Origin of the sequence: Saccharothrix deserti (genome assembly GCF_009769385.1) — a bacterium.
Lineage (GTDB): Bacteria > Actinomycetota > Actinomycetes > Mycobacteriales > Pseudonocardiaceae > Actinosynnema > Actinosynnema deserti.
Map to the genome: position 1 here is coordinate 458,016 of NZ_VKAB01000001.1, position 202,943 is coordinate 660,958.

Consider the following 202,943-nt stretch of genomic DNA (forward strand, 5'->3'; position numbering starts at 1 on the left):
CGCCGATCCGGTCGAGGTGGGCCTGGGCGACCTCCACCGCGGAGACCTCGCGGCTCGCGATCCTGGCGGCGAGCTCGGCGGCGGTGCTGCGAATCAGGTCGCTGGTCATGCTTCCTCCCCGAGGATGCGGGGCACGCGGAAGCGGCCGTCCTCGGCGGCGGGGGCGCCCGCGAGCGCCTGCTGCTGACCGAGGCTGGGACGCACCACGTCCTCGCGGAACACGTTGGTCAGCGGAACGGCGTGCGAAGTGGGCGGGATGTCCGCGGTGGCGATATCGCCCACCGTGGCCACCGACTGCAGGATCACGTCCAACTGGCCGGCGAACAGGTCCAGCTCGTCGTCTGTGACGGCGAGCCTCGCCAGACGGGCCAGGTGCGCGACCTCGTCGCGGGAGATGCTGGGCACCTCGTCAACCCCCGTGGGTCGGATTTTCGTATTTTGGACCTGCCGAGTCTATTGGCTGGTCAGGCCGACCTTCGACCGGGTTACCCGCGCTCGCGCGCGTGGGTGCGCGATTTTACCGGTGTGCAACGCGCCTGGTGGGTCGGAAAGCGAAGCTGCGTCTGCGAGAATCATCGGCCGGCGAGTCCCACCTCGATGCTCCACCAGCCTTGGAGGCGTGCACCGTGTCCTTCCTGATCCGGGTCCAGCTCCCGGACCGTCCCGGCACACTGGGCGCGGTCGCCTCCGCGCTCGGCGCGATCGGGGCCGACATACTGAGCGTGGACGTGGTGGAGCGCGGGGCGGGTGTGGCCATCGACGACCTGGTGGTCGAACTGCCCTCCGGGCGGCTGCCCGACGTGCTGATCACCGCCGCGGAGTCCATCGAGGGCGTCGAGGTGGACGCGGTCCGGCCGTACGCGGGTGTGCTGGACACCCACCGTGAGCTGGAACTGGTGGAAGAGGTCGCCGAGGACCCGCGGAACGGGCTCGCGGTGTTCACCGAGGGCGTGCCGAAGATCATCCGGGCGGGCTGGGCGGTCGTCGTGTCGTGGAACGGCAGCACCGTCCACCGCCTGACCTCCTCCTCGGCCGCACCGGAGACGAAGCTGGAAACCCCGCCGTGGCTGCCCTTGGCGCGGGCGACCGTCCTGGACGGCGAGGACGACTGGGTCCCCGAGACCTGGCGTGAGCTGGGCACCGAACTGGCCGCCACCCCCCTGGGCAAACCGGACCGAGTCCTCCTGGTCGGCCGCCCAGGCGGCCCCATGTTCCGCGCCGCCGAGGTAGCCCGCCTAGCCCACCTGGCAGGCATCGTCTCGGTAGTCCTCCCCGACTGACCCGGGAGTCGAACACTCAGGACTCGAGAGTCGAACCTTCAGGACCCCTGAGTTCAACGTTCGGAACGTTGAGTTCAGGGGTCCTGAGTGTTCGACTCTCGTGATCTGGAGGTTCGACTCTCGGGATCAGTCCTTGCGGCCGGTGGTGGCGATGGTCACGCCCAGGCCGATCATGGTGAGGCCGCCGAAGCCGCCGACCAGGGCCAGGCGGCGCGGGGAGCGGGCGAACCAGGTGCGGGCGGTGGCGGCGACCAGGCCCCACACGCTGTCGGAGGCCAAGGCGATGATGTTGAAGATGAGACCCAGCAGCAGCATCTGAGCCACCACGTGGCCCTGGGCCCGGTCCACGAACTGGGGCAGCACGGCGGCGAAGAACACGATCGTCTTCGGGTTCGCCACGCCGACGGCGAAGCCCTCCCACAACGTGCGCAGGCTGCCGTGCGCCGGACCACCGCCGTTGAACGAGGCGTGCAACGCCCCGCGCTGCCGCACCGCCTTCACCCCGAGGTACACCAGGTATGCGGCACCCACGAGTTTCAGGGTCGTGAACACGATCGCCGAACGCTCCACGATCGCCCCCACACCGACGGCGACAGCGACGACGGCCGCGTAGGCCCCGAGCGTGTTACCCAGCACCGTGATCAGCGCGGCCCGCTTGCCCTGCGCCAACGCCCGCCCCACCACGAACAGCACGCTCGGCCCGGGGATCACGATCAGCAGGAACGACATGGCCGCGAAGGCCAGCAGCCGGTCAGTGGACACCATGCGGTCAACGAAACCACCTCGACCACCCGCACTACCAGCGCTTTTCCCTTCAGCCGGCCAGCTTCACGAGCTGCGCGTTATTAAGAGCACGCGTGCCGTCACGGGCGGTGAGCGTGTCTTCCAGGCCGATGCGGGTGTCGAGCCCACGCGACAACGCGTAGTCGAGGACCGGCCACGCGCTGTCGTCCTCACCGTGCAGCAGGATCGGGACGCCGAGCGGCGCGAGCAGGTCGAGCAACCGTTCAGCGTGCCGGGTCGTCTCCCCCGGCTGGACCTCGGCCAGCACCCGGACCGTGCCCTCCGGCACACCGGCGTCCACCAGGGACCGAGCCGCCTCCTCGTGGAACACGCCCAGCTCGATGCCGATGCCCGCGTCGCGCAACGCGGCGGCGGCGTCACGCCAACCGTCCTCGTGGACGTTGACCGAGGCGAAGTCCGGACGTCCGGCGGACAGCCCCGCCCACCCGCGCACCAGCTCGGCCCGCCGGACCGGGTCCGGCACGATCCACGCGGCCGTCGTCACACCGATCTCCACGTGCGGCACGGCCGCCCGCACCACGGAGACCGCCGTGGCGACCTCGGGACCCGCCAACACCTCCAGGCCCACCACGTCACGCGGGTGCAGGTGGAACGACGTGACGCCCAACTCGGCGCACTCCACGGCGTCGGCCGCCAACTGCTGCGGGGTGATCGGCACACTAGGGTGGCTGCCCGGCTCACGGGCACCGTTCAGACAAGCCTGGAGCACGAAACCCACCGAACCACAAGGTGTTGGATACCGCCATGCCGACGCTGACCTCAGCCCTGCTGCGCCACCACGCGGGCGCCAAGTCGTACTGGCGCGGGTTGACCTACCGGGACTCCGTGGTCGAGCTCGCCGTGCGGTCACGGCACGTGGAGGGTGTCGTGGTCGGCGCGGCCGAGTACCGGGTGACGTTGGAGTGGGAGGGCACCCACCTGGCGGGCTCCTGCTCGTGCCCGTACGGGTCGCAGGGGTTCTTCTGCAAGCACTGCGTCGCGGTCGGCCTGGTCCTGCTGGAACGCGGCCTCACCGTGCCGCCGCCGGACGCGGAGGACGAGGAGCTGCGCGTCCGCCTCGCCGAACTGGACCACGCGACGCTGGTGGAGCTGCTCTACGACCGGGCTTCGCGGGACCGGTCGCTGCGGGACGAGATCATGCGAGTTCGAGGCTGAACCCGAGCGCGGTCACGTCCACGCCCGGCACCGGCCGCCAATCGCGTTCCGGCAGCCGCTGGAAACCCAGCCGCTGGTAGAGCCGGTGCGCCGTGATCATGTGCTCGGAACTGCTCATCACCAGCCGCAGCGCGCCCAATTCCCGTGCCCGCACGATCACCGCGCGCACCAACGCCTCGCCGACACCGCGACCGCGCGCGGACGGGCTCACCGCGAGCATCCGGAACTCCACCTCGCCGTCCCGGCTGACCTCGGCGTACGGGGTGCCCGGCCGGACCACCGTGACGGTGCCCAGCACGGTGTTCTCCACGTCCACCGCCACCAGCAGTTCCGCTTCCCGGGCGCGGGTGCGGGCATCGACCAGCGTGTCGGCGTACCCGCCGGTGTGGCTGTCGATGTGGCGGTCGGCCTGGTAGGCGGCCACGGTGATCGCACCCGCCGCCGCCCACTCGTCTTCCCTGGCGGGCCTCACCACGACGTCGGCCATCTGGTACCCCTCCACCCTCGCGGAACGTCCCCGATTGTCGTCCACACAACTGCGCCGGAAACCTTCGATCAAGGTTTGGGCCGGTTCCGGGCCGGATTAGCTCTCGGCGAACCCCGTTCCGCCCGCAAGACTGCGGGCGTGATGATGGCCGCGTGATCCTTTCCGGTGCGATCGAACTACCCGACGGCGCTTTCGTGCGCGGTCGCGGCCTGCGGAAACCGACTCCCGAAGGGGCCCCCGACTACGGGCTCTACCTCGGCTCGCCCCGGATGCGGCGGTCGGTGCCGGCGCGCGCGGAGGGCCTCCCCTGGCCGCACGAGTGGATCGAGTGGCCGGACTTCCGGCTGCCCAAGTCGCCGGAGCGGGCCGTGGCGCTGATCCGGGACCTGCACGCGCGGGCCGTGGCCGGTGAACGGGTCGAGGTGGCGTGCGGCGGCGGTGTCGGGCGGACCGGCACGGTGATCGCGTGCCTCGCCGTGCTGGCGGGCGTTCCATCGGGTGAAGCCGTGGCGTGGACGCGGGCCCACTACAACCGGCACGCGGTGGAAACGCCCTGGCAGAAGCGGTGGGTGGCGCGCTTCCCGAACGTGACGTCCCCGCGTTAATCGGTTGCCGCGGTCGCGAGCCGGCTGCTTTGGTACTCGGCGTTCTTGGTTGCCGTCGAGCGAGGAGAACGACCGTGCGAGCTGTCATGCCCTTCCAGAAGGTCGTATTCGCCTGTCTCGAAGAGGACATGACACTTGGTGCGAACGCTGAACCTGGGGATCCTGGCGCACGTCGACGCCGGTAAGACGAGCCTGACCGAGCGGCTGCTCCACGCCGCCGGTGTCATCGACGAGGTCGGCAGCGTCGACGACGGCAGCACCCAGACCGATTCGCTGGCCCTGGAACGGCAGCGCGGCATCACCATCAAGGCCGCGGTGGTGTCGTTCGACGTGGGCGGCACTTCCGTCAACCTGATCGACACACCCGGTCACCCGGACTTCATCGCCGAGGTGGAACGGGTGCTCAGCGTGCTCGACGGCGCGGTGCTGGTGGTGTCGGCCGTCGAGGGCGTGCAGGCGCAGACCCGCGTGCTGATGCGGGCGTTGCGGCGGTTGCGCATCCCGACGCTGGTGTTCGTGAACAAGGTGGATCGGCGTGGGGCGCGGCCTTCTTCCGTGCTGCGGGACATCGCTGTTTTCCTGACTCCCGCTGTCGTTGCCATGGGTCGGGTGCTCGACGCCGGAACCCGCGGTGCTTCCGTCGTGCCGGGAATCGGGGACGGTGCGGTCGAGGTGCTGGCCGAACACGACGACGCGGTGTTGGCCGCCTATGTCGAGGGTCGGGAGCCGCCCTCTCTCGCTGCGGTGGTGGCGGCGCAGACGCGGCGGTGCGCGGTGCACCCGGTGTACTTCGGCTCGGCGATCACGGGTGCGGGTGTGCCGGAGTTGGCGGCGGGTGTGGCGGAGTTCCTGCCCGTGTCGTCCGGTGATGCCGACGGGCCCGTGTCGGGGTCGGTGTTCAAGGTGGAACGCGGGGCGGCCGGTGAGCGGATCGCTTACGTGCGCATGTTCTCCGGGACTGTGCGCGTGCGTGACCGGGTTCATGTCCGGGTTCGTCGTGAGGAGAAGGTCACCGGCATCAGCGTGTTCGCCCAGGGGGCCGCGGTGCGCCGTGACGCCGTGCGCGCGGGTCAGGTGGCTCGGCTGTGGGGGTTGGAGGACGTCCGGATCGGTGACGCGATCGGTGTTCCGCCTTCTTCCCGTGAGCACCGATTCGCGCCGCCGACGTTGGAGACGGTCGTCGTGCCGTCGCGTGCAGCCGATCGCGGGGCGTTGCACGCGGCGTTGACGCAGTTGGCGGAGCAGGACCCGTTGATCAACCTGCGGCACGACGGGGTGCGGCAGGAGATGTGGGTGTCGCTGTATGGCGAGGTGCAGAAGGAGGTCGTGCAGGCGACGTTGGCCGGCGAGTACGGGCTCGAGGTGGAGTTCCGCGAGACTTCCGTCATCTGCCTGGAACGGCCGGTCGGGGTCGGGTCGGCGGTGGAGTTCATCCGTCAGGGCGACAACCCGTTCCTGGCCACGGTGGGGTTGCGGGTGGAGCCGGGGTCCGGGGTGACGTTCCGGCTGGGCGTCGAGTTGGGGTCGATGCCGTTCGCGTTCTTCAAGGCGGTCGAGGAGACCGTGCGGGAGGCGCTGGGGCAGGGGTTGTGCGGGTGGCGGGTCACCGATTGCGCGGTGACTGTGACGCATTCCGGTTATTGGGCTCGGCAGTCGCACGCGCACGGGACGTTCGACAAGAGCATGTCCAGCACGGCGGGTGACTTCCGGTTGCTGACGCCGTTGGTGCTGATGTCGGCTCTGCGTTCGGCCGGGACCGAGGTGCTGTCGCCCGTGCACCGGTTCTGGTTGGAGGTGCCGAGTGATGTGCTCGGTGTGCTGACGCCGGTGATGGCGCGGTTCCGGGCGGTGCTGTCGAGCAGCGTGCCGCGTGGGCGGACGACGGTGGTGGAGGGCGACATCCCGGCGGCGTTCGTGCACGCGTTCCAGCGGAAGGTGCCCGGGTTGACGCGTGGCGAGGGTGTGTTGGAGACGTCTTTTTCGCACTACGCGCCGGTGCGTGGTGAGGCGCCGGTTCGGGAGCGGACCGATCAGAACCCGCTCGACCGCAAGGAATACCTGCTGCGCGTGACGCGGCGGACCGAGTAGCAACGGAGGCAGTGTTGTCCAGCAGCTATGACGTGATCGGCAATCCGTCGTTCTTCGGCCGTGTGTGGGCGGAGGACTACGACAGCGAAACGGAGTTGGACCCGACTCCGGCAGTCGACTTCCTGGCCCAACTGGCCGGCGGGCGGAGGACTTTGGAACTGGCCATCGGCACCGGCCGCGTCGGGTTGCCGTTGGCGGCGCGCGGGGTGCCCGTGGAGGGGGTGGAGGGATCGGAGCTGATGGCGGCGAAGCTCGCCGCCAAACCGGGCGGCTCGGACGTGCCGGTGACGATCGGGGACATGGCCGACGTGCCCGTGTCGGGCCGGTTCGCGTTGGTGTACCTGGTGTTCAACACGATCTTCAACCTGGTGGACGTGCGGCGGCAGGCGGACTGCTTCGCGAACGTCGCGCGGGTCCTGGAGCCGGACGGCGCGTTCGTGATCGAGACCTACGTGCCGGCCCCGTCGCACTTCCCGGACGGGAAGCGGGTGCAGGCGCTGTGGGCGGACGCGGAGTCGGCGGCGATCGAGGTGTACGACGTCGACCTGGCGGCGCAGCGGTTCGTGAGCCAGAAGGTCATCTTCACGGCAGACGGCATCCGCTTGAAGCCGCACGCGGAGCGGTACAGCTTCCCCGGCGAGCTGGACCTGATGGCGGAGCGCGCAGGTCTGCGCCTGGCCGAACGCTACGAGTCCTGGGACCGCCGCCCGTTCACCGGCTCCAGCCCCGGCCACGTGTCGGTGTACCGGCCGATGTGACGGTGACGGTGACGCGGCGTGGCAGCCGATGTGTCACGCCGCCGGGCAGCGGCACGGCCCGCGCGAGCGGTCGGCCCGCGCGAGCGGTCGGCCCGCGCGGGCGGGGTGCGGGATGCGACGGGCGGGGTGCGTCGCGCCGTGGTGCGGCGATCTCGGAGTGCGGGCGATCTCGGAGTGCGGCGCTGGCGTGCGGCAGGTCGAGTGCGGGGTGCGGTGGACGGGGGCGGGTGCGGTGGACGGGGTCGGGTGATCGGAGTGCGGCAGGCCGAGTGCTGCGGGCCGTGTGCCGTGTGCCGGATCGACGCGTTCGGCCCGCCGCTTGGGTCGGGGCGGGGTGGGCGGTTGGGCGGGAGTCGGGTGGTTGGTGGGGGCCTCGTTGTTTCAACCGACGTTTCAGGTTGGCAATAACGGTGTTATTTTTAGGTTCTCGGGTCGTGATCACCCGATTGTGTATCGCGCCTCCTAGAAAACTGCAGGTCAGCGGTGGGCTTGAGGTTGGGGTCAGGGCTCCTGTGTCGCGGAATCCGGCTCGGGGGTTGTGGCTTCCGGTGTGGGGTCTTCTGCGATGGTGGCTACCTTGGTGGCGGCTTCGGGGCCTTCGGTCAGCAGGACTCGGAAGCCCGCTTCGTCCAGTACCGGGACCTTGAGCTGGAGTGCCTTGTCCGCCTTCGATCCCGGTGACTCGCCCACCACCACGAACGCGGTCTTCTTGGACACCGAGCCCGCCGCCTTGCCGCCGCGCGCCAGGATCGCCTCCTTGGCCTCGTCCCGCGAAAACGTCTCCAGCGAGCCCGTCACCACGACCGACAAACCCTCCAGGTTGCGCGGGATCGAGGTGTCGCGTTCCTCCGCCGTGCGCACGCCCGCCGCTTGCCACTTCTCGACGATCGTCTGCCGCCAAGGGGTGTCGACCCACTCGCGCACGGCGGTCGCGATGGTGGGACCTACGCCCTCGGCCGCCGCCAGTTCCTCCTCCGAGGCTTTGACGATGCGCTCCAAGGAGCCGAACTCCTGGGCCAGCGCACGGGCCGCCGTGGGGCCGACGTGGCGGATGGAGAGCGCCACCAGGACTCTCCACAGTGGACGGTGCTTGACCGTCTCCAGGTTGTCCAGCAGCTTCACCGCGTTCGCGGTCAGCTCGCCGTCCTTGGTGCGGAACAAGTCGATCTGCGCGAGCTTCTCCGCGTCCAGGTCGAACAGGTCGCCCTCGTCGGAGTACACCGGGGACTCGACCAGCGCCGCCGCCGCCTCGAAGCCCAGCACCTCGATGTCCAGCGCGGAACGGGACGCCAGGTAGGCGAGGCGTTCGCGCAACTGACCCGGGCAGCCCGCCGCGTTGGGGCAGCGGATGTCGACGTCGCCTTCCTTCATCGGGCGCAACGCGTGGCCGCACTCGGGGCAGGTCAGGGGCATCTCGAACTCGTAGGCATCCGCCGGGCGGGCGTCGATCACCGGACCCAGCACCTCGGGGATCACGTCGCCCGCCTTGCGGATCACGATGCGGTCGCCGATCAGCACGCCCTTGCGCTTGACCTCACTGGCGTTGTGCAGGGTCGCCCGCGCCACCGTGGAACCGGCCACCTTCACCGGCTCCATCACCGCGAACGGCGTCACCCGGCCGGTTCGACCGACCTGCACCTTGATGTCCAGCAGGGTCGTCGTCGCCTCCTCCGGCGGGTACTTGAACGCGATCGCCCACCGGGGCGCGCGGGACGTGGTGCCGAGGCGGCGTTGCAGCGACGCCTCGTCGATCTTGATCACCACGCCGTCGATCTCGTGCACGGCGTCGTGCCGGTGCGCGCCCCAGTACTTGACGTGCTCGTCGACCTCCTCGAACGTGCCCAGCACCTTGGTGTGCGAGGACACCGGCAGCCCCCACGCGCGCAGCGCCTCGTACGCCTCGGACTGCCTGGTCGGCTCGAAGCCGTCCCGCTTGCCCAGCCCGTGGCAGATCATCCGCAGCCGGCGCGACGCCGTCACCTTCGGGTCCTTCTGCCGCAGCGACCCGGCGGCGGTGTTGCGCGGGTTGGCGAACGGCGGTTTGCCCGCCTCGACCAGCCGCGCGTTGAGCTCCAGGAAGTCCTCCACCGCGAAGAACACCTCGCCGCGCACCTCGACCAGCGCGGGCACCGGGTACTCGTCGGTCCCGGTCAACGTCTCCGGCACGTTCTCCAGCGTGCGGACGTTCAGCGTGACGTCCTCGCCGGTCCGCCCGTCGCCGCGGGTCAGCGCCCGCACCAGCCGCCCGTGCTCGTAGAGCAGGTTGATCGCCAGCCCGTCGATCTTCAGCTCGCACAGGAAGTGGGCGTTGTCGCCGACCTCCTTGCGCACCCGCTCGAACCAGCCCTGCAGCTCCTCGCGGGAGAACACGTTGTCGAGGCTGAGCATCCGCTCCAGGTGGTCGACCGCCCTGAACTCGGTCGAGAACGTGCCGCCGACGAGTTGCGTGGGCGAGTCGGGCGTGGCCAGCCCGGGGTGCTCCTTCTCCAGCGCCTCCAGCTCGCGGAGCAACGCGTCGAACTCACCGTCACTGACCGTCGGCGAGTCGAGGACGTAGTAGCGGAACTGGTGCCCGCGCACCACCTCGGCCAGCGCGGCGTGCTTCTCCCGCACGTCGGCGGGCACGTCCTCGACGCCCTCGGCGGGGGCGTGGGTCGGGTTCTCGATCGAAGCCATCGATTCCACGGGGTCGCTGCTGGTCACGGCATGAGCCTAGCCAGGGGGCCCGACGATTTCAGGAGGGATCCTCGAGCATCGCCCGGACCAGGTCGCGGAACTCCAGCAGGCCGATCGTGCCCTCCGGTTCGGTCGACGCGGTTTCCACCCGGCCCAGCCGTTCACCCGCCAACCGCTCACCCAGGGTGACGTCCAACGGCAGGAACGTCATGGTCTGCCTGGCCGCGTCGTCCAGGTTCGTGAACTCGGGGTGGTAGACCGCGACGTCGACCAGGCCGTCGGACACCTGGGCCACCACGCGCACGTCGGCCAGCCGGATGCGGCGGGCGCCGAGGTTGATGGTGACCTGGGTCGGGTCGGGCACCGGGGGCACCGAGTCGTGGTACTCCCAGATCATGTCCTCGGACGGCGCGGCCTTGATCCACGCGTCGGTGTAGGGGCGGAGCTTCGGGTCCTCCTGGCTGGTGATCACCAGGGCGTAGATCGCGCGGTGCCCGCGTTCGAGGGAGAACTCCAGGTCGGGGTGGATGCCGGCGACCAGTGCCCCGATCTCGCCCTCCACGCGGTGCGGCTCGCCGTCGCCGAGGGCCGCGCTCACGGTCGGCAGGAGTTCGAACCACGCCTGCCAGAACGCCACCGCGGCCTCGTCCGGGTTGGGCAGGTGGACGGGCTCGGGCACGGACACGGGCTCGGGCACGGGCTCGGTGCGTCGGCGGAACCAGCTCATGCGCTCAATTGAACTACGACAGAACTACGGCTGTGCATGTCCACGGCGGCCGGCCACGGCGAGGAGTTCTGCCGGAGGTCCGACCAACCGCCGTCCGCCGGGCCACACGGCTCGCAGCACGCGTCGCAGGTCGAGCTCCACGGGCACCTCGATCAGCCTGCCTTCGGCCAGGTCGGTGGCGACCGCGAGCACGCTCAGCACGGCCGGCGCGACCCCGGCGACCACGGCGCCGCGCACCGCCGTGGTCGAGCCCAGCTCCAACGCGGGCGCGCAGGCGTCCGGCAGCGCCCGGTCCAGCGTGTCCCGCGTCCCCGAGCCGCGTTCCCGCATCACCAACGGTGTCGCGGCCAACTCGTCGGGAGTGGGGGAACGACGTCGACGCGCCCACGGGTGCCCCGGCGCGACCACCACGGCGAGCCGGTCCACGGCCACCTTCCGTGACGAAAGCCCGGGTAGAGGCCCTGGTGCTTCGACGAACCCGAGGTCGACCACGCCGTCGCGCACCAGCTGCCCGACCGTCTCCGAGTTCGTCACCCGCAGCCCCACCCGCAGGTCCGGCCGCGACCGCCGCAGCTCACCGATCCAGCTCGGCGCCAGGTGCTCGGCCACGGTCATGCTGGCGGCCACCCGCAACTCGGCTTCCTGCGCCGACCGCAGTGCCCGCGCGCCCTCCACCAGGCCGGCGACCTCGTCCAGCACCCGCCGTGCCCGCTCGGTCACCACCACGCCCGCCGGCGTCAGCACCGAACCGCGCCGTCCCCGGTCGACCAGCACCACCCCGAGCCGGCGTTCCAGCGTGGCCAGCCGCTTGCTCGCCGACGGCTGCGCGATGCCCAGCTCCTCGGCCGCCCGGCCGAGGCTGCCCAACTCCCCGACCAGCACCAGCAGGCGCAGCGATTCGAGGTCCGGGGTCATAGCCACAGGGTATGACCCCAGAGCTCGGGACCGCCTACCGGAAACCTCCCGCCGGACCGAGGCTGGACGGTGTGCTGATCGCCGCGTTGGTCCTGGGTGTGCTGGTGGGTGGACGCCTGCCGGACCTGACCGGCGTGACCCGGAAACTGCTCCGCGCCGGTGTGGTGCTGCTCGGTTTGCAACTGTCCGTTCCGCAACTCCTCGATCTGGGACCCGGCGTGCTGGTCGCGGTGCTCGTCACGGTCTCGGTGACGTTCTTCGGCACGTTGTGGCTGGGCCGCTGCCTCCGCCTGCCGCGCGGGCTGTACGTGCTGGTGGCCAGTGGTTTCTCGATCTGCGGCGCGTCCGCCATCGCGGCCGTGGAGGGCAGGGTGGAGCGGGAGGACGAGCACGTGGCCACGAGCGTCGCCCTCGTGACGCTCTACGGCGCCGTGGCCATGATCGCGTTGCCGCTGCTGAACGCCTCACCGCAGTGGATCGGGCTGAGCGTGCACGAGGTCGCGCAGGTGGCCGCCGCCGCGCCTGCGGGTGGTGTGGCGACGGCCATGGCGGTGAAGCTCGGCCGGGTGGCGTTGCTGGCGCCGATCGTGGCCGGTGTCGGGGCGCGCGGTCGCGGTACTCCGCTGGTGCCCGGTTTCCTGCTCGGGTTCCTGGCGTTGATGCTGGTCAGCCCGGTCGTGCCGGCTGCCGTGCTGTCCACCGCCAAGACGTTGACCACGATCGTGCTGGCCGCCGCGCTGTTCGGCCTCGGCACGTCGGTCCGTCTCAAGAGCCTTCTGCGGACCAGCCCCAGAGCACTCCTCCTGGGGCTGCTCTCGACGCTCCTGGTGTGCGGGACGGGTTACCTGTCGCTGCGGGTGGTGTGAGCGCGCAGCAGGTCGGCGTTCAAGCGGGCGATCGTGGTCAGCGGAATGCCCTTGGGGCACGCCGACGTGCACTCACCGGTGTTCGTGCACCCGCCGAACCCCAAAGCGTCGTGCTCGGCCACCATGTCCCGCGCCCTTGAATACCGCTCCGGCTGTCCCTGCGGCAGCACGCCCAGGTGCGTGGCCTTCGCGGCGGTGAACAACATGCCGGACCCGTTGGGGCACGCCGCCACGCACGCGCCGCAGCCGATGCACGCCGCCGCCTCGAACGCGGTGTCCGCGTCCGGCTTCGGCACGGGCGTCGCGTGCGCGTCCGGCGCGGACCCGGCCGGCACGCTGATGTACCCGCCGGCCGCCACGATCCGGTCGAACGCCGACCGGTCCACCACCAGGTCCCGCACCACCGGGAACGGTTCGGCCCGCCACGGCTCCACGGTCACCACGTCACCGTCGCGGAAGTGCCGCAGGTGCAGCTGGCACGCGGTGGTGGCCTTCTCCGGCCCGTGCGCCATCCCGTTGATCATCAACCCGCACATGCCGCAGATGCCCTCGCGGCAGTCGTGGTCGAACGCCACCGGCTCCTGCCCGGACGTGATCAGCCGCTCGTTCAGCACGTCCAGCGCTTCCAGGAACGACATGTCCGGCGACAGGTCGTCCAGCGCGTAGTCCACCAGCCGCCCGGTGGCACCGCTCTGCCGCCAGATCCGCAGGGTCAGTTTCACGAGTAGCTCCGGGTGCTCGGCGTGACGTGCTCGAAGACCAGTTCTTCCTTGTGCAGCACGGGTGGTTGGCCGACGCCCGTGTACTCCCAGGCGGCGACGTACGAGTAGTTCGCGTCGTCGCGCAACGCCTCGCCGTCCGGGGTCTGGCTCTCCGACCGGAAGTGCCCGCCGCACGATTCGGCGCGGTGCAGGGCGTCGACGCACATCAGCTCCGCCAGTTCGAAGAAGTCGGCCACCCGGCCGGCCTTCTCCAGTTCCTGGTTCAGCTGCTCACCCGTCCCCGGCACCTTCACCCGCTGCCAGAACTCCTCGCGCAGCTCCGGGATGCGCTCCAACGCCTTGCGCAGCCCCGCCTCGTTGCGCTCCATGCCGCACTCGTCCCACATCAGCCGCCCCAGCTCGCGGTGGAACGACTCCACCGTGCGGTCACCGTTCACGGCCAGCAACGTCTTCACCCGACCGCGCACCTCGGACACCGTGTCGGCCACGACCGGGTGACTGTCGTCCAGGGCCTCGAACGGCGCGTCGGCCAGGTAGTCGCCGATCACGCCGGGCAGCACGAAGTAGCCGTCCGCCAGGCCCTGCATCAGCGCGGACGCGCCCAGCCGGTTCGCGCCGTGGTCGGAGAAGTTCGCCTCACCGATCACGTACAGGCCGGGGATCGTGGACCGCAGGTCGTAGTCCACCCACAACCCGCCCATCGTGTAGTGCACGGCGGGGTAGATGCGCATCGGCGTCTTGTACGGGTCGTCGCCGGTGATGCGCTGGTACATCTCGAACAGGTTGCCGTAGCGCTGTTCGACGGCGAGCGAGCCGAGGCGTTCGATGGCGTCGGCGAAATCCAGGTACACGCCGCGCTTCTCGTCGGAGATGTTCTTCGCCGCGCGGGACGCGATGTCGCGCGGCACGAGGTTGCCGAAGCTCGGGTACATCCGCTCCAGGAAGTAGTCCCGTTCGGTCTCGGGGATGTCGTTCGGGGCGCGGGAGTCGAGCGGGTTCGACGGCACCCACACGCGGCCGTCGTTGCGCAGCGACTCGCTCATCAGGGTCAGCTTCGACTGGTGGTCGCCGCTGATCGGGATGCACGTCGGGTGGATCTGGGTGAAGCACGGGTTCGCGAACAGCGCGCCGCGCCGGTGCGCCCGCCAGATCGCGGTGGTGTTGCAGCCCTTCGCGTTGGTGGACAGGTGGAAGACGTTGCCGTAGCCGCCGGTCGCGAGCACGACGGCGTCCGCGAAGTGCGTGGACACCGCGCCGCTGACGAGGTCGCGCACGACGATCCCGCGCGCCCGGTCGTCCACCACGATCAGGTCCAGCATCTCGGTGCGCGGGTGCATCTCGACGCGTCCGGCGGAGATCTGGCGTTCCAACGCCTGGTAGGCGCCCAGGAGGAGTTGCTGTCCGGTCTGGCCCCGGGCGTAGAACGTGCGGGAAACCTGCGCGCCGCCGAAGGACCTGGTGTCCAGCAGGCCGCCGTACTCGCGGGCGAACGGCACGCCCTGCGCCACGCACTGGTCGATGATCTCGACGCTGATCTGCGCCAACCGGTGCACGTTCGACTCGCGTGAGCGGAAGTCGCCGCCCTTGACGGTGTCGTAGAACAGCCGGTGCACGCTGTCGCCGTCGTTGCGGTAGTTCTTGGCCGCGTTGATGCCGCCCTGCGCGGCGATGCTGTGCGCTCGGCGCGGGCTGTCCTGGTAGCAGAACGACTTGACCTGGTAGCCGAGTTCGGCCAACGTCGCCGCCGCCGCGCCGCCGGCCAGCCCGGTGCCGACCACGATGACGCTGCGGTTGCGCCGGTTCGCCGGGTTGACCAGCCGGGCCGAGAAGCGGCGGCGGTCCCAACGGGATTCGATCGGGCCGGCCGGAGCGCGTTGGTCGGCGATCGGGGAACCCTCTGGATACATGTCAGCTCACCAATCCGGTGAAGACGGCGAAGGGAACGGAGAGGAACCCGGCGCAGACCACCACGGCCACGCCGAGGCCGATCACGCGCGAGGTGGTGACGCCCAGGGTCTGGGTGGCGCTCCACACGCCGTGGCGGATGTGGAAGCCCAGGGCGAGCACGGCGACCGTGTACGCCAGCACCACGTACCAGTGCTGGAAGTCCGCGACCACGTTCGCGTGGATCTCGCCGGGCACGCCGTTCGGGTTGAGCCACCCGACGGTGAGGTCGAGCAGGTGGTAGACCACGAACAGGGCGAGGATCACGCCGCCCCAGCGCATCGTGCGGGCCGCGTAGCTGCCCTGGACGCGTCGGCGGTGCTCGTACCGGCCTCTGGCCTTCCTGGCGCGCGCTGTGAGTTGGTAGGCGGCTACGAAGTGCAGCGCCACGCACACGAGCAGCGCGACCCTGGTCGGCCAGACCGCGCCGATCTCGCGCAGCCACCGGCCGTAGCCGTCGATCGCCTCCGCGCCGGAGAAGATCGTCAGGTTGCCGACCATGTGCGCGACGACGTACAGCAGCAGCGCGACACCGGTCACCGCCATGACGGCCTTCTTGCCGATGGTGGTGCGGTAGAGCCCGATCGTGTCCACGTCACCGACGCTAGGAACCGTGCTCACGAGTCGTCCAATACATCGTGAGCTGCCTGAAGATAGCCTGGGGCTATGACGCTCCAGCAGCTCGTGTACTTCCTGGCAGTGGCCCGGACGCGGCATTTCACACGCGCCGCGGCGGAGGTGCGTGTGGCGCAGCCCTCACTGTCCAAGCAGATCCACGCGTTGGAGAAGGAACTGGGGGCGGAGCTGTTCAGCCGGGCGCGCGGGAACGTCACGTTGACGCCGGCGGGTGAGGCGCTGCTGCCGGTGGCCAGCCGGATCCTGTCCGATGTGGACACCGCGCGGCTGGAGGTGGCCGAGCTGGTGGGGCTGCGGCGCGGGCGGGTGCGGGTGGGTGCGACGCCCAGCCTGTGCGGCAGCCTGTTCGCGGACGTGATCAAGCGGTACCACGACGCTTACCCCGGCATCCAGGTGTCGGTGACGGAGGGCGGGTCGCGTGACCTCGTGGCGGCGTTGGAGGCCGGTCAGCTGGACCTGGCGCTGGTGATCGTGTCGCCCGCGGACGCGGAGCGGGCGCTGACCGTGGTGCCGGTGCTGCGGGAGGAGCTGGTGGTGGCGTCCGCCACGCCGTTGGGTGTGCCCCGGATGCGGTTGACCGACCTGCGCGAGCAGCCGTTGGTGATGTTCCGGCCGGGGTACGACCTGCGGGAGACGACGTTGGCCGCCTGTCGTGGGGCCGGGTTCGAGCCCCGGTTCGCGGTGGAGGGCGGGGAGATGGACGCCGTGCTGCGGTTCGTGGAGGTGGGGTTGGGGGTGGCGATCGTGCCGAGCACGGTCCTGGCCACGCGGTCGTTGCACGGCACGCCGTTGGCTCCGGGCACTTCGCGGACGGTGGCTCTGGCACACCGGACGGATGTCGCGCCGACGTCGGCCGGCCGGGCGTTCCGGGAGGTGCTGCTGGGGTTCCTGCGTGAGGCGGAAATGCCTTCGGGCGTGCACCTGGTGAGGTCGTAGGGTGCTCTTCGTGCTGATCCGACGCGAGACCGCGGCTGATGTCGAGGCCATCCACACCGTGACCGAAGCCGCGTTCGCCGGGAATCCCGGCGGGGAGGCGTGGCTGGTGGGTGAGCTGCGCGCGGACGTGGGCTGGATCCCGGCGCTGTCGCTGGTGGCCGAGGCGGACGGCGCGGTGGTCGGGCACGTGGTCTGCACGCGGGGCTCCGTGAACGGTGCGCCGGCGCTGGGGTTGGGGCCGTTGAGCGTGCTGCCTTCCCATCAGCGCACCGGCGTGGGCAAGGCGTTGATGCACACCGTGCTGGGTGCGGCGGATGCGTTGGACGAGCCGCTGGTGGTCCTCCTGGGCGACCCGAAGTACTACTCGCGCTTCGGCTTCCGCCTGGCGGGCGAGTACGACATCACCCCGCCGGTCCCCGACTGGGCACCGTACTTCCAGGTCCGCACGCTGAGCGCCTACACACCGGCGCTCAGCGGCGGATTCCGGTACGCCGAGCCGTTCGACCGCCTCTAGGTCTCGCCGACGCCGATCACGAGGCTGGTGCCCCACGCGTTCGCGCCCAGGGTGAAGTTGCGCTGTTGCACGCCGAACGCGTCGTACCGGCGGTCACCGGTCAGGTCCCGGTACAACCGCGCCGTGGCGGCGAAGCCGAAGCTGCGCGTGGCGACGTCGAACTGCTCGACGCTCGCGGCCGTGCGGAACGGACTCGACGCGGCGCTGTCCACACCGGACTGGAGCTGACGGCGCAGGTCGGCGACGACCTCCCGTTCGGTCACCTCCGCGCCCGGAACGCCGGAGCGCAGCAGCTTCGCCAGGTCGTAGTGCCCCAACGCGCTGGTGTTGTAGACGTTGAGCGTGTCGGTGTCACCGCTGGTCAGGTACACCTTCGCCCAGTGCGTCGCGGCCCGCGCCCAGTCCTGGGAACGGGGGTCGCGCAGGGCACGAGCGGCCAACGCGAGCTGCGTCGCGCCGAACTCCATGTCGTCGGCCCAGGAGTCCTCGGGGTAGTACGCGTGCGGGAACGCGGTCACCAACTCCCCCACGTCCGCCGTCTTCGCCTGGGCGAACACCGACGCCGCCTCGGCCAGGTAGGTGCGCGCCAACGCCGGATCGCGCCGAGCGGGCCCGTGCACCAGCACCGAACCGGTCACGGCGGCGGCGGCGAGCACGATCGCCCACCGGGAGAACCGCTGGAACCGCGGGAACAACATGGCACCTCCGCTCCAGGCCGGCGGCGGTTGGCCTTAGTAAGGAAACTTCCCTAATTGAAGCGGAAGACTAGCCGCCGGCCGGGCGGGTCACCAGCCCTCGGGCGGTTCCACGAACGCCTTGCCCACGTCCCGGGTCAACGCCATCGCCCGCCGCACCCACTTCCCGCTCGCGCCGGCCAGGCCGCACGTCGGCGTCGGCACCGCGTTCGTGGCGAGGATCGAGCGCGGGAAGCCAAGCCGGTCCACCAGGTCCAGCGCCGGTTGGGCGAGCGAGCGGAGGTTGCCGGGGGCCGTCGGGTCGGTGCTCGGGGTGAGGCCGAGGAACAGCTGGGTCTTCTCCTCCCACGCCTCGCCGATCTCGTCCCACATCGTCTCGTCCAGGACCGTGAGGTCGAACGAGACCGCCCGCGCGCCCGCTTGACGGATCAGCGTGACCGGCGGCTTCGGCGCGCAGCAGTGCACGATCACGTCCGCGTCCACGGACTCGATCACGGTCTGCAGCACGGCGCGCGCGTTCGGCGCCGGGACGGCGGCGACCGTGCCGAGCTTGGACGGCGTCGGCAGCAGACCGTTGAGCACGGCGGGCAGCGCCGGTTCGTCCAGCTGCACGACGACCTTCGCGCCGGTGCGCTTGGCGACCTCGGCGACGTGCCGGTTGAGGCCTTCGCAGAGGGATTCGGTGAACTCGCGCAGCGCGCCCTTGTCGGTCAGCACGCGGTGGCCGCGCACGAGCTCGATGCTCGCGGTGAGCGTCCACGGTCCGACGACCTGCACCTTGACCACCGACGGCGGCGCGGGCTCGGCGGCCTCCTCGAACGCGTCCAGGTCGCGGCGCATCAGGTCGACCGCGCGCCGGTGGTCCCGCCCGGGGTGCGCGGCGGTCCGGTAACCCGACGGGACCACCTCGACCGGCAGGTCGACCAGGAGCGCGGCGGTGCGGCCGATCATGTCCGCGCCGACGCCCCGCGCGGGGAGTTCGGGCAGGTGAGGGAGGTCGGGGAGTTCGCCGAGAACGATCCTGGCGGCCTCCAGCGGGTCGGTTCCGGGTAGCGAGCCGATGCCGGTTGCGGCGCCGGCGGACCAAGGGAGGGCATCCACCCGGACAGTCTCCCACCCGGGCGGTCGGGCCGTCGGGGTCGGAAAAGGTCTAGACCCATTGACCGCTGTGGTCCAGTCCACCTACGGTCACCTTGTCGGTGCCTGCAGTCGCGAACTGCACCGTCACGACGTGGTGTGGGGACGTGCCGCGCCCCATGCCCCCACACCACTCCCAACGGCACCCGCGAACCTAAAGTGCAGGGATGAACGGACCCGCGGACATGCTCGCCAACGACGCCGCGTCGGCCGCGCTCGGCATCCGGGCGCTCGAACTCGGCGAGGGCACCGCCCGGCTCGCGATGACCGTCACCGACCTGATGGTCAACGGCCACGGCATCGGGCACGGCGGGTACGTGTTCCTGCTCGCCGACACCGCCTTCGCCTGCGCGTGCAACCGCCACGGCTCGGTGACCGTGGCGGCGCAGGCGGAGATCGATTTCATCGCCCCCGTGTACGCGGGGGACGAGTTGGTGGCCGAGGCGGTGGAGCGGGCGAGGTTCGGGCGGAGCGGGATCTACGACATCACCGTGCGCCGGGGTGACGAGGTGGTGGCCGAGTTCCGCGGCCGGAGCCGGACCCTCAGGCCGAACGGCGCAGACCCAGCACCTGGAGCGTGATGAACCCCGTCACGGCGACCGCTTGGGCCACGATCAGGAAAACACCCAGCCCGGTCACCGGGAACCACCCGGCGAAAGCGGTGAGGAAGCTGTCCAGCACCCAAACCGAATTGCCGATGATGACCACCGCGACCAATGCTCGAACGGGCCGCGTGCCGAGCACGAAAACACCCACGCCGTAGGCGAGCAGGAATACGCTGAGCCCGATCACGAGACCGCGGGGCAATCCCGTCGGGAGGTCGTTGAACAGCAGGGCCACCAGGCCCAGCCCGCCCGAGGCGACACCGTCGAGCTTGAGGGCGAAGCGGAGGAGACCGTCGTTGCGAACCCGAGTTGTCGTCATGGCCCGAAAGCTATGGTCCGATCCACTGCCGGCGGTACGCCAAACACTGCCAACGGCTGCCAATCACTCGGCCGCAACCTGCGAGAACAAGTCCTCGGCCACCAGCTTCGCCCCCGCGTTCTGCCAGTTGTGCAGGGTCCGCTCCGGCACCTGGTTGACGAACCACGCCAGCGCCCGCCGTGCCTGCGGGTCGAGGTCCTCGCGCTTGGTCCGCCTGCTGTACGGCCGGATGCCGACCACGTAGTAGAAGTACAGCGCGTTGTAATGCCGCCATTCGTCGCTGGTGCCGAATTCGCCGTCACGAGGCTTGAGCCGGCAGATGCTCTCCAACAACAACGACTTCAACTCGGCCGCGCGTTCCAGCGGTTGGTCGGACGCACCGCGAGCCGCGAGCCGGGCGCCGATCACCGGCAATTCCGTCAACGGGCTGGCGACCAACTTGCCCAGATCGCCGTAATTGCTCAGCGCACGCCTGGTCAGCTTCACGAATTCGGCCTGGTCGGATGCGGCCGGGTCGAGCGGCGCACGGCGGGGCAGCGCCTCGGCCGCGTCACGCAGTTCGGCCCGGGACGCGGCCACCTCGGGCACCGCGACCTTGTCCACCAGCAGCGCCAGCGGGTTGGCCAGCACCTGCACCGCGATCGCGGCGGCCACCGAGCCGTACAGCAGCGGCACCAGCCGGTCGTCCAGGAACAACGCCACCTGCCCGCCGAACACCGCCGCCAGCCCGGCCGACGTGAGCAGCGAGCGCACCATGTCCGCCCGGATCGCCTCGCCCTCGTCGAACGCGTCCGCCACGGCCACGATCACGCCGAACACCAGCAGGTCGACCCCGGCCGACGCGATCACCAGCGCCTCGGGCAGCACGTCGAGCAGCAACAGCGCGCAGCTCAACCCGAACAGGATCGTCGCCGCGCCCAGCAACGCCCGCCGCACGCGCAGGCACAGCACCAGAGCCGCGGCCAACGGGATCAGCACCACCACGGGCGCGAAGTACGCCGCCACCGACAACGGCAGCGCGCCGTACCGCCACCACCGGTCGTAACGCACCGGCAGCCAGCACACGACCACCCCGGTCCACGCCACCGCGGGCACGGCCATCGCCATCGGCGGCAGCGGGAGGACGATCACCAGAGCGTAGGCGAGCAACCCGATCGAGGCTCGCCGGAGCAGGTGTTTCCGCGGGTCGCGCACGAGCAGGTAGAGGCCGAGCCACCAGGCGAGGCCGAAGGTCACCACCGACACCGCGATCACCGGAAGATCCTACGGTTGCCCAGCCTGGGACGATGTTCGTCATGCCGGTCGAGCAGACGCTCCGCAAGGCCGCCGAAGAGATCGAACGCGGCGATTTGGCCAGCTTGTTGCGCGCGCGGCAGCGGCTGGTCGGGCTGGTCACCAGCTACCCCGGTCGACTGGACCTGCGCGACCGCCTCGCGGCGGTGTACCGGCTGCTCGGCGACGCGGCGCAGGCCGGCCGGTGGAGCTACCTGTCCGAGGTGCGCGACGAGGCGGAGGTGGCGGCGTTCGAACGCGCCTACCGCACGCCGCTGGCCCGGCTGGAGGCGATGAACTGGGTGAGCGGCGAGTCCGGCGCGACCACGCAGACCGCGCGTGACCGGCTGGTCGCGCTGCAGGGCGAGGCCGACGCGCAGCTGCGCGCGGAGCTGTCGGTGGCCGACGACCGCGACTCGTCGTGGGGCACGAACGTGCTGGTCCTGCTCGGTCTGGTGATCGTGCTGCTGTGCTTCGTGGTGGGCGCGGTGACGCTCGTCATGTGGGTCTACCGGTGGTTCACCGGGTGAGCGCGTCCGGTTCGCGTGGGCGCATGCTGGAGGGATGACCCCGGACGTCGCCGCCGCCGCCGACCGCATCCGCCCGCACGCCCGCCGCACCCCGCTGTGGCGCACGGAGGTCGACGGCAGGCCCATCGTGTTCAAGCTCGAACACCTCCAGCTCACCGGCTCGTTCAAGCTGCGCGGCGCGTTGAACACCCTGATCGCCGCCGGTTCACCGGATCGTGTGGTCACGGCGTCCGGTGGCAACCACGGGCTGGGAGTGGCGAAGGCCGCGCAGCTGCTCGGGCTGCACGCCACGGTGTACGTGCCGGTGAGCGCGCCCGAGGGCAAGGTGCGGCGGATCGAGGCGGCGGGCGCGAAGCTGATCCGGCACGGTGAGACGTACGCGGCGGCGGTGCTGGCGGCCCGCGAGACGCCCGGGTTCTACGTCGAGGCGTACAACGACCCGATCGTCGTCGCCGGTCAGGGCACGGTCGCGGCCGAGGTGGTCGCCGACGCGCCGGACGTGGACGTGATCGCGGTCGCGGTCGGCGGCGGCGGGTTGGCGGCGGGCACGGCGCTCGCGTCGGGTCGGCCGACGATCGCGGTGGAGCCGGATCGGTGCTGCGCCCTGCACAACGCGCTCGAAGCGGGCGAACCGGTCGACTCCGAGGTCGACTCGGTCGCCGCGTCCGCGTTGGGCGCCACCAGGGTGGGTGAGGTTCCGTTCGAGATCCTGCGGTCGCACCCGGTGACGTCGGTGCTCGTGTCGGACCCCGAGATCCTGGCCGCCCGCGACCGGCTGTGGGAGGAGTTCCGGCTGGCCGTGGAGCCGGCGGCGGCCGTGCCGTTCGCCGCGTGGCTGGCCGGGCGGGTGCCGGGTGACCTGGCGTGCGTCGTGCTGTGCGGCGCGAACACCGACTGGACCCCGTAACCGGCTCTCGGTCCGCGTGCCGAGGTTTGCTCGCGTTCCAAGGCGTACGTGCCCGCACTGGCCTGGGCGTTGAGCCTCACCGCGTGGAGCGAGCAGCGGCGCACCCGGACCGTCGCTCTCGCGTCGGCCGGCTACTGCGCCCTCATCGCCGCCGCAGCCGCCTACAACGCCCTGGTCTGACCGCACTCACCGCAGCCGAGAACCGGCAAGCCGACGGCTTCTGCCCGTATTGCCCACCGGCCGCGATGACGCGCTTTTGTGACCCCGCACACACGCGTCATCGCGAACACCGGCGGACTCGACGTCAGCGCGCCTCCGGAACGCGCTCGTCCGCGCCGCGCGCCTGCGGCGGCACCTCGATCTCCCGCGTCATCGCCGGATCCAGCCCCTCGACCCGCTCGACGAGGACCTCCACCTCGGCGATCAGATCGGCCCACTCGGGCCGGTGCAGGCGCTCCCGGACCACCCAGCGCAGCGTGCGGGCCTCCGCCCGCAGCCGTTCGAACTGCTCCGCGTCGAGACGTTGCGCGGACGGGTGGTCGAGCTTGCTCGCCAGCACCCTCACCCGGGTCCCTACATCCACCAGCGACCTCCGGCGTCGTGCGTTGTCATACGGCACACGCGCAGTGTGTCAGGCCGCACCGACAAATCGACGACGCCCGACGTCAGCGGGTGGAACTGATCGTGGCGCTGGCCAACACCAGGTCGCCCGCCGCCGCGTCCTCCCGGTACACCGCGACCGCCTGACCAGGCGCGACACCGCTCAACGGCTCACGCAAGCGCACCAACAGCTCGCCGTCCACGAGTTCGGCCACCGCCGGCGCGAGGCCACCGTGCGCCCGCACCTGCGCCACGCACTCCACCGGACCGTCGAAGGAGATCCTGGTCACCGGCCGCCGCGCGACGATCTCGGTGACCTCCAGCTTCTCCGCCGCACCGACCCGCACCGTGCCGCTCACCGGCTCCAGCGACAGCACGTACCGCGGCCGACCGTCCGGCGCGGGCGCGTCGATGCCCAGGCCCTTGCGCTGGCCCACGGTGAACTCGTGCACGCCCAGGTGCCGCCCGAGCACCGCGCCGGTCTGGTCGTCCACCAGGACACCGGGCTGCTCGCCGAGCTTGCGGGTCAGGAAGCCGCGGGTGTCGCCGTCCGGGATGAAGCAGATGTCGTGGCTGTCCGGCTTCTCCGCGACCTGCAAACCGCGCTCGGCCGCCTCGACCCGCACCTGCGCCTTGGTCGAATCGCCGAGCGGGAACATGGCGTGCGCCAGCTGCTCGCGGGTCAACGAGGCCAGCACGTACGACTGGTCCTTGCCGTCATCGGCCGAACGGCGCAACTCGATCACACCGTCCACAGTGGCCAGTCGGGCGTAGTGCCCGGTGCACACCGCGTCGAAACCGAGCGCGATCGCCTTGTCCAGCAACGCCTCGAACTTGATCTTCTCGTTGCAGCGCAGGCACGGGTTCGGGGTGCGGCCGGCCGCGTACTCGGCCACGAACTCGTCCACGACCTCCTCGGTGAACCGCTCCGCGAAGTCCCAGACGTAGAACGGGATGCCGAGCACGTCCGCCGCACGCCGCGCGTCCCGCGCGTCCTCGATCGTGCAACAGCCCCGCGCGCCCGTGCGCAACGTGCCGGGCTTGGCCGACAACGCGAGGTGCACGCCGGTCACCTCGTGACCCGCCGCCACCGCCCGCGCCGCAGCCACGGCGGAATCCACCCCGCCGCTCATCGCCGCCAGCACCCGCATGCCCGTCACACCTCCGCTGTCGCCTGACCACCGGCTCGACCCGCGGCCACCGAACCGTCAGCCCGACCCGCAGTCACCGAACCATCGGCCCGGCCGGCTGTCGTCGAATTGTCGGCCCTGCCGACGGCAAGCCTCTTCAACCCCGCGATACCCGCCGAGCGGGCGCGTTCGACCACCGGGCCGATCACCTCGACCAACTCGCGCACCTCGGCCACCGTCGACGTGTGGCCGAGCGAGAACCGCAGCGACCCGCGCGCCAGCACCGGGTCGACACCCATGGCCAGCAGCACGTGGCTCGGCTGCGCCACCCCCGCCGTGCACGCCGAACCGGTCGAGCACTCGATCCCCTTGGCGTCCAACAGCATCAGCAGGCTGTCGCCCTCGCAGCCGGGGAACGTCAGGTGCGCGTTGCCGGGCAACCGGTGCACCGGATCGCCGTTCACCGCCACGTCCGGCACCACCCGCCGCACCGACGACACCAACTCGTCGCGCAGCGCGGCGACCGAAGCCGCCGTCGAAGCCTGGTGCTCCACCGCGTGCCGCACCGCCGCCGCCATGCCGACGATCGACGGCACGTCCAGCGTGCCGGACCGCACGTCCCGCTCCTGCCCGCCGCCGTGCAGCAGCGGCGTCGTCGCCACGTCACGTCCGAGCAGCAGCACACCGACCCCGTAGGGTCCGCCGACCTTGTGCCCGGTGAGCGTCAACGCCGACGCGCCCGACTCGGTGAAGTCGACCGGCACCGCGCCGACGGCCTGCACCGCGTCGGTGTGGAACGGCACCCCCCGCGCGGCGGCCAACGCGGCCAGCTCGCGCACCGGGTTGACCGTGCCGACCTCGTTGTTCGCCCACATCGTGGTGACCAGGGCGACGTCGTCGTCCAGCACGTCGCGCAGCGTCTCGGGCCTGATCCGGCCGAGCCCGTCCGGCTCCAGCCAGGTGACCTCGGCGCCCTCGTGCTCGACCAGCCACTGCACGGCGTCCAGCACGGCGTGGTGCTCCACCGACGACGCCACCACCCGACGCCGCCGGGACGTGCGCCGCGCCCAGTAGATGCCCTTGACCGCGAGGTTGTCGCTCTCCGTGCCACCGCTGGTGAAGATCACCTCGGAGGGGCGCGTGCCCAGGGCGTCCGCGATGTCCTCCCGGGCCTCCTCTACCGCCCGCCGCGCCCGCCGCCCCGAGGTGTGCAACGACGAGGCGTTGCCCGTGGTGGACAACGCCCGGGTCATCGCCTCGATCGCCTCGGGGAGCATGGGGGTCGTGGCGGCGTGGTCGAAGTAGGCCATCAGTTTTCCAGGGTAGCCCGGCGCAGACGCCCCGCGAGCACCGCACCGAGCACCGAGACGCCCGCCATCAGCAGGTCGAACGGCACCACGGCGGCCGTCGGCGCGGCGGCCGAGGCGAACGTGGTGATCAGCACGCCGCCGAGCCCGACCAGGAGCGCGGAGCCGAGCATGTCGCTGATCTGCAGGGCCGAGGAGTTGAAACCCCGGTCGACCTCGGACGACAGGCCCAGGGTCAGCACGCTCAGACTCGACATGGCCAACCCCATCCCGGCTCCGGCGACCGCCCACAGGACCGGCGTGGCCCACGCGGGGCCCCACGAAGGTGCGATGAGCGTCACTCCGGAAATACCCGCGGCGTTGAGCACGAACCCCCACCGCACCAACTTCTCGCGCGGGATGTCCGGCTTGCGCGACTGCCACCACGCGGCACTCGACCAGCCGAGCGCGCTCAGCGTGAGCGGGATGCCGGCGGCGATGGCGGAGTAGCCGTGCACGGCCGTCAGGGTCAGCGGGATGAACGCCTCGGCCGCGAAGAACGACCCGGCCAGCAGCGCGCGGGCCAGGATCGTCACCGGCAGACCGCGGCGTGCGGTGAGCGTGCCCTTGGGCAGCAGCACCCGCAGTGCCGGGGCCAGCACGACCAATCCGGCCGCGCCGATCACCAGGTTGAGGCCGCGCGGGTTCTGGGCCGCCCAACTCAGCGCCGCGACACCGAACCCGGCGCCGAGCGCGGCCAACGGCAGCCCGCGCCGCGCGTTCTGATCAGGCGTGTGCGGTGGCAGGTTCCGCAGCACGGGCACCAGCAGCAGCACGCCGACCAGCACGAACGGCGCCAACCCCAGGAACACCCACCGCCAGCTCAGCACCTCGGTCAACCACCCGGCGAGCGCGGGCCCCACCAGCGACGGCACCACCCAGGCCGACGCCAGCAGCCCGAACACCGCCGGCCGGTCCCGTTCGGCGTAGACGAGGCCGATCAGGACGTAGACCGCGACGATCTGCGCCCCGCCGCCGATGCCCTGGAGCACCCGCCCGAGGAGCAGCTGGGTCATGTCCTGCGCCAGTCCCGCCACGATCAGACCGACCAGGAACAGCGCGGGCCCGACCAGCAACGACGGCCGGGGTCCGCGCAGATCGCTCAACCGCCCGGACAGCACGGTGGCCACCACGCTGGCGGCGAGGAACGCCAGGAACGGCCACGCGTACAGCTCGTTGCCGTCCAGGTCGGCGACCATGCGCGGCATCGCGGTGCTGACGCCCATGTTCTCGAACGCCAGGAGCGTGACGAGGAGGATTATCCCGACCGTCGGGCCGCGCCGTTCGGCTGTCCACAGGTTGGTCTTGGCGGGCGTCTCCGTTGTCGTCACGGATCAATGGTTCAACCTCCACCGGGGTAGAGGTCAAGGCAATTTGACGCAGTCCGGTTCAGGCCACCCGAGTGGCCATCCCCGCAGCGTGCACGCGCTGCGCCGGCACCTCGACCGCCCCTGAGATCACGCGCTCCGCCTCCTGCTGCACGAGTGCCGCCAACTCCCGGCGCGTCGACGCGCGGCCGGGTGCGACCTCGTCCAGCACGCGCACCTCGACCACGAGACCGCGTGACCGCAGCACCCGCCGCATCGAGTCGACCAACGTGTCCGACCCGATGAACGCGGGCCTGGTGGACGGCGCCGAGTCCTGGAGGTACCGCAGCACCACGGGCCGCACCGGCACACCGGCGTCCAGCGCCGCCTGGAACAGCGCGGGCCGGTAACGCCCGGACGCCACACCGCACCACGTCGTCCCCTCGGCGTGGATGCCGACCGCAGCGCCGTCCCGCAGCGCCGCCGCCAACTCCGCCACCGTCGCCGGCAGCAACGACAGCCGCTCCCGGTCCAGGTAGACCGTGCGCGCCGCGGTGATCAGCCGACCGAGCACCGGCCAGTCCCGGATGTCCCGCTTGGCCACCATCCGGATCGGCTGCACCGCGTCGATCGCCAGCTCGTCCAACCACGACACGTGGTTCGACACCACCAGCACACCGCGACCGGGGTTGTCCTGGAACACCGGCCCGATCACCCGCAGCCGCACGCCGAAAGCCCGCAGCAGAGCCCGGAACCACTGCCGGAGCAACGCCGAGCGGGCCGGTCCGCGAACGCAGAAGACGGCGAGGACCACGAGCACCCCGGACAGCATCACGGTCGCCGCGGCCAACAGCCGCCACGCCGCCCGGACCGGCCCGACGGACGCCGTCGAGTGGTCGACGCACCCGTCACCGCAGGGCGAAACAGGCATCCACGCGTGCTTGGCGCTCACGATGTCTCCCCGAGGAAGAACTTCAGGTACCGCTGGTCCACCCGATCCATCCCCAGCAGCACGGGCAGGTCGACCACGCCGAAATCGGCGTCCAACGCGGGCGGCCCGCACACCCACGCGCCCAGCCGCAGGTAGCCCTTCAGCAACGGCGGCAGCACGGTCTTCTCCGGCCGCTCCGCCGATTCCACGTCCCACGGCGTCAACGGCGTCACCCGGTACTCCTCGGGGGCGTGGTGCTTGGTCCGCACGACGTCCCACACGCCCGCCGCGAACGACCCGCCGTCGTGCAGCGGCACGGAAGCGCAGCCGATCAGCCACGAGTGCCCGGACAGCAGCATGTAGCGGGCGATACCGGCCCACACCAACGACACCACGGCGCCGTTGCGGTGGTCCGGGTGCACGCACGACCGCCCGGTCTCCACCAGGGACGGCCGGAGTGCGTCCAGCGCGGACAGGTCGAACTCGCCGTCGGAGTACAGCCGGCCCGCCTCGGCGGCCCGTTCCGGCGGCAGCATCCGGTACGTGCCGACGATCTCGCCGGTCCGGTCGTCCCGCACCACCAGGTGGTCGCAGAACTGGTCGAAGTAGTCGACGTCGTGCCCCGGCACGGGGGTGTGCAGCACGGCGCCCATCTCGGAGGCGAACACCTGGTGCCGCAGCCGCTGCGCGGCCACGACCTCGTCGCTGTCACGCGCGACCAACAGGGAGTAGCGCGGCGCGTCGGAAGCGGCGTCACCGGTGCTGACAAGCAGTTGCGGCTGCGTCATGGCTCTGGTCTACCGATCGGTTGGCGACCGGGAGCAGGTCGTTCCGATGACGCCTCAGTGGCAGGTCGGTTAAGCCCCGGTGAGGTCGTGCACGGCACGAGGGCCGCCCCGCGTGAGCGGAGCGGCCCTCGTGCCGACCGAACGGATGAACCAGCAGGTCAGCCCTTGCGCTTGCCGACCTCGTCGGTGAGCTGGGGTGCGACCGTGAACAGGTCGCCGACGACGCCGAAGTCGGCGATCTCGAAGATCGGGGCCTCGGGGTCCTTGTTGACCGCGACGATGGTCTTCGAGGTCTGCATGCCGGCCCGGTGCTGGATCGCGCCGGAGATGCCCAGCGCGATGTACAGCTGCGGGGAGACGGTCTTGCCGGTCTGGCCGACCTGGAACTGGTGCGGGTAGTAGCCGGAGTCCACCGCGGCCCGCGACGCGCCCACGGCCGCGCCGAGGCTGTCGGCCAGCTTCTCCACCACCGCGAAGCTCTCCGCGCTGCCCACGCCGCGACCACCGGACACCACCACCGACGCCTCGGTCAGCTCCGGCCGGTCACCGCCCACGACCGGCTCCCGGCCGGTCACCCGGGTGACCCGCGCCGGGTCCGCCGCCGGGGCCTCGACCGCGACCTCGACCGCGTCGGCCGGGGCCTCGGAGGCCTCGATGCCGCCGGGCCGCACCGCGATGACCGGCACCCCCTGGGTGACCTTGGACTTCACCACGTACGCGCCACCGAACACGGACTGGGTGGCGACACCCTCGGCGTCCAGGTCGACCGCGTCGTAGAGCAACCCCGACCCGAGGCGCACGGCCAGCCGGCCGGCGACCTCCTTGCCCTCCAGCGTCGCCGACACCAGCACGGCGGCCGGAGAGGCGGTCGCGGCGACCGCGGCCAGCGCGTCCACCTTCGGGGTGACCAGGAGCGTGGCGGCGTCCTCGGACTCCACCGCGTACACCTTCACCGCCCCGTACCGGCCCAGCGACTCCCTCACCTTGCCCGCGGTGCCGGGCGATCCGACCACCACCGCGGCCGGCTCGCCGAGACCGCGCGCGGCGGATAGAAGCTCGTAGGTGACCTTCTTGACCTCGCCGTCGACGTGGTCGACGAGGACCAGGACCTCGGACATGTGATTCCTCGCCTTCAAATGAGCTTCTGGCCGACCAGGTACTCGGCGATCTTCGAACCGCCGTCACCCGAGTCCTCGACACGCTGACCCGCGCTGCGCGGCGGCTTCGGGGCCGCCTCCAGCACCTGCGTCCAGGCGGCGGTCAGACCGACCTCGCCGGCGTCCAGCCCCAGGTCGGCGACGGTGAGCTTGCTGACCGGCTTCTTCTTCGCCGCCATGATGCCCTTGAACGACGGGTACCGCGGCTCGTTGATCTTCTCGGTGACGCTGACCACGGCGGGCAGGCCCGCCTCCAGGTGCGCGACGCCCTCGTCGGTCTCCCGCTCGGCCTTGACCGTGGAGCCCTCGACGGTCACCTTGCGGACCTGCGTGACCTGCGGCCACCCCAGCAGCTCGGCCAGCATCGCCGGCACCGCGCCCGCCCGGCCGTCGGTGGCCTCGTTGCCCGCGATCACCAGGTCGACACCCTCGACCGTGCCGATCGCCTTGGCCAACACCCGCGCGGTGGTCAGCGCGTCGGAGCCGTGCAGCGCGGTGTCGGAGACGTGGACGGCCTTGTCCGCGCCCATGGACAGCGCCTTGCGGATCGCGTCGGTCGCACGGTCGGGACCCATCGCGACGACGGTCACCTCACCGCCGTGCGCCTCCTGGAGCAGCAGCGCCTCTTCCACGGCACGCTCGTTGATCTCGTCGAGCACGGCGTCCGCGGACTCGCGGTCGAGGGTGTGGTCGGCGTCGGCGAGCTTGCGCTCGGACCAGGTGTCGGGCACCTGCTTGACCAGGACGACAATGTTCATAGGTCCTCTTCGACCTCCTGCGGACGGGCGGCGACGGGATCGGCGCCGGTGGTTGCCTGTGGTCGCCGGATTGTTCGTGACCCTGCCATGCCATCACCGCATTGGCATGGTGGTGTCGACCACCTGAATGTTACCCACCGGTAGCAGAGGTGCAAACCACAGCAAGCACCCGCCGCGCGTGATGATGCTCACTGGATCTCTGTCAAGGTGATTCCGACGATCGCGAACATCGTGACCACCGCGTTACAAACCCTTCCCCTACTCGGCTAGGTTCGAGCGCATGCCCCGGCGTGTAGCGATTGTCACGGATTCCACCGCGTCCCTGCCGCCGCAGTTGGCCGAGAAGCTCGGCGTGACGGTGGCCCAGGTCCAAGTGCGCATCGGGGACTGGGTGGACGACGAGGTCCGCGTGCCCGTGCCGAAGCTCGTGGACGCCCTGCGCGGGCAGCTCGACGTCACCACCTCGCCGCCGGACCCCGGCGCGTTCTTCTGGGCGTACGCCGACGCGGCGGCCGCCGGAGCGGACGCGATCGTCTCCCTGCACGTGTCGACGGGTCTGTCGCAGACCGTGGAGGCGGCTCGGCAGGCCGCCGCGCAGGTGCAGGTGCCGGTGCACGTCGTGGACACGCAGACGTGCGGCATGAGCCTCGGGTACGCGGTGGTGGCCGCCGCCACCGCGGCCGGCGCGGGCGGTGACGCGAACCGCGTGCTGTCCGCCGCGCAGCACATCCTCCGGCGCAGCACCGAGCTGATCTACGTGGACACGCTGGAGTACCTCCAGCGCGGCGGGCGGATCGGCCGGGCCGCAGCCCTGCTCGGGTCGGCGCTGTCGATGAAGCCGCTGCTGACCGTGACGGACGGGCAGATCGCGCCGTTGGACCGGGCGCTCGGCGCGGAACGGGCGGTGCGCAAGCTGATCGACATCGCGGTCAAGCGGGCGGGCCGGGAACCGGTGGACATCGCGGTCGAGCACTTCGACGCGGCCGAACGCGCCGGGAACGTGCTCGAACAGCTGCGCGCGAAACTGCCCAACGTGCGGCGGTTCCTGGTCACCCAGGTCAGCTCGGCGATCGGCGCGCACGTCGGTCCGGGCGCGCTTGGCGTGACCGTTTCGCCGGTTTAGGAACTCCGCGCGGGGTTTGCGCGTTGGCCGGACAGGGAAGGAGGTGGACATGGCTTCTCTGTTCAGCAAGATCGCCGCGTTCGCCCGGAGTCCGCAGGGCCGCCGGGTCACCCAACAGGTCAAGCAGGCGGCGCGCGATCCGCGCAACAAGGCGAAGGCGCAGCAGCTGCTGCGCAAGTTCCGCAAGCGCTGAGGCTGCCGGCCGTTCGGCCCGCTGCGGGTTCCGACTCGCGGCGGGCCGTTTCGACCGCGCGTCAACAGCGCCGGCGGTACTCGCCCGTGTCCGGCAGGTGCACCTGCGGCGCGGGCTGATCGGTGACGGGTGCCGACGTCCCGGGCTCAGGCTCGGGTCCGGTCGGCACTTCCACCAGGACGGGCTCGGTTCGGTCCGGCACCTGGTCTGACACGGGCTGGGACCCGTGGACGACCGGCTCGTCCGACTCGACCGCGTCCCGCACCACGTGCATCCGGCGCACCTCGTCCTGCCGGACGGGTTCCTCGGGCTCCAGGTCCGGCACCAGGACGAGCGTGGGCCGTGCGGGCTCGGGCGGGGGCAGTGCCGTCGGGATGCCCATCACCGGGTTGCGGTGGATCGGCCTGGTCGCGTAGTCCTCCGGCGGTAACCGCAGGTTCATCGTCGGCACGCGCGCATCGGTCACCGGCTCCGGCGTCCGGTCGCGTCTGAGCATCACGGCCGTCAGCACGCAGCCCGCGGCGAACGACAGGGCGCACAACCCGAACACGACCGCGCCGGACATCACCGCATCCTCACCCGACGAGCACGTCGACTCGCGGGCCGCCGTCGGACGGCGGGCCACAGACCGGGTCGACCACGACCCCGGTGCTGACGGCCTCGGCCGGCACGCCGCGCCCGACCACTAACTCCCACACCGATTCCGCCCGCCGCAGGGCGAGAAGTCCGGACCGACACGTCATCGTCTCGCCGTTCCCCGTGTGGGCGACCACCGTGACGGCGATGCCGGACCGGTTCCACGGCCCGGCAGTCCCGGCCGCACCGCCATCAAGCACCGACCCGCTGGTCTTCGGTGTCGATCTGCCCGGTACCGGCCTGCTCGGTGTCGACCAAACCGGTGTCGACCAGCTCGGTGTCGACCAAACCGGTGTCTACCAGCTCGGGTTCCGCCTGTTCCACGGTGGTCTGCTCCGGGATCAGACTCGGCACCCGGTCCGCCGCCTCGTCCAGCGCCACCCGCGCGGCGCCGAGCTGCGAGACCACCATCCGGCGCAGTTCGCGGAGGTCGTCGGCCTGCTGCTGGATCTCGCCGATGCGCCGCTGCGCCTCACGCGCCGCGAGCTTGATCAGGAACGAGGCCCGCGCCTTGGCCAGTTCCTCCTGCTGGGCGAAGTGCTGCTCGGCCTCGTGGCGCCGCCTGTTCATGGTCAGCTCGAAGAAGTTCTGCGCCTTGGCGCGCTTGGCGTCGGACTCGGCCTCCAGCCGGTGGCACTGCTCGGTGGCCTCCCGCAGCAGCCGGTCCGCCTCCTCCTCCGCCCGTGCGATCGCGGCGGCGCACTCGGCTTCGACCTCCTCGCTGCGGGCCGTGAGGTGCGCCTCGACCTCGACCTGGCGGCGTTCCAGGTCGACCTCGCGCTGGTCCAGCTCGGCGGCCCGGCGGTTGGCGGCCTCGCGCTGCTCGCGCGCGTGCGCTTCGGCCTCCTCGCGCAGGGCGGTCAGCTCCGCCTCGACCTCGCGCCGCCGGTCGGCCAGCTCCGCCTCGGTGCGCTCGCGCAGCGCCGCGATGTCGTGCTCGGCGCGCAACCGCAGGTCGTTCGCCTCGTCCTCGGCCAGCAGGAGTATCCGGTGCATGCGCTCGGTGGCGCCGGAGGTCGTGCTGGGCGACATCTCCAGCCGCTCGATCCGGGCCCTGGCCTCCTCCAGGTCGTGCCTGGTCATCTCCAGCAGCTTGCGCAGATCCGCCGCCTGGGCCAACGCCTCGGCCCGGTCGACGGTGGTGAACTTGAGCTGCTCCTCCAGGTTCTCGAGGTGCTCGATCACCTGACGTCGGTTGAAACCCCGGTAGGCGATGTCGAAACCCGCGTGCAGCGGAACAATCTCCTGCTCTTTCGCACCCATGGCGGCCCCACTCGTTTGAAGATTGGCCGAGGGTACCGAGAGTAAGGCACCCGAGCGGCATATGACCACCCATTACTACCCATATCGTGTGTCGTCGATGCACGCCACTTGCAGGCTGAACACCATCGGGAAGATCAACACAAGACCCGTATAGGTCACCCGATGGTGTTATTCCTCCGGAAAGAACAGGGCCGAAAAGAATGCGCGCAGCGACAAACGGGGACTATCAAGTATCGACAAGTTCACACGAAACAGTGACATCGCAACGGACGGGCGATGGCTACCCGCGAGTAACGAGGAACTAGGCTGGTCGGGTGACCGTCGAGCCGCTGCCCCTCACCGGTGAGCGCACCGTGCCCGGGATCGCCGCCGAGAACTACTGGTTCAGGCGACACGAGGCCGCGTACCTGGATCTTGTCCGGCACTGCGCCGGCGCGGTCGTGCTGGAGGCGGGGTGCGGCGAGGGCTACGGCGCCGCGCTGATCGCCGGGCACGCCGCGCGGGTCGTCGCGCTGGACTACGACGAACTGACCGCCGCGCACGCCGGCCGAGCGTACCCGGAGCTGGCGGTGCTGCGGGGCAACCTGGCGTCGCTGCCGTTGCGCGACGCGAGCGTGGACGTGGTGGCGAACCTCCAGGTCATCGAGCACCTGTGGGACCAGGAGGGCTTCCTGGCCGAGTGCGCGCGGGTGCTGCGGCCCGGCGGACGGCTGCTGGTCACCACGCCGAACCGGATCACCTTCTCCCCCGGCCGCGACACGCCGCTCAACCCGTTCCACACCCGTGAGCTGGCGCCCGCCGAGCTGGCTTCGCTGCTGGTCGACGCGGGCCTGCGGGTCGAGTTGCTGGCCGGTCTGCGGCACGGCCCGGCGTTGCGGTCGCTGGACGAGCGGTTCGGCGGGTCGATCATCGACGCGCAGGTGGCCGTGGTGGTGGACGGCGGCGAGTGGCCCGAGGACCTGCTGGCCGCCGTGGCGTCCGTGCGCAGCGAGGACTTCGAGATCACCACCGACGACCCGGACGCGAGCCTCGACCTCGTCGCCGTGGCGGTGCGCGAGTGACGGCGAACGGTCGACCCGGCTCCGACGAGGGCACGTTCTGCCTGGTCCTGCACAGCCACCTGCCGTGGCTGGCGCACCACGGCGCCTGGCCGGTCGGCGAGGAGTGGCTGTACCAGGCGTGGGCGCACTCGTACCTGCCCGTGGTCGACATGCTGGAGCGGTTCGCCGCCGAGGGCCGCGAGGACGTGCTGACGCTGGGCGTGACGCCGGTCCTGGCCGCGCAGCTGGACGACCCGTACAGCCTGCGGGGCGTGCACGACTGGCTGGGCAACTGGCAGCTGCGCGCGCACAGCGCGTCGTCCCGGCTGCCGGATCTCGCCGCGCGCGAGCACCGCTCGTCGGCGTGGGCGTTGGAGCGCTTCGAGACGCGGTGGCGGCACGGCTTCTCGCCCTTGCTGCGGTCCCTTGTGGACTCACGGGTGATCGAGCTGCTCGGCGGACCGGCCGCGCACCCGTTCCAACCGTTGCTCGACCCGCGGCTGCGGGCGTTCTCCCTGCGCACCGGGTTGGCGGACACCGCGCTGCGGATCGGGTCGACGCCCGAGGGGATCTGGGCGCCGGAGTGCGCGTACGCGCCCGGCATGGAGCACGGCTACGCGCGAGCCGGTGTGCGGCGGTTCATGGTGGACGGCCCGTCACTGCACGGCGACACGGCCGCGGGCCGGCCGGTCGGCACGTCGGACGTCGTGTGCTTCGGGCGTGACCTGGAGGTGTCGTACCGGGTGTGGTCGCCCAAGGTCGGCTACCCCGGCGACCCGGCGTACCGGGACTTCCACACCTACGACCACCCGAGCGGGCTCAAGCCGTCCCGGGTGACCGGGAAGAACGTCGAGCCGTCGGACAAGCGGCCGTACGAGCCCGGTCTGGCCGCCGAGGCGGTGCGGCGGCACGCGGCGGACTTCGTGGACACGGTGGTGCGGCGGCTGCGGGCGTTGAAGGAGCAGCACGGCCGGCCGTCGCTGGTGGTCGCCGCGTACGACACCGAGCTGTACGGGCACTGGTGGCACGAGGGCCCGGCGTGGCTGGAGGCGGTGCTGCGGTTGCTGCCCGAGGCCGGGGTGCGGGTGACGACGCTGCGCGGCGCGGTCGAGGCCGGGCACGTGGGCGCGCCGGTCGAGGTGCCGCCGTCGTCGTGGGGCGCGGGCAAGGACTGGCACGTGTGGAACGGGCCCCAGGTCAGCGACATCGTGCACGGCAACGCCGAGGTCCAGCGCGAACTGCTCGCGCTGGACCTGTCCGGCGTGGTGCGCGACCCGGTCGCCGACCAGGCCGTGCGGGAGGCGCTGCTGGCGTTGTCCAGCGACTGGGCGTTCATGGTCACCAAGGACTCGGCCGCCGACTACGCCCGTTACCGGGCCAAGGTGCACGCGGACCGGTTCGCCGAACTCGTCACCCTGCGGCGGGCCGGACGCGGGCACGGCCGGGCAGCCGAACTGCGCCGGATCGACGGAGCGTTCGGCCACCTCGACGCGCGGGGGCTGGCTAGTTGACGCCCCCGCCGAACGCGTTGCCGCCGCGCCCGTCGACCCGCTCCGCCACGCCGGCCGAACCCGGGTTGTCGATCCGGGCCTGCACCACCGGGTCCGCCTTCGAGCGGCCCCTGGTGTCGGCCGGTCGTTCGAGGCCGGCGCGCTTCGCCCGCGCCTTCCGGTCGACCGCGAAACCGATCGCCAACAACGCGGCGCAGAACAGGACTCCCCAGACCCAAGGCTGCATGACCGTTCCCCCACTTCCGTCGGTCATTCCCAGCGTAGCGGTTCAGAAATGCGAGGATGGCCCATGCGCGTGCTGATGTTGTCCTGGGAGTACCCGCCGGTCGTCGTGGGCGGGTTGGGTCGGCACGTGCACGCGTTGGCCGGGAACTTGGCCGCGCAGGGGCACGAGGTCGTCGTGCTGTGCCGTCAACCGGCGGGGACGGACGCGGTGACGCACCCGACGTCGGACTCGGTTGTCGACGGTGTGCGGCTGATCCGGGTCGCCGAGGACCCCGCGCACCTGGTGTTCGAGCGGGACCTGGTGGCGTGGACGCTGGCCATGGGGCACGCGATGACGCGGGCGGGGTTGGCGTTGCTGCGCGACTGGCGGCCGGATGTCGTGCACGCGCACGACTGGCTGGTCACGCATCCCGCGATCGCGTTGGCGGAGGCGTCCGGCGTGCCGTTGGTGGCGACCGTGCACGCCACCGAGGCCGGGCGGCACAGCGGGTGGCTGTCGCAGACGTTGAACCAGCAGGTGCACTCGGTGGAGTGGTGGCTGGCGAACCGGGCGGACGCGCTGATCACGTGCTCCTCGGCGATGCGGACCGAGGTGGCGCACCTGTTCGAGGTCGAGCCGTCGTCGATCACGGTGCTGCACAACGGCATCGAGCCACGCCGCTGGCGCGTCCGCTCGTCGGACGTCGACGCCGCCCGTGCCGCCCACAGCCCTGGCGGTGCGCCGTTGCTGCTGTTCTTCGGGCGGTTGGAGTGGGAGAAGGGCGTGCAGGATTTGATCGCCGCCCTGCCCCGGATCCGGCGCGCGTGGCCGGGCGCCCGGTTGGTCGTGGCCGGGACCGGGACGCACCGGGATTGGCTGGTGGACCAGGCGCGCAAGCACAAGGTGCGTCGGGCGGTCGACTTCGTCGGGCACCTGTCGGACCGTTCCCTGGCGGCGGTGCTGTCGGCGGCGGACGCCGTTGTGCTGCCGAGCAAGTACGAGCCGTTCGGCATCGTGGCGTTGGAGGCGGCGGCAGCCGGCACCCCTCTGGTGGCGTCCACGGCGGGCGGCTTGGGCGAGGTAGTGCTGGACGGCATGACCGGCCTGTCCTTCACCCCCGGTGACGTAGATGCACTGGCCGGCGCCGTCCGGTCCGTTTTGGACGATCGCCCCTCAGCCCTGCGCCGGGCACGCGCCGCGAAGTCCCGCCTGGCAACCGACTTCGACTGGTCAAAGATCGCCGCCGACACCACGGCCGTCTACCAGTCCGCCACCATCCGCGACCACCACCCGCTCGGCCGCCCCAAGATCCCCACCGGCAACGTCTTCCTCTGACCGGGCCTCCGCCATACGCCGCAGCGCCGCCACAGCCGACGGCAGGTCCGGGAAGGTTTCTACGACGTCGTGCTCGGAGACGTAAACCTGCACGAACCTCAGGATCTCCTCTTCATCTGCGCGCACCTCACTCGAACTCGTGGAAAATTTCACGACAACGTCGAGGAAGTAACGCGGATCAACCCTGCGCAAAGCCCTATGGGAGGATCCCCTCAACGCTCTGAGGAGCTCTCTGTCGAACACCCAGTTCGCCGCCTCCGGGCCGGCCAGGTATTCAAATGACTCAGCCGGGAAGTACACATCGTTCAGGTAATCACCATCGCCCCGGCGCGCCGCCACGTCGAGCAGCCCCAGGAGTTTGCGGACACCCTCTCTTTTACCCGCCGCAGCCGCGTTGGTCCGCCACACCATGATCAAACACGACAGAGCCTCACCCTGGTTTTCGGCAACCCACCCGGCAATACGATCGACCATGCCGTCAATTTCGTCCAGCAACTGCGGATGGGCACAGATGATCGAACACACCTCGAACGTCATTTGAACACCTGCGGCGGACCCGTGCTGATCCAGCGCAAACCACTTGACCACCCGGAGCACCATTTCCACAGGAAGTCTCCACGCCTTCCGAGACAAGGAAAAGAGCAGGACGTGTTGCGCGTCATGGTTCATCGGGACGCTGGACTCGAGTCCATCGAGAACCTCTTCGAGAATTCCGATGTCATAGGGTAGAAAACTTCGGGAAGCTGCCATCCCACTGTTCCTGGCAACCCATACGGATAATCTCTGGAGCAGATCCTGCTCCCGCACATCCGGCGTGACATCGCTGCTAATGAATGTGTCACCGACACGCACTGTGCCTTCGAGCATGGGATCACCGAGGAGGCGCGCCTCGCCCACGTATTCAGTACCGGTCAACTCTTTTTGGACGACGATGCGCGGAATACCGCTGTCCCATTCGAGGGTGAGCGTCCCAAGAATGCTGCGCCACCCCTCCGAGTCCGACCCGGAATGCCACAGGTGGACCATGGATTGCCAGGCACCGAGGTCGTCGCCCAAGCCCGGGAACAGGCTGTCGAGCGACACGGGTGAGTCATCCAGGTAGAGGCGGAGGCAGATCAGGTTCGCCGAGTATGCGGCCAATCGGGACACCAGCGTCGCCCCGGAAGGGTCGTACCTCGGGTGGGCGTCGTTCTTCACCCGTTGGTGCACCGATCGGATCAGCTCGTCGAGCACGCCGAGGATCCCCGCGCGGACATCCGGGTCGAGCGCCCTGAACAGTCCGGACGCGAATTCGAGAATGGGCCGCCTCTTGGTGAACACGTGGTGCGAGATCAATGAGAACAGCAGGGCGTCGTCCAGGAGCCCGAAGCTCTCGAAGGGACTCGATTCGCGCCGTTGTTTGTCCACCACTACCGCGCCGAGCAGCTTCAGGGTCCGTTCGGCGATCAGGTACTCACCGAACGTGGCGTGCAGGAACTCGTAGGTGCGGCGGCCGGTGGACGCGCCGTCCCGCGCGTTCAGCTGCGCCGAGTGGATGAAGAAAAAGTCCCCGACCGTCCGATCTGCGAGGCTGAGCGGATCGTCGAAACTGCTTCGCTGCACCGCCTCCTGGGACGGTGTGAAGGGTGCGAGGTCTCGTTCCAACTCCGCGTCGTCCACGTACTGCCGGCCGCGGTTGAACATGGCCAACGCCGCGATGCCCAGCTGCCACTTGCTCTGCTTGACCTTCGTCGCGACCTGCCGGTCGGACGGCTGCATCCGGCTCTTGTCACGGGCTTGGCGCAGGACGAAGGAGTCGATCAGGCGCTCGTACAACTCGGCCCTGGACAGGTTTTCGTCGTCCAGTCGCCTGCTTTCCGCGTCGGCGGCGTAGATGGCGAGCATCATCAGGATCAGCGGCTGCCTGGCCAGGTCACCGTGCCGGAGGAGGTCGGCCGATGCGAGCGGCCGGAAGGCCGGTGTCGGGGCGTTGGCCTGGTTCCACGCGTCCAGCCACTTCCCGACGCGAGTGTCGTCGAACTCCTCCAGTTTCACGATCGGCACACCGTCGGGGATGCGCGCCCGGTCCACGACGAGGGTCCGTGACGTGATGACGACCGCCACCGGCCGTTCCAAATCGGCTTCGCGCTCCTGGAACTCGCAGACCTGCCGGATGTAGTTGGACTGCGTCACCCCGCTGGCCTGGACGAGTTCGTCAAACCCATCCAGCAGCACGACGCGGATGGTGTCGTCGCACTCGTCGGCGAGCCTGCCCCAGTCGACCCGCTCCGCCAGGACGTCGGTCAGCGCGGTCTCGATCTGCCCGCGCACGCTGTCGTCGGCGTTGACCTTGCGGAGTTGGACGTCGACCACGGTGTACCCGGCGGCCGGCAGCCTCGCTGCGAGCACTTCCATCAGCAGGGACTTGCCCGCGCCCGGATGCCCCAGGACGAGTAGCGGCCGAGCGGTGCTCGCCGGGCTCGACAGGTGTGCCGCGAGGAAGGCGTCGATGTCCTCTTCGATCTCGGTGTGCGACGACCACCAGTCCTCGGATGCCGGAATGGCCTTCTCGTCGTGGACGGTCACGCGGTACTGGGGTGCCACGAAACCGCGTTCGACGGACGGGAACCGGGCGTTGACGGCCCGGTTTTCCGGGTTGGTCCGGAGCAAGGGCTTCGCCAGCGTGGCGAGAGCAGCCTTCTCCAGCTTCCCCCGGTACGACCGGTCCGTGTTCAGTTGTCCCGGCGTGGACAGGGACAACAGCCGCGCGAAGCGTTCCAGTGATTCCGTCTGGGCGGCAAGAGCTTCCGCCAGCCGGGCGTTGCCCGTCTCGACCGCCTCTCGGGTGGCCGAGTGTTCGCCGATGAAGGTCCAGATCTCGAATTCCGAGATACCCGAGGCGAGCCCCAGGTAGTGGTGCACGTACTTCTCACGGCACTCCTTGACGACCTCCCGGTACATGAGCGGGTCGAGTTCGGCCGACCTGGCGGGCCAGGCAGACAACCCGCCGAGGAAGGACGCCACCTGCTCGGCGGAGGTCGCGAAGAAGTGCGTGAGTGGTCCTTCGAGGTTCTGCTGGAACCCTCGCGTGGCATCGGGCGCCGGCACGTTGAGTTCCGTCAGTGTCGGTAGGGCGGCAGCCTCGTTCGATCCGGTCGGCTCGACGCCGAGCATCCTGAACTTCTCGCTGTCGGTGATCCGGAGCTTGTCGAACCCGGGGCCGATCTGATCGCGGAACGCGTCGAAGACCGAGTTCACCGCGATCACGGTGTGCGCGGCCGACACGAGTTCCTGGCGGTGCACCCCGGACAGTCCGGTCAGCTTCGCGGACAGCCCGTCGAGCACCTTCCGCAAGGACGTCATGGCTTCGTTCTTGGGGTCGATCAGGCCGAGGACGGCCGATCCGCCGAACGCGCCACCGGCCAGGATCGCGCCGCCCAACAGCATGTCGAACTTCTCGAACAACGGCCGTTCGTATTTGCCGAGCACGCGGAGTGCTCCCGTGTACGAGAACAAGTCGGGTCGCGACACGGGAGCTCCACGGGAGACGACGGCTTTCGGCCGATCCTACTCAGGAGATCCGGATTGAATGAGCCGCAATTTTGCGGCCTGCCGTGCATCAGGACGGCAGTTCGGGCGTCAGGAGGGCAGTTCGGGGAGGAGCATGCGGCGACCGGCGGCGATACCTCCGTCCACCGGCACGGCCGCGCCGGTCAGGTAGTTCAGGTCATCGGATGCCAGAGCCAGGACTGCGCGAGCGATTTGGTCCGGCGAGGCTACGGCCTTGAGGCCATCCACGTTCATTCGACCGACGTAGACCTTTGCCTGTTCCCACGTCGCGTCGTCCATGCCGGGCGGGCGGATCATCGGGGTGTCGGTGATGCCCGGCAGGATGGCGTTCACGCGGATGCCGTTGACGCCGTATTCGAGCGCCGCCGACTGCGCCAACGCCCGAACGGCCTGTTTGGTCGCCTGATACGTGGACAGGCCGGGCCTGCCCACGATCGCACCGACCGACGAGTTGATGATGATGTGCCCACCGCCGACCGCCTGCATGTGCGGCACCTGGTGTTTCATCGCCAGGAACACGCCGCGCGCATTGGTGTTCATCACGTCGTCCCACTGTTCGACGGTCACCTTGTGCAGGTCGGCGTTGATCTGCACGCCGGCGTTGTTGAACGCGATGTCCACCCGCCCGTACCGCCGCACCGCGCCGTCCACGAACTGCTGAACGGACGACGGGACCCGCACGTCGGCGGCGATGTAGGTCGCATCGCCGCCGGCCGCACGGATGGCCCGCTCCACCTCCTGCCCCAGCGCGGTCCGCCTGCCGCAGAACGCCACCTTCGCGCCCGCCGCGGCGAACGCACGGGCCGTGGCCGCGCCGATGCCCGACGTTCCGCCGGTGATCTGCACGACCTTGCCCGCGTAACGGCCGCGCCCGCCGCGTTCGACCGCAAGGTCGTCGGCGGCGGCCAGACCTGGTGCTGCCGCGGCCAGACCTGCCACGCCCACGCCGAGCACTCCGCCCAGCACGGCACGCCTGCTGTGATCCCCACCCATCGCGATCCCCCATCTAAAAGCAACTCGGTGTTGCTTTTAGTATCCCGACGGGTCACCCTTCGTGCAACCTCAAGTTGCGTTAAGGTCCTCGCCGTGTCCGAGCCACGCCGTCGCCCCGGTGGTCGCAGCGCCCAAGTACGCGCCGCCGTGCTGGAAGCCGGCCTCGCCGAGTTGGCGGCGGTCGGCTACCACGGCACGAGCCTGGAAGGCGTGGCCAAACGGGCGGGCGTCAACAAGACGACCCTCTACCGCCGGTGGGGTACGCGGGAGGCCCTGTTGCTCGACGCCATCCGCGCCCGAGCGACCACCGAGGTGCCCATCCCGGACACCGGGGAGCTGCGTGGCGACCTGCTGGCCCTGGTCCGGGACGCGATCCGCAACCTGACCACGGTGGAAGTGCAGGCCATGGTGCGAGTGGCCGTCGCGCTGTCCCCGCACGACGAGGCGGTGGCCGCCATCAGCCGGACGTTCTGGGCCGAACGCCTGGCCGTGGACGCTGAAGTGGTCCGGCGTGCCGTGGAACGCGGCGAGATCGACCCGGTCGACCCGGAGCACGTGATCGAGGCGGTGCTCGGGCCGCCCTACTTCCACCTGCTGGTGACCGGCCGGCCGGTCGGCGACGACTTCCTCGTCGCCACCGTGGACCTGGTGGTCCGCGGCCTCAGACGGTGAGCACGATCTTGCCGGTGGTGCGGTTGGACTCACCCAACTCGTGCGCCTTGACGACGTCCTCCAGCGGGAACGTCTCGGCGATGAGGACCTTCACCTCGCCGCGCTCCACCAGCTCGGCCACGCGCTCCAGAACGGCGTGGTCCGGGGCCACGAACACCGTGGCGGCGCGGACGCCCAGCTTCTCGGCAGCGGCCTGGAGGTCGGGGAGCGCACCGGGGTTGGTCATACCGATGTACAGCCCACCGGGCTTGAGGACCCGCATCGAACGGCTCTCGTAGTCGTCACCGCCGATCAGGTCGATCACCACGTCGACCTCCCTCAGGTCACCGAAGTCGGCCGTCCTGTAGTCCACCAACTCGTCGGCGCCCAGCTCCCGCAACAAGTCGTGCTTGCCCGCACTCGCCGTGCCGATCACCCACGCCCCGAGCGTCTTCGCGATCTGCACGGCGAGGTGCCCGACGCCACCGGCGGCGGCGTGGATGAGCACGCGGTCACCCGACTTGATGTCGGCGGCCTCGGTGAGGGCCTGCCACGCGGTGAGCGCGGCCATCGGCAGGGCGGCCGCCTGGACGTGATCGACAGTGGCCGGCTTGCGGGCGAAGTGCCGGGCGGGCGCGGCCACGTACTCGGCGTACGCGCCGGCCGGGCGCGGGAAGTGGGGCATGCCGAACACCTCGTCGCCGACCGCGAACCGGTTCTCCCCGGCCGGCACCGACACCACCACGCCGGACACGTCCCAGCCCGGCACCCACGGCGCGGTCAGCCAGTAGCCGTTCCGCCGGACCTTCCAGTCGGCCGGGTTCACGCCGGCGGCGCGCACCTCGACCAGGATCTCGTCCGACGCGGGCTCCGGTCGCGCGACGTCCACCACCCGCATGACCTCCGGCTCGCCGAAGGCTTCGACCATCACCGCTCGCATCTCGTTCGTCATGGTCAAAGGATCACGGTGAGTGGTACCTGTTGTGAAGAAGGCACCTAGATGGTATCTAGGTACCTCATGTATACCGTTCCGGACCTGCGCGCTCACGGCGGCGCGGACGCCTTCCTCCGTGGCTGCGCGTCACGAGCGGTTCTCGACCTGCTCACCAACAAGTGGGTGTGCCTGGTCGTGGGCGCGTTGCGGCCGGGCACGTTGCGCTTCGGCGAACTCCGCCGCCGCCTCGACGGCATCACCCAGAAGATGCTCACCCAGACCCTGCGGGACCTGGAACGGGCGGGTCTCGTGCACCGCGCCGTCTACCCCAGCGTCCCGCCGCGCGTCGAGTACAGCCTCACGCCGCTGGGCAGGGACGTGGCCGGGCTGATGGACGGGATCAGGACGTGGGCGGAGTCGCACATCGACGACATCCGCACCGCGCAGCAGGCGTACGACAAGAAGGCGGGCGAGGAGCTGCAACCCGTCTGACGCCGTTCTAAGACCCGTTCTGCGACCGCTCCAGGGCTTCCCGCGCCTTGCGGGCCATGTCGACGACGGCGGCACGGCGCACGGCGTCCGCCTCGTAGTCCTCGCGGCGGTCCTTGACGACCCGTGCCGGGATGCCCACGGCGATCTTGAAGTCCGGCACGTCACCGCGCACCACGGCGTGCGCGCCGACCACGCACCCGCGCCCGATCCGCGTGCCGCGCGTGACGGTGACCTTCGTGCCCAGCCAGCAGTCCGGCCCGATGCGCACCGGCGACTTCACGATGCCCTGGTCCTTGATCGGCAGGGTGATGTCGGCCGTCACGTGGTCGAAATCGCAGATGTAGACCCAGTCGGCGATCAACGTGGCCGCGCCGATCTCCACGTCCAGGTAGCAGTTCACCGTGTTGTCCTTGCCGAACACGGCCTTGTCGCCGATCCGCAGCGAACCCTCGTGGCAGCGGATGGCGTTGCCGTCGCCGATGTGCACCCAGCGCCCGATCTCCAGCCGGCCGTAGCCGGGGCGGCAGTGCAGGTCGACGTGCTTGCCCAGGAACACCATGCCGCGCAGCACCACGTGCGGGTTCGCGATCCGGAACCGCAGCAGCCGCCAGTACCGCACCAGGTACCACGGCGTGTACGCCCTGTGCCTCAGCACCCAGCGCAACGACGCCACCGTGAGAAACCGCGCCTGTGCCGGGTCCCGACGCGACCTGCGCCACCTGGTCCACACCGGGGCACCCCACATGCTCGTCACGCGGGCACTCTAACTGTGACATGGCCGCTGCTCCGCAGACGGCGGCTCGGTCGCCCGGGAGGTCGACCGCTCGCGCCTGATTTCCCGACGATCGAAAAGCGTGATCGCCGGGAAATGAGTCGCGAACGATCGACGGCGACCTCGCGGGTAGCAGCTGCCCGCTCCTAACCTCTGTCACCCGCACCGCCACCACTCGACCAGGATGGTGAGCGTGACTCCTCTCATCATCGACACCGATCCCGGCGTGGACGACGCCTTCGCCCTCGCGCTCGCCGTCGCCAGCCCCGAGGTCGAACTGATCGGGGTGACCACCGTCTTCGGCAACGTCTCGCTGGAGGACACCACCCGCAACGCCCTGCGCCTGCTGGCACTCCTGGGCCGCGAGGACGTGCCGGTCGGCGTCGGCGCGTCCCGGCCGTTGATCCACCCCCACCCGCACCTGTCCAGCGCGCACGGCTCGGACGGCCTCTCCGGCTACGCCCACACGCTCCCGGAAGCCACCCGCGGCCCGGACCGGCGCGACGCCGTGACCCTGATGCGCGAACTGCTCGAACAGGCCGACCGGCCCGTCACGATCGTCCCCATCGGCCCGCTCACGAACATCGCGTTGCTGCTGGCCGCCCACCCGTACCTCAAGCCCAAGATCGGCCGGCTCGTCGTCATGGGCGGCGGTGTGAACGGCGGCAACGTCACGGCCACCGCCGAGTTCAACGTGTGGAGCGACCCGGAAGCCGCCCGCCGCGTGCTGGTCGAGGAGGACGTGCCGACCACGCTCGTGCCGATGGACCTGACCCGCCGGTGCGCGGTCAGCGCGGAGTGGTTGACCACCCTGGCGCAGAAGTCCGCGGTCAACGCCACGCTGGTCGGGCTCACCCCCGACTACCTGGCCACCTACCGCCGGTTCCTGGGCTGGGACGGCATGGCGGTGCACGACGCGGTCGCGGTGGCCGAGGCGGTCCGGCCCGGCATCCTGCGCGCCACCGGCTTCCCGGTGGACGTGGACTGCTCCTACGGGCCCAACCGGGGCGCGCTCGTGGTCGACCAGCGCCTGGAGGTGAGCAATCCCAAGACGCTCGACATCGCGTTGGACGCGGATCTGGACGGGCTGCGGGAATTCATCTTCGCCCGGCTGCAAGCCCCGAACACTATCGAGTGAACCCGCACCACGAAACGCATCTGGGCACGGTGGGCCGTCCCCTTAACGACACCGCTGAAGGGCAGTTGTTCCAGGCTGCCTTTGGCACTACGGCGGGTTCGTGACGCCGGTGCGCACCGGACGTCACACATTCATTGGGGGATGAATGAACGACGGCAAGAGGATCATGGTCACGGGCGCCGGGGGTTACCTCGGCTCGGTGTTGTTGCCCGTGCTGCTGAAAGCCGGCCACCACGTGGTCGCGGTCGACAAGTTCTACTTCGGCGACCACCCGCTGAACCGGGTGAGCGGAGCGCCCGGCCTGGAGATCAGGCGCTGCGACGTCCGCGACATCTCCGCGGCGGACCTCGTCGGGGTGGACACGGTGATCTCGCTCGCCGCGATCAGCAACGACCCGGCGGGCGACCTGGCGCCGAACTGGACCGTGGAGGTCAACCAGGACGCCACCATCCGGCTGGCCGAACTCGCCGCCGACGAGGGCGTGAGCAGGTTCGTGTTCGCGTCGTCGTGCAGCGTGTACGGCGCGGGCGGCGACAACGTGCTGGACGAGTCGGCGGAACAGCGACCGCTCACCGTCTACGCGTCGACGAAACAGGCGACCGAGAACGCCCTGAACGAGCTCGCCACGGAGAAGTTCCGGGTGATCTCGCTGCGCATGGCGACGCTGTTCGGCGTCTCGCCGAGAATGCGCCTGGACCTCGTGGTGAACCGGATGGTGTCCCACGCGGTCTCCGGCAAGCCCATCCAGGTGCACGGCGGCGGCCAGTGGCGACCGCTGCTGCACGTGCGCGACGCCGCCGCGGCGTACGTGCGGTGCGTGGACCTCCCGTTGGAGGACATCCCGCTGGGTGACGCGTTCAACGTGGTCGGCGAGAACGTCACCGTCGGCGACCTCGCCGAGCGGGTGAGCGAACGGCTCGGCGGCGTGCCCCTGGACATCCGGGAAGACGGCCTGGACCGGCGGAGCTACCGGGTGAGCCAGGACAAGTTCGCCGGGCTCACCGGTTTCCGGCCGGTGATGACCGTCGAACGGGGTGTCGACGAGCTGTACCGGGCGCTGAGCGCCGAGGTCGTCGCGACCGACGACCCCCGGTACTCCACGGTGGCCTCGCTCAAGGCGGTGGTGGCGAAACCGGCGCGTGAGGGCGGCGAGCAGGTGCGCCGCACGTTCCTGCCGTTCGCGTTGCCCCTGATCGGGCGCGAGGAGGAGCAGGAGGTCCTGGACACGCTGCGGTCCGGCTGGCTCACCACGGGTCCGAAGACGAAGCGGTTCGAGGCCCTGTGCGCCGAGTACCTGGGCGTGCGGCACGCCATCGCGATGAACTCCTGCACCGGCGCGCTGCACGTCGGCCTCGCCGCGCTGGGCATCGGCCCCGGTGACGAGGCGGAGTTCGCCGACCTCGCCGCCCTGCGGCCGTTGGCGCGCCGCGGGTTCGGCACGCACTCGCACCACCTGTACGTCGTGCGGCTGGACCTCGACGCGCTCACGGTGACCCGCGACGAGTTCATGGTCGCCCTGCGGGAGGAGGGCATCGGCACGGGCGTGCACTTCAGGTCGATGCACCTCCAGCCGTACTACCGCGACGCGTTGGGCATGACGCCCGACGCGCTGCCGGTCGCCGCGGACGTCTCCGAGCGGATCATCTCGTTGCCGCTGTACCCGAAGATGACCGGCCAGGACGTCGAGGACGTCGTGCGAGCGGTGCGCAAGGTCGCGCTCGCCTACACCCGAACCGCCTGATGGGGGCACGCATGGACGAGGGCACCAACATCGTGATGGTCAACTCCGCGGACGAGGTGCTGCTGTACCTCCGTGACGACAAGCCCACCATCAAGTTCCCGAACACGTGGTGCCTGCCGGGCGGCTACCTCGAAGCGGGCGAACAGCCGCACGAGTGCATCAGGCGTGAGATCGAGGAGGAGATGGGCGTGCTGCTCGAACCAGGGGCGGTGCGCCCGCTCGTCTCGGCCGAGCGGGCATACGGCGTCGAGCACACGTTCTGGACCGAGGTGGACCTGGACCTCGACCGGGTGGTGCTCACCGAGGGGCAGCGCCTGAAGTGGTTCACCAGGGCGGAGGTCGCCGCGCACGCGCTGGGCTACGAGGACAACGCGATCCTGGCGGAGTTCTTCGACCGCCTCGACCGCGGCGACCTGGTCCGGTCCGCCGGGCAGAGCCGCACATGGGGGTGATCGAGTTCGTCGACGAGGTGCTGCGCGACGCGGGCCGGCTGCTGCTGGCCATGCAGGCGGGCAGCGCCTCGTCGGCGGCGCGCAAACACGGCAGCGACCTGGTCACCGCCGCGGACCACGGCTCGGAGGCCCTGATCCTGCGCGCGCTGCGGGGACGGTTCCCGCACGACGCCGTCCTCGCCGAGGAGTCCGGCGCGCTCACCGGTGACCCGGACCGCGTCTGGCTGGTCGACCCGCTGGACGGCACGGGGAATTACGTGCGCGGATTGCGCCCCTGGGGTGTGACGATGGCGTTGGTGGTGCGCGGCGAGGTGGTCGTCGGCGGGTTCCACGACCCTCTCGCGGGCACCACTGTCCTCGCGGAACGCGGTGGTGGCGCGTGGTCGGACGGGCAGCGGCTCGTGGCGGGCGGCCGGGCGTCGGTGGCGACACCGGCGGTCGGGCTCAGCGCCTCCGCGCCGCCGCTGCGCGACGAAGCCCGTGCGCTGCTGCACGCCGTGTGGGACCACGGCGCCGAGATCCGCATGTCGGGGTGCGGCGCGGCGGCCCTGGCCTCGGTGGCGTGCGGCGGGCTGTCGGCGTTCGTGGAGATCGACGGCGGGCCGTGGGACTACGCAGCCGGGTCGCTGGCCGTCCGGGAAGCCGGTGGGCGGGCCACCACGCTGGCCGGTGGCGAGGTCGACCACACGAGCACGACGGTGCTGGCGGCGTCGGACGCGGCCCTGCACGCGGAACTGGCCGGCCTCGTCGGCGGGGTTCGGGGTAACGGATGAAGGGGGAGCCGGTGGAAGACACGACGGCGGAGGACACGACGTTGGAGAGCGCGACGGCGGGCACGACGCCGCGCCGCGGCAGGCTCAAGGTGGCGGTGTACGCGGTCTTCTTCCTGATGGGCTGGAACCTGGTCCTGCTGCCGTCGCTGGTGCGGTCACTGTTGACCGATTTCGGGCGCGGCGACGCGGACTTCGGGCTCCTCCTGCTGGTCGGCGCCCTCCTCTACACGCTCGGCGCGGTCACCAGCGGCTACCTGGTGGACCGGTTCGGCCGGCCGGTCGTGCTCGGCGCCGCCCTGATCGCCTACCCGGTGAGCCTCGCGCTGATGGTGGCCTGCCAGGACTGGACGCTGCTCGTGGTCGCCGCCGCGCCGAGCTACTGGGCCACCGGCATCCTGGAAGGCGGTATCAACGGCCTCTTCCTCGACCTGCACCGCGACGAACGCGGGCGGGCGATGAACCGGCTGCACCTGTACCTGGCGGTGGGCGCGTTCGTCGGCCCGCTCGCCGTGGGCGGTCTCTCCCTCGTGGACGTCGGTTGGCGCCCGATCCTCGTCGGCACGGCGGTGGCCGGTGCGACCGTCGCCGCCGTGATGCTCACCGGGTCGATGCCCTCGGGCAAGGACGGTGACCGCGGGGCCTCCACGCACCGGGACGCGCGGGGGCTGCGCATCGCGGGCAGCCTGATCCCGTTCGCGGGTCTGGCCGTCGGCATCAACCTGTACGTGGCGGCGGAACTCTCGGTGTCGAACTGGGTGGTGCGGCTGCTCGACACCGGCACGGTGGCCGAGGCGACGCTCGTGCTGTCGGTGTTCTGGGCGGGGTTGGCGACCGGCAGGCTCGGCGCGGACTGGTTCGTCGAGCGGATGAGCTACTACACCTTCACCTACCTGTGCGTGATCGCGTCGGGCGTCTTGCTGCTGGCGGCGCTCGCGATGACCGGGACGGTCGAGCGGATCGTGCTGTTCGGCCTGGTCGGCGTCTGCTACGGCCCGGTCTACCCGATGATCATGGCGCTCGGCGGCGGCCTCTTCCCGGACCGGGTGAACCGGATGAGCGGCGCCCTGTCGGCGGCGGGCGTCTCCGGCTCGGTGCTCTACCCGCCGCTGATGGGCCTGGTCGCGGAGACGGTCGGGCTGCGCGTCGGGATGCTCGGCGCGGTGCTGCTCACCGTGCCGATCGTGGTCAGCGTGCTGCTGGTGCAACGCCGCGCCCGACACCTGCCCGTGGGCCGCTGATCCGGCCGTTCAGGAAGCCCGGGTGCGCTCGGCGTGGGCGAGGAGGTAGACCGGGCGGCGGCCGATCCTGGTCAGCGCCACGGTCGCCTCGCCCGCACCGGACAGCTTCAGCCTCGGCCGCAGCGCGTTCGGGTCCACGTCCAGACCGCGCACCAGGATCTCCACCCTGCCGACGTCGTGGGCGCGCAGCACGGACCGCAACGTCTTCTCGCTGTAGTGCCCGTGCTCCACGACCCGGAACGCCCGCACGCCCGGCGGCGGCGTCGGACCGGTCAGGTAGGCGATCCGCTCGTCCAGCTGCGCCAGCCCGTGCCGGGCCGCGTAGTGCCGAACCAGCCCGGCCCGCACCACCGCGCCGTCCGGGTCGACCAGCCACTCGTCGGGCTCGCGCACCGGGCAGTCGTCCGGTTCGGCGGAGGTGATCGTCCACTCCGCGCCGTCGGACCGCAGCACGGTCGCGCGCCGCGACACACCCGGCGTGGCCAGGCCGCGCGTCCACAGGCACGCCTCGCGCACCTGCCCGTCCAACGACACCAGCTCGACCTCGTCCGCCCACGGCGCGACCGCGAAGTCCACGCCCGGCGCGCACTTCACCGCCAGGTCGCGGTCGGCGTAGGCCTGGGCGAGCAGGTCCAACGGCGGCGCGAAGTCCGCCGGGTACCACGTCCGCCGCCCCGTCGCGTCCCGTCGCGCCGGGTCAGCGACCACCGCCGTGCCGCGCGACACCGGCCGCAACGCGTCCGCCCGCACCAGCGGCACCGCGTCACCGAGGTTGTGCCGGGCCATGGCCAGCCGCACCGGGTCGAGGTCCGACCCGATCGACCCCTCGGGCAACGCCGCCAGGTCCGCGCCGATCGAGCACGTCACGTCGTGCGCCGGTCCGGTGAACCGACGGGCCCGGTGCGCGGCCACCGCGTGCGGCGTGGCCTGCTGCAAGGCGTCGGACGTGAAGAGGCCGTCCGTGAAACGCACCTTCGCAGCGGCCTTGCGCCGCAACAGCACCGTCTCCAACACGGCCGCGAAGTGCGCCGGGGAGACCTGCTTCGCGAGCTTCACGTCGGAGAGCCGCGACGCGGGCGTCAACGGCAGGTCGGCCAACGCCGACAACGCGGCGGACCCTGCGTCAGAACGCAGGTACGCCACGTCGTCGAGGCTGAACGCGTATCCCACTAGACCGGCTTGCGACCCGTCACCGAGACGTTGTAGAAGACTTCCCGCGGCAGGACCTTGGTCAGCACATTCTCGTCCACCCAGGACAGCCGCTGCCAGGTCCGGTAGGCGAACATCGCCCAGCCGAAGCCCAGCTTCCCGCGCGGCACGGCGGCCTCGAACGTGCGCACCGGCCAGCCGAACAACGCCGCCGACAGCTCCTCGGTCACCGCCCGCACGCCGACCGCACCGGCCGAGCGCGCCGTCCGCTCCAGGTCCGACGGGTCGAACGTGTGCAGGTCGACCACGGCTTCGAGCGCCGCCGCGCGTGACGACTCGTCCAGTTCCTCCTGCGGCCGGCGCCAGTCGTTCAGCGGGCCGAGCTTGGTGACGTTCGTGGTCAGCCACCACGTCAACTGGCCGAGCTTGCGGGCGTAGAAGTTGCCCACGTTCGTCGGGTCGCCGGCGAACACGAACCTCCCGCCCGGCTTGAGCACCCGCAGCACCTCGCGCATCGCGGCGGCCACGTCCGGGATGTGGTGCAGCACCGCGTGCCCGACCACCAGGTCGAACGTGTCGTCGTCGTACGGGATGCGCTCGGCGTCGGCTACCCGGCCGTCGACCGGCAGGTCCAGCTGCTTCGCGTTGCGCAACGCCACCTCGACCATGCCCGGCGACAGGTCGGTCACCGACCCGCGCCGGATCACGTCGCCCTGCATCAGGTTGAGCAGGAAGAACCCGGTGCCGCAGCCCAGCTCCAACGCGTGCTCGTACGGCCCGACGTCACCCGCGACCGCGCGGAACCGGTCGGTGGCGTAGGTGATGCAGCGCTCGTCGTACGAGATCGACCACTTCTCGTCGTACGTGTCCGCTTCCCAGTCGTGGTAGAGCACGTTGGCGAGCTTCGGGTCGGAGTACGCCGCCTGGACTTCCTCGGCCGTGGCGTGCGGGTGGGGCTTGGGATCGACTGGACGGGTCGACTGTGGATCTACAGGATGGGCGGAATCAACGGCCACTGAACTTCGCCTTCCCCGGCCCGTTCTCGATGAACGATGCCATACCGGTCTTCTGGTCCTCGGTGGCGAACATCGCCGCGAACAGCTGGCTCTCCAGTTTCAGCCCACTGCCCAGGTCGGTGTCCAGCCCGCCGTCGATCGCGGCCTTCGCGGCGGCGTACGCGCGCACCGGGCCGTTGACGAACTGGCCGGCCCACCGCTTGGCCGCCTCGTACACGTCGTCGGGCGCGACGACCTCGTCCACCATGCCGATCCGCAACGCCTCCTCGGCGCCCACGAACCGGCCGGTGTAGATCAGGTCCTTGGCCTTGCTCGGGCCGATCAACCGCGGCAGGCGCTGCGTGCCGCCCATGCCGGGGATGACGCCGAGCAGGGTCTCCGGCTGGCCGACCTTGGCGTTGTCGCCCGCGATCCGCCGGTCCGCGCACAGCGCCAGCTCGAAGCCGCCGCCCAGCGCGTACCCGGTGATGGCCGCCACGGTCGGCTTGGGGATCTCCTCCACCGCGCGCAACGCGGAGCTGAACGCGCCCGCGCGGGCCGCCATCTCGGCGTACGACAGCTCGGCCATCTCCTTGATGTCCGCGCCCGCCGCGAACACCTTCGGCCCGCCGTACACGATCACCGACCACACGTCGGCGCGGTCGGACGCCTCCAGCGCGGCGGACCGGATCTCCTCCTGGACCTGCCTGTTCAGCGCGTTCATCGGCGGGCGGTCCAGCCGGATGGTGCCGATCCCGTCCTCGACTTCGAGCCTCACGAACTCAGCCACAGGTCCTCCTCGACCTCCGTCGGTGCGCCTCGCAGGTTACCCCTCGGTAGCCTTGCGTCGGGCGAAGTACCGGTCACCCGACCGTTGGAGCTCCAACGGCTGGTCGAACGTCTTGGACAGGTTCTCCTCGGTGAGCACGTCGTCCAGCAGACCCTGCGCCACGATGCCGCCGTCACGCAGCAGCAGCACGTGCGTGAAACCCGGCGGGATCTCCTCCACGTGGTGCGTGACCAGCACCGTCGCCGGCGCGTCCGGGTCGAGCGCCAGCTCGGAGAGCCGGGCAACCAGGTCCTCGCGGCCACCCAGGTCCAGGCCCGCCGCGGGCTCGTCCAGCAGCAGCATCTCGGGGTCGGTCATCAGCGCGCGGGCGATCAGCGTGCGCTTGCGCTCGCCCTCGGACAGCGTGCCGTAGGTGCGGTCGGCCAGGTGCTCGATGCCCATCGAGGCCAGCAGCTCCTTGGCGCGGCCGGTGTCGAGCCGGTCGTACTCCTCGCGCCACCGGCCCAGCACCGCGTACCCGGCGCTGACCACCACGTCGACCACCTTCTCGTCGGCCGGGACGCGCCCGTTCAACGCCGCCGACGACAGGCCGATGCGGGTCTTCAGCTCGGCCATGTCGGTCCGGCCGATCCGCGCGCCGAGCAGGTGCACCTTGCCCTTGGTCGGGTGCAGCTCCGCGCCGGCCAGCCGGAGCAGCGTCGTCTTGCCCGCCCCGTTGGGGCCGAGCACGACCCAGCGCTCGTCCAGCTCCACGCTCCAGTCGACGTCCCCGACCAGCGTGGTCTTGCCCCGTCGAACCGAAACACCCTGCATGTGGATGACCAGATCTTCGTTTTCCACGCTGTCCTCGCCCCGATCGACACCAACCCGGCGGCAGTGTTTCATTGCCTCGGCTCCGCCTCGGCAGCGAGGTCGCCCGAAAGTCGGCAGTTCGAGCCCTGATCCCGCGACGATCGAAAAGCGTTGTCGCCGCGGGGTTGAGCCTCGACCTACCGACGCGACCTCGCAGTGGCGTGGCGCACTCATCCCCACACTGTCGGTGCGGGCTGGAAAGATCCCGGGGTATGGCTGCCGACTCGATCCTCCTCGCGGGCCGACCGTTCCCCCTCGGGGCGCACCCCGAGGCCGGAGGTGTGCGCTTCGCGGTCTCGGCACCGCCCGCCGACGCCGTCGAAGTGTGCCTGATCAGCGAAGACGGCACGGAGGAGCGGGTCGAGCTGACCGAGCGCACGTTCGGCGTGTGGCACGGGCTGATCTCCGGCGTCACGCCCGGCCAGCGCTACGGCTACCGCGTGCACGGCCCGTACGACCCGGCGCGCGGCCTGCGGTGCAACCCGGCGAAGCTCCTGGTCGACCCGTATGCGACGCGGATCACCGGTTCGCTCGCGAACCTCGACGCGGCGCTCGGCTACGTGGGCGACCCGATGCTCGGCGGCCCGTCCGCGGTCGACTCGCTGGGCAGCGTGCCGCTGTCCGTGGTCACCTCGCCGGGCGGGCCGGACACCGGCGTGAAGCCCGACGTGCCGTTCGAGGAGGCGGTGGTCTACGAGCTGCACGTGCGCGGGTTCACCAAGCAGCACCCGGCCGTGCCCGAGCACCAGCGCGGCACCTACCTGGGGCTCGCGCACCCGGCCGTGGTCGAGCACCTGGTGCGGCTCGGCGTGACCTCGGTGGAGCTGCTGCCGGTGCACGCGTTCACGGACGAGCCGTCGCTGATCCGGGCGGGCAGGCACAACTACTGGGGCTACTCGCCGCTGAGCTACTTCGCACCGCACCCCGGTTACGCCAGCGAGCCGGGCCACGAGGTGGAGGAGTTCCGCACGATGGTCTCCGCGCTGCACGCGGTGGGCATCGAAGTGATCATCGACGTGGTCTTCAACCACACCTGCGAGGGCGGGCCGGAGGGTCCGACGCTGTGCTACCGGGGCTTCGACGCGCCCGGCTACTACCTGCACATCGAGGGCGGCGGCACGCTCGACATCACCGGCTGCGGCAACACCACGGAGGCCGGTTCGCCGCAGTTCGTGCGGCTGGTGACCGACTCGCTGCGGTACTGGGCGACCGAGATGGGCGTGGACGGGTTCCGGTTCGACCTGGCCTCGACGCTGGGCCGGCCGGGCGGCGGCCGGTTCGACCGGGCGTCGGCGATGCTGACCGCGATCACCACCGACCCGGTGCTGTCGCGGTGCAAGCTGATCGCGGAACCGTGGGACGCGACCGGTGACGGCTACCGGGTCGGCGACTTCGGCGTGCAGTGGGCGGAGTGGAACGGCCGGTACCGCGACACCGTGCGCGACTTCTGGCGCGGCATGACGAGCGTGCGCGACCTGGCGTACCGGCTGTCCGGGTCGTCCGACCTGTACTCGGACGACCTGCGGCGGCCGTGGCAGTCGATCAACTTCGTCACCGCGCACGACGGGTTCACGCTGCGCGACCTGGTGTCGTACAACGAGAAGCACAACCTGGCCAACGGCGAGGACAACCGCGACGGCACCAACGACAACCGGTCGTGGAACTGCGGTGTGGAAGGAGAGACGGACGACCCGGCGGTGCTGGAGCTGCGTGCCCGGCAGGCGCGGAACCTGTTCGCCACGCTGATGCTGTCCACCGGCACCCCGATGCTGACCGCGGGTGACGAGCAGTGGCGCACCCAGGGCGGCAACAACAACGCGTACTGCCTGGACAACGAGACGTCGTGGGTGGACTGGAAGCTCGCCGGCGAGGCCGAGTCGATGCTGGCGTTCGCCCGGCGGGTGATCACCCTGCGCGCCGCGTCGCCCGCGTTGCGGCAGCCGCAGTTCTTCGACGGCCGCACCACGGCGTCCGGCGCGCCCGACCTGGTGTGGTTCCGGCCGGACGGCGAGGAGATGGCCGAGACCGACTGGTTCGACGAGGGCCGCCGGTTCCTGGGCATGTGGATCGACGGCTCGAACAGCCTGTCCCGTTCGCGTGACGGCGAGCTGGTGTCCGACGACTCGTGGCTGCTGCTCCTGCACGCGGGTGCGGACCCGATCGAGGTCACCCTGCCGGCGGCGGAGTACGGCGGCCGGTACGAGCCGGCGATCGACTCCACCACCCCGGACGGTTCACCGGCGGTGGTGGAGAGCCTGGCCGCCGGCACCACCTTCGTCATGGGAGCCCGCTCCCTGGTGCTGCTCCGCGTGCCGAACTGATCGGGGCTTCACCGGTCTTCACGGGTGGGTGCCGGGTGCGAAGCGTCGGCCACCGAGGCAATCCTGCCGGGTGAGAGGCCTGTGCGCGGGTCACGGATTCGTGCCACCATGCCGGCGTGGCCCGTCCGTTGCTGACCTGGCGTGACCGCACGATCGACCTCCTGCTGGTGGCGTCGTGCGGGTGTAGCCGGACGCGACGCGGCCGGTAGACCACACCTCGTTCGACCGACACCGCGTCGCGTCTTGATCGCTACCCCGCAATCCACCCGTAGCCATCAAGGAGCGACCCACCGTGACCGCGACCATCGCGCGCCCCGAGCTGCACCTGCACCCGAAGCTGGACGTGCCGTTCCTGCGCGACCTCATCCACCCCGAACGCGACCTGTTGACGCCGCGCGAACTGCGCGAGCTGACCTCCAGCGTCGCCTCCGAGCTGACCACCCCGTTGCTGGACATCCTCGAGTTCGACCCGGACCGGCGCTGGTGGGCGCGGCTCGGGCTGACCGAGGGCGTCGAGCTGTGGCTGCTGAGCTGGTTGCCCGGTCAGGGCACCGAGCCGCACGACCACGGCGGGGCGGCGGGCTCGTTCACCGTGCTGACCGGTGAGCTGGCGGAGGACTACCGCTATCCCGGTGGACCGATCCGCAGCGCGCTGCGCCCCGTCGGCAGTGCTTTGGGGTTCGGGGCCGGGCGTGCGCACCAGGTGCTCAACCAGGGCGTCGTCGGTGCGGCGAGCGTGCACGCCTACTCGCCGCCGTTGGTGCCGACGCGTGAGTACCCGAGCCTGGCCGACATCCCGCAGGAGATCTCGCCGTTGCCCGCCCGGCGGCTGCCGTTGGAGCAGCTGCGCGTTCTGGCCGACCAGGAGGGCCCGTGAGTGCCGAGCAGTTGCTGGAGGAAGCGCGGCGGACGTTGACCCGCGTCGAGCCGCACGAGCTGGCGGGCCTGTCGGACGTGCTGGTGGTGGACATCCGCCCGCACCACAACCGTGCCGCCGAGGGCGAGATCCCCGGCTCGATCCCGATCGAGCGCATCGTCCTGGAGTGGCGCCTGGACCCGAACGGCGAACACCGCATCCCCGGCTTCACCGCCGACACCACCGTCGTCGTCCTGTGCAACGAGGGCTACGCCTCCAGCCTCGCCGCCCGCGACCTCCAACGCGTAGGCCTCCCCAACGCAACGGACCTGATCGGCGGCTTCCGCGCCTACGCCGCCGCCGGCCTCCCCATCCGCCCAGGCCCAACCCCACCAGTCACCTGACCCCCACCCCGCGAGAGTCCAACACTCAGGCGCCGTGTGTCCTACGTTCGCGGGCGGTGTGTCCTACGTTCGCGGGCGGTGTGTCCTACGTTCGCGGGCGGTGTGTCCTACGTTCGCGGGCGGTGTGTCCTACGTTCGCGGGCGGTGTGTCCTACGTTCGCGGGGTGGGGGAACCGGTGGGTGGGTGGTCGCGTCTGCAGGGCGTGTGGAAAGTGCTGACCGGGTTGGTCCTGGTCGTCCTGGTGGTCTGGCGGCCGAGCGTGGCGTCGTTCGGCGGGGCCGCGTGCGGCACCTGGGTCGTTCTCGCCCTGCTGCAACTCGGGTTGCTCTTGGGTGCGGCGGTGTTCCGGGTGCGGGTGCCGTTGGTCGTGATCGGCATCGGGCGTGAGCTGCGCACGTGGAACCGGCCCCACCTGCGGGTCGTGTGGCGGTCTGTTCCGCTGCTCCTCTCGGTGGGCCTGTCGTCGATCAAGGCGCCGGTCCGCCGTCGGCTGTGGCTGACCGGGCTCACGTCGGTGGTGCTGTCCACGGCGGCCGTGGTGGTGGCCTGGCTCGGGGCGCTGGTCTGGTCGGACGCGGACCAGCCGTTCCTGCGTGGGTTCGCGATCGCCGGCACGGCGGTACTGGTCAACGGCCTGTGGCCGCGACGCGGCGCGGGCACCACCTCGCCGGGGTGGTTCGTGTTCGCACTCCCCCGCGTCTCCGGACGAACGGCGGCGGAGTTCGAGGCGACACCGCTGGTCAACGAGGTGTCGGACGCACTGGAGGTCGGTGACCTGGACCGGGCCGAGGCGATCGCGGACGAGCTGGTCGAACGCCACCCCACGCTGCTGGTCGCGATCGGCGCACGGGTCGCCGTGCTGACGTTGCGCGCCAAGTACGGCGAGGCGCTGCACACGGTCAGCGGCCTGGTCGCCCGCACCGACCTGGGCCCGCGCGACATGGCGTTCGTGCTCGCGGAGATGGCCAGCTCCACCGCCAACGCCATCGAAGGCGGCCAACTGCCCGCCGACATCGGCCTGCCGGCGGCGAAACGGGCGGCGGACGGCGCGATGCAGTTCGGCTACCCGCGCTACCGGTGCAACGGCACGCTGGCCCAGCTCGCACTGCTGGAGAACGACCACGCCACCGCGCTCACCCTCGCCACCCAGGCCAAGAAGTCCAGCGAGGGCAGGTTGTCACGGGCGGACGCGCTGGCCACGATCGCCCGGGCCCAGATGGCCGCCGGGGACAACGCGGCGGCCCGCGCGACTCTGGTCGAAGCGGAGGAATTGGCCGGCTGGATGCCCCGCGTCGCGGAAACCAGCGCCCGGCTCAACATCTCCTGATCCAGAGGGAATGCGGTAATCCCGAATTGCCTTCTAGGCAGGCGGGTTCGGCACGGTCGGCAGACCTCCGGGCGGCACGGGCAGACCGCAGTTCTGCACCATGTCGTGCACGGTTTTCAGCACCGCGGACACCTCGTTGCGCAGTTTCGTCGGATCGGGCGGCACGGCCCCGACCACGACCTTGCCCAACACGCTGTACACGCCGGCGAACACCGCCATGACGTGGGACAGGCACAGCTCGGGCCCGAGCACCTGCTCTTCCGCGGGCAGAGCGCTGACCGGCGGCTTCGGCAGGCACTTCGCGTCCTGCAACGCGGCCAGCAGGCCGAGGGCGTCACCCAGCGCGGGTGCGCCCTCGGCGGGCACGGGCGGCACCGCGGTCAGCGCGCCGACCACCTTCTTCAGGGTGTCCGCGAACTGCGCGACCAATCCGGCACACGCGACGGGCGGTTCCGCCGCGTTTTCTTTCGCCGTCGCGCCCGGGACGACCGCCGCGACGACCGCCGCGACGAACAGCACGACCAACAAAGAACCCACTGTCGCGAATTTCTTCACCGTACGGAGCGTAAGCCCGAAAACACCCTTCCACCAGCGGAGGACACGAATTCACCCGCCAGAAGAGAACGGTCCAGAAGTGTTAAGACAAATACGATTCAGATGACCGCCGGCCACCCCGGCGGTCATCTGATCGGGCGGTTCAACCGGCCAGCACGACCCGGCCGAGTTCAGCGGGTGACGCGAGCAGGTCGTGCCTCGGCAGCACGCGCACCGTGTAGCCCACGGCGCCCGCGTGCGGCAACGGCACCTCGATCTCGTAGTTCCCGTTGCCCGCGTACTGCATCCCGTGCGTGACCACGTCGTACAGCTCGTCCGAGTCGCCGACCCGCCCCAGCGCCACCTGCACGTCCACTTCGGACGGCTCCAGCCCGGCCAGCTCGATCCGCGCCCGCACGCCCACCGGCGAGCCGAGCTTCGGCGTGGCCGACCCGTTCAGCGACATCTCCGACTCCAGCACCCGCACCCGCGTCCACGACGCCCGCAGCCGCTGCCGGTACGCGGCCAGCTCCTTCGCGCCGCGGAAACCCTCGCCGACCACGGAAGCGGCCGACGACGCGGCGGGCGCGTACAGGTTCTCCACGTACTCGCGCACCATCCGCGACGCCTGCACGGCCGGGCCGAGCGACGCCAGCGTGTGCCGGACCATCGCCAGCCACCGGGTCGGCACGCCGTCCTCACCGCGGTCGTAGAACAGCGGCGCGACCTGGTTGCCGAGCAGGTCGTACAGCGCGGCGGCCTCCAGGTCGTCACGCCGGGTCGGGTCGTTGATGCCGTCGGCGGTCGGGATGGCCCAGCCGTTGCTGCCGTCGTACAGCTCGTCCCACCAGCCGTCGCGGATCGACAGGTTCAGCCCGCCGTTCAGCGCCGACTTCATGCCGGACGTGCCGCAGGCCTCCAGCGGGCGCATCGGGTTGTTCAGCCACACGTCGCAGCCCCAGTACAGGTACCGGGCCATGGACATGTCGTAGTCGGGCAGGAACACGATCCGGTGCCGCACGCCCGCGTCGTCGGCGTACCGGACGATCTGCTGGATCAACGCCTTGCCGCCGTCGTCGGCCGGGTGCGACTTGCCCGCGACGACGAGCTGCACCGGCCGTTCCGGGTGCAGCAGCATCGCGCGCAGGCGCTCCGGGTCGCGCAGCATCAACGTGAGCCGCTTGTAGGTCGGCACGCGGCGGGCGAAGCCGACGGTCAGCACGTCCGGGTCGAACACCGAGTCGGTCCAGCCCAGCTCCAACGCGGACGCGCCGCGCTGCAACCACGACGCGCGCGTGCGGCGGCGGACCTCGTCGACGAGCTTCGCGCGCAGCTCGTTGCGCAGCTCCCACAGCCGCTGGTCGGTGACCGGCTCGAACCCGCGCAGGCCGACGCCGTCGTCCTCCGACTCGCCCAGCAGCCTGCTCATCTCGGTCGCCGCCCAGGTCGGGCCGTGCACGCCGTTGGTGACCGAGCCGATCGGCACCTCGGCGGCGTCGAAGCCCGGCCACAGGCCGCGGAACATGTCCCGGCTGACCCGGCCGTGCAGCTTGGACACACCGTTCGCGCGCTGCGCGAGCCGCAGGCCCATGTGCGCCATGTTGAACAGGCCGGGGTTGTCCTCCGCGCCGAGGGCGAGGATGCGCTGGGTGTTCACGCCCGGCAGCAGCGTCTCCGGGCCGAAGTAGTGCTGCACCAGGTCCACCGGGAACCGGTCGATACCGGCCGGGACCGGCGTGTGCGTGGTGAACACCGTGCCCGCGCGGACCGCGGCCAGCGCCTGGTCGAAGTCCAGGCCCTCGCCGGTGACCAGCTCGCGGATGCGCTCCAGGCCGAGGAAGCCGGCGTGGCCCTCGTTGGTGTGGAACACCTCGGGCGAGGCGTGGCCGGTCAGGTCGCAGTACGTGCGCACGGCCCGGACGCCGCCGATGCCCGCCAGGATCTCCTGCCGGATGCGGTGGTCCTGGTCGCCGCCGTAGAGGCGGTCGGTGACGCCGCGCAGGTCCTCGTCGTTCTCCTCCACGTCGGAGTCGAGCAGGAGCAGCGGGATGCGGCCGACCTGCGCCTTCCAGATCTTGGCCCGCAGCACGCGGTCGCCCGGCATGGCGACGTGCACCAGGATCGGCGCGCCGGACGGCTCGGTGAGCAGTTCCAGCGGCAGGCCGCGCGGGTCGAGGACGGGGTAGTGCTCGATCTGCCAGCCGTCCAGGCTCAACGCCTGCCGGAAGTAGCCGGACCGGTAGAGCAGACCGACCGCGATCAGCGGAACGCCCAGGTCGGAGGCGGCTTTGAGGTGGTCGCCCGCCAGCACGCCGAGGCCGCCGGAGTAGTTCGGCAGCGCCTCGGTGACGCCGAACTCCATGGAGAAGTAGGCGATCGCGTTCGGCAGGGGGTGGAGCTCGTGGTTCCCGTGCTCGCGGCGCTGCCGGACCTCGTCCTGGCGGCGCTGGAACCAGCGGGGGCCGGTGGTGTAGCGGTGCAGGTCGTCGGCCAGCGCGCGGGCGTGGGCGAGGAACTGCTCGTCACGGGACAGCGCGTCGAGGCGTTCGGGCGCGACCACGGACAGCAGGCGCAGCGGGTCGCCGCCCTCCGCCCACAGCTCGGGGTCGACCGACGCGAACAGGTCCTGGGTGGGCTGGTGCCACGTCCACCGCAGGTTCGTGGCGAGAGTGCCCAGGGCCGCCAACGGCTCGGGCAGGCTGGCTCGGACGGTGAACCGGCGAAGTGCTCGCATGGCGTCGGACCTTATCCCCCATCCAGCGGTGCGGAGCAACGGTCACCCGAACCGATGCAGGGACCGATACAGCCTCACCTGGGCTGACGTCTTCACAGGTGTTCTTCCGTACACGTTCCGCAACGTTAACGCCCCGCCGACGCCGTCGACGTACCCGGCTCGATACCGGATGGACTCGAAACGACAACCCGGTCGCCACGATCACCTGCGACGATCCGTCCGGCATGACAGAGACCGCGTGCACCACAGCGAGTGACGGATCGGCCTGATCATCCCCCGAACGGTACCGGCGTGGCACCAGGGTGATGCCGATCACTACCTGAGAATCTGCTCTTCCATCGCGAGACGGATGCCGCCCCAAGTGTGCAATCCAATCAGAAGGGGTAGGAACACCAGGTGGGAGTCCCCGGTGACGGCGCACCCGATCGCTGCGGGCAGACTTGACCGTGCACGCGTCACACCAGGTGAGAGGGGCGCTGCCGATGAGCGGACGACTCGGAATCGACGATGTCTCCCCGACCGTGAGCTGCGGTCGCTACCCGGCGAAAGCCGTGGTCGGCGAGCACGTTCCGGTCGAGGCGACGGTGTGGCGCGAGGGCCATGACGCCGTCGCCGCCACGGTCGCGTGGCGGGGACCGAACGACCGGGTCGCGAGACAAACACGCATGGTCCCCCACGGCGTCGGCCTGGACCGCTGGGCCGCCACGATCGTCCCCGACGTCGAAGGCGCGTGGACCTTCCGCGTGGACGCCTGGAGCGATCCGTGGGCCACCTGGGAGCACACCGTCGAGGTCAAGATCGCCGCAGGTCAGGGCGCTGAGGACCTGGCGAACGACCTGGAGACCGGCGCACGTCTGCTCGACCGCGTGAGCCGGCGGCCGGACCGGCGCAAGGAGAAGCCCCTCCTGGTCAACGCGGCGAACGCGTTGCGCGACGAGCACCGCCCCCTGGCCGAACGGGTCGCGCCCGCCCTGGCGACCGACGTCCGCCAGATCATGCACGACCACCCGGTGCGCGAGCTGATCACGAAGGGCAAGCCGCGCAAGGTGTGGGTCGACCGCAAGCGAGCGGCGTTCGGCTCCTGGTACGAGTTCTTCCCCCGCAGCACGGGAGGCCTGGACGAGTCGGGTGTCCCGGTGCACGGCACGTTCGTCACCGCCGCCAGGGAGCTGGACCGCATCGCGGCCATGGGCTTCGACGTCGCCTACCTGCCCCCGATTCACCCGATCGGCCGAATCAACCGCAAGGGCCCGAACAACACGCTCACCGCCACCGAGGACGACCCCGGCTCGACCTGGGCCATCGGCGCGGACGAGGGCGGGCACGACGCGATCCACCCCGAGCTGGGCACGCTCGACGACTTCGACGCGTTCGTGGCCCGCGCCCGGGAGCTCGACCTGGAAGTGGCGCTCGACCTGGCCCTCCAGTGCGCCCCCGACCACCCGTGGGTGCTGAAGAACCCGGAGTGGTTCACCACCCGCCCGGACGGGTCGATCGCGTACGCGGAGAACCCGCCGAAGAAGTACCAGGACATCTACCCGGTCAACTTCGACAACGACCCGCAGGGCATCTACAACGAGGTGCTGCGCGTCGTCCTGCACTGGGTGGACCACGGGGTGCGCATCTTCCGGGTCGACAACCCGCACACCAAGCCGCCGGACTTCTGGGCGTGGCTGATCTGGGCGGTCAAGGACCGGCACCCGGACGTGCTGTTCCTCAGCGAGGCGTTCACCCGACCGGCGAGGCTGTACGGCCTGGCCAAGCTCGGCTTCACGCAGAGCTACACCTACTTCACCTGGCGCACGACCAAGGAGGAGCTGACCGAGTTCGGCACCGAACTGGTCGAGCACTGGGACGAAGCGCGGCCCAACCTGTTCGTGAACACCCCGGACATCCTGCACGAATCGCTCCAGCACGGCGGTCCGGGCATGTTCGCTCTGCGCGCGGCCCTGGCGGCGACGATGGCGCCGACCTGGGGTGTCTACTCGGGCTTCGAGCTGTTCGAGCACGAGGCTGTCCGACCGGGCAGCGAGGAGTACCTCAACTCGGAGAAGTACCAGCTCCGCCCCCGTGACTACGCGGCGGCGGTGGCCGAGGGCCGGTCGCTGGAACCGTGGTTGCGCAAGCTGAACGCGATCCGCCGGGCGCACCCGGCGTTGCAGCAGATGCGAACACTCCGGTTCCACCACGTCGACAACCCGGCGCTGATCGCTTACTCCAAACAGGACCCGGGCACCGGCGACGCGGTCGTCGTCGTGATCAACCTGGATCCGCACAACGCGCAGGACGGCACCGTCTGGTTGGACCTGCCCGCGCTCGGCGTCGACTGGCACGAGCGGCTGATCGCGCACGACGAGGTGTCCGGGGAGACCTGGGACTGGGGTCAGGCCAACTACGTACGCCTGGAACCCTGGCGCGCTCCGGCGCACATCGTGGGCGTGCAACGCAGGTTCAGCAGCTAGAAACCCAGCCCGGTCCCCTTTACCGAGTCCCCGTGCCCGCCGAAGAGCACGAGGGACGATCGAACGCACCCCCAATGAGGTGGGACGAGGTGGAGCACACATGCAAGAAGAGGCCCGACCCGACGCCGCGCTGGTAGGCCTGGAGAACGTGCCGCACACCGGTGAGGCCATCGGCGCGGACGGCCTGCTGGTCGAGCCGCAGGCCGAGGACTTCCGGTCGGCCAAACTGGTGCCGCGCGAACGAGACTGGTTCAAGGGCGCGGTGTTCTATGAGGTGCTGGTCCGCGCGTTCAGCGACTCCAACAACGACGGCACCGGTGACCTGCGGGGCCTGGCGTCCCGGTTGGACTACCTGGAGTGGCTCGGCGTGGACTGCCTGTGGCTGCCGCCGTTCTACGCGTCGCCGTTGCGCGACGGCGGGTACGACATCTCCGACTTCCGCGCGGTGCTGCCGGAGTTCGGCTCGGTCGAGGACTTCGTGTACCTGCTGGACGAGGCGCACCGCCGGGGCATCCGGGTGATCACCGACCTGGTGCTCAACCACACCAGTGACGCGCACCCGTGGTTCCAGCAGTCGCGCATCGACCCGGACGGGCCGTACGGCGACTACTACGTGTGGAGCGACGACGACCAGCGCTACGCGGACGCCCGCATCATCTTCGTCGACACCGAGTCGTCCAACTGGACGTACGACCCGGTGCGCGGCCAGTTCTACTGGCACCGGTTCTTCTCGCACCAGCCGGACCTGAACTTCGAGAACCCGCACGTGCAGGAAGCCATGCTGGACACGCTCCGGTTCTGGCTGGACCTGGGCATCGACGGGTTCCGGCTGGACGCCGTGCCGTACCTGTTCGAGCAGGAGGGCACGAACTGCGAGAACCTGCCCCGAACGCACGACTTCCTCAAGCGCTGCCGCAAGGTCGTGGACGACGAGTACCCCGGCCGGGTGCTCCTCGCCGAGGCGAACCAGTGGCCGTCGGACGTGGTCGAGTACTTCGGCAACGCCGAGGTCGGCGGCGACGAGTGCCACATGGCGTTCCACTTCCCGCTGATGCCGCGCATCTTCATGTCCGTGCGGCGCGAGTCGCGGTTCCCGATCTCGGAGATCCTGGCGCAGACGCCGCAGATCCCGGACGGCTGCCAGTGGGGCATCTTCCTGCGCAACCACGACGAGTTGACGCTCGAGATGGTCACCGACGAAGAGCGCGACTACATGTACGCGGAGTACGCCAAGGACCCGCGGATGAAGGCCAACATCGGCATCAGACGACGGTTGGCCCCGCTGCTGGAGAACGACCGGAACCAGCAGGAGCTCTTCACCGCGATGCTGCTGTCACTGCCGGGATCGCCCGTTCTCTACTACGGTGACGAGATCGGCATGGGCGACAACATCTGGCTGGGCGACCGCGACGCGGTCCGCACACCCATGCAGTGGACCCCGGACCGCAACGCGGGCTTCTCCAGCTGCGACCCCGGCCGCATCTACCTGCCCGTGATCATGGACCCGGTGTACGGCTACCAAGGGCTCAACGTCGAGGCCCAGCTGAACAACCAGTCGTCGCTGCTGCACTGGACCCGGCGGATGATCGAGGTGCGCAAGCAGCACCACGCGTTCGCCGAGGGCGACTTCACCGACCTCGGCGGCTCGAACCCGAGCGTGCTGGCCTACCGTCGGCGGTGGCGGCGGCCCGACGGCCACGAGGACGTCGTGCTGTGCGTCAACAACCTGTCGCGGTTCCCGCAGCCGGTCGAGCTGGACCTGTCGGAGCACCGCGGCAGCAGGCCCGTGGAGCTGACCGGCGGGGTGGTCTTCCCCACCGTGGGTGACCTGTCCTACCTGCTCACCCTGCCCGGTCACGGCTTCTACTGGTTCCAGCTAGCGGAAGCCGGCGACGACAGCGAGGCGAGGTGAGGGACGTGACCGAACCGCACGACCTGGTCGACAAGGTGATGACCCAGCTTCCCGAGTGGCTGCCCGCGCAGCGGTGGTTCGGCGGGAAGGACCGGCCGGTCACGTCGATCCGCCCACTCCGGACGTCGGTGCTGCGCGCCGAGGAGCCGGTGCTGGTGCACCTGGTGGTCGAGGTGGAGCAGCCGGACCGGCGGGAGCCGTACCAGCTGCTGGTCACCGACCACGTGGAGAACTACGACGCGACGACCGTGCCGGAGCTGACCGGCACGCTGCTCGACCTGATCGCCGAGGGCGCCGAGGTCGACGGCCTGACGTTCGCGCACGAGCCGGACGTGGAGATCCAGACCGGGCTGCGCGGCCGGCCGATCACGTCCGAGCAGTCGAACACGTCGCTGGTGTTCGGCAGCCAGTACATCCTCAAGCTGTTCCGCAAGCTGACGCTCGGCGAGAACCCGGACCTGGTGCTGCAGCGCGCGCTGCACCGGGTCGGCTGCGAGCACATCGCCCAGCCGCTCGGGTCGATCACCGGCCGGTTGGACGGCCAGAGCACCACGGTCGGCATGCTCCAGCAGTTCATGCCGGACGCGGTGGACGGCTGGGCGATGGCCACCACGAGCGTGCGCGACCTGATGGCGGAGGCCGATCTGCACGCCGACGAGGTGGGCGGCGACTTCGCCGGCGAGGCGCAGCGGCTCGGCCAGGCCGTCGCCACGGTGCACGCGGACCTGGAGCGCGCGCTCGGCACCCAGCACGCGGACGCCGAGGACATCGACCGGACCGTGCGGACGATGATCTCGCGGCTGGACGAGGTGGTGGCCGCGGTGCCGGAGCTGCGGCCTTACGTGCCCGCGCTGCGGGAGGCGTTCGAGCAGGCCAGGGACACGCACGACGCGATCGCCATCCAGCACATCCACGGCGACCTGCACCTCGGCCAGGTGCTGCGCACCGTGCACGGGTGGCTGCTGATCGACTTCGAGGGTGAGCCCGGCTCGCCCATCGCGGAGCGGACGGCGCTGCGGTCACCGTTGCGCGATGTGGCGGGGATGCTGCGATCCTTCGACTACGCGGCGCACCAGATGCTGGTCGGCCAGCCGGAGGACCACCAGCTGACGGTGCGGGCGCTGGAGTGGTCGCGGCGCAACCGCGCGGCGTTCACCGAGGGCTACGCGGAGTCGGCGGCGGAGTCGGTCGGCGACCCGCGCAAGCGCGGGTACCTGCTGCGGGCGTTCGAGCTGGACAAGGCCGTGTACGAGGTCGCGTACGAGCACGCGAACAGGCCGGAGTGGTTGACGGTCCCGTTGTCGTCGATCGCGCGGATAACTGGAGAGGGAGCGGTGCAGTCATGATCTCGCCCGAGGACGTCGACCGGCTGCTGGCCGGGGCGCACCACGACCCGCACTCGGTGCTCGGCGTGCACCACGTCCCCGAGGGTGTGGTCGCGCGCGCACTGCGTCCGGGCGCGTCCGGGGTGGCCGTGATGGCGGGTGACAAGCGCTTCGAGCTGGAGCGGGTCACCGACGGGTTGTTCGCGGGCGACCTGCCCGAGCACCCCGGCGACTACCGGCTGGAGGTCGAGTACGGCGACACGGTCGTCGAGGTGGACGACCCGTACCGGTGGCTGCCGACCGTCGGCGAGCTGGACCTGCACCTCATCGGTGAGGGACGGCACGAGCGGCTGTGGGACGTGCTGGGCGCGCGGGTGCGCACCTACGACACGCCGAACGGCACCGTCTCGGGCGTCTCGTTCGCGGTCTGGGCCCCGACCGCGCGCGGTGTGCGGGTGTGCGGCGATTTCGACGGCTGGGACGGGCGGGCGAACCCGATGAGGTCGCTCGGGTCGTCCGGTGTGTGGGAGGTCTTCATCCCCGGCGTCCCGGCGGGCACCCGGTACAAGTTCCGCATCCTCGGCCGGGACGGCGCGTGGCACGAGAAGGCCGACCCGATGGCGTTCGCCACGGAGAGGCCGCCGGCGACGGCTTCGGTCGTCACCCGGTCCGAGCACGTGTGGGGTGACGCGGAGTGGGAGGCCAAGCGCGACGCCACGCAGTGGATCAACGCGCCGGTTTCCGTGTACGAAGTGCACCTCGGGTCGTGGCGGTACGACAAGAACGGGCAGAGCCTCGGTTACCGGGAGCTGGCCACGGAGCTGGCGGACTACGTGGTGAGCGCCGGGTTCACGCACGTGGAGCTGATGCCGGTCGCCGAGCACCCGTTCGGCGGGTCGTGGGGTTATCAGGTCACGTCGTACTACGCGCCGACGGCCCGGTTCGGTTCACCGGACGACTTCCGGCACTTCGTGGACGTCCTGCACCAGCGCGGCGTCGGCGTGATCATCGACTGGGTGCCCGCCCACTTCCCCCGCGACTCGTGGGCGCTGGCGAAGTTCGACGGCTCCGCCCTGTACGAGCACGCGGACCCGCGCCGGGGCGAGCACCCCGACTGGGGCACGCTGGTGTTCGACTTCGGGCGCAACGAGGTGCGGAACTTCCTCGTCGCCAACGCCCTGTACTGGATCGAGGAGTTCCACATCGACGGCCTGCGGGTCGACGCGGTGGCCTCGATGCTGTACCTGGACTACTCGCGCAAGGAAGGCCAGTGGCTGCCGAACCAGTACGGCGGCCGGGAGAACCTGGACGCGGTGCGGTTCCTGCAGGAGCTGAACGCCACCGTCTACAAGCGCCACCCCGGTGTGGTGATGGTGGCGGAGGAGTCGACGGCGTGGCCCGGCGTCACGCGGCCGACGCACCTGGGCGGCCTGGGGTTCGGGTTCAAGTGGAACATGGGGTGGATGCACGACACGCTGCACTACCTGTCGCGTGAGCCCGTGCACCGGTCGTTCCACCACAACGAGATCACGTTCTCGTTGGTGTACGCGTGGAGCGAGAACTTCGTGCTGCCGCTCTCGCACGACGAGGTCGTGCACGGCAAGGGGTCGTTGTGGCAGCGGATGCCCGGCGACGACTGGAACAAGGCGGCGGGGCTGCGGTCGCTGCTGGCGTTCATGTGGGCGCACCCCGGCAAGCAGCTGCTGTTCATGGGCGGCGAGTTCGGGCAGCGGGACGAGTGGTCGGAGGGCCGGTCGCTGGACTGGCACCTGATGAAGGAGCCGCTGCACCGGGGCCTGCACGGGTTGATCTCGGACCTGAACCGGGTCTACCAGGCTTCGCCGGCGCTCTACAGCGCGGACAACAAGCCCGAGGGGTTCTCGTGGATCGACGCGAACGACTCGGCGGGGAACGTGCTGAGCTTCCTGCGGATCGGTGAGGACGGGTCGGTGCTCGCGTGCGTGGCCAACTTCGCCGGCATGCCGCACCACGACTACCGGATCGGTCTGCCGGTGGCGGGCCGGTGGCGTGAGGTGGTGAACACGGACTCGGAGATCTACGGCGGGTCCGGGGTCGGGAACCTCGGTGGCGTGGTGGCCGACGAACACCCGTGGCACGGCCGCCCGGCTTCCGCCGTGCTCCAGCTACCCCCGGCGGGCGTGCTCTGGCTGGCGCCGGACACGACCCCGACAGCGCCTGACCGAACGGACAGCGCCTGACCGAGCCAGCAGTGGTCCGCCTCGCCGATCAGCGCGCTGCGCAGGGGTCCTCGCCGTGGGGACCCCTGCGCACGAGCCCGGGCGGTGCGGGGCTCCGCCGGCCGGAAGTTTCCAAGCTCGGGTCGAGCACCCCACCGTAGGGGTTCGCAGCGGGCACAATGAACGAATGCGGCTCGCATCGGCTCGGTTGGTCCTGCTGGCGACAGTCCTGCTCACAGCGACCGCCTGCGTCCAACTGGTCCCAGGAAAACCGCTGGCAGGCGAGGCCGTCACCAAGGGCACGGTCGACCCCTCGTTCATCCGGGGCACCGACGGCGGCCCCATCGACCAGCTCGCGGCCACCGCCATCACCGATATCGACACGTTCTGGCAGGACGCCTTCCAGGACACGTTCGACAAGGCGTGGCAGCCGCTGGAAGGCGGCATCTACTCGGTCGACACCGCCGACCCGGCGGCCAAGCCGCCGCCGTGCACCGAGAAGGCCAGCGACGTCGAGGGCAACGCCTTCTACTGCCCCAGCGCCGACGCCATCGCCTGGGACCGGGCCGCCCTGCTGCCCGTCCTCAAGGACCGGTTCGGCGACGCCGCCGTGGTGATCGTGCTGGCCCACGAGGTGGGTCACGCCGTGCAGAACCGGATGGGCATCACGCCGGAAGCCGAACGCCGTGAGCCGGGGCGGTTCCCCACGATCCTCACCGAGGCGATGGCCGACTGCTTCGCCGGAACGTTCCTGAAGTGGGTGAACGACGGCAAGTCCCAACACCTGAACATCAGCTCCGACACGTTGGACTCGGCGCTCGGCGCCCTGATCCAGTTCCGCGACCCGGTCGGCACCTCGCAGAGCGACCGGTCCGCGCACGGCAACGCGTTCGACCGCGTGTCCGCGTTCCAGGACGGCTACCAGCAGGGCGTCGAGTTCTGCGCGGCGATGTCGGTGGAAAACCGGCGGTTCACCCAGCAGGCGTTCATCTCCGCCGAAGACCGCGACCGGGGCGGCAACCTGCCGTTCGACGAGATGCTGGAGAACATCACCCCCGACCTGAACCTGTACTACAAGACCCTCGCCGCGCAGGCGGGCAAGCCGTGGTCCGACCCGAAGGCCACGCCGACCGACGACGAGCCGGACTGCTCCGGCGACCAGGGTCCGGTGGCGTACTGCCCGGCGGACAAGTCGGTGGAGTTCGAGGTCGAGGAGGACCTCCCCGAGTTGCACGCCAAGATCGGCGACTACGCCACCGGCGTGCTGCTGGCCAGCCGTTACGGGTTGGCCGCGATGTCCACCATCGGCGTCGACGTCGAGGGTGAGGACGCGGCGACCAGCGCGTTGTGCCTGGCCGGCGCGTACACGCGGGAGGTCTTCACGCGGGAGAAGGGCTTCGGCCTGTCGCCCGGCGACCTGGACGAGGCGGTCCAGGTGCTGCTCGCGTACGACTACGCGGCGCGGGACGCGACGGGGTCGGCGGCGCTCGAACCCGGTTTCAAGCGGGTCGAGGTGTTCCGCGGCGGAGTTCTGGAGGGGACCAAAGCCTGCGGTTTGGCCTAGCCGCTCGGGCCGGCCAAGTAGGGTTCGGGCTTGGATCGGCACGGACCGGGGATGGGGCTTGGGCATGGCTCGACGGGCTTGGGTAGCTGCGACGCTCGTCGCCGCGATGGCGTTGACCGGGTGCACCCAGACCGTGAGCGGCGCGGGTCGTCCGGAACGGCCGGACGTCACCAAGGTCGCCGGGTTGGACATCACCACCGGCGAGAGCGGCGCGAAGCCCGGTGTCCCGGACGCCGACCTCCAGGTGGAGAACGGTGACGGCGGCGAGATGGACCGGCTCGCGATCAACACGCTGGCCGACGTCGAGGAGTACTGGGCCGAGCAACTGCCCGCCCGGTTCGGCAAGGACTTCGAGCCGGTGAAGCGGTTGGTGTCGTACGACTCCAACGGCGCGGGCGTGGACATCTGCCGCACCAACACGGCGGGTGTGGCGAACGCGTTCTACTGCTCGCTGGACGACTCGATCGCGTGGGACCGCGGCGAGTTGCTGCCGATGCTGGACGACGCGTTCGGGCCGATGTCGGTGGTGACCGTGTTGGCGCACGAGATGGGTCACGCGATCCAGTACAAGCTCGGCGCCGAGGGCGGGGTCAACCAGGCCACGCCGTCGATCATCAAGGAGCAGCAGGCCGACTGCTACGCGGGCAACTTCTTCCGGTGGGTGGCCGAGGGCAAGTCGAAGCACTTCCGGATCTCGACCGGGCCCGGGTTGAACCAGGTGCTGGCGACGATGTTCTTCATCCGGGACGCGGCGGGCACGTCGGCCGAGAAGCAGGGCGCGCACGGCAGCGCGTTCGACCGGGTGGCGGCGTTCCAGTTCGGGTTCGCCGGTGATCCCAAGCGGTGCGCGCAGATCGACGAGGCCGAGATCAAGGCCCGGATCACGCAGCAGAAGTTCGACGCGGACGACAAGGACGTCGGGCTGGGCAAGGGCAACCTGAAGGTGGACGACAAGCGGTCGTTGGAGCTGCTGGAGGAGTCGCTGCGGGAGGCCTACAAGCAGTCCGGCGCGACCCCGCCGTCGTTGTCCACCACCGAGTCGGCCTGCCAGGACGCCTCCCGGACGTCGCCCGCGTCGTACTGCCCGTCGACCAACTCGATCTCGATCGCCCTGCCCGACCTGGTGAAGATCGGCACGCCGCCGAAGCGCGGGCAGAAGGGCGGGATCGGCGACTTCGCCGCGTTCGCCGAGATCGCCTCTCGGTTCGCGCTGTCGATCCAGAAGGCGACCGGGTACGGCTTGGAGGGGCCGGCGGCCGGGTTGCGCACGGCTTGCCTGACCGGGTCGTGGGCCGGGTGGACCACTCAGAGCAGCGCGCGGCTGCGGTTGTCGTCCGGTGACCTGGACGAGGCGGTGGCCGAGTTGCTGGCCGACAAGAGCCTGATCGCGGCCGATGTGAACGGCACCGTCGTGCCGTCCGGGTTCGCGCGCGTGGAGGCGTTCCGGGACGGCTTCTACCAGGGCTCGGGTCTGTGCACCCGGAAGTACTCCGGCTGACCGCGCGGTAACGCCCGCCCGCGATCGTTGTGCGGGCGTCGGTCGGTTGTCCGGTCGGCCGGTTATGCAGTCGGCCGGTTATGCAGCCGGTCGGTTATCCATGAGTGGCGCCTGAATGCGCCGGTTGTCCACAGCTCGCGCCCGAGCGCGGGAAAGTGTCGGTCCGCTGCGGCAGGATTAAGAACAGGGGTCCCCCTGGGCGGGGGACCCCTGTGCGGCGAGCCAGTGCGTGGGTCGGACGTCGTTGTCGGATGTCGTTGTGGGACGTCGTGTTGGGACGTCGTTGTCGGAAATCGGGCCCGAAGTCGGCCGGGAGTCTGGCCGGAATTCGGGTCAGAACAGGGCGCTGGCGAGGTTGCGGCGGGCCTTGGCGACCCGGTCGTCCTCCGGCGGGAAGAGCTCGAACAGGCCCACCAGGTGTTCGCGGACCTTGTCGCGGTCGTCGCCGTACACCCGGCGGACCGTGTCGACCAGGCGCTTGAACGCCTGCTCGACGTCGTTGGTCGCCAACTCCAGGTCGGCCGCGGCGAGTTGGGCGTCCAGGTCGTCCGGGTCGGCGTCGGCCTTGGCGATCGCGTCCGCCGGCACGGCCTCGGCCCGCGCGGTGAAGCGGACCTGGGCCAGGGCCGCCTTCGCCTCGGCGTTGGACGGCTCGGCCGACAGGATGGCCTCGTACGCGGCCTCTGCGGCGGCGAAGTCGCCCTGCTCGAAGGCTTCCTCGGCGGCCGTGAAGCGCGGGTCCTCCGGCTCGGCCACGGGCTCGGCGCCGGCGGGCGCGGTGCGGTTCGCCTCGGCCGCCTTGATTCCGGGCAGGCGGTCGCGGAGGGCGTCCAGCAGGCGGTTGATCCACTGGCCGAGCTCGGCCTCCGGCAGCGGTCCGGCGAAGGCGTCGATGGGCTGACCCGCGGCGATCGCCACGACGGTCGGCACCGACTGCACGCCGAACACCTGGCCGATCCGCGGGCTGGCGTCCAGGTCGACTCTGGCCAGCAGCCACGTGCCGCCGCCCGCCCTGGCGGCGCGTTCGAGCACGGGCGAGAGCTGGCCCGCCTCGGGGCTCCACGACGCGGTCAACTCGACGACAACCGGTACTTCCATGGAGCGCTCGACAACCGACTGGAACGTCGCCTCGGTGACGTCCAGCACCCACGGGCTCGGACCGGCGTCCGAACCTGCGGCCCCGCCACCGGCGGACGGGGGTGGGGTGGTGCCGCGCTGCCTGGCGGCGTCGGCTCGGGCCTTCAGCGCGCCGAGGTCGACGGCCCCGGACAACGCGGCGGACAGTGCGGCGGTCTTGCGGGGGTCTGGCCTTGTCACGCCTTCCATCCTGGCACGAGACGGGCGACGAGCCACGCGCGACTAGCCGGGGAGTTGCGCGACCGGGTCGATACCCATCGGGTTGATCCGCATGGCCTCGTTCGCGTGCCCCAAGCGGCGGGCGATCGGGGTCATCAGATCCACGAACCGCGCCGTTCCCTCCTCACCCAGGACCTCCCACGGACGGGTGGCCGCCTCGTCGGTCCGGCGTTCGACGTCCTCGCGCAGCTCCCGACCGGCCGGGGTGAGGCCGTCGTCGAACAGGCCGCGTTCGGCGAGCGTCGCTTCGGCACCCCGCCACTCCTCCTCCGACCAACCACGCGCGGCACGCAGGTACGCCGGTTCGAGGCCCTTGTCCGCGCTGAACAGCACCAACGTCTCGCACGGGCTCAGGTCGGCGGCCACCAGCGCCGCGATGTGGCCGTCACCCCGCGACTCGCGCAACGTCGTGCACGCCTGCCACAACGCCAGGTGCGGCTCGTCGGGCACGGGCAGTGCGCGGTTCGCCGCGGCCAGCACCCGCCCCGGCAACGGCGCCGCCTCGGCCGCCTGCCCGGCCAACTCGGCGGCTTCGGCGAAGGCTTCGCCGAAGTCCGGGCCGTCCAGCATCCGGCGCAGCGCGCGGTCGACGCCCTCCAGGCGTGCGTCGAGGAACCGGGCGGGGCTGGCCACGTCCCACGCGTCGGGCAGCGCGCGGGACACCATGCGCGGGTGGAAGCTGTAGAACGCGGCGGCCACGATCTCCGGCGGCACGGCACCCAGCGGGGCCGCGCGCTGCGCGAAGTAGCCCATCCAGCCACCTTTGCAGCCCAGCGCGTCGGTGACCGCTCGCGACTCCGGCGAGAAGTACGTGACGTCGTGGTAGGTCTCGAAGCGCAACCACAGGTCTCGAGGCGTCATGTCGACAACTTAGACAACTTAATCGGACGTCCTACTACTCGCGTTGTCCGCCATGCCCGGGTGGTCGAGCGGCCGGGCTGTGACCTGGTCGCCGGCGAGGTGTTGTTCGACGCGCTCCACCTTGGCCGTCAGCTGGCCCGTGTAGCCGGGCCGGATGTCCGCCTTGAGCACGAGGCTGACCCGCGGCGCGGTGGCCTGCACGACCTCGGTCGCCTTCTTCACCACCGCCATCACCTCGTCCCACTCGCCCTCGACCAGCGTGAACATGGCGTTGGTCTCGTTGGGCAACCCGGACTCGCGGACCACCCGCACGGCCTCCGCAACGGCCGCGGCCACCCCGTCGGACTCCCCGCCGAGCGGGCTGACACTGAACGCGACGAGCACTGCTGCCTCCTGGTGGACGGGTACCCACTGGTAGCTTCGGCGCATGACGTCCCAGCCGCTGCCGTTCGACCCCATCGCGCGCGCCGCCGAGCTGTGGGAGAAGCGGATCGGACCGTCGACGGCGATGGCGGCGGTCACGAGCGTCATGCGAGTACAGCAGATCATCCAGTCCGCCGTGGACGCCGCACTCAAACCGCACGGGCTGACGTTCGCGCGGTTCGAGGCGCTGGTGCTGTTGACGTTCGCCCGCACGGGCAGCCTGCCGATGCGGGTCATGGGCGAACGCCTCCAACTGCACCCGACGAGCGTCACGAACATCGTGGACCGGTTGGAAGCCGACGGGCTCGTGCGCCGCAACCCGCACCCCACCGACCGGCGCACCACGCTGGTGGAGATCACCGAGGCCGGGCACGCCCGGCGCGAGGCCGCCACGGAAGCCGTGACGAGCGTCGACTTCGGGTTGCGCGGGCTGACCGATCGGCAGACCGAGCAGCTGACCGAACTGCTGGCGAAGGTCCGCCGCGCGGTCGGCGACTTCGAGGACTGACCGGCCCCGACCGCCGAATTCGGTCGACAGACGCCTCGCGGTGACGCCACCCTCCACACGTGCGGGAGATCAGGGCTCTGGTGACGGTCGGCGGTCGGTACGTGGGCGCGGCCGAGCCGTTCACGGTGGACAACCCGTGGTGGAACTACGTCGAGCCGGTGACCGAGCACCTGGACCGCGTGCTGGGCGTGACGACGAGCGTGCTGCGGCTGGTCGGCACCACGACGCCGGGCGCGCGTGACGGTGTGGTGACGTACCAGGTGGAGGCCGACCGGGTGCCCGACCGCGGTCTGTCCAAGGCGGAGGAGCACGAGTTCCCGGACCACCCGCTGCGGCTGCCGTGGGCGCGTCCCGGCGGGCCGGCGGCGTTGGTGGAGTGGGCCCGGCGGCACGTCTCCGACGTGACCGGACCGGCGGTGCAGGTGAAGACGTGGAACCTGTCGTGCCTGTACCGGCTGCCGACCACGCGCGGGACGGTGTGGGCCAAGGCCACGCCGCCGTTCATGGCGGACGAGGGCGAGGTGATCCGGCTGGTGGCGTCGGTCGACCCGTCCCTCGCGCCGGTGCTGATCGCGTCCGAGCCCGGTCGGGTGCTGCTCGAAGAGGCGCCCGGGGAGGACTGCTGGCAGCCCGCCGACGAGGTGATCGAGCGGATCGTGCCGAGGTGGGTGGCGGTGCAGGCGGCGTTGGCCGGTGAGCCGCGGTTGCGGGTGCGCGGGGTGCGGGTGCCCGACTTCGGGCTGCCGAACACGTTGCTGCACGGTGATTTCCACCCTGGCAACTGGAAGTCCGGTGGCGTGGTGCTCGACTGGGGTGACGCGCACTGGGGCCACCCGGCGTTGGACGCCGGGCGGACGATCGGGTTCGCCGCGCCGGAGTTCCGGCCGGCGATCGAACGGGCGTGGGTCGACGCGTGGCTGAGCCACTACCCGTCGAGCGATCCGGTGAGCGCGCTGCGGCACGCCCGGCCGGCGTCACACCGCCTCGGCGCGCTGGTGTACCAGGAGTTCCTGGACAGCATCGAGCCGAGCGAACGCGCCTACCACCTCGGTGACCCGGAGGAGGAGTTGGAGCGCGCTCAGTCGTTGGCGGTCTGAACCTCGGTCTGCACTTCGGTCTGGACCTCGTCCAGCCGGCCGGTCCGGTTGGCCCAGCGCTCGAACACCACGGTGCCGAACGGCGGGATGCTCGCGACCAGGCCGAGGATCAGGGTCTTGCGGTCCCAGCGCTGCGCCAGCATCAACGTCATGAGGACGTAGCCGACGAAGATCACGCCGTGCACCGGGCCGAAGATCTTCACGCCGATCTCGTTCTCGACCACGACGTACTTGAAGAACATGCCGATCAGCAGGCCGGCCCAGGACACCGCCTCGGCCAAGGCGAAGAGACGGAAACGGCCAACGGGGCTCGTGAGCATGCACCCCATTGTGCGCAGTGACCCCCCTCACCACCCCTCCGGGGTTCCCGCACCCCCGCGAGAGTCGAACCCCCAGGCGCCGAGAGTCGAACACTCAGGGGCCCTGAGTTCAACACTCAGAACATCCGAGCGCCGGGGCTCGGCGACGTCCGAGCAAACCTGAGCGTTGAATTCAGGGGTCCTGGAGGTTCGACTCTCGGGACCTGAGTGTTCGACTCTCGCGGGGGTTAGTCCTCCCAGCGGAAGAGGCGGGTGGCGATGGTGCCCACTACCAGGGTGAAGGCGATCAGGACGGCGGAGGGGAGCAGGAGGGACTCCAAGCCCTTGCCGCGCACCAGGACGTCCAGCATGCCGTCATTCATGTGGCGCAGCGGGAACACGTTCGAGACGGTTTGGAGCCAGGCGGGGGCGTTCTCCACCGGGAAGAACGTGCCGGACAGGAACGCCATCGGCAGGATGATGATGTTCGCCGCGCCGGACGCCGCCTCCTCGGTCTTGCAGAACGCCCCGACCAGCATCCCGATCGCGAAGAACGCCGTCGTGCCGAGCACCAGCAGCGGCAACGCCAGGTACCACTGACCGGTCAACTGGAGCCCGAAGACCGGCAGCGTCGCCACCGCCACGAACACCACGCCCTGCGCCAACGCCGTCCCGACGCTCACCAGCACCCGCGACGAGAGCACGGTCGTCGCACTGACCGGCGCAAGCCGGATCCGCCGCAGCACCTGCTTCTTCCGCCACGACACCATGGTCAGCGCCGCCCCGAACACACCCGAGATCGAGATCGCCCACGACAGGATGCCCGGCGTCAGGTACTGGATCGGCTTGAGCGACGCGTCCTCGACCGGCTTCGCCTCCAGCGTGAACCGCGGCGGTACGCTCGCCGCACCGAGGTTCATCTTGTCGACCGCACCGGACACGATCCCGATCACGGTGCCGGCCGCGACCTGGTCGCTGGCCGCGAACCACACGTCCACCCGATCCCCGTCCACCACCACCGCGGCGGGCAGGTCACCGTCGTTCACCTTCTGCCGGGCGGTGGCCTCGTCGCCGTACTCCTCCAGCTCCAACGCGCCGGTCTGCTCCAACGCCGACAGCACCGGCCCCTCGCCCACCGCCGCGATCTTCGTCTTGTCACTGCCCGAGTCGCCCAACAACAACCCGAACACGACCAGGAACATCAACGGGAACAGGAAGACGAAGAACAACGTCATCCGGTCCCGCAGGAACCCCTTGACCATGGCCACCGACAGGCTCCGGAACGCGGTCATGCGCGGTACTCCCGTCCGGTCAGGCCGAGGAACACGTCCTCCAAGGTGGCCGTGCGCACCTGGAGCCCGTCCAGGGTGCCGCGTTCGGCGAGCGCCGAGAGGACCGGCGCGGGCTTGCGGGTCGAGATGGTCAGCGAGACCTCGTCCTCCTGGGCGTCCTCGACCCCGGTGATCCCGCGGGCCGCCTCACGCGTCAGCAGACCCTTCTGCAGCACCACGTGCGTGGGCGCGTCGAGACCGCGGACCAACGTCGCGGGCGCGTCCATGGCGAGGATCCGGCCCCGGTCCATGATCGCCACCCGGTCGCACAGGATCTCGGCCTCGTCGAGGTAGTGCGTGGTGTAGACGATGGTCTTGCCCCTGGCCTGGATGGCGCGCAGCACGTCCCACAGGTTGCGGCGGGCCTGCGGGTCCAGCGCGGCGGTCGGCTCGTCCAGGAAGACGACGTCCGGGTCGTGGACGAGGGCGCACGCGATCGACAGCCGCTGGCGCTGCCCGCCGGACAGCTTGTTCTCCTGCACGTCCGCCTTGTCCGCGAGGCCGACGAGTTCCAGCATCTCGTCGGCCCTCTGTCTGCTCACGCCGTACAGCGAGCCGAATGTCTGCAACTGTTCCCGCGCGGTCAGCTTCTCGAAGAAGCTCGACGCCTGGAGCTGCACGCCGATCCTCGGCAGCAGCTTCGGGTTGCGCGGCCACGGCTGTTCGCCGAGCAGCGTCACCCGACCGTCGTCCGCCTTGCGCAGGCCCTCGACGATCTCCAGCGTGGTGGTCTTGCCCGCGCCGTTCGGCCCCAGAATGCCGAAGAACTCCCCCTCGGCGACGGTGAACGAGACGCCGTCCACCGCCTTCAGCCCGCCGTAGCTCTTCCTGATGTCGGCAACAACGACGGCCGGTATGCGTGCCCCAGTCATGTCTGGACGGTAATCCGCACCGTGTGCCGGCAGCCGTACTTCTGTAGATCCGCGACGGAAGTAGATGTGATCGAGACTTTCGACGGATACCGCTGTCGCTCTGCGCTTCCCGCCGATTACGAGACGTGCTCACCTGTGCAGGGTGACGCCGGCGCGGACGCGGGACGGGTGGCCCACGTCGCCTTGGCCGGGTCGGTCGTCAGGCCGTAGTCGAGGCGCGCGCCGTGCCGGAGCTGGTGGTGGTTCAGGTAGGCCTTGTCCCGTGGCGCGCCGCCGACGCGGAGCGACTGCACGTACTGGAGCTTGGACGAGTCGGCGCCGGCGGCGGTGATGGTGATGTCACGGCCGTTCTCCAGGTGGACCACCGCCCGGCTGAACCTCGGGGCGTTCAGCACGAACTGGCCGGTGCCCGGCGTCACCGGGTACATGCCGAGCGCGCTGAACACGTACCAGGCCGACATCTGCCCCAGGTCGTCGTTCCCGGTCACGCCGTTCGGCGCGTCCACGAACAGCGTCTGCGCCGCCCGCACCACGGCCGACGTCTTCCACGGCTGCCCCACCAGCGCGTACATCCACGGCGCGTGCAGGTCCGGCTCGTTGTTCGGGTTGTACCGGTACTGGTTGTAGTAGTTGTACGGCCCGACGACCCACTTCTCGCGGACCGTCTTCGCCGGGTCCGCCACCAGGTCGGGGTAGGCGAAGAAGTCGTCCAGCCTGGCCGCCGCCGCGTCACGACCGCCGAGGCGTTCCACCAGGCCGGCGACGTCCTGCTGCGCCAGCCACTGGTACTGCCACGCCGTGCCCTCGTGGAACCCGTCCTGGCCCTGCGGGGTGAACGGGGTCAGCCACTCGCCGTTGGCGAGCTTCGGCCGGGGGAACCCGGTGAAACCGCGGTCCGACACGGTGGCGTCCCACAGCACCCGGTAGTTCAGCCCGCGTCCGCGCAGCGTTTCCGCGTCGTCCGAGTGGCCCAACGCGTCGGCCATGATCGACAGCGAGCAGTCCGCCAGCGCGTACTCCAACGTCGCCGACGCGCCGTGGTGCGGGTCGACGTCCTGCCCCTTCTTGGGGAAGTCCTTGTCGTACTGCACGAAACCGTTCGCCAGGTACGAGGGGTTGCCGACCCGTCCCTCGAACGGCGACGACGCCGGCGGCACCGAGGTCGCGTTCTGCCACAACGCGCGGTAGGCCTGCTCCTCCAGGCCCTCCAGTGCGCCGAACCGCCACAGGTCCACCAGGAACGGGGTGACCGGGTCGCCGGTCATGGTGTTCGTCTCCTGGTTGGCGTACGCCCACCGGGGCAGCCAGCCGCCCTGCTCGTGGATCGCCAGCACGGACCGCGCGATGTCCTTCGCCCGCGCCGGCCGCAGCAGCGCCAGCAACTGGTTCTGCGCCCGGTAGGTGTCCCAGAGCGAGAAGTACTCGTAGTACGTCCAGCCGTCGGCCCGGTGCACCTTCTCGTCGAACCCGCGGTACCGGCCGTCCACGTCGTTGCCGGTCAACGGCTGCAACAGCACGTGGTAGAGCGCGGTGTAGAAGACCGTGCGGTCGTCCGCACTGGGAGTGTCGATCTCGACGCCGGCCAGTTCCCGCCGCCACGCCTGCTGGGCCGCCGCACGCAACGCGTCGAACGACTTGCCCTTCGCCTCACCGAGGTTCTTCGTCGCGCCTTCCGCGTCCACGTGCGAGATCGCGGTGGCCGCGGTGACCGGGCCGCCGTCGAACGTCACCCACTGGCCGCGCAGCCCCGCGCCACCGTCCGCGCCGCCCCAGTTGCCGGTCGTCTTGAACGGCCGGTCGAACGTGGTGGTGAAGTACGTCGTGTACGGCTTGCCGCCGCAGAACGCCTGGGACACCACGGTCCCGGCCAACGTCCGGTCGTCCACCACCCGGATGCTGCTGGCGAACACCGGCTCCTTGTCGTTGGCCTGGCCGACGTTCACCAGCACGTGCGGCGTCACACCGTCCGGGAACGTGAACCGCTCCACGCCGGAACGGGTCGTCGCCGTCGTCTCCACGCTGATACCGGACGCCAGGCCGACGCGGTAGTAGCCGGGCTTGCCGACCTCGCCGTCGTGCGTGTACGCGGCGCCGTAGGAGCGGTGGTCGAAGCTGCCCGGCAGGCCCGTGGTCGGCAGGATCGACACCAGCCCGCCCTGTTCCCAGCAGCCCGCGCCGGACAGGAAGAAGTGCCCGAACCCGCGGATCACCGGGTCGTCGTAGCGGTAGCCGGCGTAGTGCGAGCCGATCGGGCTGGAGTGCGCCATGCCGAACGGCATGGACGCGCCCGGGAACGTGTTCCCGTCGTCCTTGGTGCCGATGAACGTGTTCACCGACTCGACGGGATCGAACTGCTCGGGCTGGGCCGTTGCCGTCACGGGACTCACCATAGCCACCACCAGCAGGGATGCCAGGATCACGCGCACGACTTCTCCTTCCGGGTCAGGCCGTTGCGACGGCGAACACGTGGAACGTCCCGCCGGTCACCGACGCGGGCAGCGTCACCGAGCGGACCCGCTTGTCCGCCTGCAAGGCGATCGGCGCGGTGGCGAAGACGTACACCTTGAGCTGCTGCGGCGTGCCGCTCGAGTTGTTGCGGTACGGCGTGGTGGCCACGATCCGGTTGTCGAACGACGGCGGCAGGTTCGCGCTGCCGCCCAGCGCCCAGTCGGAGAACCCGATGTCGGCGGTCTGCGTGCTGCCGTCGGTGTAGGTGACGGTGAGCGTGCCGGACGCCCGGCCGCCCGCCGCGCTGCCCAGCAACCCGAGCTTGGTCGCGCCCGCCGGCGCCGCGACCGTCACCGTCTCACCGGAGGCGTTCACGTTGTCCGACTCACCCACCGGCGAGGTCGGCCAGGTGTAGGCGAGGCCGTCGGAGGTGACCGTGCCGCCGGGCGTCACGCCCACGTCGGCCAGCGCCTTGCGCGAATAGCTCCACCCGCCGCCGTCGAAGTTGCCCGACGCCTGGTTGTCGTCCGGTGACGTGCCGACGTTGTCGAACGCCGCGCGCAGGCTGCCCGGCTCGGCCACCAGCACGGATATCGTGGAGCGCCGGCCGTTGGAGAACGTCACGGGTACGCGGTGGGTCTGCTCGGCCGCGCCCGCGGCGACCGCGATGGCGACCGGGACACCGGCCTTCTCCCCCGCCGGGATCGTCACCTCACCGGACGTCGGGGTGAGCGTGATCCCGGCCGGCGGCTGCGCGGTCCACGACACCTTGCCGCCGTTGCCGGAGAAGTCCTGCGCGCCGATCGTCACGGTGCCGCTGCCACCCGCCGGCAGCACCAGCCGGCCCGGTTCCACGAACGCCTGCTGCCCCACCTCACCGTCGCGGAACGACGGTGGCGCGTCGGCCGGACCCGTGCCCCAGGCCGTGGGCGTCCCGGACAGCCCGAACTCCAGCGTGCCGCCGTTGGCCACGAACGACTCGGGCAGCCAGGTGCGGGTCTGCGCGCGGCCGTTGAGCTTCACGTCCGACACGTACGTCCCGCTGCCGGACGACTTGATCACGATCGGGGCGCCGTTCGGCCGGGTGATCGTCACCTCGCTGAACAGCGGGCTGTTCAGCACCAGCTCGGCCCGGCCGGGGATCACCGGGTACATGCCCAGCGCCGCCCACACGTACCAGGACGACATCTGGCCGAGGTCGTCGTTGCCCATCAGCCCGTCCGGGCCGGGTCCGAACAGGTCGTTCACCGCGCGCCGCGTCACGGCCTGGGTCTTCGCGGGCGCGCCCGCCCAGTTGTAGAGCCACAGCGAGTGCATGATCGGCTCGTTGCCGAGGAACGCGTACGGCTCGTCCGGGCCGGCGTTGAGCTTGGTGAAGAACGTGTCCAGCCGCTCGCGGACCTTCGCGTCGCCGCCCATCGCGGTGAACAGGCCGCGCGCGTTGTAGGGCACCATCCACGTGTACTGGGCGGCGTTGCCCTCCACCCAGTTGTCCGGGCTGCCCGGCGAGAACGGCTCCACGTACGAACCGTCGCGGTTGCGGGGCTGGGTGTAGCCGGTGGCCGGGTTGAACACGTTCTGCCAGTACTGGGCGCGTTTCATGAACGTCTGCCAGGTCGCGCTGTCACCGAGCCTGCGGGCGAGGTCCGCGATGGCGAAGTCGGCCGTCGTGTACTCCAGGGTGGTCGCGGGCGGTCCCCACACGTTCCGCGCGCCCACCGGCACGTACCCGAGGTCCACGTACTCGGTGAGGCCTGGGCGTTCCTCGTAGCCCTGGGTCTTCTGGGTCGCGCCGCGCAGCATCAGCAGCAGGGCCTTGGACGCGTCGAAGTCCTTGGCCCCGAACGCGTACGCGCTCGCCACCATCACGTGGTACGGATCTCCGACCATCACGCCGGTGTAGCCGTTGGCCACCGTCCAGCGGTCCCACGAGCCGCCCTGTTCGGCGAACGCCACCATCGAGCGGACCATGTCGGAGGCCTCGGCGGGCGCGAGCAGCGACAGCAACTGCATCTCCGAGCGGTAGACGTCCCAGCCGGAGAAGTTCGTGTAGACGGCGTGGCCGCGCTCAGCGGTGTGTATGCGCCCGTCGAAGCCGGGATAGCGGCCGTCGACGTCGGAGAAGACGTTGGGCTGCAACAACGAGTGGTAGAGCGCGGTGTAGAACGTGGTGCGCTGGGCGTCCGTGCCGCCGGTGACCTTGATCTGGTTGAGCCGGTCGTTCCACGCCTTGCGGGCGGCGGTGTGCACGGCGTCGAACGACTTGCCGGTGTTCTCGGCCTCCAGGTTCTTCTTCGCGCCGTCGATCGACACGAACGACAGGCCGACGCGCATGGTCACGTCCGGGTCGTCGAACGTCACCCAGCCGCCGGAGCCCGGTCCCGAGACCGTGGTGTCCTCGGTTTTAGCCAAGGAGTTCGACACGGGACGTTCGCTTTGCGCCTCAAGGGTTTTCGGCGCGTCGCCGAGGCCTTCGCGGATGCCGGAGCCGCCGCGTTCGGACGTCCGGCCGGGCGTGACCGCGCCGTTCTTCCACGTGCCGACGGACGCGAACGGCTGGTCGAACTCGGCGTGGAAGTAGACCCGGTAGCGGTGGTCCGCGCCGCAGAACCGGCCGCTGGTGGCCCAGCCGCTGATGCTGTCCGTGCCGATGGTGACCTCGGCGTCGTCCGTGCCCGAGATCGAACCGGAGGTGTTGACCAGCAACGTCGACGTCTGCCCGCCCGGGTAGGCGAACCGGCCGATGCCGGTGCGCTGGGTGACGGTCAACTCGACCTTCGTCCCGCTGTCGAGGGTCACCCCGTAGTAGCCGGGCGTCGCGCTCTCGTTGCCGTGCGAGAACGTCGAGACGTACCGGTCGGGATCGGTCGCGGGCGAGGTGGTGACCTCGCCGGTGAACGGCATGATCGGGATGTCCTGGTAGGTCGAGCAGCCCGCGCCGGACAGGTGGGTGAGGCTGAAACCCTTGATCCGGTCGTCCTCGTAGGAGTAGCCGCCGTGCTGGCGGGTCACCGTGTCCGGGCTCCACTGCACCATGCCGAACGGCACGTCCGCGCCGGGGAAGTTGTTGCCCGCGCCGCCACCCGTGCCGTGGTCCGGACCACCCGGCTTGGTGCCCACGAACGGGTTCACCCATCCGGCCAGGTCGTCCGCCTGTGCCTGGTCGTGCTGTGTCTGATCATGCTGTGCCTGGTCGTGCTGGGCGTTGACCGCGACCGGGTGGACCACCGAGAGCGCTACCGCCGCCGCCAGAACCAGTGCCGTTCGCACGAGACGCCTCCCGGGTCCGATTGTCGGCTCAGCCGACGTCGACAACGCTGTCCACCAACTACCCGTAGTCGCATACTTGCGGAGCGTGTGGGGGTGGCGTCAACCCCGGCGCTCTTGGTTGTCCGGTTTGAGACAGCCCGACCGTTGACACGGGTGAAATCGGGGTGTGTGATTCGGCCACTATGACAACGTTGTCCCCGAACGGCGCGGCAGGCGCTCGCAAGGTTCGGCGTGCCACGATGAACGACGTGGCGCGGCTGGCGGGCGTCAGCATCAAGACCGTCTCACGCGTGGTGAACGACGAGGCAGGGGTGCACCCGGCCACCGCCGAACGGGTGCTCGCGGCGATCGACCAGCTCGGCTTCCGGCGCAACCTCAGCGCCCGCAACCTGCGGCGCGGCTCGTCGACCGGCACCATCGGCCTGGTCCTGGAGGACGTCGGCAACCCGTTCTACTCGGGCGTGACGCGCGCGGTCGAGGAGATCGCGCGGCTGCGCGGGCGGCAGGTCATCACCGGGTCGTCCGACGAGGACCCGGCGCGGGAGCGGGAGCTGTCGCTGGAGTTCTGCTCGCGGCGGGTGGACGGGCTGCTGATCGTGCCCGCCGGGTTGCAGCACGGGTACCTGGTGCCGGAGATGCGGGCGGGCACGCCCGTGGTGTTCCTGGACCGGCCGGCCGGTGACGTCGTGGCGGACACCGTGCTGGTGGACAACATCGGCGGCACCGTCGAGGCGGTGGCGCACCTGGCGTCGTTCGGGCACCGGCGGATCGCGTTCCTGGGTGACGCGCCGGACATCTTCACCGCCAACGAACGCCTCCGCGGCTACCGCGAGGGGTGCGTGCGGGCCGGTATCGGCTACCACGAGTCGCTGGTGGTCATGGGCCCGCACGACGAGGAGTCGGTGCGCAAGGCGTTGCAGGGCCTGCAGAACACCGCCGCCCCGGCGACCGCCGTGGTGACGGGCAACAACCGGATCACCGTGCACGCGGTGCGCGCGTTGGCCGGCTCCTCGGTGCGGCCCGCCCTCGTGGGCTTCGACGATTTCGAGCTGGCCGACCTGCTGTCGCCGCCGGTGACCGTGATCGCGCACGACGCGAGCGCGCTCGGCAAGGCAGCGGCCGACCTGCTCTTCGCCCGACTGGACGGCGACGGCTCCCCACCGCGCCGCGTCGTCCTGCCGGTCCGGTTGGTGGCCCGTGGATCAGGAGAGGTACCGGCATGAGTTCCGACAACCAGCCCGTCGCGCTGAAGGCCAACCAGCCGCGGCAGTTCTACCGGGGCGGTGCGGCGATCGCGGCGTTCCGGAACCAGGCCGAAGCCGACACGGGACCCGAGGACTGGGTCGCGTCGACCACCACGCAGTTCGGCAAGGAAGAGGCGGGGTTGTCCCGGCTGCCGGACGGGCGGTGGTTGCGTGACGCGGTGGCGGCGGACCCGGTGTCGTGGCTGGGTGACGAGCACGCGGCGGAGTTCGGCGGGGACACCGCGCTGCTGGTGAAGCTGCTCGACGCCGGGCAGCGGCTGCCGGTGCACTGCCACCCGTCCAACGCGTTCGCGTCCGCGCACCTGGGGTGCCGGCACGGGAAGACCGAGGCGTGGATCGTGATCGGCACGTCCGGGCCGGACCCGACGGTCTACATCGGGTTCCGCGAGGACGTGCCGGCCGACGTCGTCGCCGGTTGGGTGTCCACTCAGGACTCGTCCGCGATGTTGGGCGCGTTGAACCCGGTCAACGTGTCGCCCGGTGACACGGTGTTCGTGCCCGCGGGCGTGCCGCACGCGATCGGCGAGGGCGTGTTCATCGTCGAGCTCCAGCAGCCGACCGACTTCTCCGTCACGTTGGAGTGGCGGGGTTTCCTGGCCGACGCCGACGTCGGCCACCTGGGTCTGGGCTACGACAAGGCGTTGGACTGCGTGGAGCGCCGCGCCCAGTCGGCCGACGACCTGGTGCGGCGGACGCGGGCGCTGACCGGCGAGTCGGTGAACCTGTTCGACGCGCAGGCCGACCCGTTCTTCCGCGCCGACCGGCTGCACGTGTCCGGCACGGCGGCGTTGGAGCCCTCGTTCGGCGTGTTCGTGGTGCTGGAGGGCGCCGGCACGCTCGGTCCCGTCGCGGTGCACGGGGGCAGCACGGTGGTCGTGCCGCACGCGGCGGGTGAGGTCGTGGTGACCGGCGACGTCGTCGCCATCCGGTGCAGGCCGCCATCGGTGTCGAGCCTCGGGAGCTGAGACATGGCGTTATCCCTGCTGGTCGAGGACCTGCGGGGCGGCGCGGTGCGAGCCCTGATCGCCCAGGACCCGGCGACCATCGGGAAGACGGGCGTCGGGCAGGCCGTCGCGGCGCTGGAGGGCAAGTCGGTGGAACGCGACATCGAGACGGACCTGGTCGCGTTGACCAAGGCCGACATGGAAGCCAACTCGAAGTACTTCTACAAACAGCGGTGTTGACGCCACGCGCCGGTGGCCGGGCGCACGACCCGGCCACCGGGTGTCACAGGTACTTGTTCGCCAGCTCCGTGTATTCCTTCTCCAGGTCATCCGCCAGATAGGCGACATAAGCCCAGGGCACTTCGTGCACGTGGTCGCGCATGCCGAGCAGGTGGCGCTTCGCGCGAGGCGCGTCGTCGGCCAGGGCGAAAGCCGCCGCGAACAGGTTGTGCGCTTGCAAGGCCCGCGGATGCGGCTTGGTGGGTGTCGAATCCCATTTGTCCGCCGCCGTGGCGATCTCGTCGCGGTTCCGGCTGAAGTAGCGCATCTTCAACGTCGCGATCTTCAACGCCGAACGCGCCTGCACGGCGTCCTCGAACTGCTCCAGGAAGATCTCGAAGTGCGCCAACGGCAGCATCGCCACCACCGGGTCGCCGGGCGGCGCGGCGTCGACGCTGCCCTGGGCGAACGCCATCATCTCCTCCGCCGACCCGCCCCACTTGGCGGCCAGGATCTGCAACCGCGTCCAGTGCGCCGGGTACAGCGTCGCGCACCGCGCCACGATCTCCCGCCAGACCTCGTCCTTCTGGTCCCGGTCCACCTGCAACCCGAGCCCGGCGGTCTGCAACTGCGCCCACGGCACCGCGTCCCGCGGCAGGAGCTTCGCGGCCTCGTGAAGTGGCCCGACGGCCTTGCGGAGGGTGGCGAAGAAGACCTTGAACCGGTCCTTGCCGACGGTGTCCGCCCGCCCCGAGCCGCGGATCGCCCACGCCTCCCGGATGAACGCGGTGCCGGCCAGCAGCCACAGGTCCGGGTCGGTGTTGTTCTTCGCCAGCTCCAGCAGCTCGTCGGCGTGGCCGACGGCGTGCTCGCCGAGCACCTCCACCCGCAGCGCCCGCACCTCGGGCTGCTCACGGCACTCCGCGAGCACCGTCGTCGCCGCCCTCAGGTGGCCCGCGTCCATCTCCTCGGCCGCGATGTCCAGGATCGCGTCGTCGTAGGTGTGGTCCCGCACCACCTCGCGGGCGACCGCGGCAGGCCGCTTCCTCCGGAAAATCCCCACTCCAGCGACCTTACTTTCCTCCGAGCCCGAGTGGCTTAAGTCTTTCGTAGAGCCGAACAGGGCCGTTCTGCGGTTGCCCTCCAGCCTACGTGCGCGATGGAGTTGAGGCCTCGACGGAGGGGGATATCCATGCGAGGAAGACTCGCCATCGCCGTGTCCGCGGCACTGGTCGTGAGCGCGCTGCCGACGTACGCGCAGGCCGAGCCGGAGCCGCGGCTGAACCAGGCCATCGCCGACCAGACCATCACCTGGTCGGCGTGCGCCGAGTTCGAGGGCCTGGAGTGCGGCACGTTCCAGGCGCCGTTCGACTGGCGCAAGCCGGACGACGGCCGCACCGTCACCATCGCGGTGAGCAGGCTCAGGCCGAAGAACGGCCAGGCCAAGGGCAGCGTGCTGACCAACCCGGGCGGTCCGGGCGGCCCCGGCCGGATCTTGCCGCTGCTCTACACCGGCCGCGCCAAGCTGGTCGACAACATGGAGATCATCGGCATCGACCCGCGCGGCACGGGCGCGAGCACGAACGTCACCTGCGGCGGGTTCGACTGGTTGGGGCTCGCCGACCCGCGCGACCGCAGCCGCGCCAACACCGAGCTGATCTACGACGCGGCCGAGCTGCAGGCCACCGCGTGCCAGACCCTCTCCGGGGAGTTCGGCCGCGTGGTCAACACCGAGCAGACCGTCCGCGACCTGGACCTGCTCCGTCAACTGCTCGGCCGGGAGAAGATCAACTGGATCGGCTACTCCGGCGGCAGCTGGATGGGCGCGTACTACGCCACCTACTTCCCGAACCGGGTGGACAAGTTCGTGCTCGACTCGAACACCGACTTCACCAGCACGTTCCAGGACATCTTCGACAACTTCGGCTACGGCTTCGAACGCCGGTTCCGCACCGACTTCCTGCCGTGGGTGGCCAGGTACGACAGCCTCTACCACCTGGGCACGACCGCCGAGCAGGTCCGCCAGGCCTACGAGACGACCCGTGCGAAGCTGGCCGCGGACCCGCTGACGCTGCCGGACGGGACGCTGGTCAACGGCGTCCTGCTGGACTCGGTGCTGTTCCGGGCGCAGTACAGCAAGCTGCTGTTCGCGGACGCGGCGGCCACGCTCGCGTCGCTCGACCAGGCCACGAAGACCGGCGTCACCGCATTGGCCCAGCTCCCGGCAGCTCTGGCGCAGTACCCGGACGCACAGAACGGCACGCTGTTCGCCATCACGTGCAACGACACGAAGTTCAAGCACAACCGCGCCACGCTGGCCGCCGAGGCAGAGCGGCTGGGCAGGCAATACCCGCTGATCGGCTACTACCAGGTCCTCGCGCCGTGCGCGTTCTGGGACCGGCCGCAGCTGGAGCTGAAGAAGCCGACCGGCAAGGGCGTGCCGCCGGTCCTCATGGTGCAGTCGGTGCGCGACCCGGCCACGCCGCTGGAAGGCGCCCAGCGGGCCCACCGCAACTTCGAGGGCTCACGGCTGCTCACCGTGACCGACGAGGGCGACCACGGTGTGTACGGGTTCGGCAACGCGTGCGTGGACGACATCGTGGAGGCGTTCATCGTGGACGGGAAGGTGCCGCCGAAGGACCTGACCTGCCCGGGTATGCCACTTCCGGACCCGACCGCGCCCGCCGCCGCGACCACGCCGATGCTGGTCGGTTGGCCGCTGTAACGGGCTAGATCCCGGACCCACCGGCCTGCCGCCTGCGGGCGGCGTAGACACCGGCCTCGGTCCGCCGGTCGAAGCCGAGCTTGTGCAGCAGCGAGGAGACGTAGTTCTTGACCGTCTTCTCGGCCAGGTACAGCCGGTTCGCGATCTGCCGGTTGGTCAGGCCCTCGGCGATCAGGTCGAGGATCCGCCGCTCCTGCGGGCTCAACGCCGCGTAGCGCGGGTCCTCGACCGGTCCGCCGCGCAGCCGTTGCAGCACGGTCGCGGTCACGCCGGAGTGCAGCAGCGACCCGCCCGCGGCCAGCGTGCGGATCGCGGACACCAGGTCGTTGCCGGAGACCTGCTTGAGCATGTACCCCGCCGCGCCCGCCATGATCGCGCCGAACAGCGCCTCGTCGTCGGAGTACGAGGTCAGCATCAGGCACGCGGGCGGCGGCTGGACCGTCGAACGGATCTCCCGGCACACCGTGACACCGTCACCGTCGGGCAGCCGCACGTCGATCACGGCCACGTCGGGCTTGTGGAAGGCGGCGGCGGACACGGCGGCGGCCGCGCTCTCCGCCTCGCCGACCACCTCGATGTCGGACTCCACGGTCAGCAGCTGCTGCAAACCACGCCGCACGATCTCGTGGTCGTCCACTAACAGCACCGAGATGGCCATGGCCCCTCCCCCTGTCCCGCCGTGTCCCGCCTTATGCCGACCTACGCCGAACTACGCCGAACTACGCCGACCGCAACGGCACGCACCACGTCACCGTCACGCCTTCACCCTCGGTCGAGTCGACCTCACAGGAACCGTCCCACCTCGCGGCGCGCGCCGCCATGTTGACCAACCCGCCGGTGTGCCTGCCGCGACGGGACGGCAGGCCGCCGCCGTCGTCCCGCACGACCAGCCGCAGCTCCGTCGCCGCGCGGTCGACCACGATCGCCACCTCGACCTTCTTCGCCGACGCGTGCCGGGCGGCGTTGGCCAGCGCCTCGCGCAGCGTGGCCAGCAGGTCCGGCCGCACGTGGTCGGGCACCACCGAGTCGATCGGCCCGTCCATGGTCAGCGACGGTTCGAAACCGAGCAGCCGGGTCGACTCCTGCACGACCTTCATCAGCCGGCCGCGCAGGTCGGTCGAGCCGGCGGGCGGCTCCTGCAGCGAGAAGATGGTGCGCCGGATCTCCCGGATGGTCTGGTCGACCTCGTTGACGAAATCCGCCAGCCGCTGCGCCACCATCGGCTGCTCCACCAGCCCGTTCATGCTCTGCAACCCCAGACCCAGGCCGAACAGCCGCTGCACGACCAGGTCGTGCAGGTCGCGGGCGATCCGGTCGCGGTCCTCCAGCACGGCCAGCCGCCGCCCGGCGCCGGTGGCGCGGGTGAACTCCAGGATCAGCGCCGCCTGCCGGGCGAACGACTCGACCATCGCCACGTCCGACCGGTCGAACGCCCGCTGGCCACGGGCCCGCGCCACCATCAGCACACCCAGCACCCGGTCGCCCGCCGCCAGCGGCACGAACACCACCGGGCCGATCCGGTCGTGGCCGGGCAGCCCGTCGAGCACCTTCGCGTGGCCGGTGTCGAACACCTCGAGGGCCGGGCCGTCACGGGACACCCCGAACCCGGGCAGCTCGCCGTCCATCACCCGGATCGACAGGTGGTCCTGCGCGTCGGGCAGCGCCAGCAGCGCGTTCATGCCGTCCGCGGCGAGCCGTGCGCGCACCGCGACCAGGCGCAGCGCGTGCCGGTCCGGGGTGCCGGTGAGCAGCGCGTTCGTCACCTCGTTGGACGCGCGCAGCCACACCTCGCGCTGCCGCGACTGCTCGTAGAGCCGGGCGTTCTCGATCGCGATGCCCGCCGCCGCGGCCACCGCCACCACGACCTCCTGGTCGGCGCGGGTGAAATCGGCGCCGTCCTCCTTGTCGGTCAGGTAGAGGTTGCCGAACACCTCGCCGCGCACGTGCACCGGAACACCCAGGAAACCGGGCGTGGACGGGTCGAACGTGGTCGCCCCGGATCCGGGCATCTCGAAGTCGGTGTGGTGGTGGCCGTCGCCGTAGGTGAACTCCAGCAGCTGCCGGTTCGGGCCGACCACGGCCAGCGCGCCGTAACGGGCGCCGACCAGGCTGCACGAGGACTCGACGATGCGGCGCAGCACGTCCGGCAGCGACAGGTCGCTGGCCAGCGACACGACCGCGGCCAGCAGCCGGTGCAGCCGTTCCTGCGAGACGATCACTTCGGCGGTCCGGTCGGTCAGCTCGCGCAACAGGCCGTCCAACCGCACCGCGGCGTTCGAATCCGGGGATCCTTGCACCCGAGACCACCCTCCCGGGTCGGAGGTATCCGAGGTCCCGAGGTTAACGCCTTCGACTACGGGATGCGACGCCCGCTCAGGACCTCGAGGTCGACCACCAGGTAGCGGTCGCGGTCGCCGTAGCCGCGAGAGGCCAGCGGCAGCCGTCGCAGCCGGACCAGCTGCGACTCCTCCTCGACCTCGGTGACGTGCCCGACGGCCATCACCGACCAGCCGCGGGACAGGTCGGGGGCGACGTCGTCGATCTGGAACGCCACGATCGTGTCACGGGCGACGAGGGTCGCGCTGCCGTCGGGCACGCGCAGCACCACGCAGTCACCGTCGAGCACGAACACGACGGGGTGCACCACCGGCAGTGCTTTGTCGGTGTAGACCAACCGGCCGATGCCGGCGGTGTCGAGCAGCTTCAGGCATTCCTCGCGGGAGAGGACCTGAAGCCCCGCGGAGTCGTACATCGCACCCCTTTGTCCCCCGGTCGCCGGATTAACGTTCGGCTCTGTGATCGCCCTTGCCTAGAGTCGGAAGTCCCGGCTTCGATCGCTCACCCGGATGGGGGCTTTCCACGATGGCGTGGCCTGGTGTGCCTGCTTTGCCGCGCCGACTGGGGTCTGACCAGCGCCGAACCGACCGGTGGGTGGCGCGTGTGTGCACAGATGCCGGCCGGTGGGTTGGGTCCGGCTCGCTGGCAGGTCCGTCGTGGGGGCGTGGTCAGGTGACCACCGCGCGAGGTCGCGTCGATCGTTCGCGACTCATTTTCCGGCGATCACGCTTTTCGATCGTCGGAAAATCAGGCGCGAGCGGTCTGCCCCGCCGCGGAGCGGCGCAATCGACTACAGCCAGGCGACCGAGCCCGCCGTCTGCGGAGCAGCGGCAATTAGACACTGCCGAAGATGGGCACGAGGCCCCGGTAGAGCTGGGGCGCGTGCCGCCGCAGCGCCAGGTCCAGCATCTCGCCGCCGGTGTCGTCGGCCAGCCGGACCCAGTGGCCGTGCACGCTGGTCGGGACGCTCCGGTAGGTGGCGGCGAAGGCCTGCGGGTCCACCGGCACCAGGTGGAGCCACAGCGACGGTTTGTTACCGCCGCCGCGTGCCAGCGCCACTGCGGCCAGTTCGTACCAGGGCACGGCCCACGACGCGCCCTTCTCCTCCCAGCGCAGGCCCTGTGGTTCCACGGTGAGCCGGCGCAGCCGGGCCCGCCGTCGCCAGATGCCACCGCCGATCAAGCCGCCGACCGCCACCAGCGGACCGACGATCATGGCCGCCAGGTGGCCGTCCGCGTAGGACAGGAACATCAGCAGGATGCCGAAGAGGGTCAGGCCGAGTTGGACCGCGAGGGCGGCGCGTCGCTCGGTCCGGTTGCCGAAGGAGATCTCGATCGCGTTCATGACAGCCCCACCGTGAAGCCTTCGTCCTGCACACCCCGGTACAGGTGGGGCGCGAAACCGAGCACGGCCCGCTCCACCACCGGGATCAACGCGGCCGCGTCACCCAGCGGGAGGCGGTAGGCGCCGTCCTCGCGGGCCAGGTGCGCCATGTCGGCGTGCCGTGCCCGGAACGCCTGGTGGTCGGCGGGGAGCAGGTCGAGCCGGACCATGGTCTTGCGCACGATCGCGTCGGCCGGGTTCACGACCCGTTCCCGCGTCCGCGAGATCCGCACGGCGCCCAACTCGTGCCAAGCCACCGCCCACGGCGCGCCGGTCGGGTCGTCCCAACGCACGCCCGGCGCCTCGAACACGAGCTTGCGCGGCCGGGACACCTTCTTCCAGTTCAGCACCGCGGCCAGCGCGATACCGGTGAACGCCACGCCGATGACCAGCGCGATCGTCCCGCCGACACCCTCACCGTCGGAATACGCGCTCACCGCGCCCACCAACGCCAACACACCGAGCACGCCCGACACCGCACCGCCGATGATCACCCGACGGGTGTCCCGCGTGCCGATGTCCACCACCACCGGCGTCATGCCCCTACCCCCTCGACCAGTCGATCAGCCGCAGCGTAGGGGTCCAGCTCACCCGCCACGACCCGTTTGGCCAGGGTTTCGAGCGCGGACGCGCCGCGCAATCCGCCGATCCGGGAACGCAGCCGCTCCACCGCGATGGCCTCGATCTCGCCCGCGGTCCTGGTGGCGCGGCGTCGTTCCAGCTCACCGCGTTCGACCAGCCAGGCGTGGTGCGCGTCGATGGCGTCCACGACGTCGTCCAAACCCTCGGAGCGCGCCGCGACCGTCTTCACCACGGGAGGCCGCCACAGACCTCCCTCACGGTCCCGACGACCCAGGGAGATCATGTGCTTGAGGTCGCGGGCGGTCTGGTCGGCGCCGTCGCGGTCGGCCTTGTTCACCACGAACACGTCGGCGATCTCCAGGATGCCCGCCTTGGCGGCCTGGATGCCGTCGCCCATGCCGGGTGCGAGCAGCACCACCGTCGTGTCGGCCAGCGACACCACCTCGACCTCGGACTGGCCCACACCGACCGTCTCGACCAGCACCACGTCGCAGCCCGCCGCGTCGAGCACGCGCAGCGCCTGCGGTGTGGCCCAGGACAGCCCGCCCAGGTGGCCGCGGGTGGCCATGGACCGGATGAACACGCCGGGGTCGGTGGCGTGCTCGCCCATCCGCACCCGGTCGCCCAGCAGGGCGCCGCCGGAGAACGGGGACGACGGGTCCACGGCCAGCACGCCGACCCGCTTGCCACGTGCGCGGTAGGCCGTGACCAGCGCGGACGTGGACGTGGACTTGCCTACGCCGGGGGCGCCCGTCAGGCCGATGACCTGGGCGTTCCCGCAGAACGGCGCCAGTGCGCCCGCCACCTCGCGCAGCTGCGGGCTGGCGTCCTCGACCAGCGAGATCAGCCTGGCGACCGCGCGCGGTTGTCCCTCACGCGCGCGGTCGACCAGCTCTGCTACGTCAACGGTGCGGGCCACACCTCTAGCCCTTAGGGACGCGGACGATCAGGGCGTCGCCCTGACCACCGCCGCCGCACAGGGCGGCCGCACCCACGCCGCCACCGCGGCGCTTCAGCTCCAGGGCCAGGTGCAGCGCGATGCGGGCGCCCGACATGCCGATCGGGTGCCCGAGGGCGATCGCGCCACCGTTGACGTTGACCTTGTCCTCGTCGATGCCGAGTTCACGGGTGGAGACCACGCCGACCGCGGCGAACGCCTCGTTGATCTCGACCAGGTCCAGGTCGGCCGGGTCGATGCCCTCCTTGGCGCACGCGGCCTTGATCGCGTTCGCGGGCTGTTCGTGCAGGCCGGCGTCCGGACCGGCCACGACGCCGTGCGCGCCGATCTCGGCCAGCCAGGTCAGGCCCAGCTCCTCGGCCTTGGCCTTGCTCATCACGACCACGGCCGCCGCGCCGTCGGAGATCTGCGACGCCGAGCCCGCGGTGATCGTGCCGTCGGAGGCGAACGCCGGGCGCAGCTTGGCCAGCGTCTCGACCGTGGTGTCGCCGCGCACGCCCTCGTCGGTGCTGAACAGCACCGGGTCGCCCTTGCGCTGCGGAATCGAGACAGGGGCGATCTCCTCGTCGAAGACGCCGTTCTCGGCGGCCTTGGCCGCGAGCTGGTGCGAACGGGCGGAGAACGCGTCCTGCTCCTCGCGGGTCAGGCCGTAGCGGGCGTTGAACTTCTCCGTGGAGGAGCCCATCGCGACCTGGTCGAACGCGCAGAACAGGCCGTCGTAGGCCATGTGGTCGACCATCGACACGTCGCCGTACTTGAACCCGCCGCGCGATTTCGGCAGCAGGTGCGGCGCCTGGGTCATCGACTCCTGACCGCCCGCCACCACGATGTCGAACTCGCCCGCGCGGATGAGCTGGTCGGCCAGCGCGATCGCGTCGATGCCGGAGAGGCACACCTTGTTGATCGTCAGCGCGGGCACGGTCATCGGGATGCCCGCGTTCACCGCCGCCTGGCGCGCGGGGATCTGGCCGGCGCCCGCGGTGAGCACCTGGCCCATGATCACGTACTGCACCTGCTCGGGCGCGACACCGGCCCGCTCCAGGGCCGCCTTGATCGCGACGCCGCCGAGCTGGGCGCCGGAGAAGTCCTTCAACGACCCGAGCAGTCGTCCCATCGGGGTACGGGCCCCGGCGACGATGACGGAACCGGACACAGCAGCCTCCACAGCGGGTGTAAGCGGTTGGTGTAAGCGGTTGTTAACAGGCCACGATACTCAGGGTTACCCTGCAGTAGCCTGTGAGGCGTCGCACAGCGGGACCTGCACCGATTCGGCCACTACGCTTTCCTGCCATGGAAGAACTCCGCGGCTTCGTGACCGCCATCGACCACGTCGGCATCGCCGTGCCGGACCTCGACGAAGCGATCGCGTTCCACCGTGAGCACTTCGGCCTGGAAGTCGCGCACGAAGAGGTCAACGAGGAGCAGGGAGTGCGTGAAGCGATGCTACGCGCGCCCGGTGACGACGGCACCGGCACCGCCGTGCAGCTCCTCGCGCCGCTGACGCCGGAATCGACCATCGCGAAGTTCATCGGCCGGTCCGGGCCGGGGCTCCAGCAGCTGGCCTACCGGGTGTCCGATGTGGACGCCGCGGCGGAGGCGCTGCGCGCCAAGGGGTTGCGACTGCTGTACGAGGCGGCGCGGCGCGGTACGTCCGACAGCCGGGTCAACTTCGTGCACCCGAAGGACGCGGGCGGCGTGTTGGTGGAGCTGGTGGAGCCGGCCGCGTCGCCGTCCCACTGAGGTCGTCCGTCACTGGAGTTGTGTTCGAGGCCGTTCGAGCGCGGCGGCCACGAAGGTCAGTTCCAGGTCCATCTGGTCGTCGTCCGGCGCGTGCCGGGCGACCGCGTGCCGGTAGCTGACCGCGAGCCCGAGCAGCGCGGAGGCGGTGTCGACGTCCTTCGTGGCCACCGCCGCCCCACCGGCGGCGATGATGACGTTCCGGATCTGCCGCACCACGGACTGGTAGCGGTCGTGCAACGCGTCGCGGACCGCCTTGTGCGTGTCCGCTTCGCGCCACAACAGGTGGCTGAGCAGCGGTGATGCGTTGAGCCGGGCGTCCAGGGCGGCGACCAGCCTGCGCAGGCTCTCCGCGATGTCGCCGACCACGACGACGCGGCGCGCGTCCACGGTCCCGTCCGGCAGGCGCTGCACGAGTGCCGCCAGCAGGTCGGTCTTGCGGCGGAAGTAGTAGTGCACGAGCCCCTTTGGCACCGCGGCCCGTTCGGCGATGCGCGAGGTGGGCGTGGCGTCGAAGCCCGACTCGGCGAACAACTCCTCGGCCGCTTGCAGGATCCGTTCACGGGCCGACGAGTCCTCTGCCAATGCTGTGCCTTTCCGTGTTGGGTTGCCCTGGCTCCGCCAGGGCGGGCGAGCCCGCCTGGCAGTCGGTCATCCGGCACCCGTCCCAGGTCGATCGAAAGCGTGATCGACCTGGCAGGGGCACCGGATGACCGACGCGGGCTCGCGGGCTCGTCCAGGTTGTCGTTACGCGGTTCCGGCGATCCGGCCGCTGTGCGCCGCGTTCGCCAGCGGCACCGCCATCGCGCCGGCCGCGACGGTCAGCACGCCGCCGACCCACGAGACCCACGACGCCGCTGTGAGTTCGCTGTAGCCGATCACCCACGGGGAGATGAACAGCAGCGCGCCGAGGACCATCTGGAACCACTCGCCGTAGACCAATCCAGGCATCGCGAGCGACACGAGACCATCGATGGCGATCAGGGCGCCGAGCACGATCATCGTCCACATGGCTCCCGTGGTGGTCTCCACCACCAAGGGCGATAGGAGCACGAGGACCCCGATGGCGACCTCGGCCCAGTCCTGCCACCTGGTCCACGCCTTTGCCACGGCCATGACCTGTACCTCCGTCCTTGTACACCGGACACCTTCGATGTTCCGCTTGGTTGGCCGCCCGGTCAAGAGCGACCGATAGGGGGAATGGCAGTGCGGTGCCTCACAGCGCGCGTTCTGAATCGGTTACCCGTGGGTAACCTCCGGCAACCTGCGTGGACCTCTAGAGCCACACCACCATCCGGAAGCCCCCTGATTGGGAGGGAACGCCGTGCAGAAGATCCTCGACGCGATCCTCGCGGACGAACTGGACGCGATCGGATCGCTGGACGTACCGGAGAGCTACCGGGGCGTGACAGTGCACGCCGACGAGGTCAAGATGTTCGAGGGTCTGGCCACCAGGGACAAGGACCCGCGCAAGTCGCTGCACGTCGACGAGATCGCCACGCCCGAGTTGGGCCCCGGTGAGGCGCTGGTGGCGGTGATGGCCAGCGCCATCAACTACAACACCGTGTGGACCTCGATCTTCGAGCCGCTGTCGACGTTCGCGTTCCTGAAGAAGTACGGCGGCAGGCACGACCAGCCGTTCCACGTGGTCGGCTCCGACCTGGCGGGCGTGGTGCTGCGCACCGGCCCCGGCGTGAACGCGTGGAAGCCCGGTGACCGGGTCGTCGCGCACTGCCTCGACGTGCAGTTGGAGCACCCGGACGGGCACGGCGACACCATGCTCGACCCCGAGCAGCGCATCTGGGGCTTCGAGACCAACTACGGCGGTCTGGCCGAGATCGCGCTGGTCAAGGCCAACCAGCTGATGCCGATGCCGGCCCACCTGACCTGGGAGGAAGCGGCGTCCCCCGGCCTGGTGAACTCCACCGCCTACCGGCAGCTCGTGTCGACCAACGGCGCGAACATGAAGCAGGGCGACACCGTGCTGATCTGGGGCGCGTCCGGCGGCCTCGGCTCCTACGCCACCCAGTTCGCGCTGAACGGCGGCGCGACCCCGGTGTGCGTCGTCTCGTCGCCGGAGAAGGCCGAGATCTGCCGCAAGATGGGCGCGGAGCTGATCATCGACCGCAGCGCCGAGGGCTACCGGTTCTGGAAGGACGAGCACGAGCAGGACCCGCGCGAGTGGAAGCGGCTCGGCGCGAAGATCCGGGAGCTGACCGGCGGCGACGACCCGGACATCGTGTTCGAGCACCCGGGCCGGGAGACGTTCGGCGCGTCGGTGTTCGTGGCCAAGCGCGGCGGGACGATCGTGACGTGCGCGTCGACCAGCGGGTACATGCACCAGTACGACAACCGGTACCTGTGGATGAACCTCAAGCGGATCATCGGCTCGCACTTCGCGAACTACCGCGAGGCGTGGGAGGCCAACCGGTTGATCGCCAAGGGGAAGATCCACCCGACACTGTCCAAGGTGTACTCGTTGGAGGACACCGGGCAGGCCGCGTACGACGTGCACCGCAACGCCCACCAGGGCAAGGTCGGCGTGCTGACGCTGGCGCCCGCCGAGGGCCTGGGTGTCCGCGACCACGAGCTGCGCGCCGCGCACCTGACCGAAATCAACCGTTTCCGGGGCGTGTAAAGCGAAATCACCCACGATGTGCGGCCGGCAGGTGCCGGCCGCACGTCAGGAGCGGGTAGCGTGCACGGCATGGGCCTCGCCGACGACCGTGACCTCGTCCCCCTGGGATCCGGCTTCGACATCGTCAAGCGCGGGTACGACCGCGCCCAGGTCGAGGACCACCTGGAACGGCTGGACTCCGACCTGCGCCTGCTCGCGGCCGACCGCGACGCGGCGGTGTCGCAGACCAACGACCTGACCCGGCAGCTCGAGGCGGCCCGGTCGGAGATCGCCGAGCTGCGCGGCCAGGTGGAGCGGCTGTCGCTGCCGCCCACGACGTTGGAGGGGCTGAGCGAGCGGTTGCAGCGGATGCTGCGGCTCGCCCAGGACGAGGCGAACGAGATCAAGGCGCGCGCCGAGGCCGAGGGCGGGCACATCCGCGCCAAGGCCGAGGCCGATGCGGGAGTGCTGCGCACCCGGTACGAGAAGCTCATCGCCGAACTCGACCAGCGGCGCGCCGCGATGGAGGCCGAGCACCGGGGCGTGCTGGAGACGGCGCGCGCCGAGGCCGACCGGATCGTGGGCGAGGCCCGCGCCGAGGCCACCCGGTTGGACGAGGAGTCCCTCCAGCGCCGGAACACGATCGAGGAAGACTTCGAGATCGCGATGGCGGCGCGCCGGGTCGAGTCGATGAAGACGCTGGCCGAGCAGGAGGCGTCGTCGAAGGGCGAGGCCGACCGGCGGGTGCGCGAGGCCGCCGAGGAAGCCGCCCGCGTGCGCGCCCAGATCGCCCAGGAGCAGGCCTCGTCGAACGCCGAGGCGCAGCGCCTGGTGCGCGAGGCCACCGAAGAGGCCAACCGCCGTCGTCACGACTCCATCAGCGAGGCCACGGCCCGCGTGCAGGAGGCGACCGACGAGGCGAACCGCCGAGTCCGCGAGGCGACGGAGGAATCCAACCGCCGCGTCACGCAGGCCACCCAGCAGGTGGAAGCCCTCAGGCACCTCCGCAACCGCCTGTCACAGCAGCTACACGCCGTCCGCGCCGCCCTGCACGACGTAACCCCCCTCCTGGACCCGCTGGAAGAAGAACGCCCCCAGCCCCCGTCCGCCCAGCCTCAGCAGCCTCAACCAGAGGCAGCCTCCGCCCCCGCCACCACCCCGCCAAAACCCGCAAAGGCGCAGCCCAGCCCCACCCCACCCACCTCCGAGGCCGCCACCCCCGAAGCCGAAAAGCCAGCCCCGGACGGCCCGACCCAAAAGATCGCCCGCCCCAACCCCAAGGCCCAAGCCGGCAAACGCTGAACCCCAGCTCACCCCGCGAGTCGAACCTCCAAGACCCGTGTGTCCTACGTTCAGAACGCGTGTGTCCTACATTCCGGCGGGGTGTGTCCTACGTTCGGAACGCGTGTGTCCTACGTTCAGGACCCCTGAGTTCAACGCTCAGAACGGCGCGAGCACATGCGTGCGTCCGATGCGCGCACCCGTCACACCTCGACGCGCCGCCGCCAGTCGGCCACCGCCCCGGCGAACGCTTCCGGCACCTCCAGCGGCGACAGGTGACCGGCCCCCGCCAACTCGACGTACTCCGCACGCCGCAACACCCCGGCCAACTCCCGGGCCAACGCGGGCGGCGTGAGTCCGTCGTGCTCCCCCACCAGCACCAACGCCGGCACGTCCACCCCCGCCAGCACCTCCGCCGAATCCGGCCGCACGGCCATCGCCCGCTGCGCCCACGCCACCTCCGCCGGGTCCTGCGCGAGGATCAACTCCCGCACCCGCTCGACCACCGACGCGTCCGCCCCGGGCGCGAGCAACCCGCTGACCAGGGCATCCGGCACCCACCCGACGCCCTCCGCCTCCACCCGAGCGGCCATCGCCAGCCGGTTCGCCCGTACCTCCGCCGCATCCGCCCCGGCACGCGTGTCGGCCAGCACGAGCCCCGCCACCCGTGACGGGTCGCGCCGCAGCACGGCCATCGCCACGTACCCGCCCATCGAGCACCCGCCGAGCACCGCGCGCTCGATCCCGCGCTCGTCGAGCAGCCCCAGCACGTCGTCCGCAATAGTCACCAGATCGGGTGAACGATCGCCGCCCCGCTGGTCCGGCGTGATCGGTTTCAGCAGGTCACGCACCCCGTCCCACATCCGCGAGTCGAACGGGAAAGCGTGCAGCAGCACGAGCGGAGCAGATCCCATACCCGGTTCCATACCCGGAATTGTCGGACCCCCTCGCTACCTTCGCCCCCATGACCTCCAACCCGGAACCGGACGAGATCCGCACCGACCGCCTCCTGCTCAGACGTGTCGGTCCTGATGACGTGCGCTCCGCGATCGCCGTGCTGTCCGATCCGGAGACGCACCGGTTCGCCCCGGCCGGTCCGCCGTCCGCGGAGCAGGCGGCGAAGATGCTGGTGGAGTGGCAGGCCAACTGGGCGCACGACGGCATCGGGTACTGGGCGGTGGAGCTGCCGGAGACCGGGGAGGTCATCGGCTTCGGCGGCGTGCGCCACCAGGAGCGGGACGGGGAGCCGACGTTCAACCTGTTCTACCGGTTCCGCCCCCGGCACTGGGGTCGCGGCTACGCGCCGGAGATGGCACGCGCGGCCATCGAGTGGGCGAGCCGGGCCGAGCCGGGCCGTCCGGTTGTGATCATCACCGATCCCGACAACACGCCCTCCCAGCGCGTCGCGGAGAAGCTGGGCTTCGCGCACGTGGGCGACAGCAGGACCGTCGTGGGTCCGGTGCTGGTCTGGCGGCTTCAGGAGGCCATGATGGCGACCTGATGCTGCTCGTGGGGGCCGGACCAGGTGCGCGGCAACGGCGTGGGCACCTCGGGCACGGCCGCGGACACGATCGCGTCCAGCACTTCGTCGGAGTGCCCGACCATGAGGTGCTTGGCGCCGGGGAAGTCGATGACGTCCGCGGTCGGGATGCCCGCGCCGAACCGCCGCCTGGCCTCGGCCGGTGGCAGGTAGGTGTCGAACTCAGGCACCAGGCACACCACCGGTTTGCCCGCACTCGCCCAGACACGCAGGTGCTCAGCCCCACTCCACCGCAGAGGAGGTGAGATCAACACGGCGCCCTCGACCACCGGGTCGCACCCGTGCATCAGCGCGAGGTCGGTGCCGAACGACCAGCCCACGAGCCACACCGAGGGCAACCCGCGCTCGGCCACGAACGCTAGAGCGGCGGCGACATCCAGCCGCTCGCCGACGGCGTGGTCGAACGCGCCCTCGCTGCGCCCTGCCTCACTGGCCGTGCCGCGCGTGTTGAACCGCAACACCGCGAGATCGGCCAGCGCGGGCAGCCGCCACGCCGCCTTGCGGTAGAGGTGGGAGTCCATCATGCCGCCGTGCGTGGGCAACGGGTGCAGCATCACCAGCGTGGCCCGTGGTGCCCGGTCGAGCGGCAACGCCAGCTCGCCGACCAGCGCGAGCCCGTCCTCGGTCCGCAACGTCACCGCTTCCCGGCGCGCCGGGAGCACGGTGTTGGCCTTGATCGGGCCATCCTCATCCACACGAGCGTCACCCACGACGACATCGTGCCACCCGCCGGACGCCCGGCCGGCACGTCCGTACGGCACGCCCGGCCGGCACGTCCGTACGGACGCACGCAGCGTCACCAACGACGTGACGTGGGGCCTCTCCGGCCGCGTGACGACCAGCAGCCCTGGTGCCAGTGGCGGCGGTCTTCGACCGAGCCGTAGTCGGCGGCGGGCCAGGCGACGATGTGCGCGGTACCGGGGCGGATCTCGTGGTCGCAGCCCGGACACCGGTAGGTCTTGGTGGTGGCGGCGCCGGAGACGGTGCGCACCATCCACTCGCCGTCCGGACCGCTCTCGGCGCGTGCCCAACCGTGCCCACCGATGGGTGTCGGCTCGTTGGGGCGTTGCGGGCGGTTACGGCGGGGCACGGGGAGCCAGGGTATCCGGGCTATCCGTGCCGGCCGAGGGTGATCCCCTACGGTCCACTGGGTGAGCAGGTGGCAGCGGGTCACGTTGACCGTGCTCCTGATGGCCGAAGTGGCGGTGACGCCGCTGTCGCGCTGGGGCCTGCCGTTGTCGACGCTGCTCGCCGCGGTGTCGCCGGTTGGGGTGCCCTTGCTGGTGCCGGTGCCGCCCCGCCGGGGAGAATGAGCGACGTGCCAACCTACGAATTCCGTTGCAAGGCGTGCGGTTCGACCTTCGACGTGAAGCGGTCGATGAACGAAGCCTCCGCGCCCGCGCCGTGTCCGAACGGCCACGACGACACCGTGAAGCTGCTCTCCATGGCCGGCCTCGGCGGCAAAGCCAACGCTCCCGCCGGTGGCAGTGGCGGCGGCGGTGGGTGCTGCGGCGGCGGCTGCTGCGGCTGATCCCAGCCTCGGCGAACGCGGCGCAGGACGGCACAGGCACGCGGTCGCGGTGCGGTCGGCGGGCGGCCTCAGACCGGTCGTCGCGATGCGCGGACCGTGCCGGCAGGCAGAGCGGCAGGCAGAGCGGCGTAAGCAAGCAGGCGCGACGGGCTGGCGGCACCGCGCAGACAAGGCCGGCTCGCGGGCGGCATCAAGCGCACAAGATCGGTACGTGGCACGTCCCCGACCGCCGCTCGGAGCTTTGGGCCGGTGAGCGGCGGCCGGGGTGTCAGCTGCCGGTGAGCGGCGGCCGGGGTGTCAGCGTGCGGTGCGAGGTGTCAGAGCGACGGGAAATCAGCTGGTCGGTTCCTTGTCCAGCAGGACCTCGGCCACCTTCTTGCCCTGCTCGCAGATGCCGCCGAAGCGGGCCGAGCCGTCGATCACGATGATCCCGAGCCCGCCACCGGCGTAGTCCATCACCAGCACGCACGACGGCTGCACGGACGTGTCCGTGGTCCGGTCGAAGTACTTCACCTTCCGGCCCGCCACGTCGAACTCGCCGTTGCTCTGCTCCAGCGTGATCGTCCGCCCCTCGCGGAACCGGAGGGTGACGCCCACGTCCAGCGAACCGACCGACGTCTGCCACTTGCACGACTGGTCGAACGTGTCGTCGTACCCGGTGTCCGTCGGCTTCGCGTTCTTGTCCGGCACGTCGTAGGGCAGGTCCTTCCACCCCATCAACGCGCAGATGTCACCGACCGACCCGGACGGCTCCGTGGACGGGTCGTCGGACCCCGTCGGCGTCGGCTGAGCCGAGGTGAACGGCGCGTCGACGTCGAGCACCTGCTCCGCCAAGGGGGTGCCGTTGACCGTGTACGCACAAGCGCTCGTCAGACCGAACGCCACCACCAGGAGCGAGATCGCCACACGCCGCATGTGTCCACGATGCCAAACGTCGAATCCCGTCACTCCATCAGGCCACGCAACCGCACCGTCAGGCCCCGTAATCGCGGAACCCCTTGCCCGTCTTGCGGCCCAGCCGCCCGGCCTTCACCAGGTGCTCCAACAGCGGCGCGGGTGCGAAGCCCGCCTCGCGGAACTCCAGGTACAGGGTCCGCTCGATGGCCAGCGACACGTCCAGCCCCACCACGTCCAGCAGCTCGAACGGCCCCATCGGCAACGAGCAGCCGACCTTCATCGCGTTGTCGATGTCGTCGGCCGACGCGTAGTGCGCCTCCAGCATCTTCACCGCGTCGTTCAGGTACGGGAACAGCAGCGCGTTGACGATGAACCCGGCCCGGTCGCCGCAGTGCACCGGAACCTTGCCCAGGTCCAGGCACACGCGACGGGCGGTGGCGACGACTTCGGCCGACGTCGAGATGGTCTCCACGACCTCGACCAGCTTCATCACCTGCGCCGGGTTGAAGAAGTGCAGACCGATGACGTCACCGGGCCGCGCGGTGGCGGCGGCGCATTCGATCACCGGCAGCGATGACGTCGTGGTCGCCAGCACCGCACCGGGCTTGCACACCTCGTCCAGCGCCTCGAACACGGCCTTCTTGACCGCCAGCTCCTCCGCCACCGCCTCGACCACGAGGTCGCAGTCGGCCAGGTCCGAGAACTCGACGGCGGGCGTGATGCGGCCCAGCGCCGCGTCCCGGTCCTCCGCCGAGAGCTTGCCGCGCGACACGGCCTTCTCCAACGACTTGCGCACCTTGGCCACCGCACCGTCGGCCTTCTCCGAAGACCGCGCCCGCAGCACCACGTCGTACCCGCGCTTGGCGAACACCTCGACGATGCCGGTCGCCATGGTGCCGGTGCCGATCACGCCGACCCGCTGGATCTCACGGGCGGGCTCGGCCTCCGAGGCAGCGACAGGCGTGTGCACGTCCGGCACGACGACCGGCGAGTCCGGCCCGTCATACGTATAAAAGCCCCGCCCACTCTTCCGCCCCAGCAAGCCCGCCGTGATCATCTGCTTCAGCAACGGCGCCGGGGCGTGCAGCCGGTTGCGCGACTGGTGGTACATCGTGTCGAGGATTTCGTATGCCGTGTCCAACCCGATCAGGTCGAGCAACGCCAGCGGCCCCATCGGGTAGCCGCAGCCGTAGCGCATGGCCGCGTCGAGGTCTTCCCTTGTCGCGTAACGCGATTCGTACATCCGCACGGCGTGGTTGAGGTACCCGAACAGCAGCGCGTTGGCGATGAACCCGGCCCGGTCGCCGATGACGACCGGCGTCTTGCCCAACCCCTCGGCGAACGCCACCACGTCGGCCACCACGTCCGGCTCGGTGACGACCGTCCGGATCACCTCGACCAGCTTCAACACCGGTGTGGGGTTGAAGAAGTGCATCCCGACGACCTTGCCCGGCCGTCCGGTGTGGACACCGATCTCGGTGATCGACAGCGACGACGTGTTGGACGCGAAAACGGTGTCCGGGCCGCAGATCCGGTCCAGCTCGGTGAACACCGCGGCCTTGAGCTCCATCCGCTCCGGCACGGCCTCGATCACGAGGTCGGCCCCGGCCAGCGCGTCCAACGACGTGGCGTAGGAGATGCGGGCCAGCGTGGCGTCCCGCTCCTCCGAAGACAGCTTGCCGCCCGCCACCGCGCGGTCCGTCGAGTGGTCCAGGTGGCCGCGTCCGCGGGCCAGGGCGGCCTCGTCCACGTCCACCGCCACGACAGTGATGCCGGTCCGGGCGAGGACCTCGGCGATACCGGCGCCCATCGTGCCGAGACCGACGATTCCGACCGTGCTGAACTGGCGCGTCACTGTTTACCTCCCACTCACCGGAGTGGCTACCAGACGGTAACTTGTCGCGACTATCCCACGGTCGTCACGTGTCGTTCGCGTGAGCTTCACCATCGGTATCGAGCAAGTAATCGGTCCAGCGACGGTCTCGACAGCTCATTCGCCGAACTGCCGCGAGGCCAACTCCTCCACCCGCCGCACGGCCTCCGCGGCGTCGGCGCCGCTCGCCACGACCTCGACCCGCGCACCTCCCGGCGCACCCAACCCCATCAGCGCCAGCACGCTCTTCCCGTCCGCCTCCTCGTCGCCGAACCGCACCACCACCGAGGCGTCCAACGGGTCCAAAGCCCGCACCACCAACGCGGCCGGCCGCGCGTGCAGCCCGACGGAGTTGGTCAACTCGATCTCGGCCCGAACCGAATCCTTCACCAGCCGCAACGCAGGCCCCCCGGACGACGCCGAGCCGGCCCCGGCAGACCCGTCAGCCGAGCCGGACAACGCCGACGAGGCCGCCGCAGCCACCTCCGCCAACCCCGCACCGCCCTGGGCACGAACGGCCGCCGCCACCGCCCCCTCGACCAACGGCGCGTCCACGACCACCACCGACCCGTCGGCCTCCTCGGCAGCCATGTCGGCGACCATCTTCGCGCTGCCGAGATCGAACAACACCACCACGCCGTCACCGGAATCGGCCTGCGCGATCGCCTCTCCAACGGCCAGGTAATCCGTGCCCAGCCCACCGGACCCGTCACCGCCGGACGGCACGATCGCCACCGAAGGCGCCATCTGCCCGGCCAACTCGGCCACACCCGACGCCAACTGCCGACTGTGCGACACCACCACCAGCCCGATCACCGCGCACGCCCGGCGAACGTCCGCAGCAGCAACGAAGTCGAGCGCGCACCCGGATCGAGGTGCCCGGCACTGCGCTCACCCAGGTACGACGCACGCCCCTTCCGCGCCACCAACGGCACGGTCGAGTCGGCCCCCAGTTCGGCCGCCTCAGCCGCCGCCTCCAACACCTCCGCCACCCCGCCACCAGTAGCCGCGACGGACTCCGCAGCCGCCACCGCAGGCGTCAGGGCGTCCACCATCGTCTTGTCCCCCAACTCCGCCTTACCCCGCGCCACGACACCCTCCAGCGCCGCCCGCAACGCCGCCGCCACCACGGCGCCGTCCATCGACGCGACGTCACCGACCGACGTGGCGGCACGCAGGAACGCCGTCCCGTACAGCGGCCCAGCCGCCCCACCGACCGTCGAGATCAACGTCGTGGCCGCCAACCGCAGCACCCCACCGGGCGACGAGGGCACGTTCCCGTCCAGTTTGGACACCAGCGCGGTGAACCCCCGGGCCATGTTCTCGCCGTGGTCGCCGTCGCCGATCTCCCGGTCCAACCGGATCAGCTCGTCGCGGTGCTCGACCACGACCGCCGCCACCGCCCGCATCGCGTCCGCGACGGACTCCGCCGTGCAGTCCATCAGACGCCCCACCGCAGCGCCGGGGTGTGCACGGGCGCGTCCCACAGCTCGACCATCTCGTCGTCCAGCTTGAGCAGGGTCAGGCTCATGCCCTGCATCTCCAGGCTCGTGATGTACGGGCCGACCAGCCGCCGTTCCACCGTGATCCCCCGTTCCGCCAGGAGCCGTTCCGCGATGCCGTGCGCCAGGTACAGCTCGATCAACGGCGTGCCGCCCATCGAGTTGGTGAACAGCAGCACCCGATCCCCTTCGCCGAACGGCAGGTCCTCCACGATCGGGTCCAACAACGCCGGCACCAACACCTCGGCCGACCCCACCGGCACCCGCTGCCGGCCGGGCTCACCGTGGATCCCGATGCCCAGTTCCATCTCGTCGTCGGCCAGGGTGAACGACGGCTCACCCGCGTGCGGCACCGTGCACGCGGTCAGCGCCAACCCCATCGACCGCACCTGCGAGATGACCCGCCGCGCCAACGCCTCACACCCGTCGAGATCGACCCCGCGTTCAGCGGCGGCGCCGACGATCTTCTCCAACAGCACCGTCCCGCCCACACCACGCCGACCGGCCGTGTAGAGCGAGTCCTTGACCGCGACGTCGTCGTCGATCACGACCGTGCGCACGTCCACGCCGTCAGCCGCGGCGAGTTCGGCGGCGGTTTCGAAGTTCAGCACGTCACCGGTGTAGTTCTTCACGATCAACAACGCCCCGGCCCCGCCGTCGGTGCGCGTCACGGCCGCCGCCACCTGATCGGGCGTGGGCGAGGTGAACACCGCGCCGGGACAGGCCGCGTCCAGCATCCCCCGCCCGACGAACCCCCCGTGCAACGGCTCGTGCCCCGAACCGCCACCGGAGATCAAGGCCACCTTGCGCGGCACCGGGGCGTCCGCCCGCACCACCACGGCCGGCTCGTACTGGACGTCCAAGAGGTCGGCGTGCGCGAGCGCCATACCGCGCAACGCGTCCACCACCACGGTCGCCGGATCGTTGATGATCTTCTTCACGGGTGACCTCCCGATCGACGCTGATCACCCCATTACTACTCCACCGCGCGCCACCCGGAAAGCGGAAGCTAAGGTCAGGCAAACCTAAGAACAGCTGGTCAGTGACGTGGAGTAGCGGAGGAACCCCGGAGTGTCGAACACCAGGATCGCGGCCCTGCTCGTCGCCGCCCTCACCCTCAGCGCGTGCGGCCAGACCGACACACCGACCGACAAGCCCGCAGTGGCCCAGGGCGGCTCGGAGTTCGCCGAGGCGGGCGAGAAGAGCGCCGGGTTCGGCACCGACGCCGAGCCGGGCCAGTTCCCCCGGACGATCAAGCACGCCATGGGTGAGACGGTCATCGAGAAGCGCCCGGAACGCGTGGTCGTCCTCGACGGCGGCGAGCTGGACAACGTGGTCGCGCTGGGCATCAAGCCGGTCGGCGTCGCCTTCCCCGACGGCGCGCCCACGATGCCGACCTACGGCGGTGGCCGTCGAGCCGGACCGGACCCAGCACCCCACCGAACCAAAACCAGACCGCACCGGACCGGACCTACCGCCCGTACAGCACCCGAACCAGCCGCAAAACGTGCCGGATCGTCCGCGACCCCCGGTCGTAAGTCATCGGGTTGAGCAGCGCCGAGAACCGCTTCCGCGTCACCGAGTGGGCATACGTGAACTCACGAAGCCCATCCTCCCCGTGAACCCGCCCAAACCCGGACGCACCAACCCCACCGAACGGCAATCCGGGCACCGACGCATAAGCCAGCACCGCGTTCACCGACACCATCCCGCACCGCAGCTTGCCCGCCAACTCCTCACCCCGGTTGCGCGAGAACACCGCCGCGCCCAACCCATACGCCAACGAGTTCGCCTGCCGAACCGCCTCGTCAGCGTCCGCAACCCGGTTGACCACCAACGTCGGCCCGAACGTCTCCTCAGTGGACGCCGTCGAATCCGCAGGCACGTCCACCAACACCACCGGCTCGACATACGGCGGCCGGATCGACTCCAACCCACCCACGACCGCCCGCCCGCCACGCTCCAACGCGTCGGCGACGTGCGACTGGATGATGTCCACCTGCTTGGGCATGGTGATCGGCCCGAAATCGGCGTTCGGCTCGCCACCCGGCCGCAGCTTCGCCGCCTTCTCCGTCACCAGCGCAACGAACTCGTCGTACACGGCATCAGCGACGTAGACCCGCTCCACCCCGGCACACGTCTGCCCGGCGTTGAAGATCCCACCCCACACCGCACCCTCGGCCGCCGCCTTCACGTCGGCGTCCTCGGCCACGATCATCGGATCCTTGCCGCCGCACTCCAGCAACACCGGCGTCAACGACGCCGCACACGCCGCCATGATCTTCTTACCCGTAGGCGTAGACCCGGTGAACGCCAGTTTGTCCACACCGGACGCACACAGAGCAGCACCGGTCTCACCGAACCCGGTCACCACCTGGAACACCGGGAACTCCGGTACGACCTCACCGAACGTCGAAGCCAGGAACACACCCACCCCAGGCGTGAACTCGGACGGCTTGAACACCACCGTGTTGCCCGCGGCCAGCGCATAAGCAATCGACCCCATGGGCGTGAACGCCGGGTAGTTCCACGGCCCGATCACCCCGACCACACCCAGCGGCCGGTACTCCAGGGTCGCCGCGTGGTTGTACATGAGCAGTCCGGGCGAGACCTTGCGCTTGCCCAGCACCTTCGGCGCGTGCTTGGCGGCCCAGTGCAGGTGGTCGATGACCAGCGCCAGCTCGGTCCGCGCGTCGTCGGCCGACTTGCCGGTCTCCGAGCTGATCAGCGTCTGGAACTCGTCCAGCCGTTTGACCAGCAGCCTGCGCCACGCGTCCAGCCGGGCGCGCCTGCCGTCGAAGCCCAGCCCGGCCCAGAACGCCGACGCGTCCCGCGCCACGCGCACCGCCTCGCGCACGTCGTCCTCCGACGCCACCGGGTGGTGGGCGATGACCTCACCGGTGCGGGGGTCGAGCGAGGCGAACCGCCGCTGCTCCTCGTCGGCCCGCGCAGGAGTGGTGGGAGCGGTCTGCGTCATCGGGCCCTCCAAGCACAAAGCACAACGCGGGTGTTACTGGACAGTAACGGGCAACTGAGGGCGATGTCAGCCCCCGTTCAGCCCTTCGGGATCTTCCCCGACGAGCTCACCCCTTCGGGATCTTCCCGACGAGCGCCTTGGCAAACGCCACGGCCGACGCACACCGGTCGAACTGGCTCTCCTTCGGCCCGGCCGACTTCACCTCGACCAGCTCGCCGTCGTTGTCGTCGCCGGCCAGCTGCACCCACTTGACCTCGCACGACGGGAACGCCGTGGTGCTCGACACCTGGTAGCCGGTGACACCGCCGCCCAGGTCGACCTCGGTCTGGCCCTTGTCGAACTCGCGGTCGTCGGGGATGAACGTCTCACGGAAGCCCAGCGACAGCTCGCGGTCGTCGCCCACCCAGGCGCAACTGTGCAGCCCGTACGGGTACAAACGGTAATCGGCGCCCGCCGCCGCGTCGACCGCCGCCTTGTCCGGCAGTGTGCACGGGTCGAGCGTGATCAGCGAACCCTTGGCGGCCGTCCGGGTCGCCGCGCGGTCCTTGATCTGCTTGACCACCGACTCGGCCACCTCCCGGCCGGGCGCGCACGCGTCACCGTCCTCGTAGCCGATCTGCACGGTGATGCCCAGGCCCGGCTTCTCCTGCGTGATCACCGAGACGAAGCACGCGCTGTTCTCCAGCGTCTGCTCGTGGCTGCGCAGGCCGGCGAGCTGCTTGTCCGCGTTCTTCAGCTCGCTGGTCATGGTCTGGCCGAGCTCGACGGTGACCGCGAGGTCCTTGCCCGCCTTGTCCTTCATGAAGTTGGAGCACCGGCTGAACCCGCTGCGCGACCGGTCGCCCGGCGTGCCGAACCGCTTGAGCACGTCCTCGTCCAGCAGCTCGCACGGGTCGGTCAGGCGCAGCTTGTCCGCCGCGAACGCCGGGTCGACCGGCTTCCCGTCCGGCGCCGGTGTGTTCCGGGTGGCGGTCTCGGACGGGTCGGAGACGTTCTCGGCGTTGGCCGGGATCGTGGTGCGCGGGAACCTCTGCTTGGCGAGATCCGCCCCGGCGCAGCCGGCCAGCAGGAGGATCGCGCTCAGGACGGCGACGAGACGGGGCACGACGTGCACGGTAGCTCCCGACTCCGACATCCGTGGCCGGAACCCTGTGTCAGTCCTCACGGCGGCGTTCAGGAACGATCCAGAAGATCAACGCGCTGAACCAGGTGACCCTGATGGACAACCCGACGAGAGGAACATCGAATGCGCAACCGCATCCGACGCGCCGTCCGCTGGCTCGACGCGTGGACCGTCGAGGCGTTCAACCCGGTCTACCCGCGGCGCTGACCGCCCCCACCCCCGCTATCCCCGCCCGATGTTTCCGGGTCGGGCACGATGACGGGCCGCATGGTCGCCCAGACGGCGAACACCGCCGACAAGGCGACCATGCCCACACCCGACCACAGGTTGATGTTGAGCCCGTCCGCTTTGGCCAGGTCGGACTCGTCGGTGAAGCCGAGCCCGACCACCACCAGCACCACGCCGTAGATGGCGAAGAGCACCGCGATCACCAGTCGCAGGTCGAACAGACCGGCCTTGTGCGCCATGACGACCCAGACCTCCCTCAGCCGAAGATGATGTTGAGCACGGCGGTCAGCACCAGCACGCCGACACCCAGCAGCACCGGCGACCGGTACCACCCGGCGTCCTCACCGGTGGTGGAGTGCCTGCGGTCCTCCTTGGGCGTCAGGCTGTAGACCAGCCCGACCAACCGTTCCTCCGGCACCGGCCGGGTGAACGAGGTGACCGCCACGCTGACCACGACGTCGACCGCGAACGCCACACCCGCGCCGAGGAAGCTGGCGCCCTGGCCCGGCAGGTCGAGCACGCCGGTCTCGGCGAGCACGAACACCGCCACCGCGCCGAGCGTGCCCGCGACCAGGCCGGCCCAGCCCGCCGCCGCCGACATCCGCTTCCAGAACATGGCCAGGATGAACGTGGCGAACAGCGGCGCGTTGAAGAACGAGAACAGCGCCTGGATGTAGTCCATGATGTTGCCGTAGCCGGCGGCGAGGAACGCCGTCCCGATCGCGATCACCGTGCCGCCGATCGTGGCCAGCCGACCGACACGCAGGTAGTACTCGTCCGGCCGGTCCGTGCGGATGTAGTCCTGCCACAGGTCGTAGGTGAACACGGTGTTGAAGCTCGACACGTTCGCCGCGACACCCGCCATGAACGACGCCATCAGACCCGTGATCGCGATGCCGAGCATGCCGTTGGGCAGCAGCTCGCCGATCAACGCGGGCAGCGCGTTGTTGTAGACGGCGCCGGAACTGTCGTCACCGGCCTTGAGCGCCACCATCTCCGGCACGACCAGCGCGGCGATGATGCCCGGGATGACGATCACGAACGGGATCAGCATCTTGGGGTACGCGCCGATGATCGGCGTGCGCCGGGCGGCGGACATGCTCTTGGCCGACAGCGCGCGCTGCACCTCGGCGAAGTTCGTCGTCCAATACCCGAACGACAACACGAACCCGAGCCCGAACACGATGCCGATCACGCTGAGCACCGGGTTCTGGATCCCGGTCAGCTCGGTCGCCGGCCACGCGGACAGCTGCTCGGCCCCGCCGGGACCGCCGGTGACCTTGTCGACCAGGCCCTGCCAGCCGCCGACCTTGTGCAGGCCGACGATCGTCAGCGGCAGCAGCGCGGCGACGATCACGAAGAACTGCAGCACCTCGTTGTAGATGGCCGCCGACAGGCCGCCCAACGTCGTGTACGCGAGCACGATCAGCGCGGCGGCGACCACCGAGAACGGGATCGGCCAGCCGAGCATGAGGTTCAGCAGGAACGCCAGCGCGTACAGGTTCACGCCCGCGATCAGCACCTGCGCGGCGGCGAAGCTGATCGCGTTGACCAGGTGCGCGCCCTTGCCGAAGCGGCGGCGCAGGAACTCGGGGACGCTGCGGACCTTGGAGCCGTAGTAGAACGGCATCATCACCAGGCCGAGGAACACCATGGCCGGGATCGCGCCGATCCAGTAGTAGTGCACGGTCGCCATGCCGTACTGCGCGCCGTTGGCCGCCATGCCGAGCAGTTCGATCGCGCCGAGGTTGGCCGAGATGAACGCCAGGCCGGTCACCCACGCGGGCAGGGAACGTCCGGAGAGCAGGAAGTCCAGGCTGGACGAGACGGATCTGCGGGCGAGGAAGCCGATGCCGAGCACGAAGACGAAGTAGACCGCCAGCAGGGTGTAGTCCAACGGACCGGCGTCCAACTTGAGATCAACCTGGGCCAGCACGACGGGCACCTCCGCCCACCTCCCCTGATCACACAATATCAAACATCATCAAACACTACTCCACAACCGATCACGCTGACACCGAATGGACCCCTGCATGATCCGCCGGTTTGAACTACCCAGGCCTAAACCTCGTACTCCCGGAGGTAACTCCTGGAGGTGATCGTGCCGACCGTCACTGCTTACGGCGCCGACTACGCCGCACGCGAGCTGATGCCGTGGGAACTGGCCGAGTACACCCGCACCGGCGGGTACGACCTGCGGTTCCTGATCCGCCACATCGGCTATCCAGGCAACCCGAGGTGCGTCAGCCACCACCGCGGAGCACTGGCGAAGCACCGGGCCGACGGCAGGCTCGTGCTGCTGTACCACCAGATCGGCGACGACGACTTCGCCGGCGGGCACGACGCCGGGCGGGCGCACGCGCTGGCCGCGTTGACCGACGCGAGGGCCGAGGGCTATCCCGAACACCTGCCGTTCGTGTTCGTGTGCGGTTCGGAGCTGTCCCGTTCGTTCACCCTGGCGACCGTGTTGGACTACCTGCAGGGCGCGGCGGAGGTCGTCGGCATCACCCGCACCTGGTGTTCGGCCGGCGCGGACATCGTGCACGCCGCGCAGGACCGGGGCGCGGCAGCCGGGTTCGTCCTCACCGGCGACGAGTCGGGCGTCCGCGAGGGCATCGCGTTCCACCGCTCGAACGAGGGCATGATCTACCCCGGCCGGATCGAGGCGGGGTTGCTCAAGGCCTACGTGGACCTGGCCGATTTCGAGGGCGAGGGCCCGGAGGTGCCCGAGGTGGCGAGGCTGGCCGACCACCTGGCGAAGCGGTTCGCGCTGCGCCGGGAAGAAGTGCTGGACGAGCTCTACCGGGTGAGGACGAACGGCGTCTCGGCGTAGACCGGGCCGGAGGTGGCCCCGATGGTGAACTGCGTGCCGGGAGCGGAGTCGCTGAACGAATCGGGCACCCGGACCAGGACTTCGACGAACCGGCCGACGGCGTCCGCGGTCGTGTCGCCGACCTGCCGACCGTGGAAGGTGAACACCACTCGACCGTGGGCGGGATAACCCTCACCGCTGAGCCGGACCTCGCCACCGGCGTGACCGGCGAGCGGCTGAGCCACGACGTGCGCGACCGCGGGCGAGGGTGCGGTGGAACTCAACACCGTGACGGCGGGCAGCGGGACGGACGTCTCCGGGGCGCAGCCCGTCAACGCCAGGGAACTCAGCAGGACCAGGATCGGCGGACCGGGTCTTCGTCTTCGTCTTCGCACAGCGCGCCTCCCCTGGCCCGTTGACGGGGAAGTCAGCGTATATCGCGAAATCCGACCTGCCACGCGCCCGAACGGCTTACCCGCCAGTCCGCATTTCGCGGACTGGCGGGTGCCGTACGGGCGCACTCGGGTGCGTACGGTCGTGCTCTCCGCACGGTCACGCTCTCCGCACGGTCGCGTCCGGCTAGAAGGGCCAGACCGCGTCCCGCCCGCTCTCCAGCAAGGGGATCATCCGGAAAGCCTGGTCGGTGAGGCCGCCGAACGTGTGCCGGTCACGGCCGCCGCTCGGCGCGTGGCCGTGCCGGTACCCGGCGAGGTTCCAGGTGTAGAGCGGCACGTGGTCGGGCATCGCCCGGTGCACGTCACCGTCCCCGACCTGCTCGTCGGTCACGATCACCACGCGGTCGTGCCGGTCGAAGTGGGACCGCACCGCCTTGGCGGTCGCCGTGCCGCTGCCGAGGAAGTAGCCGCCGGACTTCCAGCGCTCCACCGCCTTGAGCAGCGACTCTCGACTGCGCAGCCGGAACGCGCGCGTGCTGTCCGAGTACGACACCACGTCCGCCGCCGCGCACCGCGCGCCGAGCGCGATGCCGAACACCGCCGCCGCGTCCCACCGCTTCAGGCTGCCGTCCTTCGAGAACGTTGCGTTCATCGAGTACGACGTGTCCACCAGCACGAGCGTGCGTCCGGGCAGCTCGGGCACGTTGGCGAGCGAGTGCGTGACCGCCTGCTCCAGCGCCCACGCCCACCGCAACGACGGTGCCGCCCGGTACGCGGACAGGAACCGCATCGGCAGTTGCCGAGACCGCGCCACCTGCTGCGGGTCCGCCAACCGTGCCGCGACGGCCGCCACCACCTCGTCGGAAACGCCCGCCTCGTCGAAGTTGCGCAGGTTCCGCAGTTGGGCCATGTAACCCATCGACGGGACCAGCGCCTCCCACACGTCGGCGGTCATCGGGCCCTGGAGCCAGCCGGCGACGGACTCCCACGTCATGCCCGCGTTCCGGAGCGTCGACGTGACGGTGTCGCGGTCCCGGAACAGCGCACGCCGCCGTTCCACCGGCCACGCCAGCAGTTCCTCGCGTGCGCGCAGCACCTCCAGCGAGGCCGGAACCTCGTCGGCGTGGCCGTGACGGCGGTCGAGGGCGTGGGCGAACAGCTCGCTCTGCTTGTCGGCCACCGGCGACGGGTGCACGAGGTTGAGCACGTCACCGAACCGGAAACCGCGCGCCGCGGAGTCCCACTTCACCAGCGCACGCTCGTCGTACAGCCGCCGCACCGCGTCCGCCACGCCGCGCTTGACCGGCTTCGGCAGCGCCCGGCCGTACTGCGAGGTCCAGTAGGCGAGGAACTCGCCCGGCTCGTCGGCGCGCTGGAGCACCGAGTCCACGACCTGCCGGGACATGCCCTGCTCACCGGCCTCCAAGCGGGCCTTGACGAAGTGCGCCGCGCCGACGAGGGACGCCGTGCGCATGTTCGCCTCGCCGCGCAGCCACGCCAGGAACCGGGCCGTCCAGTCGGGATCGGCGACGGTCGCGGCGCGCACCAGCGCGGCGTAGCGGTCGTCCCGCTCGCCGGAGTTCTCGTAGAAGGTCTGCTCGCCGACCATGTTTGTGACCGAGAGCAGGAAAAGCTCGGACTTCGCGTCACGCGCATATCCCGGACCGCCCTGGTGGGTACGACCACTCGCCACGGCTTCGGAAACGATCGGGCTGGACACGGACGCGCGGACACGGCCGAAGTTGAACTTGCTCATTTCTCGACCCTCAAAAGGCTTGAGGGAGCGACTACAGCTTCACACGTGCCCGAGATCAGAGTCGACGAAGGTGACATTAGGCGCTCTGCCGACTGAGCTACACCGGCGAACCGGTGGCGGGACTCGAACCCGCGACAACCCCATTATCAGTGGAAGTAACCCTCGTCTGCGCACCGGGCACGTGTGAAGTTGTGGGCTCCCGAGATCCAGGTCGTCCTGCGGCGTAGTTTCATCTGAAGAAGTAGCCGCGGGACTTCGCACCGGGAGTGCACGAGCCAGAGTAATCAAGAACCGGAGAGGATCAACTCATTATCAGAACAGCCGGAACTCGTCCGACTCGATGCCGCGCAGCGCGTCGTAGTCCAGCACGACGCAGCGGATGCCGCGGTCCTCGGCGAGGGTGCGCGCCTGCGGTTTGATCTGCTGGGCGGCGAACACGCCCTTCACCGGCGCCAGCAACGGGTCGCGGTTGAGGAGTTCCAGGTACCTCGTCAGCTGTTCGACACCGTCGATCTCGCCCCGGCGCTTGATCTCCACCGCGACCGAGACGCCCGACGCGTCGCGGCACATCAGGTCGACCGGGCCGATCGGGGTCGGGAACTCGCGGCGGACCAGGGTCCAGCCGTCGCCGAGGGTGGTGACGTGTTCGGCCAGCAGCTTCTGGAGGTCGGACTCCACACCGTCCTTGACCAGGCCGGGTTCCGGGCCGAGCTCGTGCTTGGAGTCGTGCAGCACCTCGGCCAGGGTGATGATCAGCTTCTCGCCCGCCTTGTTCTGCACGACCCACATGTCCGGGTCCTCGATCAGCCAGCACGGCGGGCTCATCCAGTTCAGCGGCTTGTACGCCCGGTCGTCGGAGTGGATCGACACCGAGCCGTCCGCCTTGATCAGCAGCAGCCGCTGCGCCATCGGCAGATGGGCCGTGAGGCGTCCGACGTAGTCGACCTGGCAGCGAGCGATGACGAGGCGCACGGCCGACAGGCTACGGGGTGCGGGACCCGTTCCACCGGCAGGTACCGTCGGCCGACGTGTCACCGCCGCGTCAGTTCCCGCGCACCGAGCCCGTCGACCTGATCGCCGACGAGAGCGCGTACACGCCGCTGCGCCGCAGCCCCGGCCTGTTGCCGCTGGTCCCCCTGTCGGTCGGCACCACGCTCGGCACGGGGCCTCGTCGGCCGTCGGCCGTCGGTGTCCGGTCCGCCGCGGGCTTGGTGGTGTACTTCGCCTACGGGCGACGGCGATCGGAACTGGCCCGGTCGCGGTTCGGCTCCGAGCAACCGGCACAGGGAGAGTGATCGTGGAAACCCTCGGATCGCGTGAGGTGTACGCGAACCAGTGGATGGTGGTCCGGGAGGACGCCATCGGGCGGGCGGACGGGACCACCGGTATCTACGGTGTGGTGGACAAACCCGACTTCGCGCTGGTGATCCCCATGGACGGCGAGCGGCTTCGGCTCGTCGAGCAGTACCGCTACCCGCTGGGGCTGCGGCGGTGGGAGTTCCCGCAGGGCACCGCGCCCGAACGCGCGGACGTCGACCCGATGGCGTTGGCCAAGCGCGAGTTGCGGGAGGAGACCGGGTTGCGGGCGGGCAAGCTCGTGCAGCTGGGTCTGCTCGACGTCGCGCCGGGCATGTCCAGCCAGCGCGGCCGGGTGTTCCTGGCCACCCAGCTCACGGAGGGCTTCCACGAGCGGGAGCACGAGGAGCAGGACATGCGCTCGGCGTGGTTCCCGCGCGCGGAGTTCGAGGCGATGATCGCGCGCGGCGAGATCACCGACGCCCAGTCGATCGCCGCCTACACCCTGCTCCTGCTGCACGAGCACTCGCAGCCGTGACGGTCGGTCGGCGAGCTGCGGCCGACGACGTGTTCTACAAGGGTACGGACTAGTCGGTCCCCCCTAGTCGGTCCACACGGCAGGGCGCTTTTCGAGGAACGAGGACATGCCCTCCTTGGCCGCCGGGGTCTGCGACGCGGCCGCCATCACCTCCACCGCGATGGCGTACGCGTCGGCCTCGGGTCGGTCGAGCTGGGCGTAGATCGTCTGCTTGCCCAGCGCCTTGCTGGCCCGGCTGCCACGCGTGGCGCGGCGCATCAGCTCGTCCACGGCCTCGTCCAGCTCCGCCGCCGGCACGACGCGGTTGACCAGGCCCCACTGCTCGGCGGTCCGCGCGTCCACCGGGTCGCCGGTCAGCGCCATCTCCATCAACCGCTTGCGCCCCACCGCACGTGCCACCGGCACCGCCGGGGTGTGGCAGAACCAGCCGCCCTTGCCGCCGGGCAGGGCGAACGCGGCGTCCTCGGCCGCCACCGCCAGGTCGCACGACGCCACCAGCTGGCAGCCGGCGGCGGTGGCCAGGCCGTGCACGCGGGCGATCACCACCTGCGGCACGGACTCGATGGTCCGCATCAGGTCCGTGCACAGCGTCAGCAGATCGCGCACGCCCTCCAGGTCGCGGGCCGACACGTCGGCGAAGTCGTGCCCGGCGGAGAACACCGGCCCCTCGCCCGCGAGCACCACACCCACCGCGTCCGACGCGGCGACCTCGCGGAACGCGGTCAGCAGTTCCGCCAGGTGCTCGGCGGACAGCGAGTTGCGCCGTGCGGCGCGGTCCATGGTGATCCGCACGACGTCATCCGTGCGGTCGACCCGGATGTGCTGGTATTCGGCCATGTTGTGACCGTAACCGGCCCCGCAACAGCATGCCCGCGGACTACCGTCCAGCGGGTATGAGACTTCGACTGTTAGCCGTGGCGGTGCTGCTGGCCGGCTGCGCCAGTCCCGTCGTCGACGGTGCCACCGCTCCCCCTCCGAGCGAGATCGACTTCCCGGTGGACGCCAAACCGCGGCCGATCGTGCTGACCGGCTGGCCGCTCGTCCAGGAGGGCTCCGGCGGCGAGGCCGAGAAGATCGCCGCGAGCAACGGCCGGTTCGCCTTCACCGGCGCCGCGCCCACGACACCCGCGCCCACTCCCGTCGAGCTGTCCGACGGTCCGGCGACCCTGCCGCTGATCGGCGCGGCGGACGCGGTCGTCGCGATGTCCGCGGCCGGCCGGGACGGGACGCCGCTGGAGCTGGTGGCCGTCGAGTTCGGCCAGGCTCGGTTCGCCACCGACCGCGGTGCGCTGGACCTGCCCGCGTGGCGGTTCCGATCGGCGTTCGGCTCCACGTTCTCGTGGCCCGCGGTCGCGCCGACGGCGTTCTGGAGGTTCGGCGAGGTGACCGGGTCGATCGACCGGGCCACGACGACCGACGGCGTCACGCTCGACGTGGAGATGGACGAGCCTGCGCCGCCGTGCCCCGGCGAAGACCCCGGCGTGACGAAGGCGGTGGCCGAGGAGGGCCCGACGTCGGTGGTGGTCCGCCAGGAGACCACCGGCCGCGGTCGGCTCTGCGGCGACAACGCGCTCTACCAGCCCCGCACGTTCCAGGTGGTGCTCGAGGAGCCGTTGGGCGCGCGGGTCTTGGTGGACGAGCACAACGGCATCATCACCGTGACGCGCTAGGCCCTGTCCCTTCGATCAGGTGACTCGTTGCACTGGTTGTGCTCAGCAGAGGGACGAGGATTCACGGCCTAGGCGTCCCGGTACCGGTCCCGGACCTCGGGGAGTTGCCGGAAGCCGGCTGACCTGTAGGTGGCGACGGCGCCGACATTGGAACTCGGGGTGCAGACCATCGCGCTCGACGAGCCCAGCTCCCGGAGTGCGGCCGCCGCGGCGACGGTGATCGCCTTGCCGTAACCGTGACCGCGGTGGTCCCGGTGCACGCCCATCGGCTCGAGCAACCCGGGCTTCCCCGGACCGGCCGACCACACCGTCACCGCCGCCACCGCGTTGCCCTGGTCGTCGTACGCGACCAGACACCGGGCGTCGGCGTACGGCAATCCGGCCGCCATCGCGTGCCAGCGCTCGTCCGTGAACGCCGGGCTGTCGAACGATGCCCGGTGTACGGCGGTCCGCACGTGCGCCTGCTCCGGCCCGATCACCTCGATCCGCACGCCCGGGTCCTTCACCGGCTCCGTGAGGTCGCGGCGCAGCGGCGTCCACGGCTCGTCGGTGTTCCAGCCGTCCTCGGACAGCAGGTCTTGGACCAGTGCGCGCATTGGTGCCTCGATGTTCACCTTCCCCTCGGGCAGTACGCCGCGCTCCGGCTCGGTCACGTCCTCAACCAGCCGCCGCGCCAACTCCTCGTCCTGGTGAGCGCCTGGCGCGATCGTCAGCCGCAACAGCTCGGGACCGTCCAGCAGCCCGACGGCGAGAATCCGTCCGTCCCGACTCCAGGTCCGGACCGCCGCGGCCGTCGCCTCCGCACCGAACCGCCAGAACCAGCCCAGGTCCCCCGGATGCAGTTGCATCGGCGCCCCGTCGTACTGCCACTCCCGCAGCACGCCCACAGCCTCGCTCAGCCCGTCGACTCCCGGCTTGCCCAACGCGATCGCCACATCCCCGATCACACACCACCGCGCCGACCGCCCGCACCCGGTTTCCGGCCGGCCGGCGTGGTGGGGACGCGTACTCGGCGGCGTCCGGAGACCTGGCCGACCGCATGGTGGCCGCACTGTCCGCCGCCGAACGCGAAGGCGGTGACGTGCCGGCCCGCAGTCGGCGGCGCTGCTCGTCGTGGGCCCGCAGCGGGACGCCGAGGCGACCGGGAACGCCGACGACCCGGTGATCGACCTCCGCGTGGACGACTCCCGCGACCCGGCAGGCGACCTCCACCGCCTGCTCGACACGTCCCGTGCCCACCGCCTGGACCCTCGCGTGGAGCGAAGCGCCGGTCAGGAAGCGGTGGGGATGCGGAACGTGCGGCGGTAGGCGTCGGGGGTCACGCCCAGCTCCGCGCGCAACCGCCGACGCAGGTTCGCGGCGGTCCCGAGACCCGAACGCTCGACCACGCGGTGGACCGGCAGGTCGGTGATCTCCAGCAGGCGTTGGGCGAGCAGCACCCGCTGCACCTGGAGCCACCGACCGGGCGTGCTGCCGGTCTCGGCGAGGAAGGCGCGGTGGAAGGTGCGTTCGCTCATCCCGGCGTGCGCGGCCAGGTCGACGACGCCGATGGGCTCGGCCAGGTGGTCCACCGCCCAGTCCACTGTGGACGCAAGGCCGGTACGACCCGCGAAGGCGGGCAACGACGGCTCCACGTACTGCCGCTGCCCGCCCTCGCGGGTCGGCAGCATGACCAGGCGGCGGGCCAGGGCGGCGGGCCAGGGCGGCGGCGACGTCCGCACCGTGCGCCCGGCGGACCAGGTGCATGCACAAGTCGAGCCCGCCGACCACGCCGGCCGACGTCAGCACGTCCCCGTCGGTGAACAGCACGTCCCGCAGCACACGAGCCTTCGGCGCGGCCTGCGCCAACATGTCCAGCAGCCGCCAGTGCGTGGTCGCCTCACGCCCGTCCAGCATCCCGGCCGCCGCCGGCGTGAACGCCCCGGAGCACAGCGCGGCCACCGGACCGTCGCACGACCGCAAAGCGCGCACGGCCTCCGCCGGCACGTCGGCGAGCGGATCGACGCGACCGGGCACCATCACCAGGTCGCAGTCCTTCAGGCCCGAAAGCCCGTGCGTGGCGGGGATGACGCCGACCGGGTTCACCGGCGTGGCGACCTGCCCCGGCGCGCTGACGTGGTCTAGAGCCCGTTGGCCTCGCGCACGACGGTCACGATCTCGTCCATGATCTGGGTCAGCTCGTAGTCCTTGGGCGTGAACACCCGCGCCACACCGCGGTCGCGGAGCTTGTCGGCGTCGTCGGGCGGGACGATCCCCCCGACGATCACCGGCACGTCACCGGCGCCGGCCGCACGCAGGCCGTCGACCACCGCGGGCACGACCTCCAGGTGCGAGCCGGACAGGATCGACAGGCCCACCACGTGCACGTCCTCCTGCACGGCGGCGGCCACGATCTGCGCGGGCGTGAGGCGGATCCCCTGGTACACGACCTCGAAGCCGACGTCGCGGGCCCGCACGGCGACCTGCTCGGCGCCGTTCGAGTGCCCGTCCAGACCGGGCTTGCCGACCAGGATCCGCAGCCGCTCGCCCAGTTCCTCGCCGGTCGCCCGCACGCGCTCCCGCACGCGACCGATCTCGCTGCCCGCCTCACCGGACGCCGAGGCGGCGGAAACACCGGTGGGGGCACGGTATTCGCCGAACGTCCCACGCAGCGCCGACGCCCACTCACCGGTCGTCACGCCCGCCTTCGCGCACGCGATCGTGGCCTCGACCAGGTTCTGGTCCGTCTTCGCCGCCGCCCGCAGGTCGTCCAAAGTGGACTTCACCAGAGCGTCGTCGCGCGAGGACTTCCACTCCCGGATCGCCTCGACCGCGTGCTGCTCCACGATCGGGTCGATCTGCAGGATCGCGTTCGCGCCCTCGGCCTGCAACGGCGACGGCTCGGTGGTGGCGAACTTGTTCACGCCCACCACGACGTCCTCACCGGACTCGACCCGCCGACGCCGTTCCGCCAACGACGACACCAGCGCCGACTTCATGTACCCGGCCTCGACGGCCGCGACCGCGCCGCCCATCGCCTGCACGCGGTCGATCTCGGCCCGCGCGCCCTCGACGATCTCGGCCACCTTCGCCTCGATGACGTGCGAGCCGTCGAAGATGTCCTGGTACTCCAACAGGTCCGTCTCGTAGGCCAGCACCTGCTGCATCCGCAGCGCCCACTGCTGGTCCCACGGCCGGGGCAGGCCCAGCGCCTCGTTCCACGCGGGCAGCTGGATCGCACGGGCACGCGCGTCGCGGGACAGCGTCACCGCCAGCATCTCCAGCACGATCCGCTGCACGTTGTTCTCCGGCTGGGCCTCGGTCAGCCCGAGCGAGTTGACCTGCACGCCGTAGCGGAACCGGCGGTGCTTGGGGTCCGCGATGCCGTACCGGTCGCGGGTGATCTCGTCCCACAGCTGGACGAACGCCCGCATCTTGCACATCTCCTCGACGAACCGCACGCCTGCGTTGACGAAGAAGGAGATGCGGGCGACCACCTCACCGCGCCGTTCCTCGGGCACCTGGCCGGAGTCGAACACCGAGTCGAGCACCGCGATCGCGGTGGACAGCGAGTACGCGATCTCCTGCACGGGCGTCGCGCCCGCCTCCTGCAGGTGGTACGAGCAGATGTTGATCGGGTTCCACTTCGGCACGTTGGACACGGTCCACGCGACCATGTCGGTGATCAGCCGCAGGCTGGGGCCGGGCGGGAACACGTAGGTGCCGCGGGACAGGTACTCCTTGATGATGTCGTTCTGCGTCGTGCCCGCGAGGGTGGCGCGGTCCGCGCCCTGCTCCTCGGCGACGCTCACGTACAGCGCGAGCAGCCACATGGCCGTCGCGTTGATGGTCATCGACGTGTTCGCCTCGGCCAGCGGGATCTGGTCGAACAGCTGCCTCATGTCGCCGATGTGGCTGATCGGCACGCCGACCTTGCCGACCTCGCCCTTGGCCAGCTCGTCGTCCGGGTCGTAGCCGGTCTGCGTCGGCAGGTCGAACGCCACGGACAGGCCCGTCTGGCCCTTGGCCAGGTTGCGGCGGTACAGCGCGTTGGAGGCGGTGGCGCTGGAGTGACCCGCGTACGTCCGCATCACCCACGGACGGTCGCGCTCTCGGTCGGCCGGGTACGGCACGGCAACCTCCTACGTGTTGTGTTGCCGCTGCTCCGCAGACGGCGGCTCGGTCGCCTGGGGAGTCGGTCGTTCGCACCTCGTTTCCGGCGATCGAAAGGCGTGATCGCCGGAAACGAGTCACGAACGACCGACGCGACCTCGCGTTGTTCCCCGTAGCGTACTGACGAGTAACACGGGTCGCGCGTGCCGTTGCTCACTGAATCGAGACTGGTGGAGCATGGAACGCGTGACCGTGCTCACGTCGTTCCTGCTGCTGGTGGTCGTGTTCGGGGTGCTCGGCGGAGTGCTGTTCTGGGCGTTCGGCAACGACCGCCGGGCCGTGCCCGACTACACCGGCGACGACTTCGGCCTGCTGACCGAAGTCGCCGCCGTGCCCACGCAGGCGGCGGCGGACGTGCTGGCCAAACGTTTGCGGAGCGCCCGGATCAGGGTCACCGTGGTGCGCCGCGGCGGGCTGCACCGGCTGATGGTGTTCCCCGCCGACGCGTCCGACGCCAAACTGCTGCTCCGAGGGGAGCCTTCCTGAAGAGGCGATCAGGAAGGCTCCCCCGGGTGTTCTCACATCGAATCGTCAGTAGCGGACACACACATATCGACTCGACGTCGCGAACCTCATGCGGTCCCGGGTGTTCGGACCGTAGATGCCGTCCGCGGCGGTGCCGATGGCGCTCTGCACGGCCTTCAACGCGGCCTCGGTGCGCGGCCCGAAACTGCCGTCCGTCGCGAGCTGGCCCACTTTCTCGTCCGAGTAGGGCGAGGCCAGGTTGAGACCCCCATAACACTGGCGCATGGTGGCCTGGAACCGGGACACGATCGTCGTGTTCGCCGCGTAATCGCGGCCGATCTGACAGGAAGGGCTGCCCTTGGTCGTCGGCACCATGATGTTCTGACCCGAGCGTTCGAAAGCTGTCATCGTGGTGCACGCGGCCAGGGTCGCCGCCGACGCCGGAGCGGCAAACCCGATCGCGACCGCCCCCATCGTCAGAGCAACCAGGCCGACTGCCCCCCGACGCAGCCTCGACCCTCCGAACAATCCCCTCATGTGTCTTCTCCCCCACTCGTCAGAACAGCGTGAACCAGCTTGCACAGGAGCCGCGCGATAACGCTGCGACTGTTCCTCACTTTAGGAAAGCCGCGACTCGGGCGGTGTCCGGTGAACGCCCTACAACGAAGCCCGCCCCCGCGTACGGGGACGGGCTTCATCGCGTGCTGTCACGCGTCGTCGAACCGACCGGTCAGGCGCTGACGCGGTCCACGGTCGCGCCGAGCTTGCGCAGGTTCTCCACGAAGCCCGGGTAGCCGCGCTCGATGTGGAAGATCTCGTACACCTCGGTCGCGCCGTCCGCGCACAGCCCGGCCAGCACCAGCCCGGCGCCCGCGCGGATGTCCGACGCCCACACCGGCGCGCTGGACAGCCGCTCCACACCGCGCACCACGGCGTGGTGACCGTCGGTGCGCGCGTCCGCACCCAGCCGCACCATCTCCTCGATGAACCGGAACCGCGCCTCGAACAGGTTCTCGGTGATCATCGACGTGCCCTCGGACACCGCCGACAGCGCGATCGCGAACGGCTGGTTGTCGGTGGCGAAACCGGGGTAGGGCAGCGTCACGAAGTCAACCGACTGCGGCCGGTCGCGCTGCACCACGCGGAAGCCGTCGCCGTCCTCGAACGTGGTCACCTCCGCGCCCGCCATCCGCAGCTTCTCCAGCACCAGGTCGAGGTGGTGCGGGTTCACCCCGCGCACGGTGATGTCACCGCGCGTCATCACCGCGGCGAACGCCCAGGTGGCGCCGACGATCCGGTCACCGATCACCCGGTGCTCGGTCGGCTGCAACGACTCGACGCCGTGCACGGTGAGCGTGGACGTGCCCGCGCCCTCGATCTTCGCGCCCATCTGCTGGAGCATCACGCAGATGTCCACGATCTCCGGCTCGCGGGCGGCGTTGTCGATGACCGTGGTGCCGTTGGCCAGCACCGCCGCCATCAGGATGTTCTCCGTCGCGCCCACGCTGGGGAAGTCGAGCCAGATCTGCGCGCCGTGCAGGCCCTCGGCCTCGGCGACCACGCAACCGTGCTCGATCTCGCTGTGCGCGCCGAGCTTGCGCAGGCCGTTCTGGTGCATGTCCAGCGGTCTGCTGCCGATCGCGTCACCGCCGGGGAGGGCGACCACCGCGCGCTTGCACCGGCCGACCAGGGGACCCAGGACGCAGACGGACGCGCGGAGCTTGCCCATCGCCTCGGAGTCGGCTCGGTGGTTGAGCTCCTTCGGCGTGGTGATGGTGACCACCCGGCCGTCGAGGGTCACTTCGCAGCCCAGGCTGCGCAGGACGTCCGCCATCAGCGGCACGTCCAGGATCTCCGGGCAGTTGGTGATGGTGGTGGTGCCCTCGGCCAGCAGTGCCGCCGCCATCAGCTTGAGCACGCTGTTCTTCGCGCCCACGACGTCGACCTCGCCGACGAGGCGCGCACCACCCTGAACCCGGAAGTGCTCACTCACGTAAAGAACTCCTTGCTCGTTGTGCCGCAATCCTACGTACGGACTCCGATCGTGGCCGTCCGTGGTGTTCGCCGCAGTGTCTGAAGTGCCGCAGTGTCTAAAGTGCTGTGCATGGCCGTGCACCTGACGAAGATCTACACCCGCGTCGGCGACGACGGGACAACCGGTCTCGGCGACTTCTCCCGGGTGCCGAAGACCTCGCCCAGGATCACCGCGTACGCGGATGTGGACGAGACCAACGCCGCGTTGGGCGTGGCCCTGGCGCTCGGCGCGCTCGAACCGGACGTCGCCGAGGTGGTGCGGCAGGTCCAGAACGACCTGTTCGACGTCGGAGCGGACCTGTGCACGCCCATCGTGCCCGACCCCAAGTACCCGCCGCTGCGGGTCACCCAGGCCTACGTGGACCGGCTGGAGTCGTGGTGCGACTCGTTCAACTCCCGGTTGGGCAAGCTGGAATCGTTCATCCTCAACGGTGGCACACCCGGCGCGGCCCTGCTGCACCAGGCCCGGACGATCGCACGGCGGGCCGAGCGCGCCACGTGGGCGTTGATCGAGGTCGAGGCGGACCAGACGAACGTGCTGACCGCGAAGTACCTGAACCGGCTGTCCGACCTGCTGTTCATCCTCGCCCGGGTGGCCAACCCGGACGGTGACGTGCTCTGGCAGCCCGGCGCCAACGCCTGACCACGCCTGACCACGCTTTGGCCGCGCCGGACAGCCGCCGGACAGCCGTGGTCAGGGCGCGGGGACGGGCACTTTCCCGGCGCCGATGCGCTCGATGCGCTCGGTGCCCCGCACGCCCAGTGCCGCCAGCGCGCGGTTGAGCGACACGCCGTGCTCGGTCAGCGAGTACTCGACCTTGGGCGGCACCTCCGGGAACACCTCGCGGTGCACGAGGCCCTCCTCCTCCATCTCCCGGAGCTGCTGGACCAGCATCTTCTCGCTCACGCCCGGCAGGCCGCGGCGGAGTTGGGCGAACCGCCGCACGCCGTACTCGTGCAGCTCCCAGAGGATCAGCGACTTCCACTTCCCGGACACCACGTCCATCGCCGCGTCGATGCCGCAGAAGTAAGGACCACGTCGCGCCGTCGTCGCCATCCGGCCTCCTCGATCCACGCTTACCAATGGTAAGTACTGCACCAATCAGTCCGTACTAGTCGCCGCCCTCCGGAACATGCTGGACGCCAGTGCCGCACAGGGCATCAGCACCGAGGTGGTCGACACGGTGCAGAACCTCGTCAAACGGCAGATCGACGCCGGTCACGGCAAGGAGGGCTTCGCCCCGCTCATCGAGAGCATCAAGCAGCCCGCCTGAGCCACGACACCCGAAAGCTTCAGGAGGCCCAGGGAATGGAACGGCCCGGAGGCGCTGACTCCAACCAGGACAGGAATCCTGTCAGCGCGTCCGGGCCCATCGCGATCTCGACCTCGCCCCTGTTGCCACGACAGCGGAGCACTACCGCGCCCATGGGCATCGCGTACGCCTCCGGTGCGGTCGGCTCGCGGCGGTCGTCGATCTCGAAGCCCTCGCGGGAGATGACCATGTCCGGGCCGGAGCGCAGGCTCAGCACGCGGAACCAGGTGAACTCGTCACCCCGGTAGTGCCCGACGCCCAGGTGCCAACCCCGACCGGAGTCATCGAGTCTCGACCTCAGCGCGACGTGCACACCGCCCGCGCGCAACAGCCGGACGCGGCGCCACGTGACATACGCGAGGATCACCACCGCGCCGAACAGGACCACCCCGACCAGTTCGGCGATCCCCACGGCGTTTGTCCGTTCGTCCGCGTCAGGCCGTGTGTCCCGCGGCGCGGAGCCGCGCGATGGCCCGTGCCCGCTGCACGTCGTCGGCGTGCTGGACGTCCGCGCGGGCCTGCTCGACGTCGATCTCGTGGGAGAGTTCCGCCGCCTCGGCGAGGATGCTCACGCCCTCACCGGTCACGGAGAGGAACCCACCGTGCACAGCCGCCGTCACGAGTTCGTTGTCGGTGGTCCGGATCCGGACCACGCCACCCTCGACCAACTGCCCGAGCACGGGCTCGTGGCCGGGCAGGATGCCGATCTCGCCCTCGAGCGTCTGCGCGACCACCGTGGTGGCCGTGCCGGACCACAGGCGGCGTTCCACGGCGACCAACTGGACGGTCATCTCGGCCACGCGCATCTCCCTCGTCGACTGGAGTCAACCGCAGTCTAAACGGTCACCGGAAGACCGTGCCGCACCAGCCACCCCCTGGCTATTCCTCCATGCGATACCACCCGGCCGGCGGGCGCCCCAACGGCGGTCACGGCGATCACCTCCAAGGCCTCTACCAAGGCAAACGCGGAAACCCTCACGGATGTGCCACAGCCGTTGTGAGCATCACCCCACCCGGTCGGCAGGTTGACAGGCGGGTCTTCGACCGGTTGCGACCGCCATCGTTTCCGGTCAGTGGAAGACTGGGCGCGTGACGACACCGAAGTCGCTGCTGGAGCGCGCGTTCTCACTGCTGTCCGTGTTCACCGTGGACCGCCCCGCGGTGACGCTGTCCGAGCTGAGCCGCCACTCCGGTCTGCCGCTGAGCACCACGCACCGGTTGGTGGCGTCCCTGGTGGAGCTGCGCGCCCTCGACCGGACGCCGGACGGGCGGTACTCCGTGGGCCTGAGGCTGCTGGAGCTGGGCGCGCTGTCACCGGGCAGCCTGGACCTGCGGGACCGCGCGTTGCCGTTCCTGGAGGACCTGTACGAGGTCACGCGGCACAACGTGCAGTTGGCCGTGCGGGACGGCACGGAGGTCGTGTACGTCGAGCGGATCTCGGCGCGTGACGCGGTGAACGTGGTGACGCGCGTCGGCAGCCGGATGCCGTTGCACTGCACGGGCGTCGGCCTGGTGCTGCTGGCCGCCGCGCCGGTCGCCGTGCAGGAATCGGTGTTGGCGGCGCCGTTGAAGCGGTACACGCCGAAGACGATCGTGTCGTCCGGCGAACTGCGCGAGGTGCTGGCCCGCGTGCGCCGGGACGGTTACGCCGTCAGCGACCGCCAGATCGAGATGATCACGTACTCGGTCGCCGCACCCGTGCGCGGCCAGAACGGTGACGTGGTGGCCGCCGTGTCCGCCGTGGTGCCGACGGGAACGCGCACGGACACCCTCGTGCCCGCCGTGCGGACGTGCGGGTTGGCGATCTCCCGCGCCCTCGGCTGGGGCGCCGGCTGAACAAGTCCCCGGACAAGCCGAAAGGGCCGTCCCCCAACGGGAACGGCCCTTCGGTGCGTGCGGGAGAGCTTACTTGCCCGCGAGCTTCTTGGCGTTGGCCTCGACGTCGTCCAGACCGCCGCAGGAGAAGAACGCCTGCTCCGGGAAGTGGTCGAACTCGCCCTTGCAGACGCGGTCGAACGCCTCGATCGTGTCCTTGATCGGCACGAAGGAACCCGGCTGGCCGGTGAACTTCTCGGCCACGATGAAGTTCTGGCCGAGGAAGCGCTCCAGGCGACGGGCGCGACCGACGAGGACCTTGTCCTCTTCGGACAGCTCGTCCATACCGAGGATCGCGATGATGTCCTGCAGTTCCTTGTACTTCTGCAGGATCCGCTTGACCTCCTGCGCCACCCGGTAGTGCTCCTCGCCGACGATCGACGGCTCGAGGATCCGGGACGAGGACGACAGCGGGTCCACCGCCGGGTAGATGCCCTTCTGGGAGATCGGACGGGAAAGCTCCGTCGTCGCGTCCAGGTGGGCGAACGTGGTGGCCGGCGCGGGGTCGGTGTAGTCGTCCGCGGGCACGTAGATGGCCTGCAGCGAGGTGATCGACTTACCGCGCGTCGAGGTGATGCGCTCCTGGAGCTCACCCATCTCGTCCGCCAGCGTCGGCTGGTAACCCACGGCGGAAGGCATGCGGCCCAGCAGGGTCGACACCTCCGAGCCCGCCTGGGTGAACCGGAAGATGTTGTCGATGAACAGCAGCACGTCCTGGCCCTGCACGTCGCGGAAGTACTCCGCCATCGTCAGCGCGGACAGCGCGACCCGCATACGCGTGCCGGGCGGCTCGTCCATCTGGCCGAACACCAGGGCGGTGTCGTTGAGAACGCCCATCTCCTCCATCTCGAGGAGGAGGTCGGTGCCCTCACGGGTGCGCTCGCCGACGCCGGCGAACACCGACGTGCCGGAGAACTCGCGGGCGATACGGGTGATCATCTCCTGGATGAGCACCGTCTTGCCCACGCCCGCGCCGCCGAACAGGCCGATCTTGCCGCCCTTGACGTACGGGGTCAGCAGGTCGATGACCTTGATGCCCGTTTCCAGGATCTCGGTCTTGCCCTCGAGCTGGTCGAACGACGGAGCCTTGCGGTGGATGCCCCACTGCTCGCCGTCACGGCCGAGGCCGGGCTTGTCCAGGCAGTCGCCCAGGGCGTTGAACACGTGCCCCTTGACGACGTCGCCGACGGGCACGCTGATGGCCTTGCCGGTGTCGACCACGGCCGCACCGCGGACCAGGCCGTCGGTCGGCTGCATCGAGATGGTGCGGACCAGGTTGTCACCCAGGTGCTGGGCGACCTCCAGGGTCAGGGTCTTGGCGACCGCCTCGTAGGTGATCTCCACGTGCAGGGCGTTGAACAGCTCCGGCACCGCGTCACGCGGGAACTCCACGTCGACGACGGCACCGATCACCCGGGCCACACGGCCGGTGCGGGTGGTGGTGGCAGTAGCACTCATGTCACTCATCACTTCCTGCGCCACCGGTAAGCGCGGAGGCGCCACCGACGATCTCGCTGATCTCCTGGGTGATCTGGGCCTGGCGCGCCTGGTTCGCCTGGCGGCTGAGGTTCCGGACCAGTTCGGTGGCGTTGTCCGTCGCCGCCTTCATCGCGGTCCGTCGCGCCGCCGACTCCGAGGCCGCCGCGTCCAGCAGTGCCGAGAAGAGCCTGGTCTTGACGTACTTGGGCAACAACGCGCCCAACAACGCCTCGGCGTTCGGTTCGAACGAGTACACCGACTGCAGCCGCTGCGGCTCCGGGTCGTATTCGACCTCCATCGGCGCGATCCGCTTGGCGACCGGCGTCTGGCTGAGCATGGACCGGAACTCGGTGTAGACCACGTGCAGCTCGTCCACGCCGAGGATGCCGTCCGGTCCGGGCTGGTCGCCCTCGTCGTCGCTGCCCGCGACGAACGCCTCGACCAGCGCGTCACCGGCCTCGACGGCGTTGACGTACTGCGGGAGCTGCGAGAACCCGGTCCACTCGCCCGCCATCGCGCGACGGCGGAACTTGTAGTAGCCCACGCCCTTGCGGCCGATGACGTAGAGCACGGGCTCCTTGCCCTCGGACCGCAGCAGCGTGAACAGCTCCTCGGCGGCCTTGAGCACGTTGGCGTTGTAGCCGCCGCACATGCCCTTGTCGCTGGTCACGACCAGCACACCGGCTCGCCTGGGTTCCTTGCGCTCGGTCAGCAACGGGTGGTCGAGGTTCGCGGACGCCGTTGCCAGCGCGGAGAGGACCGAGGTGATCTCCTCCGCGTAGGGGCGCGACGCCGCGACCCTCGTCTGCGCCTTGGCGAGACGAGACGTGGCGATGAGCTCGTACGCCTTGGTGATCTTCTTGGTCGAGTTGACCGTTCGGATCCGTTGGCGCAGCTCGCGAATCTGTGCTGCCATGCCTACGTCACTTCTTGGTCGGAGCGGGTCGGTTGACCTTCACCGACTCCTGTCCGACCTTGTCGGCGTCCATCGCGTCGGCCTGCGCCTCGTTGACCACCGGGGCGCCGTTCGATGCGGTGAACTGCTGCTTGAACGCGTTGACAGCGTCAACGATGCCCTGCTCGGCGTCCTTGGACAACTTCTTCGACTCACGGATGTCCGACAGGATCACGTCGTGGCCGCGCCGCACGTGGTCCAGGAACTCCGACTCGAAGCGGCGGACGTCGCCCACCGGGAGGTCGTCGTAGTGACCCCTGGTGCCGAGGAAGATCGAGACGACCTGCTCCTCGACCGGCACCGGCGAGTACTGGCCCTGCTTGAGCAGCTCGACCAGGCGCGCGCCGCGCTCCAGCTGGGCGCGCGAAGCGGCGTCCAGGTCGGAGGCGAAGGCGGAGAACGCCTCCAGCTCGCGGAACTGCGACAGGTCCAGCCGCAGCGAGCCCGCGACGTCCTTCATCGCCTTGATCTGCGCGGCGCCACCGACGCGGGACACCGAGATACCCACGTTGACGGCCGGGCGCACACCGGCGTTGAACAGGTCGGACTCGAGGAAGCACTGGCCGTCGGTGATCGAGATGACGTTGGTCGGGATGTACGCCGACACGTCGTTGGCCTTGGTCTCGATGATCGGCAGACCGGTCATCGAGCCGCCGCCCATCTCGTCGGACAGCTTCGCGCAGCGCTCCAGCAGGCGCGAGTGCAAGTAGAAGACGTCGCCCGGGTACGCCTCGCGGCCCGGCGGGCGGCGCAGCAGCAGCGAGATGGCGCGGTACGCCTCCGCCTGCTTGGTCAGGTCGTCGAAGATGATCAGGACGTGCTTGCCCTGGTACATCCAGTGCTGGCCGATGGCCGAGCCGGTGTACGGCGCGAGCCACTTGAAGCCGGCCGAGTCGGACGCGGGGGCGGCGACGATGGTGGTGTACTCCAGCGCGCCCGCCTCCTCCAGCGCGGTCTTGACGCCCGCGATGGTGGAGCCCTTCTGGCCGATGGCGACGTAGACGCAGCGGACCTGCTGCTTCGGGTCGCCCGACTCCCAGGCCTTCTTCTGGTTGATGATCGTGTCGATGCAGACCGCGGTCTTGCCGGTCTTGCGGTCGCCGATGATCAGCTGGCGCTGACCGCGACCGATCGGGGTCATCGAGTCGATGGCCTTGATGCCGGTCTGCATCGGCTCGTTCACCGGCTGGCGCTGCAGCACCGACGCGGCCTGGAGCTCCAGGGCGCGGTTGTCGTCGGCCACGATGTCGCCGAGGCCGTCGATCGGCTGGCCGAGCGGGTTCACCACGCGGCCCAGGAAGCCGTCGCCGACCGGCACGGAGAGCACCTGGCCGGTCCGCTTGACCTCCTGGCCTTCTTCGATCTTGTCGAAGTCACCCAGGATGACCGCGCCGATCTGGCGGACTTCCAGGTTCAGGGCCACGCCGAGCACGCCGCCGGGGAACTCCAGCAGCTCGTTGGTCATGGTGCCGGGCAGACCCTCGACGATGGCGATGCCGTCGTAGGTCTCCGCGACGACGCCGACCTCTTCCCGGCTGACTTCCGGGGAGTAGGTCGAGACGTACTTCTCGATCGCACTGCGGATCTCGTCCGACGAGATCGTCAGCTCCGCCATGTCGTTCCTGCTCTCACTTCGTTCTGGGAAAGGGGCTTGTGGGCCGCGGTTCCGGTCGGTCAGCCGGCGAGGTCGCGGCGCAGTGACGCCAGCCGACCGGCCACGCTTCCGTCGATGACTTCGTCGCCGATCTTGATCAGCAGGCCACCGCGCAGCGTGGGGTCGACCTCCACGTGCAGTGCGATCGGCCTGGAGTAGATCCGGGTCAGCGTGGCTTCGAGGCGGTCCTGCTGCGCCGCGTCCAACTCGACGGCGGAACGGACGTAGGCGACGGAACGTTCCCGACGCTTGGCCGCGAGCGACGCGAGGTCGCTCAGGCCGTTGACGACCCCCAGGCCGCGGGGTTCGCGGACGAGCTGGTCCACCAGGGTCTTGGTGGTCTCGTCGACCTTGCCCGCCACGAGGCCGTCGACCAGCGCGACCTTGCCGGCGGGCTCCGCCGTCGGGTCGGACAGCGCCAGCTCCAGGTCGTGGTTGCCCGCGATGATGCGGCCGAGCCGGAACAGCTCGTCCTCGACCGAGTCGAGGACGCCGTCCCGCTCCGCCCGCACCAGCAGCGTGGTACGGGCCAGCGACTCGACGCCGTCGACCAGCTCGCGCGGGCTGGACCAGCGGGCGGTGACGACCGTGGCCAGCACCTGCACGGTCACGTCGTCGACCTTGCCGTCGAGCAGACCGTGCAGCAGCTGTTCGCGGGCCTCCGCATCGGAGGAGTTGTCGGCCAGCGCCCGGCGCAGCGCGGGCTGCGCCGACAGCAGGCTCACGACCGCGAACAGCTCGTTGCCCAGCTTGCCCAGGGCCGCGCTGTCCTTCGTGCCGTCGACGACCTCCAGCAGCCGCAGTTCGGCGGCGGCCAGGGCCTCACGGCTGGCGGCGTGCAGCGTCATCGGCGTTCCCTCACTTGACGGCCGGAGCCGACGTGCCGTCGAGCTCGGAGAGGAAGCGGTCGACGGTGCCCCGGCGGCGCACCTCGTCCTCCAGCGACTCGCCGACGACCCGGTCCGCCAGGTCGATGGCCAGTCGGCCCAACTCGCCCCGCAGCTCCGCGACGATCTGCGCGCGCTGCGTCTCGAGCTGGGTCTGCCCCTGCGCGACGATCCGCGCGGACTCCTCCTGCGCCTTGGCGCGCAGCTCGCTGATGATCTGCTCACCCTCGATGCGGGCGTCGTCGCGGATGCGGGCCGCCTCGGCGCGTGCCTCGGCGAGCTGCGCCTTGTACTGCTCCAGCGCCTGCTGGGCCTGCGCCTGAGCCTGCTCGGCCTTCTCGATCCCGCCCTCGATCTTGGCGGCACGTTCCGCGTACAACGTCTCGAAGCGCGGCGACACGAACTTCTTGATGACGAAGAACAGCAGCAGGAACGCGATCAGGCCGAGGATGATCTCCGACGTGTGCGGAAGAACCGGGTTGATCGCCCCTTCTTCTGCAGCCAAGACGAGGGTATTCATCACAAACCTCTCCTAAATGCGATGAACGGGATCAGCCGGTGGCGAGGAAGTAGACGACGAAGCCGAGCAGCGCGAGCACCTCGACGATGGCGAACGTGGTCCAGGCCAGGCCCAGCAGCACGCCGCGGGCCTCGGGCTGACGGGCGGTGCCGCTGATGACCGAGGAGAAGATCAGACCCACGCCGATGCCGGGGCCGATGGCCGCGAGGCCGTAGCCGATGGCCGCCAGACCCGGGTTGAGGTCGAAGGCGTTCTGCGCAACAGTGATAGCGCTCACTTGTGCTGTTCCCTTTCACTTCGGTCCGCGGAACACCCGCGGATCGGAGGCTTGATATTTCTCAGTGCTCTTCAGCCAGCGCCGCGCCGATGTAGCTGGCTGACAGCAGAGCGAAAATGTAGGCCTGCAACACCATGATCAGCGCTTCGAGGAACGTCAATGCGATGGCGAAGAAGAAGGCGACGGGCGCCACCACCACGGTGACTCCGCCCGCGAACAGCAGGTACTCGCCCGAAAGGGTGAACACCAGCAGCAGCAGGTGCCCCGCGAACATGGCCGCGAAAACTCGGATCGCGAGCGTGAGCGGGTTCAGCACGAACTTCTGGAAGAACTCGATCGGGATCAGCAGCGGCAGCACGAACCACGGCGCACCGGGCGGCATCGTCTGGTTCTTCAGGTAGCCGACGAGGCCGTGTCGACGGATCCCGGCGAAGTGGTACACCGGGTAAACGACGAGCAACGACACGGCCAACGGGAAGCCGATGTGCGACATCGTGGGGAACTGCACGAACGGGATGAGCCCGAACAGGTTGTTCACCAGGATGAACGTGAAGATCGTGAGGACCAGCGGCACGTACGGCCGGAAGTCCTTGGCGCCGATCTGCTCTCGCGCGATCGAGTTGCGCCCGACGTCGTAGAGCGACTCCGCAGCGAACTGGAACTTGCTCGGGACGAGCTTCAGGTTGCGGGTCGCCGCGATGAAGAACACACCGATGATCAGGATCGAGAGCACCAGAAGCACCATGGGCTTGGTGACTTCGCCGAAGATCGGTGGCAGGAAGAAGTCCTTCACACCGGGTGCGACGAACTCATCACCCGCAGCCAGCACCATCGTGGTCACTGTGTTCCTTCCGGTTCTCCCGGCCGGCGTTCACTCCGCCGGGGGAATCGTCACGATCGGGACTTAACGTACCTTACGGACCGCAAGCGCCTGCGAGAGGCACCCCACCTACCTGGGTGTCCCGTCTTGCGCGCACCGTACCAGTCGGTAGATCAGGTGTTTCCAGGGGTCGGGACGACCATCTGACTGCGACTGCGCTTGGAGGCGCGCACCTCCATGAAGGTGGCCACGAGGATGGTCGACACCATCGTGATGGCGAGCGCGTTGTCGTTCAGCTCCGGGAACCTGCGCACCAGCAACATCACCGCGATCAGCAGCAGGAGCTTGCCGAGGAACCCGGCGAACGCGGCGACCATGATGACCTGCAGCGGCAACGCGGCGGTCTTGCGCATCACCACCAGCGTCAGGACCGACGACAAGCAGGCGAGCGCACCGCCGATGAGGGCGCTGACCAGGCCGGGGACACCGGCCAGCACGGTCCACAGAACCGCGCCGACGGCAACGGTCGCGAGCGCCGCCCACAGCGCGCCGCGGTACATCTCGCCGGCGAGTCGCTGCACGACGGCCTCGTGGGTCCACTCCGTCTTGGCCTGAGAACTGTCCTGGCTCATGTCACCCCTTCCCACTGGTCGATACCGAGTGTAAAGAGGTCTTGGTGGTCGCCCCACCATCGGGGCTGCAGAACGTCAGGTCGAGGTCGATCGCGGCGTCGCACGCCGCTTCGGGGCCGTCCGGTGTGTCGGTTCGGGATCGGCTCGAGGGACGGACGGCACCGCCCGTCAGGAGCGGCGCACTTCGCGAAGTCTGGGAATCGCGGAGACCAACAGTGCGAGAACAAGTCCGATGGCGAGGCACCAGACCACCACGACGACGTCGAACAACGTCAACGCGACCGCGCCGAACGCCAGCACACCCGCCCACAAGTAGATCAACAGCACCGCGCGGCGCTGGGAGTGGCCGATCTCCAGCAGCCGGTGGTGCAGGTGCATCTTGTCCGCGGAGAACGGGCTCTCGCCGCGCCGGGTGCGCCGCACCACGGCCATCAGCAGGTCGAGCAGCGGCACGAACAGCACGGCGGCCACCACGACCAGCGGCGAGAGCAGGCCGAGGACCTCGGTCGCGCGCACGGACTCGTAGTTGATCTTGCCGGAGGCGGAGATGGTGGCCGCGGCGAGCATCAGGCCGATCAGCATCGACCCGGAGTCGCCCATGAAGATGCGCGCCGGGTTGAAGTTGTGCGGCAGGAAGCCCAGGCACGCGCCGGCCAGCGTGGCGGCGATCAGCGCGGGCGGGTACGCGCCCACGTCACCGCCGTTGTTGGCCAGCAGGCCGATGGAGAACACGCAGGTGGCCGCGGCGGCGATGAGGCCGATGCCCGCCGCGAGGCCGTCCAGGCCGTCCACGAAGTTCATCGCGTTGACCATGGTCACGGCCAGCAGCACGCTCAGGATCGCGCCCTGGTTCTGGTCCAGCGACAGCAGCGACCCGGTGCTCCCGTCGCCGTCGCCCCACGGCACCCAGAAGTACAGCCACTGGAGACCGAACAGCACCAGGATGCCCGCCGCGGTGACCTGGCCGGCGAGTTTCGTCAGGGAGTCGAGCTCGAACCGGTCGTCCAGCACGCCGACCAGGACGATCACGCCGCCGCCCACGATCACCGCGTACGGGTCGTAGGAGAAGTCGAACGCCGACCGCAGCACCGGCAGCTGGTGCGCGAGCAGCATCCCGCCCAGCACCCCGCCGTACATGGCGAGCCCGCCCATCCGCGGCATGGGCTTGACGTGCACGTCGCGTTGGCGCGGGTAGGCGACCGCGCCGATCTTGAACGCCAGCGCGCGCACCAGGCCGACGAGCAGGAACGTCACGACCGCGGCGGTCAGCGCGACGAGCAGGTACTCCCGGACGGGGAGGACGTTGGACACGGCAGGCAACTGGCCCACGGCAGGCTAGCCCCTCGGCAATGGGGTGTCGGGTGGATCGACGTGATCATGTGGTTCGGTCGATGGGACCACCACGCTACTCCGATCGGGAAGATCCACTAGCGGGCGACCTCGACTTCGACGCCGAGCGCCTTGGACACCTCGGCGAGCGGCACCGCGCCTTCGCGCAGCACGACCGGGTCCGGGCCGGTCAGGTCGACGATGGTGGAGGCGGTGTTCTCCACGGCCGGACCACCGTCCAGGTACACGCCGACGTCCTCGCCGAGCTGGTCCCTGGCCTCCTGGGCGGTGCCGGCGGGCGGGAAGCCGGACTTGTTCGCACTGGACACGGCCATCGGGCCGACGTCGCGGAGCAGTTCGAGGGCGACCGGGTGCAGCGGCATGCGCAGCATCACCGTGCCGCGCGTGTGACCGAGGTCCCACGACAGCGACGGCGCGTGCGGCAGGACGAGGGACAGCCCGCCCGGCCAGAACGCCTCGATCAGCGCGCGTGCCTGCCTGGGGACGCTGAGGACCAGACCGTCGATGGTGGTCCACGAACCGACCAGCACCGGTACCGGCATGTCCGGGCCCCGGCCCTTGGCTTCCAGCAGGGAGCGGACGGCGGACGCTTCGAACGCGTCGCAGCCGATGCCGTAGACGGTGTCGGTGGGGAGGACCACGAGGCGCCCGGAGCGCACCGCGCCCGCGGCGGCGGCGAGGCCTGCCGCCCGATCAGCCTGGACGCTGCAATCGTAGACCGTGCTCACGTTGGTGATCCAAGCACAGCACGGCGGAGGGCAGCGGCGGAGGTCATGGACGGGGTCGGCGGAAGGCGGTGTCCGCGTCGACGGCCCACTGCGGTTTGCGGTGCGTCATCACGAAACCGAAGACGAGCGCGCCGCCCACGAGCACGCCGGCGGCGGTGACCACGGGGTTGTCGATCGCGCTGCCGACGAACGGCAGCACCAGGACCGCGAGGGCGACGACGGCCGCCGTCCACACGTCCGGTTCGACCCAGCGCCAGCGTTGCGCGCGGTCGAGGCGGTGCTGGAGGTCGACCGCGAACGCGATCAGCTCCGGGTCGGGGCTCAGCGCCAGGATCTCGTCGGCGAGGGCGCGGCACTCGGCCAGCTGGTGGCGGTCGGTGACGGCGAGCCCGCCGTCCGGGGTGATGCTGCGGACTTCGGCGGTTCGTGCGGCGAGAGCTGTGGCCAGGTGCGAGCGCAGGAGGTCGTTCGCCCTCGGGCTGCCGCCGTGGTCGAGTTCGCCGCGCACCACGGCGGCCGCGACGTGGCTCTCGTCGACGTGGCCTTCGCCCAGGGTTCTGGTCACGGCGGCGAGCGAGCGGGTGAGGCGGACGCGGTCGAGTTCGGCGAAACCGGCGAGGTCGATCGGGCGCGCGACGCGGTCGGCGAGCCAGGTGCGCAATGCGCTCCACTCGTTCGGCCCATTGACAGGCATTGCCGGTTCTCCGTTTTACTCGCCGGAGCGTTGACGTCCAGATTATCCCGATGGTGAGGCGTCCGGTGAATGCGAAAAACCAGATCGGCGCCCTTCCCCTCGCGTTGTCCTTCGCCGCCGTGTACGTCGCCGTGGCGGCCACGGCGGGCTATCTGACGTTGGACACCCAGCCGCCCGAGCCGACCGCCGCCGCTGCGGCGACGACACCGGCGCTCCCGGTAATCACCACCACGACGACCACGGCCGCGGAGTCCACGACGTCGACCACTCCGGTCACCACGACCACCACCACGGCGAACCTGCCCCCGGACCTCAAACGGGTAGAAGCGCCGAACGGCCTCGTCACCGCGATCCCCGTGCAGTGGCCGGTCACCACCGGCACGGTCGACACCACCCTCGTGGCCGCCGATCCGACGTCTCCACGCCGCGAGGTGAGGTTGGGCGGAGCACCGGTCACCGACTCCTCGAAACCGCTGCTGGACCGCATCACCGAGGCCGCCGCGCAGCGCGAACGTGAACCCGGCCACCGCCGGGTGACGCTCTCCGCGACCACGATCCGGAGCCACCCGGCGGTCAGCTGGGAATTCGACGAAAGCGCGACCTCCGGCCCGAAACGAGTGGCCACCGCGTTCTGGGAGTCGAACGGCGTCGAATACGTCCTCTACTCCGCAGGCCCACCCGAGGAGTGGGAGACGACCCGCGCACGGCTGGCCCGGATGATCGAACTGGCCGGCCCTTGACAGCGGGTCAGACGCGGCGGGCGGTGGCGTAGCGGGGGCGGCCGGCCAGGTCGGGGTGGTCGGCGGCGTCGGTGAGGACGCGGCGGGCGGCGAGCAGGGCGGGCACCGACTCGCCCTGGGTGTCGTCGTGCTCGATCGCCACGTGGCCGCCGGGCTTGAGCAGGCGGGCGGCCAGGGCGACGACGTGCCGGATCACGTCGAGGCCGTCCGGTCCGCCGAAGACGGCCTGGCGCGGGTCGTGGTCGGCGACTTCGGGCTGGACCTCGGTCGCGTCCGGCACGTACGGCGGGTTGCACAGGACCAGGTCCACCTCGCCGTCCAGATCGGACAGGACGTCCGGCGCGGTCACGTCGCCCGCGTGGAGCGTGATCGGGGTGTCGCCGGCGGCGCTGCGGGCCTCGGCGTTGCGGCGCGCCCAGGCCAGCGCGGCGTGGTCGCGCTCGAGCGCGTGCACGGACGCGCGGGGCAGCCGGTGCGCCACGGCGAGGGCGAGCGCGCCGGAGCCCGTGCACAGGTCCACGACGACCGGAGCGGACCCCGCCGACGCGGCCACTGTGGACAGTCCCCATTCGAGCATCAGCTCGGTCTCCGGGCGCGGGACGAACACGCCCGGACCGACCTCCAGGTCCACGCCGCCCAGGTGCGACCGGCCGGTGATGTGCTGCAACGGGATGCGCTTCGCGCGCTGCACCACGACCTTGTGCAGCGCGTCCACCACCGGCGGGTCGACCAACGGGATCAGGGGCAGCCGCGACCGCTCGACGCCGAGCACGTGGGCGGCCAGCAGCTCGGCGTCCACCCGCGGACTGTCCACACCCGCCGCGGCCAGCATGCGTTCCGCTTCGATGATGGCCAGCCGCAGCGGGTGTCGGGTCATACCGGAAAGGGTAGGCCAGATCAGAAGTTGATCATGTGTCCGGCCAGGCCGTGCACCGCTTCCTTGACCGCCTCGCCCAACGTCGGGTGCGCGTGCACGTTGCGCGCCACCTCGTGCACGGTCAGGTCCCACTGCTGCGCCAGCGTCAGCTCGGGCAGCAGCTCGGTCACGTCCGGTCCGATCAGGTGACCGCCGAGCAGCTCGCCGTACTTGGCGTCGCTGATCAGCTTCACGAACCCGGCCGAGTCGCCGATGCCGTGCGCCTTCCCGTTCGCGGTGAACGGGAACTTCGCCACCCGGACGTCGAAGCCCTTCTCCCGGGCCTGCGCCTCGGTCCACCCGAACGACGCGATCTGCGGCTGGCAGTAGGTGGCGCGCGGGATCATCACGTAGTCCAGCTCCATGGTCTCCGCGCCCGCGATGGTCTCCGCGGCGATGACGCCCATGGACTCGGCGGCGTGCGCCAGCATCAGCTTCGCCGTCACGTCACCGATGGCGAAGATGTTGTCCACGTTCGTGCGGCACCGGCCGTCGATGGCGATCGCACCGCGCTCGGTGAGCTGCACACCGGTGTTCTCCAGGCCGTAGCCCTCGACCCGGGGCTGGAAGCCGATGGCCTGCAGGACCTTGTCGGCCTCCAGGACCTCCTGCTTGCCGTCCTTCGACACGGTCACGCGCACGCGGGAGCCGGAGTCGTCGATCGACTCGACCCTGGTGGACGTGCGCACGTCGATGCCCAGCCGCTTGTACCGCTTGGCCAGCTCGGTCGAGACCTCGACGTCCTCCAGCGGCACCACGCGGTCCAGGAACTCGACGATGGTGACCTTCACGCCGTAGTTGTGCAGCACGTACGCGAACTCGACGCCGATGGCGCCCGCACCCGCGATGATGACGCTCTCGGGCAGGTCCTGCGACATGATCTGCTCTTCGTACGTCACCACCCGGTCGGACAGCTTCGTCCCCGGCAGGAGGCGGGTCGTCGCACCGGCCGCGATGATCGCGTGCGAGAACGTGACGGTCTCGTCACCCACCTGGATGGTGTTCGCGTCGACGAACGTCCCCCGACCGTTGTACTCGGTGATGCCGTTCTTCTTCATCAGGAAGTGCACGCCCTTGACGCGCCCGTCCGCGACCTTGCGGCTGCGCTCGTACGCGACGCCGTAGTCGAACTTGACCGTGCCTTCGACCTGGATGCCGTAGGTCTTCTGCTCGTGTGTGAACAGGTGGGCGAGCTCCGCGTTGCGCAGGAGCGCCTTCGACGGGATGCAGCCCACGTTCAGGCAGACCCCGCCCCAGTAACGCTCCTCGATGACCGCCGTCTTCAGCCCCAGCTGGGCCGAGCGGATCGCGGCGACGTACCCGCCTGGCCCCGCACCGAGGACCACGACGTCAAAGTGTGCGCTCATAAGCGACACATTAGGTGCCCAGTTGGTCCGACAAGAACTCAACCGTGCGACGCCACGCGTCGGCCCGCGCGGCGGCGGTGGCGGCGGGCGTGCCGCCCACGGAGAACCGCACGCCGGGACCGGGAATGACGACATCCGTGGTCGGCCGGTGCGGCGGGCCCGCGATCAGGTGTCCTGCCTCGGGGTACACCACGTGCTCGTGCCGGTGCGGGTGCCCGTGCTCGGCCAACCGGCGCGCGGCGACCTCGCTCAGCTCCAGGCACGGCCACGACTCGTCCTGCCCGGATGAGAGGAGCAACACACCCCCGGCGATCCGCTCGACCGGGATCTCGGTGTCCTCCGGGATGCCGTCGGTGAGGTCGAACGCCAGCCGCAGCGGCACCGGCTCGCCGTTCACGACGCGCCGGCGCAGCTCGTCCGGGATCGAGTACGGCAGGTACGGCAGCGGCCTGCCCTTGAACGTCCACGACGCGGCCTCGTGGTCCAGCTTCGTCAGCAACCGGGAGCCGGGCCCGACGCACTGCGTCACCACACCACTGCCGACCACGCTCACCACGGCCCTGACCTGCGGGAACGTCGCACCGGCCAACAGCGCCAGCTCCCCGCCGCGCGAACCACCGATGACGCCGACCTCGCCCGCGCGCTCCTTGAGGAAGTCGATGCCCCGGCCGATGTTCTCCAACGGGATCTCGACCAGGTCGTCCGGCGTGCCCGGCACACCGAAGTGGGCGAGCGTCAACGCGGCGAACCCGTGGCCCGCGAGCAGCGCGGCGTCCAGCTCGTGCAGGCCGCCCTCGGACCCGCTCAGCACCACCACGCCGGGGTGGGTTTCGTCGTCGTCCGGCTCGAACAGCACGCCGACCAGGCCGTTCTCGGCGACTTCGGTCCGCCGCACGCCCACGGGCACGGTGCGGCGGTCCAGCTCGACCCGGCCGACGCCGACCGCCTCGACGATCGTGCACGGAAGCGGGTCGTCGGGCGTCGGCGTCATCGACCAGAACAGCCCCATCGGGTCAACACCCGCGTACGAGCCCTCGATCGGGGCGTGCCGCGTCACGTCCACCACGCCGCGCTCGTCCGCCAGGAACACCGCCGACGACGCATGGTCACCGGTGGTCGCACGCAACGTCACGGGCTGATCCGGCCGCAGGCCTCTCAGCACGATCTCCACCGCCGTGTCGAGCGGGGCGCTCTGCGGGTTCACCAGGAGTTCCGCCATCGCGCGCCCCTCTCGTCGCGTCACCCGCCGGCGAGTCGCTCCGCGCGGTCAGCCGCCGCCAGCGCGTCGAGAACCGCGTCCAGATCGCCGTCGAGCACTTGATCCAGGTTATGCGCTTTGTACCCGACACGGTGGTCGGAGATGCGTGATTCCGGGAAGTTGTAGGTCCGCACCCGCTCGGACCGGTCGACCGTGCGGATCTGGACGCGCCGGGCGTCCGACGCCTCCTGCTGCTGCTTCTCCTCGGCCAACGCGGTCAGCCGCGCCTGGAGCACCTGCATGGCGCGCGCCTTGTTCTGCAGCTGGCTGCGCTCGTTCTGGCAGGACACCACGATGCCGGTGGGCAGGTGCGTGATGCGCACCGCCGAGTCGGTCGTGTTGACGCTCTGGCCGCCCTTGCCGGACGAGCGGAACACGTCCACCCGCAGGTCGTTCTCGTCGATCTCGATCTCGACGTCCTCGGTCTCCGGGAACACCAGGACACCGGCGGCGGAGGTGTGGATGCGCCCCTGCGACTCGGTCACCGGCACCCGCTGCACGCGGTGCACGCCGCCCTCGTACTTCAGCCGCGACCACACGCCGTCAGGGGTGTCGGTGCGGCTCTTGATGGCCACCGTGACGTCCTTGAAGCCGCCCAGGTCGGAATCCGTGCCGTCGAGCACTTCGGCTTTCCAGCCGTGGCGTTCGGCGTACCGCAGGTACATCCGCAGCAAGTCGCCCGCGAACAGGGCCGACTCCTCGCCGCCCTCACCGGACTTGATCTCCAGCACGACGTCCGCGCCGTCGTGCGGGTCGCGCGGGAGCAGGAGTTCGGTCAGCTTCGACTCCAGCGCCGGGACGGCCTTGGCCAGCTCCTCGGCCTCCTCGGCGAACGTCGAGTCCTCCGCGGCCAGCTCGCGGGCCGTCTCCAGGTCGGACTTCGCCTGCTCCAGCTCGCGGGCCGTCTTCACGATCGGGGTCAGCTCGGCGTAGCGCTTGCCGAGTTTGCGCGCGCCCGCCTGGTCGGCGTGCACCGAGGGGTCGGCGAGCTTGGCTTCCAGCTCGGCGTGCTCGGCCAGCAGGGCGTCCAACGTCACGATCTTGCTCCGGTCTTGGGTTTGCTAGAGGGGTCTCGGCGGGTGCGGAGACGACAACGGCGCCCACCCGCGAATCGGGGTGGACGCCGTTCTGGCAGCTACTTGGCGCGCTTGCCGTAGCGGGCCTCGAAGCGCGCGACCCGACCACCGGTGTCGAGGATCTTCTGCTTGCCCGTGTAGAACGGGTGGCAGTTGGCGCAGATCTCGACGTGGATGGAGCCGGACGGCTTGGTGCTGCGGGTCGTGAAGGTGTTGCCACAACCGCAGGTGACCTCGGTCGTCACGTACTCGGGGTGAATGCCGGTCTTCAACGTCTCGTCCCTTTCCTCGTTGGCCGCCGGGTCCTCGTTGCTGTTCTTCGAGGTGAACCGGAGCCGGACTCGACCCGACAGTGTGCCAGATCGGCTGTCTACGACTGCAACGCGAGGTCAGGCACCCTTGTTCCCGGTGGCAGGCGTCACAGCCGCTCGCCGCCGGTTGCCGACCATCTGGCGCACCAGGTAACCGCTGGACTACTCAGAGCGTCATTCGACGTTGCGCCCACGCCACACTGTGCCCGTGTTGTGCGCTGTCGGACGTCCGCTGCCGTTGACCACGTGGCTGGCTGTGCCGTTCCTGTTCAGCACCGCCGTCCTCGGTCTCACCGGACTGGGCGGGGTGCTGGTGGGGGCTCCGGGCCACCTCGCCCTGTCGGGCCCCGTGTTCGGCGCGGGTGTCGCCGTGGGCGTCGCCGCGTCGGGCACGGTCGAGTGGACCGCCGCGTGGCAGCGCGGGTGGCTGCGCTGGCCGTACCTGGTGTGCGTGCTGGTGCTCGGCCTGCTCCTGGACGGCGTGCGCGTGCCCGTGGTGGCCGCCGTGTGCCTCGGCGTGCCGGTCACCGCGCTGCTGGTCGCCCAGTACTTCCTCGAACGCCGCCGCACGGCCGCGCTCGCCGAAGCCGGTGCGGCACCCGCCTCACGCTGTTGACCTGGCACAACCGCTGAGCTGGCACGACCACCGCCGACCTGGCACGGCCGCTGACGCCCGAAGGCCCGCCCGGCGTGGTGCCGGACGGGCCTTCGGTGGTCGGGTGCGGTCAGTCGTTGTCCGCACCCGGGGTGGTCTTGGCCACCTGCATCAGGAACTCGATGTTCGTGCGGCTCTTGCGCAGGCGGTCCAGCAGCAGGTCGATGGCCTGCTGGCTGTCCAGGGCGTGCAGCACCCTGCGCAGCTTGTGCATGACCGCCAGCTCGTCCGGCGACAGCAGCAGGTCTTCCTTGCGGGTACCGGACGAGTCCACGTCCACCGCCGGGAAGGTCCGCTTGTCCGCGATCTTCCGGTCGAGCTTGAGCTCGGCGTTACCCGTGCCCTTGAACTCCTCGAAGATCACGCTGTCACCCGCGGACCCGGTCTCGACCAGGGCCGTCGCGATGACGGTGAGGCTGCCGCCGCCCTCGATGTTCCGGGCCGCACCCAGGAACCTCTTCGGCGGGTACAGCGCGGTCGAGTCGACACCACCGGACAGGATCCGGCCGCTCGCGGGGGCCGCGAGGTTGTAGGCACGGCCCAGCCGGGTGATCGAGTCCAGCAGCACGACCACGTCGTGACCCATCTCGACCAGGCGCTTCGCCCGTTCGATGGCCAGTTCCGAGATCGTGGTGTGGTCCGACGGCGGGCGGTCGAAGGTGGAGGCGATGACCTCGCCCTTCACCGACCGCTGCATGTCGGTGACCTCTTCGGGGCGCTCGTCCACCAGCACCACCATCAGGTGGCACTCGGGGTTGTTCTTCGTGATCGCGTTCGCGATCGACTGGAGCACCGAGGTCTTGCCCGCCTTCGGCGGCGACACGACGAGGGCGCGCTGGCCCTTGCCGATCGGCATCACCAGGTCGATGACGCGCGTGGTGAGGATGTGCGGTTCCGTCTCGAGGCGCAGGCGCTCGTTCGGGTACAGCGGCGTCAGCTTGGTGAAGTCCGGCCGGTTGCGGGACTCCTCCGGGTCGAGGCCGTTGATCTTGTCCACCCGCACCAGGGGGTTGAACTTCTGGCGCTGCTGCTCGCCGTCACGCGGCTGCCGCACGGCGCCGATGAGGGCGTCGCCGCGACGCAGCCCGTACTTGCGGACCAGCGACAACGACACGTACACGTCGTTCGGCCCGGCCAGGTAGCCCGAGGTGCGGACGAACGCGTAGTTCTCCAGCACGTCGAGGATGCCCGCCACGGGCAGCAGGACGTCGTCGTCGCGCACTTCGGTGTCGGTCGTGCCGCCACCGTCGTCGACGCGGCCACCACGGCGGCGGCGGTCGCGGAAGCGGCGACCGCGACGGCCACCGTCCTCGTCACCGTCGTCGCTCGGACCGCTCTGCTGCCGGTTGCGGTTCTGGTCGCGGCCACCGCGGTCACCGCGGTCGTCACGGCCACCCCGGTCGTCGCGGCCACCGCGGTCGCTCCGGTCCTGCCGGTCGCCGCGGTCCTGCCGGTCACCGCGGTTGCCGCGGTCGCCCCGGTCCTGGCGCTGTTCGCGCTGCTCGGAGCGGTCCTGGCGGTCACCGCGGTCCTGCCGCTCGGCACGCTCGCCCTGCTGGCGGTCGGCCTGCTGGCGGTCGCCCTGAGCACGGTCGCCCTGAGCACGGTCCGCCTGCTGGCGGTCGACCTGGGGCCGCTCCGCCTGACGGTCGACCTGGCGGTCCACCTGGGCGGGCCGGTCGGCCTGCGGCTGGGCCTGCTGCCCGTCCCCGGACGGCGCCTCGACGGGGCTGCCCGCGGGGCGGTTGGCGGAACGGCGGCGGCGGTTGCCGCGGCGGTTGCCGTCCTCCTCCCCGGCGGGCCGCTCGGCCACGTCGAGTTGCTGCTGGGTCGGCTTGTCCACCGGGGCGGGAGCCTCGGCGGCACGCTCCACCGCGGGCGCCTTCTCGACGACCGCCTTGGACGCTGGGGCCTTCGCCTCGGCCTTCTTCTCGGCCTTGGGCGGCGTCGCGGCACTGCCCCGACCGGAGGTGCCGCCCTGCCGCTCCTTGATGGCCGCGATCAGGTCGCCCTTGCGGAGGCCGGCCGTGCCGGTGATGCCCAACTGACCTGCGAGTTCACGGAGTTCGGCCAGCACCATTCCAGAGAGGCCCGCGCGCTTGCGCGGCGTGGCGCTGCCGTTCGAAGGGGTGGTCAGAGCGTTCTCCTCGGCTCCGGAACTGCTGGCAGCGGGATTGGGAGCAGCAGGAGCTTGGCTGCTCAGTACATCGGTGTTGGTCACACATGTCCTTCCTGACCGAATCGCGCCTCCTACGCGACCCAGCGGACCTGCCGTCCGACGGAATGCGGTGCGGCAGTTTCGTCCCGGTTCAGGTGGACTTCGGACGGCGCGGAACGCGCACGAAAGCGGAGTCCTCCGGTGCGGGACTTCGGTCACACGGCGAGCGGGTGCCTTCCAGCGTCGACCCCGTCCATACGGCACAGAGCCAAGTCACTGGAGGAATGCGATCCGGAACGAACGTCCGGGCACCACACCGGCGCCCGTGCGCGCGGTGACTGATGGCCCCGAGGGTAGACGCAGGTACCGCCGGGTGCAACAACCGGGGCACGGCGCGTCGCATCACTCAGCCGAGTGGCGCAACCCGCACCCCGAGCGCGTCGATCGACACCCGGCGCGCGTCGAACCCCGTCAGGTCCACCCCGGACGGCAGCTCACCGTCCACCGGGAGGGCCAGGACCGTCGGTCCCGCACCGGACACGGCGGCCGCCACCCCGGCCTCCCGCAACGCCTGCACCAGGCGCGTCGTCGCAGGCCAGGCGGGTTCCCGGTACGGCTCGTGCAGCCGGTCGTCCAACGCGGCGGGCAGCAGCGAGGGGTCCGTCGAGAGCGCGTGCACGGCCAGCGCCGCCCGGCTCGCGGCGAACGCCGCGTCCTCGTGCGGCACCTTCGACGGCAGCAGACCGCGGGTCGTCTTCGTGGAAGATTCCACCGCCGGCACCAACACGACCGGCGTCACACCCGGATGCGGTTCCACACGTACTGCCCGGTAGCGGTCACCCTGCGTCCAGGCGATCGCCACGCCGCCGAACATGCTCGCCGCGGCGTTGTCGGCGTGGCCCTCGAACTCCGCGGCGAGTTGCAACGCGCTTGTGTCCAACTCGCGACCGGCCAAGGCGAATCCGGCCGCCACGCCCGCCACGACGGCCGCCGCCGAGGAGCCGAGACCGCGCGAATGCGGAATCGTGTTGCGGCACGTCAGCCGCAGCCCCGGCACGTCGACACCGACCAGTTCGCACGCCGCCCGGAACGCCCGCACGACCAGGTGACCCTTGTCCGTCGGCACGGCCGAGGCGCCCTCACCGGAGACCTCCACCACCAGGCCGCCGTCGGTCACGGCGAACTCCAGCTCGTCGTACACGCCCAACGCCATGCCCAGCGCGTCGAAGCCCGAGCCGAGGTTCGCCGTCGAACCCGGCACGGTGACGTGAACGCCGCTCGCGTACGCGTGGACAGCCGTCACGCCAGCTCCAGCGCGGTGGCGACGGCACCCGGGTCCACCGGCACCGGCTCCACCTCGGGCATGCCGAGCAGCGCGGTGTCCGGGTCCTTGAGGCCGTGGCCGGTGACCGTGCAGACGACCGTGGAGCCCTTGGGCAGCCGACCGTCGGCGACCGTGGCCAGCAGGCCCGCCACGCTGGTCGCGGACGCGGGCTCGACGAAGATGCCCTCGGTCGCGGCCAGCAGCCGGTAGGCCTCCAGGATCTTCTCGTCCGTCACGGCCTCGAACAGGCCGCCGGACTCCTCCTTGGCCGCCACCGCGCCGGTCCACGACGCCGGGCTGCCCACCCGGATGGCGGTCGCGATGGTCTCCGGGTTCGCCACCGGCTCGCCCAGCACCAGCGGCGCGGAGCCGGCCGCCTGGAAGCCGAACATCCGCGGCGTGGACGGGATCACGCCGTCGTTGTGGTAATCGGAGTAACCGCGCCAGTACGCGGTGATGTTGCCCGCGTTGCCCACCGGCAGGCAGTGGACGTCCGGCGCGCGGCCGAGCACGTCGCAGATCTCCCACGCGGCGGTCTTCTGGCCGATCAGCCGCACCGGGTTGACCGAGTTGACCAGCGTGATCGGGTACTCGATCGACGTCTTGGAGGCCAGCTCCAGGCAGTCGTCGAAGTTGCCGTCGATCTGCAGGATCTTCGCGCCGTGCGCGACCGCCTGGGCGAGCTTGCCCAGCGCGATCTTGCCGCGCGGCACGAGCACCGCCGCGGCGAGGCCCGCCTTGGCCGCGTACGCCGCCGCGCTCGCCGACGTGTTGCCGGTCGACGCGCAGATCACCGCGCGGATGCCGCTGGCCAGCGCGTACGTCATGGCCACGGTCATGCCGCGGTCCTTGAACGAGCCGGTCGGGTTCGCACCCTCGACCTTGATGTAGACCTGGCAGCCGGTCAGCTCCGACAGGTGCTCGGCGGCCACCAGCGGCGTGCCGCCTTCGTGGAGGGTGACGACCTTGGCGCCCTCGGGCAGTTGGATCCGGTCCGCGTAGGCGTGGATGATGCCCGGCCACCCCGGCCGCACAGTCGTCTGCGCTGTCATAGTTCTTCGCCTTCCACCCGCATCACGCTGACCACTTCCCGAACCACGGGCAGCCCGCCGATTTTGTCGACGGTCGACCGCAGCGCCGCGTCGGTCGCGGCGTGGGTGACGATCACCAGGCTGGCGTCGTCGACCCGGCCCTCCTGCCGCACCGCGGCGATGCTCACGTCGTGCTCCGCGAACACCGCCGCGACCTGCGACAACACGCCCGCCCGGTCGGCGACGTCGAGGCTGATGTGATAACGCGTGGGCGTCTGACCCATCGGCCGGATGGGCAGGGCCGCGTACGCCGACTCACGCGGGCCGCGCCCGTCGTGCACCCGGTTGCGGGCCACCGCGACGAGGTCGCCGAGCACCGCGCTGGCGGTCGGGGCGCCACCCGCGCCCTGGCCGTAGAACATCATCTCGCCCGCCGCGTCGGCCTCCACGAACACCGCGTTGAACGCGCCGCTCACGCTCGCCAGCGGGTGGGCCTTGGGGATCATCGCCGGGTGCACGCGCACTGAGATTCCTTCGGTGATCGCGGCACCGTTCTCAGTCGTCTGATTGTCGGCTCCGCCGACGGGTACGCGCTCGCAGATCGCGAGCAGCTTCACCGTGCGACCAAGGGCCTTCGCGGCGGCGATGTCGGCGGCACTGACCGACGCGATGCCCTCGCGGTGCACGTCGGCGGCCGTCACCCGGCTGTGGAACGCCAGTGACGCCAGGATCGCGGCCTTCGACGCGGCGTCGAACCCGTCCACGTCGGCCGTCGGGTCCGCCTCGGCGTACCCGAGCCGGGTCGCCTCCTCCAGGGTCTCCGCGTAGCTCGCCCCGGTCGAATCCATCCCGGAGAGGATGAAGTTCGTGGTGCCGTTGACGATCCCCATCACCCGGGTGATGCGGTCACCGGCCAGCGACTCGCGCAACGGGCGCAGCAACGGGATCGCGCCCGCCACCGCCGCCTCGAAGTACAGGTCCGCGCCGGAGGAGTCGGAGGCGGCGAACAGCTCACCCGAGTGCTCGGCGAGCAGCGCCTTGTTCGCGGTCACCACGGCCTTGCCCGAGCGCAACGCGGCGAGCAGCAGCGTGCGGGCGGGCTCGATGCCGCCGATGACCTCCACGACGACGTCGACGTCCGACGCGACCAGCGCCTCCGCGTCCGTCGTCAGGAGCTCGGCGGGCACGTCCGGGTGCTTGTGCGGCCTGCGCACGGCGATACCGGTGATCTCGACCGGTGCGCCCACCCGCGCGGTCAGGTCGGCCGCCTGGTCGGTGAGCAGCCGGACCACCTCGGTGCCGACCGTGCCGCAGCCAAGCAACGCGACCTTGATCGGTTTCTGGCTTGACACTTCTCATACCTCCAGGCGGAACAGGTCTTCCTCGGTCTCCCGGCGCAGCAGCAACCGGGCCTCGCCGTCCACGACCGCGGCGAGCGCGGGCCGGGGAAGTCGGTTGTAGCCGCTGGCCATCGAGTAGCAGTACGCGCCGGTCGCGGCCACCGCGATCAGGTCGCCGGGCGCGAGGTCGTCGGGCAGCCAGCAGTCGCGCACGACCACGTCACCGGACTCGCAGTGCTTGCCGACGATCCGGCACAGCACGGACTTCGCGTCCTCCGCGGCGGAGCGCGACACCAGCCGGCAGTCGTACACCGCGTCGTAGAGCGCGGTGCGGATGTTGTCGCTCATGCCGCCGTCCACGCTGACGTACCGGCGGACCATACCCGCGTCGAGCTGCACGTCCTTGATGGTGCCCACCTCGTACAGCGTCACCGTGCCGGGGCCGACGATGGCCCGGCCGGGCTCGACCGCGATCTTGGGCGCGGGCAGGTCGGCGTGCTCGCACTCCTTGGCCACGATGTTCTTGAGCTGCCGGGCCAGTTCGGCGGGCGGCGGCGGGTCGTCGTCCGCGGTGTAGGCGATGCCGAGGCCGCCGCCCAGGTCCACTGTGGACACGTGGTCGAGGATCGCGTCGCCGTGCTCGTCGCGCAGTTCCGCGAGCAGGCCGATGACCCGGCGCGCGGCGACCTCGAACCCGCTGGCGTCGAAGATCTGCGAGCCGATGTGGCTGTGCAGGCCGATCAGCCGCAGCCCGTCGGACTTCAGCACCCGGCGCGCCGCCTCGGCCGCGTCACCGGAGGACAGCGAGAAGCCGAACTTCTGGTCCTCGTGCGCGGTGGCGATGAACTCGTGCGTGTGCGCCTCGACGCCCACCGTCACCCGGATCATCACCGGCTGCACGCGGCCGTGCTCGCGTGCGATCTGGTCCAGCCGGGCGATCTCGTAGTACGAGTCCAGCACGACCGCGCCGACACCGGCCTCGACCGCGGTGGTCAGCTCGGCGACGGACTTGTTGTTGCCGTGCAACGCGATCCGCTCCGGCGGGAACTCCGCGCGCAGCGCCACGGCCAGCTCGCCGCCGCTGGCCACGTCGATGCTCAGGCCCTCCTCGGCGACCCACCGGGCCACCGCGACGGACAGGAACGCCTTGGACGCGTAGTGGACCCGCGTCGGATCGCCGAACGCGCGGGCGTGCTCCTGGCAGCGGGCGCGGAAATCGGCCTCGTCCATCACGAACAGCGGCGTGCCGTGCTCCTGGGCGAGCTGCCGCACGTCGACGCCGGCGAAGCGCACCGCGCCGTCGTCGCCGCGTTCGGCGTTGCGCGGCCACACCCGCGGGTGCAGCGCGTCGAGTTCTCGAGCCGACGACGGCCGGTTGCCCGCCGTGTTCGACGGCACCATGACATCGGCGTGCCGGGGACCGGCCGGGTGCGCGCGCATCACATCCGCTCCGGCGCGGTCACGCCCAGCAGGGCGAGGCCGTTGGCGAACACCTGGCGGGTCGCCGCGCACAGCTGGAGCCGGGCGCGGTGCAGCTCGGTGGTCTCCTCGTCGCCGCGCGGCAGCACCCGACAGGCCTCGTAGAACCGGTGGTAGGTGCCGGCCAGCTCCTCCAGGTACCGCGCGACCCGGTGCGGTTCGCGCAGCTCACCGGCGGTGCCGACGACGCGCGGGAACTCGCCGATGGTGCGGATCAGGTCGCCCTCGCGCTCGTGCGTGAGCAGGTCGAGCGCGTCTCCCGGCGTGACGCCCAGGTCGGCGGCGTTGCGCAGCAGCGAGGCCAGCCGCGAGTGCGCGTACTGGACGTAGAACACCGGGTTGTCGTTGCTGTGCTTGCGCAGCAGGTCGAGGTCCAGGTCCAGGGACGAGTCGGCCGAGGAGCGGGACATCGCGTACCGGGCGGCGTCCACGCCGACCGCCTCCACCAGGTCCTGCATGGTGATCACGGTGCCCGCGCGCTTGCTCATCCGCACCGGCTTGCCGTCGCTGACCAGGTTCACCATCTGGCCGATCAGCACCTCGACCGAGTCGGGGTCGTCGCCCAGCGCGGAGGCGGCGGCCTTGAGCCGGCCGATGTAGCCGTGGTGGTCCGCGCCGAGCATGTAGATGCACAGGTCGAAGCCGCGCGACCGCTTGTCCACCAGGTAGGCGATGTCACCGGCGATGTACGCCGGGTCACCGTCGCTCTTGATGACCACGCGATCCTTGTCGTCACCGAATTCGGTGGTCCGCAGCCACCACGCGCCGTTGTCGAAGTACAGCGCGCCGGACTCCTTGAGCTGCTCGACGGCCTTCGTGACCGCGCCGGACTTGTGCAGCGAGTCCTCGTGGAAGAAGACGTCGAAGTCGGTGCCGAAGTCGTGCAGGTCCTTCTTGATCTCCTCGAACATGAGGCCGACGCCGATCCGGCGGAACACCTCGTGCGAGTCCTCGGCGGTCAGCGCGCTCGGCTCCTGGCGCAGGACCTCGGCGGCGATGTCGGTGATGTAGCCGCCCGCGTAGCCGTCCTCCGGCGCGGGCTCGCCCTTCGCGGCGGCGATCAGGGACCGGACGAACCGGTCGATCTGCGCGCCCGCGTCGTTGAAGTAGTACTCGCGGGTCACCTGGCCGCCGTTGGCCTCCAGGATGCGGCCGAGCGCGTCGCCGACCGCGGCCCAGCGGGTGCCGCCGAGGTGGATGGGGCCGGTCGGGTTCGCCGAGACGAACTCCAGGTTGATCCTGGTGCCGGTGAGCGCGTCACCGCGGCCGTAGGCCTCGCCGGCCTTCAGCACGTCGCGCACGATCTCGCCCTGGGCGTCCGCGGCGAGCCGCAGGTTCAGGAAGCCGGGGCCCGCGACCTCGACCGAGGCGATGGCGTCGGTGCCGGTCAGCGCGTCGGCCAGCCATCCGGCCAGGTCGCGGGACGTCACGCCGACCTTCTTGGCGGTCTGGAGGGCGACGTTCGTGGCGTAGTCGCCGTGCTCGGGGTTGCGGGGACGTTCGATCGTGACCGCTGTGGGCAGGGCAGTGGGATCGAGGCCGCGGGAGGACAGCACGTCCACGGCCGTCGCACGGACCAGTTCAGCGAGCGCAGCGGGAGTCACCCGGCAAGTCTAGGGAAGCGTTCCCGCTGGTCTCGACTGGGATGCGCGTCCCGCGAAGTGAGACCGGCAACTGTTGACGACCACCCGCTGTGACGGGCAGTTGACGGTGATCAGACACGGTGTCCCTACACTGGCCCGCGGCATGGGCGTATGACGAGGACTGAGGCGGACATGACCAGCGGCAAGAAGACGAAGGCCGCGCGCTCCAGCGTTGCGGCGGCGCGCTCCTCGGTGGTGGCGAAGAAGCCGAAGCCATGGGGGACCATCATCGCGGTGGTTGCCGTGCTGGCCCTGGCGGGCACCGTGTTCGGTTACGCGTACAGCAAGATCGCGGACCAGAACGCCAAGGAAGCCGCACTCGCCAAGTGGAACCCGTCCGAGGAGAACAAAGACCCCTCGGACCAGATCCAGGGCGTGGTGAAGATCGACTACCAGCCTGGCAAGCACGTCCAGGCCACCCAGCGGGTCGCCTACGACCACTCGCCGCCCTTCGGCGGTCCGCACGACAACGTGTGGGCCGACTGCACCGGCACGGTCTACGAGACCGCGGTCCGCAACGAGAACATGGTCCACCCGCTGGAGCACGGCGCCGTGTGGATCGCGTACAACCCGGACCAGATCAGCGGTGAGGCGCTCGACAAGCTGAAGGCGCGCGCCGACGGCCAGCCCTACACGATGCTGTCGCCGTACCCCGGCCTGGACAAGCCGATCTCGCTGCAGTCGTGGGGCCACCAGCTGAAGCTGGAGAGCGCCGACGACGAGCGCATCGACCAGTTCATCCAGTCGCTGCGGCGCAACCCGAACACGTACCCCGAGGTCGGCGCCCCGTGCGACTCGACCGGGTTCGACGTGACCAACCCGCCGCCGTTCGTGGCGGAGGCCCCGGGTCCGGACGCCGTCCCGATGGACGGTGGCACCGAGGACGCCGCCGAGACCGGCAACACCGCGGGCACCGACGCGCCGCCCGCGAGCGGCACCGACGCGCCGGCCCCCACCACCGCGCCGAGCAGCTGACCGTGGCGGGCACCGAGCCGGAGGAGGTCACCCCCGTCACTCGCGGGGTGACCGCGACCAGGGCTGTCGTCGTGACGATCGCGGTACTGGCCGTCCTCCTGCTCGGTGCCGCCGTCGGACTGCTGATCCAGCTACCGGGCGCGGACAACAGCACCACGCCCGCGCGCGACTCCGTCGACGTCGGGTTCTCGCAGGACATGGCGACGCACCACCTGCAGGGTGTGCAGATGGCCAACATCGCGCGCGACAAGACGGCCGACCCCGCCATCCGCCAGCTCGCCTTCGACATCGAGTCGACGCAGCTGGAGCAGGTGGGGCGGATGAAGGGCTGGCTGTTCCTCTGGGGCTACCCCGAGCAGTCGGTCGACGGCAAGCACATGTGGTGGATGACCGGCTCCTCCGGGACGCACGGCCACGACTCGGGCGGCGGGTCGAGCACGTCCGCCGAGGCCGGGAAGATGCCCGGCATGGCGACGGCCCAGGAGCTGTCCCGGCTGCGCTCGCTGAGCGGTGTCGAGTTCGACGTGTACTTCCTCCAGCTGATGCTGCGGCACCACCAGGGCGGCGCCCCGATGTCCGAGTACGCCGCCGCGAACGCCGGGCAGCCGGTCGTGCGAACGCTCGCCGACAACATGCTGAAGTCGCAGACGAGCGAGAGCGTCTACATGACGCAACTCCTCACCGAACGCGGTGCGGCTCCTCTGCCCGCTTAGGGTTTATCACACTCGACTCAGGACGACCACATTCAGTGGTCGAGGGGACCCTTCGGCCGAACCCGAGTTTTAAATTCGGGTGCCCATCCCGGCTCCTGTGGCTACGGTCGGAAATCGGTACGGCACTTGCCGTATTCCTGACCAAGTCAGGCCGGGGGGCCTTGCGGGCTCCTGTCCCATGAGGAGAAACAGTGATCAAGCGACTCGTGTCGGCGTTATTCGCCGTCGTGGCCGTGGCCGGCGTGCTGTTCGCGGCGGCACCCGCCGCCAATGCCAGCAACGGAAGCACGGACCGCTGCACGTACCTCTTCGTCGAATACACCACGAGCGGGAACACGCGCTACCTGCACTGGGCGGAAGCGCGCAACATCTGTGCGACGTACTGGGGTTTCCACAAGGTCGGCGGGGTGACCGGTCCGACGCAGAACCAGGGCAGTTTCCGGGTCAACTACGGCGGCCGGGCCGTCTCGCCCGGTGGCTACATCTGCGCGGAGAGCTGGAAGCACATCAGTGGTTCGCACTTCGACCTGATGGGCGCTCCCTGCACGCTGATCGCGTAGGGGTGAACTGACCGTCCGCCTTCTGTGTCCCGCGCGCGGGACACAGAAGGCGGATCCCCACGATTCCGAAGTGCTCGACGGCCAGATGGCGCTCTCGGCGACCAGGCGCAACTCCGTTTCCGCTCTGCATCACCATCTGAGGACAACTCTCCTTTTCTGTCACTTGTCGCTCTCTTCGGCGTCGTTCGAGCCTTGAGGTGAGCGGTGATGGCACGCCCGCAATACTTTGCGGGTGGCGATCAAGGATCTTGACGGCGTGCTGCCTGGGGCGGGGAGAGCGGATCTCCGCCGGCTGCCGAGCACGCCGGTGATCCCTGGACCGGAGTCCGGAGCACCGATCCGCAGTCCTGAGACCGCCGCTGGTGAGTGCAACGGGTCGGTGGGGTGGGACGGCGTCCGGCGATGAGCCGGACGACCCGTTCGCCGGTTTCGTGTCACCCGGATGGGGCTACCCGCCAGTAGTAACGTGGGAGGCCCCTTCCTGGAGGTCAGCGATGACCGCAGTGGATCCCGACAAGCACGTCGACGAGCGCACCGCCCGCAAGGTCGCCGAACAGGCCCGGGAAACGCGCTGGCGCCACCCCAGCTTCGGCCGGGAGCTCTTCCTCGGCCACTTCCGCCTCGACCTGATCCACCCGCACCCCAGCGGCTCGGCCGAGGACCGGGAACGCGGCGAGACGTTCCTGACCGCCCTGCGCGAGTTCTGCGAGAACGCCGTGGACGGCGCCCTCATCGAGCGCGAGGCCCGCATCCCCGACCACGTGCTGACCGGCCTCAAGCAGCTCGGCGCGTTCGGCATGAAGATCAAACCCGAGTACGGCGGCCTCGGGTTGTCCCAGGTCTACTACAACCGGGCGTTGATGCTGGCCGGGTCGGCCAGCCCGGCCCTGGGCGCGATGCTCTCCGCGCACCAGTCCATCGGCGTGCCGCAGCCGCTCGCCCTGTTCGGCACGGACGAGCAGAAGCGCGCCTACCTGCCCCGCTGCGCGACCGGCGCGATCAGCGCGTTCCTGCTCACCGAGCCGGACGTGGGCAGCGACCCGGCCCGTCTCGGCACCACGGCCACGCCCACCGACGACGGGTACGTGCTCGACGGCGTCAAGCTGTGGACGACGAACGGCGTGGTGGCCGACCTGCTGGTGGTGATGGCCCAGGTGCCCGGCAAGGGCATCAGCGCGTTCGTGGTCGAGGGCGACTCGCCCGGCATCACGGTGGAGAACCGGAACGAGTTCATGGGCCTGCGCGGTCTGGAGAACGGCGTCACCCGGTTCCACCAGGTCCACGTGCCCGAGGAGAACCTGATCGGCAAGGAGGGCATGGGCCTCAAGATCGCGCTCACCACCCTCAACACCGGTCGGCTGTCGTTGCCCGCCCTGTGCGCGGGCGCGGCGAAGTGGTGCCTGAAGGTCGCCCGCGAGTGGTCCGCGGCACGGGTGCAGTGGGGTCTGCCGATCGGCAAGCACGAGGCCATCGCGGGCAAGGTCGCGTTCATCGCGGCCACCGCCTACGCGCTGGAGGCCGTGCTCGACCTGTCCAGCGAACTCGCCGACAAGGGCGGGCACGACATCCGCATCGAGGCGGCCCTGGCGAAGCTCTACGGCTCCGAGATGGCCTGGCTGGTCGCGGACGAGCTGGTCCAGCTGCGCGGCGGTCGCGGCTACGAGACGGCGGCGTCCATGGCCGCGCGCGGCGAGCGCGGCGTGCCGGCCGAGCAGATGCTGCGCGACATGCGGATCAACCGGATCTTCGAGGGCTCGACCGAGATCATGCACCTGCTCATCGCGCGGGAGGCGGTGGACGCGCACCTGGCCGTCGCCGGGGACATCATCGACCCGGAGGCGGACACCAAGCGCAAGGCCCAGGCGTTCGCCAAGGCGGGCGGGTTCTACGCGAAGTGGCTGCCGACGCTCGTGGTCGGCAAGGGCCAGGTGCCGCGCGCGTTCGCCGAGTTCGGGCCGTTGGCCGGGCACCTGCGGTTCGTCGAGCGGGCGAGCCGCAAGCTGGCCAGGCAGACGTTCTACGCGATGTCGCGCTGGCAGGGCCGGATGGAGCGCAAGCAGCGGTTCCTGGCACGGGTGGTGGACATCGGCGCGGAGCTGTTCGCGATCAGCGCGGCGTGCGTGAAAGCGGCGGCGGACGGCGACCGGGCGGTGGAGCTGGCGGACGCGTTCTCCGCGCAGGCCCGGGTGCGGGTGGAGGAGTTGTTCGACCGGTTGTGGCGGAACTCGGACGACTCGGATCTGGCCCTGGCGCGGCACGTCCTGGACGGGCGGTTCACCTGGCTCGAAGAGGGAGTGCTGGACCCGTCCAGCCCGGGACCGTGGATCGCGGACTCGACGCACCGGGCGTCCACGGCGCGGGACGTGCACCGCAAGACCCCGTAACCCAGCTACACGGTGGTTAGTTACACGGGGCAGGTGTTTGCGGGCGCGGCACCTGCCCCGTGTCGGTTGGAAGGGGACCACGTCCCCCGTACTCCCCTTCCAACTCCCCTAGCAACAACGGAAGGACACACACCCTCCAGGAGGAGGTGGCAGTCACGCTACGTTATTACTGGCCAGTTAAGACGTACGACAATCGAGTGAATCACCAGGTGAGGGGCACTCGACTACTCTCAGAGAGTGACCGCACCTCGGCGGTCGAACAGCAGCTCGCGCGCCGCCCGCAACCCGATCGCGACCGCGCCGCTGAGCACCGCGCCGTCGCCGAGCTCGCCCGCCACGATCCGCGGCACGAGCGGCGTCATCCGGCGCAGCGCGGCCTCCATCGACTCCTGGAGCAGGTCGGTGTTGCTGCCGATGCCGCCGCCGAGCACGACCAGCTCGGGGTCGATCACCGCCACCACCGACGCCACCACGAACGCCAGCCGCTCCGCCTCGTCGCGCACCGCCAGCAGCGCCCGTTCGTCACCGGACTTCGCCGCCGTGAACACCTCGCGCGCCGTCCGCACCACCAGACCGCGCTCTTTCGCCAGTGCCACCACGGATTCCGCCGCCGCGGCCGCCTCGACCTGGCCGCGCTGCCGTCCGTCCTCTTCGGACTGACCGGTGTAGGGCAGGTAGCCGATCTCGCCCGCCGCGCCGTGCGCGCCCCGGAACAACCGCCCGTCCACCACGATCCCCATGCCGATCCCGGTGCCGACGATGACGCACACGAACGCGTCCACGTCCCGCGCCACCCCGTACGCCCGCTCGCCGACGGCGGCCAGGTTCGCGTCGTTCTCCACCACCAGGCCGGGCCCCAGCTCGGTCTCCAGGTCGTCCAGCAGACCGGGGCGTTCCCAGCCGGGCAGGTTCGGCGCGTGGTGCAGCGTCCGGTCGTGCGGATCGGGCACGCCGGGCGTGCCGACCACCTTCACCACCAGGTCCGCCAACGACAGGCCGGCGTCGGACACCGTCCGCTCCGCCAGGTCCCGCACCGTGCGGACCAACGCCGACGCCGAACGGCACCGGTTGCGCTCGTCCACCCGCGCGATCACCGAACCCGCCAGGTCCGCCACCGCCACCCGGATCCGCTGCCTGCCGATGTCGATGCCCAGCACGTGCCCCGCCGCCGCGTTCGGCTCGTAGACCATCGCCGACCGGCCCGGACCGGCCGTGGTGCGGCCGATCGGGCGCACCAGACCGTGCCGCTCCAGGTCCAACAACGCCTGGCCCACCGTCGGTTTCGACAACCCGGTGTCCTTGGCGATCTGCGGCCTCGTCGCCGGACCACCCGCACGCAGTCGGTCGAGCACCGCGCGCTGGTTGAGCACGCGCATCCCCGCGGGGGTGCCCACCTGGGGCGACTTCCGGACCGTCACAGCGAGTGAGTCTAGATCGGTTGGAGCAGCGGCCGGACAGGCTTGCGGACAAGTGGGTGAACCACCCTTGACAACGATGTCAGATTCGCCCTTTGCTCGCTGAAGATCAGCTGGTCACAGGCGAAAGGCGTGCGCAATGGGGCTCATGCGGATTCGGAGATCACTGGTGGTCGTCACGACCACTGCACTGGTGCTCGCGAGCGTGGGAGGCTGGTCCTCCGCGACCGCCGCACCGGGGGAGCCAACCGTGAGCGAGACGCTCTTCGCCACGTCGTTCGAGGACGGGCAGCCGCAGCCGAAGTGGTCGAGCACGGTGGAGACGGGCCCGGACGGCAAGCCGAAGACCTCGGGCGTCAACGGCTCCGACTCCACCGGCATCCCCGGCAACGTCACCGACCGCGTGGTCGACGTGGCGGCCAACGCCGAGAACACCGGTTCCAGCGAGGTCAAGGAGAACCTGGTCGACGGCAACGTGTCGTCGAAGTGGCTCACCTTCACCCCGACCGGCTGGGCGCGGTTCACCTTCGCCGAACCGGTCGCGGTCAAGCGGTACGCGATGTCGTCGGCCAACGACGCGCCCGAGCGCGACCCGAAGGACTGGGTGCTGCGCGCCTCCGACGACGGCACGGCGTGGACGACGATCGACACCCGGTCGGGTGAGGCGTTCGCCAAGCGGTTCGAGACCAAGGTCTACGACATCGCGAACACCGAGGCGTTCCGGTTCTACCAGCTGGACATCTCCGCGAACGCGGGCGGCGTGAACCTGGTCCAGCTCGCCGAGGTGCAGTTCTCCGACGGCTCCACCACCCCGCCGGCGGAGAACATGCGGACCACCGTGGGCAAGGGCGCCAACGGCGGGTACAACGCCAAGGCGTGGGCGGGGTTCACCGGCCTGAAGGCGTTGCGCTACCAGGGGACGCACGTGGCCGCCGAGCGCGGTTACTCGTACAACAAGGTCTTCGAGGTCGACATCCCGGTCACGCCGACCACCGAGCTGTCGTACCTGATCTTCCCGTCGTTCACCACGGACGACCTGAACTACCCGGCCACGTTCGTGTCGCTGGACCTCGCGTTCGCCGACGGCACCTACCTCAGCGACCTCGGCGCACGCGACCAGCACGGGTTCGAGCTGTCACCGCGCGGCCAGGGCGCGGCGAAGTCGTTGTACACCAACCAGTGGAACCGGATCGCGTCGGTGATCGGCGCGGTGGCGGCCGGCAGGACGATCGAGCGCATCCTGGTCGCCTACGACAACCCCAAGGGCCCGGCCGGGTTCAACGGCTGGATCGACGACATCGCGGTGAAGTCCGCGCCCGTGGTGGTGAAACGGCCGCGTCCGTCGGACTGGGTGCTGACGACGCGCGGCACGAACTCCAGCGGCTCGTTCTCGCGGGGCAACAACTTCCCGGCCACGGCGGTGCCGCACGGCTTCAACTTCTGGTCGCCCATGACGAACGCGGGGTCGATCAGCTGGCTGTACGAGTACGCGAAGACCAACAACCGGGACAACCTGCCCACGTTGCAGGCGTTCACCGCGAGTCACGAGCCGAGCCCCTGGATGGGTGACCGGCAGACGTTCCAGGTGATGCCGTCGATGGGCACGCCGACGGCCGACCGCGCGGTGCGCGCGCTGCCGTTCCGGCACGAGAACGAGACGGCGCGGGCGCACTACTACGGCGTGACGTTCGAGAACGGGATGCGCACCGAGATCGCGCCGACCGACCACGCCGCGCTGTTCCGGTTCACGTTCACGGGCGACTCGTCGAACCTGGTGTTCGACAATGTCAACAACAGCGGCGGGCTGACGCTGGACCCGGCCACGGGTGTGGTGACGGGGTTCTCCGACGTCAAGAGCGGTCTGTCGACCGGCGCGACCCGGCTGTTCGTGTACGGCGTGGTGGACAAGCCGGTTTCGTCGAGCGGACGGCTGACCGGCGTGGGCCGGGACAACGTGGCGGGCTACTTCCAGTTCGACACGTCGGGTGACAAGACCGTGACGATGAAGATCGCCACCTCGCTGCTGGGCGTCGACCAGGCTCGGCGGAACCTGGAGCTGGAGGTGTCCACTTCGGACACGTTCGACTCGGTGCGGGACCGGGCGCAGCGGGCGTGGGACGACGTGCTCGGCATGGTCGAGGTCGAAGGGGCTTCGGAGGACCAGCTGACCACGCTGTACTCGAACCTCTACCGGCTCTACCTCTACCCGAACTCGGGTTTCGAGAACACCGGCACCGCCGCCGCGCCCGAGTACCGGTACGCCTCGCCCGTGCAGGACGCCGGGCCGTCGACGCCGACGCAGACCGGCGCGAAGGTCGTGGACGGCAAGATCTACGTCAACAACGGGTTCTGGGACACCTACCGGACCACGTGGCCCGCGTACAGCCTGTTGACGCCCAAGAAGGCCGGTGAGCTGGCGGACGGGTTCGTGCAGCAGTACCGCGACGGCGGGTGGATCTCGCGCTGGTCGTCACCCGGTTACGCGAACCTGATGACCGGCACCAGCTCCGACGTGGCGTTCGCGGACGCGTTCGTCAAGGGCGCCGACCTCCCCGACGTCAAGGCCGCCTACGACGCGGCGGTGAAGAACGCGACCGTCGCGCCGCCGAACGCGGGCGTCGGCCGCAAGGGTCTCGACACGTCGATCTTCACCGGCTACACGTCCACCGCCACCGGCGAGGGCATGTCGTGGGCGATCGAGGGCTACGTCAACGACTACGGCATCGCGAACATGGCGCGCGAGCTGTACGAGCGTACCGGCGACGCGCAGTACCAGGCGTCGTACGAGTACTTCACGAACCGGGCGCAGAACTACGTGCACATGTTCGACCCCTCGACCGGGTTCTTCCAGGGCCGCAACCCGGACGGCACGTGGCGGGCGTCGCCCGAGGAGTACGACCCGCGCGAGTGGGGCCACGACTACACCGAGACCGACGGCTGGAACATGGCGTTCTCGGTACCGCACGACGGCCAGGGCCTGGCCAACCTGTACGGCGGGCGGGACGGGCTCGGGGCGAAACTGGACGAGTTCTTCGCCACCCCGGAGACGGCGAAGTTCCCCGGCTCGTACGGCGGCGTCATCCACGAGATGACCGAGGCGCGTGACGTGCGGATGGGGCAGCTCGGGCACTCCAACCAGGTGTCGCACCACATCACGTACATGTACGACTACGCCGGTCAGCCGTGGAAGACGCAGGAGAAGGTGCGCGAGATCCTGTCCCGGCTGTACCTGGGCAGCGAGATCGGGCAGGGCTACCCCGGTGACGAGGACAACGGCGAGCAGTCGGCGTGGTGGCTGTTCAGCGCGATGGGGTTCTACCCGCTGCAGATGGGCAACGACTCGTACGCGATCGGGTCGCCGCTGTTCAAGAAGCTGACGGTGCACCTGGAGAACGGGCGTTCGCTGGTGGTCAACGCGCCCGGCAACAGCGCGCGGAACATCTACGTGCAGTCGTTGAAGGTCAACGGGAAGAAGTGGGACAAGTCGTACCTGCCGCACGCGGAGATCGCGTCCGGTGGCGTGCTGGACTTCGAGATGGGCGCCTCGCCTTCGCGCTGGGCGACCGGTCCGGACGCCGCGCCGCCGTCGTTGACCACGGGTTCTTCGGCTCCGACGCCGTTGCGGGACGTGACCTCGTTGGGGACGGTGACCGGGCCGGCGGCTTTGGTGGACGACACGTCGCAGACGTCGGCGGCGTTGTCGTCGTTGCAGGTCGACCTGAAGGACAAGAAGGAGAGCGCGACGTTCTACACGCTCACGTCCGGTCGCGGGTCTGGTGATCCGGCTTCGTGGGTGCTGAAGGGGTCGTACGACGGCAAGACGTGGTCCACCGTGGATGAGCGGTCCGGTGAGGCGTTCCCGTGGCGGCAGCAGACGCGGGCGTTCAAGATCGCCCGACCGGGTCACTACCAGCACTACCGGCTGGAATTCCCCGGTGAGGCGACGTTGGCCGAGTTCGAGCTGCTGGCTCGCCCATTCGTGGCGTGCACGTCGACCGTCACCGGTGAGCACGCCGGGCCGTTGCAGGTGCGGTCGGGTGTGACGTGCGTGGACGGTGCGACGGTGTCCGGTCCGGTGTCCGTGGCGGCGGGTGCGTCGCTGTACGTGTTCGGCGGGTCGGTGCGCGGTCCGGTGTCGGCGGCCGGTGCGGCGGCGGTCGTGCTGGTGGAGACGTCGGTCGCCGGGCCGGTGAACATCACCGGGACGACTGGTGAGGTGTCACTGGAGCGGGTGAACGTCGGCGGACCGGTGAGCCTGGTGGACAACAAGGGCGGCACGCGGATCGCCGGGAACACCGTCGGCGGGCCGCTGTCGTGCACGGGCAGTGACCCGGCTCCGGTGAACAACGGGTGGGTGAACGAGGCGCACGGCCCCAAGTCCGCCCAGTGCGCTTCGCTGTAAGTGCTGGTCACCAGGAGATTTCGCGGCACCTCTGCGCGGAATCTCCTGGTTCGACCTGGAGCGTGGCGTGCTCGATGTGGTAGCGCTGGGCCAGCAGCGTCTGGGCGGCGTGCAGGACCTCGGCCGGGTCGACGCGGTCGCGGGTGGTGAGGTGCGCGGAGGCGACCTCCATGCCCGAGGTGAGCGTCCAGACGTGCAGGTCGTGCGCCTCGGCGACGCCCGGGAGGCGGCTCAGGTCGGCCTGCATCTCGGCGACGTCCACGCGTTCCGGGGCCTGTTGGAAGAGGATGCGCAGCGCGCTCGCGGCCAGCTTGTACGTGCGAGGGAGGACCCACAGGCCGATCGCGACACCCATGATGGGGTCGGCGTAGCGCCACCCGAAGATCAACGTGACCGCGCCGCTGATGAGCACGCCGACCGACCCGATGAGGTCGGCCAGGACCTCCAGGTACGCGCCGCGGACGTTGATGCTGTCCTTGGCGCCCTCCTTCAGCACGAGGAACGAGACGACGTTGGCCACCAGGCCCGCCGTCGCCGCCAGGATGACCGGCAGCCCAGGCACCTCCGGCGGGTTGCCGAACCGGCCGACCGCCTCGTAGACGACGTAACCCGCGACACCGAAGAGCAGCACGGCGTTGGCCAGGGCTGCCAGCACCTCGGCCCGGTAGAGACCGAACGTGCGGCTGCCGCCCGTGCGGGCGCGGCGGGCCAGCACGATGGCGGCGAGGGCCATGCCGACGCCCAGGACGTCGGTGAGCATGTGGGCGGCGTCGGAGATCAGCGCCAGCGACCCGGTGGCGATGCCGACGACGAACTCGACGGCCATGAAAGCCGCACCGATGCCGAAGGCGATCCACAGTCGCCCGAGGTGCTTGGCGCTCCCCGACGACACACCGTGGCCGTGACCGTGACCCATGACTCGGAACATATAGTCACATGCGCATGAGTGCAACTCGGGTGTTCGCAACCCCGCAGCCGTCCCAGCAGATGAGCTAGCGGTTGTCGATCGCGTCCTCGATGTGCCGGGCGACCTGGTCGGGATGCGTCCGAGGTGCCCAGTGGCCCGCGCGCAGCGCGCTACGACTGAGTTCGCTCACCCACGGCTCGGCGGCCTCCAGATGCGCACGCACAACGTACGGATCCTCGGTCAACTCAACCTGGTGCACCGGCACCCGCACCGACACAGGCCGCCCCCGCCCACGCCCCACGTTGGCCCGGTACAACCCCAACCCGTTGACCAACTCCCGCCGCCCCGCCTGCAGCCGCCGCCGCACGCTCGGCACCCTCCACACCAACTCGGGCACCACCGGCACCTTGAACCCGGCGATGTACCAAGACCGCCGCACCACCCCGAACACCTTCACCGGCCGCGACCGATTGCGCCTCACCCAATCCGCCACATGCCCCAAATCCGGCCCGGAGATGCTGGTGAACGACAGGAACAGGTCCGGCCGAGCCGCAACCGCCGCCCACCCCTGCGTAGACCCCCAGTCATGCCCCACCAGGTGAACCGGCCCGCCGACAACCTCCCCCACCACAGCAACAAGATCCTCAACCAACCGCTCGACCAGATACCCGGAGTTCCCACCCGCAGGAGCCTCCGACCCCCCACTCCCCCGCACGTCGTACCGGATCACGTGGAACCGCCCGGCCAACCGCCGAGCCACCGACTCCCACACGGACGAGTTATCCGGGAACCCATGCACCAACACCACGGGCACCGCCCCGACAACCCCGTCCTCAACAACCCGAAGCCGCAGGTCACCGCCCTGAACAACCCGCTCACGCCCAGCTTCCACCCCCAGAAGGGTAGGGGGTGAAACCCCCGCCGCCCAGTACGCTAAACTTCACCCCGTAGCTGCGGCCCCCGTAGCTCAGGGGATAGAGCACCGCCCTCCGGAGGCGGGAGCGCAGGTTCGAATCCTGCCGGGGGCACATCGTTCCACCAGCACGAAAGGCCCTTGACCAACGCGGTCAAGGGCCTCACTCGTCTGTCCGGCCGTGTGTGGCCAAGTTCGGCGGTCAACGGCTGGTTGTGCCAAATACGTGCCAAAGTTCCACTCCTCCGGTCGGTGCCCCAGAGCGTCCTCAACACACCGCCGCGTCCGCAACGGTGAGCTCTGACAGGATCAGCGCGTGCGCTCGTTGGACGGACTCGGCTCATCCGACCTGCTGCCTCTCTGGCGGGCGGTGCACGATCGGCTGTCGTCGGGGCGGCAGGTCGCGCGGGTGAAGGTCGGGCCCTTGGACGGCGGACAACGCGCGGCCTTGGCCGACCTGCTGGGGTCGGAGCGCCTGCCTGGCGAGTACGCGACGGTGTCCCTCACCGTGCTCGACGACCTGCTTGTGTCATCGGTCGGTGCGGGTGCGCGCGAGGTTGTGACGTCCCTCTTGGGCCCGCTGGACGACCGGGCCACCCGCCGGGCGCTCGGGGAGGCGGCACGAGCCGAGCTGTGGGAGTGGGTGGCCCGGCATCCCGTGGTGACCGTTCAGCCCGCCCTGCGGGAGTGGGTCGAAGCGGTCCGGAAGGTCGGGCTCGTCGGTGGTTCCGTCGAACGCACCAGGACTGAACTCGACGGGGCCCTGCGGGTCATCGACACGTTGCCTGCGGCGGGTGTGCCGCTGCCGGTGCTGGCGGAGGGCGTGCTCGGTGATCCGCACGCCTTGGACGAGGGAACGCGGTGCGCCGGGCTGGTCCTGCGGGCGTTGGCGGTGCTCTACGGGGTCGACGTGCCGGGAAGCGCGCAGGATCGGCGGGCGCTGTGGGAGCGTGCCGGGGTGGTCGAGGACGAACTGTCGTCGGTCGTCCTCGCGGCGGGGTTGCGGTTGGGTGGTGTCGGCGGTCGGGTTCTGCACGTGTGCGCCGACTCCGGGCACGTCGCGGCCCTGACGTTGGCGCAGGTTCGGGCCACCTCGTTCGCCGGGGCGCCGGGGGACGTGTGGGTGTTCGAGAACCCGAGCGCGCTCGCGGTGGCGGTCGCCCGGTTCGGCGCTTCGTGCCCGCCGGTGGTGTGCACGTCGGGCTGGCCCAACAGCGCGGTGATCGCGCTCCTGCGAGGTCTGTCCGCGGCCGGGGCGGCTCTCCACTACCACGGCGACTTCGACGGGGAGGGCGTTCGGATCGCCGCGCACGTGATGGCGCGCACCGGCGCCGCGCCGTGGCGCATGGCCACCGATGACTACCTGCTGGCACTGGGCAGCGCAGGCGTCGGCACACCCGTGGGGCGGGTCACCGAGGCGCCCTGGGACGGCGGACTGGCGGAAGCGATGCGCGAGCACGGGTTGGCGGTCGCGGAGGAGCGGGTCACCGCGCGACTGCTGGACGAACTCGACGATCTCGGAGGGGCTGTCGGTGGTCTGCCGTAGCGTGCTCCGCGCGTGGAAAGGGGGCGTCCGTGGGGGCCATGCGCGTGCCGCCGGAGATGTTCCGGTTCACCAGCGGCGAGCGAGCCGAGCTCTACGTCGCGATCCTGCACGCGTTCGGTGAGGCCAACGAACGTCTCGAGACCGCTCTCGGGGTGGACGACGTGCGGACGAGGCTTCGGTCGATCGGGTGGCTCGACCCGTTGGACGACAAGGATCTCACCGAAGCGCTGGTGAGCCTGCGCGACTGGCAGCTGCTCGACGTCACCCAGAACCACGCCGAGAACTACCGGACCGCCGACGAGTACGAGCGGCGCAACCTCCAGTACTCGTTGACCAGGCGCGGTGAAGCCGCTCTGGCCGGTGTGGTGCACGCGATGAGCGTGCTGGCCTCGACGGGAGCGCTCCAGACGGCTGTGCTGGACGCGATCGCGGATCGGCTCGGTGAGCTGGCGACGCACCTGGGTGATCACGCTGTGCCGGATCGCAGGATCTTCAGCACGCTGGTCGAACTCGAGGGTCATCTGGAGGCGCTGCGGGGCAACACCAAGCAGTTCAACGGCGAACTGCAGCGCCTGCTGCGTGCCGAGGGAGCGGACCAGGAGACGTTCCGCGAGGTCAAGGCGGCGACCGTGGCCTACTTGCAGGAGTTCACCACGAACCTGGAGCAGCGGGCGTACGCGATCGCCAACCGGATCGAGCGGGTCGAGGGCCACGGGGTGGCTCTCCTGCACCACCGCGCGCTGGTCGGCGCCGAACTCCCGCCCACCGCGGGTGATGATCCGGGCGTGGCGTGGTTGGAGCTGCGCCGGGCCAGGTGGGAAGGGTTGCGGGCGTGGTTTTCGCCAGTGGACGGCGGCACGCCAAGGGTGCAGCAGCTCTTCGTGGTCGCCAGACGGGCGATCATCGCGTTGTTGCAGGTCCTCGACCGGATCACCGAGTCGCGGCGCAGGTCGACCAGTGCGGCGGCCGACTTCCGCGAGCTGGCGCGCTGGTTCGCGGTCGCGCCGTCGGAGGAGGACCTGCACCTGTTGTGGTCCACCGCCTTCGGGCTCGGTTCGGCCCGGCACGCGCACCTCGCGCACCCCGACCCGGAACTGGTCAGCTCGTCGGCTCGGTGGGTTGACGCGCCGCCGGTGGAGGTGTCCGCTCTCCTGCGCAGCGCGGGGCGGACCGAGCGGTTCAGCCGCACGGGGCGGGTGCGCGACGTGGCCGCGGTCAAGGAGACGCGCGCCGAGCGGGCTCGTGCGGAGCGGGCCGCGCTGAAGGCCGCCTGGGACCGCTTGGACACCGGTGGCGGTATCCGGCTGTCCCGGTTCGAACGGCTGGACCACGAGGTGCTCGAACGGCTGCTGGACCTGCTGGGGCGGGCCTTGGCCGCGGCGCCCGACGAGCACGGCGTGCACCGGGCCACCACGGGCGACGGGCGGGTGGAGATCCTGCTGAAGCCACCGGGGGCTCACCGGGAGCAGGCCGTGCTCAGGACGCCGCGCGGCGTGTTCACCAGCCCCGACTACGACGTCGAGATCCGCACGGCAGGCGGTCGCGCGGCACGGCGGTCGCAGGGGGCCACCGGATGAGCAACCTCGCGAACCAGCTGGTCATCGCGGAGCGCGAGGAGGTCGCGCGGGCGATCCGCCTGCTGCTGGCGACGCCGTTGATCGGCGCCAGGACCGCGCCGGAAGCCTTCGACCTCGTTCGCAGGCGGCGGGAACCCGTCGAGAAGTGGTTCGACTACTACTGCGGGTGGTCATTGGTGGTCGAACCGCGTCTGGGGTACGCGCGGTTGGTGAAGGTCCGGATCGCCACCGACCCCACTCGCCCGGCGCGGCGGCACCGCACGGGGCGGGCCCCGTTCGACCGCCGCCGGTACACCTTGCTGTGCGTCGTGGCCGCCGAGCTGATGGGAGTCCCGGTGACCACCATCGGACTGCTGGCGGACCGCGTCGTCCAGGCGGTGGCCGCGGACCCGGCGCTGCCGCCGTTCGACACGTCCAGCCGCGCCGAGCGGATGGCGTTCGTCGACGCGCTGCGCCTGCTGGAGTCGGTCGGTGCGGTGGAAGTGGTGGACGGCGCCACCGAGTCGTTCGTGGACTCCACCGCCGCGAAGGTCCTCTACCGGGTGGACGCGACGCTGCTCATGCGCCTGCTGGCGGCCCCGGTCGGCGCCTCGCAGGTGGCGGTGCCGGCCGACGAGGTCCCGCTGCGCTTCCCGGAACTGCTGACCAGGCTGTCCCGCGAACGGCGTTACGGCGACGCCGACGAGCCGGTGTCCGAGGTACAGCGCAACCTGTGGCTGCGGCACTCGGTGTTCCGCAAGCTGGTCGAGGACCCGGTCGTGCACCGCGATGAGCTGACCCCCGCGGAACTCGCCTACCTCTCGTCACCGACCGGTGGGCAGCTCCTGCGCCGGGCCGCCGACCAGGCGGGGTTCCTGGTGGAGGAACGCGCTGAAGGCGTCATGCTGATCGACCCGGACGGCCTGGCCACGGACAGCCGGTTCCCCGACGACTCCGGCAACGCCAAGGTCGCCGCCCTGCTGCTCCTCGACGTGATCACGTCCGCGTCCGGACCGGTCGCCGTCGAGCAGTTGCGCGCGGAGGCCGACGCGCTGCTGAGCCGCTTCCCCAGGTGGGCCAAGGGCTACCGCGGCGAGGACGGAGCCGTGCGGCTGGTCGCCGACGCGCTGGACGTGCTCGGCGCGTTCGGCCTTGTCCGGGTCGACGGCGGAGTCGTGCGCGCCCGCCCCGCCGCCGTCCGCTACGCGGTGACCCGAACCAGTACCGATGACGGCGAGGACGAGCCATGACGGTGACCGAACTGCCGCGCACCGAGGTCGGCGCCGAGCCGGAGCGGGTGTCCAGGTGGGTGCCGGAACGTGCCGGGATCCTGAACGTGTGGCGCTACTACGACGAGGTCTTCGCGTTCCACAAGGGGCGGTTGCTGCTGCGCGGCCCCAACGGCACGGGCAAGTCGAAGGCGCTGGAGCTGCTCCTGCCCTTCCTGTTCGACGCCAACCTGCGTGCCAACCGGCTCTCCACGTTCGGCACGTCCGAACGCACCATGCACTGGAACCTGATGGGAGAAGGCGCGACCGGCACCACCAGGGTCGGTTACGTGTGGCTGGAGTTCCGCTTCCCCGGTGCGGGCGGCTCACCGGACAGGTGGTTCTCCTGCGGCGCGCGACTGGCCGCCACCAAGCACACCACCACGGTGCACCCGGACTACTTCACCACCGATCAGCGCATCGGTGTGCCGGGCGGCCTCTCACTCGCCGACCGGCACGGCGCGCCCCTCACCGGCAAAGCCCTGGAAGCCGCGCTGGCCGACCGGGGCACCCTGCACCAGAACGCGGCGGACTACCGGACGGCCGTGCGATCAGCCCTGTTCCCCGGCTTGAGCGAGCAGCGCTACGACGCGCTCATCACGGCCCTGCTCCAGCTCCGCACGCCGAAGCTCTCGCAGCGCCTCGACCCCGGGCTGTTGTCGACCCTGTTGTCCAAGGCGCTGCCACCACTGGGCGAAACGGAGATCAGCGACCTGGCCGAGGGCTTCGAGCGCCTGGACCGGCAGCGTGAGCAGCTCAAACGCCTGGACGCGGAGGTGGAGGCCGCACAGCACCTCAAGGCCAGGCAACGCGCGTACGCGCAGCGCGTGCTGCGCGCCGCGGCGGCGAAGCTGATCTCCGCGACCACGGAACTGGGCAACCTGGCAGACGCCGCGAAGCGCTCCGAGGAGGAGCACCACCGCGCCGCGCAGCGCAAGGAAGAGGCCGAAGAACGTGGTGAACTGCTGGAACACCGCATCGTCGAGACCGACGGGCGCATCCAGGGGCTGATCGGCAGCGAGGCGTACCGGAAGGGCGAGCAGCTCGACCGGCTGCGGACCCGCGTGCGGGAGGCGCGTGCGACCGCCGGGAGGAGGCGCGCCGACGCGACCCGTCACCGCCAGATCGCCCGGACCGACGAGGAGGCGGCCGGCACCGCCGCCCGGCACGCGGAGGCGCGGGCCGGGACCGCGGCAGCGCTGGCCGACGGCGCCTCGACCGCCGCCGCACGCGTCGGTCTCGCCTCGGTGCACGCCGAGATCGCCCGCACCCTCGCCGACCCCTCGCGGTCGCGGACCCTGTTGCGCGCCGCGGTGCAGGCACGTGCCGAGCAGGTGGAGGCCGTGCGCACCGCGCTGAACGAGCACGAGGTCGCGGTCAACAGCAGGCTGGGTGCGGAACGGGCGCTTGAAGAGGCCAGGGATGCCCTGACCGAGGCCACCGAGCGACGTGCCGAACTCGCCGACCGGCGCGAGACCGCGCTCGCGGAGCTCCGAGCAGCCATCCGGACTTGGGCGGCGGGCTGCCGTGAGCTCACCTTCCCCGATCCCGCGGCACTGGCCGACCTCGCGACGTCGGAAACCGCTGTTCTGACCGAGGTCGATGCCGTCGCGAGCCGCGTGCTCAACGCCATCACCAGGGACGAGACCCTGGTCGAGACGGCGTTGGGGGACGCCGAGCGCGATCGGGACGCACTGCGCGAGGAGGTCCGGCGGCTGCTGACCGAGGAGGACCTGCCTCCCCAGCCGCCGCACACGCGCACCGCGGACCGCGGGGCGATGACCGGCGCGCCGCTGTGGCGCCTGGTCCGCTTCGCCGACGCGGTGCCCGACGACGTCCGCGCGTCGGTGGAGGCCGCGCTCCAGGCCTCGGGGCTGCTCGACTCCTGGGTCGGCCACGACGGCGCGATCACCGGGCACGACACGTTCGCCGTGCCCGACGCCGTGCCGTCGGCGCCGGACCGCTCACTCGCCGACATCCTCGTACCCGAGGTGGCCGCACCCGTGGCAGCCGATGTCGTCGCTCGTCTGCTGAGCGGCGTGGCCTACGGGGAGAGTCCGCCCGAAGCGCACCCGGCCGCCATCGGCGCCGACGGTGGTTGGCGCATGGGCAACATGCGTGGTACCTGGCGCAAGGACGAGGCCGCGCACATCGGTGCGCTCGCCAGGCAACGGGCCCGGCAGCGCCGGTTGACCGAGCTGCGCGAGCGGATCACCGCGTCGGAGGACCTGATCGAGACGCACGCGGCCGCGTTGCGCTCGCTGGCGTCGCGCAGGTCGGTCGTCGAAGCCGACCGGGACGCACGGCCCGGCCACGCCGACGCGAACGCGGCGTTGGAGGCCCTGACCAGAGCGGAATCGGCGGTCTCCACCGCCGACGGCGTGGTCCGGCGCTCGCTGGACGCCCTGGCCAAGAGCGAGCAGGGCGTGGATCGCGCCCTGCGCGCGCTGACCACGGTGGCAGCCGAGCACGGCTTGCCCACCGAGCGGAACGCGCTCACCGCCGTCGCTGCCGCCGTGGACGCCTTCCGGACCGCGTCCGACGCGTGGATCGACGAGCACACCGCCCTGCTCGCGGCGCGTCGCGAAGCCGACAGGACCGCCGAGCACGCCCAGCGGTCCCGCCTCGTCGCCGAGCAGCGGGAGGACGAGGCGGACGACGCCGAAGCCGTGGCCCGCGGGCTCGACAGCGAACTGGACGCCGTCGAAGGCACCATCGGAGTCGACTACCGGCAGGTGCTGGACGAACTCGGCACGCTGCGCGAGCAGCTGGGTGGATTCAGGCGGGAGGCGTCCGCGAACCAGAAGGAGGTCGGCACCCTGGCGGTGCGCCTGGGTGAACTCATCGCCCAGCGCGCCAACGACGCGCACGTCCGCGACCGCGCCACCGAGACGCGCGACCACACCGCGGCACGGTTCCGCCACCTGGCGAACGGCAGCTTCCCGGCCGACAGCGGTCTTGACGACCTGCCCGCGTTCACCCGGGTGCTCACGGCGTCGAGCGGTGTCCGAGCAGCGCTCGACGCGGCGCGGCTGATCGCGTCCGCGTGGCCGGCGCTGCCCCACTCGCCGAAGAACCTCGGCGACGCCGCACACCGGTTGGCCGAGGCGGTGCACGGGTCCCGTGAGGTGCTCGGCGGTCGCGCCGACCTCGAACTCGACTCCGACGAGGACGTCCAGGTCTTCTCCGCGATGGTGGACGGGGTGAGGATCGGCGCTTCGGCGCTGTTCGACCTGCTGCGGTCCGACGCGGAACGCAGCAGGGAGGACATCACCGCGCAAGAGCGCGAACTGTTCGACAGAACCCTCACCGGGGACACGCGTCGCCATCTCGCCGCCCGGATACGACAGGCGCACGACCTGGTCGACGGCATGAACGCCCGCTTGGAGCGCGTGCGCACCGCGTCCAAGGTGGCGGTGCGGTTGGTGTGGGAGGTGTCGCCCGACCTGCCACCGGGCACGAAGGCGGCACGTGACCTCCTGCTCAAGGACCCGGTGCGATTGACCGAGGCGGACCGCGAGTCGCTGCACAAGTTCTTCCGCGACCGGATCGAACGGGCCAAGGGCGACGAGACGGCCGCCGGCTGGGAGCAACAGCTGGGGCAGGTGTTCGACTACACGTCCTGGCACCGGTTCGTGGTGAAGGTCGACCGCATGAACGGCGCGGGCTGGCAGCCCTTGACCAAGAAGCTCCACGGAGCGCTGTCCGGCGGTGAGAAGGCGATCGCGCTGCACCTGCCGCTGTTCGCCGCCGTGGCCGCCCACTACCAGGCGGTTGCCCGGGCGCCGCGGGTCATCCTGCTGGACGAGGTCTTCGTCGGAGTCGACAGCGTCAACCGCGGCCAGGTGTTCGAGCTGCTGTCGGCGCTCGACCTCGACCTGGTGCTCACCTCCGACCACGAGTGGTGCACCTACCGCGAGCTGGACGGCATCGCGATCCACCAGCTGATCAGCGGTGGTGACGGCGACGACGCCGTGACTACCGCCCGGTTCGTGTGGAACGGCACCGAGGTCCTCGACGAGGACGACGGGGAGGCAGCGAGCGGTGAACGTGAGTCGTGAGTGGTGGCGGGACCACTCACGACAGGGCGAACAGGTCTCGGATGTCGTCCGCGTCGAGGTTGGTGCCGAAGACGTTGCCGTCGTCCATGACGCTGGTGAACAGCTCTGCCTTCTTCGCCTTCAGGGCCATCACCTTCTCCTCGATGGTGTCCTTCGCGACGAGGCGGTAGACGATGACGTTGCGGGTCTGGCCGATGCGGTGGGTCCGGTCCACCGCCTGTGCTTCGGTCGCCGGGTTCCACCACGGGTCCAGCAGGAAGCAGTAGTCCGCCTCGGTCAGGTTGAGCCCGAACCCACCTGCTTTGAGGCTGATCAGGAAGACCGGCGCCTTCCCTTCCTTGAACCGCTTCAGCACAGCGGCCCGGCCGCGGGTCTTGCCGTCGAGGTAGCAGTACTCGATCCCGGCCGTGTCGAGCCCGGCGCGCACCTTGTCCAGGAACCCGGTGAACTGGCTGAAGACCAGGGCCCGATGCCCGCCGTCGATCACGTCGTGGAGCTGCTCGGTCAACGTGTCGATCTTGCCGCACGGCAGGTCCTGGTGCTTGTCGTCGACCAGCCCCGCGTGCAGGCTGAGCTGCCGCAGCAGCGTGAGCGAACGCAGGATCGTGAACCTGTTCTTGTTCACGTCGTCGATCAGGCCCAGCACCTTCTGCCGTTCCCGCTGCAACTGGGTCTGGTAGATCTTCCGGTGCCGCGGGTGCAGTTCCACCTCGAGCACCTGCTCCTGCTTCGCGGGCAGGTCGGCGACCACCTGTTCCTTGGTGCGCCGCTTGACCAGTGGCTTGATCCGTCGCCGCAACTGCGCCAGCCGCTCGGCGTCACCGTGCTTCTCGATGGGGAGGCCGTAGTACTCCCGGAACCGGGTCGGGCTCGGGAACAGCCCCGGCGCGGTGATCGACAACAGCGACCAGAGCTCCATCAGGTTGTTCTCCATCGGCGTACCGGTGATCGCCAGCTTGAAGGGGGCCGGGAGCATCCGCGCGCACTGGTGGATCTTCGACTGGTGGTTCTTGGCGAACTGCGCTTCGTCCAGCACCAGGCCCGACCACGACGCCGCCGAGTACGCGTCGAAGTCGATCCGGAACACCGTGTACGAGGTGACCACCACGTCCGCTGCCACGATCAGCTCGTCCAGCGTCCGACCACGCCGCCGCAACGTGTCCGGCACCACGACGACGTTCAGGCCCGGTGCGAAGCGCGCTGCCTCCGCGGCCCAGTTCGACAAGACGCTCGTGGGTGCGACGATGAGGAACGGCGGCCCGTCAGGAGCGACCTCTTTCGCGTGGCAGATCAGCGCCAGAGACTGCACCGTCTTGCCGAGCCCCATGTCGTCGGCCAAGATGCCGCCGAGTCGGGCTTCCCAGAGGAAGGCGAGCCAGCCGAAACCGTCCACCTGGTACGGACGCAGCCGGGCGTCGAGGGTCGCCGGCACCTCGGCGGCGCGGATCGCCTCGCCGGACAGCAGTCCGTCGACCTGGCGTTGCCACGCCTCCGCTTCGCGTTCCACCACGCCGAGCTCGGCCAGCTCCTCCCACAAACCGGCTTGGAAACGGCTGATCCGCAGCTCGCCGCCCGGCGCGTCCTGGAGCGCCCGTGCCTCCTCGATCAGCCCGGCCAACGCCCGTAGTTCGGGCTTGTGCAGGGAGAAGTACGCGCCGTCGGCGAGCAGCACGTGCGACTCGCCCCGGTTCAGCGCCGAGAACACCTCGACGAACGGAACCGGCGTGCCCTCGACGCTGATCGTGATGCCGAGGTCGAACCAGTCCGTTTCCCCGACCAGTTCCTCCGTGGACACGCCGATCGACAACGTGTCGCTCGCCTCGCGGTAGTCGACCGGCTCACCGCTGGTCTCGACGACCACCCGGGGATGCCCGGTCAGCAGCGGCAGCGCCTGGGTGACGAACCGCATCGTGTCGACACCACTCATGCTGACCTGGTCCGGCCGCGGTCCGACCTGCTCGACCGACGCCAGCACGGCGCGCTCCGCGTCGGGATCACGGACGCCGTCCTCCGACTCGGGCGCGTCCAGCGGCACGCGCAGCCTGGAGTCACCGACCTCGTACACCCATTCCCATCCGACGCCGAGCTCATGCCCGGCGCCGAACTCCGCCCGCACGACCAGGGTGGGGCCGGAGATCTCCGGCGGTGTGAAGGCGCCGTCGGAGGAGATCACCGGAGCCAGCCGGCGCAGGCGCGGGTAGAACTCGTCCCGAAACCTGGTCCGCCCGGACTCGGGAATCGCGAGCCGCTGCTTCTCCAGCACCAGCCGTTGCAGCCGGGGTGGGACGGGCTCCGCGAACCTGGCGAGCCGGAAGTGCCAGTGGCGGCAGTCGGCGTCGGCCTCCGTCTCGGCCTTATCCGCGTAGACCAGACCGTGGCCGCCGGAGCCGATGAAGCAGATCGGCTCGATCTCCGCCGAGATCCCGTCGACGCCGATCAGCGGGCTGACCGTGCTGACCGCCCCGTTTCCGGTGACGTCCAGCGCGATCCGCGCGACGCCGGGAGCGGCCAGCTCTCCCCACGGCTTGCGCCTGTGCACCAGCCGCAGACCGATCTGCCGCGCCTCGTCGAGCAACGACCAGAGCTTGACCGAGTCGAACGACGCGAGGTCGACCGTTTTCGTGTCGTAATAGGTTTGGTAACCCGGATTGGTGCTCGCCAGGTGCAGCGCGTACATCTCACGCAGCAGCTGCACGTGCGACGCGCGGTACTCCCTCACGTGGTACGTGCCGAGCTGGTTCCAGCTCAGCCCGCTCGCGACCCATCCGGTCCTGCCCGGCCGCACGATCCGCGACTGCACGGCGAAGCCCGTCCCGCCGTACGGCCGGCCCGGCGTCAACGTCAGCTCGACCGCCAGCGGCGTGTCCGCGCCGACGTCCTGCCCTGTGCCGAGCAGCTCCTGGAACGACTGGTCCCAGGTCGCTTTCCGCGCCTTACGACCGGGTGGCCGCTGCGTGGCCCTGACCACCACCGCCACCACGTGCTTGCAGTTGAACCCCACGGGACAGGTGCACTCGCCGTGCGCGAACTCGACGACATTGTCATCGAGTACGTCGAAGTACGCAGATGACTCGTAGACGTCCCCGCGCCCACGCACCGTCCCGTGCAGTGCTGTGTCCACGTGGTCCCACGACACGCTCAACACCGCACCCCGGCGCGCGTAGTCGGTTCCTCGGTCGAATGTGGTCCTGCCGACCGCGTCCTCGATATCCGCGAGATCAATCTGGATCTGGGTCACCGGCATACGGGGAAGGTAGCAATCCCGCCCGCGGTACTGACCGCGTGTAGTCACACGGCTCGGCGGACGACGACGTGGCCGGCTGGATTCGGGTGTGGTCGGTCCGGTGTGGACGGACCGGCTTGTGTGGTCAGGCCGTGTGGTCCAAGTGGGCGTTCCAGACGGCGGCGGCCTGCTCGTGGGAGTCCACGCCGTTGAAGAACGCTTCGGCCAAGGCGTCGTAGTCCTGGTTCTCGAAGCCGGTGACCTCCATGATCTGCAGGCGGTAGACGGTGAAGCGGGACGAGTCCGTGTGCGGGCGGTACGGCACGGCCAGTTCGATCGAGCCCGGGGTCAGGCCGTACTCGACGGCGTGGACGATCAGCGCGTCCGTTCGTCCCGTGTCCAGGTGGATGTAGGCGTCCGCGATGAGCGCCGCACGGGCCGCGCCGTGCTCGTTGACCTCCAAGGCTTCTTGGGCGGCACGCACGGAATCGCCTACGTTGTCCAGCATGAAGCGGTCGAGGCCGCGTCCGCCGTCGGGCTGCTCGTAGCCGAGGATCGGGATCAGCGTTTCGCCCTCTGAAACGCTCCAGATGCCATGAGCGGCATAGAAACCGGCCAGCGCCGCAGTTTCGATCATGGCCGGCAAGTATGCCGGCGCGGTCTCGCGTTCGTGCCGGGATTGCGGATCCGGGGGCCAGGTCGGTTCAGGACAGCGCTAGGTCGCGGGTGGGATTTCGCCCGAGCCCCGGCGGATCAGGGTCGCCGGGATCACCGCGTGCACCGGGGGCAGGTGCTCGTTCTCGATCCTGGCGAAGATCAGGTCCGCGGCCTTGCGCCCGAGGCCGGGCACGTCCTGGCGGACGACCGTGATACCCGGCTCCAGCATGTCCGCCAACGGGAAGTCGTCGAAGCCGATCTGGGCGATCCGGTGGTGCAGGCGGCGGGATCTCAGGGCTCGCATCGCGCCCACCGTGACGAGGTTCTGCGCGGTGAACAGGGCGGTCGGGGGTTCGGGGAGGTCGAGGAGCACCTCGGTCGCCTGTTCGGCGACGTCCGGGCCCTTCAGGTCGGTGCACACCAGGTCCTTGCGGAGCTTGAGGCCGGAGTGGGCCAGGCCCTCCAGGTAACCGGTGTAGCGCTCGTGGCTCGTCCACAACGTCTGCCGGTCGCCCAGGAACGCGATGTCGCGGTGGCCCAGCTCGGCCAGCTGCATGACCGCCTCACGGGCGCTCTCGCGGTTCGTCGTCGTGACGCTGTCCGTCTCGCCGAACGTCGGCGGCCGGTCCACCAGGACCATCGGGGTGCCGCGCTCGCGCTCCTGCTGCAACGCGTCCTGGTGGCCGCCGACCGCCATCACGACCATGCCGTCCACCCGGCGTGACGCGAGCGAGGCCAGCAGCTCGCGCTGGAGGGTCGGGTCGTCCTCGCTGCTACCCGCCAGCACCAGCACACCGCTCTGCCGGGCCCGGTCCTCGACCGCCCGGAGCAGGGCCGAGTCGAACGGGTTGGACAGGTCCTCGAACAGCACGCCGATGGTGGCGCTGCGCTTGTCCGACCGGCGCAGGCTGCTCGCGGTCAGGTTCGGTCGGTAACCGAGCGTGCGCGCCGCCGCACGGACGCGCTCGATGGCCTCCGGTCCCACACCGGGCTGTTCGTTGATCACCCGCGAGACGGTTTTGGCGCTCACCCGCGCCAGCGCGGCCACGTCGCGCATCGTCGGTTCGGCGCGCCGTCCGGCTCCTGAGTCCATCGTTGGTTGCTCCAACCCGAGTAACGCTTGCGTAACGGCGACTTGTCGTGACTTCGCACACAAAGCTAGCGTCAACGATGACTTAACGGAATCCCCGAGGTTCCGCCGTTCGATCCGACTGGGCGCGTAAGCCCAGTGTTACTGCCCGAACATCACCGAGATCAGGCCCGAACGGCCGGATCCGCGCCCCCCGGCGCACTACGTCAACGTTGACTCAGGAGGAAGCGTGTCGAAGCGGAAGCTCACCGCGGTGGCGTCCTTGGCGGTGGTCCCCCTGTTGGCGTTGTCGGCCTGTGGCGGCGACAACGCGGCACAGGATGGCGACGGCGTGCTCGTCGGCCTGGTCACCAAGACCGACACGAACCCGTTCTTCGTGAAGATGAAGGAAGGCGCACAGCAGGCCGCCGGCACGTCCGGCGCCAGGGTCCAGTCGTTCGCCGGCAAGCAGGACGGCGACAACCAGTCGCAGGTCGACGCGATCGAGAACCTGATCGGCGCGGGCGCGAAGGGCATCCTGATCACGCCCAACGACTCGAAGGCGATCGTGCCTTCGGTGGACAAGGCCCGCCAGGCCGGTCTGCTGGTCATCGCGCTGGACACCCAGCTGGAGCCGGCGGACGCCGCCGACGCGACCTTCGCCACCGACAACTACCAGGCCGGGCTGCTGATCGGGCAGTGGGCGAAGGCGAAGTTCACCGCGGAGGGCAAGCAGGCGAAGATCGCCATGCTCGACCTCAACCCGAACCAGGTGTCCGTCGACGTGCAGCGCGACCAGGGCTTCCTGGAGGGCTTCGGCATCGACGTGGCGGACAAGAACAAGATCGGTGACGAGAGCGATCCTCGGATCGTCGGCCACGACGTCACCGACGGCGCCCCCGAGGGCGGCCGGACGGCGATGGAGAACCTGCTCCAGAAGGACGCCGGCATCAACCTCGTCTACACGATCAACGAGCCGGCCGCGGCGGGCGCCTACGAGGCGTTGAAGGCGGCGGGCAAGGAGAAGGACGTCGTCATCGTCTCGGTCGACGGCGGCTGCCCCGGCGTGGAGAACGTCAAGAGCGGCATCATCGGCGCGACCTCGCAGCAGTACCCGTTGAAGATGGCCCAGCTCGGTGTCGAGGCCATCGCGAAGTTCGCCCAGGACGGCACGAAGCCGCAGGCCACCCCCGGCAAGGACTTCGTCGACACCGGCGTCACCCTGATCACCGACCAGCCGGCCGACGGGGTGGATTCCAAGGACTCCGCCTGGGGTCTCGAGAACTGCTGGGGCTGAGACATGTCGACCACGGTGTCCAAAAAACCCGAGCCGAGCCCGCTCGGCGGGGAGCACGTCCGCCAATCGCCGCTGACCCGGATCCAGCACCTGCTGCACGCACAGGCCACCATCGGGCCCGCGGTGGTGCTGCTGGTCTCGATCGTCGTGTTCGCCCTGATGTCGGACCGGTTCCTCCAGCCGGGCAACATCTCCCTGATCCTGCAACAGGTCGCGGTCGTCGGCACGCTCGCCGTCGGCCAGACCATCATCATCCTCACCGCCGGTATCGACCTGTCGTGCGGCGCGATCATGGTGCTCACGTCGATCGTGATGGCGAAGGTCGCGGCGGAGACCGGCCTGCCGGGCCTGCCCGCGCTGCTGCTGGGCTTCCTCGTCGGCACCGCCTGCGGGCTGATCAACGGAATGCTGATCACGCGGCTGCGGCTGCCACCGTTCATCGTCACCCTGGGCACGTTGAACGTGTTCTTCGCGCTGAACCTCTGGTACTCGGAGAGCGCCACGATCCGCGGCACGGAGATGCCGTCGCTGCTGCTGTGGACGGGCGAGACGTTCACGATCGGCGGGACCCGCATCACCTACGGGTCGATCATGATGGTGGTGCTGGTCGCCGTGATGGCGTTCGTGCTGAAGAACACCGCGTGGGGACGGCACGTCTACTCGACCGGTGACGACGCGGAGGCGTCCCGCCTGTCCGGCATCCGCACCGGTCGGGTGCTGCTGAGCGTCTACGCGACGGCGGGTGCGGTGTACGCGTTGAGCGCGTGGATCCTGATCGGCCGGATCGCGTCGGCCAGCCCGCAGGCCGGGCAGATGGACAACCTCGACTCGATCACGGCGGTCGTCATCGGCGGCACGAGCCTGTTCGGCGGTCGCGGCGCGATCGTCGGCTCGCTGCTGGGCGCGCTGATCGTCGGCGTGTTCCGCAACGGCCTGGCGCTGGCCGGGGTGGACGTGCTGTGGCAGACGATGGCCGTCGGCATCCTGATCATCGTCGCGGTGTCGCTCGACCAGTGGATTCGGAAGGTGAAGCCATGACCACGCCGGTGCTCCAGGCCCGCGGGCTGGTCAAGCGCTACGGGAAGGTGACCGCGCTGGGCGGTTCCGACCTGGAGTTGCTGCCGGGCGAGATCCTGGCCGTCATCGGCGACAACGGCGCCGGGAAGTCCACGCTGATCAAGGCGTTGTCGGGCGCGGTCGTGCCGGACGAGGGCGAGATCCTGGTGGACGGCAACCCGGTGTCGTTCTCGACGCCGATCGACGCGCGTGACGCCGGTATCGAGACGGTGCACCAGAGCCTGGCCGTCTCGCCGTCGCTGGACATCGCGAGCAACCTGTTCCTCGGCCGCGAGCGCCGCCGCAAGGGCGTGCTCGGCACGGTGTTCCGGATGCTCGACCGCAACGGCATGCGCGAGGAGGCACGTCGGCAGCTCGACGCGCTGGGGATCATGACGATCCAGAACCCCGGCCAGGCGGTGGAGACGCTGTCCGGCGGGCAGCGGCAGGCGGTCGCGGTTGCCCGTGCCGCCGCGTTCGGCAGCCGGGTGGTGATCATGGACGAGCCGACGGCGGCGTTGGGCGTTCGCGAGTCGCGTGCCGTGCTCGACCTGGTGCTCCAGGTGCGGGAACGGGGTCTGCCGGTGATCCTGATCAGCCACAACATGCCGCACGTGTTCGAGGTGGCCGACCGCATCCACATCCAGCGGCTGGGTCGGCGGAAGGCGGTCGTGGACCCGAAGTTCGTCTCGATGTCGGACGCCGTCGCGATCATGACCGGCGCGATGGAACCGCCCGAGGAGGCCAAGCTCACCTGAACGTGCCGCTTGGGTCTCCTGGCCGCTTGAGTCTCCCGTAAGGGGAGGCGCAAGGGTGGAGGGCATGGACGGCGACGCGTCGCGGCGGTGATGGCACGGATCCCGCACGTCACCGTCGAACGGTTGGCGGAGTCGTTGGAGACCGCGAACGATCCCCGCCGGGAGCGGTACCTCCGGCTGCTCGCGGTGGTCAACGGGTGGCGGGCGCCGGACAGCCCGGCGCCCGCGTTCGACTGGTTCCTCCGGGCTCTCCGTGCCGGTCACGACGCGGCGGGAACCAGGTGACGCGCTATGCGGCCAGTGCCTCTTCGATCTTCCGGTTGGTGGCGGTTGGAGATCCAGCGGTCGCGCCGGGACGCGGCGACCTGGTGCAGGAGTGGGCTCAGTCGCTGATCCGTCGCCGGTAGAGGGCGGTGGCCAGGACGAACGACGCGATCAGCAGCCCGACCGACCAGGCGAGCGCGATCCAGCCCTGGTCGACGATCGGCGTTCCGGTCAACAAGCCGCGCACGGTCTCGATGACCGGCGTGATCGGTTGGTGCCTGCTGATGCCCCGGAGGAACGACGGCATGGTGTCCGGCGGCACGAACGCGCTGCTCAAGTACGGCATGAACAGCATGAAGAAGCTCAACGCGCTGGCCGACTCGACCGACCTCGCGATCGCGCCGAGACCCGCCGCGAGCCACGACAGCGCCAGCACGTAGAGCAGCAGCAGCCCGGCCGCGGCGACCCCCTCCACCAACGAGGCCGACGGGCGGAAGCCCATGGCGATCGCCGCGCCGACGACGATCGTGGTGGACAGGGCGTTGCGGACGACGCTGGCCGTCACGTGGCCCGTCAGCACGGCGAAGCTGCGGATCGGCATGGAGCGCAGCCGGTCGATCATGCCGCTGTTCATGTCGTCCGCGACGGACATCGCGGTGGACGCGGCGCCGTAGCCGGTGCACAGCAGGATGATGCCGGGCACCACGTAGTTGATGTACTCGGTGCCGGTGTCGATCGCGCCGCCGAAGACGTAGACGAACAGGGTCATCATCAGCAGTGGCAGGACGACGGACATGATCAACGTGTCGACCTTGCGCCTGCCGAGCCGGATGCTGCGGCCGATCATGGTCATCGAGTCGCTGATCGCGTAGCTCATGCGGGCACTCCTTCACGGGCGGTCAGGGCGAGGAAGACGTCGTCGAGGGTCGGGCGGTGCGAGGAGACCCGGGCGGGGACGACGGCGGCGGCGCGCAGGTCGTCCAGCACGGAGTGCACGTGCGCGGCGGTGCCGTCGGACGGGACGCTGAGCACGAGCCGTTCACGGTCGGTGAAGCCACCGAGCCGGGTGGCCGCGACGTCGAGGTCCGCGGCGGAGGCGAACCGGAGGTCCAGGCGCTCGCCGCCGACCCTGGCCTTGAGGTCGTCCGCGGTGCCGTGGGCGGCGACCTTCCCCTTGCCCAGCACCATGATCCGGTCCGCGAGGCGGTCGGCCTCCTCCAGGTACTGGGTGGTGAGGAAGATCGTGGTACCGGTGCGGACCAGGTCGCGGATGGCGTCCCACATCGTCGTGCGGCTGGCCGGGTCGAGGCCGGTGGTCGGCTCGTCCAGGAAGATCACCCTCGGTGCCGCGACGAGGCTCATCCCCAGGTCCAGCCTGCGCCGCATACCGCCGGAGTAGGTCTTGACGCGGCGGTCGGCGGCGTCGACCAGGTCGAACCGCTCCAGCAGTTCGGCGGCGCGGGCTTTGGCCCCGGACCGGCCGAGGTGCATGAGCCTGCCGACCATGACCAGGTTCTCCCGGCCGGTCTGCTCGTCGTCCACGGCGGCGTACTGGCCGGTCAGGCTGATCACGCCGCGCACCTTCGCCGGTTCGCGCACCACGTCGAACCCGGCCACCCGCAGCTCGCCGCCGTCCGGCCGGGTCAGCGTGGAGAGGATGCGGACCACGGTCGTCTTGCCCGCGCCGTTGGGACCGAGCAACGCGAAGACCGACCCCTCGGCGACCTCCAGGTCCATCCCGTCCAGCACCGCGGTCGAGCCGTACGCCTTGCGCAGGCCTGTTGCCTCGACGATCACCACTGCCCCCTTTTGTTTACCAACGTACGCTAATTAGCGTACCTGACACGCAGTTTTCGGCGGAAGCCCTAGACTGGACGGGGTTGGTGACGAGAGGGTGAGGATGTCCGACGAGAACGGCCTACCGGCCGAAATCGCCCTGCTCTGGGGCCTGCGCGAGATGCCGCGACGTGGCCGCAAACCGTCCTTGACGATCACCGACATCACCCGGGCGGCGATCGAGGTCGCCGACGCCGAGGGGCTCGGGGCGGTGTCGATGGCGCGGGTGGCGAAGCAGCTCGGCAACTCGACGATGGCGCTCTACCGGCACGTGAAGAGCAAGGACGAACTGTTCCAGCTGATGTCCGACGCGGCGGTGGAGGTACCACCGGAGATACCGCCGGACAGCGGCTGGCGGGCCGGGCTCACGTTGTGGACGCACAGCGTGCGTCGCGTGCTGTCGCGGCACCCGTGGATGGCGCAGATCCCGATGCACGGGCCGCCGTCCGGGCCGGGCAACCTGGCGTGGCTCGACTGCGCGTTGGGCACGCTCGCCGACACGCCGCTGCAGGAGGCCGAGAAGATCGGCATCGTGATGGGCCTGAACACGTTCGTGCAAGGCAACCTGCGGATGAGCGTGCAGCTGATGGCGGGCTTTCGGGAGAACCCGGAGGCGTTCGGGCGGTCGTACTCGCGGGCGTTGAAGCAGCTGGTCGACCCCCGCCTGATGCCCGCGCTGGGCCGGGTGGTGGCGGCGGGCGTGTTCGACTACGACAGCCTGTACGAGGAGAGCGACGTGGAGGCCGACTTCGCGTTGACCCTGAACTTCTACCTGGACGGCGTGGCCGCCTACCTGGCCCGCCGGAGCTGATCAGCCGGTCAGCCGGTCAGGCGGTCACGTCGGGAACTCGCCGGCCGGTACCGGACTGCCGAAGAGAGCACCCGTGCCGGCGACCGCACCCGCCGCGCGCCACCACTCGGCCTGCTCCTCCGACGCCAACCCGTCCACCAGCACCTGGGCACCGGCCCGCCGCACCAACGGCACCAGGCCCGCCAGGAACTCCGCCTCGCCGCGCGCCTGCCGCTCGACCAACCGCCGCGCCACCCGCACCGACCTGATCGGCAGCTCCGACGCGACGGCCAGGTCGTCCGGCCCCAGGCCGAAGTCGTCCAACGACGTCCCGACGCCCAGCTCGGCCAACACGGTCAGGTTGTCCACCGCGTCGGACTCCGCCAGCACGCCCACCGGCATCCCGATCGTCAACCGCGACGCCGCCAACCCCGTGTCGCCCAACACCCGCCGCACCCGGCGGACCAGATCGCCGTCGCACGACTGGTGCCTGGTCAGGCCGATGTGCAACGGCGCGGTGAAGCCGGCGCTCTGGCCCCACCACCCCACCTGACCGCACGCCGTCGCCAACTGCCACTCGCCCAACGACAGGATCAAGCCGGTCCGCTCCGCCAACGCCGTGCACGTCCCGTGGTCCAGCGCGTCCTCACCGCGGTCCCAGTGCAGCACCGCCGCCACACCCACCAGCGCACGCCCGGCCAGCTCCACCACCGGCCGGTAGCGCACGCCGATCTCGCCCTGCTCCCACGCCCCTGGCATCGCGACGGCGAGCGCGTCCACCCGCCGCTCGGCCGCGTCCTGCTCCGGGTGGAACAGCTCCCACTGCCCGCGACGACCCGACTTCGCCCGCCGCAACGCCTGTTCCGCCGCGCGCATCACGTTCGCCGGGTCCCAGTCCGCCGGCGGGCGGCGCACCACACCCACGCTGACCAGCGGGGCCAGCCCGTGATCGTCGAGGTACACCGGCTCCGACAGCTCCCGGTTGATCTCGGCGACGGTGGTGCCGACGTCCGGCGTGGTGGCCGTGTTCTCGACCAGGATCGCGAACTCGTCGCCGTCGAACCGGGCGATCATCGCCTTCTCGCGCGCCATCACGGCCTTCAACCGCTGCGCCACGTGCACCAGCAGCCGTTGCCCGGTCCGCCGGCCGAGGCTGTTGCACACCATGCCGAACGCGTCGATGTCGAGGTGGAACAGCGTCACGCCGCGCACCGGGTCCGCCCGCCGCAACGCGCTCTCCAGGTACGTGGTGAAGTACTGCCGGTTCGGCAACCCGGTCGACACGTCGTGCAGCGCCTGCCGGTTCAGCTCGGACTGCAGCAGCATCAGCTCGGTGCCGTCCTCGATCACGGCGACGAAGTGACTCGGCTGGTCGTCCGCACCGCGCATCAACGACACCGTCAACGAGATCCGCGCGACGTCGCCGTCCTTGCGCAGCAACCGCTGCGGTTGCCGGACGCGTTCCTGCCTGCCGTCGACCAACGCCCGCAGCGCCTCGCCGAGCACCTTGACGGAGTCCGGGTGCACGAGGTCGAACAGGGAGAAGCCGGTCAGCTCCTCGGTGGTGTAGCCGAGGATGTCCCCTATCGCCGCGTTGGCCCTCGTCAGCCGCCCGGCCAGGTCGACCACCAGGATCCCGCTGGCGGACGACGTCGCGACCTCCTCGAACCGCGCCTCGCTCTCCTTCAGGTTCCACTGCGCGTCGCGGACCGCCTTGAGCAGCGACAGCTGCATGGACTCCTGCTGCTCGAACACCGCACGCCTGCTCGCCGCCAGGAACCCGGACGACAACGAGCCGAGCACGGTCATGATCGGCTGGGCGTAGCGGTCGACGGGCTGGAACTCCGGCAGCGCGAGCAGTCCCTTCCCGAGCACGTCGAGGGTGACGCGCAAGCCGTCCTCCACGACGTACCCGAGCCCGACGAGGCGTTGGCCGATCTGCTCGGCCGGCCGACCCGGAGGCGACCCGGGAGAAGTCTCGGGAGACGACCCGTCGGACGGCACAGCGGACGCCGCGGCGTGCACCGCCGAGCACAACTCGTCCAGGCGTTCGCGCATTTCGCGGTCGAGGTCGTCCCTGCTCAGCGGGACGACTACGACTCCGCTGAGCAGGTACGACCACTTTCGAGCGAGGAGATCACGGCCACGTTCAGGTGATGACGTGGCCTCTGGTCTACGACTTGGGATCGGCATTCCCGTTGCCCTGCTGTGATATAGGGGATTCGCGGCAGTTTACCCACCCCCCACTGGTCCAGGTTCGACCGGAAGTGTGAACCAGAAACACTCGCAGTGACCTTCCGTCAGGCAATTCAGAGCTTTCGGCCGACACCCGCGTAGACCAGCATGTTCATGTCGGGCTGGGAGGCGATGTCGCCGGGTCCGCCCGGTCGCCATTCGCCACAGCCGACCAGGCCGGGCTCGACCAGTTCGAATCCGTCGAACAACTCCGTCACCTCGGCGTGGGTGCGCAGGTTCACCTGATCGGGGCTGTTGCTCCGCTTGATCAGGTCGGTCGCGTCGGTCAGGCTCTCGCTCTGGTTGTCCGCGGTCGCGTGGGTGATCGCCAGGTAGCTGCCGGGTGCCAGCGCGTCGCGGTACCGGGCGACCAGGCCGCGCGGGTCGGCCGAGTCCGGCACCCAGTGCAGCATCAGCAGCATGAGCAACCCGATCGGCTGATCGAAGTCCAGCAGTCGACGCGCCTCGGCGCCGCCCAGGATGGTCTCGGGCTCCCGCATGTCGGCCTGCACGACGGCCGCGCGGTCGTTCCCCACCAGCATCAACTCGCTGTGCGCCACGGCGACCGGGTCGCGGTCGACGTAGAGCACGCGGCACTCCGGCGCCTCCGCCTGGGCGACCTCGTGCACGTTGCCGACGGTCGGGATGCCGGAGCCGATGTCGAGGAACTGCCGCACGCCCTGGTCCACCATGAACCGCACGACGCGGCCGAGGAACGCCCGGTTGACGCGGGCCGAGTTGCGCAGGCCGGGCATGGCGGCCTCGATCTGCTCGCCGAGCGCGCGGTCGACCGCGAAGTTGTGGGCGCCGCCGAGCATGTAGTCGTACGTCCGGGCCACACTCGGCACGGAAATGTCCACGCCGGATGGAATCCATTCGCTTTGCGTCATACCTGTGGACACCTCTTCACGTCGCGGGGCGACGAGAGTACCGGGTGGGCGGAACCAACGTCTGTTGAGCCATCAGTGTGACACCAACCCACCCGAACGGGCACTGTCACCCTCCACCGAACGGGTCCTATTGTGAGCCGTCCCTTTCGGCAGCCGACAGGAGTGGACATGGGTGTCCCGGTGGCGCCTGGACGCCTGCCATTCCTCGGGCACACCGTGGAGATGGTGCGCCGGCGGCACGAGTTCACCTCATCACTGCGGGATCACGGTGATGTGGTGAGGGTCGACCTGGGCCCGTTGTCGACCTTTTTTGTGACCACTCCTCAACTTGTGCACCAAGTCCTGGTCACGGACGGCGCGCGTTTCCGCAAAGGTGCGATGTTCGACAAGTTCCGACCGTATCTGGGCAATGGGTTGGTGCTCTCCGACGGCCCGTTCCACCTGCGGCAGCGCCGGATGATCCAGCCCGCGTTCCACCGCGACCGCATCGCCCGCTACGCCGAGGTCATGGTGCGCGCCGCCACCGCGCTGACCTCGTCGTGGACGCCCGGCGAGGTGCGGGTGGTCGAGGACGACATGCAGGGCCTGGCGGTCACGATCGTCGGCGAGGCGTTGTTCTCCACCGAACTCGGGCAGCGGGTGATCGACGAGGTGCGGCGGTCCGTCTTCGTCGTGATCAAGCAGGGCATGGTGCGCGCGTTATCCCCTTCGTTCGTGGAGAAGCTGCCGCTGCCCGGCAACCGCGAGTTCGACCGGGCCGTCGCGCGGATGCACGCGCTCGTGCTGGAGGTCATCGCGAGCAGGCGTGCCGACGGCGGGCGCGACCACGGCGACCTGCTGTCGATGCTGCTGCTGGCGCAGGACGAGTCCGGCGACGGGATGACCGACCAGCAGACCTACGACGAGGTGCTGACCCTGCTCACCGCGGGCATCGAGACCACGGCGCTGGCGCTGGCCTGGTCGTTCCACGAGGTCTCCCGGCACCCGGAGGTCGAGGACCGGCTGGTCGCCGAGATCGACGAGGTGGTGGGCGACCGCCCGGTCACCTTCGCCGACGTGCCGCGGCTGACGTACACCGCGGCCGTGGTCAACGAGGTGCTGCGGATGTACCCGCTGTGGATCCTCATGCGCCGGGCCACCGCGCCGGTCGACCTCGGCGGGGTCGAGTTACCCGTGGGCGCCGAGGTCATCGTGAGTCCGCACGCCCTGCACCACGACCCGGCGTCCTTCCCCGAGCCGCACCGGTTCGACCCCGACCGGTGGCTCTCCGCCTCCGCCGAGGTGCCGCGCGGCGCCTTCATCCCGTTCGCGGCGGGCGCGCGCCAGTGCGTTGGCAACGTGTTCGCCCAGACCGAGATCGTGATCGCCCTCGCCACCGTGCTCTCCAAGTGGCGGCTCGTCCCGGTGCCCGGCAAGCCCGTGCGCACCAAGTTCACATCCACCGCCTATCCCAGCGGTCTGCTGATGACGGCGGTCCCCCGTTGACATCGTGGAGGTTGTTCAGTCGTGCGTTGGTCGCGTTTCCGGTCCACAGCCACGAAGTCGCTCGCCGTGGCGCTGCTCACCGCGGGAGCGGTCCTGGTGCCCGCGCCGGCGAGCGCCGCGCCCGTCACGTGTGAGCAGCTGCGCGTGCCGGTGACGGTGCTCGGCACGCCGCAGTCCATGCGCGGCACGCTGTGCACGCCTGCCGGCGCGTCCACGGTGCAGGTGCTGATCCCCGGCGGCACGTACAACAGCTCGTACTGGGACATCTCCTACGCGCCGGACACCCGGTCCTACCGGCAGGCCATGAACCGGGCCGGTATCGCCACGCTCGCCGTCGACCGGCTCGGCACCGGCGGCAGCTCACGGCCGGTGAGCGCGCTGGTGACGGCGACCACCCAGGCCCACGCGGTGCACCAGGTGATCCGGGCGGTCCGGCCCCGGTTCGAGAAGGTGATCGTGGCCGGCCACTCGATCGGGTCGGCCATGGCGCTGATCGAGGCCGGGACGTACCAGGACGTGGACGGCGTGCTGGTCACCGGTTTCACACACCGGATGAACGTCGTCACCGTGGTCCCGGTGCTGGCGCGCATGGTCCCGGCGGCGCTCGACCCGCAGCTGCCCGGGTACGGGTTGGACCTGGGTTACCTGACGACGGCCGCCGGCGCCCGTTACGGGGCTTTCCACTCGCCCGGTCCCGAGGTGCCCGGCGCGATCGGGCTCGACGAGGCCACCAAGGACGTGTTCGCGGCGTCGGAGGCGGTGGACACGGTCACGTTGAACAACGTGGTCATGCCGTTCACCCGGCTGATCGACATGCCGGTGATGGTCGTGGTCGGCGCCGGCGACACCCACTTCTGCGGGCAGCCGCTGGGCAGTGACTGCACGTCGGCGGAGGCGTTGCGGGCTTCGGAGGCGCCGTACTTCTCCGACTCGGCGCGGCTGCACACGTACCTGCTGGACGGGTACGGGCACTCGATCAACTACGCGCCCAACGCGCCCGACTACCACCGTGCCGTGGTGGCGTGGGCGCGCGGGATCTAGGCGTTCACCCGGCCGAGCAGGAACGGCCGCCGGCGCCTGCCACCTCCACCCCAGCTCACCCGGAGAGTCGAACCCCCAGCCCCCGAGAGTCGAACACTCAGCCCCCGTGTGTCCTACGTTCAGAACGCGTGTGTCCTACGTTCAGGAGGGGTGTGTCCTACGTTCAGGAGGGGTGAATTCAACGCTCAGGACATGCGAGCCCCACGTTCGGCGGCACCTGAGTGTTGAATTCGGGGGTCCTGAACGTAGGACACACGTAGCGCGAACGTAGGACACACGGGGTCTGGAGGTTCGACTCTCGGGTCAGGTCGGGATTCGGATCAGGCGGTAGGAGTTGGCGGACGTGGTCGGCACGTCGTCGAAGACGGTGGCCACGTGGGTGGTGCAGGTGGTGTCGGAGTACAGCTCCAGGGCGGCGTCGTCACCGAAGCCGCGGGCCGCGGAACGGGCCGTCGCGAAGCCCAGGCTGCTGACCGGACGGCAGCTGTTGTAGTTCGCCGGCAGGACCGCCTTGGTGCCGCCGAACTCCACCCCGGAGAACAGGCAGTAACCGCCCTCCTGGCAGTGCGGGCTGGGGTCGGCCGAGGCCGGTGCGGCGGTGGCCAGGGCCGCGGTGAACAGGAACGCGCCCACCAGCGCGAAATGTCGTCGTCGCATCACGAGTGTCCCCCTTGGATCGCTTGACCCAAGCCAAACCGATCACGGAGGTCGTGACAATCGGCCGAATGGAACCGTCCACGACCAGCCCGCCCGGATGTCGTCGAGGTGGAAGCTCCCGCTCATCACGGGGTTGCCCTCGACCTGGTTGACGAAGATGTTGAACTGGGACAGGTTCTTGGTCCTCCCGCGTGATCCGCCGGTTCGCGTTGCCGGTGCCCCAAGGCGCCGGACGCCAGTCCGCGAACGGGATCGTGACGACCTTGCCGCCGTTCTCCGCCGCCAACGTGATCCGGTTCGTCACCACCAACGGCTTGGCGCAGCGGGCACCCGTCTCAAGTGGCCCGGCTCACCCGTCGCCCAACGACTCCAGCAGCTGCTTGAGGGTGTCGGCCAACGCCGCCCGCTCCGTCTTGCTCAACGCGTCGAGCAGCCGGTTTTCCGTGGCGAGGTGATCGGGCAGGGTGCGGTCGATCAGATCGCGACCGGCGTCCGTGAGCGAGACGACCACGCCTCGCCCGTCGTGCTCGTTCGGGCTCCGGACGACGAGGCCGCGCGCTTCGAGGCGGTCCAGCCGTTGCGTGATCGCGCCGGACGTGACCATCGAGGCGCGCATCAGCTCGGTCGGGGTCAGCCGGTGCGGCGGCTCGCTGCGGCGCAGGGTGGCCAGGACGTCGAACGAGGCGGTGTCCAGTTCGTGCTCGGCGAAGGTCTTGCGCAGCTCGCCTTCCACCAGGCGGGCCAGGCGGTTGAGCCTGCCGATCACCGCCATCGGGGAGACGTCGAGGTCGGGGCGCTGCGCGTGCCACTGGCCGAGGACCCGGTCGACGTGATCTGCCATCGAACTAGCTTAGCGGTGAGGTAAGTCACGCCCGAGGTAGCTTAGCGGTGAGTTAGTTTGTCTTAGTGCTAAGCAAACTGGTGACCGCGCTCGCCCCCGCCGTGTGGGGCACGACCTACTTCGTCACCACCGAGTTCCTGCCGCCGGACCGGCCGCTGCCGGCCGGTCTGCTGCGGGCCCTGCCGGCCGGGTTGCTGCTGGTCGCGATCACGCGGCAGCTGCCGCGCGGCGACTGGTGGTGGCGGTCGCTGGTGCTCGGCGCGCTCAACATCGGGGTGTTCTTCCCGCTGCTGTTCCTGGCCGCGTACCGGCTGCCGGGCGGCGTCGCGGCGACGGTCGGCGCGGTGCAGCCGTTGGTGGTGGCCGGGTTGGCGGCGTTGCTGCTCGGGCAGCGGATGACGACGCGCACGGCGCTCGCCGCGATCGCGGGCATCGTCGGCGTCGCGCTGCTGGTGCTGCGGGCCGACGCACGGCTCGACGCGGTGGGTGTGGCGGCGGCGCTCGGTGGCGCGGTGGCGATGGCGGCCGGGGTCGTGCTGAGCAAGCGCTGGACCTCCCCCGCGCCGCTGCTGGCCGTCACCGGGTGGCAGCTCGTGGCGGGCGGGATCGTGCTGCTGCCGGTGACGTTGGTGGTCGAAGGCCCGCCGCCCGCGCTCACCGCGACGAACGTCGGCGGCTACGCCTACCTCGGGATCATCGGCGGCGCCCTGGCCTACGCCCTGTGGTTCCGCGGCATCCGGGTGCTGCCCGCCACTCAGGTCACGTTCCTGGGCCTGCTCAGCCCGGTCGTCGCCACGCTCGTCGGGTGGCTCGTGCTCGACCAGGGGCTGTCCGCGTCGCAGGTGCTCGGCGCGGCCGTCGTGCTCGGTGCGCTCGTCGTGGCACAGCGGAAGCCCGCCCGACGGGAACCGGCCCAGGAGGGGGAAAGCCGTGCGGATGACCGTGTTCCGAGCCTTCGGTAGCAAGGGTGCGGGCCCGGCCGGGCCCGCACCCTTGCTAGCGCCGGGCAGTTAGCCCAGTTCAGCGCACGTCTTGGCGTCCGGATCGGCCGCCGCCTTCGGCACCCAGCGCACGTTCGCGAACGACGCCTGGAACGCGCCCTCGGTGTAGACCAGGAACGGCGTGTTGACGTTCTCCAGGTCCAACCCGCCGTTGCCGAAGCAGGAGATCGGGATCTTCACCGTCGACTTCACGCCCGTCGGCAACCCGCTGAACACCCCGGTCGCGTTGACCTCGGCGAAGCACGGGTACACGCAGTGCGCGCTCACCACGGTCCGCGCGGCCGGCGCCTGGTGCACGATCACGTCGAACACGAGTGCCGCGTTGGCGTTGAGGTACCCGCGCAGATCGCTGCCGCCCACCGGGTCCTGCAGGTAGACCTGGCCCGGCCCGGTGCCGGTCCAGGTCGTCTTCATCGCGTCACCCTGCACGTTCACGTCCGCCGGCACGACGTTGATCGTGCTGTGCGCCGCCTCGCCGTCCGGGCCGAGCTCGGTGCCGCCCCAGTTGTCCGGTGAGCCGATGAAGCTCTTGTACGGCGCGACGTCCGTCCGGTTGTGGATCTCCAGGTCCTCGGTCGCCGTGCCACCGCCGCCGTTGCCGGAGCAGCCGAACTCGGGCGAGGTCTCGTCGAGCACGCCGACGTTGCCGGTCTCCCAGCTCCGCAGGCCGTACCCCGGCTTGAACAGCGGGTCGTAACCCTCCGCGCCCGCGTTCAACGGGGTCTGGCAGGCGCTGCGCGGCCACGAGAACGACAGCTTGCCGGTGAAACCGGGGAACGTGTGCCGGCCGCGGACCAGCAGGTCCGCCACGCCGCCGCCCTCGGTGCCCGGCAGCCACGCCGCCACGAACGCGTCCGAGCGGTTCAGCTCCTTGTTGACGTGCAGCGGACGGCCGGACACGTACACGGTGACGACCGGCGCGCCCTTGCCGCTGACCTTGTCCAGCACGGCCAGGTCGTTCGGGTACAGCTTCGCGGCCTCCAACGAGCGCTTGCCGATGTCGCCGACGCCCTCCGCGTACGGGGTCTCGCCGATCACCGCGATCACCGCGTCGAACCCGGCCGGGTCGACGTCACCGGTCTCGCTGAACACCACGTTGTCCGAACCGAGCGCTTCCTTCAGCCCGCCGAGGATGGTCTGGCCGGTCGGGAAGTCGGCGTTGGTGTTGCCGGTGCCCTGCCAGCTCAGCGTCCAGCCGCCGGTCTGGTTCTGCATGCTGTCCGCGCTCTTGCCGACGACCAGCACCTTGGACCGCGGCTTGAGCGGCAGCACCCGGTTGTTGTTCTTCAGCAGCACCTGCGACTCGCGCACCGCCTCACGGGCCAGCCTGCGGGCCTCCAACGCCTCGGCCGACCCGGCGTGCGCGCGCTCCGACGGCTTCACGCCGTCCAGCACACCCGAGCGGAGCTTGACGCGCAGGATGCGGGTGACCGCGTCGTCGATGCGGGCCATCGGGATCTGGCCGCCCTCGACCTGGGCGATCGTGTTGGCGATGAACGCCTTCCAGTCGTTCGGCACCATCACCACGTCGATGCCCGCGTTGACCGCCTGCGGGCAGCTCGCGTTGGTGCAGCCCGCCACCTGGCCGATGCCGTTCCAGTCCGACACCACCAGGCCGTCGAAGCCCATCTTGCCCTTGAGGATGTCGTTCACCGCGAGCTTGCTGCCGTGCAGCTTGCCCTCGGTGATGCCCAGTTCCTCGTTGGTCCAGCTGTTGAACGACACCATCACGGTCTGCGAGCCGGCCGCCAGAGCGCCGTAGTAGCCCTGGCCGTGCACGTTGATCATCTCGGCTTCGGACGACGGGTTGACGCCCTGGTCCTTGCCGCCGATCGTGCCGCCGTCACCGATGAAGTGCTTGGCGGTGGCCAGCACGCCGACCCGCCGCTTGCCGTCGCCCTGCAGACCCCGGACCGCCTCGTAGCCGTAGGCGCGGGTGATCCGCGGGTCCTCGGAGAAGCCCTCGTACGTGCGGCCCCACCGGTCGTCCAGCGGCACGGCCAGCGTCGGCGAGAACGCCCAGTCCTGGCCGGTGGCGCGGATCTGCTCGGCGGTCGCCTTGCCGATGTCCCGGATCAGGCACGGGTCGTGCGCCGCGCCGAGGCCGATGTTGTGCGGGAAGACGGTCGCGCCGTAGACGTTGTTGTTGCCGTGCACGGCGTCGATGCCCCAGATCGCGGGCACCTTCGTGCGGCTGGACTTGGACGCGTCCCAGTACGCGTCGGCCAGCGCCAGCCACGCCTCGGGCGCGGCGTGCTTGTCGCGGTCCGGCCAGGAGCCGCCGCCGTTGAGCACCGAGCCGATGCCGTAGTCGCGCACCTCGTCCGGGGTGATCGCGCCGATCTCCGGCTGCGTCATCTGGCCGACCTTCTCGGCTAACGTCATGCCGGCGAGGATGTTCGCGATCCGCCGTTCGTCGGCCGGGTTGGACTTGACCCGGCTCTCGACCTTCGGCCACTCGGCCAGTTCCGGGAGGTTCCGCTCGATCCGGGCGCAGCCGTGCTCGGTGCGCGGTTCGCCGATGACCGGCTGGCGTGCGGTCGAGTCCGGGGAGGCGCCGGCTGCGGCAGCTCCGGTGATGAGACCGGCGGCGAGCACCGCGGCCAGCGCGGCGCTCAGGTGTCTGCGGGACATCATGCGGGACATCGGCGTTCCGTTCGTCTGCAGGGGCGACGGCTCTGTCGCGCCCGATCCTGGTGATCGCGCCGGGTCGTGGTCAAGGGTTCCGTGAGAGCGCTTCCACATAAGCCCTGTTCAGAGGCGTGAACCCTCGAAGATCCTTTTTGGAAAGCGCTTGCCAGTTCGGAAACATGTGCGTTACGGTCCGACTGGGAGCGTTCCCAGATCGTGTTCGCAAGGAGGCGAATCATGAATCTGCGGTATTTCCTGAAAGCACTCGCGGTCGCTTTGCTGCTCACGACCGCGTTCACCGGCGAAGCGATGGCCTACCCGTACCCCGGCGTGGTGACCGGTGACACCAGCGTGCACGACCCGTCGTTCGTCAAGACGCCCGGCGGCACGTACCTGGTGGCGCACACCGGCGACAACATCGCGCTGAAGACGTCGACCGACCGGACCGCGTTCCGCAACGCGGGCCAGGCGTTCCCCGGCGGCGCGCCGTGGACGACCACGTACACCGGCGGCAGCCGCAACCTGTGGGCGCCGCACCTGTCGTACCTGAACGGCCGGTACTACATGTACTACTCGGCCTCCACGTTCGGGTCGAACCGGTCGGCGATCTTCCTGGCCACCAGCACGACCGGCGCGTCCGGCTCGTGGACGAACCAGGGACTGGTCATCGAGTCGCGGACGTCGGACGACTTCAACGCCATCGACCCGGACCTGTCCGTCGACGACCAGGGCCGGTGGTGGCTGAGCTTCGGGTCGTTCTGGTCCGGGATCAAGATGGTGCAGCTCAACCCGAGCACCGGCAAGCGCTCCGACAGCACCATCCGGTCCATCGCCGGGCGGGGTGGCGGCGCGATCGAGGCGCCGACGATCGTCAAGCGCGGCTCGTACTACTACCTGTTCGTGTCGTTCGACCTGTGCTGCCGTGGTGCGTCGAGCACGTACCGGGTGATGGTGGGCCGGTCGAGCAGCATCACCGGGCCGTACTACGACCGCGCCGGGCGGGCGATGACGTCGGGTGGCGGCACGGAGGTGCTGGCCGGACAGGGCAGCATCCACGGGCCCGGCCACCAGGACGTGTTCACCGACACGGACAGCGACATCATGGCCTACCACTACTACACCGACAGCGGGGCCTCGCGGCTCGGCATCAACTGGCTGGACTACGACTCGGCCGGTTGGCCCTACCTGCACTGACCGGGTGGGGGCACCCCTGTCGCCCCACCCGGTCGCGACCGTTCTCGTCCGGTCCGACCGGTCCCGTCCGGTCCAGTCCGGTCCAGTCCGGTCCTGACGTTCCCGTGACGCACGGCGGGCGTCGACGGGTTCGACGGGCCGTCGCCAACGTGGCCAGGTGTGTGGTGCGAGCGCTCTCATCGCTCTCCTGGAGGTCTCGACCACGAGATCAGCCCTGCTGGCGGCGGCCCTACTGGTGAACACCGCCAAGCGGATCAGGCAACACTTCCTCCACCGGCGGGCACAACGGAACATGACGACCGATGACCCTGACGACCGCACCCTGTGGTCACAGGCCGCGGCAGGCAGTGGACCCGCCTTCGGCGTGCTGTTCGACCGGCACGCCAAGGCGGTCTACAACCACTGCTTCCGGCTGACCGCGTCGTGGGCCGCGGCCGAGGACCACCTCCAGAACACGTTCCTGGTGGCCTGGCGCAAGCGGGACCGGCTGCGGCTGGAACACGACTCGGCCCTGCCGTGGCTGCTGGCCGTGGCCACGAACGTGGTGCGCAGCGACCGGCGCACCGTGGCGCGACGGCTGCGGCTGTTCCGCAAGGCGCCGGTGGAGACCTCGGTCCCCGACCACGCCGACCAAGTGGCCGAACGGGTCGACGACCAGCGGCGGATGGCGCAGTTGCTGGCCGCCGTGGCGGAACTGCCGCGCAACGAGCGGGAAGTGCTCGCGCTGTGCGTGTGGTCCGGCGTGTCCTACGCCGACGCCGCCGCCGTGCTCGGCATCGCCGAGGTGAGCGTCCGGGCCAGGGTCAGCAAGGCGAAAGCGCGGCTGACCCGCAAGTTCGGCGCATCACCGGTCGTTTCCGTCCCCGCGCTCACCATGGAGGACCGTTGAACACCACACTCCCTCCGGCCCGCGATCTGCCACCCCACCGCCACACGCAGATCCGCGCGAGGCTCGAACAGGAGGTCACCGGAGGTCGCCGCCGCACCGTCCGGTTCGCGCCGCTGATCACCGCCGGGGTCGCGGCGGCGGCCGTCGTCGCCTTGGTCGCGGTTGTAGCGCCGTGGCAGCAGCAGGGTGGCGCGGGGCCCGCCGCGTCGGGTAGCGCGGTGCAGTCGACGACGGTGAGCCCGTCGTCCGCCTCACCCGCCGAGAAGCCGGTCATCCCCGGCCTGTCGCCGGAGCGGATCGCCCAGATCGAGGACGGGTGCCCGAAGAGCGCCGGCGTTCCCGGCAAGGCCGTGCTGCACCAGTACCTCACCGACGCCGCCGGGACCTTCGCGTTGCTCTACACCGGCGACACGGCGTTGGGCTGCACGCTCGACGTGCCGAAAATGCCGTACAACTCGGGGTTCAGCCAGGTCGGGCAGGTCGAGTGGATGCCAGGCGAGTTCGCCGTGGACCACCTCGGCGCGTCCGCCGGCGGGGGCAAGCCCGAGTACGAGGGTCTGGCGAGTTACGACATGGCGTACGGCCGAGTGTCGGCGAAGGTGGCCAAGGTGACCTTCGCCCTGCGCGGGCGGATGGTGGAGGCGACGATCGCCAACGGCACGTTCGTGGCCCGCATCATGCAGCCGTCGGACTACTCGATCCCCGAGGACTTCTACGAGTCGGCCGACATCCGGGCGTACGACGCGCAGGGCAACCTGCTCGGCACGGCGGCGAGCCGGTGGGACCACTGCTACGTCATGCCCGACGGCCAGATCTTCGGGGCACAGCCGGAGGCGGGCCGGCAGACGACGTGCTTGCCGGCGGTGTCCTGGCGGAAGTGAGCCCGGCCGGGGTGTGTCACTTCACGTGTCTCTTCACGTGTGCCATCAGGTCGGGGACACACCCCCGGTACGGCAACGTCTGGGACTTGACCCTGGATGTTGGACACCAGACACACTTGGATCCTGACGATCCGGGTGGACAGGAGTCCCGTTCAGATGGTGATGAAGCACTACCCGCCGGAGTTCCGGGCCGAGGCGGTCGCGCTCT

General features: G+C 70.3%; 191 protein-coding genes, 2 tRNA genes and 1 pseudogene (1 of these 194 only partly in view). 79 read left to right on the plus strand and 115 right to left on the minus strand.

Annotated features, from left to right (window positions below; genetic code table 11):
* Both gatA and gatC read right to left on the minus strand, forming a co-directional pair.
* A protein-coding gene (gene gatA / locus FM051_RS13680) for an Asp-tRNA(Asn)/Glu-tRNA(Gln) amidotransferase subunit GatA (RefSeq protein WP_158843289.1) crosses the window boundary here: on the minus strand, positions 1-109 show its start. The gene continues 1,412 nt to the left of window position 1, outside the view; the window shows 109 of its 1,521 coding nt (coding positions 1-109); it begins with the start codon at positions 107-109; its stop codon lies beyond the left edge, outside the window.
* Positions 106-405, minus strand: coding sequence for an Asp-tRNA(Asn)/Glu-tRNA(Gln) amidotransferase subunit GatC (gene gatC, locus FM051_RS13685; RefSeq protein WP_015104569.1), 300 nt, complete (start codon positions 403-405; stop codon positions 106-108). Before gatC ends, gatA begins: the two co-directional genes overlap by 4 nt.
* A gap of 221 nt (positions 406-626) precedes the next feature.
* Here gatC and FM051_RS13690 point away from each other — a divergent pair, with 221 nt between their 5' ends.
* Positions 627-1,280, plus strand: a complete 654-nt coding sequence (locus FM051_RS13690) for an ACT domain-containing protein (protein WP_158843290.1) — start codon at positions 627-629, stop codon at positions 1,278-1,280.
* Between the two features lie 126 nt (positions 1,281-1,406).
* Here the strand turns inward: FM051_RS13690 and FM051_RS13695 are convergent, their stop codons facing one another.
* Entirely contained in the window at positions 1,407-2,045 is a 639-nt protein-coding gene (locus FM051_RS13695) for a LysE family translocator (RefSeq protein WP_158843291.1), read from the minus strand.
* 49 nt (positions 2,046-2,094) lie between these two features.
* Positions 2,095-2,802, minus strand: coding sequence for a 3-keto-5-aminohexanoate cleavage protein (locus FM051_RS13700; protein ID WP_202918815.1), 708 nt, complete (start codon positions 2,800-2,802; stop codon positions 2,095-2,097).
* A gap of 26 nt (positions 2,803-2,828) precedes the next feature.
* Here FM051_RS13700 and FM051_RS13705 point away from each other — a divergent pair, with 26 nt between their 5' ends.
* Positions 2,829-3,239: an SWIM zinc finger family protein gene (locus FM051_RS13705; RefSeq protein WP_158843292.1), complete on the plus strand. Its 411-nt coding sequence runs from the start codon at positions 2,829-2,831 to the stop codon at positions 3,237-3,239.
* On the opposite strand, the gene FM051_RS13710 is transcribed toward FM051_RS13705, so the two are convergent.
* Positions 3,220-3,726 carry a GNAT family N-acetyltransferase gene (locus tag FM051_RS13710; RefSeq protein ID WP_158843494.1) on the minus strand — a complete coding sequence of 169 codons (507 nt, stop codon included), beginning with the start codon at positions 3,724-3,726 and terminating at the stop codon, positions 3,220-3,222. The genes FM051_RS13705 and FM051_RS13710 overlap by 20 nt on opposite strands.
* A gap of 152 nt (positions 3,727-3,878) precedes the next feature.
* On the opposite strand from FM051_RS13710, the gene FM051_RS13715 reads away from it, so the two are divergent.
* The 3 genes from FM051_RS13715 (at position 3,879) to FM051_RS13725 (ending at position 7,177) form a co-directional block, all read left to right on the plus strand.
* The gene (locus FM051_RS13715) at positions 3,879-4,331 is read left to right on the plus strand and encodes a protein-tyrosine phosphatase family protein (RefSeq protein WP_158843293.1); all 453 of its coding nucleotides are present in this window, start codon (positions 3,879-3,881) and stop codon (positions 4,329-4,331) included.
* Positions 4,332-4,469: 138 nt separating this feature from the next.
* The gene (locus tag FM051_RS13720) at positions 4,470-6,419 is read left to right on the plus strand and encodes an elongation factor G (RefSeq protein WP_158843294.1); all 1,950 of its coding nucleotides are present in this window, start codon (positions 4,470-4,472) and stop codon (positions 6,417-6,419) included.
* A 14-nt stretch (positions 6,420-6,433) separates the two neighbouring features.
* Complete coding sequence (locus tag FM051_RS13725; RefSeq protein WP_202918816.1) at positions 6,434-7,177, plus strand: class I SAM-dependent DNA methyltransferase; 744 nt, start codon at positions 6,434-6,436, stop codon at positions 7,175-7,177.
* A gap of 501 nt (positions 7,178-7,678) precedes the next feature.
* Here FM051_RS13725 and ligA read toward each other — a convergent pair.
* The 3 genes from ligA to FM051_RS13740 are packed head-to-tail and all read right to left on the minus strand — an operon-like array spanning position 7,679 to position 11,495.
* Positions 7,679-9,853, minus strand: a complete 2,175-nt coding sequence (ligA, locus tag FM051_RS13730; RefSeq protein ID WP_158843496.1) for an NAD-dependent DNA ligase LigA — start codon at positions 9,851-9,853, stop codon at positions 7,679-7,681.
* Positions 9,854-9,911: 58 nt separating this feature from the next.
* A complete protein-coding gene (locus tag FM051_RS13735; protein ID WP_158843295.1) occupies positions 9,912-10,580 on the minus strand; it encodes a hypothetical protein in 669 nt (222 codons plus the stop codon).
* 24 nt (positions 10,581-10,604) lie between these two features.
* The gene (locus tag FM051_RS13740) at positions 10,605-11,495 is read right to left on the minus strand and encodes a LysR family transcriptional regulator (RefSeq protein ID WP_158843296.1); all 891 of its coding nucleotides are present in this window, start codon (positions 11,493-11,495) and stop codon (positions 10,605-10,607) included.
* 11 nt (positions 11,496-11,506) lie between these two features.
* On the opposite strand from FM051_RS13740, the gene FM051_RS13745 reads away from it, so the two are divergent.
* Complete coding sequence (locus FM051_RS13745; protein WP_158843297.1) at positions 11,507-12,361, plus strand: YeiH family protein; 855 nt, start codon at positions 11,507-11,509, stop codon at positions 12,359-12,361.
* Here FM051_RS13745 and FM051_RS13750 read toward each other — a convergent pair.
* From FM051_RS13750 to FM051_RS13760, 3 genes are read right to left on the minus strand one after another with little or no spacing between them, the layout of a single operon-like run.
* Positions 12,337-13,083 carry a succinate dehydrogenase/fumarate reductase iron-sulfur subunit gene (locus FM051_RS13750; protein ID WP_158843298.1) on the minus strand — a complete coding sequence of 249 codons (747 nt, stop codon included), beginning with the start codon at positions 13,081-13,083 and terminating at the stop codon, positions 12,337-12,339. The genes FM051_RS13745 and FM051_RS13750 overlap by 25 nt on opposite strands.
* The gene (locus FM051_RS13755; protein WP_158843299.1) at positions 13,080-14,990 is read right to left on the minus strand and encodes a fumarate reductase/succinate dehydrogenase flavoprotein subunit; all 1,911 of its coding nucleotides are present in this window, start codon (positions 14,988-14,990) and stop codon (positions 13,080-13,082) included. The genes FM051_RS13750 and FM051_RS13755 overlap by 4 nt, the downstream gene beginning before the upstream one ends.
* A gap of 1 nt (position 14,991) precedes the next feature.
* Positions 14,992-15,648: a succinate dehydrogenase cytochrome b subunit gene (locus FM051_RS13760; RefSeq protein ID WP_274383579.1), complete on the minus strand. Its 657-nt coding sequence runs from the start codon at positions 15,646-15,648 to the stop codon at positions 14,992-14,994.
* 45 nt (positions 15,649-15,693) lie between these two features.
* On the opposite strand from FM051_RS13760, the gene FM051_RS13765 reads away from it, so the two are divergent.
* Positions 15,694-16,599, plus strand: coding sequence for a LysR family transcriptional regulator (locus FM051_RS13765; RefSeq protein WP_158843301.1), 906 nt, complete (start codon positions 15,694-15,696; stop codon positions 16,597-16,599).
* A gap of 10 nt (positions 16,600-16,609) precedes the next feature.
* Positions 16,610-17,113, plus strand: a complete 504-nt coding sequence (locus tag FM051_RS13770; protein WP_158843302.1) for a GNAT family N-acetyltransferase — start codon at positions 16,610-16,612, stop codon at positions 17,111-17,113.
* Here the strand turns inward: FM051_RS13770 and FM051_RS13775 are convergent.
* Both FM051_RS13775 and FM051_RS13780 read right to left on the minus strand, forming a co-directional pair.
* Positions 17,110-17,811, minus strand: a complete 702-nt coding sequence (locus FM051_RS13775) for a glycoside hydrolase family 9 protein (RefSeq protein WP_238412363.1) — start codon at positions 17,809-17,811, stop codon at positions 17,110-17,112. The two genes, FM051_RS13770 and FM051_RS13775, sit on opposite strands and share 4 nt — an antisense overlap.
* A gap of 87 nt (positions 17,812-17,898) precedes the next feature.
* A complete protein-coding gene (locus FM051_RS13780; protein ID WP_158843303.1) occupies positions 17,899-18,909 on the minus strand; it encodes a methionine synthase in 1,011 nt (336 codons plus the stop codon).
* A gap of 203 nt (positions 18,910-19,112) precedes the next feature.
* Between FM051_RS13780 and paaI the strand changes: the two genes are divergently transcribed.
* A complete protein-coding gene (gene paaI, locus FM051_RS13785) occupies positions 19,113-19,526 on the plus strand; it encodes a hydroxyphenylacetyl-CoA thioesterase PaaI (RefSeq protein ID WP_158843304.1) in 414 nt (137 codons plus the stop codon).
* Here paaI and FM051_RS13790 read toward each other — a convergent pair.
* Together FM051_RS13790 and FM051_RS13795 are read right to left on the minus strand one after the other, a co-directional pair.
* A complete protein-coding gene (locus FM051_RS13790) occupies positions 19,489-19,869 on the minus strand; it encodes a hypothetical protein (RefSeq protein WP_158843305.1) in 381 nt (126 codons plus the stop codon). The genes paaI and FM051_RS13790 overlap by 38 nt on opposite strands.
* 63 nt (positions 19,870-19,932) lie before the next feature.
* The gene (locus FM051_RS13795) at positions 19,933-21,123 is read right to left on the minus strand and encodes a hypothetical protein (RefSeq protein ID WP_158843306.1); all 1,191 of its coding nucleotides are present in this window, start codon (positions 21,121-21,123) and stop codon (positions 19,933-19,935) included.
* 32 nt (positions 21,124-21,155) lie between these two features.
* Between FM051_RS13795 and FM051_RS13800 the strand changes: the two genes are divergently transcribed.
* The 3 genes from FM051_RS13800 to FM051_RS53140 are packed head-to-tail and all read left to right on the plus strand — an operon-like array spanning position 21,156 to position 22,758.
* A complete protein-coding gene (locus FM051_RS13800) occupies positions 21,156-21,671 on the plus strand; it encodes a DUF6584 family protein (protein ID WP_238412364.1) in 516 nt (171 codons plus the stop codon).
* Between the two features lie 34 nt (positions 21,672-21,705).
* Positions 21,706-22,578 carry a serine/threonine dehydratase gene (locus FM051_RS13805; RefSeq protein ID WP_158843307.1) on the plus strand — a complete coding sequence of 291 codons (873 nt, stop codon included), beginning with the start codon at positions 21,706-21,708 and terminating at the stop codon, positions 22,576-22,578.
* A 48-nt stretch (positions 22,579-22,626) separates the two neighbouring features.
* Complete coding sequence (locus FM051_RS53140; protein ID WP_274383580.1) at positions 22,627-22,758, plus strand: hypothetical protein; 132 nt, start codon at positions 22,627-22,629, stop codon at positions 22,756-22,758.
* Between the two features lie 124 nt (positions 22,759-22,882).
* On the opposite strand, the gene FM051_RS13810 is transcribed toward FM051_RS53140, so the two are convergent.
* The 8 genes from FM051_RS13810 to FM051_RS13845 form a co-directional block, all read right to left on the minus strand.
* A complete protein-coding gene (locus FM051_RS13810) occupies positions 22,883-23,161 on the minus strand; it encodes a hypothetical protein (RefSeq protein WP_158843308.1) in 279 nt (92 codons plus the stop codon).
* Between the two features lie 82 nt (positions 23,162-23,243).
* Positions 23,244-24,329 (minus strand): tRNA 2-thiouridine(34) synthase MnmA, encoded by a 1,086-nt coding sequence (gene mnmA, locus FM051_RS13815; RefSeq protein ID WP_158843309.1) that lies wholly within the window; start codon positions 24,327-24,329, stop codon positions 23,244-23,246.
* Between the two features lie 5 nt (positions 24,330-24,334).
* Positions 24,335-25,618 carry a cysteine desulfurase family protein gene (locus FM051_RS13820; RefSeq protein WP_158843310.1) on the minus strand — a complete coding sequence of 428 codons (1,284 nt, stop codon included), beginning with the start codon at positions 25,616-25,618 and terminating at the stop codon, positions 24,335-24,337.
* Entirely contained in the window at positions 25,618-26,985 is a 1,368-nt protein-coding gene (locus FM051_RS13825) for an MFS transporter (protein ID WP_158843311.1), read from the minus strand. Before FM051_RS13825 ends, FM051_RS13820 begins: the two co-directional genes overlap by 1 nt.
* A 58-nt stretch (positions 26,986-27,043) precedes the next feature.
* Positions 27,044-27,913, minus strand: a complete 870-nt coding sequence (locus FM051_RS13830; protein ID WP_158843312.1) for a lysophospholipid acyltransferase family protein — start codon at positions 27,911-27,913, stop codon at positions 27,044-27,046.
* On the minus strand, positions 27,910-28,680 hold the full coding sequence (locus tag FM051_RS13835; protein ID WP_158843313.1) for a GNAT family N-acetyltransferase: 771 nt from the start codon (positions 28,678-28,680) through the stop codon (positions 27,910-27,912). The genes FM051_RS13830 and FM051_RS13835 overlap by 4 nt, the downstream gene beginning before the upstream one ends.
* Positions 28,681-28,838: 158 nt before the next feature.
* Positions 28,839-29,798 carry an electron transfer flavoprotein subunit alpha/FixB family protein gene (locus tag FM051_RS13840; RefSeq protein WP_158843314.1) on the minus strand — a complete coding sequence of 320 codons (960 nt, stop codon included), beginning with the start codon at positions 29,796-29,798 and terminating at the stop codon, positions 28,839-28,841.
* A 14-nt stretch (positions 29,799-29,812) separates the two neighbouring features.
* Positions 29,813-30,595, minus strand: a complete 783-nt coding sequence (locus FM051_RS13845; RefSeq protein ID WP_158843315.1) for an electron transfer flavoprotein subunit beta/FixA family protein — start codon at positions 30,593-30,595, stop codon at positions 29,813-29,815.
* A 280-nt stretch (positions 30,596-30,875) separates the two neighbouring features.
* Between FM051_RS13845 and FM051_RS13850 the strand changes: the two genes are divergently transcribed.
* Both FM051_RS13850 and FM051_RS50495 read left to right on the plus strand, forming a co-directional pair.
* Positions 30,876-31,718 carry a DegV family protein gene (locus FM051_RS13850; RefSeq protein ID WP_158843316.1) on the plus strand — a complete coding sequence of 281 codons (843 nt, stop codon included), beginning with the start codon at positions 30,876-30,878 and terminating at the stop codon, positions 31,716-31,718.
* 49 nt (positions 31,719-31,767) lie between these two features.
* Positions 31,768-31,911 carry a hypothetical protein gene (locus tag FM051_RS50495; RefSeq protein ID WP_202918817.1) on the plus strand — a complete coding sequence of 48 codons (144 nt, stop codon included), beginning with the start codon at positions 31,768-31,770 and terminating at the stop codon, positions 31,909-31,911.
* A gap of 61 nt (positions 31,912-31,972) precedes the next feature.
* Here the strand turns inward: FM051_RS50495 and FM051_RS13855 are convergent, their stop codons facing one another.
* Genes FM051_RS13855 through FM051_RS13865 form a run of 3 tightly spaced genes read right to left on the minus strand, consistent with a single transcriptional unit; the run spans position 31,973 to position 33,810 of the window.
* Complete coding sequence (locus FM051_RS13855) at positions 31,973-32,476, minus strand: hypothetical protein (RefSeq protein ID WP_158843317.1); 504 nt, start codon at positions 32,474-32,476, stop codon at positions 31,973-31,975.
* 10 nt (positions 32,477-32,486) lie between these two features.
* On the minus strand, positions 32,487-32,747 hold the full coding sequence (locus FM051_RS13860; RefSeq protein ID WP_158843318.1) for a hypothetical protein: 261 nt from the start codon (positions 32,745-32,747) through the stop codon (positions 32,487-32,489).
* Positions 32,740-33,810, minus strand: a complete 1,071-nt coding sequence (locus FM051_RS13865) for a coiled-coil domain-containing protein (RefSeq protein ID WP_158843319.1) — start codon at positions 33,808-33,810, stop codon at positions 32,740-32,742. The genes FM051_RS13860 and FM051_RS13865 overlap by 8 nt, the downstream gene beginning before the upstream one ends.
* 314 nt (positions 33,811-34,124) lie before the next feature.
* On the opposite strand from FM051_RS13865, the gene FM051_RS13870 reads away from it, so the two are divergent.
* Both FM051_RS13870 and FM051_RS13875 read left to right on the plus strand, forming a co-directional pair.
* Complete coding sequence (locus FM051_RS13870; protein WP_158843320.1) at positions 34,125-34,871, plus strand: class I SAM-dependent methyltransferase; 747 nt, start codon at positions 34,125-34,127, stop codon at positions 34,869-34,871.
* On the plus strand, positions 34,868-36,361 hold the full coding sequence (locus FM051_RS13875; RefSeq protein WP_158843321.1) for a 1,4-alpha-glucan branching protein domain-containing protein: 1,494 nt from the start codon (positions 34,868-34,870) through the stop codon (positions 36,359-36,361). Before FM051_RS13870 ends, FM051_RS13875 begins: the two co-directional genes overlap by 4 nt.
* Here FM051_RS13875 and FM051_RS13880 read toward each other — a convergent pair.
* Positions 36,354-36,587, minus strand: a complete 234-nt coding sequence (locus tag FM051_RS13880) for a hypothetical protein (RefSeq protein ID WP_158843322.1) — start codon at positions 36,585-36,587, stop codon at positions 36,354-36,356. The genes FM051_RS13875 and FM051_RS13880 overlap by 8 nt on opposite strands.
* 63 nt (positions 36,588-36,650) lie before the next feature.
* Between FM051_RS13880 and FM051_RS13885 the strand changes: the two genes are divergently transcribed.
* Positions 36,651-37,901, plus strand: coding sequence for a glycosyltransferase family 4 protein (locus tag FM051_RS13885; RefSeq protein ID WP_158843323.1), 1,251 nt, complete (start codon positions 36,651-36,653; stop codon positions 37,899-37,901).
* On the opposite strand, the gene FM051_RS13890 is transcribed toward FM051_RS13885, so the two are convergent.
* Positions 37,797-41,411, minus strand: a complete 3,615-nt coding sequence (locus tag FM051_RS13890) for an NACHT domain-containing protein (RefSeq protein WP_420803592.1) — start codon at positions 41,409-41,411, stop codon at positions 37,797-37,799. The two genes, FM051_RS13885 and FM051_RS13890, sit on opposite strands and share 105 nt — an antisense overlap.
* Before the next feature lie 108 nt (positions 41,412-41,519).
* Entirely contained in the window at positions 41,520-42,443 is a 924-nt protein-coding gene (locus FM051_RS13895; RefSeq protein ID WP_158843325.1) for an SDR family NAD(P)-dependent oxidoreductase, read from the minus strand.
* Positions 42,444-42,536: 93 nt separating this feature from the next.
* Here FM051_RS13895 and FM051_RS13900 point away from each other — a divergent pair, with 93 nt between their 5' ends.
* The gene (locus FM051_RS13900; RefSeq protein ID WP_158843326.1) at positions 42,537-43,115 is read left to right on the plus strand and encodes a TetR/AcrR family transcriptional regulator; all 579 of its coding nucleotides are present in this window, start codon (positions 42,537-42,539) and stop codon (positions 43,113-43,115) included.
* On the opposite strand, the gene FM051_RS13905 is transcribed toward FM051_RS13900, so the two are convergent.
* On the minus strand, positions 43,105-44,046 hold the full coding sequence (locus FM051_RS13905) for an NADP-dependent oxidoreductase (RefSeq protein WP_158843327.1): 942 nt from the start codon (positions 44,044-44,046) through the stop codon (positions 43,105-43,107). The two genes, FM051_RS13900 and FM051_RS13905, sit on opposite strands and share 11 nt — an antisense overlap.
* A gap of 66 nt (positions 44,047-44,112) precedes the next feature.
* Between FM051_RS13905 and FM051_RS13910 the strand changes: the two genes are divergently transcribed.
* On the plus strand, positions 44,113-44,520 hold the full coding sequence (locus tag FM051_RS13910) for a winged helix-turn-helix transcriptional regulator (RefSeq protein WP_158843328.1): 408 nt from the start codon (positions 44,113-44,115) through the stop codon (positions 44,518-44,520).
* 7 nt (positions 44,521-44,527) lie between these two features.
* Here FM051_RS13910 and FM051_RS13915 read toward each other — a convergent pair whose 3' ends face one another.
* Complete coding sequence (locus tag FM051_RS13915; RefSeq protein WP_158843329.1) at positions 44,528-45,274, minus strand: acyltransferase; 747 nt, start codon at positions 45,272-45,274, stop codon at positions 44,528-44,530.
* A gap of 202 nt (positions 45,275-45,476) precedes the next feature.
* Here FM051_RS13915 and FM051_RS13920 point away from each other — a divergent pair, with 202 nt between their 5' ends.
* From FM051_RS13920 to FM051_RS13940, 5 genes are all read left to right on the plus strand, one after another.
* Positions 45,477-46,430: a nucleoside hydrolase gene (locus FM051_RS13920; RefSeq protein WP_158843330.1), complete on the plus strand. Its 954-nt coding sequence runs from the start codon at positions 45,477-45,479 to the stop codon at positions 46,428-46,430.
* A 145-nt stretch (positions 46,431-46,575) separates the two neighbouring features.
* Entirely contained in the window at positions 46,576-48,171 is a 1,596-nt protein-coding gene (locus FM051_RS13925) for a DegT/DnrJ/EryC1/StrS family aminotransferase (RefSeq protein WP_158843331.1), read from the plus strand.
* A gap of 11 nt (positions 48,172-48,182) precedes the next feature.
* Positions 48,183-48,623, plus strand: coding sequence for an NUDIX domain-containing protein (locus FM051_RS13930; protein WP_158843332.1), 441 nt, complete (start codon positions 48,183-48,185; stop codon positions 48,621-48,623).
* Positions 48,614-49,396 (plus strand): inositol monophosphatase family protein, encoded by a 783-nt coding sequence (locus FM051_RS13935; protein WP_158843333.1) that lies wholly within the window; start codon positions 48,614-48,616, stop codon positions 49,394-49,396. The genes FM051_RS13930 and FM051_RS13935 overlap by 10 nt, the downstream gene beginning before the upstream one ends.
* Positions 49,397-49,407: 11 nt before the next feature.
* Complete coding sequence (locus tag FM051_RS13940; protein ID WP_158843334.1) at positions 49,408-50,634, plus strand: MFS transporter; 1,227 nt, start codon at positions 49,408-49,410, stop codon at positions 50,632-50,634.
* Between the two features lie 9 nt (positions 50,635-50,643).
* Here the strand turns inward: FM051_RS13940 and FM051_RS13945 are convergent, their stop codons facing one another.
* From FM051_RS13945 to FM051_RS13960, 4 genes are read right to left on the minus strand one after another with little or no spacing between them, the layout of a single operon-like run.
* Positions 50,644-51,804 carry a THUMP-like domain-containing protein gene (locus tag FM051_RS13945; RefSeq protein ID WP_158843335.1) on the minus strand — a complete coding sequence of 387 codons (1,161 nt, stop codon included), beginning with the start codon at positions 51,802-51,804 and terminating at the stop codon, positions 50,644-50,646.
* Positions 51,804-52,799, minus strand: coding sequence for a class I SAM-dependent methyltransferase (locus tag FM051_RS13950; protein ID WP_158843336.1), 996 nt, complete (start codon positions 52,797-52,799; stop codon positions 51,804-51,806). Before FM051_RS13950 ends, FM051_RS13945 begins: the two co-directional genes overlap by 1 nt.
* Positions 52,789-53,568, minus strand: a complete 780-nt coding sequence (locus FM051_RS13955) for an enoyl-CoA hydratase/isomerase family protein (protein ID WP_158843337.1) — start codon at positions 53,566-53,568, stop codon at positions 52,789-52,791. Before FM051_RS13955 ends, FM051_RS13950 begins: the two co-directional genes overlap by 11 nt.
* Positions 53,569-53,604: 36 nt before the next feature.
* Positions 53,605-54,381: an ABC transporter ATP-binding protein gene (locus tag FM051_RS13960; RefSeq protein ID WP_420803598.1), complete on the minus strand. Its 777-nt coding sequence runs from the start codon at positions 54,379-54,381 to the stop codon at positions 53,605-53,607.
* 251 nt (positions 54,382-54,632) lie between these two features.
* On the opposite strand from FM051_RS13960, the gene glgX reads away from it, so the two are divergent.
* The 4 genes from glgX (at position 54,633) to FM051_RS13980 (ending at position 59,329) form a co-directional block, all read left to right on the plus strand.
* Positions 54,633-56,741, plus strand: coding sequence for a glycogen debranching protein GlgX (gene glgX / locus FM051_RS13965; RefSeq protein ID WP_158843339.1), 2,109 nt, complete (start codon positions 54,633-54,635; stop codon positions 56,739-56,741).
* A 292-nt stretch (positions 56,742-57,033) separates the two neighbouring features.
* A complete protein-coding gene (locus FM051_RS13970) occupies positions 57,034-57,618 on the plus strand; it encodes a cysteine dioxygenase (RefSeq protein WP_158843340.1) in 585 nt (194 codons plus the stop codon).
* Entirely contained in the window at positions 57,615-58,001 is a 387-nt protein-coding gene (locus FM051_RS13975) for a rhodanese-like domain-containing protein (protein ID WP_158843341.1), read from the plus strand. Before FM051_RS13970 ends, FM051_RS13975 begins: the two co-directional genes overlap by 4 nt.
* A gap of 164 nt (positions 58,002-58,165) precedes the next feature.
* Positions 58,166-59,329, plus strand: coding sequence for a tetratricopeptide repeat protein (locus FM051_RS13980; RefSeq protein ID WP_238412366.1), 1,164 nt, complete (start codon positions 58,166-58,168; stop codon positions 59,327-59,329).
* Positions 59,330-59,362: 33 nt separating this feature from the next.
* Here the strand turns inward: FM051_RS13980 and FM051_RS13985 are convergent, their stop codons facing one another.
* Both FM051_RS13985 and glgP read right to left on the minus strand, forming a co-directional pair.
* Positions 59,363-59,884, minus strand: a complete 522-nt coding sequence (locus tag FM051_RS13985) for a hypothetical protein (RefSeq protein WP_158843342.1) — start codon at positions 59,882-59,884, stop codon at positions 59,363-59,365.
* Between the two features lie 142 nt (positions 59,885-60,026).
* Complete coding sequence (gene glgP / locus FM051_RS13990; protein WP_158843343.1) at positions 60,027-62,597, minus strand: alpha-glucan family phosphorylase; 2,571 nt, start codon at positions 62,595-62,597, stop codon at positions 60,027-60,029.
* A 482-nt stretch (positions 62,598-63,079) separates the two neighbouring features.
* On the opposite strand from glgP, the gene FM051_RS13995 reads away from it, so the two are divergent.
* From FM051_RS13995 to FM051_RS14020, 6 genes are all read left to right on the plus strand, one after another.
* Positions 63,080-65,059, plus strand: a complete 1,980-nt coding sequence (locus FM051_RS13995; protein ID WP_158843344.1) for an alpha-1,4-glucan--maltose-1-phosphate maltosyltransferase — start codon at positions 63,080-63,082, stop codon at positions 65,057-65,059.
* Between the two features lie 100 nt (positions 65,060-65,159).
* Positions 65,160-66,971 (plus strand): maltose alpha-D-glucosyltransferase, encoded by a 1,812-nt coding sequence (gene treS / locus FM051_RS14000; RefSeq protein ID WP_158843345.1) that lies wholly within the window; start codon positions 65,160-65,162, stop codon positions 66,969-66,971.
* A 5-nt stretch (positions 66,972-66,976) separates the two neighbouring features.
* Positions 66,977-68,317: a maltokinase N-terminal cap-like domain-containing protein gene (locus FM051_RS14005; RefSeq protein ID WP_158843346.1), complete on the plus strand. Its 1,341-nt coding sequence runs from the start codon at positions 66,977-66,979 to the stop codon at positions 68,315-68,317.
* The gene (gene glgB / locus FM051_RS14010) at positions 68,314-70,515 is read left to right on the plus strand and encodes a 1,4-alpha-glucan branching protein GlgB (protein WP_158843347.1); all 2,202 of its coding nucleotides are present in this window, start codon (positions 68,314-68,316) and stop codon (positions 70,513-70,515) included. The genes FM051_RS14005 and glgB overlap by 4 nt, the downstream gene beginning before the upstream one ends.
* A gap of 166 nt (positions 70,516-70,681) precedes the next feature.
* On the plus strand, positions 70,682-72,058 hold the full coding sequence (locus FM051_RS14015) for a neutral zinc metallopeptidase (RefSeq protein WP_158843348.1): 1,377 nt from the start codon (positions 70,682-70,684) through the stop codon (positions 72,056-72,058).
* Positions 72,059-72,122: 64 nt separating this feature from the next.
* Positions 72,123-73,556: a neutral zinc metallopeptidase gene (locus FM051_RS14020; RefSeq protein WP_158843349.1), complete on the plus strand. Its 1,434-nt coding sequence runs from the start codon at positions 72,123-72,125 to the stop codon at positions 73,554-73,556.
* Between the two features lie 333 nt (positions 73,557-73,889).
* Here FM051_RS14020 and FM051_RS14025 read toward each other — a convergent pair whose 3' ends face one another.
* From FM051_RS14025 to FM051_RS14035, 3 genes are read right to left on the minus strand one after another with little or no spacing between them, the layout of a single operon-like run.
* Complete coding sequence (locus tag FM051_RS14025; RefSeq protein ID WP_420803593.1) at positions 73,890-74,873, minus strand: tetratricopeptide repeat protein; 984 nt, start codon at positions 74,871-74,873, stop codon at positions 73,890-73,892.
* 42 nt (positions 74,874-74,915) lie between these two features.
* Entirely contained in the window at positions 74,916-75,773 is an 858-nt protein-coding gene (locus FM051_RS14030; RefSeq protein WP_158843351.1) for an SCO6745 family protein, read from the minus strand.
* A gap of 18 nt (positions 75,774-75,791) precedes the next feature.
* The gene (locus FM051_RS14035; RefSeq protein ID WP_238412367.1) at positions 75,792-76,157 is read right to left on the minus strand and encodes an MTH1187 family thiamine-binding protein; all 366 of its coding nucleotides are present in this window, start codon (positions 76,155-76,157) and stop codon (positions 75,792-75,794) included.
* Between the two features lie 43 nt (positions 76,158-76,200).
* Here FM051_RS14035 and FM051_RS14040 point away from each other — a divergent pair, with 43 nt between their 5' ends.
* Positions 76,201-76,704, plus strand: a complete 504-nt coding sequence (locus tag FM051_RS14040; RefSeq protein ID WP_158843352.1) for a MarR family winged helix-turn-helix transcriptional regulator — start codon at positions 76,201-76,203, stop codon at positions 76,702-76,704.
* Positions 76,705-76,763: 59 nt separating this feature from the next.
* Positions 76,764-77,801, plus strand: a complete 1,038-nt coding sequence (locus tag FM051_RS14045; protein WP_202918818.1) for an aminoglycoside phosphotransferase family protein — start codon at positions 76,764-76,766, stop codon at positions 77,799-77,801.
* Here FM051_RS14045 and FM051_RS14050 read toward each other — a convergent pair.
* From FM051_RS14050 to FM051_RS14070, 5 genes are all read right to left on the minus strand, one after another.
* Positions 77,783-78,121 carry a DUF3817 domain-containing protein gene (locus tag FM051_RS14050; protein WP_158843353.1) on the minus strand — a complete coding sequence of 113 codons (339 nt, stop codon included), beginning with the start codon at positions 78,119-78,121 and terminating at the stop codon, positions 77,783-77,785. The genes FM051_RS14045 and FM051_RS14050 overlap by 19 nt on opposite strands.
* A gap of 227 nt (positions 78,122-78,348) precedes the next feature.
* A complete protein-coding gene (locus FM051_RS14055; RefSeq protein ID WP_158843354.1) occupies positions 78,349-79,392 on the minus strand; it encodes an ABC transporter permease in 1,044 nt (347 codons plus the stop codon).
* Positions 79,389-80,303 (minus strand): ABC transporter ATP-binding protein, encoded by a 915-nt coding sequence (locus FM051_RS14060; RefSeq protein ID WP_158843355.1) that lies wholly within the window; start codon positions 80,301-80,303, stop codon positions 79,389-79,391. Before FM051_RS14060 ends, FM051_RS14055 begins: the two co-directional genes overlap by 4 nt.
* Positions 80,304-80,419: 116 nt before the next feature.
* Positions 80,420-82,693, minus strand: coding sequence for a GH92 family glycosyl hydrolase (locus tag FM051_RS14065; protein WP_162470718.1), 2,274 nt, complete (start codon positions 82,691-82,693; stop codon positions 80,420-80,422).
* A gap of 52 nt (positions 82,694-82,745) precedes the next feature.
* Positions 82,746-86,021: a GH92 family glycosyl hydrolase gene (locus tag FM051_RS14070; protein ID WP_338019471.1), complete on the minus strand. Its 3,276-nt coding sequence runs from the start codon at positions 86,019-86,021 to the stop codon at positions 82,746-82,748.
* Between the two features lie 239 nt (positions 86,022-86,260).
* On the opposite strand from FM051_RS14070, the gene FM051_RS14075 reads away from it, so the two are divergent.
* From FM051_RS14075 to FM051_RS14085, 3 genes are read left to right on the plus strand one after another with little or no spacing between them, the layout of a single operon-like run.
* A complete protein-coding gene (locus FM051_RS14075; protein WP_158843356.1) occupies positions 86,261-87,244 on the plus strand; it encodes a LacI family DNA-binding transcriptional regulator in 984 nt (327 codons plus the stop codon).
* Positions 87,241-88,251 (plus strand): class I mannose-6-phosphate isomerase, encoded by a 1,011-nt coding sequence (locus tag FM051_RS14080; RefSeq protein ID WP_158843357.1) that lies wholly within the window; start codon positions 87,241-87,243, stop codon positions 88,249-88,251. The genes FM051_RS14075 and FM051_RS14080 overlap by 4 nt, the downstream gene beginning before the upstream one ends.
* Before the next feature lie 3 nt (positions 88,252-88,254).
* Entirely contained in the window at positions 88,255-88,470 is a 216-nt protein-coding gene (locus FM051_RS14085; RefSeq protein WP_238412368.1) for a hypothetical protein, read from the plus strand.
* 43 nt (positions 88,471-88,513) lie between these two features.
* On the opposite strand, the gene FM051_RS14090 is transcribed toward FM051_RS14085, so the two are convergent.
* The gene (locus FM051_RS14090; RefSeq protein WP_238412369.1) at positions 88,514-89,512 is read right to left on the minus strand and encodes a hypothetical protein; all 999 of its coding nucleotides are present in this window, start codon (positions 89,510-89,512) and stop codon (positions 88,514-88,516) included.
* 129 nt (positions 89,513-89,641) lie between these two features.
* On the opposite strand from FM051_RS14090, the gene FM051_RS14095 reads away from it, so the two are divergent.
* Positions 89,642-91,174: an alpha/beta hydrolase gene (locus tag FM051_RS14095; protein WP_158843358.1), complete on the plus strand. Its 1,533-nt coding sequence runs from the start codon at positions 89,642-89,644 to the stop codon at positions 91,172-91,174.
* A gap of 4 nt (positions 91,175-91,178) precedes the next feature.
* Here FM051_RS14095 and FM051_RS14100 read toward each other — a convergent pair whose 3' ends face one another.
* From FM051_RS14100 to FM051_RS14130, 7 genes are all read right to left on the minus strand, one after another.
* Complete coding sequence (locus FM051_RS14100; protein ID WP_158843359.1) at positions 91,179-91,832, minus strand: response regulator; 654 nt, start codon at positions 91,830-91,832, stop codon at positions 91,179-91,181.
* A gap of 61 nt (positions 91,833-91,893) precedes the next feature.
* Positions 91,894-93,471: a sensor histidine kinase gene (locus FM051_RS14105; protein WP_158843360.1), complete on the minus strand. Its 1,578-nt coding sequence runs from the start codon at positions 93,469-93,471 to the stop codon at positions 91,894-91,896.
* A gap of 56 nt (positions 93,472-93,527) precedes the next feature.
* Positions 93,528-93,926, minus strand: a complete 399-nt coding sequence (locus tag FM051_RS14110) for a pyridoxamine 5'-phosphate oxidase family protein (RefSeq protein ID WP_158843361.1) — start codon at positions 93,924-93,926, stop codon at positions 93,528-93,530.
* A gap of 419 nt (positions 93,927-94,345) precedes the next feature.
* The gene (locus tag FM051_RS14115) at positions 94,346-94,855 is read right to left on the minus strand and encodes a hypothetical protein (protein ID WP_158843362.1); all 510 of its coding nucleotides are present in this window, start codon (positions 94,853-94,855) and stop codon (positions 94,346-94,348) included.
* A complete protein-coding gene (locus FM051_RS14120) occupies positions 94,852-95,433 on the minus strand; it encodes a hypothetical protein (RefSeq protein WP_158843363.1) in 582 nt (193 codons plus the stop codon). The genes FM051_RS14115 and FM051_RS14120 overlap by 4 nt, the downstream gene beginning before the upstream one ends.
* Positions 95,430-96,395, minus strand: coding sequence for a methylmalonyl Co-A mutase-associated GTPase MeaB (gene meaB, locus FM051_RS14125; RefSeq protein ID WP_158843364.1), 966 nt, complete (start codon positions 96,393-96,395; stop codon positions 95,430-95,432). Before meaB ends, FM051_RS14120 begins: the two co-directional genes overlap by 4 nt.
* Positions 96,396-96,399: 4 nt before the next feature.
* Positions 96,400-97,587, minus strand: coding sequence for an acetyl-CoA C-acetyltransferase (locus FM051_RS14130; protein ID WP_158843365.1), 1,188 nt, complete (start codon positions 97,585-97,587; stop codon positions 96,400-96,402).
* A 137-nt stretch (positions 97,588-97,724) separates the two neighbouring features.
* Between FM051_RS14130 and mce the strand changes: the two genes are divergently transcribed.
* Entirely contained in the window at positions 97,725-98,174 is a 450-nt protein-coding gene (gene mce / locus FM051_RS14135) for a methylmalonyl-CoA epimerase (RefSeq protein ID WP_158843366.1), read from the plus strand.
* Between the two features lie 9 nt (positions 98,175-98,183).
* Here mce and FM051_RS14140 read toward each other — a convergent pair whose 3' ends face one another.
* Together FM051_RS14140 and FM051_RS14145 are read right to left on the minus strand one after the other, a co-directional pair.
* Positions 98,184-98,756: a TetR/AcrR family transcriptional regulator gene (locus FM051_RS14140; protein WP_158843367.1), complete on the minus strand. Its 573-nt coding sequence runs from the start codon at positions 98,754-98,756 to the stop codon at positions 98,184-98,186.
* Between the two features lie 162 nt (positions 98,757-98,918).
* Entirely contained in the window at positions 98,919-99,287 is a 369-nt protein-coding gene (locus FM051_RS14145) for an SPW repeat protein (RefSeq protein ID WP_158843368.1), read from the minus strand.
* 208 nt (positions 99,288-99,495) lie between these two features.
* On the opposite strand from FM051_RS14145, the gene ccrA reads away from it, so the two are divergent.
* Both ccrA and FM051_RS14155 read left to right on the plus strand, forming a co-directional pair.
* Positions 99,496-100,809: a crotonyl-CoA carboxylase/reductase gene (gene ccrA / locus FM051_RS14150; protein ID WP_158843369.1), complete on the plus strand. Its 1,314-nt coding sequence runs from the start codon at positions 99,496-99,498 to the stop codon at positions 100,807-100,809.
* A gap of 69 nt (positions 100,810-100,878) precedes the next feature.
* A complete protein-coding gene (locus FM051_RS14155; RefSeq protein WP_158843370.1) occupies positions 100,879-102,090 on the plus strand; it encodes a chromosome segregation protein in 1,212 nt (403 codons plus the stop codon).
* A gap of 182 nt (positions 102,091-102,272) precedes the next feature.
* On the opposite strand, the gene FM051_RS14160 is transcribed toward FM051_RS14155, so the two are convergent.
* Positions 102,273-102,983 (minus strand): alpha/beta fold hydrolase, encoded by a 711-nt coding sequence (locus tag FM051_RS14160; RefSeq protein WP_158843371.1) that lies wholly within the window; start codon positions 102,981-102,983, stop codon positions 102,273-102,275.
* A 50-nt stretch (positions 102,984-103,033) separates the two neighbouring features.
* On the opposite strand from FM051_RS14160, the gene FM051_RS14165 reads away from it, so the two are divergent.
* Positions 103,034-103,570 carry a GNAT family N-acetyltransferase gene (locus tag FM051_RS14165; RefSeq protein WP_158843372.1) on the plus strand — a complete coding sequence of 179 codons (537 nt, stop codon included), beginning with the start codon at positions 103,034-103,036 and terminating at the stop codon, positions 103,568-103,570.
* Here FM051_RS14165 and FM051_RS14170 read toward each other — a convergent pair.
* Positions 103,546-104,304 carry an alpha/beta hydrolase gene (locus FM051_RS14170; RefSeq protein ID WP_238412370.1) on the minus strand — a complete coding sequence of 253 codons (759 nt, stop codon included), beginning with the start codon at positions 104,302-104,304 and terminating at the stop codon, positions 103,546-103,548. The genes FM051_RS14165 and FM051_RS14170 overlap by 25 nt on opposite strands.
* A gap of 101 nt (positions 104,305-104,405) precedes the next feature.
* A complete protein-coding gene (locus FM051_RS14175; RefSeq protein ID WP_202918819.1) occupies positions 104,406-104,699 on the minus strand; it encodes a hypothetical protein in 294 nt (97 codons plus the stop codon).
* Positions 104,700-104,760: 61 nt separating this feature from the next.
* Between FM051_RS14175 and FM051_RS14180 the strand changes: the two genes are divergently transcribed.
* Entirely contained in the window at positions 104,761-104,922 is a 162-nt protein-coding gene (locus tag FM051_RS14180) for a hypothetical protein (protein WP_158843373.1), read from the plus strand.
* A gap of 5 nt (positions 104,923-104,927) precedes the next feature.
* Complete coding sequence (locus FM051_RS14185) at positions 104,928-105,140, plus strand: FmdB family zinc ribbon protein (RefSeq protein WP_158843505.1); 213 nt, start codon at positions 104,928-104,930, stop codon at positions 105,138-105,140.
* Between the two features lie 333 nt (positions 105,141-105,473).
* Here the strand turns inward: FM051_RS14185 and FM051_RS14190 are convergent, their stop codons facing one another.
* The 5 genes from FM051_RS14190 to dhaK form a co-directional block, all read right to left on the minus strand.
* On the minus strand, positions 105,474-106,055 hold the full coding sequence (locus FM051_RS14190; protein ID WP_158843374.1) for a DUF3558 family protein: 582 nt from the start codon (positions 106,053-106,055) through the stop codon (positions 105,474-105,476).
* A 58-nt stretch (positions 106,056-106,113) separates the two neighbouring features.
* Positions 106,114-107,892 carry a 3-hydroxyacyl-CoA dehydrogenase family protein gene (locus FM051_RS14195; RefSeq protein WP_158843375.1) on the minus strand — a complete coding sequence of 593 codons (1,779 nt, stop codon included), beginning with the start codon at positions 107,890-107,892 and terminating at the stop codon, positions 106,114-106,116.
* Between the two features lie 135 nt (positions 107,893-108,027).
* On the minus strand, positions 108,028-108,726 hold the full coding sequence (gene dhaM, locus FM051_RS14200) for a dihydroxyacetone kinase phosphoryl donor subunit DhaM (protein ID WP_158843376.1): 699 nt from the start codon (positions 108,724-108,726) through the stop codon (positions 108,028-108,030).
* Positions 108,723-109,352: a dihydroxyacetone kinase subunit DhaL gene (gene dhaL, locus FM051_RS14205; protein ID WP_158843377.1), complete on the minus strand. Its 630-nt coding sequence runs from the start codon at positions 109,350-109,352 to the stop codon at positions 108,723-108,725. Before dhaL ends, dhaM begins: the two co-directional genes overlap by 4 nt.
* Complete coding sequence (gene dhaK / locus FM051_RS14210; RefSeq protein WP_158843378.1) at positions 109,352-110,353, minus strand: dihydroxyacetone kinase subunit DhaK; 1,002 nt, start codon at positions 110,351-110,353, stop codon at positions 109,352-109,354. The genes dhaL and dhaK overlap by 1 nt, the downstream gene beginning before the upstream one ends.
* A gap of 130 nt (positions 110,354-110,483) precedes the next feature.
* Between dhaK and FM051_RS14215 the strand changes: the two genes are divergently transcribed.
* A complete protein-coding gene (locus tag FM051_RS14215; protein WP_158843379.1) occupies positions 110,484-110,963 on the plus strand; it encodes an ABC transporter substrate-binding protein in 480 nt (159 codons plus the stop codon).
* Here FM051_RS14215 and FM051_RS14220 read toward each other — a convergent pair.
* The 4 genes from FM051_RS14220 to FM051_RS14235 form a co-directional block, all read right to left on the minus strand.
* Positions 110,884-112,389, minus strand: coding sequence for an aldehyde dehydrogenase family protein (locus FM051_RS14220; protein ID WP_158843380.1), 1,506 nt, complete (start codon positions 112,387-112,389; stop codon positions 110,884-110,886). The two genes, FM051_RS14215 and FM051_RS14220, sit on opposite strands and share 80 nt — an antisense overlap.
* A gap of 106 nt (positions 112,390-112,495) precedes the next feature.
* Positions 112,496-113,494: a DUF3558 domain-containing protein gene (locus FM051_RS14225; RefSeq protein WP_158843381.1), complete on the minus strand. Its 999-nt coding sequence runs from the start codon at positions 113,492-113,494 to the stop codon at positions 112,496-112,498.
* Between the two features lie 209 nt (positions 113,495-113,703).
* The gene (locus FM051_RS14230; protein ID WP_158843382.1) at positions 113,704-113,979 is read right to left on the minus strand and encodes a hypothetical protein; all 276 of its coding nucleotides are present in this window, start codon (positions 113,977-113,979) and stop codon (positions 113,704-113,706) included.
* Between the two features lie 17 nt (positions 113,980-113,996).
* A complete protein-coding gene (locus FM051_RS14235) occupies positions 113,997-115,685 on the minus strand; it encodes a sodium:solute symporter family protein (protein WP_158843383.1) in 1,689 nt (562 codons plus the stop codon).
* 156 nt (positions 115,686-115,841) lie between these two features.
* Here FM051_RS14235 and FM051_RS14240 point away from each other — a divergent pair, with 156 nt between their 5' ends.
* The gene (locus FM051_RS14240; protein ID WP_158843384.1) at positions 115,842-116,573 is read left to right on the plus strand and encodes a hypothetical protein; all 732 of its coding nucleotides are present in this window, start codon (positions 115,842-115,844) and stop codon (positions 116,571-116,573) included.
* Here the strand turns inward: FM051_RS14240 and FM051_RS14245 are convergent.
* The 4 genes from FM051_RS14245 to nucS form a co-directional block, all read right to left on the minus strand.
* Positions 116,540-116,947 carry a hypothetical protein gene (locus FM051_RS14245; RefSeq protein ID WP_158843385.1) on the minus strand — a complete coding sequence of 136 codons (408 nt, stop codon included), beginning with the start codon at positions 116,945-116,947 and terminating at the stop codon, positions 116,540-116,542. The two genes, FM051_RS14240 and FM051_RS14245, sit on opposite strands and share 34 nt — an antisense overlap.
* 184 nt (positions 116,948-117,131) lie before the next feature.
* Entirely contained in the window at positions 117,132-118,703 is a 1,572-nt protein-coding gene (locus tag FM051_RS14250; protein ID WP_158843386.1) for a TROVE domain-containing protein, read from the minus strand.
* 108 nt (positions 118,704-118,811) lie between these two features.
* A tRNA-OTHER gene (locus FM051_RS14255) sits at positions 118,812-118,881 on the minus strand.
* Positions 118,882-119,015: 134 nt separating this feature from the next.
* Positions 119,016-119,675 (minus strand): endonuclease NucS, encoded by a 660-nt coding sequence (gene nucS, locus FM051_RS14260; protein ID WP_158843387.1) that lies wholly within the window; start codon positions 119,673-119,675, stop codon positions 119,016-119,018.
* Positions 119,676-119,731: 56 nt separating this feature from the next.
* Between nucS and FM051_RS14265 the strand changes: the two genes are divergently transcribed.
* Both FM051_RS14265 and FM051_RS14270 read left to right on the plus strand, forming a co-directional pair.
* The gene (locus FM051_RS14265) at positions 119,732-119,998 is read left to right on the plus strand and encodes a hypothetical protein (protein ID WP_158843388.1); all 267 of its coding nucleotides are present in this window, start codon (positions 119,732-119,734) and stop codon (positions 119,996-119,998) included.
* A gap of 2 nt (positions 119,999-120,000) precedes the next feature.
* Positions 120,001-120,537: an NUDIX domain-containing protein gene (locus tag FM051_RS14270; protein ID WP_202918820.1), complete on the plus strand. Its 537-nt coding sequence runs from the start codon at positions 120,001-120,003 to the stop codon at positions 120,535-120,537.
* A gap of 63 nt (positions 120,538-120,600) precedes the next feature.
* Here FM051_RS14270 and FM051_RS14275 read toward each other — a convergent pair whose 3' ends face one another.
* On the minus strand, positions 120,601-121,374 hold the full coding sequence (locus FM051_RS14275) for an enoyl-CoA hydratase-related protein (RefSeq protein ID WP_158843389.1): 774 nt from the start codon (positions 121,372-121,374) through the stop codon (positions 120,601-120,603).
* Positions 121,375-121,430: 56 nt separating this feature from the next.
* Between FM051_RS14275 and FM051_RS14280 the strand changes: the two genes are divergently transcribed.
* On the plus strand, positions 121,431-122,207 hold the full coding sequence (locus FM051_RS14280) for a hypothetical protein (RefSeq protein ID WP_158843390.1): 777 nt from the start codon (positions 121,431-121,433) through the stop codon (positions 122,205-122,207).
* A 68-nt stretch (positions 122,208-122,275) separates the two neighbouring features.
* On the opposite strand, the gene FM051_RS14285 is transcribed toward FM051_RS14280, so the two are convergent.
* Positions 122,276-123,154, minus strand: a complete 879-nt coding sequence (locus FM051_RS14285) for a GNAT family N-acetyltransferase (protein ID WP_238412371.1) — start codon at positions 123,152-123,154, stop codon at positions 122,276-122,278.
* A 166-nt stretch (positions 123,155-123,320) separates the two neighbouring features.
* Between FM051_RS14285 and FM051_RS14290 the strand changes: the two genes are divergently transcribed.
* The gene (locus tag FM051_RS14290) at positions 123,321-123,515 is read left to right on the plus strand and encodes a hypothetical protein (protein WP_158843391.1); all 195 of its coding nucleotides are present in this window, start codon (positions 123,321-123,323) and stop codon (positions 123,513-123,515) included.
* On the opposite strand, the pseudogene FM051_RS14295 reads toward FM051_RS14290, so the two are convergent.
* Together FM051_RS14295 and FM051_RS14300 are read right to left on the minus strand one after the other, a co-directional pair.
* Positions 123,479-124,280: pseudogene (locus tag FM051_RS14295) on the minus strand (GlxA family transcriptional regulator); the annotation flags it as partial. The gene FM051_RS14290 and the pseudogene FM051_RS14295 overlap by 37 nt on opposite strands.
* Before the next feature lie 47 nt (positions 124,281-124,327).
* Positions 124,328-126,319, minus strand: a complete 1,992-nt coding sequence (locus FM051_RS14300) for a protein meaA (protein ID WP_158843392.1) — start codon at positions 126,317-126,319, stop codon at positions 124,328-124,330.
* A gap of 217 nt (positions 126,320-126,536) precedes the next feature.
* Between FM051_RS14300 and FM051_RS14305 the strand changes: the two genes are divergently transcribed.
* Positions 126,537-126,845 carry a hypothetical protein gene (locus FM051_RS14305; RefSeq protein ID WP_158843393.1) on the plus strand — a complete coding sequence of 103 codons (309 nt, stop codon included), beginning with the start codon at positions 126,537-126,539 and terminating at the stop codon, positions 126,843-126,845.
* A gap of 45 nt (positions 126,846-126,890) precedes the next feature.
* On the opposite strand, the gene FM051_RS14310 is transcribed toward FM051_RS14305, so the two are convergent.
* Positions 126,891-127,298 (minus strand): peptidoglycan-binding domain-containing protein, encoded by a 408-nt coding sequence (locus FM051_RS14310; RefSeq protein WP_202918821.1) that lies wholly within the window; start codon positions 127,296-127,298, stop codon positions 126,891-126,893.
* Between the two features lie 256 nt (positions 127,299-127,554).
* Complete coding sequence (gene murA, locus FM051_RS14315; protein ID WP_158843394.1) at positions 127,555-128,817, minus strand: UDP-N-acetylglucosamine 1-carboxyvinyltransferase; 1,263 nt, start codon at positions 128,815-128,817, stop codon at positions 127,555-127,557.
* A gap of 111 nt (positions 128,818-128,928) precedes the next feature.
* On the opposite strand from murA, the gene FM051_RS14320 reads away from it, so the two are divergent.
* Entirely contained in the window at positions 128,929-129,501 is a 573-nt protein-coding gene (locus tag FM051_RS14320; RefSeq protein ID WP_158843395.1) for a cob(I)yrinic acid a,c-diamide adenosyltransferase, read from the plus strand.
* Between the two features lie 51 nt (positions 129,502-129,552).
* Here FM051_RS14320 and FM051_RS14325 read toward each other — a convergent pair whose 3' ends face one another.
* Positions 129,553-129,915: a winged helix-turn-helix transcriptional regulator gene (locus FM051_RS14325; RefSeq protein WP_158843396.1), complete on the minus strand. Its 363-nt coding sequence runs from the start codon at positions 129,913-129,915 to the stop codon at positions 129,553-129,555.
* Between FM051_RS14325 and FM051_RS53670 the strand changes: the two genes are divergently transcribed.
* A complete protein-coding gene (locus tag FM051_RS53670; RefSeq protein ID WP_338019472.1) occupies positions 129,914-130,132 on the plus strand; it encodes an imine reductase family protein in 219 nt (72 codons plus the stop codon). The two genes, FM051_RS14325 and FM051_RS53670, sit on opposite strands and share 2 nt — an antisense overlap.
* A gap of 19 nt (positions 130,133-130,151) precedes the next feature.
* Here FM051_RS53670 and FM051_RS14335 read toward each other — a convergent pair whose 3' ends face one another.
* Positions 130,152-130,583: a DUF2550 domain-containing protein gene (locus tag FM051_RS14335; RefSeq protein WP_158843398.1), complete on the minus strand. Its 432-nt coding sequence runs from the start codon at positions 130,581-130,583 to the stop codon at positions 130,152-130,154.
* Positions 130,584-130,605: 22 nt separating this feature from the next.
* Positions 130,606-130,971 carry a F0F1 ATP synthase subunit epsilon gene (locus FM051_RS14340; RefSeq protein WP_158843399.1) on the minus strand — a complete coding sequence of 122 codons (366 nt, stop codon included), beginning with the start codon at positions 130,969-130,971 and terminating at the stop codon, positions 130,606-130,608.
* A 289-nt stretch (positions 130,972-131,260) separates the two neighbouring features.
* Between FM051_RS14340 and FM051_RS14345 the strand changes: the two genes are divergently transcribed.
* Positions 131,261-132,007, plus strand: coding sequence for an IclR family transcriptional regulator (locus FM051_RS14345; protein ID WP_238412372.1), 747 nt, complete (start codon positions 131,261-131,263; stop codon positions 132,005-132,007).
* A 69-nt stretch (positions 132,008-132,076) separates the two neighbouring features.
* Here FM051_RS14345 and atpD read toward each other — a convergent pair whose 3' ends face one another.
* The 11 genes from atpD to FM051_RS14400 form a co-directional block, all read right to left on the minus strand.
* Positions 132,077-133,504: a F0F1 ATP synthase subunit beta gene (gene atpD / locus FM051_RS14350; RefSeq protein ID WP_158843400.1), complete on the minus strand. Its 1,428-nt coding sequence runs from the start codon at positions 133,502-133,504 to the stop codon at positions 132,077-132,079.
* Position 133,505: 1 nt separating this feature from the next.
* Positions 133,506-134,441, minus strand: a complete 936-nt coding sequence (locus FM051_RS14355; RefSeq protein ID WP_158843401.1) for a F0F1 ATP synthase subunit gamma — start codon at positions 134,439-134,441, stop codon at positions 133,506-133,508.
* 7 nt (positions 134,442-134,448) lie between these two features.
* A complete protein-coding gene (atpA, locus tag FM051_RS14360) occupies positions 134,449-136,095 on the minus strand; it encodes a F0F1 ATP synthase subunit alpha (RefSeq protein ID WP_158843402.1) in 1,647 nt (548 codons plus the stop codon).
* Positions 136,096-136,154: 59 nt separating this feature from the next.
* Positions 136,155-136,982, minus strand: coding sequence for a F0F1 ATP synthase subunit delta (locus FM051_RS14365; RefSeq protein WP_158843403.1), 828 nt, complete (start codon positions 136,980-136,982; stop codon positions 136,155-136,157).
* 10 nt (positions 136,983-136,992) lie between these two features.
* Positions 136,993-137,541, minus strand: coding sequence for a F0F1 ATP synthase subunit B (locus FM051_RS14370; RefSeq protein WP_158843404.1), 549 nt, complete (start codon positions 137,539-137,541; stop codon positions 136,993-136,995).
* A gap of 31 nt (positions 137,542-137,572) precedes the next feature.
* A complete protein-coding gene (locus FM051_RS14375) occupies positions 137,573-137,818 on the minus strand; it encodes an ATP synthase subunit c family protein (RefSeq protein ID WP_158843405.1) in 246 nt (81 codons plus the stop codon).
* Between the two features lie 61 nt (positions 137,819-137,879).
* The gene (atpB, locus tag FM051_RS14380; protein WP_158843406.1) at positions 137,880-138,659 is read right to left on the minus strand and encodes a F0F1 ATP synthase subunit A; all 780 of its coding nucleotides are present in this window, start codon (positions 138,657-138,659) and stop codon (positions 137,880-137,882) included.
* Positions 138,660-138,811: 152 nt separating this feature from the next.
* Positions 138,812-139,270 (minus strand): Cg1360 family ATP-synthase-associated protein, encoded by a 459-nt coding sequence (locus tag FM051_RS14385; protein ID WP_158843407.1) that lies wholly within the window; start codon positions 139,268-139,270, stop codon positions 138,812-138,814.
* A gap of 168 nt (positions 139,271-139,438) precedes the next feature.
* Positions 139,439-140,599 (minus strand): glycosyltransferase family 4 protein, encoded by a 1,161-nt coding sequence (locus tag FM051_RS14390; protein WP_158843408.1) that lies wholly within the window; start codon positions 140,597-140,599, stop codon positions 139,439-139,441.
* A gap of 98 nt (positions 140,600-140,697) precedes the next feature.
* The gene (locus tag FM051_RS14395) at positions 140,698-141,348 is read right to left on the minus strand and encodes an L-threonylcarbamoyladenylate synthase (protein WP_158843409.1); all 651 of its coding nucleotides are present in this window, start codon (positions 141,346-141,348) and stop codon (positions 140,698-140,700) included.
* A gap of 43 nt (positions 141,349-141,391) precedes the next feature.
* A complete protein-coding gene (locus FM051_RS14400) occupies positions 141,392-142,042 on the minus strand; it encodes a hypothetical protein (RefSeq protein ID WP_158843410.1) in 651 nt (216 codons plus the stop codon).
* A 65-nt stretch (positions 142,043-142,107) separates the two neighbouring features.
* Between FM051_RS14400 and FM051_RS14405 the strand changes: the two genes are divergently transcribed.
* The gene (locus tag FM051_RS14405; RefSeq protein WP_158843411.1) at positions 142,108-142,782 is read left to right on the plus strand and encodes a hypothetical protein; all 675 of its coding nucleotides are present in this window, start codon (positions 142,108-142,110) and stop codon (positions 142,780-142,782) included.
* Positions 142,783-142,789: 7 nt separating this feature from the next.
* Here FM051_RS14405 and prmC read toward each other — a convergent pair whose 3' ends face one another.
* The 5 genes from prmC to rpmE form a co-directional block, all read right to left on the minus strand.
* Complete coding sequence (prmC, locus tag FM051_RS14410; RefSeq protein ID WP_158843412.1) at positions 142,790-143,659, minus strand: peptide chain release factor N(5)-glutamine methyltransferase; 870 nt, start codon at positions 143,657-143,659, stop codon at positions 142,790-142,792.
* 20 nt (positions 143,660-143,679) lie between these two features.
* A complete protein-coding gene (gene lpdA, locus FM051_RS14415) occupies positions 143,680-145,065 on the minus strand; it encodes a dihydrolipoyl dehydrogenase (protein WP_158843413.1) in 1,386 nt (461 codons plus the stop codon).
* Positions 145,066-145,075: 10 nt separating this feature from the next.
* Entirely contained in the window at positions 145,076-146,284 is a 1,209-nt protein-coding gene (locus tag FM051_RS14420; protein ID WP_158843414.1) for an acyl-CoA thioesterase/bile acid-CoA:amino acid N-acyltransferase family protein, read from the minus strand.
* A 20-nt stretch (positions 146,285-146,304) separates the two neighbouring features.
* Positions 146,305-147,360, minus strand: coding sequence for a peptide chain release factor 1 (prfA, locus tag FM051_RS14425; RefSeq protein ID WP_238412373.1), 1,056 nt, complete (start codon positions 147,358-147,360; stop codon positions 146,305-146,307).
* Between the two features lie 98 nt (positions 147,361-147,458).
* On the minus strand, positions 147,459-147,671 hold the full coding sequence (gene rpmE / locus FM051_RS14430) for a 50S ribosomal protein L31 (protein ID WP_158843415.1): 213 nt from the start codon (positions 147,669-147,671) through the stop codon (positions 147,459-147,461).
* A gap of 247 nt (positions 147,672-147,918) precedes the next feature.
* Here rpmE and FM051_RS14435 point away from each other — a divergent pair, with 247 nt between their 5' ends.
* Positions 147,919-148,326, plus strand: a complete 408-nt coding sequence (locus tag FM051_RS14435; RefSeq protein WP_158843416.1) for a hypothetical protein — start codon at positions 147,919-147,921, stop codon at positions 148,324-148,326.
* Positions 148,327-148,435: 109 nt separating this feature from the next.
* Here FM051_RS14435 and rho read toward each other — a convergent pair whose 3' ends face one another.
* From rho to argS, 6 genes are all read right to left on the minus strand, one after another.
* Entirely contained in the window at positions 148,436-150,586 is a 2,151-nt protein-coding gene (rho, locus tag FM051_RS14440) for a transcription termination factor Rho (RefSeq protein ID WP_158843417.1), read from the minus strand.
* Positions 150,587-150,929: 343 nt separating this feature from the next.
* On the minus strand, positions 150,930-151,826 hold the full coding sequence (gene thrB, locus FM051_RS14445; protein WP_158843418.1) for a homoserine kinase: 897 nt from the start codon (positions 151,824-151,826) through the stop codon (positions 150,930-150,932).
* Positions 151,823-152,899 (minus strand): threonine synthase, encoded by a 1,077-nt coding sequence (gene thrC, locus FM051_RS14450; RefSeq protein ID WP_158843419.1) that lies wholly within the window; start codon positions 152,897-152,899, stop codon positions 151,823-151,825. The genes thrB and thrC overlap by 4 nt, the downstream gene beginning before the upstream one ends.
* Entirely contained in the window at positions 152,896-154,230 is a 1,335-nt protein-coding gene (locus FM051_RS50100) for a homoserine dehydrogenase (RefSeq protein ID WP_162470709.1), read from the minus strand. The genes thrC and FM051_RS50100 overlap by 4 nt, the downstream gene beginning before the upstream one ends.
* 3 nt (positions 154,231-154,233) lie before the next feature.
* Positions 154,234-155,658 carry a diaminopimelate decarboxylase gene (lysA, locus tag FM051_RS50105; RefSeq protein WP_162470710.1) on the minus strand — a complete coding sequence of 475 codons (1,425 nt, stop codon included), beginning with the start codon at positions 155,656-155,658 and terminating at the stop codon, positions 154,234-154,236.
* Positions 155,658-157,301 carry an arginine--tRNA ligase gene (gene argS / locus FM051_RS14460; RefSeq protein ID WP_158843420.1) on the minus strand — a complete coding sequence of 548 codons (1,644 nt, stop codon included), beginning with the start codon at positions 157,299-157,301 and terminating at the stop codon, positions 155,658-155,660. The genes lysA and argS overlap by 1 nt, the downstream gene beginning before the upstream one ends.
* A 171-nt stretch (positions 157,302-157,472) precedes the next feature.
* On the opposite strand from argS, the gene FM051_RS14465 reads away from it, so the two are divergent.
* The 4 genes from FM051_RS14465 to FM051_RS14480 all read left to right on the plus strand — a co-directional run bounded on the left by FM051_RS14465 (position 157,473) and on the right by FM051_RS14480 (position 161,972).
* Positions 157,473-158,315, plus strand: a complete 843-nt coding sequence (locus tag FM051_RS14465) for a DUF3105 domain-containing protein (protein WP_158843511.1) — start codon at positions 157,473-157,475, stop codon at positions 158,313-158,315.
* Between the two features lie 2 nt (positions 158,316-158,317).
* Positions 158,318-159,028, plus strand: a complete 711-nt coding sequence (locus FM051_RS14470; RefSeq protein ID WP_158843421.1) for a DUF305 domain-containing protein — start codon at positions 158,318-158,320, stop codon at positions 159,026-159,028.
* A 191-nt stretch (positions 159,029-159,219) separates the two neighbouring features.
* Positions 159,220-159,588 carry a hypothetical protein gene (locus tag FM051_RS14475; protein WP_158843422.1) on the plus strand — a complete coding sequence of 123 codons (369 nt, stop codon included), beginning with the start codon at positions 159,220-159,222 and terminating at the stop codon, positions 159,586-159,588.
* Positions 159,589-160,082: 494 nt separating this feature from the next.
* Entirely contained in the window at positions 160,083-161,972 is a 1,890-nt protein-coding gene (locus FM051_RS14480; RefSeq protein ID WP_158843423.1) for an acyl-CoA dehydrogenase family protein, read from the plus strand.
* Between the two features lie 230 nt (positions 161,973-162,202).
* Here the strand turns inward: FM051_RS14480 and FM051_RS14485 are convergent, their stop codons facing one another.
* Positions 162,203-163,348 (minus strand): ROK family transcriptional regulator, encoded by a 1,146-nt coding sequence (locus tag FM051_RS14485; protein WP_158843512.1) that lies wholly within the window; start codon positions 163,346-163,348, stop codon positions 162,203-162,205.
* Positions 163,349-163,526: 178 nt separating this feature from the next.
* Between FM051_RS14485 and FM051_RS14490 the strand changes: the two genes are divergently transcribed.
* On the plus strand, positions 163,527-167,789 hold the full coding sequence (locus tag FM051_RS14490; RefSeq protein WP_158843424.1) for a GH92 family glycosyl hydrolase: 4,263 nt from the start codon (positions 163,527-163,529) through the stop codon (positions 167,787-167,789).
* Between the two features lie 7 nt (positions 167,790-167,796).
* On the opposite strand, the gene FM051_RS14495 is transcribed toward FM051_RS14490, so the two are convergent.
* Both FM051_RS14495 and FM051_RS14500 read right to left on the minus strand, forming a co-directional pair.
* Positions 167,797-168,705 (minus strand): cation diffusion facilitator family transporter, encoded by a 909-nt coding sequence (locus FM051_RS14495; protein ID WP_158843425.1) that lies wholly within the window; start codon positions 168,703-168,705, stop codon positions 167,797-167,799.
* Between the two features lie 76 nt (positions 168,706-168,781).
* Positions 168,782-169,588, minus strand: a complete 807-nt coding sequence (locus FM051_RS14500) for an alpha/beta fold hydrolase (protein ID WP_158843426.1) — start codon at positions 169,586-169,588, stop codon at positions 168,782-168,784.
* A gap of 64 nt (positions 169,589-169,652) precedes the next feature.
* On the opposite strand from FM051_RS14500, the gene FM051_RS14505 reads away from it, so the two are divergent.
* The 5 genes from FM051_RS14505 (at position 169,653) to FM051_RS14525 (ending at position 178,040) form a co-directional block, all read left to right on the plus strand.
* Positions 169,653-169,724 (plus strand) — tRNA-Arg (locus FM051_RS14505).
* Between the two features lie 201 nt (positions 169,725-169,925).
* Positions 169,926-171,155: a TIGR02679 family protein gene (locus tag FM051_RS14510; RefSeq protein WP_238412374.1), complete on the plus strand. Its 1,230-nt coding sequence runs from the start codon at positions 169,926-169,928 to the stop codon at positions 171,153-171,155.
* A 38-nt stretch (positions 171,156-171,193) separates the two neighbouring features.
* Positions 171,194-172,732 carry a TIGR02677 family protein gene (locus FM051_RS14515; protein WP_420803599.1) on the plus strand — a complete coding sequence of 513 codons (1,539 nt, stop codon included), beginning with the start codon at positions 171,194-171,196 and terminating at the stop codon, positions 172,730-172,732.
* Positions 172,729-173,961: a TIGR02678 family protein gene (locus tag FM051_RS14520; protein ID WP_158843427.1), complete on the plus strand. Its 1,233-nt coding sequence runs from the start codon at positions 172,729-172,731 to the stop codon at positions 173,959-173,961. The genes FM051_RS14515 and FM051_RS14520 overlap by 4 nt, the downstream gene beginning before the upstream one ends.
* Positions 173,958-178,040, plus strand: a complete 4,083-nt coding sequence (locus FM051_RS14525) for a TIGR02680 family protein (protein ID WP_158843428.1) — start codon at positions 173,958-173,960, stop codon at positions 178,038-178,040. Before FM051_RS14520 ends, FM051_RS14525 begins: the two co-directional genes overlap by 4 nt.
* A 16-nt stretch (positions 178,041-178,056) precedes the next feature.
* Here FM051_RS14525 and FM051_RS14530 read toward each other — a convergent pair whose 3' ends face one another.
* The 3 genes from FM051_RS14530 to FM051_RS14540 form a co-directional block, all read right to left on the minus strand.
* A complete protein-coding gene (locus tag FM051_RS14530; protein ID WP_158843429.1) occupies positions 178,057-181,284 on the minus strand; it encodes a DEAD/DEAH box helicase in 3,228 nt (1,075 codons plus the stop codon).
* Between the two features lie 124 nt (positions 181,285-181,408).
* Positions 181,409-181,900 carry a hypothetical protein gene (locus FM051_RS14535; protein ID WP_158843430.1) on the minus strand — a complete coding sequence of 164 codons (492 nt, stop codon included), beginning with the start codon at positions 181,898-181,900 and terminating at the stop codon, positions 181,409-181,411.
* Positions 181,901-181,978: 78 nt separating this feature from the next.
* Positions 181,979-183,013, minus strand: a complete 1,035-nt coding sequence (locus tag FM051_RS14540) for a LacI family DNA-binding transcriptional regulator (RefSeq protein WP_158843431.1) — start codon at positions 183,011-183,013, stop codon at positions 181,979-181,981.
* Positions 183,014-183,239: 226 nt separating this feature from the next.
* Here FM051_RS14540 and FM051_RS14545 point away from each other — a divergent pair, with 226 nt between their 5' ends.
* From FM051_RS14545 to FM051_RS14560, 4 genes are all read left to right on the plus strand, one after another.
* Complete coding sequence (locus tag FM051_RS14545; RefSeq protein WP_158843432.1) at positions 183,240-184,286, plus strand: sugar ABC transporter substrate-binding protein; 1,047 nt, start codon at positions 183,240-183,242, stop codon at positions 184,284-184,286.
* 3 nt (positions 184,287-184,289) lie between these two features.
* A complete protein-coding gene (locus tag FM051_RS14550) occupies positions 184,290-185,324 on the plus strand; it encodes an ABC transporter permease (RefSeq protein WP_158843433.1) in 1,035 nt (344 codons plus the stop codon).
* Positions 185,321-186,100 (plus strand): ATP-binding cassette domain-containing protein, encoded by a 780-nt coding sequence (locus FM051_RS14555; protein ID WP_158843434.1) that lies wholly within the window; start codon positions 185,321-185,323, stop codon positions 186,098-186,100. The genes FM051_RS14550 and FM051_RS14555 overlap by 4 nt, the downstream gene beginning before the upstream one ends.
* Before the next feature lie 90 nt (positions 186,101-186,190).
* Entirely contained in the window at positions 186,191-186,385 is a 195-nt protein-coding gene (locus tag FM051_RS14560; RefSeq protein WP_158843435.1) for a hypothetical protein, read from the plus strand.
* Between the two features lie 97 nt (positions 186,386-186,482).
* Here the strand turns inward: FM051_RS14560 and FM051_RS14565 are convergent, their stop codons facing one another.
* Together FM051_RS14565 and FM051_RS14570 are read right to left on the minus strand one after the other, a co-directional pair.
* Positions 186,483-187,241, minus strand: a complete 759-nt coding sequence (locus FM051_RS14565; RefSeq protein ID WP_158843436.1) for an ABC transporter permease — start codon at positions 187,239-187,241, stop codon at positions 186,483-186,485.
* Positions 187,238-188,161, minus strand: coding sequence for an ATP-binding cassette domain-containing protein (locus tag FM051_RS14570; protein WP_158843437.1), 924 nt, complete (start codon positions 188,159-188,161; stop codon positions 187,238-187,240). The genes FM051_RS14565 and FM051_RS14570 overlap by 4 nt, the downstream gene beginning before the upstream one ends.
* Before the next feature lie 103 nt (positions 188,162-188,264).
* Between FM051_RS14570 and FM051_RS14575 the strand changes: the two genes are divergently transcribed.
* The gene (locus FM051_RS14575) at positions 188,265-189,011 is read left to right on the plus strand and encodes a TetR/AcrR family transcriptional regulator (RefSeq protein WP_158843438.1); all 747 of its coding nucleotides are present in this window, start codon (positions 188,265-188,267) and stop codon (positions 189,009-189,011) included.
* A 24-nt stretch (positions 189,012-189,035) separates the two neighbouring features.
* Here FM051_RS14575 and FM051_RS14580 read toward each other — a convergent pair whose 3' ends face one another.
* Both FM051_RS14580 and FM051_RS14585 read right to left on the minus strand, forming a co-directional pair.
* A complete protein-coding gene (locus FM051_RS14580) occupies positions 189,036-191,048 on the minus strand; it encodes a putative bifunctional diguanylate cyclase/phosphodiesterase (protein WP_238412375.1) in 2,013 nt (670 codons plus the stop codon).
* A gap of 251 nt (positions 191,049-191,299) precedes the next feature.
* Positions 191,300-192,115, minus strand: coding sequence for an SAM-dependent methyltransferase (locus FM051_RS14585; RefSeq protein ID WP_158843440.1), 816 nt, complete (start codon positions 192,113-192,115; stop codon positions 191,300-191,302).
* Positions 192,116-192,283: 168 nt separating this feature from the next.
* On the opposite strand from FM051_RS14585, the gene FM051_RS14590 reads away from it, so the two are divergent.
* The gene (locus FM051_RS14590) at positions 192,284-193,600 is read left to right on the plus strand and encodes a cytochrome P450 (protein ID WP_158843441.1); all 1,317 of its coding nucleotides are present in this window, start codon (positions 192,284-192,286) and stop codon (positions 193,598-193,600) included.
* A 21-nt stretch (positions 193,601-193,621) separates the two neighbouring features.
* A complete protein-coding gene (locus FM051_RS14595) occupies positions 193,622-194,641 on the plus strand; it encodes an alpha/beta hydrolase (RefSeq protein ID WP_238412376.1) in 1,020 nt (339 codons plus the stop codon).
* Positions 194,642-194,944: 303 nt separating this feature from the next.
* Here FM051_RS14595 and FM051_RS14600 read toward each other — a convergent pair whose 3' ends face one another.
* Both FM051_RS14600 and FM051_RS14605 read right to left on the minus strand, forming a co-directional pair.
* Complete coding sequence (locus FM051_RS14600) at positions 194,945-195,298, minus strand: hypothetical protein (protein WP_158843442.1); 354 nt, start codon at positions 195,296-195,298, stop codon at positions 194,945-194,947.
* 349 nt (positions 195,299-195,647) lie between these two features.
* A complete protein-coding gene (locus FM051_RS14605) occupies positions 195,648-196,139 on the minus strand; it encodes a MarR family winged helix-turn-helix transcriptional regulator (RefSeq protein ID WP_158843443.1) in 492 nt (163 codons plus the stop codon).
* Positions 196,140-196,204: 65 nt separating this feature from the next.
* Here FM051_RS14605 and FM051_RS14610 point away from each other — a divergent pair, with 65 nt between their 5' ends.
* On the plus strand, positions 196,205-197,101 hold the full coding sequence (locus tag FM051_RS14610) for an EamA family transporter (RefSeq protein WP_158843444.1): 897 nt from the start codon (positions 196,205-196,207) through the stop codon (positions 197,099-197,101).
* Positions 197,102-197,149: 48 nt separating this feature from the next.
* Here the strand turns inward: FM051_RS14610 and FM051_RS14615 are convergent, their stop codons facing one another.
* Positions 197,150-199,777: a glycoside hydrolase family 3 protein gene (locus FM051_RS14615; RefSeq protein WP_420803600.1), complete on the minus strand. Its 2,628-nt coding sequence runs from the start codon at positions 199,775-199,777 to the stop codon at positions 197,150-197,152.
* A gap of 231 nt (positions 199,778-200,008) precedes the next feature.
* Here FM051_RS14615 and FM051_RS14620 point away from each other — a divergent pair, with 231 nt between their 5' ends.
* The 3 genes from FM051_RS14620 to FM051_RS14630 all read left to right on the plus strand — a co-directional run bounded on the left by FM051_RS14620 (position 200,009) and on the right by FM051_RS14630 (position 202,735).
* On the plus strand, positions 200,009-200,965 hold the full coding sequence (locus FM051_RS14620) for an arabinan endo-1,5-alpha-L-arabinosidase (RefSeq protein ID WP_158843445.1): 957 nt from the start codon (positions 200,009-200,011) through the stop codon (positions 200,963-200,965).
* A gap of 292 nt (positions 200,966-201,257) precedes the next feature.
* Complete coding sequence (locus FM051_RS14625; protein WP_158843446.1) at positions 201,258-201,854, plus strand: RNA polymerase sigma factor; 597 nt, start codon at positions 201,258-201,260, stop codon at positions 201,852-201,854.
* Entirely contained in the window at positions 201,851-202,735 is an 885-nt protein-coding gene (locus tag FM051_RS14630) for a hypothetical protein (protein WP_158843447.1), read from the plus strand. Before FM051_RS14625 ends, FM051_RS14630 begins: the two co-directional genes overlap by 4 nt.
* The last annotated feature ends 208 nt before the right edge of the window (positions 202,736-202,943 follow it).

Excerpts from the sequence above, each read along its gene's own strand:
- FM051_RS13695 (WP_158843291.1), bottom strand. The coding sequence starts at position 2,045 with ATGGTGTCCACTGACCGGCTGCTGGCCTTCGCGGCCATGTCGTTCCTG.
- FM051_RS13705 (WP_158843292.1), top strand. The coding sequence starts at position 2,829 with ATGCCGACGCTGACCTCAGCCCTGCTGCGCCACCACGCGGGCGCCAAG.
- FM051_RS13710 (WP_158843494.1), bottom strand. The coding sequence starts at position 3,726 with ATGGCCGACGTCGTGGTGAGGCCCGCCAGGGAAGACGAGTGGGCGGCG.
- ligA (WP_158843496.1), bottom strand. The coding sequence starts at position 9,853 with ATGGCTTCGATCGAGAACCCGACCCACGCCCCCGCCGAGGGCGTCGAG.
- FM051_RS13735 (WP_158843295.1), bottom strand. The coding sequence starts at position 10,580 with ATGAGCTGGTTCCGCCGACGCACCGAGCCCGTGCCCGAGCCCGTGTCC.
- FM051_RS13740 (WP_158843296.1), bottom strand. The coding sequence starts at position 11,495 with ATGACCCCGGACCTCGAATCGCTGCGCCTGCTGGTGCTGGTCGGGGAG.
- FM051_RS13745 (WP_158843297.1), top strand. The coding sequence starts at position 11,507 with ATGACCCCAGAGCTCGGGACCGCCTACCGGAAACCTCCCGCCGGACCG.
- FM051_RS13755 (WP_158843299.1), bottom strand. The coding sequence starts at position 14,990 with ATGTATCCAGAGGGTTCCCCGATCGCCGACCAACGCGCTCCGGCCGGC.
- FM051_RS13765 (WP_158843301.1), top strand. The coding sequence starts at position 15,694 with ATGACGCTCCAGCAGCTCGTGTACTTCCTGGCAGTGGCCCGGACGCGG.
- FM051_RS13775 (WP_238412363.1), bottom strand. The coding sequence starts at position 17,811 with ATGTTGTTCCCGCGGTTCCAGCGGTTCTCCCGGTGGGCGATCGTGCTC.
- paaI (WP_158843304.1), top strand. The coding sequence starts at position 19,113 with ATGAACGGACCCGCGGACATGCTCGCCAACGACGCCGCGTCGGCCGCG.
- FM051_RS13790 (WP_158843305.1), bottom strand. The coding sequence starts at position 19,869 with ATGACGACAACTCGGGTTCGCAACGACGGTCTCCTCCGCTTCGCCCTC.
- FM051_RS13800 (WP_238412364.1), top strand. The coding sequence starts at position 21,156 with ATGTTCGTCATGCCGGTCGAGCAGACGCTCCGCAAGGCCGCCGAAGAG.
- FM051_RS13805 (WP_158843307.1), top strand. The coding sequence starts at position 21,706 with ATGACCCCGGACGTCGCCGCCGCCGCCGACCGCATCCGCCCGCACGCC.
- mnmA (WP_158843309.1), bottom strand. The coding sequence starts at position 24,329 with ATGCGGGTGCTGGCGGCGATGAGCGGCGGGGTGGATTCCGCCGTGGCT.
- FM051_RS13820 (WP_158843310.1), bottom strand. The coding sequence starts at position 25,618 with ATGGCCTACTTCGACCACGCCGCCACGACCCCCATGCTCCCCGAGGCG.
- FM051_RS13835 (WP_158843313.1), bottom strand. The coding sequence starts at position 28,680 with ATGACGCAGCCGCAACTGCTTGTCAGCACCGGTGACGCCGCTTCCGAC.
- FM051_RS13840 (WP_158843314.1), bottom strand. The coding sequence starts at position 29,798 with ATGTCCGAGGTCCTGGTCCTCGTCGACCACGTCGACGGCGAGGTCAAG.
- FM051_RS13845 (WP_158843315.1), bottom strand. The coding sequence starts at position 30,595 with ATGAACATTGTCGTCCTGGTCAAGCAGGTGCCCGACACCTGGTCCGAG.
- FM051_RS13850 (WP_158843316.1), top strand. The coding sequence starts at position 30,876 with ATGCCCCGGCGTGTAGCGATTGTCACGGATTCCACCGCGTCCCTGCCG.
- FM051_RS50495 (WP_202918817.1), top strand. The coding sequence starts at position 31,768 with ATGGCTTCTCTGTTCAGCAAGATCGCCGCGTTCGCCCGGAGTCCGCAG.
- FM051_RS13855 (WP_158843317.1), bottom strand. The coding sequence starts at position 32,476 with ATGTCCGGCGCGGTCGTGTTCGGGTTGTGCGCCCTGTCGTTCGCCGCG.
- FM051_RS13865 (WP_158843319.1), bottom strand. The coding sequence starts at position 33,810 with ATGGGTGCGAAAGAGCAGGAGATTGTTCCGCTGCACGCGGGTTTCGAC.
- FM051_RS13880 (WP_158843322.1), bottom strand. The coding sequence starts at position 36,587 with ATGCAGCCTTGGGTCTGGGGAGTCCTGTTCTGCGCCGCGTTGTTGGCG.
- FM051_RS13885 (WP_158843323.1), top strand. The coding sequence starts at position 36,651 with ATGCGCGTGCTGATGTTGTCCTGGGAGTACCCGCCGGTCGTCGTGGGC.
- FM051_RS13895 (WP_158843325.1), bottom strand. The coding sequence starts at position 42,443 with ATGGGTGGGGATCACAGCAGGCGTGCCGTGCTGGGCGGAGTGCTCGGC.
- FM051_RS13905 (WP_158843327.1), bottom strand. The coding sequence starts at position 44,046 with ATGACGAACGAGATGCGAGCGGTGATGGTCGAAGCCTTCGGCGAGCCG.
- FM051_RS13910 (WP_158843328.1), top strand. The coding sequence starts at position 44,113 with ATGTATACCGTTCCGGACCTGCGCGCTCACGGCGGCGCGGACGCCTTC.
- FM051_RS13920 (WP_158843330.1), top strand. The coding sequence starts at position 45,477 with ATGGTGAGCGTGACTCCTCTCATCATCGACACCGATCCCGGCGTGGAC.
- FM051_RS13925 (WP_158843331.1), top strand. The coding sequence starts at position 46,576 with ATGAACGACGGCAAGAGGATCATGGTCACGGGCGCCGGGGGTTACCTC.
- FM051_RS13930 (WP_158843332.1), top strand. The coding sequence starts at position 48,183 with ATGGACGAGGGCACCAACATCGTGATGGTCAACTCCGCGGACGAGGTG.
- FM051_RS13935 (WP_158843333.1), top strand. The coding sequence starts at position 48,614 with ATGGGGGTGATCGAGTTCGTCGACGAGGTGCTGCGCGACGCGGGCCGG.
- FM051_RS13960 (WP_420803598.1), bottom strand. The coding sequence starts at position 54,381 with ATGCAGGGTGTTTCGGTTCGACGGGGCAAGACCACGCTGGTCGGGGAC.
- glgX (WP_158843339.1), top strand. The coding sequence starts at position 54,633 with ATGGCTGCCGACTCGATCCTCCTCGCGGGCCGACCGTTCCCCCTCGGG.
- glgP (WP_158843343.1), bottom strand. The coding sequence starts at position 62,597 with ATGCGAGCACTTCGCCGGTTCACCGTCCGAGCCAGCCTGCCCGAGCCG.
- FM051_RS13995 (WP_158843344.1), top strand. The coding sequence starts at position 63,080 with ATGAGCGGACGACTCGGAATCGACGATGTCTCCCCGACCGTGAGCTGC.
- treS (WP_158843345.1), top strand. The coding sequence starts at position 65,160 with ATGCAAGAAGAGGCCCGACCCGACGCCGCGCTGGTAGGCCTGGAGAAC.
- glgB (WP_158843347.1), top strand. The coding sequence starts at position 68,314 with ATGATCTCGCCCGAGGACGTCGACCGGCTGCTGGCCGGGGCGCACCAC.
- FM051_RS14015 (WP_158843348.1), top strand. The coding sequence starts at position 70,682 with ATGCGGCTCGCATCGGCTCGGTTGGTCCTGCTGGCGACAGTCCTGCTC.
- FM051_RS14020 (WP_158843349.1), top strand. The coding sequence starts at position 72,123 with ATGGCTCGACGGGCTTGGGTAGCTGCGACGCTCGTCGCCGCGATGGCG.
- FM051_RS14030 (WP_158843351.1), bottom strand. The coding sequence starts at position 75,773 with ATGACGCCTCGAGACCTGTGGTTGCGCTTCGAGACCTACCACGACGTC.
- FM051_RS14040 (WP_158843352.1), top strand. The coding sequence starts at position 76,201 with ATGACGTCCCAGCCGCTGCCGTTCGACCCCATCGCGCGCGCCGCCGAG.
- FM051_RS14050 (WP_158843353.1), bottom strand. The coding sequence starts at position 78,121 with ATGCTCACGAGCCCCGTTGGCCGTTTCCGTCTCTTCGCCTTGGCCGAG.
- FM051_RS14055 (WP_158843354.1), bottom strand. The coding sequence starts at position 79,392 with ATGACCGCGTTCCGGAGCCTGTCGGTGGCCATGGTCAAGGGGTTCCTG.
- FM051_RS14060 (WP_158843355.1), bottom strand. The coding sequence starts at position 80,303 with ATGACTGGGGCACGCATACCGGCCGTCGTTGTTGCCGACATCAGGAAG.
- FM051_RS14065 (WP_162470718.1), bottom strand. The coding sequence starts at position 82,693 with ATGGTGAGTCCCGTGACGGCAACGGCCCAGCCCGAGCAGTTCGATCCC.
- FM051_RS14075 (WP_158843356.1), top strand. The coding sequence starts at position 86,261 with ATGAACGACGTGGCGCGGCTGGCGGGCGTCAGCATCAAGACCGTCTCA.
- FM051_RS14080 (WP_158843357.1), top strand. The coding sequence starts at position 87,241 with ATGAGTTCCGACAACCAGCCCGTCGCGCTGAAGGCCAACCAGCCGCGG.
- FM051_RS14085 (WP_238412368.1), top strand. The coding sequence starts at position 88,255 with ATGGCGTTATCCCTGCTGGTCGAGGACCTGCGGGGCGGCGCGGTGCGA.
- FM051_RS14095 (WP_158843358.1), top strand. The coding sequence starts at position 89,642 with ATGCGAGGAAGACTCGCCATCGCCGTGTCCGCGGCACTGGTCGTGAGC.
- FM051_RS14100 (WP_158843359.1), bottom strand. The coding sequence starts at position 91,832 with ATGGCCATCTCGGTGCTGTTAGTGGACGACCACGAGATCGTGCGGCGT.
- FM051_RS14110 (WP_158843361.1), bottom strand. The coding sequence starts at position 93,926 with ATGTACGACTCCGCGGGGCTTCAGGTCCTCTCCCGCGAGGAATGCCTG.
- FM051_RS14115 (WP_158843362.1), bottom strand. The coding sequence starts at position 94,855 with ATGAACGCGATCGAGATCTCCTTCGGCAACCGGACCGAGCGACGCGCC.
- FM051_RS14120 (WP_158843363.1), bottom strand. The coding sequence starts at position 95,433 with ATGACGCCGGTGGTGGTGGACATCGGCACGCGGGACACCCGTCGGGTG.
- mce (WP_158843366.1), top strand. The coding sequence starts at position 97,725 with ATGGAAGAACTCCGCGGCTTCGTGACCGCCATCGACCACGTCGGCATC.
- FM051_RS14145 (WP_158843368.1), bottom strand. The coding sequence starts at position 99,287 with ATGGCCGTGGCAAAGGCGTGGACCAGGTGGCAGGACTGGGCCGAGGTC.
- FM051_RS14155 (WP_158843370.1), top strand. The coding sequence starts at position 100,879 with ATGGGCCTCGCCGACGACCGTGACCTCGTCCCCCTGGGATCCGGCTTC.
- FM051_RS14160 (WP_158843371.1), bottom strand. The coding sequence starts at position 102,983 with ATGGGATCTGCTCCGCTCGTGCTGCTGCACGCTTTCCCGTTCGACTCG.
- FM051_RS14165 (WP_158843372.1), top strand. The coding sequence starts at position 103,034 with ATGACCTCCAACCCGGAACCGGACGAGATCCGCACCGACCGCCTCCTG.
- FM051_RS14190 (WP_158843374.1), bottom strand. The coding sequence starts at position 106,055 with ATGCGGCGTGTGGCGATCTCGCTCCTGGTGGTGGCGTTCGGTCTGACG.
- dhaL (WP_158843377.1), bottom strand. The coding sequence starts at position 109,352 with ATGGACTGCACGGCGGAGTCCGTCGCGGACGCGATGCGGGCGGTGGCG.
- FM051_RS14220 (WP_158843380.1), bottom strand. The coding sequence starts at position 112,389 with ATGACGCAGACCGCTCCCACCACTCCTGCGCGGGCCGACGAGGAGCAG.
- FM051_RS14230 (WP_158843382.1), bottom strand. The coding sequence starts at position 113,979 with ATGGCGCACAAGGCCGGTCTGTTCGACCTGCGACTGGTGATCGCGGTG.
- FM051_RS14250 (WP_158843386.1), bottom strand. The coding sequence starts at position 118,703 with ATGAGCAAGTTCAACTTCGGCCGTGTCCGCGCGTCCGTGTCCAGCCCG.
- FM051_RS14275 (WP_158843389.1), bottom strand. The coding sequence starts at position 121,374 with ATGGCCGAATACCAGCACATCCGGGTCGACCGCACGGATGACGTCGTG.
- FM051_RS14280 (WP_158843390.1), top strand. The coding sequence starts at position 121,431 with ATGAGACTTCGACTGTTAGCCGTGGCGGTGCTGCTGGCCGGCTGCGCC.
- FM051_RS14305 (WP_158843393.1), top strand. The coding sequence starts at position 126,537 with ATGGAACGCGTGACCGTGCTCACGTCGTTCCTGCTGCTGGTGGTCGTG.
- FM051_RS14310 (WP_202918821.1), bottom strand. The coding sequence starts at position 127,298 with ATGGGGGCGGTCGCGATCGGGTTTGCCGCTCCGGCGTCGGCGGCGACC.
- FM051_RS14320 (WP_158843395.1), top strand. The coding sequence starts at position 128,929 with ATGGCCGTGCACCTGACGAAGATCTACACCCGCGTCGGCGACGACGGG.
- FM051_RS14325 (WP_158843396.1), bottom strand. The coding sequence starts at position 129,915 with ATGGCGACGACGGCGCGACGTGGTCCTTACTTCTGCGGCATCGACGCG.
- atpD (WP_158843400.1), bottom strand. The coding sequence starts at position 133,504 with ATGAGTGCTACTGCCACCACCACCCGCACCGGCCGTGTGGCCCGGGTG.
- FM051_RS14355 (WP_158843401.1), bottom strand. The coding sequence starts at position 134,441 with ATGGCAGCACAGATTCGCGAGCTGCGCCAACGGATCCGAACGGTCAAC.
- atpA (WP_158843402.1), bottom strand. The coding sequence starts at position 136,095 with ATGGCGGAGCTGACGATCTCGTCGGACGAGATCCGCAGTGCGATCGAG.
- FM051_RS14365 (WP_158843403.1), bottom strand. The coding sequence starts at position 136,982 with ATGACGCTGCACGCCGCCAGCCGTGAGGCCCTGGCCGCCGCCGAACTG.
- FM051_RS14370 (WP_158843404.1), bottom strand. The coding sequence starts at position 137,541 with ATGAATACCCTCGTCTTGGCTGCAGAAGAAGGGGCGATCAACCCGGTT.
- FM051_RS14385 (WP_158843407.1), bottom strand. The coding sequence starts at position 139,270 with ATGAGCCAGGACAGTTCTCAGGCCAAGACGGAGTGGACCCACGAGGCC.
- FM051_RS14400 (WP_158843410.1), bottom strand. The coding sequence starts at position 142,042 with ATGCCTGTCAATGGGCCGAACGAGTGGAGCGCATTGCGCACCTGGCTC.
- prmC (WP_158843412.1), bottom strand. The coding sequence starts at position 143,659 with ATGACCCGACACCCGCTGCGGCTGGCCATCATCGAAGCGGAACGCATG.
- lpdA (WP_158843413.1), bottom strand. The coding sequence starts at position 145,065 with ATGAGCGCACACTTTGACGTCGTGGTCCTCGGTGCGGGGCCAGGCGGG.
- FM051_RS14420 (WP_158843414.1), bottom strand. The coding sequence starts at position 146,284 with ATGGCGGAACTCCTGGTGAACCCGCAGAGCGCCCCGCTCGACACGGCG.
- thrC (WP_158843419.1), bottom strand. The coding sequence starts at position 152,899 with ATGACAGCGCAGACGACTGTGCGGCCGGGGTGGCCGGGCATCATCCAC.
- lysA (WP_162470710.1), bottom strand. The coding sequence starts at position 155,658 with ATGCGCGCGCACCCGGCCGGTCCCCGGCACGCCGATGTCATGGTGCCG.
- FM051_RS14465 (WP_158843511.1), top strand. The coding sequence starts at position 157,473 with ATGACCAGCGGCAAGAAGACGAAGGCCGCGCGCTCCAGCGTTGCGGCG.
- FM051_RS14480 (WP_158843423.1), top strand. The coding sequence starts at position 160,083 with ATGACCGCAGTGGATCCCGACAAGCACGTCGACGAGCGCACCGCCCGC.
- FM051_RS14485 (WP_158843512.1), bottom strand. The coding sequence starts at position 163,348 with ATGCGCGTGCTCAACCAGCGCGCGGTGCTCGACCGACTGCGTGCGGGT.
- FM051_RS14490 (WP_158843424.1), top strand. The coding sequence starts at position 163,527 with ATGGGGCTCATGCGGATTCGGAGATCACTGGTGGTCGTCACGACCACT.
- FM051_RS14495 (WP_158843425.1), bottom strand. The coding sequence starts at position 168,705 with ATGGGTCACGGTCACGGCCACGGTGTGTCGTCGGGGAGCGCCAAGCAC.
- FM051_RS14515 (WP_420803599.1), top strand. The coding sequence starts at position 171,194 with ATGCGCGTGCCGCCGGAGATGTTCCGGTTCACCAGCGGCGAGCGAGCC.
- FM051_RS14520 (WP_158843427.1), top strand. The coding sequence starts at position 172,729 with ATGAGCAACCTCGCGAACCAGCTGGTCATCGCGGAGCGCGAGGAGGTC.
- FM051_RS14525 (WP_158843428.1), top strand. The coding sequence starts at position 173,958 with ATGACGGTGACCGAACTGCCGCGCACCGAGGTCGGCGCCGAGCCGGAG.
- FM051_RS14530 (WP_158843429.1), bottom strand. The coding sequence starts at position 181,284 with ATGCCGGTGACCCAGATCCAGATTGATCTCGCGGATATCGAGGACGCG.
- FM051_RS14535 (WP_158843430.1), bottom strand. The coding sequence starts at position 181,900 with ATGATCGAAACTGCGGCGCTGGCCGGTTTCTATGCCGCTCATGGCATC.
- FM051_RS14540 (WP_158843431.1), bottom strand. The coding sequence starts at position 183,013 with ATGGACTCAGGAGCCGGACGGCGCGCCGAACCGACGATGCGCGACGTG.
- FM051_RS14550 (WP_158843433.1), top strand. The coding sequence starts at position 184,290 with ATGTCGACCACGGTGTCCAAAAAACCCGAGCCGAGCCCGCTCGGCGGG.
- FM051_RS14555 (WP_158843434.1), top strand. The coding sequence starts at position 185,321 with ATGACCACGCCGGTGCTCCAGGCCCGCGGGCTGGTCAAGCGCTACGGG.
- FM051_RS14560 (WP_158843435.1), top strand. The coding sequence starts at position 186,191 with ATGGCACGGATCCCGCACGTCACCGTCGAACGGTTGGCGGAGTCGTTG.
- FM051_RS14565 (WP_158843436.1), bottom strand. The coding sequence starts at position 187,241 with ATGAGCTACGCGATCAGCGACTCGATGACCATGATCGGCCGCAGCATC.
- FM051_RS14575 (WP_158843438.1), top strand. The coding sequence starts at position 188,265 with ATGTCCGACGAGAACGGCCTACCGGCCGAAATCGCCCTGCTCTGGGGC.
- FM051_RS14580 (WP_238412375.1), bottom strand. The coding sequence starts at position 191,048 with ATGCGCGAACGCCTGGACGAGTTGTGCTCGGCGGTGCACGCCGCGGCG.
- FM051_RS14585 (WP_158843440.1), bottom strand. The coding sequence starts at position 192,115 with ATGACGCAAAGCGAATGGATTCCATCCGGCGTGGACATTTCCGTGCCG.
- FM051_RS14590 (WP_158843441.1), top strand. The coding sequence starts at position 192,284 with ATGGGTGTCCCGGTGGCGCCTGGACGCCTGCCATTCCTCGGGCACACC.
- FM051_RS14600 (WP_158843442.1), bottom strand. The coding sequence starts at position 195,298 with ATGCGACGACGACATTTCGCGCTGGTGGGCGCGTTCCTGTTCACCGCG.
- FM051_RS14605 (WP_158843443.1), bottom strand. The coding sequence starts at position 196,139 with ATGGCAGATCACGTCGACCGGGTCCTCGGCCAGTGGCACGCGCAGCGC.
- FM051_RS14615 (WP_420803600.1), bottom strand. The coding sequence starts at position 199,777 with ATGATGTCCCGCAGACACCTGAGCGCCGCGCTGGCCGCGGTGCTCGCC.
- FM051_RS14620 (WP_158843445.1), top strand. The coding sequence starts at position 200,009 with ATGAATCTGCGGTATTTCCTGAAAGCACTCGCGGTCGCTTTGCTGCTC.
- FM051_RS14625 (WP_158843446.1), top strand. The coding sequence starts at position 201,258 with ATGACGACCGATGACCCTGACGACCGCACCCTGTGGTCACAGGCCGCG.